214 protein-coding genes, 7 tRNA genes, 1 rRNA gene, 1 other RNA gene and 1 riboswitch (1 of these 224 cut by a window edge) are annotated in these 230686 nt (G+C 55.8%); of the genes, 44 read left to right on the top strand and 179 right to left on the bottom strand.

Annotated features, from left to right (window positions below):
• Together NQZ67_RS09605 and glpK are read right to left on the bottom strand one after the other, a co-directional pair.
• A protein-coding gene (locus NQZ67_RS09605; RefSeq protein ID WP_257444962.1) for a glycerol-3-phosphate dehydrogenase/oxidase crosses the window boundary here: on the bottom strand, positions 1–1611 show its 5' portion. Its footprint begins 78 nt before the window's first position; the window shows 1611 of its 1689 coding nt (coding positions 1–1611); it begins with the start codon at positions 1609–1611; its stop codon lies beyond the left edge, outside the window.
• A gap of 161 nt (positions 1612–1772) precedes the next feature.
• The gene (glpK, locus tag NQZ67_RS09600; RefSeq protein ID WP_257444961.1) at positions 1773–3269 is read right to left on the bottom strand and encodes a glycerol kinase GlpK; all 1497 of its coding nucleotides are present in this window, start codon (positions 3267–3269) and stop codon (positions 1773–1775) included.
• Positions 3270–3509: 240 nt separating this feature from the next.
• Here glpK and udk point away from each other — a divergent pair, with 240 nt between their 5' ends.
• Positions 3510–4148 carry a uridine kinase gene (gene udk / locus NQZ67_RS09595; protein ID WP_257444959.1) on the top strand — a complete coding sequence of 213 codons (639 nt, stop codon included), beginning with the start codon at positions 3510–3512 and terminating at the stop codon, positions 4146–4148.
• A gap of 77 nt (positions 4149–4225) precedes the next feature.
• On the opposite strand, the gene NQZ67_RS09590 is transcribed toward udk, so the two are convergent.
• The 3 genes from NQZ67_RS09590 to NQZ67_RS09580 are packed head-to-tail and all read right to left on the bottom strand — an operon-like array spanning position 4226 to position 7527.
• Positions 4226–4984 carry an AAC(3) family N-acetyltransferase gene (locus NQZ67_RS09590; RefSeq protein WP_257444957.1) on the bottom strand — a complete coding sequence of 253 codons (759 nt, stop codon included), beginning with the start codon at positions 4982–4984 and terminating at the stop codon, positions 4226–4228.
• Positions 4985–5017: 33 nt separating this feature from the next.
• Positions 5018–6802: a sensor histidine kinase gene (locus tag NQZ67_RS09585; protein ID WP_257444955.1), complete on the bottom strand. Its 1785-nt coding sequence runs from the start codon at positions 6800–6802 to the stop codon at positions 5018–5020.
• Positions 6799–7527 carry a response regulator transcription factor gene (locus NQZ67_RS09580; protein ID WP_257444954.1) on the bottom strand — a complete coding sequence of 243 codons (729 nt, stop codon included), beginning with the start codon at positions 7525–7527 and terminating at the stop codon, positions 6799–6801. Before NQZ67_RS09580 ends, NQZ67_RS09585 begins: the two co-directional genes overlap by 4 nt.
• 141 nt (positions 7528–7668) lie before the next feature.
• On the opposite strand from NQZ67_RS09580, the gene NQZ67_RS09575 reads away from it, so the two are divergent.
• On the top strand, positions 7669–8877 hold the full coding sequence (locus NQZ67_RS09575) for a DUF418 domain-containing protein (protein ID WP_257444953.1): 1209 nt from the start codon (positions 7669–7671) through the stop codon (positions 8875–8877).
• A 100-nt stretch (positions 8878–8977) separates the two neighbouring features.
• Here NQZ67_RS09575 and NQZ67_RS09570 read toward each other — a convergent pair whose 3' ends face one another.
• Positions 8978–9199 carry a cold-shock protein gene (locus tag NQZ67_RS09570; protein ID WP_257444952.1) on the bottom strand — a complete coding sequence of 74 codons (222 nt, stop codon included), beginning with the start codon at positions 9197–9199 and terminating at the stop codon, positions 8978–8980.
• A gap of 294 nt (positions 9200–9493) precedes the next feature.
• On the opposite strand from NQZ67_RS09570, the gene NQZ67_RS09565 reads away from it, so the two are divergent.
• The gene (locus NQZ67_RS09565) at positions 9494–10081 is read left to right on the top strand and encodes a response regulator transcription factor (protein ID WP_257444950.1); all 588 of its coding nucleotides are present in this window, start codon (positions 9494–9496) and stop codon (positions 10079–10081) included.
• Between the two features lie 36 nt (positions 10082–10117).
• Here NQZ67_RS09565 and NQZ67_RS30600 read toward each other — a convergent pair whose 3' ends face one another.
• The 8 genes from NQZ67_RS30600 to NQZ67_RS09525 form a co-directional block, all read right to left on the bottom strand.
• A complete protein-coding gene (locus NQZ67_RS30600) occupies positions 10118–11575 on the bottom strand; it encodes a sensor histidine kinase (RefSeq protein ID WP_257444948.1) in 1458 nt (485 codons plus the stop codon).
• 491 nt (positions 11576–12066) lie between these two features.
• Positions 12067–12558 carry a cysteine hydrolase family protein gene (locus NQZ67_RS09555; protein WP_257444947.1) on the bottom strand — a complete coding sequence of 164 codons (492 nt, stop codon included), beginning with the start codon at positions 12556–12558 and terminating at the stop codon, positions 12067–12069.
• Between the two features lie 23 nt (positions 12559–12581).
• The gene (locus NQZ67_RS09550; RefSeq protein WP_257444945.1) at positions 12582–14051 is read right to left on the bottom strand and encodes a hypothetical protein; all 1470 of its coding nucleotides are present in this window, start codon (positions 14049–14051) and stop codon (positions 12582–12584) included.
• 102 nt (positions 14052–14153) lie between these two features.
• The gene (locus NQZ67_RS09545; RefSeq protein ID WP_257444943.1) at positions 14154–15065 is read right to left on the bottom strand and encodes a dolichyl-diphosphooligosaccharide--protein glycosyltransferase subunit 2; all 912 of its coding nucleotides are present in this window, start codon (positions 15063–15065) and stop codon (positions 14154–14156) included.
• Positions 15066–15465: 400 nt separating this feature from the next.
• Positions 15466–16692, bottom strand: coding sequence for an RtcB family protein (locus NQZ67_RS09540; RefSeq protein ID WP_257444942.1), 1227 nt, complete (start codon positions 16690–16692; stop codon positions 15466–15468).
• A gap of 34 nt (positions 16693–16726) precedes the next feature.
• A complete protein-coding gene (locus tag NQZ67_RS09535; protein WP_257445086.1) occupies positions 16727–19315 on the bottom strand; it encodes a metallophosphoesterase in 2589 nt (862 codons plus the stop codon).
• Positions 19316–19321: 6 nt separating this feature from the next.
• Positions 19322–20602, bottom strand: a complete 1281-nt coding sequence (locus NQZ67_RS09530; protein ID WP_257444941.1) for a class I SAM-dependent methyltransferase — start codon at positions 20600–20602, stop codon at positions 19322–19324.
• A 45-nt stretch (positions 20603–20647) separates the two neighbouring features.
• Entirely contained in the window at positions 20648–21457 is an 810-nt protein-coding gene (locus tag NQZ67_RS09525) for a nucleotidyltransferase domain-containing protein (protein ID WP_257444940.1), read from the bottom strand.
• A 207-nt stretch (positions 21458–21664) separates the two neighbouring features.
• Between NQZ67_RS09525 and NQZ67_RS09520 the strand changes: the two genes are divergently transcribed.
• Positions 21665–22990, top strand: a complete 1326-nt coding sequence (locus NQZ67_RS09520; protein WP_257444939.1) for a helix-turn-helix transcriptional regulator — start codon at positions 21665–21667, stop codon at positions 22988–22990.
• Complete coding sequence (locus NQZ67_RS09515; RefSeq protein WP_257444938.1) at positions 22965–23873, top strand: WYL domain-containing protein; 909 nt, start codon at positions 22965–22967, stop codon at positions 23871–23873. The genes NQZ67_RS09520 and NQZ67_RS09515 overlap by 26 nt, the downstream gene beginning before the upstream one ends.
• Here NQZ67_RS09515 and NQZ67_RS09510 read toward each other — a convergent pair.
• Positions 23816–25273, bottom strand: a complete 1458-nt coding sequence (locus tag NQZ67_RS09510) for an FAD/NAD(P)-binding protein (protein WP_257444937.1) — start codon at positions 25271–25273, stop codon at positions 23816–23818. The genes NQZ67_RS09515 and NQZ67_RS09510 overlap by 58 nt on opposite strands.
• Positions 25274–25522: 249 nt before the next feature.
• The gene (locus tag NQZ67_RS09505; RefSeq protein WP_257444935.1) at positions 25523–25960 is read right to left on the bottom strand and encodes a hypothetical protein; all 438 of its coding nucleotides are present in this window, start codon (positions 25958–25960) and stop codon (positions 25523–25525) included.
• Between the two features lie 88 nt (positions 25961–26048).
• Between NQZ67_RS09505 and NQZ67_RS09500 the strand changes: the two genes are divergently transcribed.
• Both NQZ67_RS09500 and NQZ67_RS09495 read left to right on the top strand, forming a co-directional pair.
• Positions 26049–26381, top strand: a complete 333-nt coding sequence (locus tag NQZ67_RS09500; protein WP_257444934.1) for a PadR family transcriptional regulator — start codon at positions 26049–26051, stop codon at positions 26379–26381.
• Positions 26378–27733 (top strand): FtsW/RodA/SpoVE family cell cycle protein, encoded by a 1356-nt coding sequence (locus tag NQZ67_RS09495; protein ID WP_257444932.1) that lies wholly within the window; start codon positions 26378–26380, stop codon positions 27731–27733. The genes NQZ67_RS09500 and NQZ67_RS09495 overlap by 4 nt, the downstream gene beginning before the upstream one ends.
• A gap of 352 nt (positions 27734–28085) precedes the next feature.
• Here the strand turns inward: NQZ67_RS09495 and NQZ67_RS09490 are convergent, their stop codons facing one another.
• The 6 genes from NQZ67_RS09490 to NQZ67_RS09465 form a co-directional block, all read right to left on the bottom strand.
• A complete protein-coding gene (locus tag NQZ67_RS09490; RefSeq protein WP_257444931.1) occupies positions 28086–28832 on the bottom strand; it encodes an ABC transporter permease in 747 nt (248 codons plus the stop codon).
• 1 nt (position 28833) lies between these two features.
• Entirely contained in the window at positions 28834–29547 is a 714-nt protein-coding gene (locus NQZ67_RS09485; protein WP_306812786.1) for an ABC transporter permease, read from the bottom strand.
• On the bottom strand, positions 29544–30455 hold the full coding sequence (locus NQZ67_RS09480) for an ABC transporter ATP-binding protein (RefSeq protein WP_257444930.1): 912 nt from the start codon (positions 30453–30455) through the stop codon (positions 29544–29546). Before NQZ67_RS09480 ends, NQZ67_RS09485 begins: the two co-directional genes overlap by 4 nt.
• 128 nt (positions 30456–30583) lie before the next feature.
• Positions 30584–31465, bottom strand: a complete 882-nt coding sequence (locus NQZ67_RS09475; RefSeq protein WP_257444928.1) for a PhzF family phenazine biosynthesis protein — start codon at positions 31463–31465, stop codon at positions 30584–30586.
• Positions 31462–32901, bottom strand: coding sequence for a sensor histidine kinase (locus NQZ67_RS09470; RefSeq protein WP_257444927.1), 1440 nt, complete (start codon positions 32899–32901; stop codon positions 31462–31464). The genes NQZ67_RS09475 and NQZ67_RS09470 overlap by 4 nt, the downstream gene beginning before the upstream one ends.
• Positions 32898–33572: a response regulator transcription factor gene (locus tag NQZ67_RS09465; RefSeq protein ID WP_257444926.1), complete on the bottom strand. Its 675-nt coding sequence runs from the start codon at positions 33570–33572 to the stop codon at positions 32898–32900. Before NQZ67_RS09465 ends, NQZ67_RS09470 begins: the two co-directional genes overlap by 4 nt.
• Before the next feature lie 183 nt (positions 33573–33755).
• Between NQZ67_RS09465 and NQZ67_RS09460 the strand changes: the two genes are divergently transcribed.
• On the top strand, positions 33756–34862 hold the full coding sequence (locus NQZ67_RS09460) for a YggN family protein (RefSeq protein ID WP_257444925.1): 1107 nt from the start codon (positions 33756–33758) through the stop codon (positions 34860–34862).
• 69 nt (positions 34863–34931) lie between these two features.
• Here NQZ67_RS09460 and NQZ67_RS09455 read toward each other — a convergent pair whose 3' ends face one another.
• From NQZ67_RS09455 to NQZ67_RS09440, 4 genes are all read right to left on the bottom strand, one after another.
• A complete protein-coding gene (locus NQZ67_RS09455) occupies positions 34932–35078 on the bottom strand; it encodes a hypothetical protein (protein ID WP_257444923.1) in 147 nt (48 codons plus the stop codon).
• A gap of 105 nt (positions 35079–35183) precedes the next feature.
• Positions 35184–35639 carry a DinB family protein gene (locus NQZ67_RS09450; protein ID WP_257444921.1) on the bottom strand — a complete coding sequence of 152 codons (456 nt, stop codon included), beginning with the start codon at positions 35637–35639 and terminating at the stop codon, positions 35184–35186.
• 201 nt (positions 35640–35840) lie between these two features.
• Positions 35841–37184, bottom strand: coding sequence for an AAA family ATPase (locus NQZ67_RS09445; protein WP_257444918.1), 1344 nt, complete (start codon positions 37182–37184; stop codon positions 35841–35843).
• 5 nt (positions 37185–37189) lie between these two features.
• Positions 37190–38614: an RtcB family protein gene (locus NQZ67_RS09440; RefSeq protein WP_257444917.1), complete on the bottom strand. Its 1425-nt coding sequence runs from the start codon at positions 38612–38614 to the stop codon at positions 37190–37192.
• A gap of 477 nt (positions 38615–39091) precedes the next feature.
• Here NQZ67_RS09440 and NQZ67_RS09435 point away from each other — a divergent pair, with 477 nt between their 5' ends.
• Positions 39092–40012: an alpha/beta fold hydrolase gene (locus tag NQZ67_RS09435; RefSeq protein ID WP_257444915.1), complete on the top strand. Its 921-nt coding sequence runs from the start codon at positions 39092–39094 to the stop codon at positions 40010–40012.
• A 4-nt stretch (positions 40013–40016) separates the two neighbouring features.
• On the opposite strand, the gene NQZ67_RS09430 is transcribed toward NQZ67_RS09435, so the two are convergent.
• From NQZ67_RS09430 to NQZ67_RS09415, 4 genes are all read right to left on the bottom strand, one after another.
• On the bottom strand, positions 40017–40292 hold the full coding sequence (locus tag NQZ67_RS09430) for a hypothetical protein (RefSeq protein ID WP_257444913.1): 276 nt from the start codon (positions 40290–40292) through the stop codon (positions 40017–40019).
• A 116-nt stretch (positions 40293–40408) separates the two neighbouring features.
• A complete protein-coding gene (nasC, locus tag NQZ67_RS09425) occupies positions 40409–42547 on the bottom strand; it encodes an assimilatory nitrate reductase catalytic subunit NasC (protein WP_257444912.1) in 2139 nt (712 codons plus the stop codon).
• 20 nt (positions 42548–42567) lie between these two features.
• Positions 42568–44685 carry a nitrite reductase large subunit NirB gene (gene nirB / locus NQZ67_RS09420; RefSeq protein ID WP_257444910.1) on the bottom strand — a complete coding sequence of 706 codons (2118 nt, stop codon included), beginning with the start codon at positions 44683–44685 and terminating at the stop codon, positions 42568–42570.
• Between the two features lie 17 nt (positions 44686–44702).
• A complete protein-coding gene (locus NQZ67_RS09415) occupies positions 44703–45971 on the bottom strand; it encodes a molybdopterin molybdotransferase MoeA (RefSeq protein ID WP_257444909.1) in 1269 nt (422 codons plus the stop codon).
• 403 nt (positions 45972–46374) lie between these two features.
• Here NQZ67_RS09415 and NQZ67_RS09410 point away from each other — a divergent pair, with 403 nt between their 5' ends.
• Positions 46375–47610, top strand: a complete 1236-nt coding sequence (locus tag NQZ67_RS09410; RefSeq protein WP_257444908.1) for a nitrate/nitrite transporter — start codon at positions 46375–46377, stop codon at positions 47608–47610.
• Between the two features lie 99 nt (positions 47611–47709).
• Positions 47710–48312 (top strand): hypothetical protein, encoded by a 603-nt coding sequence (locus NQZ67_RS09405; RefSeq protein ID WP_257444906.1) that lies wholly within the window; start codon positions 47710–47712, stop codon positions 48310–48312.
• Positions 48313–48364: 52 nt separating this feature from the next.
• Here NQZ67_RS09405 and NQZ67_RS09400 read toward each other — a convergent pair whose 3' ends face one another.
• From NQZ67_RS09400 to NQZ67_RS09380, 5 genes are all read right to left on the bottom strand, one after another.
• Positions 48365–48700 carry a DUF2512 family protein gene (locus tag NQZ67_RS09400; RefSeq protein WP_257444904.1) on the bottom strand — a complete coding sequence of 112 codons (336 nt, stop codon included), beginning with the start codon at positions 48698–48700 and terminating at the stop codon, positions 48365–48367.
• Positions 48701–48827: 127 nt separating this feature from the next.
• The gene (locus NQZ67_RS09395) at positions 48828–49388 is read right to left on the bottom strand and encodes a hypothetical protein (RefSeq protein ID WP_257444903.1); all 561 of its coding nucleotides are present in this window, start codon (positions 49386–49388) and stop codon (positions 48828–48830) included.
• Positions 49385–49867: an RNA polymerase sigma factor gene (locus NQZ67_RS09390; protein ID WP_257444901.1), complete on the bottom strand. Its 483-nt coding sequence runs from the start codon at positions 49865–49867 to the stop codon at positions 49385–49387. The genes NQZ67_RS09395 and NQZ67_RS09390 overlap by 4 nt, the downstream gene beginning before the upstream one ends.
• Positions 49868–50007: 140 nt before the next feature.
• On the bottom strand, positions 50008–50676 hold the full coding sequence (gene msrA, locus NQZ67_RS09385; protein ID WP_257444900.1) for a peptide-methionine (S)-S-oxide reductase MsrA: 669 nt from the start codon (positions 50674–50676) through the stop codon (positions 50008–50010).
• Between the two features lie 129 nt (positions 50677–50805).
• Positions 50806–51933, bottom strand: a complete 1128-nt coding sequence (locus NQZ67_RS09380) for a slipin family protein (RefSeq protein ID WP_257444898.1) — start codon at positions 51931–51933, stop codon at positions 50806–50808.
• Between the two features lie 726 nt (positions 51934–52659).
• Between NQZ67_RS09380 and NQZ67_RS09375 the strand changes: the two genes are divergently transcribed.
• Together NQZ67_RS09375 and NQZ67_RS09370 are read left to right on the top strand one after the other, a co-directional pair.
• Positions 52660–52929, top strand: coding sequence for an autorepressor SdpR family transcription factor (locus NQZ67_RS09375; RefSeq protein ID WP_257444896.1), 270 nt, complete (start codon positions 52660–52662; stop codon positions 52927–52929).
• 8 nt (positions 52930–52937) lie between these two features.
• Complete coding sequence (locus NQZ67_RS09370; protein WP_257444895.1) at positions 52938–53549, top strand: DUF1648 domain-containing protein; 612 nt, start codon at positions 52938–52940, stop codon at positions 53547–53549.
• A gap of 49 nt (positions 53550–53598) precedes the next feature.
• Here the strand turns inward: NQZ67_RS09370 and NQZ67_RS09365 are convergent, their stop codons facing one another.
• The 3 genes from NQZ67_RS09365 to lacZ all read right to left on the bottom strand — a co-directional run bounded on the left by NQZ67_RS09365 (position 53599) and on the right by lacZ (position 59441).
• A complete protein-coding gene (locus tag NQZ67_RS09365) occupies positions 53599–54549 on the bottom strand; it encodes an ABC transporter permease subunit (protein ID WP_257444894.1) in 951 nt (316 codons plus the stop codon).
• A complete protein-coding gene (locus tag NQZ67_RS09360; RefSeq protein ID WP_257444892.1) occupies positions 54546–55439 on the bottom strand; it encodes an ABC transporter permease subunit in 894 nt (297 codons plus the stop codon). Before NQZ67_RS09360 ends, NQZ67_RS09365 begins: the two co-directional genes overlap by 4 nt.
• A 906-nt stretch (positions 55440–56345) precedes the next feature.
• The gene (gene lacZ / locus NQZ67_RS09355) at positions 56346–59441 is read right to left on the bottom strand and encodes a beta-galactosidase, LacZ type (protein WP_257444890.1); all 3096 of its coding nucleotides are present in this window, start codon (positions 59439–59441) and stop codon (positions 56346–56348) included.
• A 129-nt stretch (positions 59442–59570) separates the two neighbouring features.
• Here lacZ and NQZ67_RS09350 point away from each other — a divergent pair, with 129 nt between their 5' ends.
• From NQZ67_RS09350 to NQZ67_RS09330, 5 genes are all read left to right on the top strand, one after another.
• Positions 59571–60413, top strand: a complete 843-nt coding sequence (locus NQZ67_RS09350; RefSeq protein WP_257444887.1) for an AraC family transcriptional regulator — start codon at positions 59571–59573, stop codon at positions 60411–60413.
• Between the two features lie 291 nt (positions 60414–60704).
• A complete protein-coding gene (locus tag NQZ67_RS09345; protein ID WP_257444885.1) occupies positions 60705–62273 on the top strand; it encodes an ATP-binding protein in 1569 nt (522 codons plus the stop codon).
• Positions 62274–62371: 98 nt separating this feature from the next.
• A complete protein-coding gene (locus NQZ67_RS09340) occupies positions 62372–64060 on the top strand; it encodes a ribonuclease J (protein ID WP_257444883.1) in 1689 nt (562 codons plus the stop codon).
• A 115-nt stretch (positions 64061–64175) separates the two neighbouring features.
• Positions 64176–64829: a spore coat protein gene (locus NQZ67_RS09335; RefSeq protein ID WP_257444881.1), complete on the top strand. Its 654-nt coding sequence runs from the start codon at positions 64176–64178 to the stop codon at positions 64827–64829.
• Between the two features lie 27 nt (positions 64830–64856).
• On the top strand, positions 64857–65375 hold the full coding sequence (locus NQZ67_RS09330; protein ID WP_257444879.1) for a DUF3231 family protein: 519 nt from the start codon (positions 64857–64859) through the stop codon (positions 65373–65375).
• A 67-nt stretch (positions 65376–65442) separates the two neighbouring features.
• Here the strand turns inward: NQZ67_RS09330 and NQZ67_RS09325 are convergent, their stop codons facing one another.
• Positions 65443–66318, bottom strand: a complete 876-nt coding sequence (locus NQZ67_RS09325; RefSeq protein ID WP_257444877.1) for a patatin-like phospholipase family protein — start codon at positions 66316–66318, stop codon at positions 65443–65445.
• Positions 66319–66457: 139 nt separating this feature from the next.
• On the opposite strand from NQZ67_RS09325, the gene NQZ67_RS09320 reads away from it, so the two are divergent.
• The 3 genes from NQZ67_RS09320 to NQZ67_RS09310 are packed head-to-tail and all read left to right on the top strand — an operon-like array spanning position 66458 to position 67728.
• A complete protein-coding gene (locus NQZ67_RS09320) occupies positions 66458–66772 on the top strand; it encodes a PadR family transcriptional regulator (RefSeq protein WP_257444875.1) in 315 nt (104 codons plus the stop codon).
• Positions 66773–66785: 13 nt separating this feature from the next.
• Positions 66786–67400: a DUF2812 domain-containing protein gene (locus NQZ67_RS09315; protein ID WP_257444873.1), complete on the top strand. Its 615-nt coding sequence runs from the start codon at positions 66786–66788 to the stop codon at positions 67398–67400.
• 52 nt (positions 67401–67452) lie between these two features.
• The gene (locus tag NQZ67_RS09310; protein ID WP_257444871.1) at positions 67453–67728 is read left to right on the top strand and encodes an alpha/beta-type small acid-soluble spore protein; all 276 of its coding nucleotides are present in this window, start codon (positions 67453–67455) and stop codon (positions 67726–67728) included.
• 55 nt (positions 67729–67783) lie between these two features.
• On the opposite strand, the gene NQZ67_RS09305 is transcribed toward NQZ67_RS09310, so the two are convergent.
• From NQZ67_RS09305 to NQZ67_RS09290, 4 genes are all read right to left on the bottom strand, one after another.
• Positions 67784–68263 (bottom strand): hemerythrin domain-containing protein, encoded by a 480-nt coding sequence (locus tag NQZ67_RS09305; RefSeq protein WP_257444869.1) that lies wholly within the window; start codon positions 68261–68263, stop codon positions 67784–67786.
• Between the two features lie 101 nt (positions 68264–68364).
• Positions 68365–69084 carry an iron-sulfur cluster repair di-iron protein gene (gene ric / locus NQZ67_RS09300; RefSeq protein ID WP_257444867.1) on the bottom strand — a complete coding sequence of 240 codons (720 nt, stop codon included), beginning with the start codon at positions 69082–69084 and terminating at the stop codon, positions 68365–68367.
• Positions 69081–69608, bottom strand: coding sequence for a hemerythrin domain-containing protein (locus NQZ67_RS09295; RefSeq protein ID WP_257444865.1), 528 nt, complete (start codon positions 69606–69608; stop codon positions 69081–69083). The genes ric and NQZ67_RS09295 overlap by 4 nt, the downstream gene beginning before the upstream one ends.
• Before the next feature lie 218 nt (positions 69609–69826).
• The gene (locus NQZ67_RS09290; RefSeq protein ID WP_257444863.1) at positions 69827–70369 is read right to left on the bottom strand and encodes a DoxX family membrane protein; all 543 of its coding nucleotides are present in this window, start codon (positions 70367–70369) and stop codon (positions 69827–69829) included.
• Positions 70370–70788: 419 nt separating this feature from the next.
• Here NQZ67_RS09290 and NQZ67_RS09285 point away from each other — a divergent pair, with 419 nt between their 5' ends.
• Complete coding sequence (locus NQZ67_RS09285; protein ID WP_257444861.1) at positions 70789–71262, top strand: cytochrome c oxidase subunit II; 474 nt, start codon at positions 70789–70791, stop codon at positions 71260–71262.
• A gap of 37 nt (positions 71263–71299) precedes the next feature.
• Positions 71300–72973: a b(o/a)3-type cytochrome-c oxidase subunit 1 gene (locus NQZ67_RS09280; protein WP_257444859.1), complete on the top strand. Its 1674-nt coding sequence runs from the start codon at positions 71300–71302 to the stop codon at positions 72971–72973.
• Between the two features lie 87 nt (positions 72974–73060).
• Here NQZ67_RS09280 and NQZ67_RS09275 read toward each other — a convergent pair whose 3' ends face one another.
• From NQZ67_RS09275 to NQZ67_RS09130, 30 genes are all read right to left on the bottom strand, one after another.
• Positions 73061–74326: a class II aldolase/adducin family protein gene (locus tag NQZ67_RS09275; protein WP_257444857.1), complete on the bottom strand. Its 1266-nt coding sequence runs from the start codon at positions 74324–74326 to the stop codon at positions 73061–73063.
• A gap of 63 nt (positions 74327–74389) precedes the next feature.
• Complete coding sequence (locus tag NQZ67_RS09270; protein WP_257444856.1) at positions 74390–75316, bottom strand: L-lactate dehydrogenase; 927 nt, start codon at positions 75314–75316, stop codon at positions 74390–74392.
• The gene (locus tag NQZ67_RS09265) at positions 75303–76130 is read right to left on the bottom strand and encodes a formate/nitrite transporter family protein (protein ID WP_257444854.1); all 828 of its coding nucleotides are present in this window, start codon (positions 76128–76130) and stop codon (positions 75303–75305) included. Before NQZ67_RS09265 ends, NQZ67_RS09270 begins: the two co-directional genes overlap by 14 nt.
• Before the next feature lie 223 nt (positions 76131–76353).
• Complete coding sequence (locus tag NQZ67_RS09260; RefSeq protein WP_257444853.1) at positions 76354–76554, bottom strand: hypothetical protein; 201 nt, start codon at positions 76552–76554, stop codon at positions 76354–76356.
• 23 nt (positions 76555–76577) lie between these two features.
• Positions 76578–76979, bottom strand: coding sequence for a nucleoside-diphosphate kinase (gene ndk / locus NQZ67_RS09255; protein WP_257444851.1), 402 nt, complete (start codon positions 76977–76979; stop codon positions 76578–76580).
• Positions 76980–77110: 131 nt separating this feature from the next.
• Complete coding sequence (adhE, locus tag NQZ67_RS09250; RefSeq protein ID WP_257444849.1) at positions 77111–79717, bottom strand: bifunctional acetaldehyde-CoA/alcohol dehydrogenase; 2607 nt, start codon at positions 79715–79717, stop codon at positions 77111–77113.
• A 131-nt stretch (positions 79718–79848) separates the two neighbouring features.
• Positions 79849–80427 (bottom strand): hemerythrin domain-containing protein, encoded by a 579-nt coding sequence (locus tag NQZ67_RS09245; protein ID WP_257444847.1) that lies wholly within the window; start codon positions 80425–80427, stop codon positions 79849–79851.
• On the bottom strand, positions 80424–81368 hold the full coding sequence (locus tag NQZ67_RS09240; protein ID WP_257444845.1) for a sensor domain-containing diguanylate cyclase: 945 nt from the start codon (positions 81366–81368) through the stop codon (positions 80424–80426). The genes NQZ67_RS09245 and NQZ67_RS09240 overlap by 4 nt, the downstream gene beginning before the upstream one ends.
• A gap of 111 nt (positions 81369–81479) precedes the next feature.
• Positions 81480–82022, bottom strand: coding sequence for a TQO small subunit DoxD (locus NQZ67_RS09235; protein ID WP_257444843.1), 543 nt, complete (start codon positions 82020–82022; stop codon positions 81480–81482).
• 160 nt (positions 82023–82182) lie between these two features.
• Positions 82183–83298, bottom strand: a complete 1116-nt coding sequence (locus NQZ67_RS09230) for a sensor histidine kinase (RefSeq protein WP_306812784.1) — start codon at positions 83296–83298, stop codon at positions 82183–82185.
• Positions 83291–83944 (bottom strand): response regulator, encoded by a 654-nt coding sequence (locus NQZ67_RS09225; RefSeq protein ID WP_306812783.1) that lies wholly within the window; start codon positions 83942–83944, stop codon positions 83291–83293. Before NQZ67_RS09225 ends, NQZ67_RS09230 begins: the two co-directional genes overlap by 8 nt.
• A gap of 20 nt (positions 83945–83964) precedes the next feature.
• Positions 83965–84432 (bottom strand): hypothetical protein, encoded by a 468-nt coding sequence (locus NQZ67_RS09220; protein WP_257444842.1) that lies wholly within the window; start codon positions 84430–84432, stop codon positions 83965–83967.
• A gap of 131 nt (positions 84433–84563) precedes the next feature.
• Entirely contained in the window at positions 84564–85274 is a 711-nt protein-coding gene (locus tag NQZ67_RS09215; RefSeq protein ID WP_257444840.1) for a Crp/Fnr family transcriptional regulator, read from the bottom strand.
• A gap of 152 nt (positions 85275–85426) precedes the next feature.
• Positions 85427–85969 (bottom strand): hemerythrin domain-containing protein, encoded by a 543-nt coding sequence (locus NQZ67_RS09210; RefSeq protein ID WP_257444838.1) that lies wholly within the window; start codon positions 85967–85969, stop codon positions 85427–85429.
• A gap of 133 nt (positions 85970–86102) precedes the next feature.
• A complete protein-coding gene (locus NQZ67_RS09205) occupies positions 86103–86483 on the bottom strand; it encodes a DUF3147 family protein (protein ID WP_257444836.1) in 381 nt (126 codons plus the stop codon).
• A gap of 18 nt (positions 86484–86501) precedes the next feature.
• Positions 86502–86864, bottom strand: coding sequence for a DUF3147 family protein (locus NQZ67_RS09200; RefSeq protein ID WP_257444834.1), 363 nt, complete (start codon positions 86862–86864; stop codon positions 86502–86504).
• 181 nt (positions 86865–87045) lie between these two features.
• Positions 87046–87864 carry a pyruvate formate-lyase-activating protein gene (gene pflA, locus NQZ67_RS09195; protein ID WP_257444832.1) on the bottom strand — a complete coding sequence of 273 codons (819 nt, stop codon included), beginning with the start codon at positions 87862–87864 and terminating at the stop codon, positions 87046–87048.
• 41 nt (positions 87865–87905) lie between these two features.
• On the bottom strand, positions 87906–90176 hold the full coding sequence (pflB, locus tag NQZ67_RS09190) for a formate C-acetyltransferase (protein WP_257444831.1): 2271 nt from the start codon (positions 90174–90176) through the stop codon (positions 87906–87908).
• A gap of 83 nt (positions 90177–90259) precedes the next feature.
• Entirely contained in the window at positions 90260–90874 is a 615-nt protein-coding gene (gene mobA, locus NQZ67_RS09185) for a molybdenum cofactor guanylyltransferase (protein ID WP_257444829.1), read from the bottom strand.
• A 13-nt stretch (positions 90875–90887) separates the two neighbouring features.
• Positions 90888–91235 carry a nitrite reductase (NAD(P)H) small subunit gene (locus NQZ67_RS09180; RefSeq protein ID WP_257444827.1) on the bottom strand — a complete coding sequence of 116 codons (348 nt, stop codon included), beginning with the start codon at positions 91233–91235 and terminating at the stop codon, positions 90888–90890.
• Between the two features lie 24 nt (positions 91236–91259).
• Positions 91260–93719: a nitrite reductase large subunit NirB gene (nirB, locus tag NQZ67_RS09175; protein ID WP_306812782.1), complete on the bottom strand. Its 2460-nt coding sequence runs from the start codon at positions 93717–93719 to the stop codon at positions 91260–91262.
• Positions 93720–93751: 32 nt separating this feature from the next.
• A complete protein-coding gene (locus NQZ67_RS09170) occupies positions 93752–94375 on the bottom strand; it encodes a hypothetical protein (protein ID WP_257444825.1) in 624 nt (207 codons plus the stop codon).
• A gap of 160 nt (positions 94376–94535) precedes the next feature.
• Positions 94536–94754: a hypothetical protein gene (locus NQZ67_RS09165; protein WP_257444823.1), complete on the bottom strand. Its 219-nt coding sequence runs from the start codon at positions 94752–94754 to the stop codon at positions 94536–94538.
• 45 nt (positions 94755–94799) lie between these two features.
• The gene (locus NQZ67_RS09160; protein WP_257444821.1) at positions 94800–95102 is read right to left on the bottom strand and encodes a hypothetical protein; all 303 of its coding nucleotides are present in this window, start codon (positions 95100–95102) and stop codon (positions 94800–94802) included.
• Entirely contained in the window at positions 95099–95428 is a 330-nt protein-coding gene (locus NQZ67_RS09155) for a hypothetical protein (protein WP_257444819.1), read from the bottom strand. The genes NQZ67_RS09160 and NQZ67_RS09155 overlap by 4 nt, the downstream gene beginning before the upstream one ends.
• 18 nt (positions 95429–95446) lie before the next feature.
• Positions 95447–95635: a hypothetical protein gene (locus NQZ67_RS09150; RefSeq protein WP_257444817.1), complete on the bottom strand. Its 189-nt coding sequence runs from the start codon at positions 95633–95635 to the stop codon at positions 95447–95449.
• On the bottom strand, positions 95619–96161 hold the full coding sequence (locus NQZ67_RS09145; protein ID WP_257445080.1) for a Rieske (2Fe-2S) protein: 543 nt from the start codon (positions 96159–96161) through the stop codon (positions 95619–95621). The genes NQZ67_RS09150 and NQZ67_RS09145 overlap by 17 nt, the downstream gene beginning before the upstream one ends.
• 23 nt (positions 96162–96184) lie before the next feature.
• The gene (locus NQZ67_RS09140) at positions 96185–96748 is read right to left on the bottom strand and encodes a 4Fe-4S dicluster domain-containing protein (RefSeq protein ID WP_257444816.1); all 564 of its coding nucleotides are present in this window, start codon (positions 96746–96748) and stop codon (positions 96185–96187) included.
• Complete coding sequence (locus tag NQZ67_RS09135; protein WP_257444815.1) at positions 96745–98943, bottom strand: molybdopterin oxidoreductase family protein; 2199 nt, start codon at positions 98941–98943, stop codon at positions 96745–96747. The genes NQZ67_RS09140 and NQZ67_RS09135 overlap by 4 nt, the downstream gene beginning before the upstream one ends.
• A complete protein-coding gene (locus tag NQZ67_RS09130) occupies positions 98930–99970 on the bottom strand; it encodes a hypothetical protein (RefSeq protein ID WP_257444813.1) in 1041 nt (346 codons plus the stop codon). Before NQZ67_RS09130 ends, NQZ67_RS09135 begins: the two co-directional genes overlap by 14 nt.
• Before the next feature lie 347 nt (positions 99971–100317).
• On the opposite strand from NQZ67_RS09130, the gene NQZ67_RS09125 reads away from it, so the two are divergent.
• Positions 100318–101655 (top strand): NarK family nitrate/nitrite MFS transporter, encoded by a 1338-nt coding sequence (locus NQZ67_RS09125; RefSeq protein WP_257444811.1) that lies wholly within the window; start codon positions 100318–100320, stop codon positions 101653–101655.
• 212 nt (positions 101656–101867) lie between these two features.
• Here the strand turns inward: NQZ67_RS09125 and NQZ67_RS09120 are convergent, their stop codons facing one another.
• From NQZ67_RS09120 to NQZ67_RS09095, 6 genes are all read right to left on the bottom strand, one after another.
• A complete protein-coding gene (locus NQZ67_RS09120) occupies positions 101868–103178 on the bottom strand; it encodes a GHKL domain-containing protein (protein ID WP_257444809.1) in 1311 nt (436 codons plus the stop codon).
• Between the two features lie 109 nt (positions 103179–103287).
• Positions 103288–103407, bottom strand: coding sequence for a hypothetical protein (locus NQZ67_RS09115; RefSeq protein WP_257445078.1), 120 nt, complete (start codon positions 103405–103407; stop codon positions 103288–103290).
• A complete protein-coding gene (locus NQZ67_RS09110; RefSeq protein WP_257444808.1) occupies positions 103394–103729 on the bottom strand; it encodes a DUF3995 domain-containing protein in 336 nt (111 codons plus the stop codon). Before NQZ67_RS09110 ends, NQZ67_RS09115 begins: the two co-directional genes overlap by 14 nt.
• A gap of 13 nt (positions 103730–103742) precedes the next feature.
• On the bottom strand, positions 103743–104297 hold the full coding sequence (locus tag NQZ67_RS09105; RefSeq protein ID WP_257444807.1) for a TetR/AcrR family transcriptional regulator: 555 nt from the start codon (positions 104295–104297) through the stop codon (positions 103743–103745).
• A gap of 164 nt (positions 104298–104461) precedes the next feature.
• The gene (locus NQZ67_RS09100) at positions 104462–105361 is read right to left on the bottom strand and encodes a DUF6999 family protein (RefSeq protein ID WP_257444805.1); all 900 of its coding nucleotides are present in this window, start codon (positions 105359–105361) and stop codon (positions 104462–104464) included.
• Positions 105358–107232, bottom strand: a complete 1875-nt coding sequence (locus NQZ67_RS09095) for a 3-oxoacyl-[acyl-carrier-protein] synthase III C-terminal domain-containing protein (RefSeq protein WP_257444803.1) — start codon at positions 107230–107232, stop codon at positions 105358–105360. Before NQZ67_RS09095 ends, NQZ67_RS09100 begins: the two co-directional genes overlap by 4 nt.
• A gap of 184 nt (positions 107233–107416) precedes the next feature.
• Here NQZ67_RS09095 and spoVB point away from each other — a divergent pair, with 184 nt between their 5' ends.
• The gene (gene spoVB, locus NQZ67_RS09090) at positions 107417–108967 is read left to right on the top strand and encodes a stage V sporulation protein B (RefSeq protein WP_257444801.1); all 1551 of its coding nucleotides are present in this window, start codon (positions 107417–107419) and stop codon (positions 108965–108967) included.
• A gap of 358 nt (positions 108968–109325) precedes the next feature.
• On the opposite strand, the gene NQZ67_RS09085 is transcribed toward spoVB, so the two are convergent.
• Both NQZ67_RS09085 and NQZ67_RS09080 read right to left on the bottom strand, forming a co-directional pair.
• Positions 109326–110561, bottom strand: a complete 1236-nt coding sequence (locus NQZ67_RS09085; RefSeq protein ID WP_257444800.1) for a glycosyltransferase family 2 protein — start codon at positions 110559–110561, stop codon at positions 109326–109328.
• Positions 110562–110579: 18 nt separating this feature from the next.
• Complete coding sequence (locus NQZ67_RS09080; protein ID WP_257444799.1) at positions 110580–112514, bottom strand: DUF2334 domain-containing protein; 1935 nt, start codon at positions 112512–112514, stop codon at positions 110580–110582.
• 270 nt (positions 112515–112784) lie between these two features.
• Here NQZ67_RS09080 and NQZ67_RS09075 point away from each other — a divergent pair, with 270 nt between their 5' ends.
• From NQZ67_RS09075 to NQZ67_RS09065, 3 genes are read left to right on the top strand one after another with little or no spacing between them, the layout of a single operon-like run.
• Complete coding sequence (locus tag NQZ67_RS09075; RefSeq protein ID WP_257444798.1) at positions 112785–114419, top strand: spore germination protein; 1635 nt, start codon at positions 112785–112787, stop codon at positions 114417–114419.
• Between the two features lie 22 nt (positions 114420–114441).
• Positions 114442–115545, top strand: a complete 1104-nt coding sequence (locus NQZ67_RS09070; protein ID WP_257444797.1) for a GerAB/ArcD/ProY family transporter — start codon at positions 114442–114444, stop codon at positions 115543–115545.
• On the top strand, positions 115538–116737 hold the full coding sequence (locus NQZ67_RS09065; protein ID WP_257444796.1) for a Ger(x)C family spore germination protein: 1200 nt from the start codon (positions 115538–115540) through the stop codon (positions 116735–116737). Before NQZ67_RS09070 ends, NQZ67_RS09065 begins: the two co-directional genes overlap by 8 nt.
• A gap of 106 nt (positions 116738–116843) precedes the next feature.
• Here the strand turns inward: NQZ67_RS09065 and NQZ67_RS09060 are convergent, their stop codons facing one another.
• The gene (locus tag NQZ67_RS09060; protein WP_257444795.1) at positions 116844–117431 is read right to left on the bottom strand and encodes a hypothetical protein; all 588 of its coding nucleotides are present in this window, start codon (positions 117429–117431) and stop codon (positions 116844–116846) included.
• 427 nt (positions 117432–117858) lie between these two features.
• Here NQZ67_RS09060 and NQZ67_RS09055 point away from each other — a divergent pair, with 427 nt between their 5' ends.
• The 3 genes from NQZ67_RS09055 to NQZ67_RS09045 all read left to right on the top strand — a co-directional run bounded on the left by NQZ67_RS09055 (position 117859) and on the right by NQZ67_RS09045 (position 120936).
• Positions 117859–118230: a TfoX/Sxy family protein gene (locus NQZ67_RS09055; protein WP_257444794.1), complete on the top strand. Its 372-nt coding sequence runs from the start codon at positions 117859–117861 to the stop codon at positions 118228–118230.
• A gap of 22 nt (positions 118231–118252) precedes the next feature.
• On the top strand, positions 118253–118660 hold the full coding sequence (locus NQZ67_RS09050; RefSeq protein WP_257444793.1) for a DUF6855 family protein: 408 nt from the start codon (positions 118253–118255) through the stop codon (positions 118658–118660).
• Between the two features lie 167 nt (positions 118661–118827).
• Positions 118828–120936 carry a methyl-accepting chemotaxis protein gene (locus tag NQZ67_RS09045; RefSeq protein WP_257444791.1) on the top strand — a complete coding sequence of 703 codons (2109 nt, stop codon included), beginning with the start codon at positions 118828–118830 and terminating at the stop codon, positions 120934–120936.
• 70 nt (positions 120937–121006) lie between these two features.
• On the opposite strand, the gene NQZ67_RS09040 is transcribed toward NQZ67_RS09045, so the two are convergent.
• The 8 genes from NQZ67_RS09040 to NQZ67_RS09005 all read right to left on the bottom strand — a co-directional run bounded on the left by NQZ67_RS09040 (position 121007) and on the right by NQZ67_RS09005 (position 130663).
• Positions 121007–122059 (bottom strand): glycoside hydrolase family 76 protein, encoded by a 1053-nt coding sequence (locus NQZ67_RS09040; protein ID WP_257444789.1) that lies wholly within the window; start codon positions 122057–122059, stop codon positions 121007–121009.
• 122 nt (positions 122060–122181) lie between these two features.
• Complete coding sequence (locus NQZ67_RS09035) at positions 122182–123351, bottom strand: glycoside hydrolase family 76 protein (protein ID WP_257444787.1); 1170 nt, start codon at positions 123349–123351, stop codon at positions 122182–122184.
• A gap of 8 nt (positions 123352–123359) precedes the next feature.
• Positions 123360–124253: a carbohydrate ABC transporter permease gene (locus NQZ67_RS09030; RefSeq protein ID WP_257445077.1), complete on the bottom strand. Its 894-nt coding sequence runs from the start codon at positions 124251–124253 to the stop codon at positions 123360–123362.
• Between the two features lie 47 nt (positions 124254–124300).
• Positions 124301–125149, bottom strand: coding sequence for a carbohydrate ABC transporter permease (locus tag NQZ67_RS09025; protein WP_257445076.1), 849 nt, complete (start codon positions 125147–125149; stop codon positions 124301–124303).
• 136 nt (positions 125150–125285) lie between these two features.
• Positions 125286–126602, bottom strand: a complete 1317-nt coding sequence (locus NQZ67_RS09020) for an ABC transporter substrate-binding protein (protein ID WP_257444785.1) — start codon at positions 126600–126602, stop codon at positions 125286–125288.
• Between the two features lie 78 nt (positions 126603–126680).
• Positions 126681–127979: a glycoside hydrolase family 125 protein gene (locus NQZ67_RS09015; protein WP_371825281.1), complete on the bottom strand. Its 1299-nt coding sequence runs from the start codon at positions 127977–127979 to the stop codon at positions 126681–126683.
• A gap of 563 nt (positions 127980–128542) precedes the next feature.
• Positions 128543–129712 carry a GntR family transcriptional regulator gene (locus tag NQZ67_RS09010; RefSeq protein WP_257444783.1) on the bottom strand — a complete coding sequence of 390 codons (1170 nt, stop codon included), beginning with the start codon at positions 129710–129712 and terminating at the stop codon, positions 128543–128545.
• Positions 129713–129796: 84 nt separating this feature from the next.
• A complete protein-coding gene (locus NQZ67_RS09005; RefSeq protein WP_257444781.1) occupies positions 129797–130663 on the bottom strand; it encodes a LysR family transcriptional regulator in 867 nt (288 codons plus the stop codon).
• A 168-nt stretch (positions 130664–130831) separates the two neighbouring features.
• On the opposite strand from NQZ67_RS09005, the gene NQZ67_RS09000 reads away from it, so the two are divergent.
• Positions 130832–131923 (top strand): oxidoreductase, encoded by a 1092-nt coding sequence (locus NQZ67_RS09000; protein WP_257444779.1) that lies wholly within the window; start codon positions 130832–130834, stop codon positions 131921–131923.
• Positions 131924–131980: 57 nt separating this feature from the next.
• On the opposite strand, the gene NQZ67_RS08995 is transcribed toward NQZ67_RS09000, so the two are convergent.
• The 3 genes from NQZ67_RS08995 to NQZ67_RS08985 form a co-directional block, all read right to left on the bottom strand.
• A complete protein-coding gene (locus NQZ67_RS08995; RefSeq protein ID WP_257444777.1) occupies positions 131981–133279 on the bottom strand; it encodes an NCS2 family permease in 1299 nt (432 codons plus the stop codon).
• A gap of 70 nt (positions 133280–133349) precedes the next feature.
• Positions 133350–133449, bottom strand: a riboswitch (purine riboswitch).
• Between the two features lie 161 nt (positions 133450–133610).
• Entirely contained in the window at positions 133611–134900 is a 1290-nt protein-coding gene (gene ligD, locus NQZ67_RS08990) for a non-homologous end-joining DNA ligase (RefSeq protein WP_257444776.1), read from the bottom strand.
• Positions 134901–135040: 140 nt separating this feature from the next.
• A complete protein-coding gene (locus NQZ67_RS08985) occupies positions 135041–135433 on the bottom strand; it encodes a (deoxy)nucleoside triphosphate pyrophosphohydrolase (RefSeq protein ID WP_257444774.1) in 393 nt (130 codons plus the stop codon).
• Between the two features lie 182 nt (positions 135434–135615).
• Between NQZ67_RS08985 and NQZ67_RS08980 the strand changes: the two genes are divergently transcribed.
• On the top strand, positions 135616–136569 hold the full coding sequence (locus NQZ67_RS08980) for a helix-turn-helix transcriptional regulator (RefSeq protein WP_257444772.1): 954 nt from the start codon (positions 135616–135618) through the stop codon (positions 136567–136569).
• A 64-nt stretch (positions 136570–136633) separates the two neighbouring features.
• The gene (locus NQZ67_RS08975) at positions 136634–137155 is read left to right on the top strand and encodes a GyrI-like domain-containing protein (protein WP_257444770.1); all 522 of its coding nucleotides are present in this window, start codon (positions 136634–136636) and stop codon (positions 137153–137155) included.
• 95 nt (positions 137156–137250) lie between these two features.
• On the opposite strand, the gene NQZ67_RS08970 is transcribed toward NQZ67_RS08975, so the two are convergent.
• From NQZ67_RS08970 to NQZ67_RS08865, 22 genes are all read right to left on the bottom strand, one after another.
• Positions 137251–139599, bottom strand: coding sequence for an ABC transporter permease (locus tag NQZ67_RS08970; protein WP_257444768.1), 2349 nt, complete (start codon positions 139597–139599; stop codon positions 137251–137253).
• 2 nt (positions 139600–139601) lie between these two features.
• Entirely contained in the window at positions 139602–140366 is a 765-nt protein-coding gene (locus NQZ67_RS08965) for an ABC transporter ATP-binding protein (RefSeq protein WP_257444766.1), read from the bottom strand.
• 135 nt (positions 140367–140501) lie between these two features.
• Complete coding sequence (locus NQZ67_RS08960) at positions 140502–141767, bottom strand: HAMP domain-containing sensor histidine kinase (protein ID WP_257444764.1); 1266 nt, start codon at positions 141765–141767, stop codon at positions 140502–140504.
• Complete coding sequence (locus tag NQZ67_RS08955) at positions 141764–142462, bottom strand: response regulator transcription factor (protein ID WP_257444763.1); 699 nt, start codon at positions 142460–142462, stop codon at positions 141764–141766. The genes NQZ67_RS08960 and NQZ67_RS08955 overlap by 4 nt, the downstream gene beginning before the upstream one ends.
• A gap of 263 nt (positions 142463–142725) precedes the next feature.
• A complete protein-coding gene (locus NQZ67_RS08950) occupies positions 142726–143316 on the bottom strand; it encodes a hypothetical protein (RefSeq protein ID WP_257444761.1) in 591 nt (196 codons plus the stop codon).
• A 37-nt stretch (positions 143317–143353) separates the two neighbouring features.
• On the bottom strand, positions 143354–143626 hold the full coding sequence (locus NQZ67_RS08945; protein WP_257444759.1) for a phage antirepressor KilAC domain-containing protein: 273 nt from the start codon (positions 143624–143626) through the stop codon (positions 143354–143356).
• Between the two features lie 137 nt (positions 143627–143763).
• Positions 143764–146175 carry a restriction endonuclease-like protein gene (locus NQZ67_RS08940; RefSeq protein WP_257444757.1) on the bottom strand — a complete coding sequence of 804 codons (2412 nt, stop codon included), beginning with the start codon at positions 146173–146175 and terminating at the stop codon, positions 143764–143766.
• A complete protein-coding gene (locus tag NQZ67_RS08935; RefSeq protein WP_257444755.1) occupies positions 146147–148339 on the bottom strand; it encodes an MrcB family domain-containing protein in 2193 nt (730 codons plus the stop codon). Before NQZ67_RS08935 ends, NQZ67_RS08940 begins: the two co-directional genes overlap by 29 nt.
• Before the next feature lie 77 nt (positions 148340–148416).
• Positions 148417–148743: a nucleoside triphosphate pyrophosphohydrolase gene (locus NQZ67_RS08930; RefSeq protein WP_257444752.1), complete on the bottom strand. Its 327-nt coding sequence runs from the start codon at positions 148741–148743 to the stop codon at positions 148417–148419.
• Positions 148744–148795: 52 nt separating this feature from the next.
• Complete coding sequence (locus NQZ67_RS08925; protein ID WP_257444750.1) at positions 148796–149107, bottom strand: hypothetical protein; 312 nt, start codon at positions 149105–149107, stop codon at positions 148796–148798.
• A 93-nt stretch (positions 149108–149200) separates the two neighbouring features.
• Complete coding sequence (locus tag NQZ67_RS08920; protein ID WP_257444748.1) at positions 149201–149554, bottom strand: HIRAN domain-containing protein; 354 nt, start codon at positions 149552–149554, stop codon at positions 149201–149203.
• Positions 149555–149792: 238 nt separating this feature from the next.
• On the bottom strand, positions 149793–150560 hold the full coding sequence (locus tag NQZ67_RS08915; RefSeq protein ID WP_257444746.1) for a DUF4230 domain-containing protein: 768 nt from the start codon (positions 150558–150560) through the stop codon (positions 149793–149795).
• A 161-nt stretch (positions 150561–150721) separates the two neighbouring features.
• Positions 150722–151075: an HIRAN domain-containing protein gene (locus tag NQZ67_RS08910; protein WP_257444744.1), complete on the bottom strand. Its 354-nt coding sequence runs from the start codon at positions 151073–151075 to the stop codon at positions 150722–150724.
• Between the two features lie 163 nt (positions 151076–151238).
• Positions 151239–151541, bottom strand: a complete 303-nt coding sequence (locus NQZ67_RS08905; protein ID WP_257444742.1) for a hypothetical protein — start codon at positions 151539–151541, stop codon at positions 151239–151241.
• 53 nt (positions 151542–151594) lie between these two features.
• Positions 151595–152404: a protein phosphatase 2C domain-containing protein gene (locus NQZ67_RS08900; RefSeq protein ID WP_257444740.1), complete on the bottom strand. Its 810-nt coding sequence runs from the start codon at positions 152402–152404 to the stop codon at positions 151595–151597.
• Positions 152405–152598: 194 nt separating this feature from the next.
• On the bottom strand, positions 152599–152667 hold the full coding sequence (locus tag NQZ67_RS08895; protein WP_340870811.1) for a putative holin-like toxin: 69 nt from the start codon (positions 152665–152667) through the stop codon (positions 152599–152601).
• A 132-nt stretch (positions 152668–152799) separates the two neighbouring features.
• Complete coding sequence (locus NQZ67_RS08890; protein WP_257444738.1) at positions 152800–155163, bottom strand: TOTE conflict system archaeo-eukaryotic primase domain-containing protein; 2364 nt, start codon at positions 155161–155163, stop codon at positions 152800–152802.
• Between the two features lie 213 nt (positions 155164–155376).
• A complete protein-coding gene (locus NQZ67_RS08885; RefSeq protein WP_257444737.1) occupies positions 155377–155472 on the bottom strand; it encodes a putative holin-like toxin in 96 nt (31 codons plus the stop codon).
• A gap of 137 nt (positions 155473–155609) precedes the next feature.
• Positions 155610–156170 (bottom strand): TetR/AcrR family transcriptional regulator, encoded by a 561-nt coding sequence (locus NQZ67_RS08880; protein WP_257444736.1) that lies wholly within the window; start codon positions 156168–156170, stop codon positions 155610–155612.
• Positions 156167–156586, bottom strand: coding sequence for a DUF5360 family protein (locus NQZ67_RS08875; protein ID WP_257444735.1), 420 nt, complete (start codon positions 156584–156586; stop codon positions 156167–156169). The genes NQZ67_RS08880 and NQZ67_RS08875 overlap by 4 nt, the downstream gene beginning before the upstream one ends.
• A 178-nt stretch (positions 156587–156764) precedes the next feature.
• Positions 156765–157124 (bottom strand): DUF6516 family protein, encoded by a 360-nt coding sequence (locus tag NQZ67_RS08870; protein ID WP_257444734.1) that lies wholly within the window; start codon positions 157122–157124, stop codon positions 156765–156767.
• A 120-nt stretch (positions 157125–157244) separates the two neighbouring features.
• Positions 157245–157907: a MerR family transcriptional regulator gene (locus tag NQZ67_RS08865; protein WP_257444733.1), complete on the bottom strand. Its 663-nt coding sequence runs from the start codon at positions 157905–157907 to the stop codon at positions 157245–157247.
• A gap of 217 nt (positions 157908–158124) precedes the next feature.
• Between NQZ67_RS08865 and NQZ67_RS08860 the strand changes: the two genes are divergently transcribed.
• The 3 genes from NQZ67_RS08860 to NQZ67_RS08850 all read left to right on the top strand — a co-directional run bounded on the left by NQZ67_RS08860 (position 158125) and on the right by NQZ67_RS08850 (position 161624).
• Complete coding sequence (locus NQZ67_RS08860; RefSeq protein WP_257444732.1) at positions 158125–159789, top strand: PucR family transcriptional regulator; 1665 nt, start codon at positions 158125–158127, stop codon at positions 159787–159789.
• A 113-nt stretch (positions 159790–159902) separates the two neighbouring features.
• On the top strand, positions 159903–161045 hold the full coding sequence (gene ald / locus NQZ67_RS08855; protein ID WP_257444731.1) for an alanine dehydrogenase: 1143 nt from the start codon (positions 159903–159905) through the stop codon (positions 161043–161045).
• 45 nt (positions 161046–161090) lie between these two features.
• Positions 161091–161624: an NUDIX domain-containing protein gene (locus NQZ67_RS08850; protein ID WP_257444730.1), complete on the top strand. Its 534-nt coding sequence runs from the start codon at positions 161091–161093 to the stop codon at positions 161622–161624.
• Positions 161625–161815: 191 nt separating this feature from the next.
• Here NQZ67_RS08850 and NQZ67_RS30595 read toward each other — a convergent pair whose 3' ends face one another.
• The 6 genes from NQZ67_RS30595 to NQZ67_RS08825 all read right to left on the bottom strand — a co-directional run bounded on the left by NQZ67_RS30595 (position 161816) and on the right by NQZ67_RS08825 (position 170859).
• Positions 161816–161905: a putative holin-like toxin gene (locus NQZ67_RS30595; protein WP_222850467.1), complete on the bottom strand. Its 90-nt coding sequence runs from the start codon at positions 161903–161905 to the stop codon at positions 161816–161818.
• A 317-nt stretch (positions 161906–162222) separates the two neighbouring features.
• Positions 162223–162870, bottom strand: coding sequence for a glycosyltransferase (locus NQZ67_RS08845; RefSeq protein ID WP_257444728.1), 648 nt, complete (start codon positions 162868–162870; stop codon positions 162223–162225).
• A gap of 84 nt (positions 162871–162954) precedes the next feature.
• Positions 162955–163467 carry a hypothetical protein gene (locus tag NQZ67_RS08840; protein WP_257444726.1) on the bottom strand — a complete coding sequence of 171 codons (513 nt, stop codon included), beginning with the start codon at positions 163465–163467 and terminating at the stop codon, positions 162955–162957.
• Positions 163464–163934: a hypothetical protein gene (locus NQZ67_RS08835; RefSeq protein WP_257444724.1), complete on the bottom strand. Its 471-nt coding sequence runs from the start codon at positions 163932–163934 to the stop codon at positions 163464–163466. The genes NQZ67_RS08840 and NQZ67_RS08835 overlap by 4 nt, the downstream gene beginning before the upstream one ends.
• A 107-nt stretch (positions 163935–164041) precedes the next feature.
• Positions 164042–170011, bottom strand: a complete 5970-nt coding sequence (gene proA, locus NQZ67_RS08830) for an anti-phage protein ProA (RefSeq protein ID WP_257444722.1) — start codon at positions 170009–170011, stop codon at positions 164042–164044.
• A gap of 212 nt (positions 170012–170223) precedes the next feature.
• Entirely contained in the window at positions 170224–170859 is a 636-nt protein-coding gene (locus NQZ67_RS08825) for a TVP38/TMEM64 family protein (RefSeq protein WP_257444720.1), read from the bottom strand.
• Between the two features lie 189 nt (positions 170860–171048).
• Between NQZ67_RS08825 and NQZ67_RS08820 the strand changes: the two genes are divergently transcribed.
• Complete coding sequence (locus NQZ67_RS08820) at positions 171049–171285, top strand: hypothetical protein (protein WP_257444718.1); 237 nt, start codon at positions 171049–171051, stop codon at positions 171283–171285.
• Positions 171286–171443: 158 nt separating this feature from the next.
• Complete coding sequence (locus NQZ67_RS08815) at positions 171444–172565, top strand: DUF4261 domain-containing protein (RefSeq protein ID WP_257444717.1); 1122 nt, start codon at positions 171444–171446, stop codon at positions 172563–172565.
• A 53-nt stretch (positions 172566–172618) separates the two neighbouring features.
• Here the strand turns inward: NQZ67_RS08815 and NQZ67_RS08810 are convergent, their stop codons facing one another.
• The 22 genes from NQZ67_RS08810 to NQZ67_RS08705 all read right to left on the bottom strand — a co-directional run bounded on the left by NQZ67_RS08810 (position 172619) and on the right by NQZ67_RS08705 (position 195951).
• Positions 172619–173320: an S-layer homology domain-containing protein gene (locus tag NQZ67_RS08810; protein WP_257444714.1), complete on the bottom strand. Its 702-nt coding sequence runs from the start codon at positions 173318–173320 to the stop codon at positions 172619–172621.
• Positions 173321–173422: 102 nt separating this feature from the next.
• Positions 173423–174004 (bottom strand): phosphatase PAP2 family protein, encoded by a 582-nt coding sequence (locus tag NQZ67_RS08805; RefSeq protein ID WP_257444712.1) that lies wholly within the window; start codon positions 174002–174004, stop codon positions 173423–173425.
• Positions 174005–174122: 118 nt separating this feature from the next.
• The gene (locus NQZ67_RS08800) at positions 174123–176255 is read right to left on the bottom strand and encodes a pectate lyase family protein (RefSeq protein WP_257444710.1); all 2133 of its coding nucleotides are present in this window, start codon (positions 176253–176255) and stop codon (positions 174123–174125) included.
• Positions 176256–176592: 337 nt separating this feature from the next.
• The gene (locus tag NQZ67_RS08795; RefSeq protein WP_257444708.1) at positions 176593–177000 is read right to left on the bottom strand and encodes a type II toxin-antitoxin system death-on-curing family toxin; all 408 of its coding nucleotides are present in this window, start codon (positions 176998–177000) and stop codon (positions 176593–176595) included.
• Position 177001: 1 nt separating this feature from the next.
• The gene (locus NQZ67_RS08790) at positions 177002–177295 is read right to left on the bottom strand and encodes an AbrB/MazE/SpoVT family DNA-binding domain-containing protein (RefSeq protein ID WP_257444706.1); all 294 of its coding nucleotides are present in this window, start codon (positions 177293–177295) and stop codon (positions 177002–177004) included.
• A 215-nt stretch (positions 177296–177510) separates the two neighbouring features.
• Positions 177511–178287, bottom strand: coding sequence for an IucA/IucC family C-terminal-domain containing protein (locus NQZ67_RS08785; protein WP_257444704.1), 777 nt, complete (start codon positions 178285–178287; stop codon positions 177511–177513).
• Positions 178288–178308: 21 nt separating this feature from the next.
• Positions 178309–179358: a FecCD family ABC transporter permease gene (locus NQZ67_RS08780; protein ID WP_257444702.1), complete on the bottom strand. Its 1050-nt coding sequence runs from the start codon at positions 179356–179358 to the stop codon at positions 178309–178311.
• Positions 179355–180368 carry a FecCD family ABC transporter permease gene (locus tag NQZ67_RS08775; RefSeq protein ID WP_257444700.1) on the bottom strand — a complete coding sequence of 338 codons (1014 nt, stop codon included), beginning with the start codon at positions 180366–180368 and terminating at the stop codon, positions 179355–179357. Before NQZ67_RS08775 ends, NQZ67_RS08780 begins: the two co-directional genes overlap by 4 nt.
• A 2-nt stretch (positions 180369–180370) precedes the next feature.
• Positions 180371–181417 carry an ABC transporter substrate-binding protein gene (locus NQZ67_RS08770; protein WP_257444698.1) on the bottom strand — a complete coding sequence of 349 codons (1047 nt, stop codon included), beginning with the start codon at positions 181415–181417 and terminating at the stop codon, positions 180371–180373.
• A gap of 138 nt (positions 181418–181555) precedes the next feature.
• Positions 181556–182443, bottom strand: a complete 888-nt coding sequence (locus NQZ67_RS08765; protein ID WP_257444696.1) for a carbohydrate ABC transporter permease — start codon at positions 182441–182443, stop codon at positions 181556–181558.
• A gap of 14 nt (positions 182444–182457) precedes the next feature.
• Positions 182458–183348, bottom strand: coding sequence for an ABC transporter permease (locus NQZ67_RS08760; RefSeq protein WP_257444693.1), 891 nt, complete (start codon positions 183346–183348; stop codon positions 182458–182460).
• A gap of 108 nt (positions 183349–183456) precedes the next feature.
• Positions 183457–185172, bottom strand: a complete 1716-nt coding sequence (locus NQZ67_RS08755) for an extracellular solute-binding protein (RefSeq protein ID WP_257444691.1) — start codon at positions 185170–185172, stop codon at positions 183457–183459.
• Between the two features lie 168 nt (positions 185173–185340).
• Complete coding sequence (locus NQZ67_RS08750; RefSeq protein WP_257444689.1) at positions 185341–186426, bottom strand: response regulator transcription factor; 1086 nt, start codon at positions 186424–186426, stop codon at positions 185341–185343.
• The gene (locus NQZ67_RS30590) at positions 186423–188195 is read right to left on the bottom strand and encodes a sensor histidine kinase (RefSeq protein WP_257444687.1); all 1773 of its coding nucleotides are present in this window, start codon (positions 188193–188195) and stop codon (positions 186423–186425) included. Before NQZ67_RS30590 ends, NQZ67_RS08750 begins: the two co-directional genes overlap by 4 nt.
• 170 nt (positions 188196–188365) lie before the next feature.
• Positions 188366–188578, bottom strand: coding sequence for a DUF378 domain-containing protein (locus tag NQZ67_RS08740; RefSeq protein ID WP_257444685.1), 213 nt, complete (start codon positions 188576–188578; stop codon positions 188366–188368).
• Between the two features lie 145 nt (positions 188579–188723).
• Positions 188724–189089, bottom strand: a transfer-messenger RNA (tmRNA) gene (gene ssrA, locus NQZ67_RS08735).
• A 240-nt stretch (positions 189090–189329) separates the two neighbouring features.
• Complete coding sequence (gene smpB, locus NQZ67_RS08730; protein ID WP_257444683.1) at positions 189330–189812, bottom strand: SsrA-binding protein SmpB; 483 nt, start codon at positions 189810–189812, stop codon at positions 189330–189332.
• Between the two features lie 206 nt (positions 189813–190018).
• Positions 190019–190219, bottom strand: a complete 201-nt coding sequence (locus NQZ67_RS08725) for a cold-shock protein (protein WP_012772186.1) — start codon at positions 190217–190219, stop codon at positions 190019–190021.
• Positions 190220–190497: 278 nt separating this feature from the next.
• Complete coding sequence (gene rnr / locus NQZ67_RS08720; protein ID WP_257444678.1) at positions 190498–193389, bottom strand: ribonuclease R; 2892 nt, start codon at positions 193387–193389, stop codon at positions 190498–190500.
• A gap of 164 nt (positions 193390–193553) precedes the next feature.
• Positions 193554–193790 carry a preprotein translocase subunit SecG gene (secG, locus tag NQZ67_RS08715; protein ID WP_257444676.1) on the bottom strand — a complete coding sequence of 79 codons (237 nt, stop codon included), beginning with the start codon at positions 193788–193790 and terminating at the stop codon, positions 193554–193556.
• 156 nt (positions 193791–193946) lie between these two features.
• On the bottom strand, positions 193947–194645 hold the full coding sequence (locus tag NQZ67_RS08710) for a copper homeostasis protein CutC (RefSeq protein ID WP_257444674.1): 699 nt from the start codon (positions 194643–194645) through the stop codon (positions 193947–193949).
• 103 nt (positions 194646–194748) lie between these two features.
• Positions 194749–195951, bottom strand: coding sequence for a YhgE/Pip domain-containing protein (locus NQZ67_RS08705; protein ID WP_257444672.1), 1203 nt, complete (start codon positions 195949–195951; stop codon positions 194749–194751).
• 166 nt (positions 195952–196117) lie between these two features.
• On the opposite strand from NQZ67_RS08705, the gene NQZ67_RS08700 reads away from it, so the two are divergent.
• Positions 196118–196780 (top strand): TetR/AcrR family transcriptional regulator, encoded by a 663-nt coding sequence (locus NQZ67_RS08700; RefSeq protein ID WP_257444670.1) that lies wholly within the window; start codon positions 196118–196120, stop codon positions 196778–196780.
• Positions 196781–196868: 88 nt separating this feature from the next.
• Here the strand turns inward: NQZ67_RS08700 and eno are convergent, their stop codons facing one another.
• The 6 genes from eno to NQZ67_RS08670 all read right to left on the bottom strand — a co-directional run bounded on the left by eno (position 196869) and on the right by NQZ67_RS08670 (position 204041).
• On the bottom strand, positions 196869–198161 hold the full coding sequence (eno, locus tag NQZ67_RS08695; RefSeq protein ID WP_257444668.1) for a phosphopyruvate hydratase: 1293 nt from the start codon (positions 198159–198161) through the stop codon (positions 196869–196871).
• 55 nt (positions 198162–198216) lie between these two features.
• Entirely contained in the window at positions 198217–199755 is a 1539-nt protein-coding gene (gpmI, locus tag NQZ67_RS08690; protein ID WP_257444666.1) for a 2,3-bisphosphoglycerate-independent phosphoglycerate mutase, read from the bottom strand.
• A 1-nt stretch (position 199756) separates the two neighbouring features.
• Positions 199757–200512, bottom strand: a complete 756-nt coding sequence (gene tpiA, locus NQZ67_RS08685) for a triose-phosphate isomerase (protein ID WP_257444664.1) — start codon at positions 200510–200512, stop codon at positions 199757–199759.
• Positions 200513–200535: 23 nt separating this feature from the next.
• Positions 200536–201720: a phosphoglycerate kinase gene (locus NQZ67_RS08680; RefSeq protein WP_257444662.1), complete on the bottom strand. Its 1185-nt coding sequence runs from the start codon at positions 201718–201720 to the stop codon at positions 200536–200538.
• A gap of 188 nt (positions 201721–201908) precedes the next feature.
• Positions 201909–202913 carry a type I glyceraldehyde-3-phosphate dehydrogenase gene (gap, locus tag NQZ67_RS08675; protein WP_257444660.1) on the bottom strand — a complete coding sequence of 335 codons (1005 nt, stop codon included), beginning with the start codon at positions 202911–202913 and terminating at the stop codon, positions 201909–201911.
• Between the two features lie 96 nt (positions 202914–203009).
• Complete coding sequence (locus NQZ67_RS08670) at positions 203010–204041, bottom strand: sugar-binding transcriptional regulator (protein WP_257444658.1); 1032 nt, start codon at positions 204039–204041, stop codon at positions 203010–203012.
• A gap of 217 nt (positions 204042–204258) precedes the next feature.
• Between NQZ67_RS08670 and NQZ67_RS08665 the strand changes: the two genes are divergently transcribed.
• The 3 genes from NQZ67_RS08665 to NQZ67_RS08655 all read left to right on the top strand — a co-directional run bounded on the left by NQZ67_RS08665 (position 204259) and on the right by NQZ67_RS08655 (position 206159).
• A tRNA-Arg gene (locus NQZ67_RS08665) sits at positions 204259–204333 on the top strand.
• A gap of 462 nt (positions 204334–204795) precedes the next feature.
• Positions 204796–205377 (top strand): ATP-dependent Clp endopeptidase proteolytic subunit ClpP, encoded by a 582-nt coding sequence (gene clpP / locus NQZ67_RS08660; protein WP_257444656.1) that lies wholly within the window; start codon positions 204796–204798, stop codon positions 205375–205377.
• A 230-nt stretch (positions 205378–205607) separates the two neighbouring features.
• Positions 205608–206159, top strand: a complete 552-nt coding sequence (locus tag NQZ67_RS08655; protein WP_257444654.1) for a GNAT family N-acetyltransferase — start codon at positions 205608–205610, stop codon at positions 206157–206159.
• A gap of 121 nt (positions 206160–206280) precedes the next feature.
• On the opposite strand, the gene NQZ67_RS08650 is transcribed toward NQZ67_RS08655, so the two are convergent.
• From NQZ67_RS08650 to NQZ67_RS08540, 23 genes are all read right to left on the bottom strand, one after another.
• Positions 206281–206550, bottom strand: coding sequence for an HPr family phosphocarrier protein (locus NQZ67_RS08650; protein WP_119603221.1), 270 nt, complete (start codon positions 206548–206550; stop codon positions 206281–206283).
• A gap of 91 nt (positions 206551–206641) precedes the next feature.
• Positions 206642–207583, bottom strand: coding sequence for a DNA-binding protein WhiA (gene whiA, locus NQZ67_RS08645; protein WP_257444651.1), 942 nt, complete (start codon positions 207581–207583; stop codon positions 206642–206644).
• 7 nt (positions 207584–207590) lie between these two features.
• On the bottom strand, positions 207591–208577 hold the full coding sequence (mgfK, locus tag NQZ67_RS08640) for a gluconeogenesis morphogenetic factor MgfK (protein ID WP_257444649.1): 987 nt from the start codon (positions 208575–208577) through the stop codon (positions 207591–207593).
• Positions 208578–208591: 14 nt separating this feature from the next.
• On the bottom strand, positions 208592–209479 hold the full coding sequence (gene rapZ, locus NQZ67_RS08635; RefSeq protein WP_257444647.1) for an RNase adapter RapZ: 888 nt from the start codon (positions 209477–209479) through the stop codon (positions 208592–208594).
• A gap of 13 nt (positions 209480–209492) precedes the next feature.
• Complete coding sequence (locus NQZ67_RS08630) at positions 209493–210443, bottom strand: ROK family glucokinase (protein ID WP_257444644.1); 951 nt, start codon at positions 210441–210443, stop codon at positions 209493–209495.
• A 186-nt stretch (positions 210444–210629) separates the two neighbouring features.
• Positions 210630–211586 (bottom strand): thioredoxin-disulfide reductase, encoded by a 957-nt coding sequence (trxB, locus tag NQZ67_RS08625; protein WP_257444642.1) that lies wholly within the window; start codon positions 211584–211586, stop codon positions 210630–210632.
• 21 nt (positions 211587–211607) lie between these two features.
• Positions 211608–213359, bottom strand: a complete 1752-nt coding sequence (locus NQZ67_RS08620; protein WP_257444640.1) for a tetratricopeptide repeat protein — start codon at positions 213357–213359, stop codon at positions 211608–211610.
• 251 nt (positions 213360–213610) lie between these two features.
• Positions 213611–214561: a ribose-phosphate diphosphokinase gene (locus tag NQZ67_RS08615; RefSeq protein WP_257444637.1), complete on the bottom strand. Its 951-nt coding sequence runs from the start codon at positions 214559–214561 to the stop codon at positions 213611–213613.
• 134 nt (positions 214562–214695) lie between these two features.
• The gene (hisIE, locus tag NQZ67_RS08610; RefSeq protein ID WP_257444635.1) at positions 214696–215367 is read right to left on the bottom strand and encodes a bifunctional phosphoribosyl-AMP cyclohydrolase/phosphoribosyl-ATP diphosphatase HisIE; all 672 of its coding nucleotides are present in this window, start codon (positions 215365–215367) and stop codon (positions 214696–214698) included.
• Positions 215367–216125: an imidazole glycerol phosphate synthase subunit HisF gene (hisF, locus tag NQZ67_RS08605; protein ID WP_257444634.1), complete on the bottom strand. Its 759-nt coding sequence runs from the start codon at positions 216123–216125 to the stop codon at positions 215367–215369. Before hisF ends, hisIE begins: the two co-directional genes overlap by 1 nt.
• Positions 216126–216147: 22 nt before the next feature.
• Positions 216148–216783 carry an imidazole glycerol phosphate synthase subunit HisH gene (gene hisH / locus NQZ67_RS08600; RefSeq protein ID WP_257444632.1) on the bottom strand — a complete coding sequence of 212 codons (636 nt, stop codon included), beginning with the start codon at positions 216781–216783 and terminating at the stop codon, positions 216148–216150.
• Between the two features lies 1 nt (position 216784).
• Positions 216785–217384, bottom strand: coding sequence for an imidazoleglycerol-phosphate dehydratase HisB (gene hisB, locus NQZ67_RS08595; RefSeq protein ID WP_257444630.1), 600 nt, complete (start codon positions 217382–217384; stop codon positions 216785–216787).
• A 172-nt stretch (positions 217385–217556) separates the two neighbouring features.
• The gene (gene hisD, locus NQZ67_RS08590; protein ID WP_257445074.1) at positions 217557–218843 is read right to left on the bottom strand and encodes a histidinol dehydrogenase; all 1287 of its coding nucleotides are present in this window, start codon (positions 218841–218843) and stop codon (positions 217557–217559) included.
• A 107-nt stretch (positions 218844–218950) separates the two neighbouring features.
• Positions 218951–219595 (bottom strand): ATP phosphoribosyltransferase, encoded by a 645-nt coding sequence (gene hisG / locus NQZ67_RS08585; protein ID WP_257444620.1) that lies wholly within the window; start codon positions 219593–219595, stop codon positions 218951–218953.
• Complete coding sequence (locus tag NQZ67_RS08580) at positions 219592–220824, bottom strand: ATP phosphoribosyltransferase regulatory subunit (RefSeq protein WP_257444618.1); 1233 nt, start codon at positions 220822–220824, stop codon at positions 219592–219594. The genes hisG and NQZ67_RS08580 overlap by 4 nt, the downstream gene beginning before the upstream one ends.
• Positions 220825–221050: 226 nt before the next feature.
• Complete coding sequence (locus NQZ67_RS08575) at positions 221051–221542, bottom strand: acyltransferase (RefSeq protein ID WP_257444616.1); 492 nt, start codon at positions 221540–221542, stop codon at positions 221051–221053.
• Positions 221539–222198 (bottom strand): pyrophosphatase PpaX, encoded by a 660-nt coding sequence (ppaX, locus tag NQZ67_RS08570; protein ID WP_257444614.1) that lies wholly within the window; start codon positions 222196–222198, stop codon positions 221539–221541. The genes NQZ67_RS08575 and ppaX overlap by 4 nt, the downstream gene beginning before the upstream one ends.
• A gap of 43 nt (positions 222199–222241) precedes the next feature.
• Complete coding sequence (gene lgt, locus NQZ67_RS08565) at positions 222242–223255, bottom strand: prolipoprotein diacylglyceryl transferase (protein WP_257444612.1); 1014 nt, start codon at positions 223253–223255, stop codon at positions 222242–222244.
• A gap of 66 nt (positions 223256–223321) precedes the next feature.
• Entirely contained in the window at positions 223322–224260 is a 939-nt protein-coding gene (gene hprK / locus NQZ67_RS08560) for an HPr(Ser) kinase/phosphatase (RefSeq protein WP_257444610.1), read from the bottom strand.
• A 132-nt stretch (positions 224261–224392) separates the two neighbouring features.
• Positions 224393–225847 carry a DUF4179 domain-containing protein gene (locus NQZ67_RS08555; RefSeq protein ID WP_257444608.1) on the bottom strand — a complete coding sequence of 485 codons (1455 nt, stop codon included), beginning with the start codon at positions 225845–225847 and terminating at the stop codon, positions 224393–224395.
• Positions 225804–226376, bottom strand: a complete 573-nt coding sequence (locus NQZ67_RS08550; RefSeq protein ID WP_257444606.1) for a sigma-70 family RNA polymerase sigma factor — start codon at positions 226374–226376, stop codon at positions 225804–225806. Before NQZ67_RS08550 ends, NQZ67_RS08555 begins: the two co-directional genes overlap by 44 nt.
• 143 nt (positions 226377–226519) lie before the next feature.
• Positions 226520–227641 carry an ABC transporter ATP-binding protein gene (locus tag NQZ67_RS08545; protein WP_257444604.1) on the bottom strand — a complete coding sequence of 374 codons (1122 nt, stop codon included), beginning with the start codon at positions 227639–227641 and terminating at the stop codon, positions 226520–226522.
• Positions 227642–227732: 91 nt separating this feature from the next.
• Entirely contained in the window at positions 227733–228887 is a 1155-nt protein-coding gene (locus NQZ67_RS08540) for a PucR family transcriptional regulator (protein WP_257444602.1), read from the bottom strand.
• Positions 228888–229067: 180 nt separating this feature from the next.
• Here NQZ67_RS08540 and ssuE point away from each other — a divergent pair, with 180 nt between their 5' ends.
• Positions 229068–229628 (top strand): NADPH-dependent FMN reductase, encoded by a 561-nt coding sequence (gene ssuE, locus NQZ67_RS08535; protein ID WP_257444600.1) that lies wholly within the window; start codon positions 229068–229070, stop codon positions 229626–229628.
• A 107-nt stretch (positions 229629–229735) separates the two neighbouring features.
• Here the strand turns inward: ssuE and NQZ67_RS08530 are convergent.
• The 7 genes from NQZ67_RS08530 to NQZ67_RS08500 form a co-directional block, all read right to left on the bottom strand.
• Positions 229736–229811: transfer RNA gene (locus NQZ67_RS08530), tRNA-Lys, on the bottom strand.
• 8 nt (positions 229812–229819) lie between these two features.
• Positions 229820–229903 (bottom strand) — tRNA-Tyr (locus NQZ67_RS08525).
• A 32-nt stretch (positions 229904–229935) separates the two neighbouring features.
• Positions 229936–230011 (bottom strand) — tRNA-Phe (locus NQZ67_RS08520).
• Positions 230012–230026: 15 nt separating this feature from the next.
• A tRNA-Asp gene (locus NQZ67_RS08515) sits at positions 230027–230103 on the bottom strand.
• 10 nt (positions 230104–230113) lie between these two features.
• A tRNA-Val gene (locus NQZ67_RS08510) sits at positions 230114–230189 on the bottom strand.
• A 3-nt stretch (positions 230190–230192) separates the two neighbouring features.
• A tRNA-Met gene (locus tag NQZ67_RS08505) sits at positions 230193–230269 on the bottom strand.
• 173 nt (positions 230270–230442) lie between these two features.
• A 23S ribosomal RNA gene (locus NQZ67_RS08500) occupies positions 230443–230686 on the bottom strand; the annotation flags it as partial.

The raw sequence follows: 230686 nt of genomic DNA, 5'->3' as shown, positions 1-230686 counted from the left end.
ACCCAGCTCCTTGGCCATGGCGGATATAACCGGTCTCTTCCATCGCCGCACGTCTGCAATGCGGAAATAGATATCCCCCGTGCGCCGCACGAAGAAATCGGAAGGCCTGACGGCCATCTCCTCCCGGATCGCGTAGATTAACTCCATCGCAATCTCCGTCGGCATGCCGTACCGCTGCCCCCATCTCTCCGCCTCTTTACGGAAAGTGTACAAGGCGTCGATATTCGAGCCGTACCGTCTCGCGAGCCGGGTCGCCGCTTCCTCGCTTAAGCCGAGAGCCATTCCTTCGGCCGCCTTCGTCGCGGCGTAAGCCTCGAAGCGTTCCGATCCGCCCGTATCGCCGCCGGAAATCGGGAGCCTCTTCGTGCCGCACGGTCCGAAAGAGCGCGTATCGCCATCCTCCTGCATCAACTCGAGCGTCCGGTTCACGACGGCCTCCGCCATTTTGCGGTAGCCTGTCAGCTTGCCTCCCGCAATGGAAATGAGCCCTGACGGCGATACGAATATCTCGTCGCGGCGGGATATTTCCGAAGGGGATTTCCCTTCTTGATGGATGAGGGGACGCACCCCCGCCCAGCTGGACTCTACATCCGCAGCCTCGAGGGACAAGCCGGGGAACATGAAGTTCGCCGCCTTCAGCAAATACGCCCGGTCCGCCTCCGTCATGACGGGATTCGCCGGATCCTCCGTATAGTTCGTGTCAGTCGTGCCGAAATACGTCTTGCCTTCCCGCGGAATCGCGAACACCATTCGTCCGTCCGGCGTATCGAAATAGCAGGCCTGCCGAAGCGGGAAGCGCCCGCCGTCGAACACGAGATGTACGCCTTTCGTCAACCGAAGCGTCTTGCCCCTCCTGGAGCCGTCCTGCTCCCGCAGCTCGTCGACCCACGGGCCGGCCGCGTTGATGACTCTCGAAGCTTCGATCCGGTAGGCGCGGTCCGTCAGCAAATCCCGGACCAGCGCGCCGGTCACCCGCCCCCGGTCGTCCTTCAGCAGCTCCTCCGCTTTGGCATAATTGACGGGGCTGCCTCCATGCTCAGCCGCCTTCTTCATCACTTCGACCGTAAGACGGGCATCGTCTGTCCGATATTCGACGTAGTAGCCCCCGCCCTTCAAGCCTTCGCGCTTTAGCAGCGGCTCCTTCTCGAGCGTCGACGCCGCGCTCAGCATCGTTCTTCGTTCGGTCTTCTTCACGCCGGCCAGCCAATCGTACAAGCGCAGTCCGACGGAGGTCGACATTTTGCCGAAGGTCCCTCCCTGATACAGCGGAAGCAGCATCCACTCCGGCGTCGTCACATGCGGCCCGTTCTCGTAAACGATGGCGCGTTCCTTCCCAACTTCGGCGACAACGCCGAATTCCAGCTGCTTTAAATACCGAAGCCCGCCATGCACCAGCTTGGTGGAGCGGCTCGAGGTGCCCGCAGCGAAATCCTGCATCTCCACCAGCCCCGCCCGGAGGCCGCGCACCGCCGCATCCAGCAAGATGCCCGCGCCGGTAATGCCTCCTCCAATAATAAGCACATCCAGCTTGCCTTCCGACATGCCGAGAAGCGTACTTTCCCGAGAATGCGCGCTGAATGGGGTTCTCTCGCTCTCACCCGTCTGTTCCATGCTCCAAGCTCCTCCCCAAAATCTCTATAATAGCTTATGGTTATCCTTACGCTTTGTCTCGACGAACGAACCTGAATGTGCAAAAAACCACGAAGGCCCCGTTCATCCGGCAGAGCGGACAAGCAGGGGGATTTCGTGGTTTTGTGTTAGGATTGACTATATCACGACTCCGGGCTGAAAGCCATAGCGGCCTTCACCGCGCGCTTCCAGCCGCCGTACAGCTCGTTCCTGCGCGTCTCCGCCATGTCCGGCTGGAACTGCCTGTCCGTCCTCCGGAGCGAAGCGATCTCGTTCTTATCCTTCCAGAACCCGACCGCAAGACCCGCAAGGAACGCCGCGCCCAGCGCCGTCGATTCCAACACGGCGGGACGCTCGACCGGCACGTTCAACAGATCGCTCTGGAATTGCATCAGCAGATCGTTCGCGGCGGCGCCGCCGTCCACCGCCAAGGAAATCAGCTTGAGCCCTGACTCTTCCTCCATGACCGCCAGCACGTCTTGGGTCTGGTATGCTAACGATTCGAGCACCGCCCTGACGAAATGCGCTTTCGACGTGCCGCGCGTCAGCCCGAACACGGAGCCTCTCACGTCGCTGTTCCAATAAGGCGTGCCGAGTCCGACGAAAGCCGGAACGACGTAGACGCCGTCCGTCGATTCCACTTGCGACGCCAGATCCTGCGACTCCGAGGCGTTGCCGATCAGCTCCAGCCCGTCTCGAAGCCATTGAATGGCCGCCCCTGCAACAAACACGCTGCCTTCGAGCGCGTATTCGAGCTTCCCGTCTACCTCCCAAGCGATCGTCGTCAGAAGCCCTTTGCTCGACATGATTGCTTTCTCTCCGGTATTCATCAGCATGAAGCAGCCGGTGCCGTACGTGTTTTTGGTCGCGCCTTCCCGGAAGGCGTTCTGACCGAACAAGGCTGCTTGCTGGTCGCCGGCCGCCCCCGCGATCGGAACTTCCCTGCCGAGCAGCGACGAATCCAGCATTCCGTATATCTCGGACGACGATCGAACCTCCGGCAGCATCGACGCGGGCACGCCCAGCATGCGGAGCAGCTCCTCATCCCACCTGCGCTCGTGGATATTGAACATCAGCGTGCGGGAAGCGTTCGTCACGTCCGTAACATGAACCCTGCCGCCCGTCATGTTCCAAATCAGCCACGTCTCGATCGTCCCGAACAGAAGCTCGCCCCGCTCCGCCTTCTCCCTTGCTCCCTCCGCGTTCTCCAGCAGCCAGGTCACCTTCGTCCCCGAAAAATAAGGGTCGATCAATAAACCCGTGCGCTCGTGTATCAGCTCCTCGCGCCCTTCGGCTCTCAGTCTGTCGCAGATCCCGGAGCTTTGACGCGACTGCCACACGATAGCCGGGTGAATCGGCTTGCCGGTCGCCTTCTCCCAGACGACCGTCGTCTCCCGCTGATTCGTCATGCCGATCGCGGCTATCGCGTCCGCTCCGACCCCGGCCTTCTGCAGCGCGTCTTGGATGACCCGCTTCGCCGATTCCCATATAAATATCGCATCCGCCTCCACCGCGCCCGGCGTCGGATACGCAAGCGGCAGCTCCTCCTGGGCGATCGCTGCAATCCGGCCGTCCCGCCCGACCAGCAGCGCGCGCGTGCTCGTCGTGCCTTGATCGATTGCCAGCATATAAGTGCTCAATCTCGATCCCTCCCATCTATATAAAACCCAATTAATAGAGCGCTTTCAAACCGAGAAATAATGACTCCTTCATTCTACAAAAAAACGTCAAGCATTTCACCTTGCAGCGACAGATCACCATCCCTCCGCGCATCAATAACTGAGAAATTATGCCGTGGTGAAAAAAAGCTCCCGCTATGCTACAATACGAAAGTTACATAAGCAACGAACGCATACACGCTAGGAGGCATATTTTCGCGCATGCTTATTATAGGAATCGCCGGCGGGACCGGCTCAGGCAAAACGACGGTGGCCCGCTCCGTCATCGACAGGCTCGGCTCGGACAAGGTTACGTTCATCTCCCAGGACAACTACTACAAGGAGCATTCCCAGCTCAGCATGAGCGAACGAGAGATCGTCAATTACGACCATCCGCTCGCCTTCGACAACGAGCTGCTGATCGAGGATCTGCTCCGACTTAAGCAAGGGCAGACGGCGTACGCGCCCGTCTACGATTTTACCGTCCACACCCGTTACTCCGACAAGAAAGTCGAGCTGAAGCCGAACCGCATCGTCATTCTGGAAGGGCTGCACGTGCTGTCGGACGAGCGTCTCCGCGAGCTGCTCGATATTAAAGTATTCGTCGACACCGATCCCGATGTCCGAATTCTCCGGCGGGTGCTGCGCGACATCGAAGAACGCGGACGGACGATTCAATCCATCCACGACCAATATATGAAGACGGTCAAGCCGATGCACGAAGCGTTCATCGAGCCGTCCAAAAAGTACGCCGACCTGATCATTCCCGAAGGCGGGCATAACCAAGTCGGCATCCAGCTGCTGTCCGTGCTGACGGAGAAATATTTGAGCGGCGACCGCGAATGGGGCGCCGGCCTGTAAATCAGCGCGCCCATCCATAAGCGAGTTCTCAATAATAGCGGTGCCAAGGAGGTTATCCTTGCACCGCTATTTGCGTTTTAAGAAAGCGGGTTATTATCCGAGAACAGCTCCGGATTTTCCTTGAGCATATCCGTAATGACTTCCGCCACCGCAGCAGCATCGCACACCCTGACGACGGCGTCGCCAAACGTCCCTCGATACATGGCACCCTTCTGCTCAAGCACTTCATCTACCTTCCAAAAGTGCTGCGACCACGATAACCCGCAATGCCTGCGGGAAGGAACAGCGAGTTCGGTGCCGTCAGCCAAAACCGTGAAAAGTTCCTCGTGGCCATCCGTTAGTCTTCCTTGTATATCCACCCATTCTTCGACGCCATGAATGAAGGTGTTGCGCCTCAAATCCACTCCGACCAGCATAATCGTCGCTCGCCGGTCCAGCAACTTCCCCCAGCTGGAGCCTCTGGCGCATGGCGTATCGAAGAGATGGTCGCTGCTCGTAAATACTGCCGCATCCTTCCCCAGCGCCGCCACGGAATGAGTGGGATGCCAGGAACGCACCACGCCAGGCCTTCTCCGAAAGAGTTCGGGGAGAATGCCGACGCACACCGGTGACTCCTCTACATAGAACCTCGGGTTCTCCGCGTTGATATACGACCACGTATGGGTGGGCAGCACCAACAATCCGTCTTGCATATGCGAAGACAATGCGTCCAAGACGGTGTCCGCGCCTCCGTCGACCTGCCCCATACTTTTCATCGAGGAATGAACCAATAGCGTTCCGTCTCCATTAATGCCTAACTGCTCTAGCTGCCTCAACAGGCTCTCTTTCGTGTGCAAAGCTGTTCCCCTCCGTATTCAACTGTAAGGATCCTATGCCGGCGTCCTCTCCTCCGCCGCCCGCACGATCGGAAACCTAAGCGTAATGGTCGTGCCGCATCCAACTCGAGACTCGGCTTGAATCGAGCCTCCGTGCGCTTCCGCGATGGACTTGGCGATGCTCATGCCAAGCCCCGCGCCGTCGGTGCCTTCGTCCGTGCTGGTGCCCCGGTAATACCGTTCGAACAAATTGCGGAGCGTCTCTTCGTCCATGCCCGCCCCGTCGTCCCGCACCGCGATAACCGCTTCTCCGCCGGCTTGGCTTACCCGTACCGATACGGTCGTGCTTACCGGATTATGCTTAACGGCATTAACGAGAAGATTATCCAGCAGGCGCGCGAACCACTTGTCGTTCGCGAGCACATAGATCGGCTCCTCTTCCTCCCCGTCCGCGTCCTCGTATCGGAACGAGGCATGCTCCATCGTCCGATCGTTCACGTAGAGCAGCATTCTTCGCCTCGCGAACTCCTGCAGCCGGATCGGCTTCCGCTCGAAAGGCATGGCCCGGTTCTTCAATTGGAACGCAAGCGAGAAGTCCTGGATTAAGTCGATCATAAAGTCGCTTTTCTCCCGAATAACGCCTCCCATCTCCCGCAGCTCCTCCTCCGTCCAGCGGTACTGGCCGCTCTCGAGCAGATGCCCGTAGCCCTGAATCGAGCTGAGCGGCGTCCGCAGATCATGCGAGATGCCCGTCATCCATTCCTCCCGCGTTTGCTCCAGGCGGGCGCGATCCCGTTCGGCCGCGTGCAGCTTCTCCGTCATGTCGCGGAAGCCGTCAATAACCTCCTGGTACAGCTTGAACCGGCGCTTCAGCTTGCCGTTCCGGCGGTACAGGCGTTTCTTCTCCTTGTCCGTCAGCAGCTCCTCATATGGTCCCCTCCCCAAGCGGCCGAACCAATCGATGAACAGCAGCAGCGGCCTTCCGTACCGGTAGCCGTGGTAGATCGAGAACGCTAGCGTCGCCGCGAGAATGGTCGCGCCAATGATGCAAGCCGCGATGATGACTTCCTTCATGATCGGCTGCTTTACGAAGCTCCCGCGCTTGGCTTCGTGCAGCACCCACACTGTGCCTGATTCCGAATCCTGATAGAAGGATACGTTGGTCGGATAGGTTCCGGCCAGCTTCTCCATGAGCAGCAAATCAAGCGGACGGTAGCGGTCTCTCTCAAGCGGCGCGCCGGCCCTCTGCAGAACGCTGCCTTCCTCGTCAACGATATGCAGCGTCCTCTCCGTTGACCGCAGCTCCTCGTCCAAGCTTGCGAATGCTTGCTCCGCGGGCTCCAACCGTCCGTTCACGGCATAGGTTTCATATAGGCTCCGTACGGCGGCATATCGCTCGTCGCGATAGCCGAGGACGAACAACGCGCCATCGGCCACCGTTTCGTCGATATCCATCATAAGCTCATAAGAGCCGAAGCGTCCCGTCTGCTCCATTCTCAGGAGCTCCGCTAGGTTATAATCCTCCGGAATATCCTCCGGCTTATTGGCGGAGTAGATGACTTTTCCGTTCCCTAACACAACCTGAAGCCAGTAGCCCTCTTCGAAGAGCTGCTTCTCCCATCTCTCCGGAACATCGGCCCCTTTGCCGTCGACGAACGTCTCCATCACGATCGCGTCCAGCGCCCCGACGGGATAGCTCCGTTTCATGCCGTCGTTCAAGACAAGCTGGATGACCGTCAGGATCAGAATGGCGATAAAGATGGTGACGAACACGAAAAGCATAAGCATCTGATATGTAAAATGAAGCGTCAGCCGCCTTCTGACATTGCGCCTCTTCATAAGCGCGGCTCCTTCACCAGCTTATAGCCCAGCCCTCTCACGGTGAGCAAGTGCGCCGGCTCGCTTGGATTGCTTTCGATTCTTTCGCGAATTTTGCGGATATGGACCATCACCGTGTTATCGTCCGCGTCGCCCTCGAGCCCCCATACGGCCTCGTACAGCTGGGCCTTGGAGAAGACGATGCCGGGATTTTTGCACAGGAAGTGGAGCAGCTGATACACCATCGCGGGACAAGCGACCGGCTCTCCCTCCACCAGCAGCTCGCCCGCCGCGTCGTCAAGCGTGAACCGCCCATAGTCGTACCGCTGCCGCTTCTCCTCCCTCGAAGCCGGCGATTGCGCCGACTGCGCGTTCCCGCGCCGAAGCCGCGCTTTGATTCTAGCCGCGATCTCGAGCGGATTGAACGGCTTCGTGACGTAATCGTCGCCTCCCGTCGCGAAGCCCGTCAGCACGTCGAGATCCGATGTTCTCGCGGTTAGGAACAAGATATAGGCATCGGTAAGCGCCCTTATCCTAGGGCAAAGCTCGAAGCCGGACTGATCCGGCAGCATCACGTCCAGAAGGATGATATCGGCGCCGTGCCTCTCGATCAGGCGCAGCGAATCCGCCGCGTTGTGCGCCGTGTACAGCTGGCGGAAGCCTTCCTTGCGCAGCGTCATCTCGACCATTTTCGTAATGGCCCGTTCATCGTCTATAATCAAAATCTTTGCGTTCGAATAATCCAACCTGAATCCCCTCCGCTTCCATCATACTACAGATTCCTTAATTTCCGTTTAACGGAAACTCATCGCTTAAGAAAATGATAAGGGTAGCATAATCAACTGGTAAATATGGGAAGTTACAATGAGGAACGAGGTGAGATTCCAATGATGGATAGGAGAAAAGAAAGACAAACGATCGTGGACGAAATTCGCGGGGCGAGCTTGTTCGGCATATTGATGGCCAATATGCTGATCTTCCAGTTCGGCATGTGGGGCAAGGACGAGCTGGAGCTCTTCGGGCTGTCCGATACGGAAGCCTGGGCCCATACGATGGTCAAGATCGTCATCGAAGGAAGCTTTATGCCCATATTCGCTTTCCTGTTCGGGTACGGCATGTATAAACTCATGGAAGGGCAGCTGGCCAGAAACGGGACGTACAAATGGGTGCTGATACGGCGCTTCGCCATGCTCATAGGCCTGGGCACCCTGCATTCCTTGTTTATTTGGGAAGGCGATATTCTGATGGTTTACGGCCTGATGGGCCTCCTTCTCATCGTGTTCCTGAAGCGCAAAGCCAAAACCGTTCTTGTCTGGGGAGTCGTCCTCCTCTCTCTATTCGGCCTAACGGGCCTTGGAGTAAGCGGCATGAACCTCGAGCAGGAGGTTATGGACAAGGAGCGTACCCGGGAGTACGTGCTGGAATCGACCGAAATCTATCAAACGGGTTCTTATCCGGACATTTTTCAATTCCGCCTCGAGGATGCCGGACCGATCGATGAAGCCCCGATCGTAATGATTGCGGCTATCGTTCTTGCTCCAATCTTGATTGCCCCGATGTTTCTCTTCGGGATCTATGCCGCCAAGAAGGAATGGTTCCACCGTCCGGAGCAGAAGCGTTCGTTCTACCGGAAGTGGGCCCTCCTGCTGGCTAGCGCCGGGCTCCTTCTCAAGACGCTGCCTTACGTTGCGCCGGACTTTATTCTGAGCGGAATCGGCGAAACCGCAGCCGCCCCCTTATTGGCCATCGGCTACATCATGGGCTTCGCTTGGCTGTTCTCGCTGGGGAGCGCAGGCGTCCTGCGGCAGGGCTTCGAAGCGGTAGGCCGCTTGTCGCTGACGAACTACCTGCTGCAATCGATCGTCTGCACGACGCTCTTCTACGGCTACGGCTTCGGCTGGTACGGAAAGCTCGGCGTTCTGGCCGGAATCGTCATCGCCTTGACTCTTTACGCGCTGCAGCTGCTCGGCAGCTTCTGGTATGTCAAGCGGTTCCGCATCGGACCGGTGGAGCGGCTCCTTCGCGTCTGGACGTATTGGAGCTGGAGAGGCAGACCGAAAACCATCGTGAGAGAGCAGATCGACCTGAACGCGTAGCCGAAAATATAGCAAACAGCCCAGCGACAAGAGGCATCCTTGGCGCTGGGCTGTTTGGCTTTATCATCGATTTCCGCGTGCCGTCATGCTCGCGTTCCTGCTATTTCTTCGTTTCCGTCTTCAAGCCGAAGCCCGACCCCGTCAAGACCGGAATTTCTCTTGTCGTTCTAGCCATCGGAGATTGGCATTGAGAGCAAGTCGGCGTCTCCTGCAAGGTATAATTTTCTCTCATCCAGCCGTTGCAGCCTTCCTTCGTGCAAGCCCAGATCGGCGTCATTTCATGAACGGGCTCCGACATCGGCTTCTTCCGTGAATAGTACATGGGCATAGGCCTCCTTGGCGTTCTTATTTCGAACCGAAATCCTACGAGCCCGTTAACAAAAAAAGCCACATACCGGGAACGGCGGCAGCATCGCAACCCTTCCCCATATGTGACCTCGGTCTCATATACGATACGCTAACTATACCATAACAACGAGGACGCCACAATTTCCAATTTACGGCCAGGGGGATCCAACCTGCTCACCCGGGTGAAAAAAAATCACCCTACCTTGCGGCTGGGTGAATTTGATATACTATGGCTAACTTGCATACAGCCTTGAATGGAGGGATACGGATGAATCGCATACGCGTCATGCTAGTAGAGGATGATCCCTTCTGGCAGCAGAACCTAAGCTCCGATCTGGCCGATGAGCCGGATATGGAGGTCGTCGCCGTAGCCGGCACGAAGGAAGAAGCCGTCGAGGCGGCCATGAACCATTCGATCGACGTCATTCTGATGGACATTAACTTGACCGCCAACAACCTCGACGGGCTCGAAGCCTTGAAGGAAATCGTGCCCAAGCTGATGGAGGACGGCATCAAGGTCATTATGCTGACCTCGCTGACGGAACGCGAAATCATTATGAAGTCGTTCCAGCTCGGGGCGCTCAATTATATTACCAAACAAAGCTATAAGGATATCGTCAAGGCGATTCGCGAAGCTTACGAGGACCGTTCGACCATTCACGCGGACGCCGCCCGCATCATGCGCAGCGAAATCCAGCTCATGGAGCTGACTCCGATGGAGCGCGAGGTGTTCGAGCTGCGCAAGGAAGGACTAAGCAAGACGCAAATTTCCGAGAAGCTCCACAAATCGACCAACACGATCAAATCGCAGCTCAAAAGCATCAAAAGCAAGCTAACCTACTTCAAAGGGGATTAGCCGGCTCGGCCGGTCCGCACTTGTTCGTCCTTCGACCTATGCGTGAAGGACGGACGCGGCCGGCTGGCCCACGCCAGTCGCGGGCATTGCCGTATAGCGCTTAACGGGAAACATAAGCCAAATCGCGGTACCCTTCCCGGCCTCCGACTCCTCGATCCGAAGATCGCCCCCATGCTTCCTCATGACCGACACGCAATACGAGAGCCCCAGGCCGTGATTGGCCGTATTCTTCTTCGTCGTGTAGAACGGCTCGAATATTCTCGCCAAATGCTCCTTCGGGATGCCGCTCCCGTTGTCCTTCACTTCCAGCACGTAATGCTTCTTGAACTTGAACGACCGAATGCGCAGCAGGCCGCCGGTCTCCTCCATCGCGTCCACCGCGTTATGGACGAGATTCGACAACGTTTCCGCCATATGCATCGCGTCGCAGACAAGCTCCCCTCCATCCTCCTGCTTCAGCTCGACCTTAACGGCCCGGCTTTCCAGAATCGGCATCATGGACTTCAGCACGGCGGCAAGCAGCCCGTCGACGGACACGGCCTCTTCCTTAAGCACGATGTCATCCGCCTTATCCTTAATCCGTCCGACCATGCTGAGCAGATGCGCCGTGACGGCATGCACCTGCTCGATCGTCTGCTGCGACTTCTCGAGCTGTCCGGACTGGATATACCCCTGCGTTTTCTCCGTCAAATAGTTGATCTTCTGAATCTCGTTTTTGATGGAATGGTTCAGAATGGACACGCCCATCGTGAGCGCCCTCATGGAGGAATCGAGCCGCTCCTTCTCGAGCTTGACCTTGACGCCCAAGATGCCGTATTTCGCCGCGGAGTAGATGATGCCCGCCACCAGAGCGAGGATGACGATCGCGTTCAGCTGCCAGGTGCCGTTGCTCTCCAGCTCGAAGCTCCATTCGCCCATGACGAGCGTGCGGAAGCCGACAAAATCCGATACGAACGCCCACAACGTGCCGGTCGAGAACAGCGCGGCCACCCGGCGTTTGCCCCGCTTCAAATAGCTGTCGGGCTCGCGAATGAAGGCGATCGCGTACATTACTCCTCCGAACAGGAAGCAGAAGCCGCTCCACCACCGGAAATCGCCGACGGTAAAGCTGTTCCACGGATCCTGCTGCAGATGCGAGACGAACAGCCAGACGGACGGGGTCGCCATTACCGCGGTAATGAGCACCTTGACCGGGAGAGAGCGGACCGCTCCGAGCCAAAGCCCGCCCATGCCGGCGGCGAACGGAAACGCGTAGAAATAGACGCTCATCGCGACTACCGAGACCTGATAGATCAGCCCGCTCCAGAACGGAGTCAGCACGTCCAGGGGAAGAAGGAGCGGCATGAACGCCAGGTGAATCGAAAACGCGAAGCTGGCCGTGCCTCCCGTCAGAAGCGTCATCGCGATCCAGAAGTTTTTTTTGAAGCCGTAGATCAGGAAGACGACTCCCATCGTCCACATGGACGCGAACATGAGCACATATAAAGCTTCCACAAAGCTCCCCCTAAGGTTGGTTACATTAGCTTTATTTTATCAGAGATTAACAGGCTCCGATAATGACTGCAGTCATCATTTGCCACTCCGAATCTGACTCCAGTACTTTATTGGCGTCATCCCTGGAGCTTCGTGAACGTACGGATGAATGCGAAGCCCGTCTATATCTTGAACAGCTGGGGCAAAAAGTTGTCGTCCGGCCCCGCCCTCTCTGCGTTACGCAATAACGGCATTTCTACCGCTAATTTCACATGAAACCCGGCTTTTCCTCGAAATAGCGGCAGATATACCGTTAATGCTTCCCTCCATGAAGAAACCGCTCATTCCCTAAGAAATTAGTGCCGTTTATGCCGCTATTCGAACGATAACTTATCTTTTGCTTTGGAATAACTCCCTTTATTCCGCTATTTCATTTAGGGCTTCAGAAAAACAGCGGCAACCCCGACCTACGTCTTGGGTTACCGCTGCTTTTTTTGATTCCTATTGTCCCCTCATAGGAGTCCAGTCATATATTTGATGGCAGGATGAGAGATGATATTCCGGTCTCTGTACGTGGATACGACCGCTTCCGGATGCCGGCTTAAGATTCCGTTCTGCAGAATGACGGTATTAAATCCTCTTTCAAGCGCACCGTTATAGGTGAACAGGACGCAATGCTCGGCGGCATTGCCCGCTATGACGAGAAAATCAACGCCTTGATCGTTTAACAGCTGTTCAAGGTCCGTCTTCCAGAATGAATTGGAGCTCTCTTTCGTTAGGAATACATCCTTCTCATCGATTTGAATTTCCGGGAGGATGTTAAATTCATCTTTATTCGAATCCGTCATTCCCTCGATATCTTGAACATGCAGGACCACTTGGTCCTTGGACCGGAGCATATCCGCCACATAATTGATGTATTCGCAAGCTCTTTTTATGTTTTTCTTCTCGACATCCTGCAAGTGAACGCTTTGCATATCGATAATTAGAAATCCTATTTTCATAGTACTGTAAGTGCTCCTTTTTATTAAGTATCTCTTAACGATCCGCCCTCGATATCGAACAAGTAATGCGCGAAGTTCTCGCATCCTCTAGCGGGGTGCGTGGCTTCCGGGAGTCCGCATGCGGTCATCCAGATCCCCTGAACCGGAAGCTGCTCTTTCTTGATTTCGTAAGCCCCTTCCTCATCTACGCCAAAAGTATGCGCGTCTCGGATGGCGTAGCTCACCCATCCCCCGTACTGCTGCAGCTCCAGCTTCACTTGCTTATACTCGCCGCCGTAAGGCTTCAAGTTCGCTAACTGCAAACTTTGAACCTTATTGAAAAAGTAATCTGCAGGAATGGTTCCCGGGAATTGCTGCCACTCATCCGTGAAGTAATGCCCGGTCTTCACCGTATGCTCCGAACCATCGTAATTAGCTTCTATGTGAATGTAACGTCCTTGCGTGTCCCAATCCACAAGATGCAGATAGAAGCTCTGGGGCTGTCCGCCGCTTGAGACGACCGCCTCGTATCGATTGACTTTCGCCTGATCGCTTATTCTTAATTGGGCCGCAATCATTTTCCATATTCCGTCATGCCCCAGCTCCTCGATGGACACCCGATGGATGACCGCGCTCTTCCCATTCAAATCCAGGGCGCCTACTATTCCAGGCGTTACCCATTGCAGAAGAGCCAGCAGAAGGCCGAATACCGCCGCCTTCCTCTTGATGTCGCGGTTCGTATTGGACTTCCGGAAAAACAGCCAATAGACGGCGAATCCAAGCGGCAAACGGACGGCGTTGAACGCAAACGTAAACCCTCCAAGAAGATGATAACCGATCAGCTTCCAAGCGAGTCCCTTCTCTTGTTCCTCGCGCTGCCGGTACAGCATGACAAGTCCGGCAATGACGATCACGATATAAAAGATAGACAGCAGGGCAGACGCGTAATACGTGGGCAGCTGCCGATATCCGTACAAGTAGTAGCCGGAGAATCGAACTTGGGCTCCGTTTGCAAACTTATCGCGGAAAGTGTCATCGATAAAAATATTGGACAGGTTGCCCGGACCGCTGCCCGTGCCGAACTGACCCTTCAACATTTCTGTCCCTTTTGAGTTGGTCAGCTGCCAACTTTGGAAATTGCCTGTCGAGAATGTGCCGCCTTCGATGATAGAAGTCGATAAAAGCTGCCCCGCTTTTCGATTGGGATGCGGCACAAGGTTAAGCTGGATATAAAAATCCTTTTCCCGCTTTGCGACCATCTCCAAAACAATGTCCGTATCTCCTTGCTTGCTTATGACAAGGTCTAACCGATTCTCCTCGCCTTCGCGCTCGGGTATCCATTCCGGCTTCAGGAAAAACTCCGCCGAAATTCCTTCCCTCACCAGCGACAGCTCGTACCCGTCCTCCTGAATGATTCGATTGTAGACCGCTTCGCTTCGATGATGATACAACCAGAATACCGTCAGTAGGATGATTGCCAGCAGGACTCCTATCACGAGCTTCCATTTCGCCACTTCACGCTCTCCCTCCCGCTTCCCATCCGCACCTCCATTACTTCTAATGATATGACGCTTCCTAGACTTGGGCGGTTGCATGCAAAATACGATCCCGTCCTCTTATTGACTAATAAACCACATCCAGAATACCCATGCCGCGAACGAGGGATAGATGAATAACGCCATCAGCCACTTCAACACGGCGAATAACCGCAGCTTCACGATGCCCCAGCAGAGAAAATAAATCAGCAGCCCTGCCAGCGCACCCCCGACGAAGGCGATAGACGGTCCGGAAAAGTAGGAGAACAAAAAAATGTAAAACAGCAAAAATACCGCTAAGATAACGACGGCCGTCCATCTCCAGCCTTTGCGTCCGGTCTCGCGAGTCTCTTCGCTCTCTTGAACGGCAGCAGGAGCGGCATGCAGCCAGTCCATGCTTAGCAGCAGGACCAGAAACCCGATCGTGGTCCCCGCGGGTTGTTCGCCAACTGGCAAGAAGGCCATCCATACGAACAGCAGCGCGGCGGTGCCGCGGCCAATCAGTCCCGTTCCCCTCTTCGCCAGCAGCTTAAATGCCGCAAGCGGTACCTCAAGCAGCTTGCGCTCGGCCTCCGCATTCTCCGCCCCCTTCGCGAGCCCGGCCAGCATAAGAAGAGCTCCGCTTAGCGTTACCGCGAGCCAGATGGCGAACAGTGTAAACAAAACGATGAAAGTATACGTCCAAGCGCTGGGCACTCCGCCAGCAACATCGTTAAATATTCGGTACGTTAAATGAACGAGCCCGAACTGGGCAATCGCAAATACGACCGTCCACAGCACCGTCCCCGCTAACGGCTTCCCCGGAAAATTCGCCTCTTGGGCATGTCCGCTTCTTCGCGACAGGAATGTATACCGAATCCCACAACCCGCCAAGTAGACGCCAATCGCGAGCAGAAGCGCCGTGTCGAACGACCATTGTCCTTTGTTGTAAATGAGCCAAATAAAACTGCCCAGCCATATCGAGCTTAGCGCCCTCTGCAGATGCGTACCCACAACCCTTCTCCTCCTTGGAACGTTCTTGATAACGTAATCGTATCAGAGTTGCATGGAAAGTAAAGGAAAAAGTTAAGCAATGGCTTCCGAAGTCACACTGCGTTTAAGGAGGTTGATGATGGGGCGTCATATTCTCCAAATTTTGTTGAGTATCCTGTTAATCCTCGTTCCAACGATATTCGTCGCCCATGGGTATTGGCAGAACAGCCGGCCGAAAATCGGCGTGGACAGACCGGAATTCGAGCTTTCTCCCTTTCAATGGGTCATACTCGTACTATACGTCATTGCAGGGATTCTTTTTCTCATTGCAGGCATCGCAAGATATAGAGCTCATAACAAGGACCAACAGTAAATCAAAAACGCCAAGACCGACGAATTTCATCGGCTTGGCGTTTCTTCTCTAATCCTTATACGGATCGAACTCGTCCGCGCCCGCCATGCAGACGCCGATCGGCTTCAGCACATGCAGCACGTCGATCGTCTCGGCATGCGCGTCCAGCACCTCGCGCAGCTTGCGGTAGACGAACGGGCTTTCGTCCGTGCCCGCCCCGCGCAGCTCGACGCCGAAGTCGTGTACCGCTTCGCGCATCTGCTCCTCGGAGATCGCGCCGCCGGAGCGGGTGCGCGTCTTCCAGTTCATTTTGCCGGCGGCCTGCGTCCGGCTCATAATGCGGCCCGCGCCGTGCACGGTGCTGTAGAACGACTCCCGGTTCTCCTCCGTGTCCTTGCCTCGCACGATGACGGAGATGTCGCCCATGCTCCCGCCGATAAAACCAAGCTGCCCCGGCGCGGACGGCGTCGCGCCCTTCCGCACGACCACCGTCTCGCGGCCGTCATGCACTTCCCGCCACGCGAAGTTGTGATGGTTGTGCACCTCGAAATCCGCTTCGGCCCCCAGAAGCCCTAGCACCTGGCGGATGACATAGTCCCTTCCGGCGTAAGCGTAGCGTCCCGCCAGCTTCATCGCGCGTTCGTACATATCGCCGACCTCGCTCGCGAGGTCCAGCAGCACCGGAGGCTGATCCATCGATTCGCCCGGCGCTTTGCCGAGAAATTCGCGTCCCGCGGCCAAGTTCAGGAAGCCGCTGGCCGTTTTATGCCCGAAGCCTCTGCTCCCGAAGTGGTTGCCGACCCATAGTCTCCCCGTATCCGTATCCTCGAACAGATCGACGTAGTGGTTGCCGCTGCCAACCGTGCCGAGCTGGTCGCGCGCCAGCGCCTTCAGCTTGTCGTGCTCCTGACGGCCAATCGCGGCGTACACGCTCCAGTCCGGATCGTCGAACAGCTCGTGGTCGACCCTCTCGCTGTTCGCCCGGCCGATGCCGAACGAAACCTTGCGCGCAAGCTCGTTCATGACCGCGCCGAGCCGCGGCTTGATGTCCCCCGCCATCAGATTCGTGCGGACCGCCTTGTTACCGCAGCCGATGTCGTAGCCGACGCCCGACGGCGAAATTTGCCCCTCGTAAGCAATGACGCCGCCGATCGGCTGGCTGTAGCCTTTGTGATGGTCCGCCATGAGCAGCGCCTGGACGACGTTGCCGTGCTCGGCGCAGGTCTGCGCTTGCGACAGCGCGCCTTCGTCGGGAGTCCCCCAGACGCGCACGCCGCCGATTGTTTGGTAAGCCATGTTCGTTCACTCCTTCTATCCTTGCGCAAATCCCTTACAATCTTGGATCAATATCCTTCTCCTTCGCGACCTCGAACAACAGACTGGCCGCAATTTCCTTGTACCGTTCATTCTCCGGCGAGATGTCGTCCAGCTTGATCGCCAGCAGCTGCTGCCCTAGCCGATGCTCGCTCAAGGACGTGCGGAGCTTCGGGGTTATATTTTTCTGCTTCAATAGCTTATCGTATTTGTGCGGGAACTTGTAGTCATAGCCATAAATGATGGACAGATAGCCGGGGTTGCGAACCTTCAAATACGGTACGGCACCCTGCGCCTCCCGCTCCGGCTTGATGACGACGCCCTCCATGCCCTGCTCTACCGTCAGCGTCCGGAAGAATTGCTCTGCCGCATTATAGGAGGAAGCCTCGTTCAAATCAAGCACCAAACATCGGTCGTCGTTCAGCAGCCGGTACATCTCGGAAGTGTCCGCGTCAGGCAAGCGCTCCTCCCCGTTCGCCAGCATCTCCTTCAGAATGGCAAATGGCTTGTAAGACAGCTCCGCATCCGCCGCGTACAGCTCCAGCTGCTGATCGTACGTGCGGTAAGCTTCCTCGTGCATCTCCAGCGGAACGAACGAATCGCGAACCTCGCGCACATATTTATAGGTCTGGTACACATGCGCGCCGTATTTGTCCGACAGCGCCGCCTTGGAGGCGGTGTGCTGCTCCTTCTCGAAGCCGCTCGCCGCGTATTGAGTGATTAATCCGGACAACGCCTCCTCGAAGCCATGCGCCTTAAGGAAAGCTAGCTCCGACTCGAGCGCCTTGCCGATCGGCTTGAATTGACGCTCGATCAGCCCTTCGCCCAGCGCCTTCCATGGCAGAAGCTCGCCGTCCAGCAGCAGGCCGTCCAGCGCATTGGCGTCCATATATCCGCCCAGTCTCTCGAGCAGCGAATGATAGACCGGCGCCATGTCGACCGCCTTAATCTTATAGCCGTTGCGGCTGATCGCGTAGCAGCGCTCCGGCTCCCGGAACAGGTACACGTTGCATCGGGAGCCCATATATTTGGGCTGCAGGACCACCTTGCCGGCGCCTCTCTCGCGGAAATAGTCCAATCCGCGCGCCAGCGACTCCAGCTCGCCGGCCGCCATATCCTTGTCGGCCGGCGACATCGTGCCGGAGATGAAGTTGACCCGGTTCCGGGAGCTGTAACGCAGCCGGCGAACCGATGCTTCGTCCAGTTCTTTCACGTCGACCTTCTTCTCTGCCTGAAACAATATCGGCAGCTGCTCTTGCAACGCCGCGTTGCCGGAACGGAAGCTTTTGAAAAACGGCTTGAACGTGACCGTCACCGTCGTCAACGCGTTGCCGTGCGCACAGCCGGAGTCGAGGTGGATCTTGTTGCGGATGCGGAACGCTTGCTTGGCCGCGATATGCCCGAACAGATGGTAAGGATGGCTGCCGGCCGCCTCCTCTTGGAGGAATGACAGCTGCGCTTCGGTATCCGTCTCCCGATCCAGCCGGAAGTTGCGCTGATGGCGGGCCGAATTCGCGTCCAGCTTGCCGATATATTTGTTCCGGCACGGCGCGTGCGTCACGTAATAAGATGGGCCCTGCGTGCCCACGTGCCTGTAGAACGGCTGGGCGCTTTCGACGAGGGCGTAGAACTTCTCCCGAAGCGCCGCATCCTGCGCCAGCACCGGCACGGAATCGAAGTATGTCTCGAGCAGCCCGGGATCCGCCCCGTCGATGTCGCCCTTCAAATATTTGTACACGAAGTTTTCGTGGTTGCCGAGCACGAATAGGAAGAACTCCCGATTCGTATACAGAAACTCGACGACGCCGCGCGTTTGCTTGCCTTTGTCGATCCAGTCCCCGGCGAGAATGACGCGGGTATCCCGCACGCGGTCCGTCGCCTCTAGCCGCCCGTCATCCCCGACATGGAAGCCGTGGCTCCGAAGCAGCCCTTGCAGCTCGGCCACGCATTCATGCACGTCGCCGACGACGATGTACTTCTGATCCTGCGGAAGATGCGCCGCCATGTAGGCGTTCCAGTCCGCGATGTCTACGGTGTACGCCGGATTGCCTGCTCCCGTCGCCGGGTCGTAGAAGTCCTTGGCGCGCACCTTGTGAACGGCCGCGTAACCTTCGCGCGACAGCACCGGCAGCACTTCCCTCCGGAGACGGTTCAAGTGGCCGCTGATGAGCTTCTTCGACCGTTCCGAATTATAGTAATCTTCGCGCTTCCGGTAGTCGAATAGGACAACCTCCACGTTGTAGTTGTTTTCCGCCGCGATCTCGCGCACCTGAGACCGGAAATCCTCGGCGAGGCCAAGCGTATCGACGATCACGAATTCCGCGTTAACCGGGAACGACGTCGCCACCTTCAGCTTCTCGAACAATAAGCGGAACGCGTGCGAGCTCGCCTCATGCATGACCTGCTCGTATTTGTCGTACCCGTAGCCGAGAAGCTCCTGCCGGATCGCGTCGGAGGACAAATATTGCACGTTCGCCCTCGCGTTCACGGCCGGCTCGAAGCGCTGCAGTTGCGGGATCAGCACCTCCTTCGAGAAGGTGGATTTACCGCATTCGGTCGTCCCGACCAGCAGAAAAATCGTATGCACTTTGGTCTTGATGTTCATCATGGTCTAAGCTCCCCTCCCGTATACGACAATGCCTTGCGTCGTGTGAATGCCGTCCACGCTGTCGCCGATGGCGACAACTTCATAGCGGAACGGCTCGCCGTCACCGCAGGCCGCCTCCAACGTTCGTCCGAACCATTCCTCGAACGCCGCGCGCCCCATCTCCCATTTGTGATCGTCATGCCGGAAGCTCTCCAGCTCGTAGTAACCGTTGAAGTCGGCGTTCGGCGTCGTAATGACGAACCTCTCGAACTGAATCGCGGTCATGATCTGACGGATGAAAGCCGCCGCGTCCTCCTCCGGCATATGCTCGATCACCTCGGTCAAAATGACGTCGACGGGCTCCCCGTTGTATGCCTCCAGGAAGTGGTCGAGCGACGCGAACAGCGCGATGTTGTCGATGTCTTTGGCCGCGGCTTTGCGCTGCACGATGGGATGCAGCTCCTCGTTAATATCGATGGCGTAATAGGTGTCCTCGATCTTCTGGGCGAACGGAATCGCGTAGAAGCCTTCGCCGCAGCCGACGTCCACGATCGGCCGTTCGAACTTCAGGCGGCTCCCGATAAAACTTCTCCGCTGCTGCGCCGTTCCTCCGTATTCCAATCGGATGGCGTAACGCCCGGTCCGCTCGATTTCCGCCTGGTACGCTTTGAACCGCTCGCGGGTCGTCAGGAAGCTTCTGGCGAACAGGCTGCGAATATAGAACGGCGCGTCGATGACGTTCAAGCTGCGAATGTATTTGTCCAGGACGGCGTCCGAAATGTCGATATATTCGTCCCCGAACACGGAGAGAAACAGACACAGCACGCTTACGACATGCAGCAGATGGTGAAGGCTTCTGCTCGTGGAGATCGTCAGGGCGTAGCTTTTGTGCGAGCGGTGCTCCAAGTCGAACTGGAAGCCGGGCAGATGCTTGCGGAAAAAATCGATGTAATGCCCCCGGTCCACGTGGATCATGTTGATGTAGAACGCGTTGTCGAACCCATCGGCATCCCGGTCGTCCAAGGATTTGAACGGCGAGGCGAGAAATTCATTAATGGCGTTAAGCGGGAACAGCGGCGTGTTGTACCGCGACACGTTCAAGTATTCGAAGCTCTCGCCCGCGTCCTGTTTATACGAGATGCCGTTATCGGCGTCTTTGAAGTAGACGTTGTACGTCTCGGCGTCCGAATACCAGCCGTAGGCCATGCCTTGCCGCACGGAGCGGAGCTGCATGCCGGTACCGGGATTTTTGCGGATCAAATAAGTAAACGACGGATTCGTCGATTTCAGTTGTACGATAGCCATAGGTTGTTTTCCCCTCTCCCTTGGTAAAAAAAGCGCGCCTGCGGGTTACTCCCACGCTTCCCGCAGCGCAGCGCGGAACAAATTGTCCAGCAAGCCGTCGACATCGGACTTGGCGGCCTGCATCTTGAATGCCTCTTGCTCCAGATGGACGAGCTGGCGCTCAATATAATCATTAAGGACATGAAGCTTCGGCTCGTAATCGAGCTCCTCGCCCGCTTTCTTGCGCGCCAGCAGCTCTTCGATTAGAAGACGGAGCTCGCCGCCTGCCGGCACGAGGTCGCAGACGAGCTTGTCGAACGTCATCGGCGGCATTTCGCCGTACTTGCGGATCCATTCGCAGGCGAGGATCGGACGCAGCACGTAAAAATATTTTTTGATCCGCACGCTGTCGCCTTGCAGATACGTTCTGTAGTTGCCGCGCGCCATGTGCAGATAATGATAGATGCTCGCCTTGGGCGAAAAAGCCTGCCCGCTGAGCTCGCGAAGCCGATCCGCCGTGCCGTGCGCTTCGGAGTAAACGATCGGCGAACCGAGCCACTCCATGAGCGGGGGATTCGACTTGCGGAACAGGTTCAGCGTCTTGCGCAGATCCCAGCCGCTAATATCCAGCATGTCGCTAATCGGGCGCTCGATGACGTCGCGCTTATCGAAGATCGACAAGTACCAGTCGACCGGACGAATATAGATAAACCGGACGTCGTAATCACTGTCCCGCGACGGGAAGCCCCATGCCCGGCTGCCGGACTCGCAGGCGTATAAAATTTTGATGCTCTCCTCGGCTTCGAGCCGCTGCAGCTCGCTGCGAATCTCGGCTGCTATCGTCGCCGATAGGTTGTCGGTCGCGTCATGACTCATGCTGATTGCTCCTCTCTATCATTGCCGTGCGCGCCTGACTGGTCGTTTCGGCGCTTCGTTATTAGCTGCCCCCATTGTCTCCCAATCGCGCGCGCGCGAACAGGGCGAAAGTATGGCGACGCCCCATTTTTCCCATTTTCCCCTTTTTCCCGGAATGTATCGTGTTAAAATGGATGTACTTACTTCGGAGAGAGGGGGCATCGGGCCATGGCAAGGGAAAGCTTCGACAAAGAGATTCAGTTTCTTCGGCTGCTCGCGCTGACGGGCGGCGCTTATAGCAGGCAGCAATTCGCGGCCCGGCTCGGCATTTCCGTGCACACGTACGATAAGACGCTTCGTTACCTAAAGGAAATGATGAACGCCGGGCAGCACGGCCTTACGAAGGAGCAAGGCGCGGAGCTGGCGGAGGGTTTGCGCTATAACCACTACGAGTCCGCCGATCCGCTCCTCTTATTCCTCTATCGTGCGAAGTCGCTGAAGGAAACGGAGAGCATCCGGCTGGCGCTCATTATGTCCGCGCTGCGCGAGCGCGAGCTTGCGGCCAAGGAGCTCATGGACTTCCTCTGCGACGAGCTGCCTGCCGACTTGCCCGCCCCCGACGAGAAGACGATCCGCGGCGATCTGAAATATCTCGAAGAGGTCGGCGTCATAAGGCGGGCGGATGACAAACGTCCTTTCCGCTACCGCGCGCGAACCGAGCTCGTTGACCGTCTCACGGACGACGAACTTATCGATCTGTACGATTTCGTGGACGTTCTGGCCAATACGCAGGTGCCCTCCGTCCAAGGTTATTTGCTGCGGGACACGCTGAAGAAGGCGCTCAAGGCGCGCGGTCTTCATTCCGAAGTTACCGAGACGCACGTGTACAAATACCATTTTCACTCTCGCATCTTGGACGAAGCCCATCTATTCACGATCTACAAGGCGATCGAGAGCCGGCGGAGGCTGAAATTTCTGTACCTCTCCCCCAAGAAGGGAACGCGCTATAACTCCAAAAACACGAACCCGCTGTTCGAACGCCAAACGGAAGGCCTGTACGAAATTATCCTGCCGCTGAAGGTCATTTATGACCACCAATACGGCAGATGGTATCTCGTCGGGCATAACGCCCGCCAAGGGCTGATGAAATTCCGAATGGAGGGATTGACAGAGCTCGAGGCGACCGAGGAAGTGAGCCAAGAGGAATTCGCGATGAGGCTGGACAGCGCGGAGGAGAAGCTGAAGATCAGCTGGGTAATCGATACGTCGAGGCCGTTCAAGGTCGTCGTCCGTTTCTTCAATCCCGAGGGCACCCGCAACAATTTCGTGAAGGACCGCGTGCTCTCGCAAGGGCAATGGGGCACCGTCACCGACGAGACCGACGAGACGTTCCTCTACGAAATCACGGTGAACGGCCTGACGGAGATAAAGCCTTGGCTGCGGAGCTTCGGTTCCAGCTGCGAGGTGCTCGAGCCGGCATGGCTCCGCAAGGAATTTATTCAGGAGTGGAAGGAGCTCTACGCGTATTATGAACCCGTTCGAGAAGATCTTTAATTACCAAATCATCTCGCGGCTCGAGGAGACGGGCTCCTACGCGCTCACTTCGCAGGAGCGCTCGTGGCTGAAGGCGATGCTGGAGCGCGAGGCGGCAGAACCGGCGTTCGAGAAGAGCACGCGTGAGAAGCTCCGGGAGATGCTGCATGAGGAAGAAGATTACCGTCTGCAAGAGATTATAATCGAGCGCGGACGAAGCGAGGTTCGCCAAATCTACCACCCGCTCCTGCGGCAGCTTCGCCGCTCGATAGCGGACGGCAAAGGCATCCGGATGAGTATCGCCCTCAAGCACGGCGGCGTCCGGTCCCGTCAGTCCGGCATTCCCTTCAAGCTGGAGTATTCGATGGTGAAGCGGGAATGGTACTTGCTCTGGTACGAGACGCGCCGCCGCGCCCTGATGTCGACCCGGCTGCGGAACATCATCTCGCTGGAGGAATGGGAGCCATCCCGTCAGCGGACGGCCGAGGCCAAAGCATGGCTGGCCCGGGCGCTTGCCCAGCGCGTCCGCTCCGCGGAGGTGGAGGTCGTGAAGGGCTACAACGCGGAGCTGTCCCGCATTCTATCCGCGTTCTCCTGCTTCGATAAGAGCGTTTCCTTCGACGAGGACAGCGGCATTTACCGCATTCGTATCCAATATCTCGGGGACGAAAGCGAATTTCTGCTGTCGAGAATCCGCTTCCTCGGCCTGCGCGTCCGCATCGTCGAAGGCGAATATATGAAGCGCCGCATGCTGGAGTCGGCCACCAAGACGCTGCGAAGGTACGGCGAGCTGGAGGAGTCCGCACCCGTTGCCAGCGCCGATGAAGCAGACAAGCGGCTATCCGCTCAGGAAGCGGAGGGCTCGACATCCTCTTCGCCGGCCGACGGCGGCGGCGTCCACTGACCGGTGAATTCCGCATCGCCATAGGCATAGAAGTTGCGAAGGATCGTCTCCCTGTCATCCATGAACAGCTGATCCGCGATGGAGGACACGAGCTTCGGAATGGCGAATCTCATGCCGGATATCGCGGATGCGGACAATCCGCAGCTAACCATTACCGAATAATTGAAAGCGAATAAGCCGTGAAGCCTGCGTGCTCCCTCCTCCGTGCGGCCCGTAAATCCGAAGCCCGGCATCAAATACGGATGGGCGTCCAGCATCGGGCTCGCGACCTCGGCCGGGGCGGCGTAGCGGTCCGCCCAGCGCGCGATATCGCCTTCGACGAGACGCAGCTCCGGACGCAGCGCCGGATCCGATACGAGACCGGTGCTGATCATGAGGAAGTCGTACCGGAACCTTCCCTGCGGCGTGGTCACGACGACTCCTTCATCCGCGGGAGCCGCATCCAGCCAAGGAGAGCCGAGATGCAGACGGAAGCCCGGGTAAGCCGCCGCTCTCGCGAACGTGTCGTTGGTCGGCGGCTGGTTATGCTTATAGAAATGCGCGATGACCGCATATTTGTCCGCGTCGGAAAGCGCCTGGAATCGCTCGATCATGCCCGAGCCCTCCATTTGGCGGATCGGGTTGACGCGCGGCAGCTCCTTGCGCCGCACGAACACATGCGCCTCGGCCGCGCCTTCGGACAGCGCGTACTGCGCATTGTCGAAGGCGGAAGCGCCTCCGCCCAGCACGGCTATCTTTTTCCCCCGCAGCCTGCGGAAGTCGATGGCCTCGGACGTGTGGGCGTAGAGATGGCGCGGCACTTTATGTTTGATCAGCTCCGGCACATGCCATTCGCCTCCTCCCTGGATGCCCGTCGCCAGGACGACCTTGCGGGCGAATAATTGCTGCTTGGCCAGGCTCCCCGGGCTTTCCAGATGCAGGCGATGCAACCCTTGGCTAATCGGCTCGATGAGCGTCAGCTTCGTTTCGTTGACGACGGGAAGCTTCAGGACGCTCCGGTACCAGCGCAGGTAATTCATCCAGTCGCCTCGCGGTATTTTATCGACTTCTGCCCAAGCCTCCGCTCCCTTCTGCGCCTCCCACCATGATCGGAAGGTCAGGGATGGGATGCCTAGATCGATGGAGGTCAGGTGCTTCGGCGTTCGAAGCGTCACCATCCGGGCGTACGTGTCCCAAGGACCTTCGAGCCCCTCCGGATTGTCGTCGATGACGAGAATGTTCGGGATCCGCTCTCGAAGCAAGCCGAATGCGAGCCCAAGCCCGCTCTGCCCTCCGCCCACGATGACGACGTCGTACACGTGATCCTCATCATGCTTCATCTCCCGCACCCAGTTCGCCCCTCCATAGGCCAAATAGGATAAATCGGTTGCCACTCGTTCATTCAGCGCCTCTATGCTCATGCGGATCAGCCCTCCACGTAGAAGTTTTCCATCACCATACCCTATGCTACGAACAGCTTATGTCATGTAATCTGACATTGTTTTTTTCATATCTTATCGCGTTTTCCGCCGCTTTTAAAGCCTTCCGCAACTTTATGGTGATTCCGACCAAACGCTTCAAATTGCAATGTGCACAATGACCAATAGATTGTGCTTCTTGGGCCGGGGCTGGGGCTGGGGCTGGAGCACGATTAGACGTTTGTGACACCTCTATTTGCTCCAGACCGCCTCTTCAGCACGTTTAGGCGTTTGTGGCACCTCTATTTGCTCCCAACCTGCCTCTTCAGCACATTTAGACGTTTGTGGCACCTCTATTTGCTCCAGACCCGCCTCTTCCGCACATTTAGAGGTTTGTGGCACCTCTATTTGCTCCGGACCAGCCACTTCCGCACATTTAGGCGTTTGTGGCACCTCTATTTGCTCCGGACCTGCCTCTTCAGTACATTTTGACGTTTGTGGCACCTCTATTTGCTCTGGACCTGCCTCTTCAGCACATTTAGAGGTTTGTGGCACCTCTATTTGCTCCGGACCTGCCTCTCCAGCACATTTAGGCGTTTGTGGCACCTCTATTTTCCCCAGACCCGCCTCTTCCGCACATTTAGACGTTTGTGGCATCTCTATTTGCTCGACAGCTTCATCATTATCCATTTACTTGCCAACTGCGGAGCTAGACGCTATACTTATACCTAGATTTACGATGCATAGATTACATAGGGTTTGGAGGGCATGCCGCCGCATGAAAATTAACAAGGAGCTCATGAAGGGGAGCACAGTCATGATGATTCTGTCGCTTCTCGCGCGCAAGGACATGTACGGTTACGAGATGACCAAAGAAATCGAACGAACTTCCGCGAGCGTGTTCACGTTGAAGGAGGGCACGTTGTACCCCATCCTCCATACACTGGAATCGGATAAGCTTGTCGAGGCGTACTGGCAAGAGGAAGGCGGGCGCAAACGCAAATATTACCGAATCACCGAAAATGGGCGACGGCAGCTGGAGGAGAAGCAGCAGGAATGGTCACTCTTCCGCACGACGGTTGACCGCGTCATTGGGGAGGGATCGGTATGAGCGAACGCGACTGGATTTCTCAGCATCCTGCCGTGCGAAGCTATATCTCGGAAATTTGCGGACAAGTGAAAGCGAAGGATGTCCATGGGGACATCGAACAAGAAATGGTATGCCATATCGAAGAGCTGGCCGAAGAGAAGCTGGAGTCCGGGATGTCGAGGGATGAGGCGATTGCCGAAGCGCTGAAGCATATGGGCGGAGCTGTGGAGGTAGGCAGAGGCTTCCATGCCGTCCATCGTCCGAAGCCGGAATGGAGCGTAATCGCTCTAATAGCAGGCATGATTGTGATTGCGGTGCTGGCGTTGTTTGCCATGCCATCCAATCAAGACGGAAACCAGGCTGCTAACTTCGTAAAATGGATTTGCGGCGGGACTGGAATCGCGTTAATGATTGCATGTTATTTTGTGGATTACCGGAGGCTGTTGAAGTGGTCGTGGCTGCTTTACGGAGCGACGATTGGGCTGATGATGTATGCATGGCTATTCGGACCGGTTATAAACGGCGCTCGGAAAATACTGAAATTCGGACCTTTTAGCCTGGATGTATTCACAGTGTCGTCCTATCTCCTGTTAATCGCGATTGCAGGACTATTGGTCCAAGAGAAGCAGGGTAATTCCATTCATCAGTACTCGAAATGGATTATTGCAGCGAGGGGAATAAGGAACCTTCTGGTATATGCATGGATACCCTCCTTCCTCTATCTGACGTCCCCCTCCATTGCATCGTTCATTCCGTACTTTGCGGCAATGGTCGTTCTTCTACTCTGGTCCGGAAGACTCCAACTGCTGATCGTGTCCGGAATATCCGTCTTGCTGGGAACTATTCTAATCCTCACCGATATATCCCGGCGAATGATGATGGAAGGAAGGCTAGAGCGGCTCCTCAACTGGGATAACAACTACCAGACGAAATTCACCCTGAATACGATCAAGTCCGGCGGCATGTGGGGTCAAGGATTTGCGTTCGGCCATACAAACAAGGAGCATGCGCCTATCGAGAGTTACAGCGAAATGTTGTTCCCCAACCTCGTCTACAGCTTAGGGTGGGTATTCGGAGCTTTCGTCATCATTGTCGTGCTTGGTTTTGTTCTCCGCACATTCCGGGTGGGCATGCGGCTGCATGATGATTACGGCAAATCCATTGTTTTCTCAGTAGGTACCCTATTCGCCGTCCGATTAATCTGGAATCTTCTGATGAGTGTCGGACTTGTTCCGGTAATCGGCTTCGACCTGCCGATTCTGAACTGGAGCTCCGTCACCATATTCGAATTTGCCGCGGCTGGCCTCATGCTGGGGATCTACAGACGCAGGGATATGATCGGTCGTCTCCAATCGAGTCATCCGGTTACTTAGCTTAGCTTGGCAGCGCGCCACCGGAATTAAGAAATGCTGCGAAACTACATCATTTCAACGCCACAATACGATGGATAAGAAAAATCCTGCACCGCGTGCAGGATTTTTCGCTGTTATGAGCGGATTGGCGGCCAATCGGGCGAAAATCCTGCAGTTTCGCAGCAATTTCCTGGATTTTACGAGTTGGCGAGCTAAATTGATGTATAATCGCATCATTTTCCGAATTTGTTGGTCCAGTCCGGCCCCTCAGCTCAACCCGCAATAGTCACTCCATACCCCGCTCCGCCTCCGAGCTCGATCTAGCCCATCATGCCCCTCCGCTCCCCAACTCCCTCACCAACAAATGCACCCGCTAAATCTCCTTCCGCCTCATATGCATCAGACCGCCGAACAAGAACACAAGGAAGCTTCCCGCGATCGTGAGCAGCACCGTCTCGAGCGGAATCGCGAAGCCCCCGAAGTCCATCGTGCCCGACGACAGCATGGCGAGAGACGGCTGCGCCCACGGGTAGAAGGGGCTGAATGTCTCGGAGTTCACGATCAGCATGTTCGGCAGCGTGAACGCTACGTTAATGGCAAGCGGCGCGGCGAAGCTGCTCCAGCCGATGGACGCCCACAGCTGCAGTGCCGCCAGCGGCAGGCAAGCCGCCCACCCGCTCGCAACCGCCGGAATGGCCAAGCCCCAGTCTATGCCGCCATCCAGACCATGATACTCCACCGCAACGACCAACGCGGCCAACATAAGCAGCTGCACAGCCGCTAGCAGCACGGCAACCGTAATAAACTTCGCCGCATACAACCCCGTCCTCGATACCGGCAGGGACAGCAGGCTTTTCCAGCCTCCGCCGCTATGCTCGAACCGGCAGACGAATGAAGAGAGGATCCCCGTCAACAGCGGCAGCAGCAGCAGCGCATGCAGGGTGAAAACGCCGGCCTGCAGAATCATGTAACGCTCCCCCGGCGCGACATCCGCGAGATTCGAGAAAATCCCGATCAGCATCGCCAGGACCGGACTGACGGGAACGAGCAGCCAAATCGGCGACTTCGCCAGCTTGAGCCGTTCAGAGGCCAGCAGCCCCATAAAGCTTCTTATGCCCATCTTAAGCCACATCCTTTCGGCTGAAGTGAACCATCCCAACAAGCAGAATGACCGCTCCGGCCAACAATCCCGCTCCAACAAACACCTCTTGCCCCGGCCCGGTGTAAGCCAGCATCGGCCAGCTGACCGGAAGCCATTCCGACACTCCGAACAGGGTGAACACGGCCAATACGATACCGATCGTGAGCGGAACCGCCTGGTTGCGGAATGTCATGCAAAGCCACAGAAACAACGCCAGAAACGGCCACGCGGCGAAATACGGGAGAAAGCTTAAAGCGAAAATATCCGCGACCGGCATATCGGCAGCGCGAAAACCAAGCGCCAAGCCAAGAACAACCGTCCCGACAACCAGCAAGGCGCAGGATACGCCCAGCATAACCGCCGCGACCGCGAACTTCGCCCCGAATACCGCCGTCCGCGGAATCGGCAGCGCGAGCAGCTGCTTCCACGAGCTGGTATAATGCTCGATATTCGCAAGCAGCGAGCTGAGAATGGTCATGCCCATCACCAGAGCGATCGGCACGAACATGAGCAGGCTGTCGAGCAGGCCGCCCCACAGATCTTCGGCGTAAAGCTTCATCAAATAATCGTAGCGAAGGCCGAAGTTCAGCACCTGCAAAGCGATCAATCCGACCGGGGCGAGACAGACGAGAAGCCACAATCCCTTTCCCTTGATCTTCAGGAGATCGGAGCGAAAAGCTTTAGCCAGCATCATCCCTGTCCCTCCCCTACGATGCGAAGGAACAGCTCCTCCAGCGACTTGCGCCGCTCCTCCGCCCGATATACGGAGTGACCGGCCATTACCAGCTCCTGGACCGCTCTGGATACGATGGCGTCATCCGTGCCGTCCAAATTCAAATGCTCTCCCGCCAGCGAGGAATCGATGCCGCAGCCGTCCAGCAGCACCATCGCCCGCTCAGCATCCGATACGCGAAGCGAAACGCAGCCTCTAGCTTGCTGCTGCAAGCTTTCCAGCGTATCCTGGAAGACCAGCTCGCCTTGGCGGATGATGCCGACCTTGTGCGCCATCTGTTCTACCTCGCTAAGCAAATGGCTGGAGATTAACACCGTTATCCCGTACTCCCTTGGCATCGACTTAATCAGCTCGCGGATTTCCAGAATGCCCGCAGGATCCAGCCCATTCGTCGGTTCGTCCAGGATCAGCAGCTCGGGACTGCCGAGCAGAGCGCCGGCAATGCCTAGGCGCTGCTTCATCCCAAGCGAAAAACCTTTAACCGGGCGCTTCGCTTCCTTGGATAACCCGACGATGCCGAGCACCTCGCCGATCCGCTCCTTTGGCGCGTCAATGATTCGCCGGATCGCCTCCAGATTGTCCGTAGCGCTGAGATGCCCGTAATAAGACGGGTACTCCACAAGCGATCCGATCCTCCGCAGGATGGACATTTTGTTCTTATGAAGAGGCTGTCCGAACATCCGGATCGCCCCGCTCGACGGCTGGATGAGTCCAAGCAGCATGCGGATCGTCGTTGTTTTGCCCGCGCCGTTCGGTCCCAGGAAGCCGTAAATTTCCCCTTTTCCAATTTTCAAGTTCAGATTCGATACCGCGTAGCGCCCTTTATATCTCTTGCCGAGCGCGCTCGTCTCGATTACCCATTCCTTCATTTCCCTCACCTCGGTTATCAGCTTACAAGGCCAAGGTTAAGGTAACGAACGGCGAAGTTTAAATTCTGTTTAAAAAACAAAAAAAGCCGCCCAATAAGGCGGCCCTGTAATCCTACCGAGGAGGCAGACTAAATCGAAATCTCGAATTCATTCACGAAAACGGCATTGCCCGTCACTTCGATAACATCGCCGTTCGTTACACGGACCCGGACTCTGCCGTCTCTCCCCAGCTCCTGCCCCTGCTCGATCAGAAGGTCAAAGGATGAATCCGAGCCCTTGCTCAAATATTTGGCGTAGTAAGCCCCCATCACACCCGAGGCGGTACCCGTAACGGGATCCTCGATCGTGCCCGAATACGGCGATGAGAAATGCCGGGCATGCATATGCGCCGAAGGATCATGGGTCTCCAAGCAAAAAGGATGGATAGACGCTCTTGGCATCTCTTTCAAAATAGACGGAAAAAGCGCGTTATCAGGCCTCATTCGGCTGAAAGCCTCCAAGGTTCTGATCGGGATCAACAAGGTCCATGTGCCCGTGCTGCCGTAGACGATCGGCATTTCCTTCTCGATATCGCTCTCTTCTATTCCCATAGAATGTGCCAGAGCATGCAGAGAGCCTGCGAACTCACGAAATTCCGGAGCCGCCTGCCTCATGGTGATCCATAGCCCGTTGTCGGCAGCCAGTCTGATCGGCAGCACACCGGCTTTTGTTTCGATGGTCAACTCGGCCAAATCGCTTAGCAGACCTCTCGTCTTCAGGGCATAGATCGTAGCCATCGTGGCATGGCCGCATAGATTGATTTCATGACCGGGAGTAAAAAAACGAATCCTAACATCCGCCTTGTCCGATTTCATCGGAAAAGCCGTCTCGTTGAAGCCTACCGCTTCCGCCGCTTGCCGCATTTGTTCCTCGGTAAGGTCATCCCCATCCAACAACACGACCCCGGCCGGATTTCCCATATGGGGAATCGAACTGAACGCGTCATAATGATACACCTTCACTCGTTTCATCTGCTATCCCCCCAAGTCTCACTGCTGCCAGACTGGTATATCAAAATACGCGTCCCTATCTCCGAGCTTTCCCGCTCCCAAGCGAGCCCCATCTCGCGGAGCAGATACTCCACGATCGCCAGCCCGATCCCGGCGCCCTTGCCTTCCGAGCTTCCGCTCAGACCCGGCCCCCGGTCCTCGATGACCAGCATGAGGCGGCCGTCTCTCCGCTCGGCGTACAAGCCCGCGTACCTGCCGCCGGCGGCATGCCGGACGATATTTTGAAACAGGTTGTCCAGAATGCGACGGAACGCCAGCTTATCGACCTTCCACACAAGCGGGTCCGCAGGCAGTCGAATATCGGCTTCGATGCCTGCCTTCTCCCATACCGGATACCAAGCCGCAGCGCTCTCCCGGGCCAACCTCCACACATCCGCCGGCTCAGGCTCCAGCCGATACCGGCCGCTTGTCATCAGCGTGTAGGCCAGCAAATTGTCGATCAGCTCGCCTAGTCCGTCTGCCTTACGCTCCAGGGTGGCCAACGACTCCTTGCCCGCGCCGCTCAGCGGCTCCTTGCCTAGCGTATACAAGTGACCCCGCATCACGGTAAGCGGCGTCCTCAGATCATGCGACAGATTGGAAATGAGCTTCTTGCGCAGCTCTTCCTCTTCCTGCTGGCGCTCCCGTCCGGCCTTCAATTGCTCGACCATGCCGTTAAAGGCCCCTTCCAGTCCGCCGATTTCATCCGCCCTCTTCACCTCGACGGGAGCGGGAAGCCCATGCTCTCCCCGCTTCGACATAGCCGCCTGCAGGAGCAGGAGCCGCTTGCGAATACGCAGGAAAAACAACAGCGACAACGCCGTAAACAAGACGAAGCTCACGCAAACAAACGCGACAAAAAACGTCGTGCCGCTGCCGCTCGAAGGCCCCGCTTCCACGAGCTTGCGCGGCAGCTGCAGCGCCATGAACGCCGCTTCCCCGTTGTTCTCTCCGAGAAACGCCACCACCGTAAACGGATCGCCACCGACGCTCGTCTTCATAAACCGGACTGCATCGTCCGCCGACCAATGGTCCGGCACGCCGCCCTCGCCTTCCGCGTCCTCCGGCAACCGAAGCCGAGTTTGCCCTTCCGCATCGACCCAGAACAAGGAGGCCTCGGGATACTCGTCCGCCAGCGCGCGAAGCCGGGCATTCACCTCATCCGGCCGTCCGCCTCGAAGAGACCTTGCCTCGGCATGCCAATCCATCTCCACCTCGCCCGCGTTGCCATATTTCATCGTGAAGCGCACGTCGTCGCCTCCGCCAATTGCGCTCGTCGTCATATAGACCAAGCTCGCCAGCGGAATAATAATCGGGATAAACAGGAAGCCGCTCACCACGATCAATATATACCGCGTCAGGAGCGATTGACGGGCGAAAAAGCCTTGTTTTCTTCTTCCGTCCCGCCTCGCGCTCATGCCCGCACCCGATAGCCGATGCCGCGCACCGTCTCGATGATGGCCGGCGCCGCGGGATCCTTCTCGATCTTCTCGCGGAGATAGCGGATATGGACCATCAGCGTCTTATCCCCTTCGAGATAGGGCTCGCCCCACACCGACTCGTAGATTTGTTCTTTGGTCATGATCTGGCCCAGATGACGGAGCAAATAGTTAAAGATGTGAAATTGTTTGCCGCTTAAAAGGATTTCCTCCCCCGTCTCGCCGTTCACGATCCGGTTCTCGCGTTCGTGCACGAGCAGATGCTTCACCTGCAAGGCTTCCGGAGCATGATTGCCGGAGCGCCGCAGCAGCACCTCGATTCTTGCCGTTAATTCATCCGGATGGAACGGCTTGGTGACGTAATCGTCCGCGAACTGCAGCCCCTGCAGCTTATCGTCGATTGCCGTGCGGGCCGACAGCATGAGAATCGGCAGCCCGGGCATCGCTTTTTTCAGCCTCTGTCCGACGGTAAACCCGTCAAGCCCCGGCAGCATGACGTCCAGAATGACCAGCTTGCAGCCTTCCGCCTGCTCCACCGCCTGCTCCCCGCTTCTCAGCCATTTCACTTCGTAGCCGCTGGAACGCAGATGCTGGACCACGAATGTCCCGATCTCCCGATCGTCTTCAATATATAACAGCTCGGTATTCATTTCCCCATGATCCTCCCGTCGCTTCTTGAACAAATTATAAGCCTATTGGAAAGCTTAGGGAAAGCCGGGAGCGCCGGCACGAGCCGCCGCAGCGGAATTCGACATTTTTTTCTTCGAATCATGTATGAAGCTCCGGTTTCTTGCAAAGCTAAAAAAAGGAAGAAAGGAGTTGGGTTACCCGTTATGAAAGCTTTTCGATTTCGAAATTTCGCGGCAGCTCTGCTGCTTCTCTTCGGACTGATCCCCTCCCCATTCGTAAGCGCCAAGTCCGAAGGCTCGGCCGGCGAGGCGGAGCTGTCCGTCAAAGCATCGCCGAATGCGGCTTATGCAACCAAACAAAGCATGCCTATCGCGGCGTTATTCAAAGGAGCCGTCACCGTGGACGACGCGTCCCTGCCATCGACGGACACCTACTTGACGGTGACCGGCAAGTCGGGCGGCGCGACGGTGTACCGCGTGGATCCCGACGGCAATCTGCACCTGGAAGACGGCAAGGAGCTAATCTTGAAGCCGGCGGCCAGACAGAAGCTGCTTGCGGCCTCGCAAGAGCTTCGCGCCCGGCATTACGGCGAGCTGCTGCCCTGGGAGGAAGCGAGAACCGTCATTCCGAGGAAGGCCAAGCTCAAGGTCATCGACCTGGAGAGCGGACTATCCTTCAACGCCCAGCGAAGAGCGGGAAGCAGCCACGCCGACGTGCAGCCTCTGACGAAGGGCGATACCGATATCATGAAGCAAATCTACAACGGCAAGTGGAGCTGGCATCGCCGGGCAATTCTCGTCGAAGCGAATGGCCGGACGCTGGCCGCCTCCATGCACGGCATGCCTCATGGCGGCGACGGCATTCCGAACAACGGCTTCAGCGGACATTTCTGCATTCATTTTCTCGGAAGCGCCACCCACGGCAAAGGCAATATCGATCTAGGGCATCAATTCATGGTCGCCAAGGCCGCCGGCGCGCTTGACGCGTTCAAGCGGAAGCTGGATCCGTACGATATGATCAACGCCTTCTTCCTCGCGAACGAATACGGGGACAGCCAGCTGATGGAGGAGCTGTTCTCGAACGCCGGGCACGAGCAGGCCCACATGCGCCACTTCGGAGCGGAGCGAGGAACGGTCCGCCATCGCTTCATGGAGGAGAACGCCGCCTTCGAAACGATGGTAGCCGTCGATATTCCGGTCGAAACCTGCCTCATCCGAGGCGGAGCGTGCCGAGATCAAGCGCGCAGCGTGTTTCGGATGCGCCGCATGTCTCCCGCCGAGCAGTGGCGGATTGACGGGATCGAACAATAAGGTCTTAACACGCCAAAAAAAGCTGGATTCCAAGACGCCTTCGCCTCTTGAACATCCAGCTTTTTTTATTCAATCCGGGTCGCGTTCGCCCTCCGCTTCGTCCATGCACGAGAAGCAGATGAGCGTTCCGTCTTCCTGAACAACGCCCTGCAGAAAGCCTCCTCTGCAATATACGTCTCCGCCGCATTCCGCGCAGTTGCCGACCTTTTCTTGCATCTGCTTGCCGCCCTCCTCACAAGCTCGCTCCTACATGCCGCGATTATTTCGCCACCTTAATCGTTAACACCTTATCCGCGTCTATCCCGAATAATTGTACCCCCTCTAATCCCGCGCGAACAAAATAAAGTCCAGCCCGACCGGCTCAAGCGACTCCGCTCGCAAAATGCGGTTGATCTGCCCCCGGTGGTATTGCCCATGCAGCGCCACATGCGTCACGATGTCGCGGATGGACGTGCGGAAGGGCGCTCCGCTTTGATTTCGGTAATCGACGATATCGTCCAGCCGTTCCTCGCTTAATCCTTCCATGTAGGAGCGGTAGCCCCGCTCGTTCCGTCCCAGCATCCCGATTAACTCGTCAAGCGTCTCCGAGGTATTCCATATGGCGAGATGCGAGCTATCGTTGCCCTGCAGCCGGGTCAGCCACACCCGCTCCGCCATCACCACATGACGCAGCAGACGAAGCGCTTCCGGATGATCCGCCCCCTGCTCCTTCATCGCCGCAGCCAGCCTTCCATTCGCCCAATAGAGATGCTCCATCATTCTGGTTAAAGTTTTCATCGTCGACCTCACTCCGTTTCCATAGGCTTTGACACTAGCATACATGGTTTGCGAGCGGAGTTCATCCTTTTCCTGTCAATTTGACTCCCGTTCTTAGAGCGTTCCAAGCAAAGCAATTAGTGGACTCTGAGCACTCTAATCTTCTCAGGCATCCATGCAAAAAAAGGCCCGCACCGCAGGCCTCTTTCACGCACGCCGTCCTTACACAAACCCCATCGACTTCGGCTTTCCTTCGCTCATCCAGTCGCCGGTGCGGCTCTTGCCGAAGTCCGATTTCATCTCTTCCGCGATGCGGGCGGGGTCGGCCTGGCCCTCGTAATGCAGCTGCAGCGCCGCCGACACGTACAGCTCGCCGAGCTGCGCGAACGTGAACCCGTCCGTCCGCCGCGCCAACGCTTCCACCTCGCCGCGGTCAACGACTCGTTCCATGCCCTTCCGCAGCAGGTACGCATAACGCAGCCGTTCATCCGGCAGCTTCACCTCGTACGAGCGGTCGAACCGCCCGGCGCGGTTCATGAGGGCGGGGTCGATCCGCTCCGGATAGTTGGTCGTGCCGATGAGGAACACGCCCTCCTTGGAGGCGACGCCGTCCAGAATGTTCAGGAAGAACGAACGGCACGATTCCGGCATGGAGTCGATATCCTCGATGACCAGCACCATGGGAGCCATGCGAACGGCGGCCGAGAATACCTCGGAGATGGACTCGCTGTTCGTAAACTCCGTGATTTGCCAGTAAGCCACGGGCGCGCCGATCGTCGAGGCGATCGACTTCACCAGCGTCGTCTTACCGTTGCCAGGCTTCCCATACAGCAGGATGCCTCTCTTGTACGGAATGTTATAGGTCTTGAAGAAGGAAGCCTCCTCCGAGAAGAACTCATCCACCGAACGATAAATATGCGTCTTCAGCGTTTCGTCCATGAACACGTCTTCGCGGGTGACCGGAGCGGCGGAGAGGCTCTCCCGCTCCAGCCCCTCTCGCGTGTCGCTGTATACGATGATTTTGCGGTCCGCAAGCTGCCTCTCCCGCATGTCCGTCAGAAACTCCCGGAGCGATTCGTCGTCCGAGGCGAAGATCAGGTCCTCATAGCCGAGACCGTGCATCGTTTCCCGCGGGATCCTTGCGAACGCGACGCGGAACAGCGGGTACAGGAACAGATTGTTCCGGACGGACGGCCTCACCTCGTAACCGCCGCTTTGAAGCCCGGCTCCGAACGGGTCGGCTTCATAACGGAAGGTGTCCGTCTCCACCAGATCGTATAAGCTGGCCGTATGCTCCACGCCGGGATGCTCTCTGCGAAGATCCTCCTCCAGCAGATCCCACATGTCGTTGCTGTCATCCTGATAATAGAGGCGGAAGCCGCAGCCGAACCTCTGCTCCAAGAAGGACATGATGCGGCGGACCGTCTCCGTGTAGTCGAAATACCGCTTTTCGCCTCTCGCGACCGGCTGCAGCTTGCCTTCCGCCGGCGCGATAAACGGCTTTTGCTTGGCGGCAGTCGCAGCTATGAAAGGAGCGGCGTTTACGCTTTTCTTAGCTATCTTCATTTGTCTTATACCCCCTTGACCGTCGCCAGCGGACTGCATTTCGCCACGACCGTCGCCAGTCCCGCGCCCACGACGCTTTCGATAATGTGATCGACGTTTTTGTAAGCCTGCGGCGACTCGTCAATAATCGCCTCCAGGGCGCGATGGTTGACGACGATCTCGTCGTCCCGCCCCACGCGCATCGACGAAGCGAATTCGTCGACGGTCACCAGCTGCTTGGTCGCGTTCCGCGAGCGGATCCGCCCCGCTCCGTGGCAGATGGAATAATAGTTGGCGGCGCCTCCGGGGGAGCCGACCATAAGGTACGAAGACGTCCCCATGGAGCCGGGTATGAGCGCGGGATGACCGGTTTCCCGGTACGGCTCCGGATTGCCGGGATGACCGGCAGGGAGCGCCCGCGTCGCGCCTTTGCGATGGATGAAGAAACGATCTTCGCCTTCCTGCTCCTCGCATGCGTAATTGTGCATCAGATCGTACAGCGTCCGCATTTCGACCGCTTTGCCGAGCGTATCGCGGAACGCCTCGCGGACCGCGTACGCCAGCAGATGCCGGTTCACGATTGCATAGTTTAGCGCGGAGTACATCAGGTTGACGTACGCGTCTCCAGCGGCGCTTTCTAGCGGCGCGTACTTGAGCTTCGGATCGGCCGTGCCGAGTCCGAGCCTGCTCATCGTTTTGGCCACTTCCGAGACGCAGTACTGGTTCACGGCGCCGCCACAAGCGCGGGAGCCGCTGTGGATCATGACGATAACCTGACCGTCCTCGAGCCCCCACTTCTCCGCCGTGGAGCGTCCGCCTTCATCTATCTGAACCGTCTGAATTTCCACAAAATGATTCCCGCCCCCCAGCGTGCCAAGCTGCCGGTGCGAGCGGTGCCAGAGCGGCTCGGGCAGCCGGTCCAGCGCGCTTTCGTCGAAACGGAAGCCGCTGCTCTCGACATGCGTCAGCGAAGTCGCTTTTCTCGGCGTGTACGAGTCCGGCACGTATTTGCCCGGCAGGCCGTGCAGGCCTTTGCGGAGCACATGCTCAAGCCGAATGTCGGAGAAGTGGCCTCTCGCGTGGTTTTCAACCGGAATCAGCTTCTCGATCGCCTTCACCAGCTTGCGGCGAAGCTTCACGTCCTTCAGCTCTTCCGCCTTCAGGTTCGTCACATGGACGCGCATGCCGCAGCCGATATCGCTGCCCACGATGGACGGCGAGACGTATCCGCCCTCCATATCCCACACGGCCGTCGTGCCGATGCAGGTGCCTACCCCGACATGCGCGTCCGGCGTATAGCTCATGTAGCGGATGTTCGGGATTTGCAAATTGTTGTTCGCCATCTCCAGCACCTTGTGCCCCATGTCGCGGAACAGCGGATCGCTGGCGTAGACGTGCAGATCGCCCGCCGGGAGATCGATCCGCCTGTAATAGTTTGGTTCTGTATTCATATAGGTTTGATTTCCTCTCTTTTTATCGAAACTTTAAGTCGCTCTCATCGGCTTATTCGTCGCTCCGACCCAGTCGGCTATAGAAAAAAAAGACGACCGCGAGCCCAATCGCTCACGGTCGTCCAGCATGCGGAAACAAAAACGTTAGTCTGCGACTGCTGCGCCGCCGCCGATGCCGGCGGGCGCGCGCAATCGCGATTCACGTCTTCTCTCTCCTTGCAAAGGCCCGCAGGGGCCGACAGACAATGAACGTTGGTGTCTTGTGGCTTAAGTGAAGTCGAGTCTTGTTTGCGACGTACATGGCCATCGGCCTCCCTTCTTAAGTGTTAGGGCTATCATAATTCATGCGGCGAAGCTCTTCAATGGAAAGAATGGTTATAAATGTTCGCTCTTTTTTTTGCGTAGAAAATGGGAATAGTCACCTGTCATCTGAGGCAAATTGAAAGGGATACTTGGAAATGGGAGGAAGCCCCCAACATGCCTTATGCTTCTGTGAATGGAACCAAGCTTTACTATCGGGTAAGAGGTCAAGGCATACCCATCGTATGCATCCATCCTCCCCTCTTGACCAGCGCCAACTTTCATTATCAAGCCGAGCAGCTGTCCGATGAGTACAGGGTGATCACCTTCGACATTCGCGGACATGGTTCAAGCGAGGAATCGGCCACGTCCATTACCTACCCTCTAATCGCCGAGGATATCCGCCAGCTGCTCGACTATCTGGGCATCGACAAAGCGATTCTCTGCGGCTACTCTACCGGAGGAACCGTAGCTCTGGAAGCCATGCTTGCCTACCCGGACCGGTTTCATGGCGGCATTCTGCTGAGCGCTATGTCGGAGGCAAGCGATTTCGTTCTGCGCAACCGCATCCGCATCGCCATTGGGTTGTCCGCATGGAAATCGGCGATCCGCCTGCTTATGCTGGCCATTACGTGGGGCAATTCCGACAGCTCGCGGACGTACCGTAGAATGATCAAGAGAACGAGGCTGGGGAGCCCGCGCAACATTCATCAATTTTACCGCTGCTCCTTGGCCTACAATTGCACGGAACGCTTGTCTCGAATCGCGGCCCCCATGCTGCTTATATACGGAGAGAAGGACTGGGGCTTCAAGCGCTACCGCCGCAAGCTAATGGAGGGGCTCCGTTACGCTTCCTTGGTCATCCTGGACAAGAAGAAGCATCAGCTGCCGACCAAAGCGGCCTCCGAGATCCATGCGGCGATCCGGGATTGGGTCAGCTTGCGGACTTCGGGAAGACCGACATCGACCGCGGCCAGCCCGAGTCTCTTCAGCCGTTCGATCCGCCGCCTGCGGAAGTGGAACCGGAAGCGACTGAGCTCCATTAAACAGCAAAAAACCAGCCCGATCGGGGGCTGGTTTCTTGTTTTATGGCAATGAGAGTTTAAACGAACAGCATGAAGGACAGAAACCCTAAAATCCATAGCGAAGGGACCAAATTCAAGATGATTGCCGTCCGCTTCTTGCGTTTATGAATGAGCCAGGCGACGATCGAGCACGCGATAACCGCGACCGGATATAAGGTGATCGTCCCCACGAAAGTGATATTGGCCCAGCTGAAGCCCATGTCGAAGCTCATGAAGGAGAGTCCCCAGAACACGAACCATGGAATGAGGCACAACACGTATATCGCTTGTAAAATAATTAAATATGCTTTCATATCGATCCCCCGCGAGCCCGATCGGACAGGCGCCCCGAATGTTGTCGGATGTCACATCCGCTAACAAATTATAGCATCCCGCCCTCCAGCCCGCTAGAGTCCATTGCCTCCGCCATTTACAGCATCGAAGCCTTCAAAGGCCGGATCGAAGCGGCCGCGGTCTTGAAGCCCGGCATCTTGCAGTTCGGATCCAGCTCGGGAGTCGTCGCTTTATTAACGTTCTGCGCGCCTCCCCAGTGCATCGGCACGAACAAGGTATTCTCCCGTATGCCCGCGCTCACCTTGCAGCGGACGCTGAACGCGCCGTGGCGGGAACGGATCTCGACCATGTCGCCGTCTTCGATCCGGTGCGCTTTGGCGGTCTTCGGATGGATTTCCACGAAGTTGTCGACGCTGCGAGCGGCCAGCGTGGCGCTTCTCCGCGTCTGCACGCCGGTCAAATAATGCGACAGCACCCGTCCGTTCGTGAGCGTCAGCGGGAACTCCTCGTCCGGAACCTCCTGCGGCTGCCGGCTCGGCACCGGGAAGAAGATCGCTTTGCCGTCCGGATGCGCAAACCGCTTCTCGAACAGGATGCCGGAGCCCGGCGATTCGTCTACGGAAGGACATGGCCAGTAGACGCCGCCCTCTCGTCTCAGCCGGTCATACGTAATGCCGTAATAGTCGGCGACTCCGCCTTTGCTTGCCACGCGCAGCTCTTCGAATATTTGCTCCGCCGACTCGAAATCGAAATAGGCGGATTTCCCCAGCCGCGAGGCCAGCTCGCATAGAATCGCCCAATCGTGCCGTGCCTCGCCCGGCGCCTCGATCTTCGATTCCCGCAGCAGCACCCGGCCCTCCAGGTTGGTCAGCGTGCCGTCGTTCTCCAGATAAGCGGTAACCGGGAGCACGACATCCGCCATCCGCGCGGTCTCGGACAAGAACATGTCGGCCACGGCCAGAAACTCGACGTTCTCGAGCGCCTCCTCCACAAGGTCGGCATTCGGATTCGACATGACGGGGTTCGACCCCATGACGAACAACGATCGAATCGTCCCTTGATGAACCAGCTCCATCATTTCGTAGGCGGATACGCCTTTGCGCGGAATGCTGTCAGGCTCGACGCCCCATACGCCCGCCATATACCGGCGGTCTTCCTCGTTCTCGATAAGGCGGTAGCCTGGCAGCTGATCCGCCTTCTGCCCGTGCTCGCGGCCGCCTTGACCGTTGCCTTGGCCCGTTACCGCGCCGTAGCCGCAGCCCGGCTTGCCGATCTTGCCCGTCGCCAGCACAAGGTTCAGGAAGTTCCGCACGGCGACGTGGCCGTCCGTCTGCTGCTCCACCCCGCGCGCGGTGAAAATAATGCCCGTCTCCGCACGTCCGTACTGCTCGGCCGCCTTCTCGATCAGCGCTTGATCCAGTCCGGTCAGCTCCGCGATCTCGGGCAGCGACACGGATTCCAGATGCTTCTCGAGCTCGGCGAAGCCGTTCGTGCGCTCCTTGATGAACGCTTCATCCATCCAGCCTCCGAGCTGCACGGCTTTCAGCAGGCCGTTCGCCAGAGCGGCGTCCGTGCCGGGCCGAAGCTGCAGGTGGATGTCCGCAAGCTCCGCCGTTCCCGTCACGCGCGGATCGATCACTATAATGAACGTCCCGTTTTCCTTGGCCCGGGTCAAATAAGGCATTAACGTCGGCTGGCACTCCGCGATGTTCGTTCCCGCCAGGATGAGGCATTTCGCCTTCGGAATATCCTCGAGCCGGCAGGTCAAGCCGCGGTCGATGCCGAACGTCTTGACGCCCGCCGATGCGGCGGCCGACATGCAGAAGCGGCCGTTATAATCGATGTAGCGCGTGCCGAGCCCGATGCGCGCGAATTTGCCGAGAAGGTAGGCCGTTTCGTTCGTCAGCGAGCCTCCCCCGTACAGACCGATCGCGTCCGCTCCGTGCCGCTCCGTGACGGAGACGAAGTTGTCGACGATGCGCGTCAGCGCCTCTTCCCAGGTAGACGGCGTCAGCTTGCCGTTTATTTTCACCAGCGGCTGAAGGATGCGCTCTCCGCTCATGACATGCTGATGCGCGTTCATTCCTTTGACGCATACGCGCCCTTCCGACGCCTTGTTCGGAATGCCTTCCACGGTATAAGACGGACGCCTCTCTCCCGGAACCGGCTCGTTCCGCGTCAGACGGATTTTGCACTGTACGCTGCAGAAGGGACACTGCGTGTCGACCTGCGTCCCTGGCTTCAGCGAAGGCTTGCGGTTAAGCAGCTGCTGCATGGTTTCTCCCCCTCCCTATCTCACGCCAATGCTTCTTGCTCCCAGCCCCGGAACGAAGCATGTAGCGCCAATCGGTAATCCGTATCAAACAACGTTTCCCGAAGCTCCACCAATCCTTCTCTCTCTACCCATTTCCACAGCGGCTCCATGAACTCCGCTTTCTCTCTATATAGCTGCAGACAAGCGGCGCTTAGCTCCAGCGCTTCGCCATACGACTCCGCAATGCCGAGCAGCTGTCCTTGCCTGACCGGGTTCTCCGCGTGGCCCGCCACGTAAATTTGCCAGCCCGCCGGCGAATCCGTAATGCCGATATCGTGGACGAGCACGCCTGCCGCCTGGTGCAGACCGGAAGCGACTACCGCTTTGAGCCGCGTCGGGAAAGCGAGCTTCCGTCCCAGCCTCCCCAGCTCGTCGCCAAGCGAACGGGCATCGTAGTTCGGCAGCGAAGAAGGATCCGATTCGTCCGCAACGGTTACGGCCATGCCCACGTAAGCTTTGCCGATCGGCTCCCCTTCCTGGGCCTTGCTCGCGTCGCCCGTCCGGAGCGCAAAGTAATAACGGAGGGCGGGCACGCACACGTCGCAGCCGGATTTCCGTTTCCAGCCGAGCGCCGAGACGACCTGTTCGACGCTGCCGTAAGCTCCATGCATAATCGCCTGCTTCGCCTGCTCATGCGAGCAGTCCGTGCAGGCGCAGATCGGCGCCGCCGCGGCGGAATCCAAGCTGCCTTTGCGCTTCGCGTAGCTAACGATCGCCTCTACCATCGACTTGCAGCCGCCGCAGGAGCCGGACGCCTTCGTCTTCTCCTTCACCTGCTGCGCCGTCTCTAGACCGTCTTCGACGACGCAGCGCATGATCGTCCCTTTGGATACCGCGTTGCAGGCGCACACCGTTTCCTTATCCGGCATGGCCGCGATCTGCTCGTCTTGATTGCCCGCCCCCTGCTGGGCGGAGGAAGAAGCGAGAGCCGACACGGGCGCGTTCTGCTTCACCAGCTGCAGCAAGGCGTTCGCCTCGGAGGTGTCGCCGTATAGAATAGCTCCGCATATTTTGCCATCCGCCATCGTTACTTTCTTGTAGGCGCCCTTGATGCCGTCATACATTTGAAGCGCCGTTCCGGCCGCCTGCTCCTGTATCTCGCCGACCGAGAACATCTCCACGCCGGACACCTTCAGCTGCGCGGAAGGCACGGAGCCGACATACGGCGGGCATTCCTCGTTCGGACGGCACAGCAGCTGCGCGAGCACCTTGCCCTGCTCGTAGAGCGGCGCGACCAGCCCGTACGCGATCCCGCGATGCTCCGCGCATTCCCCGACGGCGTAAATATCCGCGACGCTGGTCCGCATGTAATCGTCCACGACGATCGCCCGGTTCGTGCGAATGCCGCTGCTCTTCGCCAGCTCCACGTTCGGGATGATGCCGACCGCGACGATCACGAGATCCGCTTCGATCGAAACGCCGGTCGCGAACCGGATGCCCTTGGCCCGGCTTCTGCCCGTAATGCTCTCGGTATTGGCGTTCAGCCAGAAGCGCATCCCTTGAGCTTCCAGCTCCTTGCGCAGCAGCTCCGCGGACATGTAATCCAGCTGCCGGTTCATCAGGTATGGCGCGTTATGAATCACGTCGGTCTCCATGCCGAGGTTGAGCAGACCCCTGGCGGCCTCCAGCCCCAGCAAGCCGCCGCCAATGACGGCCGCCTTGCGGTATTTCTCCGCGTGCTCCATCATGATGCGGCAATCGTCCATATTGCGGAAAGCGATGACGCCCGGCTTCCTCACCCCGTCGATCGGAGGAATGAACGGAGACGATCCCGTCGCCAGAATGAGCATGTCGTATTCGGCCTTAATGCCGGATTTGGTCTCCACTATTTTTTTGCCGGAATCGATCTTGACGACCGTCTCCCCCGTATACAGACGAATGCGGTTCTCATCGTACCAGGACCAGTCGTTGATGATGATCTCGTCCATGGCGGAGTTGCCCTGCAGCACCTTGGACAATAAAATCCGATTATAATTAGGTCTTGGCTCGCTGCCGAATATCGTAATTTGGAACCGTTCCGGATCCAGCTTCAGAATTTCTTCGACGCACCGGACGCCGGCCATCCCGTTACCTACCACAACCAGTTTAAGCTTGTTCATTATGCTCACATCCACTCTTACGATTTGCCTATCGTGAGGAAGCGTACCTCCTGCCCCGGCGCGGCGCCTCCGCCTCCCGCAGGGATACAGACTAGCGCGTTGGCTCTCGCGAACGCGGCTACGTTGCCCGACTTATCGTGATGGAGCGGCTCGATCAGCCACTCCTTGTTCTCGCGGTACGCGAAGGCCCGTGCAAACCGGGGATAAGGACATGGCTTCTTAATCGCGTCAACTAACCTGCCATCTAACCATTCCGTTCCGTATTCCGTTCTTCCGGCGGCTTTCAGAACGGCTTGCCTGACCAGCAGCTCAAGACCGGCGAAGCAGGCGGACGGGTTGCCGGACAAACACATCATCACTTTGCCTTCCGCCGTATAAGCCGACGTCGGCGTCCCCGGTCTCATCAGCACCTTCGTGAACAGCGGCCTGCCTTCCATTGCATCCACCGCCCTTCTTACATAATCGTAATCCCCGACGGATACGCCGCCGATCGTGATGACGGCATCCGCCTCCGCCAGGGCTCTTCTCATCTCCCCTTGGATTGCAAGCAATCCGTCCGGCACCGGAGCCCATTGCAGCGGCTCCGCTCCCAGCTCTCGCAGCCTGGCGCTTACCATATAGCCGTTGGCGTCATAGATTTTCCCCGGACTTAGCGAACCGCCCGGATGCTCCAGCTCGTCGCCGATCGGAATGACCGCGATAACCGGCTTGCGGTATACCGGGACGCTCCGTATGCCGAGCGAGGCCAATATCGCGACCTCCTTGGCCCGGATCGCCGTTCCCCGGTACAGCACGGAGAGACCTTCGGGAATGTCCTCCCCGCGCTCGGCGATATGCTGGCCCTTTGCAGCCGCACGGTCGACTCGGATGCAAGGCTTGCCGCCCGCGCTCTTGGTCAAGGAGACCATCTCCTGCATGATGACCGCGTCGTATCCTTCGGGAACTGGCGCTCCGGTGAAGATTCGGATGGCGACGCCTGCCGCATTCAAGTACGGGGCGTGATCCGTTCCATCGCCCGAGCGGATTTCGCCCGCGATCTCGAGTCGCACCGGCCGTTCCGGCGATGCCCCCGCGACCGAGGCGTGGCGGACGGCGTAGCCGTCCATGGCCGCCCTGCGGAACGGCGGAAGCGCGATCGGACTTCCAAGATCCGCCCCAAGCACCCTGCCGGCCGCTTCCTCCAGCGGCACCTCCTCGGATGCCGGCTCTCTCATTTCTTTGACCAGCAAGGAAACGGCCTTGGCGACAGACGCATGTAACGAATCAACAGCAAGAACAGCCGTCATATTGCCCCCTCCTTATTCCGATCCTCTATTCTCAATACTAAAAATAAGCATAAAAAGCCCTTCCTCGTCATTCGCGAGAAAAGGCATCGTCGCCATTCGAGCCCGCACCCCATTGTGCCGCTCCTGTATAAGGTTAGAGTAGTGCATGCGAGAGATCATGTCAATATATATAACATAAAAAGAGAGTGGAAATTTTTATGTCTTACCGCGTTAGATATATTGACATGACGATTACACCGCTCTATAATTCGTGTTGGGAACACAAAATCGTGCCCCCCCCAAACAAAGGCGCACAATGCTGTGCTGCCGACGGCAACGAGGCCGCATCTTCTCCCATCTTCCGGGCGAGGTGCGGCTTTTATGTTTTGAACTACAGATACAAAAAGAAAAGGGAGAGATGGAGATGGAGAAAAAAAGTTTTTGGCAAAGCGGTCACCGCCCCACCTTGTTCAGCGCGTTCTTGTACTTTGATGTTAGCTTTATGATCTGGGTGCTTATCGGGCCTCTTGCGGTCATTATCGCGCAGGATTACCCGATGACCCCCGTCGAGAAAGCCAACCTCGTAGCGCTGCCGATTCTAGGCGGGTCCATCCTGCGTCTCGTGCTTGGTTATCTAACCGATTATATCGGGCCCAAAAGAACGGCGCAGATCGGCATGATCGTAACCATCATACCGCTCGTTATGGGTTGGCAGTTCGTTCAGTCGCTCGATCAGCTCTATGTCGTCGCGCTGCTGCTCGGCGTAGCCGGCGCCTCGTTCGCGGCCGCCCTGCCTCTCGCCAGCCAGTGGTATTCCAAGGAGCATCAAGGCCTCGCGATGGGCATCGCCGGCGCCGGCAACAGCGGCACCGTCATCACGACGCTGTTCGCCAACCGGATTGCGCAGCATTTCGGTAGCTGGGAGGTCGTATTCGGCCTCGCGCTTATTCCGATCGTGCTCGTGTTTATCATCTTCACCATCTTCGCCAAGAACAGCCCGAATCGTCCGGCGCCCAGAACGCTCGCCCAATACGGCAATGCCTTCAAGCAGCGCGACACTTGGATCTTCTGCGCGTTCTATTGCGTCACCTTCGGCTTCTTCGTCGGCCTGTCGAACTACTTGACGATCTTCTTCAACACGCAATACGGACTCGATCCGGTTCGCGCGGCCGACTTCACGACGACCGCCGTTATCGCGGGCAGCTTCTTCCGGCCGGTCGGCGGTTATCTATCGGATAAATTCGGCGGAACCCGCATGCTGATCGCGCTGTATGGCGGCGCAGGCATCATGCTGGCATCCGTGGCGTCCATTCCCGCTCTGCCTGTCGTCATTACGCTCCTGTTCGTCGCCATGATGTGCCTCGGGATGGGCAACGGCGCGGTGTTCCAGCTCGTGCCGCAGCGCTTCGGCAGCGAGATCGGCCTCTTGACCGGCATCGTCGGCGCGGCTGGCGGCATCGGCGGATACGCTCTGCCGCTCGTGCTTGGCCGTCTGTATCAATCCTCCGGCTCTTACACGCCGGGCTTCCTCGTGCTAAGCGCGGTCGCGCTTGCCGCGCTGGTGCTTCTGGCGGTCGTGCAGGTCAACTGGCGGAACAAATGGCTGGGCAAAGGCGGCAAAGCGCGTCTCGAGCCAGCCGATGCAGGCGTCCAAATCTAATATAACCAACCCTATCCGACCTCTTAATTAGGCGACCTCCCCCTCGATCCCGGTGTATGATACACTGAGGCTATTAGAACGGGGGAGGTCGTTTTACGTATGAAGCATGCTCTAGATGCTATATTGGAAAGGCTTGACGGCCGGGAGACGTTGTCTCCGCTGATGCCGAAGAAGGCTTGGGACGGCGAGCTCGAAGCGCGGATCGAGTCTCTCGCGCAGGGGATTTCCTTATCCGAGACAGCTCTTATCGCTTTAATGGCCGGCCTGCATTTAAGGAACGACAGCCTGGACGCGTCCCACTCCTACGCGCAGGAGATCGAGCATGACGCGACAGGCGCGTATTGGCACGGCCTGATGCACCGGATGGAAGGCGACTTCTACAACTCGAAATATTGGTTCCGCCAGGCCGGACGCCACCCTGCCATGGACCTGACACGAAAGCGGGTAGCGGAGCAGCTCGGCGGTGCTGCGGAGACCGAGAAGATAGCCTCGATTAAGGACTCGTACGCGAGCGGGGTATTGTCGTCGTTCCGGTCGGAAGCCGGGTGGGACTCGGCAAGATTCGTCGACCTTGCGGTCTGGCAGGAGAAGCTGGCCGCGAATGACGAAGCAAGAGCTTTGCTGGAGAGGATTCAACGGATCGAGATGGAAGCTTTGTTCGAGTACACATTGGAGGCCGCGAGGCCTTATCTGCCGGAATAAGAAACGGCGTCCGTTGCCGCCAACAGGCAGCATGGACGCCGTTTTCTCGTTTTTATACCTGCAATTCTTCCCGAAAGACATGCCTGTGCAGGAACCATTCCGCCACGCCGATCAGGGCGGCGATGAAGAGTGTCTCGCCGAGCGACAATTCCCAGTCGTAGAAGTACGACAATATTCCAAGGTAGCCCGCCGCTAAGCCGATATCGCACGCCGTCGCAAACCAATTGTTCGTGGCTCGCAGTATGATCTGATCGCCGATCAGGTAGGCGAGCACGGTCAAGCCCGTTGCCGTCAGCACCGCGCTCCAGAACGAAATTTCGGTATAGTAAAGCAAGAGCACGGCCACGATCGCACCGTTCACGATATATTTCAGCAGAAACTTAAGCATGGTTCGTTCATCCCTTCTTCTACATTTGACAGTAAGATCTCCCTCCGCCCACGTTTTTATTCCAATAACAAACACCCTCCCGTCGATTCGACAGAAGGGTGCACACTTCAAACTAACAGCTTGCTCCTTAAAAGTTGTTATAGATCTTGTCGGCCGTCACTTTGCCGCTCGACACATCCTGCGACGTGAAGCCCGATACGGTGTTGCCCACCTTGAACTCCTTGCTCACCAGCTGCTCGGACGGATCCGGAGCCGTGGGACCGCTGATGCCGTACACGGTCTCATCGGTGACAGTCACCCACAGCGTGCCGATGCGGAAGCTCTTGCCGTCCGCGCTTACTTCCTCGATGACGCCGTCGATATTCACCTGCTGCTTGGCGGAAGTAGCCGGAGCTTTGCCGGGAGGGACGTTTCCGGCAGGATCGCCGCTCGCGATAGGCAAGACTTCGATGCCTGGCGCGCCGCCGCTCGGGAATGCGGCGTAGATGCCGAATGCCAGAACGGCGCATGCCGCGAGGCCTACGGTCCATGCCGTCGTTTTTTTGGTTACGCTCGATTTTGGTTGGTTGGTCATGGGAATCTCTCCTTTAATCGATTGATGCTGCTGGAGTCGTTCTATCGTTTTATCCTGAAAGTTTTCGCTTGTCTTGATTCGCGACATGGCCGACTTGTAGCTAGGCTTCTTCATGTCCACAGCCCTCCTAACGCTTCTTTGAGATGCTTCCGGCCGCGCGCCAGCCAGGTGCCGACCGTAGCCGGCTTCGTCTGCAGGATGCCTGCAATCTCCTCCAGGGAATAGCCCTCGTAGTAATGCAAGTGAATAGGAAGCCTGTACTTTTTGTCCAGGGCAAGCACGGCATGAATGATGTCCTGCTCCTCCTCCGGCATGTACGATAGATCTTCGGGAATCGGGTTTCGGCTTCTGAACCAGCCCGATTTGACCGCGTTTTTGCTCTTATTAATGGCTGTCCGGATCAGCCAGGCTTTCTCGTGTTCGGGACTAGCGAAAGCAGGGGCTTTCTGCAGGTAGGCGAGGAATACCTCCTGCGCCACCTCCTCCGCGTCGGCCATGTTTTTGACGTAAGTAAATGCGATTCGAATCAAACTGTCCGAATATCGGATGACCGCTTGCTGGACAGATTCACCGAGCTCAGATGAATCCTTCACGTGAAGTCCCCCTTTCACTAGTAATACAATTCAGACGGCGGATATTTTTCACGGGCTCCAAATAAAAATAACAAAAATACCGTCCTCGGCGTAATCGGTACGCCAAGTCCGGTATTTGCTGCATTCCTAATGACGATGCTCTACCACCTTATGGAAGAGATTTCATCCAGGATATATGCCCGCTCCTTCTCCCCCATGTTCCAAGTTCCGATTTCCGCCTTGATCCGCTCCAGGCTGGTATAGCCCTTGGCCAGTCCGTTCAGTCTCGCCGCAAGCGTAGAGTCGTTGAACGCATCATGCTCCCCGAAGATCGACATGACCGTCTCGAACGCATGGGGGAATCGCTTGAGATAATATTTCTGATGCCGCTCCTCTGCCGGGTAGAAGGTCGAGAAGGTCCTGATTTCCGTGTCCGGCCGCTCCAGCCCTTTCTTCCGGCGCTCCTCTAGCACGGTTTCGATGTCCGCTCGCTGCGTCTCGTCCTCATAGAGCAAGAGAGACTGATACTGCCTGCCTTTGTAATCGTTAATATTATACGGATTATGGCGATCCCAGAAGACGTTCACGATTTGTCGGAATGGTAGAAGAGCCGGCGCGAACTCCACGAGCACCGTCTCCGTATGGTCGCCCATGTCGCGGTAGGTCGGATTCGGCGTATGACCGCCCGAGTAACCGACGCGCGTACGGACGACGCCCGGCATATGGCCGAACAGCGCCTCCGGACTCCAGAAGCAGCCCATGCCGAAGATGATTCTCTGCGTAGGGCCGAAATCAGGCTGGAGCTTCGTTTGGTCTTGTGTCTCATCCACTGGCGGCTTCCTCCTTCTTATGTGGGCATCGTTGGTTTGGAGCCAGTGTATCATAACGGCGGATGAGAATGAAAATGCGCGTCGCGTCATGCGCACAAAAAAGAGAAGCGAGCTTCAAAAGCCGCTTCTCTACGATTTCCCTTCTCCCGGACGCGCTCCTAGGAATGAATTGAGCTGCTCCAGCAGATTGCCGCCGCCGGTCAAGGAAATGCTGCCGATCCGATCGCTGATCTTCTCCAGAAACTCCAGCTCCTTGAGCCGGTAGAGCGTGCCGTTCTCCTCCATGAGCTTCGCCGTGTTCAGCAGACTGCGGGTCGAGGCGGTCTCCTCGCGGCGCGTGATGAGGTTGGCCTGCGCCTTCTTCTCCGCCAGCAGCACCGTGTTCAGAATGTCCCGCACCTCGCCCGGCAGGATGATGTCCTTAACGCCCGCTGACAGAAACTCCACGCCGAAAGCTTCGTTCTTCTCGCTCAGCCGGCTCATCACGTACGCTCCGACCTCCTGCTTCACGCGAAGCAGATCGTCGAGCTTCATTGTGCCCACGTATTCGCGCAGGATGAGCTGCAGCATGATATATACCTGTTCGTCAAAGCCCCGAATTTCCAGCGCCTTGAGGGGATCCGTTATGCGATACTGGCAGACGAAGTTCAGCCGCAGCGATACTTTATCCTCCGTCATTATCTCCTGCCCTGTCATATCGAGCTGCTGCCGACGCAGGTCAACCGTCTTCACCTGTACGCTGACCGGACCCTTCCAGAAATAATATTTGCCCGGCGCGAGCTCTCTTTGGAACACGTTATTGAAGAACAACAAGCCCCGCTCGAAGCTCGAAATTTCCGTCATGGCGCAGTAGCCGGCAAGCTTTGGAGGAATGGCGACACCCAGCTCCTTCGGCAGCTCCGGCTGGCGAATATCCACCCTCATGAAGCTATGCTTTTTGAGCACGTTCCAGAAGGCGTAGGCCCCCGGCGTCAGGAGCGCAGCGAAACGGCCCTCCTCGTAATGCAGCACGCACTCGTTATCCTGTACGTCCACGACTTCTAGCTCATTCAGCAGCTCGACATCGTGGCGAAATACGTTCAAATCCTTGCCCTTTACCGCAAACGGTTTAGCTGTATCCAGTATGACAGCGTCCTGCCCCGACCAAGCGGCGAAACGGTACGTGCCCGGCCGCAAATGCTTGACGTAGCTTCCTTTATGAAACAACAGGCCGCGCTCATCGGATTTGACAATAACGGTCTTAAAAAGCTTTTTCATGTTTTGCACCTCTTTGTTCGTTTAGTTGATCCCGCTTGGGAACGACCCTCCCGGCACAGGCGGAACGGGTCGATAAGAGCGTTCGTCAGGCCGATGGGGCCTTCCTCGAACAAGGCTAGCTCAAGCTTCCTTGCAGCTGAGCTTCATCCTGTTCCACCGGCTCCTTTAGGGTCCCGAACGTTCAGCTCATAGAGCGACTAATTACAAAGCCCAGCCCGGAGTGGCGTTAGTGCCTCCCTTGGTTCCGAATGAAGCCCGAACATGCCGAAACCTGCGCATGCTCTCGCGGCACCGAAAGCCAAGAGCGGCATCTTCGCCCGGCCGTTCCCGCGAAGATCATTTTTGGAGTTGTTCCTCGATCCCATATCGAGTGCTTAACCATAAGCGATCGCTTGGAAGGCGATGAGGGAATCGAACCCTCAATAACAAGCTTGTCGGACTAATGCCCTGCAGCATGCTCAGCATACCGAAGCACACGTGCCCGGCACTGCGGAACCCTCTCGAGGTTCTCGCCCGGGAGCTGCTCAGCCAGCGATTAACCTCCTTCATCATGCCAGATCCTGCTAACCTGGAACATGGCGAAAGTATTACGATGACATTTTTTTCTGAATCTCGGATCTATAGCCGTTGACAATGCATCGCACACAGGTTAGAATTTTAGTTAATTAGAAAAACTTCTAAATGTCTAACAATCCGCAGCACTTCGAAAGGAGCACAACACTCGCCATGTCCGTCAACGAAGCGTTCAAAGCTCTGGCCGATCCGACCCGCCGCAAAATACTCGATCTGCTCAAGCAGTCCGATCTGACCGCCGGCGAAATCGCCGACCATTTCGAGATGACGAAGCCGAGCATCTCCAATCATCTTAATATTTTGAAGCAGGCCGAGCTCGTATGGGTGCAGCGCCAAGGCCAGAACATGCTGTATTCCCTGAACACGACCATCTTCCAGGACGTTATGAAATGGATTATGGATCTTGGGCAACCGAAAGGATGACAACAATCATGAACAAATGGATCGTTCCCCTATTCGCCGTATTGGCCGCCCTGCTCGCGGGTATTTTCACGTACGACAGCCTCCCCGCGGAAATGGCCGTTCACTTCAACGCCGCCGATGAACCGGATAATTACATCAGCAAGCCAATTGCCTTATTGGTGAATCCGGTTATTATTCTCTTCGTTACTTGGTCGACGTTCTTCACGCTGCGCTTCGAGAAAGACGAGAACAAACGCGCGAAGGGAGAAGCGACGCTACCTTCCGTAGCCGGAGTCGTATCGCTGCTGCTTCTCGCTGTCCAAGGCGCGATCATCGCCTATAATCTGGGCTACGATATCAGCGCGTCCGCCTTCGCCGCGTTCATCGTCGGCAGCGTGTTCTTACTGATCGGCAACCTGCTTCCGCGCATGCCGCAAGGCACGGCGTCGTGGCCGAAGCTCTCCGAGACCGCTCATCGCGAGCTGGCGCGCTTCCAAGGCAGGATCATGGTCATCGCAGGCTTCTTGCTCATCGCCGCGTCGTTCCTGCCGAAGGCTTATATCTCGCCGATCCTGTTCACTTTGCTCGCCTGCTTTATAATCGCGACGGCAGGAAAGCTGATCGGCATCGTCCGCAAATAAAAAAACCGCTCCGGCAGCTTCATGCTTGCCGGGGCGGTTTTTTCTTTATTTAGAAATGCGAGAACTTCGAAAACATCTTGTTATATCGCTGCTCCAGTCCTTTGGACACGAGAGCGAATCCGATGATAAGCAACGCATAGGCAGCGAGCGGCACATAGAAAATCCACTCGTTCGCGTAGAAGCTCATCCGGTTATGGCCGATAAGTCCCGCCCATTCGCTCGTCCGGCTATGGTATTCGGGAGGGTCGAAATACATCGTCGTACCGCCCACGAATACATTGAACAGAGCGAGCTGGCCGAACAACGTCAGGACGAGGATGATCTCCTGCACAATCAGAATAAGAAAGCTTTCCTTCAGATGCGGGATCAGGTGGGAGCCGATGATTCTCCAGCCTCCCGCGCCCAGCGACCGGGATGCCGTCACGAACTGCCGCTCGCGTATGATCAGCGTCTTCTCCTTCACCGTCGACGCGACGGACGGCACGCCTACGACTAGCAGCACGACCGCCAGGATCATGGACATCGCAAACGGCGATGCCGCGGGATTAATCGTAATGCCGATCATCATCAGCCAGACGATGAGGAAGATCGGGATGCCGTTCAGCACGGACCAGAAGGACGCCTTGCCCGTCCCTTCCTTCCCTTCTCGCTGCGGCTTCACGTAGAAGCCTAACAGAAGCCCAATGAGCCCGCCTACGGCGACTCTCGCAACCGCTATGCCGATTGAGAGGAAGATAGTATACTTGGCGCCATGCAGCAGCTTCGTCAGCAGGTCGTATCCGTTCTTATCCGTGCCGAGCGGATACTCCTTCGAGCCCGGCGCGACCGGAGGGGCAACGACGTATCCGTCCCCATCCTGGCCCACTACATATTCGATTTTGACCTGATGATTCAGCTCATGCGGCGCAATGAACGGCCCGATTAAGGCGATCAGGACCATAAAAGCAGCCAGTATCAAGCCGGCGATCAACGTTTTGTTCATCTTCACCTTCATCTTCATCGCAGGAACACTCTCCCCAGCAGGAATAGGAACGCCCGGATCACGGCATAACCGGCCAAGTAGAGCGCAAGGAACGACAACAGCCCGTTCACGACGATATTATACTGGTAGATGCCGCTTTGCTCGACGAAAGCGTTCGTGAAGATGAGCATGGACACGCCGTTGTTGTTGAACAAATATTCGACGATAAACAGATTCCCCATAATGATTCCCATCAGCTTATGCAAGTCGCCTTTGACAAAGGGCAGCACATTCGGAAGCGCGTGGTAAAAAACAATATACAGCTTCCCAAGTCCGCGCGCCTTGGCGTTGCCGATGTAATCTTCCTTCAGCGTCAGCCTCATCTGCATCGCGACTCCCCGGATCATATAATTAGCGGGGATAATAATCATTGCGATTAAAGGCAGCGCGATTGCCGGCTCTTCGCTATTCAGCGTCGCCACCTCGAACAGGACGACATCGAATTCCCTGGCGACGAGAACGACCGCGAATTGCATGATCAGGACAATAACGAAATCCGGAAGCGAACCGACGAAGTCAACGATGCTTCTCGTGATACGGGCTTCCGACAGGGAGAAATAGATGCCGACGAATAATCCGATCGCCGTGCCCGCTACTCCGGCGGCCGCAACATAATAGAACGACGTGACAAAATAGGAGCCGATCCACTCCCAGAAGGAGCGTTCGTTCTTGCCCGAGTAGAACTGGAACGAGTCTCCGTTCCCAAGTCCCGCGAAGTAATCTTTGAGGCTTTGGAACCCTTGCTCCCACGATAGTTGAAGCGTGCCGTCGATGGGACTGGCTTGCAGCAGGACGGGCATCATCGCGAAAAGGAAGACGAAGAACAGGATACCCGGAATCATAATGGACCAACCAGCGACCTTCAGCATAACGAACTTCCTTCCTACGATTCTATGAAATGATGCATCTATTATAGCTTCATCCCAGCATTTAATATAAGTCCAAAAACTGGTAGAATCTGCCCCGGCATTTATGAGCTGGCTGGCTATACCTTTTGCCCAGTTGGGTTGGCTGTCCCTTTGACTCAGTTAGGCTGGGTATACCTTTTGCCTCAGTTGGGTTGGCTATCCCTTTGACTCAGCTGGGCTCGCTATACCCTCTGCTCAGATGAGCTCGTTATCCCTTTTGCCCAGCTGGGCTGGGCTATCCCCTTGACTCAGCTAGGTCGGCTATCCCCTTTGCTCAGTCGGGGTGGCTATTCCAATGACTCAGCTGGGCTGGCTATACCTTTTACTTAGTTAGGCTGGGTATACCTTTTGCTCAGTTGGGTTGGCTACCCTTCTGAACTGAGGGGAGAGTAAATCAAGGAACCTTAAACTATCTTCCGATGTTAACCCCCTGAGCTGAGGGGAGAGCTAGTCAAAGAACCTCAAACTATCTCCGAATCCCGTAATCCCCTGAGCCGAGGGGAGAGCTAGTAAAAGAACCTTAAACTATCTTCCGATGTTAACCCCCTGAGCTGAGGGGAGAGCTAGTCAAAGAACCTCAAACTATCTCCGATCCCGTTAACGCTGAGCCGAGGGGATAGCCAACTAAAGCTGCTTGAACATACATAACACTTAGTCACTGAGCCTTGAGCATGTGGGCAGCTATGCTGTTGAGGCAAAGGGATAGCTACCCAAAAGATAGCTTCCACCATTAATAGATTAGCCCGGCCTCATCCATTACCAGCACAAAAAAACTGCCCCAGCTTTCGCTAAGGCAGTTTCATTCACACTATCACTTTTTTCACTTTCGTTTTTCAATCCTATATATACGGCTTCGCCGCTCTCTCCTTACAGCCCCAGCCCTCGCAGGCGGAATGCGAACGAGTACGCGCGATTGGCATACAGCGTGTATTCCTTGTGGGCGCGGGCGCCCCAGCTGTCGTCGCCACCGACGCCCATCTGCTTGTAGTTGATGCGGAGGACAGTCTTGTCGGACGGAGGAAGCTTGTAGGCGTGGTCGCTCGCTTCCAGCTCGAACGGCGTATACGGGAGCGCGTTCACGTCGAATGACGCGGCGGCGGCGGAGATCCGCAAGCCTTCGCCTTGCGCGTTCGCCAGCTCCGCCCAGCGTACTTCCGTCTTGTTGCCGCACTCCTGCGGACGGAGATATGGAACGAATTGCTCCGCCACCTTGCCGGCATGCACGCCCAGCTTCGCGCCCTCCTGACGGTCCCAATACGATTCGTGAGGGCCTTTGCCGTACCATGTCAGGCTGTCGAACGAAGCGTCCAGCTGCAGCATGACGCCGATCTCCGGAATTTCCGGCAGACCCGGGGATGGCGCCAGCTCCTGCCTCACTTCCATTTCGCCGTCTGCGAAGACGGTATAGGTAAGCGTACATGCGGACGATCCGGCGTCTGGCAGCGTATAGGCGGCGCGCACGACGACATGGTCCGCCAGAGCCTGCCACTCGATGCCGGTCAGCTTGCGGCCAGCTCCCGCCTCGCGCCATGGCGCGCAGCGCTCGGGATGCTTGTTGCCGCGGTCATTGTCCGTAACGGCGCGCCAGAAGTTCGGCGCGAGCGCCTGCTTCAGCAGCTCAGCTCCGCGGACGGCGTAAGAGACGAGATCGCCGGTATCCAGAGCGAACGCAGCCGAGAACGAGGAGCCTCTTACCACGAGGCGACCTTCTTCAGAAGCCGCAGACAGCTCGCCTGCCGCCCGCGATGGAAGCCCGGCGCCGACGAACGGCGTCCGCACGAATTGCTGGAACGCGATCTCGTGTCCCGCCGCGGCCCATGCGGTGTCCCGTGCAAGGACAAACGACAGCGTCAGCACATATTCATCCTGTGTTCCTTGTCCTTCCGTCTCCACCGCTTCCTTCGGCAGCCGAAGGTCGGTCGCTTCGCCAGGGGCAAGCGCCACCTCGAGCGCACCGTTCTTAATCGGCAATCCGTTCTTCAGCAGCTCCCATTCCAGACGGAATTGTTCCAGGTTCGTGAAGTCGAAACGATTCTCGATTCGCACGCTACCCGTCGCCCAGTCCAGGCCCTCCATGAACACGTTCTGGTATACCTTCTTCGTCTCGAGCAGCTTCGGAGTCACCGTTCTGTCCCCGAAGAGCAGGCCGTTGCCCGAGAACGTGCCGTCATGCGGGGATTCGCCGAAATCGCCGCCGTATGCCAAATATTCGACGCCCTCTTCCGTCTTCGTCAGGATGGCCTGGTCGACCCAGTCCCATATGAACCCGCCCTGCAGCACAGGATACCGGTAGAAGAGCTCCCAGTATTTGTGCAGCCCGCCGCAGGAATTGCCCATCGCATGGCTGTATTCGCAGATGATAAAAGGCTTCTTCGGGTCGTTCTTGGCATATTTCTCGATCGTCTCGACCGTCGAGTACATATGACTCTCGATATCCGTAGCCGCCTCGGACGGCCGGTAATGGAACGTGCCTTCATAATGGACCGGCCGCGTGCCGTCCAGCCGGTGCATCAGCTCATGCATTTTCAGGAAATTGTCGCCGCCGAAGGATTCGTTGCCGAGCGACCAGATGACGACGGACGGATGGTTCTTGTCGCGCTGAAGCATCGAGTTGCAGCGATCCAGCACGTTGTCCGTCCATTCCGGGCGACTGCCAGGGATCGCCCCGCCCAGCTCGGTCGAACCGTAGCTCCATGTCCCGTGCGTCTCCAGGTTCGTTTCGTCGATCACGTACAAACCATATTCGTCGCACAGCTGATACCATGTAGTCTGGTTCGGATAATGCGAGGTCCGGACTGCGTTCACGTTGTGGCGCTTCATGAGCAGGATATCCTTCAGCATATCCTCCCGCCCGAGCGCCCGGCCTTGGCGGCTGGAGAACTCGTGACGGTTAACGCCCTTAAATTTTACGGCTTGCCCGTTCACGTACAGAAGATTGCCTCTGATCTCCACCTTACGGAAACCAACCTTGGAGCGAAGCGAATCGGCCTGCTTGCCGTCAGCGTCGATTACGGTCAGCTCCAGCGTATAGAGATTAGGCTGTTCCGCGCTCCACTTCAGCGGATTCGCCACCTTGACCGCCGTGCTTACCGTAACGCGTTCCGAATCGCTCAGCTCCGCCTCCAGAGCAAACGGCCCCGCGAGCGCCGGATTACCGTCCGCGTCGTACAGCATCCCTTCCACCCTGCAGACGCCGCGGCTATCACCCGCATAGTTCAGCAGCGTCGTATCCAGCCGAAGCACGGCGTCCCGCAGCTCCTCGTCCAGCTCGGTACGGACGAAATAATCATACAGGTGCACCGCGGGCACCGAATACAAGTAGACGTCGCGGAAGATACCGCTGAGCCTCCAGAAATCCTGGTCCTCGAGCCAGCTTGCGTCGCACCAGCGGTACACCTCGACGGCCAGCTTGTTCACGCCCTGCACGAGATAAGGCGTAATATCGAACTCAGCCGGAGTGAACGTGTCTTCGCTGTAGCCGACGAGATCGCCGTTCACCCAGACGTAGAAGGCGGACTCCACGCCTTGGAAGCTAATGAACACCGGCTGCCCGTTCCAGGACTCCGGCACCGCAAACTCCCTGACGTAAGAGCCTACAGGATTGTAGTTGGTCGGCGCGAACGGCGCCTCAATCGCATCATGTTCGATCCACGGATATCGGACATTCACATATTGCGGATAATCGTAGCCCTGCAGCTGCCAGTGACCGGGAACCTCGATCTCTTCCCATGCCGAGGTGTCATAGTCGGTTCGATAGAAGGTTTCGATTCTCTTGGCAGGCGTTTCAGAGAAAGCGAACTTCCAACGGCCGTTCAAGGACAGCGTGCGATCCGGACCGTAAGTACGGGATGCATGCGCTTCCAATCGACCCAGTTCAAAAATATCGGGATTGTTATTCCATTCCGGATACCCGTTAGCAGGCGGCGTATAGACAAGCTTCGGCTTTGCCTTCAGTGTTTTCAAATGCGTGTTCCTCCCCTAACCTATAAGTTTACTTCTATTGTATCGATAGGCTCGGAGGCTTAAAATATAATCATATTGAAGTTCGAATATAAGAATATTGCAAAGTTTTAGATAAGGGGGAATACCTTCGTGAACACGCCGAACATGTTGACGGCAAGACGAAGATTCGTGCTGACGCCCGCCGATGACAATAAGCTGCCGCTCTATATCGAAAGCATCGGCGATAATAGCCATGAAGCGCTGGTCGACCGTCGGGACGGCTATCCGTTCTTCCATTGGATTCAGACGGTATCAGGCGAAGGCATCATCTGGTTCGAGGGGAATGAGACGCGGCTGCCGAAGAGACACGGCGTCTTCTTGCACCCCGACATGCCGCACCGTTACGAGGCGCTGACCGAACGCTGGGAGACGCTCTACATCACGTTCGGAGGGACGGCCGCCCAAGCGATCGTAGCCTCGCTCGGTTTAAGCTCCGGCATCTATCATTGGGAAGAGGAATCACCGCTTGCCGAGCTCCCCTCCGATATGCTCCGCCGGGCCGAAAGCGATTCCGATCTGTTCGGCCTTAGCGGCTCTGCCGACGTATACCGATTCCTGATCCATCTGCAGAAGTACGGCCACACCGCCTCCCCCGCTTCGGTCGCCGGCAACGTCAGGAAGCTCCGGCCGCTCATCAGCTGGCTGGAGGAGCGATATGCCGACGCCTCCATCGGCATCGAGCACATGGCCGATCGGCTCGGAATTTCGATCCGCACGCTGAATACGTTATTCCGCGATACATTCGGCCTCACGCCGTACGCCTATTTGCTGCACATTCGAATCCGGCACGCCAAGGCCATGCTGCTGAACGAGCGGGACGCCACCGTCAAGTCGGTGTCCGCCGCCGCGGGCTTTCGGGACGTCAGCCACTTCACCGCGACGTTCCGCCGGACGGTCGGAATGCCGCCGGACCGGTTTCGGAGGCTGCACTGATTCGCGCAGGCCCGTGCAGCCCGAGCAGCTCCGCCAGGCTTCTACAGCCGGTGCGCGAACTCATTTAGCTTCTCGAACATTCCGTGGATCTCCTCGATAAGGGGCCAGAAGCTCCTCCTGGTCGTACACCTCGATGGAGAAAATGACCGAATTGCCCAACCTGAATCTACTCATAAAGCCCTAACAAGCAGCGCTCCAAAAAATGGTTAGACCATTGTCTACCAAGCTTGCTATACTCTTGGAGGAAGCAGATGGCAAAATCTATCATAATGAAGAATGGAGGGTACCCGATTGGAGAGAGAAGAAGCGTTATCGATGGTCAGGAACGACGATGCTCACTTAAGCCAGCTGGCTTCGGTTGGGCAAATTGCCGCCGGAATCGCGCACGAGATCAAAAATCCGTTGACGGCGGTCAAAGGTTTCCTGCAGCTTCTAAAGGAAAAGAACGAGCAGCGTTATATCGACATCGCGGAAACCGAGCTTAACAACGCGCTCGACGTTCTGCAAAATTTGCTCCAAGTGTCGCGGCCTGACCTTGACGAACCGTTCGAGCGAGTCGACTTGACCGTCGAGCTGGAAGCGATCATTCAGCTGTTCCAGGATCAGCAATACCGGGTTTCGGTAACGACGAACTTCGAAAGTCCGGGCACCTACATATATGGCAAAAAAAATCAATTAAAGCGGGCCTTCTTCAATTTGCTCAAGAACGCCTTCGAATCAATCCCCGGGGAAGGAACGATCGTGGTAAGCCAGCATGTGATCGGCGACTCCGTCGTCGTCAAGCTGGAGGACAGCGGCACCGGCATCTCCCGCGACAAGCTCCAGCTGCTCGGCACCCCCTTCTTCTCGACCAAAGAGAACGGGACCGGCATGGGGCTTGCCTTCGTCTACTCGGTCGTCTATCAGAACAACGGCACGATAGAAGTCGAGAGCGAAGAACAGGTTGGAACCACCTTCACCCTCACGTTTACAAGAGATCGCAGAAAAAATAGACGGGAGACGGTACATTTGCAGAAGCTCGAACTGCAGGAAACGGACGAGCTCCGGGACTTCTTCATCAAAAACCGGGATAAATTCGAGGAGCAGCTGCTGCTCGAATCCGTGAACGTCCGGGATAAAATCGACAAGATTCTCGGCATCGGCAATATTAACCTGCTTGAGAACGCGCACAAGCTCGTGCTGTTCATCGTGGATGGCCGAGAGCATGAAGTCATCCATTTCGCCAAGCAGGAAGGCGTTGTTTGGGCGAAGCACTCCTTAACGCTTGCCTTCAAGCTCGAATGGATTCAATCGGTGCGGCGCGTGCTGTGGAGCTTTCTCTTCAACTTCAACAGCGACAACAACGATTTCTATTCCAAGGAGCAATTCTTCAGCCTGGAGAAACGAATTAACGAGCTGATGGACCAGTTCCTCAATCACCTGTTCATTAGCTATTCGCAGTACAAAGACGATCTAATCCGCGCGCATCGCATGATGGTGGATGATCTGTCCGTGCCGATCATCCCTCTCACGAAAACCATATCCATTCTGCCTCTCATCGGCCAGATCGACAAGCAGCGCTCCTCCACGATCGAAGACAAAGTCATAACCCAGATCGGGACGAACGGCATCTCCAAGCTAATTATCGATCTGTCCGGCGTGGTCGCCATGGACCACGATGCGATCTGCCGTCTTATCTCCCTGATCGACGGAGTGAAGATGATGGGCTGCGAGGTCGTCTTGACCGGGATTCGTCCCGAGATTGTGAAGCTCATCCTCCGGGCGGGCGTCACGTTCGAGAATAAGGCCGTTACCAAGGGCACCCTGCAGCAAGCGCTTGAGGATCATCTCACCCAAAGCACATCCTTGTCGCACGCATAAAGCGCAAGCATTCGCACAAGCTAACTCCATCTAAATTCAGATACGAAACCTGCCTAATACGCAGGTTTTTGTCTATTCAAAGTACGGAGGAAGCTTCCATGAACCAGGCCCATTCATCTCAAGCCAAGCCCATGCTGTCCGTCTTCGCTCTTGGCGGCGTATACGAAATCGGCAAAAACATGTACGTCGCGCAGTACGGCGACGACATCATCGTCATTGACTGCGGCTCCAAATTCCCGGACGAAAGCTTGCTCGGCATTGATCTGATCATCCCCGACGTGAGTTATTTGAAGGAACGTTCGGAGCAGATTCGCGCGCTCATCATTACGCATGGACACGAGGACCATATCGGCGCGATCCCTTATATTCTTAGGCAGCTGGACATTCCCGTCTATGGCACGCCTCTTACGCTTGGCCTAATTCGCGGCAAGCTGAAGGAGCATGGCATTAGCGACAAAAATTTGCACACGATACAGCCCGACTCCGAAATTACGCTGGGCAAACTGCCTGTCGCTTTCTTCCGCACCAATCACAGCATTCCCGATTGCGTCGGAATCTCGATCCGCACCCCTGAAGGAACCGTCGTCCATACCGGAGATTTCAAATTCGATCTGTCTCCCGCGAACGGCCAATTCCCCGATCTTCACAAGATGGCGCGCATCGGCGAACAGGGCGTCCTTCTCCTGCTCTCGGAAAGCACGAACGCGGAGCGTCCGGGCTTCACTCCCTCCGAACGGATGGTCGGCGAGCGAATCGAAGAAGCGTTCCAGAGGGCGAGGAACGCAATATTCTTGACAACCTTCGCTTCGAACGTCAACCGCGTGCAGCAAGTCGTGGATGCCGCCATGCTAACCAACCGCAGGCTTCTGCTTCTCGGCCGAAGCATGGTGAACGTCGTGAAGGTTGCCTCCGACCTCGGCTATCTGAACATCCCGGAGGGGATGATCGTGGAGCCGAAGGAAGCAGCCAACCTGCCAAGGGAACGTCTCGCCGTCTTATGCACCGGCAGCCAGGGGGAGCCGCTCGCCGCCTTATCCCGGCTCGCGACGTCTACCCATCCGCTTATCTCCATCGAGCCTGGCGACACGGTCATTTTCGCTTCTTCTCCTATTCCGGGTAACGAGAAGAACGTCTCCGCCACTCTCGACCACCTGTATTTGCTCGGAGCAAACGTCATTCATGGCGGAGGCTCGGCAACGGGCATGCACGTCTCGGGCCACGGCAGTCAGGAAGAGCTCAAGCTGATGCTCGCCTTAATGAAGCCGAGATTTTTTGTCCCGATTCACGGAGAGTACCGCATGCTTCATCATCACCGTCAGCTGGCAGAGTCCGTCGGCGTCGATCGCGAGAACATCTTCATCATGAAGAACGGCGAAATTCTCGACATTCAAGATCAGCAGGCCGTTCGAACCCGCCAGGTCCCCGCCGGTAACATGCTGGTCGACGGCTTCGGCATCGGGGACGTCGGCAATATCGTGCTGCGGGACCGGAGGCATCTATCGGAGGACGGCATCCTCATCGTCGTCATTACGCTCAGCAGCCAGGACAGCGAGCTATTGTCCGATCCCGACGTCATTACGCGCGGCTTCGTCTACGTGAGGGAATCGGAAGGGCTGCTGAACGAAGTAAGCCGGCTCGTCATCTTCGCGGTGGAAGAGCTGCAGCGGTCCGACCAGGACTGGAACTGGTCGATGCTGAAAACGAAGGTGAAGGACTCCATCGGCGGCTTCTTGTATGCCAAAACGAAGAGAAGACCGATGATTCTGCCGATCATTATCGAGGTGTAGCGCCCGGCTTGCCATTTACGAAAGATTCATGCGGGTTTCGTATATTTCACTCCCGACTTTGGCATTTTAAATTCGTTGCACGACAACATTTTGAATATCCGAAGGAGGAACTAAATTGGCAGCACACTTAGGCGCTCACGAAACAATGGAAATTAGCGAGGTATTATCGGCGGCGATTACGGGGATTAACACGATGCAGCTATATCGTCCATACGCGAAGGATCCTCGTCTAGCGCAAATTATGGATAAACAAATGCAATTCGCGATCAACGGCTACAATCAGCTGGTACAGACCGTTCAACACTTGAGCGGACAGCCGATACAGCAGCAAGGCACGCCTTATAGCGCACCGAGAAACTTCGCTCCTGTATACGGTCTGGATAACCCGGCAATGGCGAGCCCGAATATGACCGCCCGCCAAATCGACGACAGCGACGTGGCATGCGCGCTGCTCGGCATGCATAAGGCGTCGGCTTCGATGAAGATCGTGGCGGCTCTCGAATGCGCCAATCCGCAGCTTCGCTCGTTGATGCAGCAAAGCGCCGTGAACTGTTCCGAGCAGGCGTACGAAATTTGGCAGTACATGAACCAAGCCGGCTACTACCAAGTACCGACCATGAAGGAAATGACGACGAACACGGTGCTCGGTCATTACCAAACGGCGAATATGCCGAATATGGGCAGCATGAACATGAACGCGCAAGCCCAACAAAGCCTGTACCAACCGCAGGCTCATATGGCGAACTCCGGTTCCAATCTGACGCAATAACATAATAAAATCGAGGAGCGTTGAACCATGGGCATTTTATCGGGCAATCCGAAGGATAATCCGCTGCACTACGGCGAAATCTACGATATTTGGCAATTCTCGATGACGGCTAAGGGCTGCATCTCCGCTTATAGCGCGCTCAAATACCACGCTGGAGACAAGGAGCTGAAGAAGCTCATCGAGCAAGGCATCGAGCAGGCTCAGCTTGAAGTCGCGGAATGCGACGAGCTGCTGACGAACAACGGCATCGCCCCTGCTCCGACACTTCCGGCCCGACCTGAAGCTAAGCTTGAAGACATCCCGGTAGGCGCGCGGTTCACGGATATCGAGATCGCTCCGATGCTTTCCGCCGACTGCGCGGCCGGACTCGCGGCTTGCAGCATGATCATGGGCAAGTCAATCCGGGAAGACGTCGGGGCTTTGTTCGCGAAGTATCATGCGACCAAAGCGGCGCTCGGTCTGAAAATATTGCGCGTTAGCAAGGAGAAGGGCTGGCTGGTGCCGCCTCCTCTCCAAATGAAAAGGCCGGAGCTCGTGAACGTTTAATCCCGTTCAACAGCCTGGCGCGAAGCAGCCCTTAAGCGCATATCGCCTAAGGGCTGCTTTTCTATTATTAACGTTCCAGCCATTCGCTTAAGGACGGCAGCAGCTCCTTGGCATCCTCATAGCCCTGGATATACAAAGCCTCCAGCTTTTTCGGATCCCGCTCCATCCGGCCGACCTCGAGCGTCAGCCGGGGGCGGATGACGAAGGCGTTCCCCGCTCGTTCCTGTTCCTCGATGTACGACAACGTCTCATTGTATACCTCATGTCTGTTCAGCATCGTCTCCACCAGCTTCGGATAACGCCCGTAGGCGCGCCGCGCCAGCCACGGCACGCTGTTCGGCTTCTTGCGGTAATCCTCGTTCCTCGTCAGGATCAGCACGTTCCGCCCATTACCGTCGCGCTCCGACTTGCGCAGCGGTATCGGATCGGATAATCCGCCGTCCAGCAGCTTCCTGCCGCCGAATTCGACGATCGGCGCGATGAACGGCAGCGAGCTCGAAGCCCGCAATATCCGAAGGAGGTCGTAGTCTCCGCCATGATCCTTGCCGTAATAAACGGTCTCCCCGCTCTCGCAATCCGTTGTGCCGATCACGAACTGCTCTTGCGCGGCGAAGAAAGCGTCATAGTCAAAAGGAACGTGCACGTTCGGAATTTCATCGAAGATGAAGTCCATGCCGAACAGCTGCCGCTTCTTCAGCAGGTTGCCCCATGAAATATAGCGCGGATCGGTCACGTAATCGACATTGACCTTCCGGTTGCGTCCCCGCTGGCGGGACAAGTAGCTGGCCCCCATGCAGGCTCCCGCCGATACTCCGATCGTGTAGGGAAAATATATATTTTGCTCCGTAAAGTACTCCAAGACGCCTGCGGTATAAATGCCTCGCATACCGCCGCCTTCCAGAATCAAACCAACCGCTTCCACTAGAAATTTCCCCTTCCTCATTCCTCTTCCTCAAGCCTAGCACTTGAAAAGCAAAAAATCCATAAGGCAGCCCATTGCATTATTCAGTCTGACTGTATATAATTCAACTATACATTCCAACTGTATAAAGTCAGACTTACTAAATAGGAGGCGATGGTTCATGTCACGCTCCAAACATTTGCCGCTTACCGAAACCGTCTATTACGTGCTGCTCGCCCTGACCGAGCCGGCTCACGGCTATCTCATCTTGCAGAAGATCGAGGAGCTCAGCCGCGGCGGCGTCCGTATGGCTGCGGGGACGCTCTATGGCGCCATCGATAACCTGCTGAAGCTGGGATGGATAGGGCCCGTCAGCAGCGACGACAGCCGGCGCAAGGTCTATGTGATAACCGACAAAGGCATGGCAATGCTGCGCCTGGATTTCGAACGGATGACGCACATGATCGATACGACCAAGCAAAGACTTGATCTTTAGGAGGCGGATCCTTATGAGGAAATACAAATTTTTTGTGGATTTGGAGAAGGAAGAACGCTGGCTGAACGAGATGGCGCGGAATGGTTACGTATTGGAGCGGAAATCCGGCATGGGCTATCGATTCGAGAACAGCCCGGCGGAACGCGCCGTCATTCGGATCGACTACCGAATGTTCAGAAACGGCGCCGACTTCGAGGACTACCGCGCTTTGTTCGAAGACAGCGGCTGGACGCACATTGCCGGCACGAGACGGTCCGGCGCGCAATATTTCAAGAAAAGTCAGGCGCAGGAGGACGAAGATATCTTCTCGGACGTGGATTCCAAAGCGGCCCGTTACAAACGGCTGTCCGAGATGTGGGGCTCGCTCGCGGCATCCTTCATCCCGCTGTGCGCGGTGTTGATCATGCTCGGCAATATCGATCCCCTGGCCCTGCTTACCCCGGCCGACCTCTATTATACGCCGGAACTGTGGGAGAAATCGGGGGCCGCTTTCTGGCGCGCGTTCCTGTTCGAAACGCCGTTCGCTTTGTTCAGAGGCGCCGTGTTCCTTGCGCTTCCCCTCATGGTCATCTTGTCCGCCTTCTTCTCCGCCAGAGCGAAACGCCAGTACCGGAACCTGCGCGTATAAGAACCGCAGGAAGGGCATCCTAAAGGAAAACATCCGGAAGGGAGCAACGAAAATGGCCCGAAGAAGAAGGAATTATGCAGTCCCCGGAGCCGAGCGAGGCATGCAGGCGTTCAAAGCGGAAGTGATGAAGCGCGAAGGTTACGCCGTCGATCCGAATCGGCCCGACGATGTGAAATACGAGGTGGCCAAGGAGCTTGGCGTGCCGCTGAAGCCAGGCTTTAATGGTGACCTGACTACGGAAGAAGCCGGACATATCGGCGGCAAGATCGGCGGCTCCATGGTACGCGAGATGATCCGGCTTGCGCAGGATCGGCTCTCGAAGGAATAGTTCTCAGAGCATGAACCCCTCACGCTATACGGCAGCGTAAGGGGTTCGTCTTTCGTTAGTGAATATGGGGCAGCAGCAGTTCTTCTTCCAGTTCCAGCTGCTCCTTGACCAGGCGGCAGCCATTAAGCAAGTACTTAAGGCCTTTGTAGAAGGAATCCGGCTGAAGCTTCTCCAGATAGGTGCTGACCTGACCCCAGTACAATCGGAAATATTGATCGCCAGGATTCCCTTTCTCCAGCATCCACAGCGAGGTATGCATATAAGGGTCGCCTGCGCGGGAGATGGCTTCTTTCATAAGCGGGAACAGCACCTTCGCCTCCCATCTCTCATGGGTTTCGAAGGATTGGCTTAACGCGTCCGTCAAACACTTCAGCTTTATAATCTGATCGATATCCGGTGGATTCGATCCCTTCTGCAATTCCGCGGCGAATCGTTCAACCTTCATCACGTTCGATTTAATCTTCTCGTTCTCGTCCAGCAATCTCTCAAGCGCTTGGGAAAGTTCAGAAGGCAGCACCTCTTGATAGACGTACATATTGCAACTCAACTCCTCATTCCTTGATGATGCTATCATACCTCTTTTAGGTTGAATGGTCTGTGATTTTTTTCACTTACTCTTGCAAAAAATATCGCTGGTTACACCGCTTCCGCCTTCATCTCGACAAGCGCCGGGAACAGCAGGTTATTCTCCAAATGCACATGAGTGAACATATCGTTCTCGAGCTCTTCCAGCTTGCGAAACGTGACCGAATAGGTCATGCAGGCTCCATCCGGAAGCGCGTATCCTCCTGTCGCATCCCGCATTCGGCTTAGCAAATCTCCCGCTTCGTCATGCTCGGCCTCAAGCGTTCCTAACAGACGAAGCGCGTCCTGAAGGGCCTCTTCGGAGCCTTCGGCCTCGGCCCTGAGGATCGCCGGGAACAGCAGCTCCTCTTCTTTGGCCAGATGCGCCAGAAGCTCCTCGCTCAATCGATGGTAGAAGCCTTGAAGCAGAACGAGCTCCGGATGCTCTCCTCCATGCACTCTCGCCACTTTATTGACGAAGTCCCGGAGTACGGGCAGCTCTCCGCGAAGGAAGTTATGGTGCTGAAGCGTAATATGCTCGGTTAATTTCGTCAGCTTCCTTCCGTCCTGCTTCCAATCCAGAGGCCATGCCGGCCGTGCCTCCGTACAGACTTTATTCAGTCTCGACAACACTTCTCCTTCGTCCAGCTTCCGCTTCTGCACCGCCTCGGCAAGAGTGCGCCCTCCCCCGCAGCAGAAGTCGATGCCCAGCTCCTTGAAGATGTTGCTTGCTTGGGAATAGACGGCGACGATATCGCCAACGCGCTGGTCTCTCTGAATAACGGTCGTCATATCCGATCCCCTCCTTGATCTTGACCCGTGGTAAATGCTTGCTCCAGCTGCTCGAGCTCCTGCTCCGATAGAAGGTTATTAGCCATCGGGAATAAAGCATGCTCTTCCTTGCAGAAATGTTCCATCAGGATCGTCACGGCTTCCTCCGCGTAACCAGCGATCTGGCCAATCCCGATCCCATCTTTACGTAATCCATGCATCGAGTAAGCTTCATGGAATAATTCAATGTTGCGCTTGGCCTGATCGTGCTCATACTCCATGACGGCAATCGGACCTGTCTCTCTGCCCAAATAACGGGCCATCATCGGAAAAAGCAAATTCTCCTCCCTATCCGAGTGCTGTTCAAGCTTCCACGCGAAATCCGTCATCTGCCGGACAAGCAGCCTTAGCTGCGTATCTCCGCCCCCTATTCCCGCTTCTTTCAAGCCGCAAGCCAAATCGAAAATCCGTTCCATCTGCGCTCGCAGCGGAATATGCTCGTCGAACAGCTGTTGGAGCGGAGGCTTTAACGCCAGCGAATCCATCGGCATCACCTTCCCTGATTGAGAGTCACTCTCATTATAATCCCGGCGGTTCCAGAAGGAAGTGAGCCTAATCACATGGGATACGGCGAAACGATGAACGGCAGGTTCGTATCCCGATTATTTTCACCCGGTTCACCGGCTTGGCGTCCCAAAAAACCAGCCGCCGGCAAATGGCCGGCGGCTGGTTGAGCTCCTTATGACGAGAATTATTAGCCTGGTTAATGAGCTGCTCGATGACGCGGTTTAGGAAGCGTTGGCGTTTGCGGCTTCTCTTGATCGTTGCGGCGCATCAGCTTGCGAAGCAGAGGAAGCAAATAGTAGTCGAGTCCGAATCGTCCGGCGTTCGTACCCGCCGCAATCACGACAAGTCCTAACAAGATGAGCCAAGGATTCGTGCTTACCGTGCCGGCGAAGAGGAACATGAAGTTCATCATAAGCCCGAAGAATGCGGCCGCCGCGGTCAAGCCGCCGACGATAAGCCCGATTCCGACCAGCGTCTCCCCTACGGGGATAAGGAAGTTAATGATCTTCACGTTCGGCAGCGCTACTTGCTCCAGGAACCCCGTAAAGGTAGGGTATACCAGTTCCTGCGTTCCTTTGTCCAACACCGGATTCGCGATCGCGTTCTTCAGGAAGCCCGTTGCGTCAAACCCGCCCGTCAGCTTGTGGAAGCCGGCATTAAGCCATTCCCAGCCGACATAGATCCTTAAGAGGAACAACAACCCGGCCGCATACACGTTCTCTCGCAAAAACTTCATCATGACATCCACTCTCCTATTGTGAATCTATTCACAAATTATGTTCGAGGAAAGCGCCGTTTCGGATGATGTATCGTTTTTGCGCTTCTCTCTATGTCTATACTATAGCTCTTCTAAGGCGTACTCGCTGTGATCTTCGTCACAAATCATCGTTTGCATGATATTTCGAATTCCTGTACGCACTTCGCATGATGGTGTATCTTTCCATACAACTTGGAAAATACTAACGTCAATCGCACCTGTTGGGGGGTTCAAGCTCATGGCAGACCGCACTCGGGAAGCCGCGCGGAAGGATGTCGGGGAGAATGAAAAGCTTAAAGGAACGTTTGTCTCCGTCCTTCTCATCGGAGGCTTCATACTGCTGACATGGCTCGCTGTTTTGCTTTTGTATCTAGCTAGACAATGAAGGAGGTAACGGATTTATGATTGATCATTTGCCCCGCTATGAACGAATTTGGCTGCTGCTTGGCATCGGTTCAATCATTGTGTTTCTCGTCGTTCTGGGTACGCTGGGCATCTTCGTCGGCCTCAACCCTCCCGGTCACATGCGCACGATCGCGCCAGAGGAAGTAGCTGCCACGGCGCCCTTCGACGAGCCGGGAGTGACGCAGCTTGGGCCGAATGAATTCCGGGTTACGATGGTGGCAAGACTGTTCGCCTTCGACCCGGGCGAAATCACGATCCCAAGAGGATCGACCGTTCATTTCGAAGTTACCAGCCCCGACGTCGTTCATGGGTTGTTCATTCCGAACACGAACGTAAACATCATGGTCGTGCCCGGACATATTTCCGAGTATACGTATACGTTCGAAGACGAAGGCAACTATGCCATGCTCTGCCACGAGTATTGCGGGGTCGGCCATCACGTGATGATGGGCAAGCTGGTCGTGCAATAACGCGACGAGAAACCAGACAGAGAGGATTCGACGATGCATGCAGAAAGAAACGAAGCGGGATAAAGCGAAATTTTTGTTTGATCCGGGAGATCGGAAGCTGATCCTAGCGCATATCGGCTTCTCTTTCTTCGCCATCTTCGCCGGCGCTATCGCCGGTCTGCTGCAGGGGTTGCAGCGGACCGGATTTATCGAGCTGCCCGCGTCCATTGGCTATTATCAGCTGCTAACGGTGCACGGAGTGATGATGGCTCTTATTTTCACGACGTTCTTTATTATCGGCTACCTCTATTCCGGCGTGGCCAGAACGCTCGGAGGAAGCTTGCCTAGTGGGGCGCGGACGACGGCCTGGACCGGCTATTACTTGATGGTGGCCGGAACGGTTCTCGCGACGATCGAAATACTGACGAACGACGCATCCGTTCTGTATACGTTCTACGCGCCGCTCCAGGCCGATCCTTTGTTTTACATCGGGATGGCGCTTGTCGTCGTCGGCAGCTGGTTGAGCGGCTTTGCGATATTCGCGGCTTACGCCAAGTGGCGCCGTGCAAACAAAGGGCAGCCCTCCCCGCTATTTGCTTACATGGCGGTTGCCACGATGGTGCTGTGGCAAATTTGCACGATTGGCGTCGCTATCGAAGTGGTGTTCCAGCTCATCCCGTGGTCGCTGGGTTGGATCGATAAAATCAATGTCGAGCTTAGCCGGACGTTGTTCTGGTATTTCGGCCACCCGCTGGTTTATTTCTGGCTGCTGCCCGCTTATATCTTCTGGTATGTGAACGTGCCGAAAATCGTCGGAGGCAAAATATTCAGCGACTCGCTGCCAAGGCTGACATTCGTGCTGTTTATTCTGTACTCCATTCCGGTCGGCTTCCACCATCAACTGATGGAGCCCGGAATTTCTTCTTTCTGGAAGTTTCTGCAGGTGGTGCTGACGATGATCGTCGTCATTCCTTCCTTAATGACGGCCTTCTCTATGATGGCAACGTTCGAGCTGGCCGGCAGGGAGAAAGGAGCGACCGGGCTGTTCGGATTTTTCCGCAAGCTTCCCTTTAGAGACGCGCGGTTTTTCGCGGCATTCGCGGGCATGGTTATCTTCATCCCTGCGGGAGCGGGCGGCGTCATCAATGCCAGTTACCAGCTGGACCAGGTCGTCCATAACACGCTGTGGATTACCGGGCACTTTCACTTGACCGTGGCCTCGACGGTGGCGCTCACCTTCTTCGCCATTACCTATTCGCTATTCCCGGCATTGACGGGTCGCCGCATAACGCCTTTCATCAATAAGCTTGGGATTTGGCATACGATTATATGGGTGCTCGGGATGGCATTCATGTCGATTCCGATGCATATTGTCGGGCTATTCGGCGAGCCGCGCCGGACGGCTTACACGACCTATATGGACCACCCCGTCGTTCAGACGTGGGAGCCGTACCGCAAGCTGATCGGCATTGGCAGCGGACTCTTATTTATCGGGGTTCTGCTGTTCCTGTTTATAGCGCTCTACATGTGGTTCGCGGCGCCGCGGACGGAACAGTTGGATGAGTTTCCGATCGGCGAGGTGCACGACACCGGTCATCGTCCTCCTCCGATATTGGAGAGATGGGGAGTATGGATCGCATTGACTCTCATTCTTACGCTGATCGCGTACACAGTCCCGGTGATGCACATCATCAATCATGCGCCGGAATCGGCCGGCGTCCGAAGCTGGTAGGAACTCAAAAGACGCTCAGGGGCTGTCCTGGATATCATCATGGATGATATCCGGGACAGCCCCTTTGGCGTTTCATGGCGGTACTCTTCAATCCTCCAGCCGAAAGGCGGCCTTCAGCTCCTCGATCTCGTTGTCTTCGATAAAGCGGATCTCACCAAGCGAACGGGCGTTCAGGATGGATTTGGCGCTGTACTCGGCGACCTCGAGCCGGTCGAACGTGTTCAGCAGCCCTTGACCGGTAACGACGAGGCAATTATTGTTCACGATCGCAAGCGGAGTGTTCGGCGCAAAGGTCTTGGCGGTCTTCTCGGGTTCGGTATAGATGCCGGCGAACGGGAGCTTAGGCATGCCCCGCAGCAATATATAGCTTTCCGGTATCGTCCTCGAATCAAATGGCGCTTCGGTCACGGCGAAAGCCATAATGTACGGCGGATGGGCGAGAATGACCGAATCGATATGGTTGTGCTGACGGTATAACGCTTCGTGGAATCGTACCGATTGACTTGGTCTCCTCCCCTCCTCATGCCTGCCGTCCCTGACTTTGACCAGATCAGCCGGTTTCAGATAAGTACGATCCATGCCGTACGGCGTAATCAAAAATTCTTGGTCGTTCAGCCGTTTCGAGAAGGTTCCCTGCGTGCTGGTGAACAATCCTTGCGCATAAGCGCGACGGATGAGCCGGCACATATCCTCGCGCAACTCGAGCTCCGTATGCTCCATGGGTTCGGCCGCATAGGTCTCCATTCGAATCCCGGCTTGGCTTCGGACAAGTGCGTAATCCTCATCGGTAAGCAAGATGGGCTTGCCGATTCGGCTTGCTTCAATTTCCAGACGCGCGCAGAAGTCGAGCGTTTCAAATATGCGGAATGCCTCATCCAATGTCCGGCCGCCGACGACCACCCCGTGATTCTCGAGCATGACGCTATCCTTTCCTTCGGCGAACACGCGGGCAATATTCTCTCCAAGCCGCCTGCTTCCCGGAAGCGCATAAGCGGCAATGCCGATCTCGCCGCATATCTGGCGTTCGTTCGGAAGCAGCCGCAAGTCTGGAATACGGCGGACGATGCTGAACGATACCAAGGCTGGCGGATGGGCATGGACAATGGCACTAATATCCGGCCTTGCCTCATAGATCAGCCGATGGAACGGCAACTCACTCGAAGGCGCATGCTTCCCGGATACGGTCCCGTCCGGCTTCACATAAACCATGTCGTCACGGTTCAACGAACCTTTATCAATACCCGACGGCGTAATCCATATCCCGCCATCCGCATCCTTGATCGACAAATTGCCTCCCGATGTCGTCGTCATGCCGTAGCGGTAGATACGCTCCATAAACTCAAGCAATTTCACTGCAGGAAGAAAGTCCCCCTCATTCATCGTCAACCACCCTTTCCGACCAGCCCTAGCTCAAAGTTAATTTTTGAGGTCGATCGTTTCAATAAGCCCCTTCAGCTTCTCGGCCGAGCGATGAAGCAGCGCTTTCTCCTCCTCGTTGATCTCCAGCTCCAACACCTCGCGAACCCCGTTGCGGTCGACGATACAAGGTACGCCAAGATACACATCCGAAACGCCGTGGTAATCCTTGAGCAGCGTCGACACGTTCAGCACGGCGCCTTCATCCCGGAGGATCGCGGTGCAGATGCGGTCGAGCGCCAGCGCAATCGCATAATAAGTCGCGCCTTTCGCCTGGATGATCTCATAAGCCGCATCCCTCGTATTCTCGAATATTTTTTCTTTCTGATCCCCGGTCAGCTTCAGCTTCGTGCCCGCGATATTGGCCAGACTCCATAGCGGAAGCTCGGAATCCCCATGCTCTCCGATAATATGGGCGTGCACGCTGCGCGGATCGACGTTCAGCTCCTCGCCGATCAAATAACGGAATCGGGCGCTGTCCAGCAGCGTACCGGAGCCGATGATGCGCTCAACCGGCCATTGCGATTTTTTCCAAGAGAAATAGCTCATGATGTCGACCGGATTGGAAGCGATCAGAATAATGCCGTCCTGGTTATACTTCAGCACCTCGGTCATAATGCTCTCGAAGATACCAACATTCCGCTTAAGCAGATCGATCCGGGTTTCGCCTTGCTTCTGCGCGGCCCCTGCCGTAATGATAATGATATCGGCATCCTTGCAGTCCTTGTATTCTCCTGCCCACACCTTCGTTTTCCCTAGAAACGGCAGGCCGTGATTCATATCGATGGCATCGCCGACGGCTTTTTTCTGGTTCGCGTCGATCAGTACCAGCTCATCCGCTCTTTCGCGGAGCAGCAGCGTGTAGGCGGTTGTCGCGCCGACAGCACCGACCCCGATCACAACGATTTTCGTTTTATTCTTCTCCATTACTTTCACTCTCCTCAATGTTTGATTGCTGATCCATCTCGTCCAAGTACGGTTTATTGACGTAATAGTACATGAAAGCCATTAGAAACGACCCGCCGATCAGGTTGCCCAGCGTTACCGGAATCAGGTTGTGCAGCACGCCGCCTAACGATATCGTCCCTGGATGGTTCAGGACGAGCGCAATGGCGAACGTGCACATATTCGCGATGCTGTGTTCATATCCCGAGATGAAGAAGCAGAAGACGAACAGCATCATCGCGAACATCTTCGGCCCGTCGCCCTTGAGCGCCATTGGAACAAAGAATGCCAGGCATACTAACCAGTTACACAGAATCGCCCGGAAAAACAGCTCCGTCATAGGCAGTTGCATTTTCTTCTCGACGACGCCAAGCAGGAAAGCGTTCACCGATTCGTCCGCAAACAGCCCTGTCGTGTAAATCATAAAAGCGAAGAAAGCAGCTCCGATCATATTGCCGACGTAACTGAATCCCCAAAGCTGAAAGACATAAGGCCACTTGAGCTTGCGGCGGAAAGCCGTGTATGTATAGTAAAACGTATTGCCCGTGAACAGGTCCCCTCCCCCGTAAGCGATCAGAATAATCGCCGCGCCGAAGGTCAGGGCGGCCATCGGATAGGTGAAGGGCGAATGCTCGTTATAGAAGAAGCTGCCGGTCTTGAAGGCGACGATGACGCCAAACCCGATGAACATGCTGGCCAGCGCGGATCTTGCAAGATAACGGAGTCGGCTTTGCTTAAAAACCTTGAACTTCTTAAGTGCCAGCTGCTCGACCGCGCGCAGCGCTTCGACCTCCATGGGGTTCCCTCCTTTCTTCATTTTGCGGATGTCGCATTTTGATGTGAGCGGGACCTATTTTATCCTAGAATTCCATTTGCCATTCATAGTAATAACTCCCATATGAAAAAGTTACCATAAACCATATGAATACGATGTGATGAAGATCACTGTCCTTCACCTGATTTTTGAAATGTACTTTATCAATAAAAAAAGCCGCGGGTTACGCGGCATTTCACCATTTTTAGAGGGCATACAGGACCAGAAGCTCCTCCGTCGTCAGCTCCCTGCCCTCCTTATCCTCTTCCTGATGGTTCAACAATCCGTTAGCTTCCCAGCAAGCGATGCATTTCTTCTCCGTATCGCAGGTGTGAGCTTCCGCGCAAGTGTAGCAGAATTGCAGCAAATTTTTAGTAGTCTTTTGATTAACGGTCTCGGTTGTCATAATCGTTCACCCCTTGTTTTTGTTCACTTAAAAAATAACTGGATCTCCTTCGCCGCGTTATCTGCCGAATCGGAACCGTGAATGACGTTCTCGGACACATCCAGTCCATAATCGCCACGTATCGTTCCAGGCGGCGCATCCTGCGGATTCGTTGGTCCGATTAACGAACGGGAGTTCGCGACCGCCTCGCATCCCTCCACAATCATGGCGAATACGGGACCGGACGTGATATATTCAACCAACTCGTCGAAGAACGGCTTGGCACTCAGGTGCCCATAATGGATTTGCGCGGTCTCTCTTGAAACTTGCATAAGCTCGGCTCGGATCACCCGAAGACCTTTGCACTCGAAACGTCTAACAATCTCACCAATTAATCCGCGTCTCACGCCGTCAGGCTTAATCATGACGAATGCTCTTTGCTCCATCGTATTCATCTCCTCTTGATGTCTATTCTACAGGCTGCGCGTTGCCGGGGCAGTGAGCGATATCACACCTCGCACGCAAAAAGAAAGCCGCCGATCCGGCGGATCGGCAGCCAAGAGCACGATATCTAGAGCTAGAATTTTCCGTAGAACGCATTGCGGTATACGTTCGCCAGCTCCGTCACAAGCGGCATCCGCGGATTCGCGGTTGTGCATTGGTCTTCGAAAGCCCGGTCGGCGAGGTACTCAACGCGCGCTTCGAAATCGGCCGGATCGAAGCCTAGATCTTTGAATTTCTCCGGAATGCCAAGCGACTGGTTCAGCTTGCGCACCGCCTCGATCAGGCTGTTCACGCCCTCTTCCGTCGTCTTCGCCGGAAGCCCCAGCATGCGGGCAATCTCCGCATAGCGTTCATCCGCGACGAAGTGATCGTATTTCGGGAACGAAGCGAACTTGGTCGGCTTCTGCGCATTATAGCGGATGACGTGCGGCATCAGAATCGCGTTCGTCCGTCCATGCGCCGTATGGTATTGGCCGCCCCACTTATGCGCCAAGCTGTGGTTGATGCCGAGGAATGCATTCGCAAAAGCCATCCCGGCGATCGTGGAAGCATTATGCATTTTCTCGCGAGCGACCGGATCGGCCGCATGATATGATTTCTCTAAATTCTGGAATACTAAGCGAATAGCATGAAGCGCCAGGCCATCCGTGTAGTCGCTCGCCATAACCGAGACATAGGCCTCGATGGCGTGCGTGAGTACGTCCATCCCGGTATCCGCTACCGCCGTCTTCGGCAAGCTGTAGACGAACTCCGGATCGATAATCGCTACGTCCGGCGTCAGCTCGTAGTCCGCCAGCGGATATTTGGTATGCCCTTCGTTCTTGTCGGTAATGACCGCGAACGACGTCACTTCCGAGCCTGTACCCGACGTGGTCGGAATGGCTACGAATCTTGCCTTGTCCCCCAGCCGCGGATACTTGTAGACACGCTTGCGGATATCCAGAAACTTCTGCTTGAGCGAATGGAAGCTCGTATCGGGATATTCGTAGAAGAGCCACATCGCCTTCGCCGCATCCATAGGAGAGCCGCCTCCAAGCGCTATGATGCAGTCCGGCTGAAAGCTTTCCATCAGCTTCGTGCCGCGCTCGACCGTCTCGACGGAAGGATCCGGCTCGACATCGGCGAACACCTCGATCGCAACCGGGTTTACCCGTTTGCGCAAATAATACTCCACCTTCTCCACATAGCCCAGCTTCACCATCATGGCATCAGTCACGACGAGAATACGGGAAATACCCGGCATTTTCTCGAGATATTGCGTCGACCCTTTCTCGAAATAGATTTTCGGCGGAATTTTGAACCACTGCATATTGACCGTCCTGTAGGCTACCCGCTTAACATTGATCAGGTTCACCGCCGTAACGTTCGAGGTCGTCGAGTTATGCCCATACGAACCGCAACCGAGCGTCAGCGAAGGCAGATTCGTATTATACAGATCGCCGATCGCGCCGTGGGTCGAAGGCGAGTTCACGATGATGCGGCCGGTTTTGAGCCTGCTCGCAAAAGCCTGGATAACGGCATCGTTATTCGAATGAATGACGGACGAATGTCCCAGCCCGCCGAATTCGACGATTTCCGCCGCGCGCTCAATGCCCAGCTGGGCGTTTTTCACTTTATAACAAGCAAGAACGGGACTTAGCTTCTCCGCGGAAAGCGGAAACTTGACACCCACGCCTTGAAGCTCGGCAACGAGGATTTTCGTTCCCTGTGGAACTTGGATGCCGGCCATCTCCGCGATCTTCTCGGCAGACTGACCGACGATCATGGCATTCACCGCACATTTGTCGCTATGGATCACCAGGTTCGATACCGCTTCGGTCTCCGCTTTGTTCAAGAAGTAGCAGCCGCTCTCCTTCATCAGCTTGCGCACCTGTTCGTAGACAGGCTCCTCAATGATGACAGCTTGCTCGGATGCGCAGATCATGCCGTTATCGAAGGTCTTGGATAGAATGAGATCGGTCACCGCCTGCCTGAGGTTCGCCGACTGCTCGATCAAACACGGGACATTGCCGGGGCCGACCCCGAGTGCCGGTTTGCCGGTGCTGTAGGCAGCCTTCACCATCGCGGATCCGCCCGTGGCGAGCACAAGCGCCACGTCCGGATGGTTCATGAGCAGCTGCGTCGCTTCAAGAGACGGCGTCTCTACCCACTGCACGCAATGCTCGGGAGCTCCGTTTGTGACGGCGGCTTCAAGCAGCGTGCGGGCCGCTTCCGCGCTGCACTGCTGCGCGGAAGGATGGAAGGCGAATATAATGGGATTGCGCGTCTTCGCCGCGATCAACGTCTTAAACATCGTCGTGGACGTCGGATTCGTGACCGGCGTCACCCCAGCAATGATGCCGACGGGCTCTGCCACCTTCTTGAAATTCTCGAACGCGTTCTCCTCGATGACCCCCACTGTTTTGTCATGTTTGATGCTGTGGTAGATATACTCCGTCGCGAAGATGTTTTTCGTGATTTTGTCCTCATACACGCCGCGGCCCGTTTCCTCCACGGCCATCTTGGCCAGCTTCATGTGCCGGTCCAGACCCGCGAGCGCCATGGCCTGCACGATGGCGTCGATTTGCTCCTGATCCATCTGCAGATAAGCTTCCTGAGCGAGAACCGCGCGCGCCACCAGCCGGTTCACTTCTTCCTGAGCGGAGTGACGGGTTTCGAGTTTCTTTTCATTCACAGCCATGATTTCATCCTCCTTGGAGACCTTTTGTTTGGGGCAACTCATCTCCTTGATGAATCCATCATAGCCGAAGCAAAAGTGGAAATCTGTTACATTTATCACATGGCTGAAAAATAAATACGGCCGGGCGGAGCTTAAAAAGCACTCCCCATCCACCCATCCATTCGTTCAAACTCATCTTGCAGCCATTCCATCTCTGCTTGTGTAAATAGAGAATTTGCAATCGGGAATAGCACTTGTTCTTCTTTGCGAAAGTGATCCATCAATATGACAACGGCCTCCGTTACGTAACCTACAATTTCATTAATGGCTGATGTATTTATAGGCGTAGAAAGACCGTTTATTATTTCGTAGTAACGCCGGATGTTTTGCTTCGCGTGATCGTGTTCGTATTCCAATACGGCGATTGGACTATTTTCCCTGCTCATATAGCGTACCAATAAAGGAAACAGAAGCTCTTCTTCCTTGCTCAGATGACATAGCGATTTTGCTTCGAATTCCACCATTAACCTCGTAAGCTTATCCAGCCATTCTTTCCTTCTATCCAATGGAGCCCGCTCGATTCTATTGGCCAGTTCATAAATCGAATCCAATTGAAGACGAAGCGTAATATGTTCGTCATGCAGCAACATAAGAGGCACCTTAAGACCAACCTGTCCCTCTCTAGTACTTCTGAATAAATAAATGTTATGGGGGGTCGTTTCGAAGTTCATGCATTGTCCTCCTGACCAGTTGCTTCATCGTTGTTCTCCCATGACGCAGCTTGATTTCTACCGCTCTGCTTTGCGCGATATAACGCCGTATCGGCACGGTTTAGTAATTCAATGCTCGTCATTTTTTGTTCCGGTTTCAAACATGCCGCACCAATGCTAATGGTAACGAAATCGTGTATGGGGGAGAAAGCATGCGGGATCTCCAAGTGACGTATGGCATTTAAGAAACGATCGGCAGCCGCAGCGTAATTCTTTTCTTCCAATTCGGGGATTGTAATAACAAATTCTTCGCCGCCGAACCGTGAAAGTCTCTCCCCTTTCTGCAGGCTCTCTGAGAGGGCCGACGCAACCTTTATGAGGCAGTGATCCCCCTGAATATGGCCGTAATGGTCATTGTAGAATTTGAAATAATCGATATCGATTATAAAAAGATAAAAGTTGTGGTGCTTCTTCTTTGACAACTTTATTTGTCCATCTATTCGTTCATTAAAGTATCTTCGATTATATACACAAGTGAGTTCATCTATATAAACACGTTGCTTTAATTTTGTTTCATTCCTTTTATTTTCGGAAATATCCGAGAAGACTGCAGCATAATATTGTACCTCTCCATCGCTGCCTTTCAGAGAGTAAATATTCTGGTACTCCGCAAAGATCTCCCCGTCCTTCTTCCTGTTCCAAACCTCGCCAACCCAATACCCGATCGTATCTACCTGATGCCATAAATCTCGAAAAAAGGCTTGATCGTGTCTTCCCGATTTCAGCAAATTAGGATTTTTACCCAATACTTCATCAAGCGTATACCCCGTTAATTGGGTAAATGCGGGGTTTACATAAATAATCCTTTTCGATTTATCCGTCAAAATAGCGCCGTTAAGCATGTGGTCAATCATTTGCCTAAATACATGCGAATGATTTGTATGCTCTATGTCTTTATACATACCGTGTCCCCCCTGGAATTCGCAAATTAGGCTGGTTCCTGCTTCAAAAACCAGCCGCCGGCATATAGCCGTCGGCTGGTTGCGGTCCTTACATCAATATCATTAGCCTGGTTAATGAGCGGCCCGATGACGCGGTTTAGGAAGCGTTGGCGTTTGCGGCTTCTCTTGATCGTTGCGGCGCATCAGCTTGCGAAGCAGAGGAAGCAGATAGTAGTCGATTCCGAATCGTCCGGCGTTTGTACCGGCCGCTATGACCACAAGACCTAACAAGATGAGCCAAGGATTCGTGCTTACCGTGCCGGCGAAGAGGAACATGAAGTTCATCATCAATCCGAAGAATGCGGCCGCCGCGGTCAAGCCGCCGACGATAAGCCCGATTCCGACCAGCGTCTCCCCTACGGGGATAAGGAAGTTAATGATCTTCACGTTCGGCAGCGCTACTTGCTCCAGGAACCTCGTAAAGGTAGGGTACACCAGCTCCTGCGTTCCTTTGTCCGACACCGGATTCGCGATCGCGTTCTTCAGGAAGCCCGTCGCGTCAAATCCGCCCGTCAGCTTGTGGAAGCCGGCATTAAGCCATTCCCAGCCGACATAGATCCTTAAGAGGAACAACAACCCGGCCGCATACACGTTCTCTCGCAAAAACTTCATCATGACATCCACTCTCCTATTGTGAATCTATTCACAAAGTATGTTAGAGGAAAGCGCCGTTTCGGATGTTGTATCGTTTCTGCGCTTCTCTCTATGTCTATACTATAGCTCTTCTAAGGCGTACTCGCTGTGATCTTCGTCACACGAACGATAAATGGACGGCTTAATGCTTGGGAAGGATAAGCGTTATGCACGTGCCCTGGCCCGGCGCGGAATCTACCTGCAGGCTGCCTCCGGCAATTCTCGCCCTCTCGTTCATGCTGAATCGGCCGACGCCCTTCGTCCTTGCGCTTGGATCGAACCCTGCCCCGCGATCGACGACACGCGTGACGATATCGTCTTCGCCCTCGTGGATGGACACCTCCGCTTCCGAGACATCGGCGTATTTGGCCGTGTTCGTCAGCGCTTCCTGGATTACGCGATAGATGACCGTTTCGGTCTGTATCCCGTATCTCCCGCGCAAATTGCAGGTAAAACTAACCTGGATTCCATAATGCGAAGAATAGTTATCGATATAGGACCGGATTGCGGGAACAATGCCCAGATCGTCCAGCACCGACGGACGCAGCTCCCAGGCCATTCCTCTCACTTCCTCGATAATGTTTGCAACATAATTGCGGATCAGGCCAAGCTCTTCTTCACGCCCCGCGTCCTTGGAAGAGATGACCCGGTCGAGCTGAATTAACAGGGAGAAGAGACTTTGCCCGATACCGTCGTGAAGCTCGCGGGAGAACTTGCGCCGTTCATCCTCCTGGATCGTCATCACTTTAGCCAGCGTCTCCTGAAGCTCCTCCTCTACCCGCTTGAGTCTCGTCACCTCGTTGCGGATCGCAAGATACTGATACGGCTTCCCGTCCTCGCCCACGAAGGGCACGATAGTCGTATTTACCCAATAATATGTACCGTCCTTAGCGCGATTCTTAATATCCCCTTCCCATACGTTGCCGGAAGCGATGGTACTCCATAAGTTTTTCATAAACGATTTATCATGATAGCCGGAGTTAATGATGCGATGGTCGTTACCAAGAAGCTCATCCCGAGCGTACTTGGATATTTCGCAGAACTTATCGTTAACATACTGAATCCTGCCCTTGCTGTCGGTTACGGCGACGATCGACGATTCATCCAGAGCATACTTCACATCCGCCAATTGCTTGAGGGACTGGCGAAGATCGCTGCGAAGCTGTTCATCCCCGATACGGGTATCTAATTGCGCCACAAGTGCATCTAATTGGCCGCCTATGACATCCGTTCCGTACGGAAGCCGTTTCTCATTCAAAATGCAACAACCCTTTCTTCATCGCATACTTAATGAGCTCGGGCCTCGACTTCAGTCCCAGCTTCTCCATCACGTTGCTTTTGTGAGTCTCTACCGTCTTCACGCTGATGATCAGCTGCTCCGCGATTTCCTTGTTGCCATACCCTTTGGCCGTCAGCTCCAGCACTTCCTTCTCCCGCTCCGAGAGGGTATCGAATACGTCCTTGCTTTCTCCCCTCGTCATCCGGCCTATGAATTCATTCATCAGCCGCTTCGTCGCGGTCGGATACAGATAGGCGTCTCCTCGCGCTACAGTGCGGATAGCGGCGAGCAGCTCCTCGTGCGGCGCGCTCTTGAGCACATAGCCGCCGGCTCCCGCGTTAATCGCCCGGAACAAATATTCGTCGTCGTCATGCATCGTCAGAATGAGAACGGCCGTATCCGGCAGCTTCTCCTTCAGCTCGGACGCTGCGGTAAGACCGTCCTTCCCGTGCGGCATGCTCAAATCCATAAGCACGACATCCGGCCGGAGCTCCAGCGCCGCGCGAATGCCTTCGTCGCCTTCTGAAGCTTCCGCCACAACCTCGATATCTTCTTTGCTGCTGAGCAGCATGCGCAGTCCCGCGCGGATCATCGAATGATCGTCCACGATCATGATTCGGATCATCAGCCTTATCCTCCCCAAGGTTATTGGATTGTAGTCCCATCATAACGTCCGAAGCATCGGCTTTTCAACAACTTCTCCGCAAGCAAAAGCTGAACGCCGGCTATATCCTCTTCCATGTACATGTCCGTTCTTCTCCCAAGAAGCAATACCCCGCAGGAACTCTCGGCCGACAAGAGAGGCAGAGGGAACGCCATGCCCGACTCCAGCTTCTCCGCAAGCATGACCGGACATTCCTTGCGCATCGACGGATGTTGATTATGATTCACCATATAAATCATTCCATGCCTCAATACCATTCCGCCGAGACCGATTCCCGGCTTGATCTTCATCCGTTCGAGTCTGTCGCTCCGGCTGCCGATCACGATATCCCACTTCATCTTCCCGAACGATCCGGACGGCAGCGCGATCGCGGCAAAGTCGCTATGCGTTCTCGACACGAGGCACTCCGCCTCGAGCCTGATCTCGGGATACTCATTCTTCAGAATCATCGTCTCTTTTCACTCCTTCCGCCCAGCCGGTCTAATCAGGGAAATCCCTGACCGCCCGCTAGGGGCAGCCACGAATAATCTCATGAAACCCCGACTGCCGGCAGTCGGGGTTGCAAATCGCTTATTCGTTCCTACATGCGGCATATTTCCTTCGGGCAATTCTCGCAGTGGCACACGTCCCGAAGATAAGCGAGATCGTGGATCACGAATTGGCCATTCACGTTGTCAATGACGCCTTCCTTCTTCAGGTCGCTCAGCATGCGATTCACGCTCTCGCGCGTCGCGCCGATCATATCCGCCATCTCCGTATTGTTCATCTTGAGATCGATATAAACTTTCCCGTTCTTCTCCTGACCGTAGGAATTCCCGAGTCGAATGAGCAGGGAACAGAGAGCGCCGGTCTTCCCGAACATCATGAGGTCCCGGAACTTCGTCTGCGTCAGACGATGCATAAGCCCCATCCATTTCATGAACTCGACCGCGAGGTCGCCATGCTGCCAGAGCAGGACCTCCAGGTCCTTGCATTGGATAACGCCGACCTTCGCATCCTCGGTCACTTCCGCGCTGAAGCTATGAATGGATTCTTTGAAAGGGTCCATCTGTCCGAGCAGATCGCCTTTCTGGTGCAAATATAATGTAAGCGCGCGGCCGCTGTCGGAGGTCTTCGTCGTCCTTACTCGTCCGTGCATGACGAAATACAATTTATCCGCAGGGTCGCCTTCCCAGAACAAACAGGTGCCCTTCTCCACGTTGCGCACATACATGATGCCCTCCAGCTTCTCGAAGCTCTCCTTCGATAAGACCGGCTCCAGTCCTTCCACCCGTTCAACTCCAGCGCCCATGCTCATTCCCCTCTCGGTTTCGTTCTCTGCATCTATCATATCGCGAACGGAAGCGCGGCAACATCGGGAGCCACCCTGATTTTTAGACAAGGGAAATCCCCCCTTGATCTTATCGACAGGGGGGGGCCTCACGGATGGTTATACGCCCTCGCTTAGGTAGCGAATAGCAGATCCATATCCGTCAGCACGGAATCCGCTAGAGGGAATACCCAGCGCTCTTCATCCTCAAGATGCTTGCTTAGAATATAACAAGCTTGAATTAGATCGTCCACGGCTCCCCTAGTTCGTTTTCGGTCGAAATTCGTCCCCGCATCATGCACGGACCGTAAGAAGGATTGCAGGTAGCTGTCACCCAGCTCATGATCTTTCTCCAACGTCCACAAGGAAGGGAGAAGGCTTGGTTTCAAGGATTTGTCGAAATAGGTGCTCAGGAATGGAAACAAGATGTTCTCCTCCCATGCAGCATGGCGTTCCAGCTCATTTCGGAAGGATATCGTGAGCAGCTCCAACCGTAAAAGTTCTTGCGCAGCGAGGCCTGACTCTTGCTCCGACATAACGCAATAAGCTCTGACCGCCATCTCGGACAGACATTCGTTTAGCTCAAGATGTTCGTCCTGTAGTTGCTCGATCAAGCGGGATAGCTCCGTCGGAACCGCCGATCCTATCGCAGCATGAAACGTCCTGCTCTGTCCCATAATGTTCCTCCCATTTTGCGTTTTTACAAAGCATACAGGAATAATAGGTTGATGCTGTTTGTTATCCTTCCTGCAGATAGGTGGTGCATGCCTTAAGTATATTGCCTCCCGTCTTATGACGCGGTGAAATATATCACATGCGCTTAGCTCGCTTGCCGAATAAATGTTGCAACCGGTTGCGCAGCTCAAAAATCGTCAGGGCGCCCACAAACCAGCTAAGGAGCCCAAGCAGCATGCTTAACCACCAGACGCCTGTAAGCTGCAAGGCTAAGAGTACGGTTACGACGCAAATAGCGCAGCCTGTCATGCCGAATACGGAGCCTTTGGCAATCTCGGACGCCTTCCCGGAGCCCTGGTTGATTCCTACCAAAAGCACGGCGACGACCATAACGGCAGGGAACGCGGCGAATAGTCCGCCCAGCGTTTTCCATGGAATCAAGACGGAAGCTGTATAGCTCAGCGCTACGGCAAGCCCGCCGATAATAAATCGTAATAAAAACTCCTTTAAACTCATCTCATATCCGCTCCTTCTCTATAGGCTGAACATGATATAGGAAATCGAGAACGAAACAATCAACCAGCCGCTAACAGACAAGGTCAATCCCTTCTTCCAACCTTTCCTGGCGCTTAAATAACCGACCGCAAGGGCGCAGACGATATTGATGGCCATACCTATCAGCGCTCCTTGAGACAAAACAATCGAGTTCCGGATCAGCTCATAGCCGGAATAGTCCCATCGAATCGTCAGCAGCGCCGCCAGGAAAACGGCCGGGAATGCCGCGAAAATTCCGCCAAATACACCTCCGACCCGCTTGGCGATCAGTGATGCAACCGCAACGGCGATGCCTCCAAGAATAAACCTCAGCAAAATACCGATAATAGAAACGGAAAGCATGGTCTCATTCTCCTCGCTACCCTCGTGACTTTTTTCACATGAACATCTATTAAGATAGTTCCATTATATTTTTTTTTGCATTCAACAACTGTTATTTTGATCACAGGCTTCAGCAGCAAAAGCGCCGCTATCCCAAAGGATAGGCAGCGCTTAACATACCGCTCTACAGGCTCAAAAAACGTTACGCAGTGGCATGATCGGAGGAGTCGGAGCCGTGAATGCGATCATCCTCCCTTGTGAGCCTGGGGCTCCTCACGGATGATCGTAAGGGTTCCCCCGGATGCTGTCTTGCCGCTTCGATCCATTGCTTCGCACGCTCGACTTCGCGGTCCGTAGGCGTAGGCACGCCTTCAAGCGGATACTCTCTGCCGAGCTGCTGCCATTTGTATACGCCCATCCGGTGGTACGGCAGCAGCTCGAACTTCTCGATGTTCGTCAGGGTTCCCATGAACCCGCCCAGCGCCTGCAGATCCGCCTGGCCGTCCGTCACTCCCGGGATCAGCACATGCCGGATCCAGACCGGCTTCCGATGCTCGGACAACCACTTGGCGAACGCTACGATCCGGTCATTCGGCTGTGAAGTCAAGGCGACGTGCTTCTCTCTATTCATCTGCTTCAAGTCCAGCAGCACGAGATCGGTATAGGCCATAAGCTCGTGCATATGGGAGGACTCGCAGAAGCCGGAGCTGTCAAGCGTCGTATGCAGGCCGAACCGCTCCTTGCAAGCCTTGAACAATTCGGCGACGAACGGAGCTTGCAGCGTCGGCTCGCCGCCCGTTACCGTAATGCCGCCTCCAGAACCCTTGTAGTATGGCAAATACGGTTCGATCTCCCGCAAGATGTCCTCGACGGTCACTTGGCGTCCTCCCGACGTATCCCACGTATCGGGGTTATGGCAGAATTGGCATTGCAGCGCGCAGCCCTGCATGAACAGCACAAAGCGTATGCCTGGTCCGTCCACGGTACCGAAGGTGTCCATTGAGTGAATTCGGCCTTTCATGAGGGCCACGCTCCTTTTCGTAATTCCATTCAAGCCGGAGGTTAGAATTCTCCGTGGAAGGTTCGATTAATGACGTCCAGCTGCTGTTCTCTGGTCAACTTGATGAAGTTAACGGCGTAGCCCGATACCCGGATGGTAAGCTGAGGGTATTCCTCCGGATGCTCCATGGCGTCCATCAGCTGTTCGCGGTTAAATACGTTCACGTTCAGATGGTGACCGCCGCTTGCCGCATACCCGTCCAGCAACGAGGCCAGATTGCCGAAGCGAACCGTCTCTTCCTTGCCAAGCGCCTTCGGAATGATCGAGAACGTGTTGGAGATGCCGTCCAAGCTGTGGGCGTACGGAATTTTGGCTACCGAAGCCAGCGACGCTAGAGCGCCTTTGCGGTCGCGGCCATGCATCGGGTTGGCGCCCGGCGCGAACGGCTCGCCCGCTCTGCGTCCGTCCGGCGTGCTCCCCGTCTTCTTCCCGTATACGACGTTCGACGTGATCGTCAGCACCGACAGCGTCGGAATCGCTCCGCGATACGGCTTATGCTTCCGCAGCTTGTTCATGAAGCCTTCGACCAGCTGAACGGCTAATTGATCGACGCTGTCGTCGTTGTTGCCATACTGCGGGTAATCGCCTTCGATCTCGAAGTCGACCGCGATTCCTTGCTCATTGCGGATCGGACGAACCTTCGCGTAACGGATCGCGCTCAAGCTGTCCGCGACTACCGACAAGCCGGCGATGCCGCAAGCCATCGTTCTTACAATATCCCGGTCGTGCAGCGCCATCTCGATTCGCTCGTAGCTGTATTTGTCATGCATGTAATGAATGACGTTCAGCGTATTCATATACAGCCTCGCCAGCCAATCCTGAACGATCTCGAACTTGGCCGCGACTTCTTCGTAATCCAGCACCTCCGACGTGATCGGAGCGATGGCGGGGCCAACCTGAATGCCCAGCTTCTCGTCCATGCCGCCGTTAATGGCGTAGAGCAGCGCTTTGGCCAGGTTGGCGCGAGCGCCGAAGAATTGCATCTGCTTGCCGATCCGCATCGCGGATACGCAGCAAGCAATGCCGTAATCGTCGCCGAAGTGCGGCCGCATGAGATCATCGTTCTCGTATTGAATCGAGCTGGTCTCGGCCGAGACGCGGGCGCAATACTGCTTGAACTTCTCCGGCAGCCGCGTCGACCATAGAATCGTGAGGTTCGGCTCCGGGGCCGGCCCCAGGTTATAGAGCGTATGAAGGAAGCGGAACGAATTGCGCGTGACGCGCGTCTTGCCGTTCAGGCCCATGCCGCCTACCGATTCCGTCACCCAAGTCGGATCGCCGCTGAACAGCTCGTTGTAATCCGGCGTGCGCAGGAACTTCACGATGCGCAGCTTCATGACGAAGTGGTCGACCAACTCTTGGGCTTCTTGCTCGGTCAGCGTTCCTTCCTGGATATCCCGTTCCATATAAATATCCAGGAAGCTCGATACGCGTCCAAGACTCATGGCCGCGCCGTTCTGTTCCTTGATCGCCGCGAGATAGGCGAAGTACAGCCACTGCACGGCCTCCTTCGCGTTCGCGGCCGGAGCGGATATATCGTAGCCGTACGATGCGGCCATCCGCTTCAGTTCGCCCAAGCTGCGGATCTGCTCCGACAGCTCCTCGCGCAGACGAATGACATCCTCGCTCATCGCGTCGACCTCGAGCTGAAGCAGCTCTTCTTTCTTGTTCGCGATCAGTTTATCAACCCCATACAGGGCCGCTCTGCGATAGTCGCCAATGATGCGTCCGCGACCGTACGCGTCGGGCAGTCCCGTCACGATGCCGGCCCTGCGGGCCGCGCGCATCTCCGTCGTATAAGCGTCGAATACGCCTTGATTATGCGTTTTGCGAATATCGGTGAACAACGCCTCCATCTCGGCGGGAAGCTTGTAGCCGTAGGCTTCGCAAGCGTCCGCCGCCATCCGTATTCCGCCGAACGGCTGAATCGAGCGCTTCAGGGGAGCATCCGTCTGCACGCCGACGATCTTCTCGCGCGCCTGGTCGATGTAGCCAGGGTTATGAGACGTAATCGTAGATATGGTATTGACGTCGACATCATGCACGCCTCCGCGGTCCCGTTCCTCCTTCAGGAGCTGGCTGACTCTCTTCCACAACGCTGTCGTATCGTCCGTCGGCCCCGTCAGGAACGCTTCGTCTCCTTCGTAAGGGGTTATATTCCGTTCGATGAACGCGTTCACGTCGATCCCCTTCTGCCAGCTGCCGCCCGCGAATCCGCGCCACGGTTCAAGCGCCACTTTGCGCTCCGTAAGATCCTTTTCCTTCATCGCCATCATGAACACCTCCGCTTTGATAACTCTATGTTACAAGTTTCACATGCCTCGCTCTATGACATTTCTCACAGTTCGAATTTCGATTAAACAGGCCGCCTCTGCAGCTCCGCCCGCTCATCGAAAGGCAAGGTTCCGGCCCGAAGCTTCCGGATGAACCGGGTGTCGATGCCTTGCCCGGCGAATTCCCCCTCCGCGACCTCCCGCCAATTCAGCTTGCGAAGCAGCTCCCCGACATCGCTTCCTCCGACGCAGAGCATCTTCTCGATCCATTCCGCGCTGGAGCGGTCATAAATGCCGTGGAGGGGCTGAGCCCTATGATCCAGCCATGGAATGACCGCATGCATCCCTTCCTGCTTGCAGGATTCCAGAAACCTGGCCGCGTCGGCCGACGCGTACGGCATATGGCAGCCGAGCACCCACACATCCTGGCGCTTCGCAAGGGACAGTCCGGCATGCATGCCGCTCAAATAACCTCTGCCCGAATAATAATCCGTAATAATTCGGATATCGCGGTCGACTGCGCGCAGGAACAGCTCCGGATGATTCGTCACGACCGTTATGTCCGAGCAGCAGGACTTCATCTCGCGTATTTGCCGCTCCAGGATCGTCTCGCCGTCGATCGTCACGAACGACGGATGCCGCTCCTGCAGGTCCCGATGATTTCCTCCCGCCAGAATGACGCCGGATAACATGCTCATCACACCTTCCCGATTAGTCCTCGTCTGTTAAGCGAATCACATCGATCTCTACGATTCCTTCCGTTATTCTGACGGGATATGCCTGGGCGAAGCCCGTATCCGGAGCTTGCACCCGTCCGTCCTCCAGATTGATCTTCAGGTCCCTCAATGGACAATAAATAAAATGCCCGCTCACGATAGCTTCCGACAACGTTCCTCCCTTGGGGTGCGGGGTGCGATTCTCGAGCGCGAACAGCTCTCCGTCCGTCGTATGGAAAACCGCAAGCTCCAGATTCCCAAGCCGTACCGTCCTGCCGAGCCCCGCAGGGAAGTCGGACCTCCGTCCGACCGCCCTATAGCCCAAATGCTCTTGCGTAATCATGGCCTCTCCTCCTCATCCTTTGCATTACTCCGCCGTTACTTCTATCGCCTGGTAGAGCTGCCGCTGCAGCTTCTCGTTCTCCGTCACTTCCCGCCAAGGGTCGCGTAGTCCGGCAAGAGCCAGCTCCACGCGTTCGATCAGCTGCTTTCTCAGCTCGAGGTCATCGACGACGGCTTTCTTCACTTGCTCCAGTCCCAGGCGCTCGAGCCAATCCGACGTGCGTTCGGCGTAATTCCCGGTCTCGCGGTAATATTGGATGAACGCTCCGCATAGCTCGATCAGCTCCTCGTCGGTCTTCACCTTGCAGAGCAGCTCCGCCTCCTTCATCCGGATGCCGCCGTTCCCGCCGACATATACCTCCCAGCCCCCGTCGTTGCCGACGATGCCCAGATCCTTGGTGCCCGATTCCGCGCAGTTGCGAGGGCAGCCGTTGACCGCCATCTTGAACTTCGCAGGCATCCACAGCCGCTCGAACTTCTTCTCGAGCAGGATGCCCATGCCGACCGAGTCCTGCGTGCCGAAGCGGCAGAATCTCGAGCCTACGCACGTCTTGACCGTCCGCAGCGCCTTGGCGTAGCCATAGCCGGATGGCATGCCGAGCTCCTCCCAGATGGCCGGCAGATCCTTCTTCTCGATACCGAGCAGGTCGATTCGCTGACCACCCGTCACCTTCACCATCTTCGCGTTGTATTTGTCCGCGGCGTCGGCGATTTGCCTGAGCTGCTCCGGTGTCGTGACGCCACCGTACATTCTCGGGATGACGCTGTACGTCCCGTCCTTCTGAATGTTGGCGTGCAGCCTCTCGTTAACGAACCGCGACTCGCGTTCATCCTCGCGCTCCGCCGGCCAGATCATGCCCAGATAATAATTCAACGCGGGACGGCACTTGGAGCATCCTTCGGCCTGCTCCCATTCCATGACCATCATTACTTCGCGGACGCTGGTAAGCCTCTTCTCCCGAATGGCCACGACGATCTCGTCGCGCGTATGCGTCGTACAGCCGCAGATCCCCTGCTTCTTCCCGCCGCCCTTATCTTGATAGCCGTCGCCCAGCACGTATTGCAGCAATTGCTCCACGAGCGGCTTGCAGCCGCCGCACGACCTCGTCGCACCGGTCTTCGCTTTGATTTCGTCGACGGTCGTGAAACCATCCTCTTGGATGACTCTCACAATATCTCCTTTCGTCACGCCGTTGCAGCCGCACACGATTTCGTCATCCGGCATTCCCTGGACGATGGAGGTCTTGCCTCCGCCGCAGCAGCCTTGAGCCGAAGATTGCCCTCCGCCGAACAGCTCCTGGTAGAGCTCCTCCGTCATGTCAGCCCCTTCCCGGATCAGCCGGGCGAGCAGTGGCGCATCCGTCACGTCCCCGTACAGAACGGCTCCGACGAAGCGTTTGTCCCGCAGCAGAACTTTCTTGTACAGGCCGCGCCACCCGTCGTGAACGCGCAGCACCCGGTGCTCGGGACGATCGGTATATTCGCCCGCCGAGAAGACGTCTACTCCCGAAATTTTCAGCTTGGTCGAGACCGAAGAGCCTTCGTAAGGCGCAGTCTGCGCGCCGCACAGCACCTTGGCCAGCACCGCCCCTTGCTCGAACAACGGAGCGACCAGACCGTAGCATACGTTCCGATGCTCGCAGCATTCGCCGACGGCGTAGACGTCAGGCGCGCTGGTCTCCATATAATCGTTCACCTTGATGCCGCGTCCCGTCTCGATGCCGCTTGATTGGGCCAGCTCGATATTCGGTACGATGCCGGCCGACATGACGAGCAGCTGAGCATCCAGCTCCGTCCCGTCCTCGAACCGGATGCCGGCGACTTCCTCGCCGCCGAGCACCTCCGTCGTTCTCTTCCCCATCAGGAACCGGATCCCCTGGCGCTCCAGCTCCGCCTTCAGCATCCCGCCGGCCGTCTCGTCGAGCTGGCGTTCCATCAGCGTATCCATCAAGTGGACGACGGTCGTCTCCATTCCGAGCTGAGTCAAGCCTTTGGCCGCTTCCAAGCCGAGCAATCCGCCGCCGATGACGGCCGCTTGCTTCACTCGCCGGGAAGCCTCGATCATCGTCTGGCAATCCGCGATGTCCCGGAAGCCGATGACGCCCTTCTTGCCGGCGCCCGGGATCGGGAGAATGAACGGCTTCGACCCGGTCGCGATAATAAGCGCGTCATACTCCGCCGCGTCGCCCGCGCTCGTATAGACAAGCTTCTTATCCGTATCGATGCGTACGATTCTGCTCCCAACGTGAAGCTCGATGCCGTTCTCTTCGTACCATTCGCGGCTGTTCAATATTATGTCGTCGAGCGTCTTGCTGCCCTCCAGCACATAGGAGAGCTGGATGCGGTTATAGTTCGGATAAGGCTCATCGCCATAGACGCTAATATCGAACGCGTTCGAAATTTTCAGTAATTGCTCCAGGACATTCACGCCCGCCATGCCATTACCGATCAAGATCAGCTTGCGCTTCTTCGCCATGTCATTCATTCTGGCCACTTCCCTTACAAGAGGTTATGAACTCAGTATAGAACGGCGGCGGCCTCTTGACTGTGAGCTATATCACTCTGGCTGGCCCGCCCGGAAATCCGCAAGGCAACCATGATTTCGTCCAGCAAGGGGATGATGCGCTGGCGCTCCACGTCCAGATGACACTTCACGATCAGACAAGCCTGAATCAGAAGCTGCGAAGCCTGCTTCCATCTTTCATGCAGCGCATAAGCAAGAGGCTCGCCTCCTCTTCGCAGCCTATATAGAATCGCGTCGGCCTGCTTCAGGAAGAGGCCGAGATAGTCCAGCGCGATCGCGAGATCGTGCTCGAGCAGCATGAAGCAATGAAGCAGCTCGGGATCCTTCCGGGGGCGCAGCAGCCCGCGCAGCGCGGCAAATAATTGCTCCGTCTCCCATTCGGCGTGACAGGTCAAGGCTTGCTGCAGCGAGGACGCCTTCGCCTTCACCTCCGTCAAGAAACCGAGCATGTGATGAGAACCGGAGGCGGGGGGTACGCTCAAGCTTAGCTCATGCAGGGCGTCCGCTCTTCGGTTCAGGTAAGCCTGTTTATTTTCTAACCGTTTGACGTGCTGCAGGAATTGGGATTTACATGACAACTTCAACGCGTTACGATCGACAAGATGATAGTATTGCATCGTCAGCCTCCTCCGGCATTTCGTTTCCGTTTCAGTATAGCTCCCGCTTGCGCGGACCCGCCGTGAAACAGATCACAACGCAAAAAAAAGCCGGGAGAAACGCCCCCGAAGAGGCCGTTTACACCCGGCTTTACTATGTCTTCTATGTCTTCTATTTCTTCTATTGCTTCAGTTGTTCGATCTCGTCGATCAGCTGCTTCGTCCGCTTGGCGTTGCCTTCCGCGAAATTGACGAGCCTTTCCTTCAAGTTGTCATTATGATGCACTCTCTCCGAAGTAATGACATAAGTGCGGAGCAAATCGTTTTCCTTCTCTAGGCTCTGTTCCAAGGTCGCGATCAATTCATCCCGGTCGAACTCGTCGTCCGTATGCGATTTCATGTCCGTCACCTCCCCATTAGACAGCTTTGCCAATGGGAGGACGACCTATACCAGCCCGGATACCGTATAACGAAGCTGCGTCCCGCGATCCTCCGAGACCAGACGAACCATCCCCGGACTCTCCTCCAGGTATGTGCCGGCGTCTTCGAACACGGGGATGGACACGTGCTGCGTCAGGCTAAGATAACACTTCAGATAAGTTCCGCCGCCGGACGTCTCCAAGTGCACCCGCACCAGCTCGAAGCCGCGCGGAGGGGCGACGGGGTCTTGGCCGGCCAGATCCTCGATGCTCACCTCGATCCTCTTGCCGCACAGCGGCTCCAGCAGCGCCTTATAATCCTTCTTCATGCCATTCTCCTCTTCTTAATCCGGCATGGGCCCGCATCTTCCTTCGGAATAACCTCCGCCTTGCAGCCGGCGATCCAAATCCACCAGTCCTCGGGCATTCTCTCATCCATCCAATCCAGCAGCTGCAGCTCCGTGCTCCACGTCGCCAGCCCGTTCAACCTTGCTACCACGATGTCCAGCCCTTCCTCCGGCTCCATGCGCTCCACATCGAGGGTAGCGCCGGCGAACAGCCAGCGCAGCAGCGCCTCGGCTTCCTCCGCCAGCTCTCCCCCTCCCCAGCCCATGGGGCGGGCAAAACAGAGCTGCACATTATATTCGCAAGTCATCTCGCATCCCACTCCCGTTTATTCGACGTTCCGTTCCCTCCGGTAGATCCAGACGGCAATCGGGAACAGCACCAGGTTCAATCCGGCAAAAACAATCACCTTCGCATACTGCTCGTAGAAAAAAGCGTTCACGACCTGCTGCGTGCAAACGATATTCAGCAGCAAGACAAGACTCATATAGATAACGCCTCTATAGCTGCGCTTCATACTTCTTCACCCCGGTCGCGTAGACCGAACCTTTCTCCACGGACAGCTCGATCTCCGGAAGGGGCCGCTTCGGCGGGCCGGCGGTCGGCTTGCCCGTTCGCACGTCGAACAGGCCGTGATGGCATGGGCAGACCAGCTCCTCCTTCTCTTTGCTCCAGAACACCGGGCATTTCAGATGGGTGCAGGCGTTGTGATAGGCCTTGAACTCGTTATCCGACAGGCACACCAGCAGCGCGGAATCATGCTCGCCCGGATAAGCGAACTCGACGGCGTCGCCGACCTTCATCAGGTCCAGGTCGGCGATCTTGCTGACAGGATAGGTGCGCTTGCTCGGGTTGATCAGATGCTTGGCGGCAATGGTCCCCCATGGAAGCGTCGATACGGCGAACACCCCCGCCGCGCCGACCATCGTCTTCAGGAAGCTCCGGCGGTCCAGCTTCCGCTCGTTGTCCTTGCGTATATTATGCGTATAGTTATCTTCGTCGTAAGGAACGGTCGACTTTGTTTTCTTCTCTTCCTCATGCATGCTCATGCTTCCAACCTCCATGCTCAGAATAGCTTTTGTTTCCCTTGCAGGATGCCCGGTAGGCTGATCTTCACGTTCGTCTCCCCTTCGAGAGGATCCATCGGCATCCGGCTGGCCGTCCACTTGCCGAGCTTATGCTGCTCCTGCTTCTCCCTAAGCTCATCCTCCGTCAGCCACTGCAGTGTGTTGGTCGGGCAGACGGACGCGCACATCGGAGGAATGCCGTCCTTGGTGCGGTCATAGCACAGATCGCATTTGTACATTAGATTTTGCTCTTCATCAAACTTCGGTATTCCGTAAGGACAAGCAATGGTGCAGTTCTGGCAGCCGATGCACTTCTCGACCAGAGCCGACAGCACGGCTCCTTCCGGGGTCACCTGGATCGCTTGCGCGGGACAGCTGCGCGCGCATGCCGGGTTGACGCAGTGCAGGCACATGAGCGGAATCGTCTGGCGGTCGACCAACGGATTGACGTCATATACATAGTTGCGGTTGCGCTCGTCATGCCCGCCGCATTGGGTGCAGGCCGCCAGGCAGCTTCGGCAGCCGATGCAGTTGTCCATCTCGATATACAAATGCTGCTTCATCGCAGGATCGCCTCGCTTGTTGTCGCTTGCCCCGCCGCAGGGGATGGCCGTTTCGCGATCTGCGCGGCGCAAGCTTTGAATTCGGGCATTCTCGACATCGGGTCGAGCGCCGCTATCGTTAACAGATTGACCGACTCGTCATGGCCGAAGTGGTACGGCACGAACACCGTATCCGGACGGATCGCCTCCGTCATCTTGACCTTGAAGATCGCGCGTCCGCGCCTCGTGCGAAGCTCGACGCGCTCCTCGTGCTCGATCCCGTACCGCGCGGCCGTCTCCGGATGCACCTCGACGAACGGCTCCGGACACATCGCGTGAAGGAACGGAATTCGCCTCGTCTGGTTGCCGGACAAGTAGTGGTATACGACCCGGCCCGTCGTGAGGCGCAGCGGATACTCGCCGCAAGGCTCCTCCGCCGGCGGCCGATAAGCCAGCGCGCACAGCTTCGCTTTGCCGTCCGGATGGTAGAACCTCTTGTCCAGGAACATATGCGGCGTGCCGGGATCTTCTTCGCTCTTGCATGGCCAGAACACGCCTTGCTGGCGCTCGATCTTCTCCCAGGTCACGCCGTAATAATCTGCGTAGCCGCCTTTGGAAGCCAAGCGGAATTCATCGTTGATCGCTCTCGCCGAGGCGAGATGACGGAAGTAGTCGCCTCTTCCGAGCCGCTCCGCCAGCTCCACCTGCATGAGCCAATCCGGCTTGGATTCGCCGATCGGCTCCTGCGCCTTGTTGATCTTAATGCAGCGGCCCTCCAGGTTCGTGACCGTTCCTTCGTCTTCGCTCCAGGTCGTGGACGGCAGGACGACGTCGGCGTATTCCGCCGATTCGGACAAGAAGATGTCCGAGCACACCATGAAGTCCAGGCTCATGAGCGCCGCGCGCACCTCGTTCAGATTCGGCGCGGATACCGCCGGATTCGAGCAGAGGAGATAGAGGCCGCGAATCGTCTTGTCCGCCATCAAGCCGAACATTTCATACGCCGATACTCCCGGCTGCGGCATCTCCTCGGGGCGAATGCCCCATATCTTCGATACTTCCTCGACATGCTTCGGATTCGTGATTTTGCGGTAGCCCGGAAGAGCATCCGCCTTCTGTCCGTGCTCCCTCCCGCCTTGGCCGTTGCCTTGGCCCGTGAAGGTCGCGACGCCGGACTTCGGACGGCCGATCTTGCCCGTCACCAGGCACATATTCGTGTACGCCGACACATTGTCGGAACCCTTGTGCTGCTGCTCGATGCCGCGGGCGAACATGACGACGGCATTAGGCGCCTTGCCGTAAATCTCGGCGGCGCGAATCAGCTTCTCCGGCGCCACTCCCGTAATCTCGCTCGTATATTCCGGAGTGAATTCCTTCACCAGTTCCGTCAGCTCTTCGATCCCGTTCGTATGCGCCGCGACGAACGCCTCGTCCGCGTAACCGCCTTGGATCAACATATTGACCATGCAGTTCGCAAGGGCGAGGTCCGTTCCCGGACGCAAGTCCAGATGCAGGTCCGCCCGTCTCGCGATCGGGGTCTCCCGCGGATCCACGACGATTAGATAGCCGCCGCGGCTCTGCACCTCCCAGATGCGGAACATCGAGGTCGGGTGGCATTCCGCCGTATTGCTTCCGGCGATGAACAAGCAGTCCGTCTCGTGCAGATCCGTCCAAGGCAGCGTCGAGCCTCTATCGATGCCGAACGTTCTCATGAACCCGGCGGCCGCGCTGGACATGCAGAACCGTCCGTTATAATCGATGTACCGAGTTTTCAATCCGACGCGGGCGAACTTGCCGGTCAGATAACATTTTTCGTTCGTCATGGACACGCCGCTGAACACGGAGAGGGTATCCGGGCCGTATTCGCCTTGCAGCTCTTGGAATCGGCGGACGATCAGGTCGTACGCCTCCTCCCACGACGCCTCGCGGAAGCCTTCCTTCGTTCCGCGCAGCGAGCGGTCGTCGCGAATGAGCGGCCTTAGGAGACGGTCGTCATGATTCGTCTGCTGGTAAGCCGTCACGCCCTTGGGGCACATCTTGCCCAGCGTCACCGGCCAGTCGTAGCGGGGCTCCACGCCGATGATTTTATTCGTGGACGTGTCGACCCGCAGGTTCATGCCGCATTGCATGCCGCAGTAAGAGCAGTGCGTCGGCACGAGCTTCTCGCCTGGATGCCGCTTATTCTCGATGACTTTAAAAAACTTATCCTCTGGCATTCTGATTGCTCTCCTTTACGCGAATGTGATGGGTCGGCACGCCGGTGAACCGGGACATGCGGTATTTCCTGCGGCAAGGCAAGCACAGCTCCGCGAGGTGATGGCCTTCTTCCGTCACGAACTCCAGGTTGCTCTGCTTGAGCACGTCGACGACGTCTTGGGACTGCTCCGCTGATACGAAATGCGCGCCGCAAACCTTGCAGGCCTTCGGAGCCGTCTCTCCGTAATGCTCGCGGTAGTTCCGGGCGAGAACGCTCATCGGGCGGAACGGAATATGCGCAAGCTTGCCGAACGGCAGGTAGATCAGCGTCAGGATGACCGACCATTGATGGATCATCGACATGATCGGATGCGCGAAGCCATGCAGAAAGATATTATTGAAAGTCAGTATTAATCCGGTAATCGAGATGAACAATAACAAGTAAAGCGGCAGGAAGTCGTACGCGAAGCTCTGCTCCGCCCTCGCCTGCATATTGCGCAGCCTGCGGTGAAGCGCCATGCATACGCCGGCAATGACCATGAACGCCGTAATATTCAGCGCGTTGTAGAAGAGGAACGCGATCACGCCGTCCGCCTTCACCCGCATCAGGTCGAGCCCGAAGCCAACCACGGTGTAATAGCCGTTGTCGTCCATCGTGAAGTACATCCAGCCGAAGACGAGCGGGAACGTCACGAAGCAGGACAACAGGCAGCCCCAGCCGAGCAGAATATGCTGCAGCCAGCGGTACCAGCCGCGGTTCCAGATGAAATTGTAGACGACCAGCTGATCCGTCGCCGTGCGAGGCGTCGACTTCCGGAACAGAAGCTTGATCCCTTTCTTCAGAATCAGCTTGGTAGGCGGCCGTTCTCCCCACGCCATGAAGCGGTAGAAGAAGCCCCCGATGAACACGACCGTGCCCACCATATAACCGTAAAGCGCCAAGTCGATATGGGTGAAAAACCGCGACCCTACATAGATCGTGGCCAGCAGCCCGCATACGGTAAGGAAGACGTTGCGCGCCCACTTTGAAGCAAATGCTCGATTCATATTAAATAGCCTCCCGCTCGTTAGAATGACTGTACCTAGTAGACCATGAACGGGGCACTCCCCGCTGTGACTTTTGTCACGGCGAAATTCCGGAGAGGATGAAGGAGCCGCCGCCTCAGGAATGGCTTCATTAATAGGTGGAGGCCGGCGGGAAAATTTCTATCGGCAGAAGTGGGGCGGCGGGCGGTTAAGCAAACCGGATGTTTGTTACAGGATAGAAAAGTTTGGGTTCGCGCGTGTGATTTATGTTACAGTGTGATCCCTGCGCCTTCTGCTACACTGAGTCCATCAAATCGAGCAAGAGCAGCCGAACGGGCGGCTCGACCGCTCGCTAGGAGGCACTCATAATGGCAAGAATCAAACAATGGGATCCCGAAAATCCCGAGTTTTGGAGCAAAGAAGGCAAACGTCACGCGACGCGGAACCTATGGATATCGGTACCTTCCCTAATGCTCGCGTTCATCGTCTGGCAAATCTGGTCCGTCGTCGCCGTACGGCTCAATGACGTCGGCTTCCAGTTCACGCCGGACCAGCTCTTCACGCTGGCCGCCATCCCGGGACTCGTCGGAGCGACGCTCCGGTTCGTCTATACGTTCGCCGTCGGCATCGTCGGGGGCCGCAACTGGACCGTCATCTCGACGGCGCTTCTGCTGATCCCGTCCGTTGGCATCGGCATCGCCGTTCAGAATCCGGACACTTCATACTCAGTCATGCTGCTGCTTGCGGCGCTGTGCGGTCTCGGCGGCGGCAACTTCTCCTCGTCGCTGTCCAACATCTCGCTCTTCTATCCGAAGAAAGAGAAAGGAACGGCGCTCGGCATTAACGGCGGTCTCGGCAACATGGGCGTATCCGTCGTGCAGTTCGTTACGCCGCTCATTATCTCGGCCGGCACGTTCGCGGCGCTGTCCGGGGACAGCCAGCTGCTGAAGAACGGCCAAGAGGTGTGGCTGCAGAACGCCGCCTTCATCTGGGTCATTCCGATCGCCCTTATGACCGTGATCGCCTGGTTCGGCATGGACAATCTGCCGGGAGCCAAGCAATCGTTCGCCAGCCAATTCTCCGTGGTTAAGCGTAAGCACACCTGGATCATGACGTACTTATACGTCGCGACGTTCGGTTCGTTCATCGGCTTCTCCGCGGCCTTCCCGCTGCTGCTCAAATCCCAGTTCCCCGAGCATGTATCGCTCGCGTTCCTGGGTGCCTTGCTGGCTGCGTCAGCGCGTCCCGTAGGCGGCTTCCTATCCGACAAATTCGGCGGAGCCAAGGTCACGTCCATCGTCCTCTTCATGATGGGGATCGGCTCGCTCGGGGTCATTTATTTCATCCAGCAAGGCCATTTCGCCGGATTTCTAATCTCGTTCCTGATCCTCTTCCTGGCGGCAGGCACGGGCTCCGGCTCGACGTTCCAGATGATCCCTTATATCTTCCCGGTGAAGGAAGCGGCTCCGGTGCTCGGCTTTACGGCGGCGTTCGCGGCTTACGGCTCCTTCTTCATTCCGAAGCTGTTCGGCTGGTCCGTGCAGACGACCGGTTCTTACGTCACGGCATTCTATATCTTCATCGCCTTCTACGTTGTCGCCATCCTTCTCAATTGGCTGTTCTACCAGAGCAAGCGGGCCGAGATCACGTCGTTCGTAGCCGCCAAGCCTGCCGGCGAGCAACCTGCGATCGCGACGCACAAATGAGAAAACCTCTATCGAGGCCATTCGATGATGAACGACCTAAAAGTTTGCGGAGCAAACTCGCTTCGTAAGAATTGGGTTGGTTTTATCGCCAATAAGAATTTGTTCTTCCGCAATGCGCGGAAACTTATAAATCCTTATGTGGTAACGCAAAAAAGAGAGGCGTATCCGCCATAATTGGCGGATACGCCTCTCTTCTGCATGTTATGTTTGAATCAAATCGTAACCTGAATAAATACCTTGCCATCCTCGCAATGCACATGGACGCTTCCGTTATACTTCTCCACGGTTCGCTTAATGATGGTCAGCCCGTTTCCTCTCAGCTTGTCAGGCGAGAATTTCGTCGTATAGCCCTGCTCGAACAGGCTCTTCTGTTCCTTTGGGGACAGCTCCGCCGGATTCTCCACGGCGAAGATATATCGGTCTCTCTTCGCTTTGCAGATGACGCGGATCGCCCGCGGATGTTCGCCCGCGTAGACGTCCGTCGCCTCGATAGCGTTATCCAGCAGGTTGGAGCAGATCTTCACCAGATCCATGGCGTCCACTCGGTTGTATTCGTTCTGATCCGTGTCGAAATCGATCGCGATGTTCTTGGAATGGGCTAGCTCCCATTTGCTTTGGAACAGCACCAGCAGCACCGGATTTTTGATGCGCATGGACAGATCCAGCGACTTGGAGTCGACCGACATCCGTTTCAAATAGTCGATGGCCCGGTCGTAATATTTCATCTCAAGCAATCCTCGCAGCACTTGCAGATGGTTCATCATGTCGTGCCTGCTGAGCTTAATGCCCTCGATCACTTTCCCAAGCTCCGTAATATATACGCTTTCGCTTTCCTTGAGATCACTTCTTAACCGGCGTTTATACCACTTATTCAAGAAGAAGACCGAGCCGAGCAGGAAGACGGCGAACAAGATGTCGATACTGAAGACGAGACCATTGCTCTTCACGACCTGCGCGCCCAGCTTGTCCAGATTTTCCGCCGATACATCGATGCCGACGACGCCCATGATCTCGCCGTTCTCGTCGTAGAAGGGCACCCCCACCGACAAATAATTGCCGTAGTGAGCTTCATCCTGAATGATGCCGGTATAGTAGCTCTTGCCTTGTTTGGCTTCGTTCACTTGCTCCGCCGGCACGGTGCACGCCCCGCCGATCGGCAGGTCCGGCACGCCATCGGGAATGGATGACACCATCGCCTTGGCCACGTTCGTCTCGTCGAGCATCAGAATATAGACGAACAGCGCGCCCGTAGGCTCCCGGAACTGCTTCAGATACAAGCTGATCCGGTCCCTGTCCTCTCCATACTGCTTGGTCTGCAGGAATTGCCCGTATAGCTCTTTGTCGAGTCCGTCGGCAATCCGCTGCGCGATCCCTATGTATTGCTTCGCCACCGCGATTTCAGCAGACTGATTAACCATATGATAGGAGAAATACAACTTAGAGCAAGTAAGCGCCGCTAAGATCAGAATGGCAACGACGAAAAAAACGATTCTATTCTTAAGGTGAAGGGGGTTATGCCTCATTTTTCCGTTCTCTCTCCATTTGTACCTTGGACGGGTTCTATCGAAGTGATATGCTCACAACGATCCTATCATTATACCTCAAAACCTACGACTACGAACCTACATTTATCTAGGGGGCGGCTGCGGTAATTACTGCCAGGAACGCTCCCAGAAGCAGGCATAACGGAGAATATAGAAGGCTGTCCATTCTCGCGAAAGGCGTGCCTCCGTTCCTCTTAAAAAAGCCCAGCCACCGGAAAATCCCCGACTGCCCGCAGCGCGAATACCGCCGCCAGCAGCCAGCCTCCGATCGGATAAAACCATCTGGGAAGCCATGGCTCCGCGATGCCTCCCAGCTGAAGCACGAATATTCCCATCGCGGCGAGCAGCAGCGCAACGACGGCAGTAGCGGTTCTGGTCGGCCGGAACAACGGCTCTTCTCCAGCCCCTGCCGCAGCCTTCGCCGGTACCGCGATCATCAATCCCCTTCTGCCTCCGAGCACCCAATACGCGTGCACGCCGCCGAGCACGAACGCGACGCACGCCGTCAGTGAGGCCAAACCTTCGATCATAATAGCCGCCTCCCTAGGATAGGTTCAACCGCTTGCGAATCGACTCCATATGATGCTGCACATCCTCGTCGGTCACAAGCAGGAGCTTATGTCTCTCGTACCATCCCAAGTAATAGTGATAGAGCAGCCAGGCCTTGCCCCCGGCCTCCTCGTTGTCCATCCCCAGCTGCATGAAGAGGGATCGGGCGTAGTCCATGCGGGCCTGCTCGACCTCGTCGAGCTTCTCCCGATAGGCAGGGTCCACCCCCGCCAGCTTGCGGAGATAGAAGAGGAAGTCCCCCTTGCGGGTGACCGAGAACATCTGCATGAGCAGCGCCGCCACCTTCTCCTCCGCGCGAATCGGCTGCTCGCTGGCCGCGATCACTTGATGCGTCGTCCTCTCCCTCCACCGTTCGACGATGCGCCGAATAAACGCCTGCCGGTTGCTGAAATACCAGTAAAAGCTGCTCTTGCTGCAGGCCAGCTTCTGCGCCATGCTCTCGATCACGAGCGCCTCCGCCCCTCCGGCCGCGAACAGCTCCATCCCGAGCTCGATCCACTGCTCCTCCGTGACGATTATTTTCGGCATGTCGATTCCTTCCCTCCGTTTCTGTACGGTATCGTCTAGATGTTATTTCCAGTATAGGGAAAAGGGCTCGCCCGCACAATATCTGTACGGTACCGTTCACAAAGCTGTTAAAAGAAGCGGCTTAATCTAGCCGCTTCCAAAGGCGCATGAAATACAGCTCATCATCATCCCCTATTCCAACTAAGATCCGCATGCTCCTGCTTATGCTTCAGCTCGATGAGCAGCGCATGCAGCTGCTCGGTCGCGAGGCCGTGCAGCACGAGACGGAAGCCGGCGCGCAGCGTCGTGAGCGGCACCATCGGGTGCTTGTTGTTGATGAGAGCAAGCCGGTCGTTGCTGCCGATAATCTTGGAGGCGAGGAGGCCGACCGTCTCGTCGAGCTGCAGCGAGTTGGTCGCCCGCCAGAAATCGTTGTCGGTCAGGAACATTTGGTAAACCGGGGTGAAAATTTCGATCGCCGACGTTAAGTCGAGGAAGTTCGTCCAGCGGTCCGGCATTGGCTCGATCGGGATGCGGGTCGACGTAATGGCGCCAAAGTTCAGCCGGTCCCGCTTCTTCACCTCCAGCCCCTTATCCCGCAGCTCGCGGTTCAAGTTAATGATGAAGTTGTAGAGATTCAGGTCGTGGATAAGGAACAAGTCGTCCTTCACCGGCTCCAGGTTGGTCGGCTTCAGCGGATTCATCGTCACGTCCACGCCCGGCACGTTGTCCCGGATAAACTGCAGCACCTCCGAGCCGAGGTAGAAGTGGCGCAAAATCATATGGTTGGCGCTCGGGCTGACGAAGGTTTTCATCCCCCAGTACAGGACGCGGTGCAGCGCCTTCGAAGACGTCAGCGCGTTCGGCACGACGCTCTTGTAAATCTGCAGCAGGATGATCGCGAGTCTCGCGAGCGGCCGGAGCAGCGGCAGCAGAAACTGGCGCGTCTTGCTGGAGCAGTCCCGGAGGTAGATCGCCTTCGCCTCTTCGTCGAACGGGATGCTGGTGTCCATGAAGATGGCGAGGAACGGGTTCGGGTCGTTCCGATCATGCTTCATGTTTTTGAAATAATCCGCTTCGCTCATACGTTATCCAACTCCTCCAGCTGCAGCAGGTAGAGCCGCGCCGTCGTCTTGGCCGTCTTCACGATCCGCGCCGCGATCTCCTCGGTCAGCATCGGATGCTGCACGGCAGCCTCCAGCCGCTCGAAATGATTCTCGTCCGACTCGCTGTGGTACAGAAGGAAGTTCACCTGCTCGTCGGACAGGGACAGCTGATCCCGGATCATCTCGCCCCAATAGCGGGCCATCCGGCACCCCAGTCCCTCGATGATCCACATCGCGCCGAGCAGGTCGTACGGCGCCTCGCGGCTCGCGCGCTGGAACAGGTAGGCGGACAACGCCTCGCTGCCGATATTTTTCTCCCCGGATTGGATCTCCTCCAAACTCCCTCCGACGGCGACGTAGTTACGCTCGAGAATTTGGAAGTCGCGATGCTCGTCGCGGGCATGCGCGATGAACGCCGACCGCAGATCGATATGCTCGATCGGAATATAGGACGCGGCGCGGGCGATCCACTGCGAGCCGTCGATGACCTGCTGACGGATGTTCACCATCAGCTTCTTGTAATCGTCCATCGTAAACTTGCCTTCGTACAGCTTGTGGATGACAGGTACGTCCGCTAGCTTCTGCTCGAAATCAATCCATACCTGCACGAGCCGGCGGACCAGCTGCTCCTGCAGCAGATTGCCCGCGTCGTATTCGAGATGCGGCGCTTCGGGCTCGCGCTCCTCGAAGGGCTCGGCGCTGCCCCCTGCGGCCCCTTCTTCGCTGCCGACCACCGTCAGCATCATATAGGAGGTCTGGAACCGCCCGCTCTCCGGCACCATGCACAGCACCTGCTCGCCGGGCTTCAGGCGTCCCGAATACAGCAGCTCCTCCAGCATGATGTAGATCGAGGCCGCTCCCGTGTTGCCTTTCTCGTAGAGGTTCGTGAACCATTTCTCCTCCGGAATGGTCAGCCCTCCGAGCCGCAGCAGCCGGAAGATTTCCTCGCGGAAGAAATGCGACGAATAGTGGCATACCATCCAATCGATCGCGTGCGGATCGATCCGCTCCGCCTCCACCAGCTCGAAAAACCGCATCACGCCAACCTTCGGCATCTCGTTCACGAGCCGGATATCCTGCTTCAGGTTCATTGCGCCGTCGTCCGCCGCATCATGAACGGAAGCGTAGTCCAGCCACGAGGACGCGCCGCTTGCGCTTCCTTTCGTCAGCCCCGCGTACATGCAGACGTCGTAACGGTCCGCGTAGGACTGGTTGTCGATCCACTCGATCCGGAGGGACAGCCCCTTGGCCGCCGGCGAAGACTGCAGCACCGCCGCGCCCGCGCCGTCCGACAGCATGAAGCGGAGAAAATCGGTATCGAACGGCACCGGGCCGTCCGCGTAAGCGGCCTGCGCCTCGAACCGGGAATGCTTGAACGCCCGGCTCGGGAATTCGCTTGCGCACGCAATGGCCCTTCCATGCTCGCCGGATTTCACCTGCAGATAGGCATTCTTCATCGCGTGCATCCCGCTGGCGCATACGCCGTGATGGGTCGAGATTTCCATGACGGGCAGCTTCGTCTCCGCGTGCACCATGCTCGAGAAGCCGGGCACAAGCAGATCGCCTTGCGTCGTGGCCGCAGCCAGGAAGCCGACTTGTTCGCCTCCGTCCGCTTCTTGCCGGTCAAGCGCGTCCTGAATGGCCAGCGCCGCCATCTCCGCGTTCGAATACAGGCTTTTTTGTTTTTTATCGATGGCGTAATGCCGGAATCGAATTTGATTTTGCTCCAATATGCGTCTTCTGGATTTCGAGCCTTTGCCGCCGATCCTCCCGAGGTAATCCTCCATCTCCTCGTTGCCGACCGGCTCTCCCGGCAGAAACTTCCCCATGCTCGTTATATATACCGCCATGACAGCGCACCTCGCCTTCCATTTGTTGCCTTTATTATGTATGACGGGGTATGGCGCGCATAGTACCAACATGGCATGGTACCTCGGGGCATCTTCAAGAATGGAAGCAGCTGGTCGGCTTGTTCGCATGCTTTTCCCGTTTCTGAATACATTTAAGTATTCAATAACAGGAGGAACACGAATCATGTCTCAACACGGTCAAACGTTCATGAGGGGTACGCTGGTGTTGTCGGTCGCCGCGTTCATCAACCGGATTCTCGGCTTCGTCAGCGGCATGTACATCGCGCGCGTACTGGGCGCGGAAGGAATCGGCATCTTGATGATGGCGCATCCGCTCGTGCCGCTCGTCATTACGATTACGGAGCTTGGATTGCCGGTCGCCATCTCGAAACTCGTCGCGGAAGCCCATGCCCGGGGCGAACGGGAGAAGGTGAGGAAAATTCTACATGTCTCACTTGCGGTTACGGGCTTCTTGAGCGTTGCGCTCACGACCCTGTCGCTGCTAGGCTCGGAGTGGATCGCATCCATTCTGCTTAGTGACCAACGCGCCTATTACGCGATGCTGGCGATTACGCCAATCGCGCCGATCATCGCCGTCTCCGCCGTACTGAAGGGTTACTTCCGCGGCATGCAGCAGATGAAAACCATCGCCGCGTCCGACGTGCTGGAGCATACGGTCCAAATCGCGTGCGTGCTTGCGCTGGTTCACCTATTGATGCCCTTTGGCGTCGCTTATGCGGCTGCCGGAGCCATGGCCGCCTCCGTCGTAAGCGAAGCGATCAGCCTCCTCTTCTTGGCGGCAAGCTACAAGCTGTACGGCGAATCGAAACGGCCGGGCGAAACTTGGGCAAGCCACTTGAAGCAAGGAAGAAGCACGCTCGGCGAGCTGCTGAAGATCGGACTGCCGACGACCGGGCACGGCGTCGTGCATTCCTTGTACAGCACGTTCCAGCCGCTTCTTATTACAACCAGCCTGGCGCTGGCCGGCATCGGCACGGCGGCGGCCACGAAGCAGTTCGGCCTGCTTGCCGGCTTTGCTTTTCCTCTGCTGTTCATGCCAAGCTTCATCACGCAGTCCCTGTCCACCGCCCTCATCCCCGCGATCGGCGAAGCGGCGGCGAACCGGAACAGCCTGCTCATCCATGAGCGGATGAATCAGGCGATGAGCCTGGGACTGTTGATCGGCGCGCCGGCGACTATTATTTTGTACGAGTGGGCGACTCCGCTGACGACGCTCGTCTACAACGCGCCGGAGGCAGGGATGCTGCTGAAAATATTGGCGCCGATGTTTTTCCTGCATTATTTCGACGCTCCGCTGCATGCCATTATGCTCGGTCTCGGCCGCGCGAACGCCATGCTGTGGAATTACGTCATCGCCACCGCTTTCAAGGGGGTCTCGATCTTCGTGCTGGGCAGCCAATTCGGCATTAATGGCGTCGCGTACGGCATCGGGATCGGCATTGTGATGCAGACGCTGCTCAACTTCTTATCCATCTCCAGCTCGATCGGATCGTATTGGAGCATTCGTCCTTATATCAAGGTCGGGATCTGCACGATGCTGATGGCGATAGGCGGGCATTGGATCTACAACTACGCGCTCAGCCAAGACATGCCGCAGCTCTGGTGCGTCATCGCCTCGATCGCCTGCTCCCTGTCCATCTATATCATCGCGCTCGTCTTGACGGGCATGCTGAGCTGGAAAGGTGCGCGCCACCGCTTTTCGATACCTTGGTAGGCGGGAGACGAGCTTCTCTGCCCGTCTGCAGCGTCAATAACGATGCAAAGCATCGTTACTGATGGCTGAGAGGGGGCAGCAGGCGCAATAGCGACATAGAGCATCGTTACTGCCCGATTCAGTCCGTCTGCAGCGTCGATAACGATGCAAAGCATCGTTACTGAGTGCAGAGAGGCGGCAGCAGGCGCAATAGCGACATCAAACATCGTTACTGTTCGGCTCAGCCCGACTTCAGCGTCAATAACGATGCATATCATCGTTATCGACGGGTACGAGGTGGTGGCAGGCGCAAACAAGAAAAAAGCAGCCGATCGGCTGCTTTTTCCGCTGTAATATTATATGAACAGGAAGACCCCGCCTACCCGGCGACATCCTCGATACGGATGGAACGCGTATGAACCGTATGGTTCCACGTCTTGTTTTTGCTGGTGACGAGACCCACGAGCGTGATCGGGAACCAGGTGAACTGGAATACCGGGAACAGGATCAGGCCCAGGTACGAACGCCACGGCCTGCGCTCCAGCAGCATGACGAGCGGGAATTGCAGGAACAAAGCGGCGTTCAGCGCGATCCATGCCCAGTCCGGCAAGGTGCGCAGCCATGTGAACTGCTCGTGCAGCGGAGTCGCGAGCTGCAGGTACGACATGACCCACACCGCCGCGACGAACATGAACCGGATCGGCTGGAACAAATACATCGCGGCATCGAACTGCGCGAAGCTTCGCGTCCGGATCGCCTGAAGCATCAGCGGCCACATGTACCGTCTCGCGCAGTCGGTATGTCCCCTCATCCAGCGTACCCGCTGCCGCATCGAGCTGACCAGAGTAATCGGTTTCTCGTCGTAAATAATCGCTTGATTCGCCCAAGTCGGGTAGATGCCAAGCCCGATGCACCGCGCGGTGAACTCGACATCCTCAGTCAGGGAAGTGGCGTTCCAGCCGATCTCTTTGAGCAGGCCGGATTCGAAGCACATGCCGGTGCCGGCAAGCGTAGTCGCCATGCCCCAGTTATGCCGCGCCTGCTGCCACATCCGGTTAATGAACCAGTACGTAATGGCGTAAGAGAGGGAGACCCAGGAATCGAAAGGATTTTTGGTCTCGACATAGCCTTGCACGACGCGATGACCGTCCATGAGCTTGTTGTTCATTTCGCGAAGGAAATTCCGGCTGACCAGATTGTCCGCGTCGAACACGACGACGGCGTCGTACTGGCGCTCCCGCTCCCACAGCTTCCCCAGCATCCATTCCATGGCGAAGCCTTTGCCCTTGCGGCTGTCGTCGGTCCTCTCCATCGCGTATACGCCATGAGCGGCCGCGATCTCCGCCGTGCGGTCGGTGCAGTTGTCGCAAATGACGAATACGTCGTATAGCTCGTCAGAGTAATCCAGGGTGTTCAGGTTGTCGAGGAGCGGCGCGATGACCTTCTCTTCGTTATGCGCGGCGACCAGGATGGCGAAGGACTTCTCCGGCGCATGCTGCCGTCCGGCCCTCTTCTCCCGCCTGAAGCCGGCCAGACTAATCAAGATTTGATACAGCGTCACGGCGAAAATAATGAACTGAAATACGTTAGCGAGAACGATAAAAAATGGCTGCATGATGCCTTCCTTTCGATGTTAGCGGGCGCCGCCCCGGAACGATAGCGCGAGGTCCAGCACATTCCCTGTCTGATCATAAGATAAAATATCGGTTTTGCCGTTGCCGTCCATGTCCGCAACGAATCCGAGCCTTCCCCGGGACCCGGCCCATGGTCCGAAGTCGTTGCCCAGCGGCGCGAACCGGCCGCCTCCGTCATTCTCCCATACTCGCCACAAGCCATCAGGCGAGGTGTAAGCGATGATGTCGTCCAGCCCGTCTCCGTTCGGGTCGCCGACCAGCAGTTGTCCGAGCTTCCCTGAAGCTTCTACCGGCACGGGATCCGAAAGCTTGCCGCCGCCTTCCCGATAGAGGATGGCGACCGCCCCTTCTTCCGCCGACCGGAACAAAATATCGTCTACCGCCGCCACCCGGAATCGGCCGGCGTACAGCACCGCGTCCTCCGGCACGACCGGCTCCTCCTCCGTGATTGCCCATCCGTCTCCGCTATGGGCTTGGATGGATAGGACCCGCTCCCCCCGCTTCGCGATGAAGCCCGGGCCCTGCACGAACCGGTAGGGCTGCAATTGCTCCAGTCCCGGCGGGAGCGCCCCCGCCAGCTCCATCGCCAGAAAACGCAGCTCATCCGCCAAGCCTGCGCGAAGCGCGCCCGACTCCGCATTGTACGCGACCAGATCCTCCCTGCCGTCCCCGTTCATGTCCGCCAGCAGAAGCTCCTCCTCCGGCGCGAACGACTCAAGCAGCCAAACCTCCGATGCTTCCTGCACGCGGTTGCGGGGCCACTCGTAGCTGCCCGGTATGACCCGGATCCGATGTTCTTCGCGCAAGACGATGTCGTCGCTGCCGTCCCCCGTTATGCTGCCAAGAAGTATATCATCGGCGGCTGCCGACGGAGGCAGCGTTACCCGATGGGCGGGCGAGAAAGGCACGATGTCGTGGAGCGACTGCCATTCGTACCCTCTCTCCTTCATGCCGCCGATCAGCCGGTGCAGATGGGAGGGCTCGCCGCCTTCCCGATAGCGGTACACCGGCAGTCCGTCCTTCATCTCCGACTCCCCGTCCGGACCGACAACGGGCTCGAGATAGTCGAACTCCTTGAACGGATGCAGGTACATCGCCGCCAAGCCGTCATCGCTCTCCGCCTTCTCCAGGATGCCGTCGACGGAGGAGGCGTCGCTGACGTAACGGAACGGGGCCGGTACGTAGACCGAGCCGAGACTGTCCTGCCCGTACGTATTCACGCTGTCGTACATGTTCAAATCCTTGAGCGACCGGAGGGAGAGGAAATCCGGCTGGTACAGGATGCCCATATACGAGCGGAACACCTTCTCCTGCTCCCGCGTGTCGTGATAGTGGGGCGACTCCCAGAAAGCGGGACGCAGTCCCGCCGCCTCGAACGCCTTCAGGCTGCTCATGATGCGCGCCGCCGCGTAAGAGGGCTCGTTCGTCTCCGGCGCATCCTTCACCTTGAATTCGTTGCCGGTGCCCGAGTTCTGTCCGCCATCCTCTCTCGCGGTCTCTCCGTATTGGTGCGTGTAGCCGTGCATCCCGAGCACGCCGCCGCTCTCCTGCGCGTCCCGCAGCAGCCGCGCGAACTGGGCCGTGACCTCGTCCGGATCCGGATCGTCGATGCCCATCTCCGTCCAAGCGCCGTCCTCCCCCAGCATGAATCTCCTCGGAATAACCGCGACGTGGAACGGAATCCGCTCCGACGCGATATAGTCGAATACGGCCCTCAGCTTGCCGAGGCCTTCGAGACTGCCGTAATCCCCTCCCGGCCCGACGTCCTCGAGACGAAGCATCGCGTGCTTCTTGTCCTTATTCGGATAGATGTTCGTGCCCGTGTACGTATGGATGAGCACGAACGCAGCCAGCGCGGCAAGCGCCACCGCTATGCAAGCAATGGTTATGCGCGCTTTTGCGACTCTTTTATTACTCGATAGATTGCTCTTCAAATGCTGTAAGCCCCCGCCGTTCCGTCATTATCGGATTTTGTCGAAAAAAATCTGCAAAGCGATTATAGCATTAACATCTTCTGCTTACTATAGAAAAAATTAAGCTTCAGGCCGGCAAACGGCAAAATTTCCGACTGCAGATGCCGAGCCTTGCAATAGAGATAAAAAGTCCATTTGGCCCACAAATTGCCTCAGCATGAATAATAATAGGTGGAAATTGGAAAAATTCAATTACCACTAGCTTGAAATGACCGCGCGGGGAGGACTGTCATGCTTTCATCGGTCATTGATTACATCCCGGGCTGGAACGTGTGGACGCAGGCAATCCTAGCATTCTTAATCCCGATTCTAGCCAGCAAAATCTACAAAAAGATGTACGCCATCACCGGCAAAGGAAAAAAACCCGACACCGCCGATAGCAAAAAAGCCGAGACCCTTCTCGAACCCTCCGGCGCGCCCTTCAGCGGCGATTACGAGGCCGATATCCAGGTCATCCGCGACCGCATCGGCGGCAACAGCGATCTGATCTTCCGTGAAATCCGGATGGAGAAAACGAATGTGCGCGCGGCGCTGTTCTATGTGGCCGGCATGCACAACGACCGGGTGCTGGATCTCCACCTGATGGAATTCCTAATGTTCGAAGCCGGCTCGGATACGATCAACGAACCGGGCCGGATCCGGGACCGGCTTCCCTTCAGCTGCCTCCTCGAAGCTTCGGATCTGAACAGCTTTAATCGTTCCGTGATGTTCGGACATATCGGACTGATGATCGAGGGCGAGCTTGGCGGACTGCTGATAGAATACCCCAACGGAGCCAACCGAAGCGTTCAGGAGCCCCTGTCCGAAGCGCTTCTTCGCGGCCCTCGGCTGGGCTTCACCGAGGTGCTTAGCGAGAATACGTCGATGCTTCGCCGGCAAGGCTTCAGCGACCAGCTGGAGATCAAGACCCAAAAGGTCGGCACGCGGCTGCGAAAGGATCTGGCGCTGGCGTACATTAAGGATATCGTCAATCCGGATTTGCTGGAGGAGGTTTCGGCCCGCATCGGCAAAATGGATTTTGATTTCATCGCCGAGTCCGGCTATGTGGAGCAATTAATCGAAGACAACTACTTGAGCCCGTTTCAGCAGGTTCAGAACACGGAGCGGCCCGATCGGGCGATCGCCGCGCTGCTGGAAGGGAGAATCGCGATCCTGCTGGACGGAACGCCGTTTGTCTTAATCGTTCCCTCCACCTTCAGCATGCTGCTGCAATCGCCGGAAGACTACTACGAACGCTGGCTCCCTGGCTCGCTCCTTCGGATGCTGCGTTTTCTAGCCGCGTTCTTGGCGCTTATGGCACCGGCGCTATATATTTCGTTCATCTCGTTCCATCCGGGTCTCATCCCGACCGAACTCGCGATGTCCATCATAGAGACTCGCCAAGGCGTTCCCTTCCCGTCGCTGATCGAGGTGCTTATTCTCGAGGTTTCGATCGAAATCCTACGGGAGGCCGGCATCCGGCTGCCCAAGCCCGTCGGCCCCGCGATGGGCATCGTCGGCGGTCTCATAATCGGAGACGCGGCCGTGCAGGCCGGGATCGTCAGTCCCTTCCTGGTCATTGTCGTGGCCGTCACGGCGATCTCCTCGTTCTCCATCCCGATCTATAGCGCCGGTCTATCGCTCCGGCTGCTGCGATTCGTCGGCATGTTGTTCGCCGCGTTCCTCGGCATGTACGGAACGATCCTGTTCTTCCTGCTGCTCTGCAGCCATCTTACCAAGTTGAAGAGCTTCGGCGTTCCTTACCTGACTCCGGTATCGCCGTTCAGGCTGCGGGACTGGAAGGATCTGTTCTTCCGGGCGCCGTTAGCCCTCATGAAGAGAAGACCCGCAATGACGAAGACGCAAGACGACAAACGGAAATCGTAATCTCAAGTCTGGAGGGCTCCAATTGTTCACGCGTACCGACGATCGAATCACGACCTCGCAAGCCGTCGTCTTCCTGACGAACACCGTGCTGGGCGCGGGGATCCTGACCATGCCGCGAAGCGTCACCCAAACCACCGAGACGCCCGACTCTTGGCTTACCATATTTATTGGCGGCGCCGTGATCCTTCCCGTCATTCTGCTCCTGGTCAAGCTGTCCCAGCAATTTCCCGGACAAACCGTGTTCCAATACGCCGGCAGGATCGCCGGCAAGCTGCCGGGCAAGGCGATATGCATGCTGCTCGTCGTTTATTTCCTCGTCATCGCGGGCTTCGAGATCCGTACGCTGGCCGAAGTAACTCTCTTCTTCTTGCTTGAAGGAACGCCTATGTGGGCCATTGTGCTGCCGTTCATCTGGTTAGGCGCCTATCTGGTGGGCGGCGGGATCAACTCCATTGCCAGGGTCAATCAGATCGTATTCCCGATCTCCATGCTCGTGCTTTTCGTCTCCTTCGGGGTAAGCTTGCGCCTGTTCGACATCAACAATCTGCGACCCGTTCTCGGAGAAGGCCTCCTTCCCGTCTTTGCCGGGCTGAAGTCGTCTATCCTGGTCTATACCGGCTGCGAAGTGATCCTGACGCTGGTCGCTTATATGGAGCATCCGCGCCAGGCCGTGAAGGCCATGATTGGAGGAATAACCATCATGCTGGCGGTCTATCTCGTCACCATTATCGTCGTCGTGGGCGGCATGTCCGTCGATTCCGTGATTACCAGCACATGGCCGACGATCGACCTCATCCGAAGCTTCGAGGTTACCGGATTTTTCGTGGAGCGGCTGGAATTTCCCTTGATGGTGATTTGGCTCATGCAGATGTTCTGCAACTTCTGCAGCTTCTTCTTCCAATCGTCCTTGGGTGTATCCCAAATTTTCAACGTTTCCTATCAGCCGGTCATCTACGGATTGCTCCCGGTTCTCTTCCTGTCCACCATGGCTCCCAAGAGCCTCAATGATCTGTTCCACCTCGGAGACGCGATCGGGATGATGGGGATCGGCTTGTTCCTGCTGGTGCCGGTACTGCTGTCTCTTATCTGGCTGGTGCGCGTGAAAGGACTGAAGCAGCATGTATAGACGATGCGGCCGCTCCCTTCTCGTTCTGGCCATCTCCATCCTGCTCGTTCCGCTGGCTGGCTGCTGGAGCAGCAACGAGATCGAGGACTTGGCCCTGTCTACCGGGCTGGCCATGGACAAAGGCCAACCCGCCCCTGTCGAGAAGGAGCTCGAAGGCAAGGGCTCAACCTATGCGAAACGGAATCGCGTCATGGTCACGATTCAAGTCGCGCCTATCAAATCCAAAGGAAACCAGGGCAAAGATCAGAGCGGCAAGCAATCCGCCTATATGAACGTTTCGGGTAGCGGAGACTCCATATTCGAGATTTTTCGGCAATTCTCGATTCGCCTGGACAGGCCCGTTATCGGACATCATCTGAAAGTCGTCGTCATCTCCGTCGATCTGCTGCGCAAACAATCGATCGAGCAAATTACGGACTTCCTGCTCCGGGATAACAATATCCGCCCCAGCACCTTGGTCTATCTAAGCGATGGACCAGCAAGAGAAACGTTAATCAGCAAGATGCCGGGCGAAGTTCCTTCGTTTCATATCGCGGGCATGCACCGCAACCAATCCCGGACCAGCAAGGTGCTCGATCCCGTTACCTTGACCAAGCTGGATTCGCTGACCCACTCGAGAAAGAGCTTCGTCTTACAGACACTGGTAACCGGAGGCGGCGAGATCCAGCTGTCCGGCGCAGGAATCATCAACGGTTCTACCGGCCGTTTTATCGGGTCCTTAAACCAGGAGGATACGGAAAGTCTGAACTGGCTGATTGGCGGAGGCGATGCCGGACCGATCAAAGCCTACGACAGGAACGGCCAGCCGATTACCTACGAACTCCTGTCTATGAAAAGCAAGATCACTCCCCGAACGGAAGGGGAACAAATCTCGTTCAAGGTCGGCATCGAAACCGAAGGCCGACTCATCGAAACCTGGGACGAGCAAGCCCACCCCACCACGAACGAGTACGCCGAGGAGCTCGAGGAGCAGTTCGAAGAGAAACTCCAGGAGAAGATGCAGAACCTGCTGCGCAAGCTGCAGACCAAATACAAGACCGACGTCGCAGGCTTCGGGCAAAGACTGGCTATCGAGAAGCCGGCCGTCTGGAGGAAGGTCAAGGATGATTGGGATCGGACGTTCAGCCGTTCGCAGGTCACGATAACCTGCAAGGTGAAAATTACCGACTTCGGTTCCTTTACGGAGAAGTGAGGGCGGCTTATCCATCATGAAACCTGCAAAAAAACCTTCGCGTTTGCGTGACGCACGCAAACGCGAAGGTTCCAAATTCATATCTGGCGTATTGCACGGCGTTGTCTCATCTCGCCCTCACGCGCCGCTCCATCTGCTCGACCGTTAAGCCGCCCAGCTGGGGAAACCCCTCGTCTTCGAGCGCGATCGTCTTGCCGCCGTGGACCGGATACACGCCCTGCCAGCCGGCGGCAAGCCGATATAGCCCCGAGCCGCCGATCTGCGTCAGGAAGCAGATGTACTCCCCTTCTATTAACGGTCCCGTATACGCGTGATTCAGCGGGTCCCCGCCGTCCGCCATCGGTTCGACGCCCGTCGAGAGAACGCGCAGCAGCTGCTTGGGCTCGCCCTTCAGCCGCTTCTCGACATGGAAGGTTTGCTGGAAATTGACGAACATCCGTCCCTGCGCCCCCGGCACCGCCCGCCCCGTCGGCGTCTCCTGATCGGCGCTGTCGAACCAGCCATACACGATGACATCAGCCTCCTCGATCAAAGCCTTTTCGCTGGCTGCGGTTTCGCTTTTAATAATGATCGTGGACAAATCAACATCCAGCGTCGCCGCAGCGGCCACGATCGAAGGAGCGTTCGGCACCATTGGGGCCCAAGCTCCGATCGAACCCATCGCAATGAGCAGCGCTATCGCTTTCTTCTTCATATCCGCACACCCGTTTCCGTTAAATTGGCCGCTTCCCTATCGCATCACAAAATTAATGTAACCTTGTCATCCCCTGGAATATGCATCCCGCGCTCCGATCGCCGCTGTAACACGATTTTCTCGGCTTATTGCCCACCAAGGCGCTCGGATTGCCACTGTAACACGACTTTTTCGGCCTATTGCCTACCCAGACACTCCGATCGCCGCTGTAACACGATTTTCTCGGTCTATTGCCTGACCAGACGCTTCGGTCGCCGCTGTAACACGATTTTCTCGGTCTATTGCCTGACCAGACGCTTCGGTCGCCACTGTAACACGATTTTCTCGGCTTATTGCCTACCCAGACGCTCCATGGTTTTGCAATGCGCCTTGATTTGCATTATTCTGGCCTAGGGCCCAAAAAACCACCCGAACAGGAGAACATAAGATGTCCTTTCCGAAACCGCCGCAAGACGCCAAAGAGCTGTTATCGCGGGCGATGCCAAGCCATCCTCATATACTGATCAAACCGATGTTCGGCAATCTTGGAGCCTTCATCAACGGCAACATGTTCGCCGGATTATTCGGCGAGCAGATCTTCGTCCGGCTGCCGGAGGACCTGAGGGCCGAGCTGCTCGCGATCGACGGCGCGTCCGAGTTCAGCCCGATGCCGGGCCGGGCCATGAAGGAATACGTCGCCCTCCCCGTCGGCTGGAAGCAGGAGCCGGAGAGGATCACGGCTTGGCTGGAGCGTTCATTCGCATGGGCGGAGACGCTGCCGGAGAAGCTACCCGCGAAGAAGAAAGCCAAAAAATCCTAAACCTCCAAAGGAGCTGCAAGCGATGTCCACCGAGCTCGGAACCAAAGATAATCCGTGGAAGCTGAAGACGCCTCCGCAAACGTCCGAATATGAAATGTACAAAGACGAAAAGGACGGCAAAGCCATCCTCGTCTGCACGGTCGGCAAAACCGTGCTGCATTACGATTACCGTTGCATCGAAGACCTTCATGCCATGCTGAAGCAGCACGGCGACTGGATGGAGCTCGGCAGCGCCGACGAGCAGAAGCCGCCAAAGGATGGCACGGTCGAGGCTTGGGGCCGTTCGCCCGAGAATCCGGTCGGCGGCTGGTACGGCCTGAAGAAAGGCTTCCGCGGACGCTTCGGCATGTACGTGCCGCCGCTGCTGGAAGCGCTTGGTCTCGCAGAGGTCGAGCATAACCCGCGGAACAACCGGATGCGAGCGCTATAAACGACGAATAAAGGCCGTGCCACAACCTCCTGCGAAGGATAGTGGCGCGGTCTTTTTTTTTGCAAAGAGATACTTTTGTTAAGGGAATGTAAATTTTTCGTCACGCTATTCAAAAATTGTCGAAAAATGACGAAACATATTCTAATCTACGAACTGGGGTGAGACCAATGACATTTTTCAAGAAATTTTCCCTCTCCATGAAGGTTACCCTGGTGCTGGCGCTATCGGTTCTGCTCGTGCTAGGTTCGATCCTCATGATGAATATGAGCCAGCTGCAAACCTTGAGCATGGCCAAGGGCGAGCTGGAAGGACGAAACGCCGGCGTGCAATACGCCACGGATCTGCAGATCCGGCTGTCGTCCATGCAGGCTACTCTGAAGTCGCTGGCCGAGCAGATGGCCGCTACCCGCATGGATCAATCCCTTTCCAGGGAACAAGTCATTGGCATTATGCAGCATACGCTCAGCCAGCGCTCCGATCTCTTCGCGATGTATACGCTATGGGAACCGAACGCATTCGACGGCAATGACGAGGCGAACCGGAATAAATCGCTTTACGACGATGCATCGGGACGGTTCATCCCTTATCTGATTAAAGTCGACGGCCGCATTCAGATGGAGCCGCTAGTCGATTACGAGAAGCCGGGAGCCGGGGATTACTATTTGCTGCCGAAAGCAAGCAAGCAGCTAACGTACATTGAACCATATGAATACGAAGCCGGCGGCGTGAAGACGAATTTGATGCCCATCGTTCAGCCTATCCTAAGCCTGGAAGGCGAGTTTCTCGGCATCGTCGGCCTCGATCTGACGGTGGAGCAGCTGCAAGAGGACGCCGGCAAGTACGAGCCATTGGGCGGTTACGTGTCGTTAATTACGGGAAGCGGCATGTACGTAGCCAACCCGAACGATCCGGATTCGATTTTGCAGCATTTTGGCGATAACCCGGAGAAAGCGGAGCTGTGGAAGAAGGTCGAAGCAGGCTCCAGTACGGAAGGCTATACGGTGAATTCCAAAGGAGACCGGGTGCTGCGCGTGTTCGAGCCGATCCCTATGCCCGGCAGCGAGCAGACCTGGTACACGCAGGCTTCGATATCCGAAGACGTCATTCTGGCGGATTACCATCAAACAAGGCTGACGGCGCTTCTCGAATCGGCCGCGGGCATCGTAGTCCTGATCGCCATCCTGACGCTCATGATCCGAATAATGGTTACGAAGCCGCTGCGCGCCTTGTCCGGCAAGCTGCAGCTGATGGCGCAGGGAGATCTTACGCAGGAGATGACCGTACGCTCCGGCGACGAGATCGGCATCATGAGCGGCTACTTCAACGAGATGACCCGGAAGCTGCGCGAGATGTTCAGGCTGGTCTCCGACTTGTCCATGACGGTCGGCGCCACCTCGGAGCAATTGAGCGCAAGCGCCGAACAGAACAGCGGCGCGGCTCATACCGTCGCCGCCGCGGTCGGAAGCATCGCGGAAGGCGCGATGGCGCAGAACGACCAAGCGTCGGATTCGTCCCGTTCCATGAGCGAGATCAAGGTTGGCGCGGAGCGTATCGCGGAATTTTCATCCTCCGTGTCCGCGACAGCCGATGGCGTGACGAACCAAACGAAACAAGGCAGCGACGAGCTTCAGACCGTTGTGACGGAGATGGGAGAGGTCATGCGCTCCGTGGAGGAGACGGCTGCCTCCATTAAGCGTCTGGAGGAGCGGTCCGAGCAGATCGGCGGGATGATCGACATCATCGCGAATATTAGCAAGCAGACCAACCTCCTTGCCTTGAACGCCGCCATCGAGGCTTCGCGGGCAGGCGAGCATGGACGGGGCTTCGCCGTCGTTGCCGACGAGATTCGCAAGCTCGCGGACCAGACCAAACAAGCCGCCGAAGAAGTGACCGGCCTCGTCGAGGCGGTTCGCAAGGATACCGGCAAAGCTGCAGCAACGATGGCTGCGGGGAACGCGAAGGTCCGGAGCGGCGTGCAGAGCATTGGGGGCAGCCAGGAGCGCTTCCAGAGCATCCTGTCAGAGATGACTGCGGTCAATATGCAGATCCAGGAAGTGTCCTCGTCCGCGCAGCAAATGTCCGCAAGCACGGATCTCGTGTCGGACAACGTGTCGCAGCTAGCCGAACTGGCCTCCAAGGCCGCAGCCGATTCGCAGAGCGTAGCTGCCGCCTCCGAAGAGCAGCTTGCGTCCATGGAAGAGATCGCTTCTTCCTCCGCGGCTCTCAGCAGGATGGTGGAGGAGCTTCTGGAGAAGCTGGCGCAATTCAAAATCTAACGCATGCCGCAAGAAGGGGCTGCTCCAAGGTTCGTTACTCCTTGGGCAGCCCCTCTTTCATTCCTAGCGGTTAAGCCGAAGCTTCCTCCAGCCCGCTCTTCTCCAGCTCCGCCGCCCGCTCGAGCAGCATGACCGCGCTGAGCTGGGTGCTGAGCGTGACGCGCTCGGCCGGCGGCGACGACCAGTCGGTATGGAACAGCTGGCGCTTCGCGTCGCGCCCCCTGCTCCACAGCGCGCTCGCGTTGCCCAGCAGCAGTCCTTCGGCCGCCGATCGCGCCGGCGCCTCCTTGGCGAGCTCGGCCAAATAACGGACAAGGATGCCTTTGAACAGTCCGCCGTCGCCGTCCCCTTCGTCCGGGAACAGCCCCGTCGCGTTATCCGCAAGCTCGCTGCGCGTCGCCTCGGCCGTCCGGATTGCGTCTTGCAAGTAGGCTTCGTCCCCAGTAATCCGGTACAGCTCCACACCAGCTCCGATATAGACGCCCTGGCAATACGTGAACTTCCAGTCCTTGTCGATCGCGCCGTCGCCGGTCCGGTTCATCCCGTCCCAGACGAAGCCGCTGTCCGGATCGACGAGATGGCTCTTCTGCCACTCGTAGATGCGCAGCGCCCAGTCGAGATACTCCTCTCCGCCGAGCTCCCGGTGCAGCCTTGCGGCCAGGATGACCGCCGGCGCGTTGGCCGGGGTGTTCTTGTAATCCAGCTGCGACTTCTGCCAGGCGATGCCCCCGCCCATATGATCGTTCCAGCCGGTTTTAATATCCTCCCACAGGATGAGCGCCGCTTCCTTGAACCGCTCGATGCCGGTTGCTCCGTAAGCCCGCAGCCATGCGATGGCCATCCATTCCATGTCGTCGTACAGCTCGTTCGGGAACGCGCCTCCGTTCCTGCGCAGCAACCCGTCATACAGCCGCTCGAGCCGAACGACATAGCCCATCTCGCCCGTTCTCAGGTAGCCGTCCGTCAGCGCGTCGACCGCATGCGCCATCCACCAATAATGGAAGATCGTATTGCACGCCCCGTCGGGACAAGGCGTCTCGATATTGAACATGTCGATTGCGTCATTCCAAAAGAAACGGCCGAGAGCCGCCTGGGCTTCGTCCGCCCGTCTGTTCCATTCCATGCTTCCCACTCCCTGCTTCGCCTCTGTCTTCGTATTCTGATCGCTCCGTCTCTATGCCTGCCCTCAGTTCGGACCACGCTGCTGCTGGTTGCCGCGAGGCCGCAAAGCCGCGAACCGCGCGCCTACTTCCCGCCTTGCGCCTCCAACCGCGCAAGCTGCTCCAGCAGCATCATGCCGCTCAGCTGCGTGCTAAGCTGGACGACCTCGTCCGGCGTCTGCGCCCAAGAGTTGCTGAACAGCGCCGAATCGGCGCCGCGCCCGTATTCCCACAAGCTGTCTCCGTTTGTCTCGAGCAGCTCCGCAAGCTTCCGAGCCGACTCATGCTCCGGGTCCAGCACTATAAGCTCGCCCACGTACCGAACGAGCACGCCTTTGAACAAGGCGCCGTCTCCCTCCCCCTCGGAAGGAAGCATGCCGGTCGCCGGGCTCGTGAACGCTTCATGCAAATTCGCGGCCGTCTTGCGGGCATTCTCCAAATACGAGGCATCGTCCGTCGCCCTGAACAGCTCGACTCCCGCTCCGATATAAACGCCCTGGCCGTACGTGAACTTCCAGTCCTTGTCGATGGAGCCGTCTCCCATGCGGTTCATGCCGTCCCATACGAGACCGGTATCCGGATCGACCAAGTTCGTTTTCTGCCAGTCGTAAATTCGCCGCGCCCAGGCGAGATCATCCTCGCTGCCGAACCGCTGGTACAGCCGAGCCGCGAGAATGACGGCTGGCGCATTGGCCGGGGTATTCTTGTAGTCCAGCTGCGTCTTGCGCCAAGCAATCCCGCCGCCCATCTCGTCGTTCCAGCCCGTCTGAATATCCTCCCACAAGACAAGCGCCGCTTCCTTGTAGCGTTCCTCGCCCGTCGCGTCGTAAGCGCGCAGCCAAGCAAGCGCCATCCATTCCATATCGTCGTAGTACTCGTTCGGGAAGACGCCGGCGTTGCGGTCCAAAATGCCTTGGTACAGCTTCGCCAGCTGCTCCGCATATCGCTCATCTCCCGACCGCTCGTAGCCGTCGACAAGGACATCGACCGCGTGCGCGAGCCACCAATAGTTGAACGGGTCGGTGCACAGCTGCAGCATGCAAGGAGCGGCGTTATTGTAGAGCCCGCGCCCCTCGTCCCAGAACGACGTCTGGAATTGCTGCTGCGCTTCCTCGGCCCGTTCCGCCCATACGCCGACCGCCTCCCCGCCGAACACCTGCCGCAGCAGGCCGCTCTGCCAGGCCGCGGCAATCGCGGTGATCGCAACGACGGCGACGACCGCAGCTGCCAGCCATTTGTTTCGTTGTCGCTTCATGCTGCCTCCTATCCTTTCACGCCGGTGAAGGCGATGCCCTGGACAAAATATTTCTGCAACAGCAAGAACAGCACCAGAATCGGCAGGATCGCGATCAGCGCGCCGGCCATCATCGGGCCGTAATCCGTCTGGTAATTGTACGAGAATGCTTGTAACCCCATCTGGATCGTCGCCTTCTCGGGATCGTTCAGGATGATCATCGGCCACAGGAAGCTGTTCCACCCGGCCTGGAACGTGAAGATGCCAAGCGTCGCGAGCGCGGGTTTCGTCAGCGGTAAATAAATGTTCCAGAAGATGCGGAATTCCTTGCAGCCCTCGATCCGCGCCATCTCCATCATGTCCGACGGCAGTGTCAGGAAGAACTGCCGCATGAAGAAGACCGCGAACGAGCCCGACGCGCCCGGCAGGATTATGCCCCAGAACGAGTTCAAGAAGCCGTTGCCCCCGCCGCCGAACAGATCATTCCCCCCGATCAGCGGGAAGTGCTTCAGCACGTAGAAGCTCGGGATCATCGTGACGATGCCCGGAATCATCATCGCGGCGAGCAGAACGCGGAACATCGCCTTGTTGCCGCGGAAATGCAGCTTCGCGAACGCGTACCCGCTGAGCGAGCCGAAGAACAGGTTCGCGAGCACGCCGGCTACCGCCAGGACAAGCGAATTCCAGAAATACAGCCCGAACGGCACGGTCGTGAACGCCTGCCGGTAATGCTCGAGCGTCACCTCCGTCGGCAGCCAGCGGATCGGAATCGAGAAGATGTCCTCGCTCGGCTTCAGCGACGTCATGATGCTCCAGAAGAACGGCAGGAACATGAAGACGGCGATCGCGATGCTGACCGCATAGAACGCTGCTTGGCCGATAGCGTTCCGCGCCGGATAGGAGATGAGCGGGGCTGCAGGCATGGCGGCGGCGCCGCGGTTTGATGGTTGTGTTTTCATACCGTCCCCTCCTATACGATCGGCTCTTCCGATTTGTTAATGCGCATGTTGATGAACGAGAAGATGAGAATGGCGATGGCCAGGATGAACGCCTGCGCGGACGCGTAGCCCATCTGCAGCTGGTTGAAGCCCTGCTGGTAGATCAGGTAGACCGGCGTCTTGGTGACGTTGCCCGGTCCGCCCTGCGTCAGGACGAACGCCTGGTCGAACAGCTGCAGCGCCCCGATGATCGACATCGTGCTCACGAGGAACGTCGTCGGGCGAAGCTGCGGCCATGTAATGTAGCGGAACCGGTCGAAGGCGGTCGCCCCGTCCAGCTTCGCCGATTCGTACAGATATTCCGGGATGCCCTGGAGGCCGGCGATGTAGATGATCATGTTGGAGCCGACCGATTGCCACAGCGTCACGAGAATGATGGACAGCATCGCCGTCTCCGTCTGCGCGAGCCAAGCCGGGCCTACGACGCCGAAGTAGCTCAGGATGCCGTTCACGAGGCCGAACTCGGGATGCAGCAGCCAGATCCACACGGTAGCTGCGGCAACGGCGGACGTTAACGTCGGCAAATAATTCATCGTGCGGAACACGCGGACGCCGGGAAGCTTGAAATTCATGAGCATGCCGAGCAGCAGCGATATTAGGATGTTGAGCGGCACGAAAATAACGGCGTAGTAGAACACGTTTTTAAACGTCTGCCAGAACAAGCTGTCGTCTGTCAGCCGCTTGTAGTTATCGATGCCGACAAAGTCCATCCGGCTGACGACGTCGTAATTGGTGAAGCTGAGGAACAGCGCCATCACCACCGGAATGATCGTAAACGCGAGGAAGAGCAGCATCGTCGGGGTGATGAACAGATAAGCCATCTTCGCCTGATGGCGGTTTAGCTTGCCGATGGAAGCCACACGGGATCCCTCCTTGAGGCTTAATGAGAAGGCAGCGAGGGAGGTGATCCCCCCTCGCCGCTTTCGGTTTATTTTTGGCCGTATGCCGTTGGGCTCGTTACTTCACCTCGGCGTTATCCGCCAGCAGCTTGTCGCCTTGCGACTGCGCCTTGGCAAGCGTATCCTCGAGGCTCTGCTCCCCTTGTTGGTACAGCTGCAGGTTCGGAATGAGGCCGTCGTTCTCCATGACGGAGTAGCCCGGATGCGCCGGACGGATCTTCGCGAACTCCAGCGTCTCCATGAACGGCTGCCAGAACGGATCGTCTTTGAAGAACGGGTCCTCGAGCGCTTCTTTGAGACCCGGCATGTTGAGACTTGTTTTGGCCCAGAGCAGCGCGTTGTCCTTGTTCGCCGTCCACCACTTGATAAACTCCCACGCCTCTTCCTTATGCTTGGCGCCTTCCGGAATGACGAGGCCGAAGCCGCCCATGACGCTGCCTTTGTCCCCGTTCGGTCCGGCCGGAGGAGGCACGATGCCGAAGTCGAGGTCTTTGCCGTATTTCTTGTAGGTGCTCAGCATCCATGGTCCGGTATAATGCATCGCCAGCTTGCCGGTGACGAACGCGTCCGTCCCTTCGCCGAGACCTTGCTCGAAGCCGACTTTGTACACCTTGTCTTCGTTCAGCAGCTTGTTCCAGAAGCTTAAGACGGACTTGCCTTGCTCGGTGTTGAAGTTCGTCTTCTGGCCGTCCTCCGACAGCATCGATCCGCCCGCCTGCTGCAGATACATGTTGAACAGACCGTTGTCGCCGAGGGAGAAGCCCGCCACCTCCAGCTTGTCGCCGTTCCACTTGGTCGTCTTGACCGCAGCTTCCTCCAGCTCCGCCCATGTCGTCGGAGGCGTCACGCCGGCTTCGTCCAGCAGCTTCTTATTGTAGAAGAGGGCGCGCGCGTCGACCGTCAGCGGCAGACCGTACAGCTTATCCTTGTAGGAGAGCTCCTTGATCGATTCCTCGTAAAAAGCGCTCTTGTCGAGGCCGTCCTTGGCCATGTATTCATCCAGCGGATGCAGCACGTTCTTCGGCGCGTACAGCGACGTTCTCCATCTGTCCCAGAACAGGATGTCCGGAGCGCCTCCGGAGGTGGCCGCCGTCAGGAACTTCGTAATCATGTCCTGCTGCAGCACGTATTTGACTCGGATGCGGTCCTGCGATTTGTTGAAAGCGTCCACCATCGTCTCGAACTGCTTCTGCCCTTCGCCGCCCCAGTCGCCCCAGAACGTCAGCTCGACGGGCTTGCCGCCGCCGTCTCCCGAGCCGCCGCTGCCGCCATTTCCGCCGTTCCCGCCGTTCGAGCCGCCGTTGCCGTTGCTGCACCCGAAAGCTGCCGTAACCAACATGGCCGTTAACGTGACAAGCGATAACCATCTCTTCATACCGATTGCCTCCCTTTTCATCTCATCGAATGAAAACGCTTTATATTCGCCGGTTGGCGATGGCCTTTCCCCGGCTTGTTACTGTTTCTTGACGCGCAGGCCGGCATGATCCATCGCCAGCTCGCTGAACATCATGTTGGCCCAGGAGAACCACGGCCTTGTGTACTCGGCGGGATCATCCACATGGAAGCCTTCGTGCATGAAGCCGGTCCCGGCGTCCGTGCGGGCAAGCAGCTCCAGCAGCCGCGCCTTCTCCTCCTGGTCGTTCACCGTTAGTCCTTGTATGGCCAGCGCGATCGGCCAAATGTATCGCTCCGGCGTATGGGGACTGCCGATTCCTTCCGCGGCCTCTCCCCGGTAGAAGTACGGGTTGTCTTCGCTCAACACGAAGCGTCTCGTATTGAGGTACACCGGGTCGTCCGCGTTTTTGTAGCCCAGATAAGGGGCCGCGAGCAAGCTCGGCACATTCGCGTCGTCCATCAGGTTGTGGTTGCGGAGGCCGTCGGTCTCGTACGCGTACATCCGGCCGTACTTCGGATGGTCGACGATGCCGTGTTGCTCGATGCCCTGTTCGATCTCGTCGCGAAGCTTGATCGCTTCTTGTTGGAGCTCGTCGTCGAGGAGCACCTCTTCCGCGATTTGCGCGAGGTAGCCGAGCACGACGACGGCGAACATATTCGCCGGTATTAAGTAGCCGTACGTGCAGGCATCGTCGCTCGGCCGGAAGCCGGACCAAGTCATGCCCGTGTAGCCGGTTAGGCTGCCTTTCCCCTCCCGGGTCAGCGTATCCGTCGGCGGGCAGTTCCGTCGCTCGAATGTGTAAGGCGACTTCGTCTCGTGATGCTGCTCGGTGCGCCACAGCTTCAGAATCGCTTGGACGGCCTCCCGGAACGTCTCGTTGAACTGCTGCGTCCTCCCCGTATTCCGCCACAGCAGATAGCTGAGCTGAATCGGATAGCAGAGCGAGTCGATCTCGTATTTCCGCTCCCACAGCCACGGACTCATCTCGGTCAAATCTTCGTGATGGCCCTTACCGCTCGGCGTCTCGTTGAACGCGTTCGCGTACGGATCGATCAAGATGCATTCCAGCTGCCGCTGCACGACTCCGGCGATCATGTCGGCCAGGTCGTTGTCCGTCGCGGCCGGCACCAGATACGGTCTCACCTGCGCCGCGGAATCCCGGAGCCACATCGCGGGAATGTCGCCCGTGATGACGAAGGTCGTGCCGTCCTCCTTCCTCCGGATCGTCGTCTGTAACGTATTGATATAACATTTTTCGAACATGCCCCCGATTTTGCTGCCGTGGCCCCATTTCTCGGTAATCTGCTCAATTATGGACTGGATCGAAAATGGCGTTTGCGGAGACGTTTGCTTCAAGCCGCTACCTCCCTCTCGTAAACCGTGTTTGCGATCGATCGTATTCTTGCGGTTAACCGCTTACATTTTTGATTATATTGGCATCTATTTAGTATGTCAATATAAATATTTGAGTCATACGTATACCAATATGTCCTTTGTTTTAATTGGTATACTATTATGCGACATATTTCGCGTGAGGTGGATCGTTAGCGTACGTACCCGCGGCCTCCGCCGATGCGTGCGTTAACGATCCGTCGTGTGGTTGTGGCTCCTCGCATTGTGTTTCTCGCACCCGTAACGACATTACTGATCGCTGCAGCACATTCCACTGCCTCTGCTGCTGCATTAACGATCAGGCGTGTCGTTATGATCGCTCACACCCCGCTTCTCCTATCAGTAGCGACATATTGGATCGTTATCGCTCCTCCAACCGCCTCCGCTGATGCGTTAACGATTAATCGTGTCGTTAGAGCTCCCCCGCACCCGCACCGCGCCGCTGGCCCCAACTAAAAAAAGAAACGATGGCCTAATCGCCATCGTTCCTCCTATGCTCATCATGCGCATATGCCCGCCTGCCACGCTTAAGTCGTGCGAGCCTTCGCCGCTCCCGTCGAGCTGCCGATGATCAGCTCCGCGTCCAGCAGGACGCGGTTTGGCAGCTGCTCTCCGTCGCGGAGCCTCAGCACGTGTTCGAAGGCGAGCCTTCCCATCTCCTCTTCATTTTGCCTCAGATGGGTATACGGCTGCACGCCGTTCCGATACGGGCTGTCGAAGCAGATGATCGATAGATCGTCCGGCACCGCAAGCCCCAGCTCCTTGGCCGCCTCCGACGCGAGCAGAGCAATATTGTATTCGGTCGCGAACAGCGCCGTAATATGCGGATATTTCTGCAGATGTGCCTTGATCTTCTCGATGTCCTTCCGCTTGTTCTCCTCGACGTACGCGGTAGGCAGCGTGGACGTAATGTCCGTGATCCAAATGTCGCGGTCCACGACGACGCCCCGCTCCGCATGCGCCTGGATGAACCCTTCGATCCGGTCCTCGATCGCGGTCGTATCCATCGGCGGCGGCGTCAGGAACGCGATATGCCGGTGGCCGAGCTCGAACAGATGGTTCGTCCCTTTGGCCGCGCCGGTCACATTGTCCGTGCTGATGGAGCCCGCGGACAAGCCCTTCAAATGCCGGTCGACGAGCACGAACGGGAACTGGCTGATGACCAGCTTCAGTATTTCCGCGTTGAAGTATTCCCCCTGCGCCGGCAAAATGATCAGTCCGTCCACGCCCAGCTCCAGCAAGCCTTTGATCGCTTCCTCTTCGTTCGCCGGAATGCCGAACGACCGGCGCAGGACGAGGTACGAGTCGTGGTCGCGGGACGCCTGCTCCATCCCGTAGACCAGCCCGTTGCCGTACGCGTCGCCGAAATCGGTCATGATGAGGCCGATGAGCCTCCTGCCCGCCGCGGCCGCTCTCCGCTGCTTCGGCTGGCTCGATGTTGAACCGCTTACCGATGAGCCCTGGCGTCCGGGCTCGGCGACAAACGATCCCCTGCCGGGCTGCCGAACGATATACCCGTCCATCGCCAGCAGCTCCAGCGCTTTCTTGCTCGTAATCCGGCTCACCTGAAACTCGTCTCCGAGCTCCTTCTCCGATGGGACGCGCTCCCCCACGGCGTATTTGCCTTCCCTGATCTGGTCGCGCAGCGCCTCGAATATTTGCTCGTACATCGGCTTCGACGTCGAATCGTTCGGCATCCGGTAATCCTCCTCATCCAATAGCCATATCTATTTGTATACTAATATATCATGATATATTTAGTTTGTGAATATGTCTGTCAGTTAGGATTCCAGTGCCGAAGCTTTTCCCGCTGACTCCACGCATTTCGCGAAGGCCGAGAACGCTTTGCTGCGGAATTGCTCCTTCCGGGAAATAAGACGCGTCGTCACGAAGCGATATGGCTGCGGTACCGAGTGGACACGAAGACGCCGATCGTCCGCGGTCACGACCGACTCGGTCAGAAGCGCGTAACCGATTCCGGAACGTACGCAATTCAGCATCGTATCCAGCGTACTCACCTCAATCATGTTCATGGAAGCCGCTCCCTTGGTTTGAACCCAGTTTTCAATGGAAGCGCGCAAAGGACACCCTTTGGGAAACACAATCCACGACGCCTTCGCTACATCGGGAGCGGAAGAACCCGGGTCTTGTCCGCCTTGAAACAGGAATACTTCTTCCTGGATCTCATAGGCGACTTGCACCTGAGACAGGTCGTATTCTCCTGTGCAGAAAGCGCCGTCCAACTCGCGGTTTTGTACCTTGGCGTAATTTTGCGGCGAAGTGCCGGTCACAAGCGATAATGAAACCTCCGGGTATTTGCTTTGAAAATCGCTTAGCGCTCTAATAAATGCCGCCGACGATGCGATGGTCTCCACAACGCCGATGGCAAGCGGCCCGCACGGTTGATCCGGCTCTTTGACAGCCAGGGCGGCATCCTCGACCATATGCAATATTTTGGAGGCGTACTGACTGAATAGAAGCCCTTTCTCCGTAGGAACGACTCCCTTCGTGTTCCTGTGGAAAAGCTGCACGCCGAGCTCCTGCTCCAGCTTGCGAACCCTCGTCGTGATATTCGATTGGACATAACCCAGCTTCTCCGCCGCCCGGGTAATGTTACCTTCCTTCATAATGGCCAACATCACTCTCAAATCGGTTAGTTCCACCCGAATTCCCTCGCCTTTGACATCAAAATTTTTGATGACATTATCTCTTTTGATCATTTTACTATATGTAATTACAGACTTACAATGCAATACAAGAACACAAAAAAAAATCGCAGGCAAGCCGCGATTCTAATTTAGAAGGAGGTTTTCTAGATGAAAAGCAGTCCCCATCTTTTCACAAAATTTCAATTAGGCTCATTAACCTTGCCGAACCGGGTGGTGCTGTCGCCGATGACTCGAACCAGCGCGGAACCGTCCGGCGAAGCGAACGACCGTATGGCCCGCTACTACTCCCGCTTTGCGAAGGGCGGTTTCGGCCTCATCATCACGGAAGGGATTTATCCGGATCTGGCGAACAGCCGGAGCTACGAGAATCAGCCCGGCATAGCCAACGATCGGCAGGCCGACTCATGGCGGCCAATCGTTCAAGCCGTTCAGCAAGGAGGGAGCAGGATTGTCGCGCAGTTGATGCATGCGGGAGCGCTCGTTCAGCACGACGGCTTCACGCCTATCGCTCCATCGGCGGTGAGACCGGTCGGAACGATGCTGGAAGACCACGGCGGGAGCGGAGAGTTCGCCATTCCGAGGGAAATGACTCGGGAGGACATCCGGGCGGTGGCGGAAAGCTTCGCGCAAGCCGCTATCCGCGCGAAACAGATCGGTTTTGACGGTGTGGAAGTTCATGCGGCAAACGGCTACCTTCTGGATCAATTCATCACGGACTATACGAACCGCAGAACGGATGAATACGGCGGTTCGACGGAGTCGCGAATCCGGTTCGTCGCGGAGGTGCTGGAAGCGATTCGCGCTGCCGTAGGCCCGGATTACTTGGTTGGCGTTCGCATCTCGCAAGGGAAGGTGAACGATTTCCATCACAAATGGGCTGACGGCGAAACCGATGCCAAGATCATTTTCGAACGGTTAAGAGCGGCGTCCCCCCACTATATCCATACCACCGAATATAAAGCCTTCGCTCCGGCATTCGGGGAAGGCGGCCCGACACTTGCCGAGCTGGCCAGACGTTACAGCGGGCTTCCCGTCATCGCCAACGGCAAGCTGGGCGAGCCGGAACAGGCGGCGGCCTTGCTCGCAAAAGGCGACGCCGATCTGGTTGCAATCGGGACCAGTGCCTTGGTTAATCCCGATTGGGTGAAAAAAGTGAAATCAGGCGAAGCGTTGAATGCCTTCGATCACCGTTTTTTGCATCCGATCGCGACGTTGAGAGAAGAAGAGACCGTCGAATGACGGTCTCCGACGAGAAAGGAAGCTGCATCACGCAGCTTCCTTTCTCGTAATCATTCATCAATGCCCGAAGAACGCAAGCTGGATGAAGAACAGCACCGCGAACAAATAGAAGATCGGATGAACGTCGCGCCACTTGCCGCGAACCGCTTTCAGGATCGGGTACGCGATGAAGCCAACGCCAATACCGGTCGCAATGCTATACGTCAGCGGCATCAAGACGATGATCAGGAACGCCGGGAACACGACGTCGAAGTCGCTCCAGTCGATCTTCGACACGACGCTGATCATCAGGAAGCCGACGATGATCAGCGACGGAGCCGTAATGGCCGGGATCGATGCGAGCACCGACACGACCGGCGAGAAAAAGAGCGTCAGGCCGAGCAGCGCGCTGACTGCCACCGCGGTGAGGCCCGTTCTGCCGCCGACCGCTACGCCCGCGCTGGACTCGATGTAAGCCGAAGTCGGGCTTGTCCCGAGCGCCGCGCCTGCCGTTGTGCCGATCGCGTCCGCCAGCAGCGCGCCGCGCGAACGAGGGAACTTGCCATCCTTCACGAGCCCCGCCTGCTCCGCCACGCCGAGCATCGTGCCCGTCGTATCGAACAGCGTGATGAGAAGGAATGTGAAGATCACCGCATACAGGCCGTGCGTGAACACGCCGCCGATATCCATCTGCATCGCCGTCGCGCCTAGTCCGCTAGGCAGCGCCACGATCTGCTCCGGCATTTCCATTAACCCCATAAAATAAGCGATAATCGCCGTAATGATCATCCCGATGAACAAGTACCCTTTGACCCGGTAGGACATCAGGATCAGCGTAATAACGAGACCGATAATCGTCAGCAGCGTCATAGGCGCCGATAGATCGCCGATCGTGAGCAGCGTCGACGGGGAAGCGACGATCATTTTCGAATTTTGCAAGCCGATGAACGTAATGAACAAGCCGATGCCGACCGTAATGGCGTGCTTCAGGCTGGAAGGAATCGCGTCGAGCAGCATGTAGCGGAACGACGTCAGCGACAGCAGAATGAAGAGGACGCCCGCCACGAACACCGCGCCGAGCGCGGTCTGCCAGGAGAGTCCCTCGCCTGCGACGACGCTGAATGCGAAATACGCGTTCAACCCCATGCCGGGCGCAATCGCGATCGGGTAATTCGAAGCCAGTCCCATAATAAGCGTGCCGATGATGCTCGCCAGCACCGTCGCCACGAACACGCCGTGGAAGTCCATGCCCGCTTGGCTGAGAATGCCGGGGTTAACGATGACGATATACACCATCGTGAAGAAGGTCGTGATGCCGGCCAGCAGCTCCGTGCCGACCGAGGTGTTCCGTTCTTTGAGCTTAAACAAGGTTTCCATACTCTCTCGATGCCTCCACCTTTTATGAAATACACAAAAAATCCCAACCACTGGTATAGGATACGCCGAAATACGGCTCGCCCATACTCGTAGTCAGGATTGTTCGGTTCCTAGTAGAGACCCCCACACCATATTAGTGAGGTTATACGAAATATTGTGCCTTGAGTAGAATACTCCGATCGAGGCGGAATGTCAACGGTTTCGCGTAAGTTTCTAAGCTAATTTCCGAACAATGACATTGAATATATTCCGAACATTCGCCAAAACACGAGTCGAAAGCTCTGCACGTACGAAACGCGCTCGCCATTGCGACGCGAAAGAAGCCCACCTCTCACCGCTTCCTCTTCGCCCCCGCCTTCTCCCGAAGCAGCGTAATGACGTTCGCGATCCGCTCGTTCCCGGTGTCGAAGTAGTCCGCCATCGCGCAGCCCTCCTCGGCCAGTCTCCTGAGCACGAACGGCATGCTGTACGTCTCCGGCGTCAGACTGCCGTTCACCTCCTCCCAGCGGAGCGGAGTCGCGATGCCCGCATGCTCGTTCCCTCTGGGGGAGTAAGGGCAGATGATCGTTTTGCCCGCTGCATGCTGGATGTAATCGACATACAACCGGTTGCCCCTGTTCTTCTTCAGCCTCTCCGTCGTGAAGCTGTCCGGGTACCGCTCGACCAAATATTGAGCCACGAACGCGGTGAACGCCCGAGCATCGTCGTAGGTGAGATTCAGGCCGGGATTCAGCGGAATGTGCACCTGGAGCCCTTTGTTGCCCGACACCTTCGGAAAGCCGATCACGCCGAACGAGTCGAGAATGCTTCGGATTTCGACCGCCGCTTTGATCGCCAGCGGAAAGTACGCCCTACCGGGAGGATCCAGATCGAGCACGATCTCGAGCGGCTTCTCTTCTCCGAACCGGTTGAACGGAAGATGGTATTCGATCGTATTCTGATTGCCCAGCCACATCAAGGTGATCAGGTCGTTGCAGATGATATAGTTGATCCCGTCCTGCAGGCCGGTTCGGATGAAGGGCGGCGCGTAGTCGGGGCAGTTTTTCTGATAAAAGGATTCGCCCGCCACCCCGTGAGGGTAACGGATCGTCGTCAGCAGCCGGTTCGCCAGGAACGGCAGCATCACCGGCGCGACCTGCGCCAAATACGCGAGATAGGCTTCCTTGTCGACGGGCGGCCGGGACGCCGGCCAGAGTGGCTTATCCTGGCTTGTGACGGACACCTCGGTGCCGGCGATTGCGTTGTCCGTTATCAGCCTGTTCCAGGTGCAGGTTTCCCACTTCACCTGTAGACGAAACGACCGGAACGCGGGGCTAGTGAGGAAGCCATTCTCGACTGAAGCGAACGCGAGCTCTACGCAAATGCCCGGCTTCACGCGCACCGTCCCGTCGCCATCATTCCCGCTCCGGTTCGCCATGATCGCCTGCACTAGCGTCTGCTTCTCCTCCGGCTTCATCCCCTGCGAGAACGTCCCCACGGGCACGATACCGCCGTCACGCCGGATGCCCGCCACGAAGCTGTCCTCGCTCGCCTTGTAGCCCAGCACGATAAAATCTCCCGCGTAAGGCGTCCTCCTCGCGGGGAAAGGCCGCACCTCCTGCATCCGCATCCGTGTTTTCATCGACCGCCCACCTCCCTGTTTTCGTCCGCATCATCCGTTTTGTTATGCATTGTGTCCATTCCGTTCGGCCTTCCATACGCGAGGGGGAAAAAGAAAACCGCAGCCTAGGTAGGCTGCGGCTAACTTTCGTAAAGAGGCGGCTATGAGAAATCGCCCATAATCTTATGAACCGCCGGCACATCCGCCGGCGCCCACTTCAGCGACAGCAGCTCCTCCGGCGGCAGCCAGCGGATCGCGGCATGCTCCGTCAGCAGCGGCGTGCCCGACAGGAGCTCGCAGTAGAAGGTCGTCAGATGCACGACGCCGAACTCGTAGGCGTGGGCGGTGTACTCCACCTGCTCGCCGACGAGGATCTCGCACCGCATCTCCTCCGCGATCTCGCGCTTCAGCGCGTCCTGCGGCGTCTCTCCCGGCTCGATCTTCCCGCCGGGAAATTCCCAGAGGGAGGCCATCGACTGGCCAGCGCCCCTCTGCGCGCAGAGAATGCTCCCTTCGCGGACGATGACGGCTCCGACGACGTGGATTTGTTTCATACAGGATCCCCACTCTCTGCTAGTCTATTATTCAGCTTGTCCATGATCCATCATCTTGATCTATTGATTCTGTCCAATCGGATGCGAATCCTGCCGTTCGGGCAATCGACAGACCTTCCTTCCAATGAGACAATACGGGAAAGAGATTTATTTTGCTTATCTTTCGGGACGGAGGGTCCGCTGTGAAACTGGAAAGACTCTTATCCATCATTATTCTGTTGCTGAACCGCCGCATGGTGCAGGCCAAAGAGCTCGCGGAGCGGTTCGAAGTGTCCGTACGGACGATTTACCGGGATGTCGAAGTCATCAATAGAGCTGGCATCCCCATCATCACCTATCAAGGGACGAACGGCGGGATCGGGCTGGCGGAGGGTTACCGCTTGGACCGCAACGTGCTGACCAACGACGAGCTTGCCGCCATCTTCACCGCCCTCCGCAGCATCTCCACCTCGTACGGCAACAAGCACCATCAGGGGCTCATGGACAAAATCAACAGCGTCGTTCCGCCCGCATACTCCGATGAATTCCAGCAGAAGACAAGCCGCGTGCTTATCGACTACTCGCCTTGGGACGGCAACGACACGCTGCGGCCGAAGCTGCAGCTGTTGAAGGAGGCGGCAGACGGCGGCCTCGTGACGGGATTCATCTATTCCGATGCCCACGGCGAAGTATCGCATCGGATGGTAGAGCCGCACCGGCTCATTTTGAAAGGAAAACAGTGGTACCTGCAAGCCTATTGCCTGGAGAAAGAGCAGTTCCGGCTGTTCAAGCTGAAGAGAATGAAGGAGCTGGAGATCGCTACCGGCCAAACATTCATTCACCGGGAGCTGCCGGCGCAAGCAAGTGCCTCAAGCCCCAGCCCGAGCGAACAGCTCCGGATGACGGAGTTCGTCTTGCGCTTCCGTGCCGGCGATCGTCATAGGGCGGAGGAGTGGTTCGGCATCGAGGAGCTCGTGCCGGCCGATGACGGCTGTTGGCTGGTAAGGAAGGCTTACCGGGAGGACGAATGGTTGTACAGCTTCCTTCTCGGCTTCGGCCACCATGCCGAAGTGCTGGAGCCTCCCCATCTGCGGGAGATCATCGCCAGCCGCGCAGAGCAAATTGCGAAAATATATCGAAGCCCCTCCTCAACCTGACAGATAGATGTCAAGTTACTTGTTTTACACTAGATCCATTCCACTACAAGGAGAATGATTAGCGATGAAACAAGACGAAACAACCCGTACGCCATTGGCTCCTGCCCGCATCGAAGAGCTTCCGTCCTTCACGGTAGCCGGCATGCGCGTAAGCACGAACAATGCCGACGAATTAAGCGGCGCAGGCAAGATCGGCCCGCTCTTCGAACAATTCTACTCCCGCCGTATCGGCGAACAACTGGCAGGCCGCCAGCAACAGCCTGGCCTGTATAGCTGCTACTTCAACTATGAGCGGGGCGATGCGGGACAGTACGAAGTGCTGGTCGGCGTACAGGTACGGGAGGAGGCGCAGGGAACATATCCCGAATCCGTCACGACCTTCACCGTTCCAGCCGCGACATACGCCGTATTCGTCACGGAGCGCGGACCGGTTATCGAGATGGTGCAGCGGGCTTGGGCCGATATTTGGCAATGGTCGCGGCAGACCGGCAATGACCGGGCGTTCACGGGCGATTTCGAATATTACGGCCCGAGCACCGATCCGAACGACGGACAAGCCGAAATCTACATTGCTTTACGGCAATAGCTCGAAGGCCATCCCTCCGCTTACTTAGTAACAAAACCTCCACATCGACGCGGGTCGATAGGGAGGTTTTGTTAAGTTATCAAGCACGATCGCGTCTACTCCGCGATCAACCCGTATGCCGTAATGCGCTTGATCCCCCGGGACACCAGCATCGAGATGCCGTAAGCGAACCCGATCAGTCCGGCGCACAGGGCTGCGATCAGCGGCACATGTACGATAAAATCAACCTTGTTAATGCCCGCTCCGGACAGCAGCAGCGTCAGCACCGTGTTCGTGTACAGGGTGCCCAGCACGCCGCCGATGAAGACGCCCGCGATGACGACCGGCACGAAGCTAAGCGCGATCTGCGTCATGAGCTGGAACGTCGTATACCCGGTTGCTTTTAGAATACCAAGCTCCTTCTTCCGTTTCAAAATCATCTTCTTGATCACCAGGTACAGAATCAAGGAGACGACCAGAATCGTGATGAGCAGCACGATGACCATAACAGCGAACACCGCGGATATATAAATGCTGGTCTGCCCGTCAATCATCTCGTTCATATCGACGATATCGCCGACCTCGCTCCCGTATTGGGCTTTAATCTGCTCCATGAAGCTGCCGTTGTCCACGCCGTCCAAATACACGTTGATGCTCGTGCCCGTATAGCCCGGCATCACCTGCTGCGCGCCCGGCACGGTAATATAAGCCGCCTGCCCCAAATTGCTAATGGACTGGCTCAGTCCGGTAATGAGGTACGTATACGAGGCTTCGCCCGCTTCCGCCACCACCGTATCCCCGACCTCCTTGCCCAGCAGCTTCGCCACGACCCAGGTAACCGCGATTTCGTTGTCGTATTTCGGGTAGCGCCCTTCGTAGACGCTCTGGTTCTCCAGCTTGGAGAAATCGTCCGAGATCGTCGTGAACACGCTCTGGCCGTCCAGCTTCATCGATGTCATATCAAGAAAGGCGGCCTTCCGCACACCGTCCATCCCCTCCATGTCCGCCAGCAGCTTCCCGCTATCCGTCTCGGGAGCCGCATTCACGATCACGTTCGACGTCTCCGCGCCGACGAGGTGGACGAACGCTGTTTTGTCGGAAGCCACGTTATAGTACAGCACCACGGAGAAAATAGAGGCGAACGTAATCGCCGCGATGACGCAAGCGACCATGATGTTCTGCTTCTTGTTCATGATCATCGCTTTGCAGGCGAGCAGCCAGTGCAGGCTGCCCGCAGCCCGGTCAAGCGGGAACCGGTTGCGCCGGAAGCTGTGCGTCCGGATACCGCCGCGCAGAGCGGTGACGGGCTGGAGAGAACGGATACGCACGGAGGCGAGTAGCGTCACGGCCAGCACCATCAGCGTAATGAGCAGCACGCTCACCCCGTTCACGCCGGCGTCGAACCCGGTCGTCCAGATCAGCCCCGACAAGGTCGTCACGATGCTGCCGAAGACGGGCAGAACCCCATAGGAGAGAGCAGCACCGACGATGCCCGCCGCCGCCGCGATCAACAGGAATTGCAGAATGGTGGCCACAATAATCTGCCTGCTGGTGTAGCCGAGAGCCTTCAACACGCCGATATTCACGATGCCGTCATCGATGCTGTTCGTCACGCGGAACTGGATGACCATTAGGGATACCAGCACGATGACGGCCGCGAACGCGACCAGAATCATGGCCACCACATTAATCGTAATGGAGCCCACGCTCTTAACGAGCTCAATGTCGCCCTCCCAGAACAGCGGATTGTTCACATCCATGTTTTTGTCCGGGAATTGCTTGCCGAAGTCTTGGCGAACCTCCGAGGATTGCTTCGAATCATGAAGACCGGCGGAGATCAGCGTTCCGGCTGCCGTGTCGCCAACCTTCTCGACTAGATGGCGATAGGACGCGTCCGGCAGAAAATATTTCATAATCCCCATATTCGGAGTCCCCATCATGGTGGTCTCGAAGAAGCCTTTGATCCGATAGCTGAACGTCTCGTTCTGATACGTCATGTCGAACGAATCGCCCAGCTTGTAGCCCGCGCTCGCTTGGAAGCTGAGCGGCACGTAGATGTCTCCGTCCTGAGCGGGACCCTCCAGCTCTTCAATCAGCCGTACCTGGCCAAAGGATCGGTCCGCATCCGCATTGAGGAAGGCGGCTGCCATGTTAATGTCGTTCTCTCCGTAAAGGAATTTCACGGCGTTCATCAGAATGATGGCCTCTTCTTCGGTCGCCGCCACCTCCGGACGGTTCGCGAAATACTCGCGGTAATCCGGCTTGTAGTTGGACTGCTTCGTCAGAACGACAATATGCGACTCGCTCAGCTGCTCCGACTTCTCGTCGAAGAAGCTTCCCATCTTCGTCATCACGGCTAACCCGAGATTCAGGAGCAAGCCGGCAATGACGATCAGGATAAACAGCGAAAAGGTGGCGCTTTTGCCGCTTCGAATATTGGCCGAGGTCAGATGCCAGATCTTCATCGTTACCACCCCATCTCGGCCAGGAAAGCCGTCAGCTTCTCATGCCGCGCATGCTGCTGCTCGGGCCGGTACGGCTCCAGCTTCAGATCGCCGCAGATGACGCCGTCGCGGAGGTAGAGGACGCGGTTGCCGCGCAGCGCTGTTTTCAGATCATGGGTCACCATCACGATGCTCTGCCCATTCCGGTTCACGTCGGTGAGCACGTTCAGCACGCTGTCGCTCGCCGCGGAGTTCAATGCCCCAGTCGGTTCGTCCGCAAAAATAAGATGAGGGTCGTTAATAAGCGCCCGCACGATCCCCGCTCTCTGCGCCTCTCCGCCGGATAGCTGGGAAGGGAACTTGCCCCATGCCGCTTCGTTCAGCCCCACTTGAGTGAACAGCTTCTTGGCCTTGGCCGCCAAGGCGCGGCGGTCTCTGCTCAAGAGCAGGCCGCTCGCCAGCACGTTGTCCAGAATGCTCATATGGTCGAGCAGATGGACCTGCTGGAAGACGAAGCCGCAGTTCCGGCGGCGGAACACGGCCAGCTGATCGTTGTTCAGCTTCGAAATCTTTTGCCCGCTGAAGTAGATCTCGCCAAGCGTCGGCTTATCCATGCCGCTGATCGCGTAGAGCAGCGTCGACTTGCCCGAGCCCGAGCTCCCCATAATGACCGTGAAGTCTCCCTGCACGAGGGTGATGTCCAAATTTTTGAGCACATGCTGCTGAACGCCGCCGCTGGAGAAGGTTTTGCATAATTTTTCGGTACGCAATAATTCGGTTGTCGTCATCGGTATATCCACCTTCCTGAACCTTCCGGTTCCATACGAATAAGACTGTAATGTTGATTACAGCCTCATCATACCGCGGCAATTCTTAGTTAATCTCTGCCTGTTTCTTAGCTAATTCTTAATTCTCTTCAAACGCTAAGCTAGCGGGATGGTGACCGTAACTGTGAAGCCGCCTTCACGGTTCCGGCAGGCGATGTCCCCCTGCATGCGCTGCATGAGATACTTCGAGATGTACAGGCCAAGCCCCGATCCGCTCCGTCCCTCCGCATTGCTCCCCCGGTAAAACTTATTGAACAACAGCGGCAGCTCGTCCTCGGGGATGCCTGGGCCGTTGTCTGCAATGTGGAGCTCGAGATGCTGGGCGGTAAGTCGAGAGGTGATGGTTATCGGCGTGTTCGCGTACTTGTAGGCGTTGCTCACGATATTGTCCAGTACCTGCTGGAGGCGGTGAACGTCCGTGACGATCATGCAGTCCGGAATCGGCTCGCAGTGGATCTGATCGTGAATGTTCACGCTGTTAATCATCCCGTAGAGGACGGAGCTGAGCTCCTCCGTCGTGGCGACTTTGAGCTCGTTCAGCTCTTCCAGCGTCGCATGAAACATGTCCGTCACGAGCAGGTTGATCTGCTCCGCCTTGGCGTAAATCGTATTCAGCTGCTTCTGCATTTTCTCGTCCGTTGCTTTGAGCAGCATGAGCTCGCTCACCGCTTTAATTGAAGCGACCGGCGTCTTAATATCATGGCTGAGGCTGGCCACCAGCTCCTTCTTGCTGCGGTTCGCCTCATATTCGCTCTGCCTCGCCGCCGCCAGCTCCTCGCGCATAATATCGAAGCTCTCTGTGAACGCCCCAAACGGATTGTCCTGACTCATCGTCAGCGGCACGTCCAGCTTCCCCCTCGCCACATTCGCCGCAAAAGCCTGCAGCTCGCGGAACGGACGGAAGATCGTGCGGTTGAGAAACGCCGCGTACAAGACGCATAGGATCGCAAGTAGCGTGAAGGCGATGAAGAGGATGATGGCGAGCCTGATCTTAATGGCTTTAAGCGTTTGCTGATCGTCGCAGGGGATAATCAGCTTGCCGACGATGGCGTTGTCGATCTGGATGTCGACGATCGTGTCGCGGTTTTTCAGCGCTTCGTTGATCGTCCTCGTTGCGTCGGGGCTACTATGGAAGATAGGCTGACCGTTGAGGTCGAGGACGGTGAAAGGTTGCTGGATGTGGTTTAAGTTTAAATCGCCTTCGTCCAGGCTCCCCCAGTGCTGCTCGACCGTCTTCATGATCTCGTTCACCGCTACAAGATCAACCTTGGTTTCCGTATCCGTGCGGAGCACGATAACAGATAAGAGTATACCGGCGAGGAAGATGACCGTCAGGGTTACGAAGATACCCATCGTCCTCATCGCGTCCCGTCCTCCAACACATACCCCGTCCCCCAGACGGTGCGGATATATTGCGGATCGTTCGGATCCGGCTCGATCTTCTCCCTCAAGTGGCGGATGTGCACGTTCAGCGTACCGTCGCTCGTGATTGAGTCCCCCCACACGTTGTAGAAAAGCTCTTCCTTGGTGACGATTTTGTTTTTGTGCTGGGCTAGGTAAACCAGCAGCTTGTACTCCAGCTTCTTGAGCTTCGTATCTACGCCGTTCACGCTGACTCGGTTCAGGGAGAGGTCGATCTTCACAGGGCCGAACTCGACGGTGTTGTCGGCGGCCTGGCTCGTGTTGCTTCCGCTCCCATACCGCTTCAGCACCGCCTTCACCTTAGCTAGCAGCACACTGAGCGTGTATGGCTTCTGGATGTAGTCGTCGCCGCCGATATTGAGGGCGATCAAGATGTCATCATCGCTGGACCGCGCGCTGATGAACAGGATCGGAATCTGCGTCCTCTGCCGCAACTTTTTGCACAATTCAAACCCCGACGCGTTGCCGAGGTTGATGTCTAGCAGGATGAGCGATGCGTCGTGCTCGTCGAAGAATCTCTCGCACTCCTCGGCGGTTGTTACGAAGGTGGTGTTCACTTCGAACATGTTAAAGTACTCGCTGGTGGTCTCCGCGAGTACCGTTTCGTCGTCTACGATTAGGCAGTCGTATTTCATGCGGGGTGGCTCCTACTGGAATCATATTGGGATATTTATACTACACACTTAAGATACCACTTCGGAGAAGACTGCGTAATATTTTATATATTAAAGAAAATCCGCGGCAAGCAATGGCCGTGGATTTTTAATAAATAAAGGGGATCATGATCAATTGTATTGTTATATTCTAGACAAGAAACTCTTGAATAGCCATCAGAGTTGGATTGGGCTTGTATTAGTCAGATAAATAAATTATAGTGCCTTTCACTAGCTCGCACTTATCAGTAAGCCTGTATACCAAATTTAAGTAGTTTTTTCGGTAAAATGTCATCCAGATTTTGAATATCCGCGTCATCTATTTCTATTAAGTTAAAACCATACTTTTTATAGATATCTAACTTTACTCTTTTACGCTCCAAGTATTTCTCATCGCTTTCTATACCCCAAAATTCGATATATACCTTACCTACTGGTAAGTAAAAGTCACAGTACACGTCTTCTTCAATGGGAAGCTTTCTCTCGTAAGCATGTACAATTTCGGACATGTATAACCAATTGTCTATAAGCATTTCTGCCCTAGAACGCACATAATGGCCGTCTGCTGCTCTGTGCTTTGCTTCAAACTTTTCCCGGAAACCTAAAGTCTCATTTTGCTTTGCCGAATTCGAGTCCCTCACACTTTCCTCTTCAACTTCGCCATTAAGAGCTTTAAATGTTTCTAGGATGGTTTTGTTTCTTAAAATCGACTCATTCCAAGACACGTATGGAACTCCAGTTTGCTCAAATTCAAATTGTCTTCCACCTAATGCCTCCCCAAGTTTCGTTACTTTCCAACCCTTCACGCTCTTTTCCACAAAGCCTAATTCAGACAAAATCGGATTTATTCGAAATTTTGATATATTAAAATGCTTACTTAACGAGGTAGCATTTATTAATTTTTCCCCCAGCTTCCTGAGTATCCTTTAGTAGATCCTTTATCGTTTCTTGCCATGCAATATATGTACCTAGTCGGGGGTGAGTCTTTAAAGTTCCGCCAACATCTAGTCCTTTTTTAGTCAGTTCCCACGAATCGTTTTGTCTAATAATGAAACCCAGGTCTTGCAGAGTCTCAAACAATATTTTCGTTGGGATATTCAGTTCTTTTGCTAGAGCTGTTGTTGAGAATACTTTAGAAGAATCCATATGTTCCTCCTGCGACGAATATTAATATAGTTACATACTACTCCAAAATAAGAGGGGTGTCTCTATAGATAAAAACATCCTCTTTTCATAATACGTATTCAATTAAGATCGACTTAGCTTCCGTGATGGTACATTTTTCAATCCATTAATTGTATCCCCTTAATAACTTTCGCCAAATCCACCTGATCATGATCAAGCTCCACCTTAACGGGTCCTTTCCGTCGCTGCTCACGCCACAAGACGAGCTCTTCCTCTGTATCTAGCTTAAGCTCGGCAATTTCAACCGCGCGGTCGAACATATACTTTGACGTGTACAAGAGAGAGTAGATCCCCCTGCCGCCAGGAACGATAGGCTTGTCCCGCTTCATCCATCTTTCAATGGTGAACTTCACATAGAGCTTCTCTTCTGTTCCTCGTCTCGCCGGTCGTTCCGTAATTTCTTTACGTCTCACCACACGCCAACTCGCCACTTTACCATACCAGCTTACGCCGACATCCCCACGCCCTGCAAACTGGCCCCGTGACTGATAGAGTGCAACATATTCGAGCTGCGTTAATATCGTATGATCTGTAATGTTTTCCAGAGGTACGTGGTAGTAGCTAAATTTCAGTGCATTCTCTAACTGCGTAACATCCCTCAGCGAACCAACCAACACATTTTTGCCGGACAGCTTATTCCGATAGTACTCCTTCGTCCCTCTTGGGCGTGTTGCGCGTTCATAGGCCTTCTCCGGACTATCCAAAATGATCTCATCCAAAAACTCTTCCATGAGCTTTGTCGAGTTAGGCAAGAACGGGAACGCACCTACATTAATACGTTTGATGCTTCTATAGAACTTATGATCCTTAAACTGCTCCTCGTTGTGATGTGGGAACAGGACATATGCGCCAAACATACTTCGCTCTAGCTCTCGGCTATCAACATCCGTATACACAATCGCATCCCGATAACGATGCATCGTGTTTATGTCGTCTTCTTCCGGTCCCGGAATTCCGTACTTATCGTAGTAATAGCTTCCCTCATAAGCAGGATTCAGACGATATTTCGCATCAAAAATATACTTATAATCCGCCGCTGAATCGTTTTTCTTGAGCGTCAAAACATTATCCGGTCTCTGTCCTAATGTTTCGCTATGATCGCCCTTAGGTAATGCATTGTAATAAAGAGTGAATATCTCGCCGTTCTTAGGATTTCGATATACCATCCTAGCTTGCTGCGACTTATCCAGCGTCACGAACACGCCAGTACGGTTCACCTTAATAATATCTTGCTTCAGTAGCTCGTACTTTCGGCCGAGAAGATCATGAATCTTTAGGAAGCACCAGTATTCATATAATTGGGCAAGATCCTTCATGGACAGTCGGAACAAGTCGCTTTGAATGGACAAGCCTTTCATTAGCATCAGGTAATTACGATAGACCTCTCGGTAGCCTGGCGCCATCTGCAACACGAGCGAAACGGAAAGCTGCCTCATCTCGCCAACGTTTAGGAAATCCAATCGTAACAATCGCTGTAGCTGTGTTTGCATATCCTGCAACCGTTTTGCCAGCAGAGGATCCTGCATGCGATTTTTTTCAACTAAGCGCGTTTTTAATTCCTTTAGCTTAACGGCAATGCGCACAAGAACCCATCGGACGAATCGATTCTCCAACGTATTGTAGTCCACATGCCGTTTTGTCTCTAGAACGCGACTTGGATAATAAGCCTCGCCATTAACAGGCACGAAACCTAACCTTGAATCAGGAATTAGGAGCTGTGGTCGCTTGGACAAAAAGGCTACATTGTCTCTCCCAGCTTTCTTAACTCTTGCTGCATCTAGCACTCTCTTCTCTTGCTTCAGCTTGGAATGAGGGGCCACCTCAATCCGTTCTACCGCCTGAACCAGCTGGCCGAACACATGCTGAAGAATGGTAAAAAACTCCGTTAGACTCTGACTGCGGGTATTTTTGAGCCCCGTCATGTTATAAGTCTTCCGCATAAAATCAAAAGATAGATTATAGATCTGTTGATTCACGTCGTGAAGAATCATTTGATAGTCCTGCTTATAGTCGATCTTCGATGGGAATATCTCGATTTGCATTCGGAATATCGGCGAACCATTCAGACGAAGCTCGAGCTCGGTCAGACCAACCTCATTCTGAAAGTTCAGAACGCCGGACACAATCATCTTACCTAGCGGCTTTACAGCCTGGCGAAGATGAATATTATCATGGTGAAAGGTTAATGCCATTTCCGCTTTCTTTTCGATCACGAGCTCATAGCTCTGCGTTTCAAAGAATATGGGGAAGCTTGGATCACCTGTCCCCCACAATTTCAGTTCTCTTGTCTCCGGATGGAACACAGAGATTTGCTCGATCTGTAGAGAGCTCTCTAGGGTCGAGACTTGTAAGCCTGCAGCTACCCACTTCTCATCATTCGTTCTGTGCAATTGCAGAGACTCTACGGTAGGATGGTAAGGCTTGCCCTGGATATATAGGTTAAAAAGATTCGTCTCAACACGAAGGAGCTCGACACTTTGATTAAGAGAGCCAGTATGAGGTGAAGCCATCTTCTTCTAACCTCCGCAGCATAAAAGCGATTTTCCTAGCTGTCTGTGGATGCTTCACCGTTTCAGTTGGTTCATTCGCGCTCCATGTCGTGTATAACTCAGAAGCATCCTCCATAAGCTCGTTTACTTTTAATGTCTTCCCCAATGCTCCTTGCATGAGCTGCAACAACACGCGTTTCACGGTTGCGCTACTGCCTTGGACACGAGGTAGAATCTTTTGAAGCAATTGGAGGTCGAACGCTGCATCTTCGCTCATCAATTGGAACCGTTCGTTATATATCATATAAAAACAGACGGCATCCCGAATCCTGAAGCCTACATGGGAATGTATTTCTTCTAATATGCCATTGATTTTCACCAGCTTCTCGGTCGTTCGATGAACGAGATCGCGATGCTCCGAGTAGGCATCGACAAGTTGCAGATAGTCGCTTCGCAAGAAGGAGTTATCGATATGCGAAATCTCTATAGCATTTCGGGGATTCATCATATCCGGGTACTGTCCGAGATGGATATAGTTAAATTCGATCGTGTTCGCGCGATCAAGAACCTTTTTACTGAATGGGTGGGTCGTCTCATCCATGTTCACTGTTCCGATGAGGTAGACATTATCCGGGAGAGATAGACCACCATAAATCGATTGGTCTTCAGGTCTCAGCGCTTCCTTCTGAATAAGCGGAGACGTCACAATGCGATCATCTTGCCACTCTTGCGTCTCAATAATGCTTAGCAGATCGCTGAAATAATGCTCCACTCTAGCCAGATTCATCTCGTCTAGACAAATAAAATAGGGCTTATGCTGATTCTCCGGCTTTGACGCCTCTACCAATACTTCCGCAAGTTGTCCTGGACGGTATGCACCAGACAGATCCTTATAGCCAAGAAGATCAGACGGGTCGCTCCAATCCGGTCTCACCGGAATAAGCGAAAACTGTTTATTTCCCGTGTTAGCACCAAGCGCCTCGGCAAATAACTTCACAAGCTTCGTTTTTCCCGTTCCCGATACGCCGGCCAATATGACAAAAGGCTTTGTCTTGAAGGACAAGTAGAGGTTTTCAATGAGGGAGCCTGGATAGTGGAAGCCTTTTTGTATGATGAAAGCTTTGATCTGCTCGATTTGTTTAGAAACTGATTCCGTGTTCACAGGCGTACTCACCCCATCCCTCTCATTAAATGCAGCACTATCTGCATATTGCTTGTAGTTTGCCATCATATTTTCTAAATCAGCTATAAGCTGCTCATCGTCCGGAATATGATTTCTGTCGTACCGAATATATGCTACTGTTGATACCTGATAGTCACGCCCCAGACCACTCGCCGTGAGATGGATATTCTCATCCTTCTGCATGTTCTCGAGTGGAAGTAGCTCGCGCATCTCGCGAACCTTTTGCTCGAGGTATTGGTAGCCTTCTCTTCTACCCTTATCCTTTAATGGGGCTGTCACCCCTTGAAGTAATGTCAAATAAACCGAGCTCATGTCCTCGGCAAACAAATAAACAACGTATTCTCCATGCTGCGTGGTATCCGTAATTCTCTTATCGAGAATAGCAAGCCAAGGAATATTCGCCCAGTTTCCCTGACCAATCGACCCTTGAACCTTGTAATTTTCGTCGATGAAGGATAGCTTCTTTAGATTATTGGGAAGCGTATGTCTGAGCAATTGGCCTAAAGGATGGTTTGAGAAGGGCTGTGATTTGGCTCCAATATAACTATTCATGATTTGGGCCAAAGAGCTTTTCAGCGAAATTGGCGAAGCTAAGTTGTTGTTGTAGTTATCCAACTCTGTCCGCGCATATTGTTCCAATTCATTGATAGTTGCTTCGTCAAGCTTATCCCAAACTGCAGGTTTGAAGGATATCGCCTGCCCTCCGTTGCTTTCCTCAAGAATGGAGGATAACGCTTTTATCGGAGTGTAGAGCAACGATTTCGTTTGACTAAGCGAAAATTCAGCCCAACTTGACGCTACACCACTGGGAGGCGAGTCAACCTTCTTTCCCTCCTCTAAACTGCTTTGGAAATAGGATAAAAAGCGAGCTGCAATGCTATCCAGTAAGAAGGTTTGAAGATGTGTGGTCTGATATTCTTCTAGTAAAGACAAGATCAGAACCATTTTATATGAACGTTGTTTAATTCTAAATATTGTTGAAAGCTCTTGAGGTAATGACATGATTGCGTCCTCCGGTAGTAAAATACAGAACTACTTTTATTATGCCACTTTGCCCATGCATCAGCTATGTGATCTATCTAATTGTCCTCGACATCAATCAAATACACCCGTTCCTGGAATCCGCCGCGTTTGTCTGCCTTTTTGGCCCGCAATGCTTCTAGCTCCGTTGTAGTAGAGCCGTTAATCTGAGTTAGCGCGTGGACGACCTCTAGTATATCGGCAAGCTCCTCCAGCGTCTCTTCCGAGCTAGTGGCGTTCAATAATTCATTCATTTCTTCTTTGAGCTTTGTTTGCAATTCCGCTCGATATTCCGTTTCATCCAGAATTCTTGTACGGAAAGCTAATCCTTTGGCTTCAAGGACTTGCGGGATTTTGTCGCGAACAAGCTTGTTATAAGTTGGCATGGTTTGTGCACCTCGCACATCGATTAATTGAGTTATTTGTCTAGTCGCTTCTCTAACCCTCATGTACATAGCTTAACGCATCTAATTTCGCTTTCGCCATACCAATCTCCTCATCCGTAAACAACTCATGAAACTCCTCATGGTAAGCGACCAGCACCTCCACGCTTAGATGCAGGCAGCCTCGCATGTACAGCTCCTTGAAGCCGGAGGCGGATTCGCTGGCGACCAGCTCCTTGGCGGCTTGGAGGCCGCCTTTCTCGACGACCATTCGTTTGAAGTAAGTGGCTTGGTAGCCGTGATCTTCTTTGGCCCGTTCGTAGGTGTTCAGCATTGCTCTATGAAATTTGAGTTCAATAGCCCTCATTAGAAATCACCTCAAATAGTTCTTTCTTACTATATTCGGCAGGACTTATCTCCTATCCTTCCACGATCAGGAAAATTTGTGAGCAATTCTTGTCTATCGATCCGTGAAGGTGATGGCTTCTGTCGAATGGAAAACAAAGATACTTTCATAATGAGGGACAATCTCGGCGATTGCCGTATCCTTCATGACGAAACGGACGACGCCGATCGCATGGTCATCGAACGTATCGTAGATTCGCCCCGCGCTTCGGCAGCCTTTGGGCACCGTGTTCGAGCTATTGGCTACGTAGCCGATCTTGCCGACGGGCGGCATGACGGCTTTGATCGCTTCCTGGTCATGGCGGTTGTCCGGGTCTTTAATCAGCTGCACGGGCTGTCCTGGCTTGAGGAAGCCCGTCCCGAAATAAAAAGACGTCCCGACAATAGCAACATATACTGGTTGTTCCATCGTATCCGCTCCTAATCGCGTGCGCTCGCGCACGATTTTAACCCTACTATACGCCATCAATTGGACAGCAGGGTGTCAGCGAATGTATGTTCTAGCTCTCTATAGAAAAGAACACCCTGCCTAAGCAAGGTGTCCGATTTGTTATTCATTAAGTTGCCTACAACTTTAAGTTCGAAGTAACCAATTAATAGTATAGCAGTACCTTTAAATAATCTTTGATGTCCTTCCAGCCGTCCCGTTACTTAAAAGTGACATTTACCGTGTAACCAAATTTCTTAAAGAATTCCTTTAGTACTTTATCTGCATTTTTCTCTGCTGTAACTAGTAAACCAACAGAGATAGCCTCTTGACGAAATTGTTCTTGTGCCTTTGCGGCTAGGTCAAAACCTTCTTCCCATTCAATATCACCGCGAAAAAGTCCGCCATTGACATAGGTTAGTATTTTATCCATTTGTACGGAAGGGTCCTGGATGAGCTTTGCATGAGGAACAATAATATTTATTTCTTTTGTTTCTTCATTAATATCCATGTTTTCAGCAGTAGTCCCTTTCAAATCAACACCAGCAATAACCGTCGCAGGTACAATTAATAGCAGTTCTCGCTTTGTTCCTGGCAGATTAATAGAGATGTCTTTCCCAAAAATCTTATTATCCTCTTCGTGTAGAATCACTTTCATATGAGCTTGAGCTGTTGCCAATGTGGCTAACTCTTGAACATGTTCAATAAACGTGATGGACTCTTTTTTGGAGATACTGCCCGCAAATAGCCAAACCCCTCCTATAGCGATGACAAAAATAATAAGGACAATTAAGATCATCTTAAACCTAGCAACTTTTAAGAGATGCTTTAAAAATCCTTTCGTTGGAAGAGATAACGATCTGGAGCTAGGATCTAGAGTGATCGAAGCAGCACTTTGCATGTGTGCTTCCTTGAATTCTATTAATTGTCTTTTGAGCTGGGCAATTTCTTCGTCTTTCTCATTCATAATTTCGCTATCCTCTTTCATTGATTGGTTTCCTCCAAAAATAAGTTTTTTCAAAATCCACGAGTACAAGTGAAGTAATTCGACATCAATTTACATTTTCCTCCATGTAGCTACTCTCCACTCTCCTCCTATTTTGTTCCATTTAAAATTAGTAGAGAATTTATTCATTTCGATTTCTTTGTCTATCGAACCGTTAAGGTGATGGCATCTGTCGAATGGAAGATAAAGATGCCTTCATAATGAGGTACAATCTCGACGATAGCCGAATCCTTCATGACGAAACGAATTACGCCGATCGCTTGGTCATCGAACGTATCGTAGATTCGTCCCGCGCTTCGGCAGCCTTTGGGCACCGTATTCGAGCTGTTGGCGACGTAGCCGATTTTGCCGACGGGCGGCATGACCGCCTTGATGGCCTCCTGGTCGTGGCGATTGTCCGGATCTTTGATCAGCTGCACGGGCTGCCCCGGCTTGAGGAACCCGGTCCCGAAATAAAAAGACGTCCCGACAATAGCAACATAAATTGGTTGTTCCATCGTATCCGCTCCTAACCGCGTGCGCTCGCGCACGATTTTATCCCTACTATACGCCTTCAATTGGACAGCAGAGTGTCAGCGAATGTACGTTCTAATCATCAATGTATTTTTTGCTTGCTAACCAAAGAAAACCCGACCATCCACGGTCGGGTTTTCCTCCAGTTTACAAGCTATTTTTCGTTTTCTCCCGCTGCTTCTCCAGCAGCCCCTTCTTCTCCGCCAATTGCTTGGAGGCCTGAACGAGCAATACGTTGATCTGCTCGAGTTCTTTTTTTAGCTTGTTTTCGCGCGTTATCTTGTTGCTGAGGTCGTTAGCCGACTGGCTTAATTTCTGGTCGCGCTTCAGCCCTTTGATCTTGGACTCGACCTTCTCGCGTTTCTTCTTCTGTTCGCGTACGAGCGCATGCAGCTCCGCGACTTCCTTCTCCAGCTGCGTAATGAGCGACCTTGTGAAGCTAATGGCCATGATGGCACCTCTTCGTTATGTAATCCTGCATGGATCTCATTGTACTACACTTCCTACAGCAGGATCCAAATTCCCGTCTTATCGTCGGACGCTGTTTGCCCCGCTCGCTCCGACTCCTCCAGCCGCTGCGCATACTCCGCCAACCCATGCTCGCTTACTTGCCTGAACGTCTCCTCCACCTCATGCCCCGGATAAAACAACCCGTCCGACACGAGCAATATCGATCTCGCATCCGCAAGGGAAACATGTCCTTCGTGGATGTAGGCCTCCGTGTCCGGCGTGCCGTTGGCGACCGTGTAGCCGTCCGGCGTGTTGGCCATGGTACGGTTGTAGAGGAGCTGCTTGGCAACTGGGGCAAAATAGCTCTCATCCGGCACCTCGATGCCGCTCGCCCGATCTCTGTCCCGCTTCTTTTTCGCCCGCTCGCTAATGCCTTCCACCGTATCCGTTGTCAGTACGTCGATCGTCCCATCCAATCGTTCGAGCATAATCATGCAATCGCCCAGATGAACAAAGCTCATCTCGCGCAGATTCGCCTCCAGCCGCACAACGGCCACGCATGTCGACCACAGCTGCGTCTTGTCTTCCATGTCGATGCCATGCGAGAGCACCAGCTCTTGCAGCTGCCGGTTGGCCTCGCAGACGGCATCCCGAAGCGGCATCTCAGCCGGCATCGTATCGAAGAATCTTTTGAACGTGCCCGACGCCAGCTGCGCCCCGTTCCTTCCATCCTGATCCTGGAACGGCACCAGCGGCGTCGCCCCGTCGAACACGCCGTACAGCCCCGCTTCCTCCCGCAGGGTGCAGGCATCCTCGGATGCTTGTTTTCTCAGCGAGGTGCGCGAGCAGGTGTATATTTGCATGGGAGCGGCCTCCTTCTTTTTTAGCTTGATATTGCAATTGTAAGTTCATTTCTATTTCCAAATATGTTATCATACCTATAAAAGAAGCCGAGTGCTGAGAACACTCGGCTGAACAATTGGCTTGGATGGGTTTATCCCCTCTATAGTCTAAAGGAAAAAGAACCCACCTGTGGCGCTAACCTTGGGGTGGGTTCTTACTTTTTCTTGTAGTTATTCGAGATGTATGTGAGTAGCGCAAGAATAAATGATCCGAATAATAACATGATCGTTATTGCCGCTTCTACTTTCATGGCATCGCCTCCTTTCAAAGAAGGGATACCATGCCCACCCAAGATTCAATTGTCTGTTGCTATTGTATCATCATCACCATACAAGATGAAGAACAAATGTTCGAATTAGATCTCCGCCCCGCGATACCCCATCTTCCTGTATCCCTTCACCCGCTTCTTGTACATGCTCATTAACATCGGCACCTGCAGATCGATGTAGTCGTAGATCTTCACTTCCCTCTTGTTCACATGGGAGCGGTGCAGCCGTCCGGCGTACTGCTGCAGCGTACCTGTCCAGGAAATGGGATGCACGAGGAATAGCGTGTCGAGCCGGGCATCGTCGAAGCCTTCGCCGATCAGCTTGCCCGTCGCGATGAATACCCGTTCCTCATCGTCCGGAATGCTGGCGATCTTCTCCCGGACAGCTTCGCGCTGCTTCTTGCCCATTCCTCCACGGAGGACAATCACATTTTTGGCGAAAGAACGAAGTCTCTCCTCGAAATAGTCCACATGCGATGTCCGCTCGACAAGCAGCAGAGGCGACCTTCCTTCATCTAGACAATGGAGCAAATCGTCGAAAATCATCGTGTTACGCGCCTCGTCCTCCACAAGATGCTGGTAAACCTCTTGAATGGTGGAACTCGACTTCTCCGGCGGCATTCGGAATGAGGTATAACGAGGCACCACCGTTAATGAAAAGCCGCGTGACCCGGTCAGCATTTTCGCATCGACCTTCATTCGAATTGGGCCAAGCTGCATCAACACGATCGCTTCCTGTCCATCCTGCCGCTTGGGGGTCGCTGTCAGACCGAACACGTACTTCGCCTTGGCTTTCATAAGCACTTGCTCGAAGCTGAATGCGGACAAATGATGACATTCATCTACGATGATTTGTCCGTATTCCTCGATGAACGGCTTCACTTCGCCTTTGTGGTTCAAGCTTTGAATAATCGCAATATCTACGATGCCGCCTCGCTTGTCTTTGCCGCCTCCGACCACTCCTATGCTGCTAGGGGGCAACTCCAGAAAGGCTTCAAGCCGTTCCTTCCATTGATCCATAAGCTCGCGCCGATGCACAATGATTAAGGTATTCACCTTGCGTCTTGCGATAATGCTGGCCGCTACCACGGTTTTCCCGAAGCCCGTCGCGGCAGACAAAATCCCGATATCATGAGCGACAATCGCCCGAGCCGCTGCATCCTGCAGTGTGGTTAGCTCCCCGGTGAACTCTGCCTCGATCGGTTGCCCATGCGTTCTTCTATCCTCTAATTGAACATGACTCCCATGCTCCTTGAAAAATCCCTCCACCGCGCTCAAGCACCCCCTAGGAAGTGCCATGTGCGAGGACAAATCCTCCGCGCAACAAATCACCCTGGGTTTCCCATACGTGGACAGCCTCATTGCTTGCGTTTTGAAGAAATCTGGATTCGAAAAGGATGCCAGTCGGATAAGACGATTCAGGGCGGCGGACGGCAAACCATTCTTGTCCACGTACACCCGATCAGCTAGCACTACTTCTATTTCCGAGGGCAAATGTTGCACGAGTGCAGGCTCCGGCGGTTTCGAGTCAACATCCCAAGGCTCAGTAACTTCGTCAGTCGCCTCTGTAAGAATGGAAACTGTCTGATCCTCCCTGGCATTCTGTTGGATGAATCGCACGACGTGATCCTCCGACAGCTTGCCTAGCCCGGACAGAAAGCTCCACTGATCCTCGTAAGGAGCGAGTTTCGCGTCGACGAATACGCTGTTTCCTTGCTTGCGCGGCCCTCCCTGCAACGGCAAAGCGATCAAATTGCCGAAGCCGCCCTTTGGCATCGTATCCTGATTCGGGAACAGCCTATCGTAAGAATCGAGTCCGAGCTGATATCTTTGTTTCATCGTCAAGGTTAAGATGATCGTGCCGAGACGGCGGGCTAATTGAGCAGAGATAGCCTCCTCGAAAAAAATCCAAATATGCCCGCCGTTCCCCGAACGTGATCGCTCCAAGGCCGCTGGAATTCCTTTTTCCCTGCATACGCCTATGACCGCGGCGGCATCCTCTTGCCAGTTCTTTTTATCGAAATCCATAGCTAGAAACCAGCATGTTTCATCATGTAGCATCGGATACACGCCTATGGTCCGGTCTTCGCGTGCATCTAGGTGCCTGGATAATACATCGTCGGTGACGGGAAGGTATTGTTGATGCATACAGACCGAGCACTTCACCTTCGGCTTCTGACACACCGCAGTCCATTCATTCCCGCAGGCTGGCGAATACCCCGACTTGCCTTGCTTGTTGTGCCACCTGACCGGATAAACGTCCTCTCTGCCACGGAAGAGACTTCGGTACAACGCCAGCTTCTCTTCCACGCTGGACAACTGATGCACGCCACTTGGCGACTCCCCCTTCGGCTCCTCATAGCCAAGCTGCTTCTTCAGCTTGCTGTTCTCTTCCTTCAACCGCTCGATTTCGCGAAGAGCCGCTTCGTATTTGATGTACAGATCCTCCATGCTGATCACAACCTTAGATAGAGATCATCGTTCTTGACGATAACTAGTTCCACGTTTATAGGTTCAATTCTTTCTCAAATTATGATATCATACCTATAAAAGAAGCCGAGTGCTGGAACACTCGGCTGAACAATTGGCTTGGATGGGCTTATCCCCTCTAGAGTCTAAAAGGGAAAAGAACCCACCTTTGGCGGTCAACCTTGGGGTGGGTTCTTACTTCTTCTTGTAGTTATTCGAGATGTATGTGAGTAGCGCAAGAATGAATGATCCGAATAATAGCATGATCGTTATTGCTGCTTCTACTTTCATGGTATCGCCTCCTTTCAAAGAAGGGATACCATGCCCACCCAAGATTCAATTGTCTGTTGCTATTGTACCATCATCCTCCAGTAAAATGAAGAACGAACGTTCGGATCCTCATATCCCGGCCCGCGATAACGCATCTTCTATTCCCTCCCCCAAACCCCCTCCAGCAACAAATCAACCATCCCCTCCAGCGCCTGCTCGAACGAATACCCTTTCCGCGATACGCTGCCGCTGTCCTCCATAATCCGGTAGAAAGCCCCGACATACACTTGAATGAAGAGCTCCACATCCACCTGGCGGATGACGCCATCGGTCGCTCCTTCTTCGAACAACAACCGAATCTGATCCCAGCTTTGATTGACGTATGCATCGACGGTCCTCCAATGCTCCGGATAGCGCTGCTTCAGCTCATGCAGAATGCGTATGTCGTGGAAGACAAAAGCATTGGGCAGCACCAGCAATGCCTGTCTCAGCTTATGCTGTACCGAGAGGGTGCCGTCGTTCATGATTTTCCGCTCCGACTCCCTCATCTCGTCCACGGCTCGCTCGAGGATGTAGCCGAGAATCTGCTCCTTGGATTCGAAATGCTGATAGATTGTCTTCGTGCTGGCCCCTAAGCTTGCCGCGATCTCTCGGATGGAAAACTTCAGCCCCCGCCTCGCCATCTCTTCCGCTGCCGCTTGGGCGATTCGCTCCTTCATGCCGCACCTCCGATCTTGGCCGCCGATTGCGTAAATCGGCACACGAGCCCCGGCAGGAAAAATAACGGATAAACCAAAAGCAGCAAATTCGGCGCCCACCACATCCAGTCGAAATCCATGCGGATGACCCAGAACGAGATCGCCTGAAGCCCCGAACAGAACGTCAACGTCAACGAAATGATGCTCAGCGGCAGCCATTGCGGGTTATCTCTCTTAAAATAGTAAATAGCCAGCAGTCCCGTCACGGATATAACGAGATCGAGCGGCACGAATGACCAATTCCATGCCATGGCGATGTCGTTATTATAGTCCTTGTAGAGAAGCTCCTTCGGCAGAACTTGAAGCGCGGTGATGATCCAATACACAAGAAATCCGATATCCGTCGCCAGCATGAATGCCCTTAATCGTCTGGACATGCTTCAACCCCCTCGTTTCACTTGTCGTCGGAAAACAAATAAAACAAAATGTTTTCCACGTTTTCACTATACAATAACGCCTCAAGCCCTTCAAGGGGGATTTTTCCATTACCGGAGATCAGTTTGATGGGACGGAAACAATAATAAAAACCCAACCAATGTTGGCCGGGTTTCAGCGTTAGTTCTTATGCTCATGAATAATCCTTAACCCCATGCGGATGGATTCGAGAACAGCAATCAAATCATGATGGCGGTAATTAGGGAGATACACTTTATAATGCAGTGACTCATCGTGCTGATGATGGGGTTTCGTATCTTCGATCTTCTCGATAATTCCTTTATTCTTCGTCTTCTCCTCGTTATGCCATTTCCACTGCTTATTGCGGGAGTACTGCCAATCGTAATTATAGCGCTTAACATGCTTAGGCCCATCCTCCCAGTGATAATGCTCTTCCACGGTTAACGTCGAATATCGGCCTTCGAACTCGTCTAGTACATCATCCCTCTCTTCCTGCGACAACCGTTTAAGTGATTGCAATTTCTTCAATTCATCTTCTGTACAACCCTCAATATGATGCATGAGATAGATCGTCTTATAGGTGGCGGATATTCGAATACAGTGGGCAAGAGGGGTTGTATTCTCCGGGCGGCATATACGCTATACTCGCTGCTCACTTCTCAACTCTTCCAATTCTTCATTCAGCGTTTGCCAAGCCTGTCTGATTCTCTCCATCTTCAGAGAAGTTGTTTCCTTGCCCTCGAACAACTCTTCGTAAGTACCCCCGTATCTATTGCGCATGCCCTCAATGGTCGTCTCGATCGCTTTTATTCTCTCTTCTATGCTTGGCTCCGAATGGTCGGTCTGCATGTTGACGGCATCGGCTACCTCTTTAATCGTTCTCCACTCGCCCGTGCTGGAGCGCCACCGGGTTGTTTCCGGAATTTGCGCATGCTCATTCTCATGCTTACGCTTGTAAGCTAGTCGCCCCGATTGAATCCAGTTGTTAATCGTCGTCTGAGAAACGCTAAACAACTCAGCTAGTTGGGAGGTCGAATAGTCTTTGCCCCGTTCCTCTAGCTGAATGAGAGCTTCTGCCATTCCTTCTACAGGTTGACTAGTTTGAAACGGGTAGATGTTAGCGGCCATATTCGTCGTGAATTCATGGGTAACTTGAAGCAAACGATACATGTCCTCAAAGCTCAATTGCTTCTTCATCTCTTCTACCGCCACAGCCGTATCCTGGATATTGATAATGGAGTCAAGCTTCGGCGCAACCGTTAACTTAAAAGCTAGTAATTCTTCTCTTGGCATTTTCACCACCTCTTTCCACCTCCATCGTAACAAACTGCAAGATAATCTACAACCTATTTGAAATACAATCTAAAACAAATTTAAAACCCATTTTACAATCAACCTATTCACACCATCCCCCAAAGATGCCGAACCTATACATCAATATCTGCTTTTCATGTTCTGACAATCCGTTAAAATAAAGGAGTACTGCCGAACACTTCCCAAAGAAAGCGAAGTGACCCCCATGAACCAAAATTACCAGCTCACCATAGAGCAAATCTTGCAGCGTCCCCAGTTCCGGCACGCTTACGTGGCGGCCGGGCGGCAAGGGCTGAACCGGCTCGTGCGCTGGGTCCATATCATAGAAGTGATCGAGTTCGAGGAGCTGCTGCAAGGCGGGGAAATGATCCTGACGACCGGCGCGGCGTTCGGCACCGATTCGAAGCTGTTCGGGAGGTACATGGAGCAGCTAATCAACCGCGACGTGTCCTGCCTGTGCATCGAGATCGGCCATTCGGTCAAGTCGGTGCCGGAGGAGTGGATCCGGCTGGCGGACTCGCATGGGCTGCCGCTTATCATTTTCCCGCAGGCGGTGCGGTTCATCGATATTACGCAGGATATCCATGCCCATATCATCAACCGCCATCATGATGCCCTGCAGGATCTCGAGCGGATCTCGCGCGAATTCCATCGCTTAACGCTCACCTCCCAGGGCGTGAACAACGTGCTGCAGCTGCTGCAGCGAAGCGTCAAGGCGCAGGTGCTCTATATGCCGGCGGACGGACAGCCGCGAATGATCCCGCACTCCCCTTCAGAGGAGCATATCCGCCATTGGGCGAACCAGCTCCAAGGACAGCTGCTGGAGAAGCCGCTGGACAAACAAGTCGCGGCCTCCTTGCCCTACCACATAAAATCAGGCAGCCATACGATGATCGCTCAGCCCATCGGCGCCATGGGCAAAACATGGGCGCATCTCGCGCTCATCCTGGACCGCAAGCCGCAGCAGTACGAGTATCTCATTCTCGACTCGGCCTCCTTGTCCATCGCGCAGGACCTGCTCCGCAGGCGGTACATGGAGGAACGCAAGCTGTATTCGCAGACGCTGTGGGTCGACGACCTGCTCCATCTGCGCATCCGCGACGAAGAGCAGATCAAAGCGCTGATCGGGCCCGATTTCAAACGGAACAACGAGCTTCCCTATTACGTGTGCCTGATCGAGATTGAACGCGAGGCGGAGGGCCTCCCTTCGGCGACGCCGGACTTTGGCGACGACGCGCTTGGCCTTCATTTGTCGCTGGCCGCCAGATCGATCTTTGAGCAGCAGGCCTTTCACCCCCTCATCACCCTGCAAAATAACCGCCTCGTCGTCATCGCCTTCGACCGCATGCCGACGAAGCCCGCGAAGGATAGGCTTCGCCATGCGTTCCGCTCCCTCGGCGGGATGAAGGACGAGGAGGACATCAAGCTCGTCGTCGGCGTCGGCCAAGCACAGCGCGGGTATATGAACGCCTACCTCAGCTACCAGGAGGCGATTCAGGCGATCTCCCTGTCGCGGACGATGCGGTCGGAGCTGTTATTTTTCGATGAGCTTGGCGTGTTCCAGCTCCTGTTCCGCATCGCCGACAAGCAGGCACTTCGGGCGTTCATGCAAGGAAGCTTAGGGCCGTTAATCGATCATGACGAGGCGCGGGGCAGCGAGCTGCTCCGGACCTTGAAGGTGTACCTCGACCACGACGGCTCCAAGCAGCTCGCGGCGCAGCGGCTGTTCATCGTGCGGCAATCGCTGTACTACCGGCTGGAGCAGATCGAGACTCTGCTTGGCAAAGACTTCATGGAGCCCGAGAAGCGGCTTGCGCTGCAGGTCGCCCTCAGGGTCTATCAGCTGCTGAACCCGGACGCCCATCTATGACGAAAGATCGGTTCGACTTCCTTACATTTTGTCTAATGGAACCCAAAGGGATTTTTTCTACACTGAAGACAAGCGAGAAAATCCTTTTTATGGGAATGTGAGGAGTGATCGAAATGAAGATCGGGGTTCCGAAGGAGATCAAAAATAACGAGTACCGCGTCGGCATGACGCCAGCATCCGTTCTGTCGTACGTGAAGGCGGGGCATGAGGTTTGGATCGAGGCTGGCGCGGGCGCCGGCATCGGATTTACGGACGAGGATTATGCCCTCTCGGGCGCGAGGATCGTAGAGACGGCGGCGGAAGCATGGTCGGCGGACTTGGTCGTGAAGGTGAAGGAACCTTTGCCGCAGGAATATGATTATTTTCGCGAGGGGCTCATCCTCTACACGTACCTACATCTGGCTCCTGAAGCCGCACTGACGAAAGCGCTGGTGGACAGCGGGGTGACGGCGATCGCTTACGAAACGATCCAGCTCGATAACGGAAGCCTGCCGCTGCTCACGCCGATGAGCGAGGTCGCGGGACGCATGGCGGTGCAGATCGGGGCGCATTTCCTCGAGAAGGCGCACGGAGGCAAAGGCATTCTGCTCAGCGGCGTGCCGGGCGTCGAGCCCGCCAAGGTCGCGATCATCGGCGGCGGCATCGTCGGAACGAACGCGGCGAAGATGGCGATCGGACTTGGTGCCGATGTCAGCATGGTCGACGTTAATCCAGACCGGCTCCGTCAGCTTGATGATCTGTTCCAAGGCCGGGTGAAAACGATCATGTCCAGCCCGTACAGCATCGCGGAGGTTGTTCGGCGTTCGGATCTCGTCGTGGGCGCCGTGCTCATCCCGGGCGCGCGTGCTCCCCGGCTCGTGACGGAGGAGATGGTGAAGGCGATGGCTCCCGGCTCGGTCATCGTCGACGTGGCCATCGACCAAGGCGGCTCGATCGAGACGATCGACCGGATCACGACGCACGACAACCCGACCTACGAGAAGCACGGCGTCATCCACTATGCGGTCGCCAACATGCCGGGCGCCGTGGCAAGAACGTCCACGCTGGCGCTGACGAACGTAACGACGCCGTACGGTCTGCTGATCGCCGGCAAAGGCTGGGCCGAGGCCGCGCTTGGCAACCGGGCAATCGCTCGCGGCATCAACGTCGCGGCGGGTCATGTGACGTATCAGGCCGTTGCCGAGGCGCATGGGTATGCATACACGGATATTCGCACGCTGCTTATGAATCGCCATCCCTCTCCCCTTTCGGTATAATGACAGCATGCGAGCTACAACGAAGAGGAGTGACCAAGCATACCGATGCGACTCATCCGGCAGCTGTTTCATAAGGACGTTAATGATTTACAAGGCAAAACCTTCGAGCAAAGATCCGCCCGCGGCATCATCCTGGACGGCTCAAAAATATTGCTCATCTACACGAAGCGGTACAACGACTATAGCTTCCCCGGGGGCGGCGTCGCAGAGGACGAAGATCTTTTTATCGGGCTGCACCGCGAATTGGCCGAGGAGACGGGCGCAAGCCGCACCAAGGTGCTGCAGGAGTTCGGGTATATCGACGAATACCGGCCTCATCACAAGCCCGAGTATGATTTGATCCATATGGAATCCTACTTCTACGTCTGCGAGATCGATCACGACTTCGCGAACGTCCGGCTGGAGGACTACGAGGTCGCGAACGGCTCCTATCCCGTATGGGTCGACATTCGCGAGGCGATTGAGCATAACCGGAAAGTCATGGCCAACCAAGAGCCCTCGATGGGCTTCTCGATCGAACGGGAGACGATTGTTCTGGAGCTGGTGGAGGCGGAGCTGATAGGGGCGGGCACTAAGTAGATGGATGAAACAGATAGAAGATCTGCATCAATAATTGCACGTCTAAATCCCCTGTGGTAAGCTTATAATAACTAAGGAGCCGTGCTACCAACACGACTCCCCGTGGTACGAAAGCCGCTTTTAAGGGCGGTTGGCTATTAGGTGAATAGGCTAGTCCACAGAAATAGACCGATTCCTTGTCACGGGGCGGTCTATTTCTTTTTGTGGAATGATAGGATTAACACAACCAGTGTCGCGAATGAGATCATTAGCGTCAACGCTTGGTATACCTCCACAGGCATCACCTCCCTTCCGGGAGATTAGCCGACCGCCCTTATAGCCATCTATGTACCTTTTTCAGTATATCATAACTGTCCGAACTGAGCTCCTAGGTTTCTTCTAAGTTACCACCTTTATTCCAAGGTCATCCCTCCTCCTGATTTCTGCTTCTTCAAGCCCTTCCTGATAATGTGGGTTACTAGAAATTATTCGGTATTCGGTCTAATTCAAGGTCTTTGAAATAACAGCATTTTTTCCTCTATTTCATCTAAGGGCGCAAGATTTCCTGAAAAACAAAAAAACCACAACCCTCTACGGTTGTGGTTAAAACGAACATTCTCTAAAACTTCTCCGGAAACTGCTTCACAATCCCCTGCGTCAGCACGTCCGCCAGCATGATCAGATGGTCCACGCCCTTGTCGTAAGCCTCGATCTCCTTCTTCCAATCCTTTGCGAGTCTGGCTTGCGTCTGCTCGGTGAGCAGCTGGAGATGAATGTACAGCATGTTCTGCAGATCCTTCATCGCCCAGTTCGGATTGGCACCGCTCAGGAATTTGGCGATATCGTCAGCGTTGCGGTGCCACTCTTTATTCGCCGCGTTGAACGCCGCCTGATTGCCGGCTTCCGCGGCCGCGACGACCTGGCCCGCGATGGCGATATGCTCCTTCAGCAGCTCGGCCAGCTTATTGCCCGCCGCATCGCCGTAGTACGGCTTGATCGCGTCGCCGATATCCTGCTGATTTTTGAGCAGCCGAGTCAAGACGTCCTGCTGATCCTGAAGATCGGCGAGCGCGCTCGTGATATACGTTTTCGTCCATACCGCATGATCCATCCACAGCTTCGTCAAAGCGGTCTGCAGCTTCACGATATTCGGCTTGATGCACTCGACCTGCGCGCTTTCGCTGGACGCCCCGTGCGCCATGGCCGGCGCCAGTCCGATGATGAGCGCCAGCGCGATCAGCAGCGGCGCATACATTTTTTTTGTCATTAGAAACGACTCCTCCGCAAACGTTTTTTGAACCGACAAACAGGATTATTTTGGACGAATCTTCCGATTCTATTCCCCTCGGCATCAGCCCATATGCGATCCTCGCTCGCCGCTCGCGCTTCGGGACTTGATATGGGCGTAGAACAACCCCGTGATCGTCTGAACGATCAAGAATACGACGATGTTGTACTCGAGCTTATATCCCCGCTGGTATTCGGTCAGTCTCATCCATTCGGACACCCACTGCATGACCGCGCCTACCGCCGTCCAACCCGCAATGTAGTACAACAGCGTCTTCTTCCCGATCTTCCATGCTTCATAGAAGTAAATAAAGAAGTAGCCGAAAGGCGCAAACAGAAAGTAGACGAGCAGGTCCGTCAGCTCGTACCTGTTGGAGTCGTTCACCATGTAGAAATCCAACAGTCCCCCGCCGATCGTGAAATCGAACAGCGTCGAGCTGGCGAAGCCCCATACCAGCCCGAGAATCATCAGCTTGGGCGAAACCCGCTTCGGCAGCAGGATGACGGCCCCGTACGAGATGACAAGCATCGTAAGAATGTACCACTCGTTTCGGTCGAATTGCTCCCATAAGATCATGCGGCCCACCTCTTGTCGGCAGCTTTCCGAAAGCCTCGCAGCAGCACGTAAACGATCAACAGCAGCAACGCGGTTACCAGCGTTTCATAGAACAGATTCCACTTCGTATAACGAATCATATCGTAGGCGACGAACGCCATGTTCAGCACCGCAAGGCTTGCCAAGGCCGTGACTCCGGACAGGAGCTGGCCGGCAATCCCGCGGAGCTTGTACACCGCGTTCATGACAAGGACGAACACCATCGGGAAGAGCACGATTCGATAGAGCAAAACTCCCGCATACGACAGCCCGTCCTTCGTCATCTCGATCCATTTGAACTCTTCGACAATGAACCAAGACAGATGAATCCCGAGCGCCATGGACGCGAGGAACACGAACGCGTTCTCCACGATCGACAGCCGTTTGTTCATGCCATAAAAAATAAACAACGCGAACCAAGCCGCGACGAATGCAACAACGAACCCCATTGACCACACTCCTAAGCTGTCCAGTACTACACCCAGTTTTCCCCAAGGGACGGTTTTTCCATTCAAAAACCCCGACCGTATTCGGTCGGGGTTGCTTTGCTGCTATTTTATTGCTGCGCCCGGTACGAAACCCGGCCATCCTCCTCGGAGGCCAGCCCGCGGCGGAGGGCTTCCTGAATGCCGCTTCGCAGCATTTTGTCGAGGGCCGCCCCCGTTCTCGAGTAGCCGAGCAGCTTCACCGTTTCTCTCACGAGATCCTCCGCGCTTAGGCTGCCCTGCACGAACAGCACGTCATGCACGGCGTTCGCGATCTCCTCCGGCGGAAGCTCCTCCGCGCTGCGGCGCTCGGACTCCTTCTCGCTTACCCGGTAGAAGGCGTATCCCTCCGGCTTCGCATCCTCCGGCCAATAAAATTCGATACCGTCCCACTCCGTTGACGTGATCTTCATCGATGCAAGAAGACTGCTTAGGTGACGCTCGATGCGCGCCCCGGACCTTGTCATTCCCCAGACTTGAATGACTCTCCGAGTTAGAAGCGGCCGGCTGATCGGACCCTCCTCGAGGATAACCCGGGCGATCTGCTCCTTCACAAGCGGCTCCCGGTTCACGCTGTAGAACTCTTCCGAAGCGAACGGGACGGCTTCAAGACTTGCCGTCCGATAAGGCTGGCGGCGGCGGTTGTTAGCCGTCATGGAGTCGGCTTGCTGCACGGCTGCCGTCTCAAGCGAAGCGGGTGGAGTGTTAGGCTCGCCATCCGGCGAACCGGCAGGGTTGAATCCGTTGTTTGCTCCCATGCTTGATTCTTGGACTGGCTCTTCGCTTGATCCTTCGCAGGTGCTCTCCCTCTCCCCCGCTCGTATGTCCTCCGCCTCGGCTTTCCGCTCCTTCGCCGACTTCACGGCCGCCATAATCCGCTGCAGCTCCTTCTCCGGATTGTCCAGCCAGTCCAGAGACCATACGCGATGAAGGGTCCAGCCCAGCTGGCGCAGCACCTGACCGCGCAGCACTTCCCGGTCGCGAGCCGTCTTGCCGGTCTTATATCCGCTTCCGTCGCATAACACCGCCAGCAAATACGTGTCCGGACGATCGGGATCAACGATTGCCAGGTCCATGCGGTAGCCGGAGGTGCCGACATGCAGATCGACCTTGTAGCCTTCCTTCTCGAGCGCCTCGGCGATCTGCGTCTCGATGCCCTCGCGCCGGACATCCGCTTCTCCCGTCCCTATGCCGAGCGCGGCCGTTCCCTTCTCGGCGTATTCCAGGAAGGAGCGGAGCGCGCCGACGCCCTCGGCACGCGTGCGGGACACGTCAAGCTGATCCGCGCGGAGCGTCGAGAAGACGTGCATCTCGTGACGCGCGCGGGAGACGGCGACGTTCAGCCTGCGCCAGCCGCCATCGCGGTTCAGAGGACCGAAGTTCAGGACGACCTTGCCGGAGGCGTCCGGTCCGTAGCCGATCGAGAACAGGATGACATCCCGCTCGTCGCCCTGCACGTTCTCCAGGTTTTTGACGAAAATCGGCTCATACAGCCGGGAGGCTGCCTGCTCGAGCTCGGGCTCCCGCCGGTACGCGTCGTCGAGGAGATCCTCGATCAGCGTCTGCTGGATCGAGTTGAACGTGACGACGCCCATGCTCCGCCTGCTCAGCTCCGGATCGCGCAAGCGGCGGGCGATCTCCTGCACGACCGCTTCCGCTTCGGCGCGGTTCTGCTTCGTCTTGCCCCGGTCGTAGTAGCCGCCGACCGGATGCCACTTCACGCTCGACTGCCTCTCGGACGGCGAGGGGAACGTGAGCAGTTTATTTTCATAGAAATGACGGTTGCTGAACGCGATCAGGCTCTCGTGCCGGCTGCGGTAATGCCACAGCAGATGCTCCTGCGGCATGCCGAGCGCGAGGCAGTCGTCGAGGATGCTCTCGAGATCCTCGGGCACGACCGCGTCATCCGATTCATCGCCTCCCGCGCTTGAGAAGAAGCTCGTCGGCGGCAGCTGCTTCGGATCGCCTACGACGATGACGTTCCTGCCCCGGGCCATCGCACCAACGGCTTCGCTCGTCGGCAGCTGCGACGCTTCGTCGAAGACGACGAGATCGAACGGCGCGTATTTCGGATCGAGATACTGCGCCACGGACATCGGGCTCATCAGCACGCACGGGCAGAGCCGGTTCAGCAGGTTCGGTATTTGCTCGAACAGCTTGCGGAGCGAGAGGCCCCGGCCGCCGCTGCGGATCGCTCTTAGCAGAATGCCCGCCTCCGAGCTGGACGCCGCTTGCGTGCCGATCGGCGGAATATTCGCGGCCAGCCGCGCCGCGATCTCCTCCCTCGTCAGCTGCTCGAACTTCTCCATCGTTTCCTGGAACGCTTTGATCTTCTCCTCGAATAACCGCCCCGAGAAGGACGCGAGCTGAGGATCCGTCTCCAGAATGAAGGTGATCGCGGCTTTCCACCACGCGCGCTCGAAGGACGGAAGCACTTCGTCATGCTTCAAGCTGCCGTTCTCGTATGCCGAGACGACCGGTGCCAGCCCTGCCGCAAGCGCACGCTCGCGCACCTGCCGCCAGCTGCACCATTCCCGCAGCGAGCCGATATGGTCCTGCCAGCCCTTCGCTTTGCGGGCGCGGTAGTCGAACCAAGGCTCCTCGCCTCGATTGCCATCCATCGCCTCTAGATTCAGCTTCAGCAGCTGGGACAGCTGCTCTTCTTCGCGGACGAATGCCTGGAAAGCCTTCGAGTACGCCGCCAGCGATGCCCCGTTGCTCTCGGAGAAAGCGCCGGCACCAGCGGCAGCGGATAAATCCGCCAACCGTTCTCTCGCCGTTCTTGCCGCCGGCAAATCCTTGTACAGCTGCAGCAGCTTGTCGTTCAGCGCTAAGGTCCAGCTATGGGCAGCTTCGACCGCCGCCCAATCCGCCTCGCCGTGGTTCCACATCGCGCCAAGCAGCGGCGCCGCCGATGCCTCCAGCTGCTTCAGGGCTCCCGCCTCCGTCTGATAACGGATGATCTGCTGCAGCAGCTGCTCCGTCTCGCCCTTCTGCAGCGCCGCGCCGGGAAGCGCCATGCTCCGCAGCGACTTATGGATGCGGTTCTGCTTCAGCAGCTTCGGCAGGAACCATTGCAGCTCCGCCTTCTTCCACTCCTGCAGGGCCAGCGCCGCATCGTAGGCGAGCGCGTCGCTCGCGAGGCGCTTCAAGAGCAGCGCCTTCGCCTCGTCTCTCGCGCGTCCATGCCGAATCGCGGCCGATACCTGGCTGCCGGCCGCGTCCAAATCGCCGGCGCGCAGCAGGCCCGGCGCGATGGCCGGAGGCGCCTCCAGCAGCTGGCGAACCGCGGCGTCGATCCGCTCCAGATCGGCGGATGCCGGCTGCTCGGCCGGATACGCCAAGAGAGCGTTCACCATGCGGTATGCTTCCTGCAGACCGGCAAGCGCCGACAGGTAAGTGGCTAACCGTTCCTCCACCTGCGTCCGCATGACCGGATTATAGACGGACGCCTCGGCATCCGACCAGGCGTTGCCGTGGGGATGGCCCGCCGCTTCGCCCGCAACGGCGAGATTGCGGACCAGATCCGTCCAAGCGATGTATGCGTCCTTGGTCATGCCTCCGACCGTCCCAGCGTCCAAAGCGATTGCCGCTGGCGCCTCCTTCACCTTGCCGTAACGGGTGATCGCCTCGTATAGCGAAGCGCCGAAGCCATACGGCTTGTGCAAAGAATCGACGTAGCCGTTCAGCTCCTGCCTCGACGCGGCGAGCCGGTCCGCCTGTCTCCTCCAATCCTCGGGAGAAGCGGTCCGCGCGGTCTCCAGCGTGCGGCGGAGCTGCTCCAGCACCGCTTTCTTCGTGCTTTTGTTCGAATGCAGCTCCAGGCAGAACGGACCGAGACCGATGCTCTCCAGCCGGCTCTGCACGACGCTGAGCGCCGCCATCTTCTCCGCCACGAACAGCACGGTCTTGCCGCTTGCCAGCGCCGAGGCGATCATGTTCGTGATCGTCTGCGACTTGCCCGTGCCCGGCGGTCCGTGGAGCACGAAGCTCTTGTCGCTGCCCGCGGCGCTTACCGCCGTAATCTGCGACGAGTCGGCGCTAATAGGCAGCAAGAGACGATCCGGCGCGAACAAGGCATCAAGCTGGCCCGCTTCGGGGAACGTATCCGGCTGCTCCCACTCCATGCGTCCCGCCATCAGGCTGGCGACGACCTTGTTCCTCGCGAGATCGTCCGACCGGCTGCGAATGTCGTTCCACATGACGAACCGGCTGAACGAGAACAGGCCGAGGATCGCCGTCTCCACGATATCCCACCGCGGCATGTTCATGATGACATGGCGGATCGTCGTGAATATGCCGCCTAGATCGATGCCCTTCTCGTCTCTCGGCAGAGGGTCCAGCCCTCCGATATGGCTGCCGAAATCCTGCCGCAGCATCTCCAGCAGCGTAATGTTGATCTGCGGCTCCTCGTCCCTGGCTCTCAGGATGAAGCCCGCTCTCGACGACTTGCGGACGAGCTCGACCGGCACGAGCACGATCGGCGCGTAACGCGGCAGCTCGCTGGCCGGGGACTCGTACCATTTCAGCAGGCCCAGCGCCAGGTACAGCGTATTCGCCCCGTTCTCCTCGAGCGAAAGCTTAGCCGAACGGTACAGATGGATCGCCTTGTCCGCCAGCTCCCTCTCGTTCGCTTCGGCGCGAAGCCTCCTGTGCCCGAACTCCTCGTTGATGAGCGCCGTGAGCGGATGGTCCTTGCTCATGCTGCGGAACAGCTCCGCGCTCCGGATCGATTGCTCCCAATCCGAAGGCTTCGGCAGCAGCTGGAACTCCTGGCCCTCCGCCAGCGCGTCCTCCAGCTCTCCCAGCCTCGTGCCGAGCAACGGCAGCGCAGACTTCGTGTAGCGGAAGCTAAGCAGCGTATTGCGCAGCGTCAGATCCAGCAGCTTGCGCTCCCATTGCTTCTGCTTCGTTACCGCGATGGCCGCCACCTCGGCCGGCCGCTCGTGAACGGTCAACTCGGCTGGCGCTTCGCCGGTTACGCGAGGCGCTTGGCTCTCCTCGACGATCTCGAAGCCGCCCGCCGTCTGAATCCGGATCGGCAGCGGACGGATCGCGCTGGCGCGTGCGCGCTTCACGTCGACGAAACCGAAAAATTGATCGGGGGCGGCCAGATGGGCGACTGCCTCCGCTTCCGCTTCTTGGTAAGACGACCGGCTTCCGGAGCACAGCATCGTCGCTTCCACCAGACTGATCTCATGCACACCGGACGCTAGACGCTTGGTCAGAAGCGAGCTGTCGTCCTGGACGCTTTCGGAGAACGTCTCCTGAATGAGCCATATCCCTGCGAACGCATGCCCTTCCGTGAAGACGACAAGCGGATGCAGCCCCACCGCTTCCAGGCAAGCCGCATACAGCAAGGTCAGGTCCAGGCAGTTGCCCATCCTGTGGCTTAGTATCGCGTCCGGCAGCCGGACCCGCTGTCCGAGCTCCTCGAAGCTCGCCGGCGCGACGCAGTACGTCGGCTGATGAGCCTGAATCGCCGCATAGATCGCCGCCGCTTGATGGCGGATGCGATTCGGGTTGCGGCTCTGGTACGCGTCGAACGACGGACTCCCCGTCCATTTCTCGAGATACGGCGCCGCTTCGCCGATCAGCTTGGCTACCGCGGGGTGGTTCGGCATAATGAAAGCGGCGGCCATCTCCGGCATGACGGCAAGACCCGCCCACTGGTCATAAGCCAACACCGTGAGCGGCGAGCTCTCGCGGAACAGCAGCTCCTCCCCTTGGGTCGCCTCCAGCGTAAGCGTGCCCGTCAGCCGCTCCGTCAAGCCCGCCAGGAAGGAGCCGGACAGCCCGATCGGCACCGCGCCGATCTCGACCGTCTGCCCCGCCGGTATAACGTCGACCGTCTTCGTCCATTCGGACGCGAATTCCGGCTCGCTTATGATTCGTACCGTTATCGACGTCAAGTCCGATTCCGTCTCATTGCGCAGCGCGAGCTTGTGCACGACCGGCACGAAGTTCTGCTGCATCGCATAGTTCACCGCGTCGAGCCGGAGCCACTCGCACGTCAGTTTCTTCTCGACAACGTTCTCCATCTTTGTTTCCCCTGCCTCTCCCTAAAAGCCCTGTTCCTGTCATTATAACGCAGGCGGGTACTCATTCCTACAAAATGTGACATGCCCGCAAGCCCTCCGAGAGCCAGTAAGCTCCATCCCAGCGACTCTTCCGGCATCCGGCCCAAAAAGAAACCCGCCCACGACATCCAGTCGTAAGCGGGAATTCCGCATGCTTATTCTGCTACTCCAGGTTATAAATCTCTTGAGCGTCCTTTAAAACATATATTCCACAGCCGATCAACGGCATAGACGACCGCGAGAAACATGCAATAAATAAAAAGCGTCCCTATCGCCTTCTTCCAGCTGGTGAAGATGTGGCTTCCGATGACCGAGAACGCGATCATCACCGGGATCTTGCCAAGCGCGGTGGCTGCGGCGAAGCTTAGAAACGACATTCGCATGATCGCAGCGATTATATTAACAGCCATAGCCGGCACAAAAGGGAGCACTCGCGCCCATATGATCGTCATAAAAGCATGACGCTCCATCCTAAGCGCCAGCCGATCGACCTTTGGATGCGAGGCGATAAAGCGCCGTCCCCGCTCCTGGAAGATCGTTCGGACCGCTAGAAACGTCAGTGCCGCGGCGGCGGTCGAGCTGCCGACGTTGATAACGCTGCCCCAGAAGGGGCCGTACTGGGCGCCGATCAATCCGGCGATAACGCCGAAGGGCACAACCGGGAACAGTCCTAGCAAGACCGCGCCTCCTATAACGAGAGGCACTCTCTCGATTCCCCCGCCGTCCAGCCAAGAAAGCAGGCGCTCATGGTTTAACAGGATGGCGGCCGACGCGGCCGCATAAGCCATCAACACGAATCTTTTTTTCAAGCGGCCCGCCCCCTCTCCCCATTCTTTCATTCATTATAGTCGGAAGCCTCGGAACAGGGCAAAAAGCGCGGCTCATGCGTCCCCATGCTCTATTAAAATCAGCTCTTTCCTCTCTTAATCTACCTATACGCTTCGGGAGCAACTGAATAAGATGAATTATTCCTCAGCAGAGAGAGGGGGGATACAAGAATGAGAAGCGAAGTGGAATTGAACAACTTCTTGGACGACGAAGACTTCGACTGGGAGAACGAATTTACCGGCGGCGAGAGACGCCGTCAAATTCGCAGACTCAGACGCTTGATCAGACGACTGATCAGACGTCTGCGCCGTTTGATCCGTAACGGCGGCAACCCAGGCCAAATCCGCAGACTGAGACGTCTGATCAGACGCCTCCTCCGTCTCCTCCGCAGACTGGAGAACGACTAATCCAGAGCATGATCCCTCTAGGCATCAAGCAAGGAACAACGAAAGAGCCGCTCCCCCGGAGCGGCTCTCTCGCATTCAACCATTATATTGGATTGAACCTCCTTTCAACAGTTGGTAGAATATACAAATATAGACTACCAACGAAAAGGAGTTGCCCTATGACAGCCCAGCAACAGGCGGCCACGAGATCGATGATCGACTGGCTCGCGCATGAGAACGAGCTCGGGAGCAAGCCGTACAAGATCGAGATCGCCGGACAATTCCAGCGGCACGGAATGCACTATTACATATTCCGGTACAAAAAATCGCTGCTAGGCAAATGGCTGCTAGGCGTCTGCGGAGGCTACGAGAGTCCGTCGGACACCGAGCATTGCGGGCACATCTTCAGCGAGATGACGCCATACGCCCCCGCTACCGCGGAGCAGGAAGCGATTCGCATGGTCGAGATGATCCGCGAATATTGGATGCAGCGGGCTGCCGAGCTGGAGACCGCCGCGCAGAAGCAAGAGGAAGCGCCTGCGGACTCGGCGCAGGATGGCTCACCCGGTATTTTTAACGGATTCGTTCTGCTCGATTCGCCGTCATGCGATCTTGGACAGATCAAAGCGAATCTTCTTCAGGATTGGAAGATCCGCGCGGAGGGCGGTCAAGAAGAAGAGAATAACGGCATCCTCGTATCGGAGGCGGACGGCTTCACCCTTGCGGTAAGCTTCGTGCCCGCGCCCGTTCCGGACGGCGAAGCCGAATATTACGCGCAAGGCAATTACTTGTGGCCTCAAGCGGCGGCAACGACCAAGACTCATGTTGCCCACCTCATCGTGGCCGTGATGCCGCGCTCCGGCTCTCCGCTGGACAGCGGCAAGCTGTACGCGAAGCTCGCGGCTAGCTGCCTCAAGCTTCCGAATGCGATCGGCCTGTATATGTCGGGGACGGTATTCCAGCCCGAGATTTACGTGGAGATGGCGGAGCTGCTCAAGGAATGCGACGACTTCCCGCTGCTCAATCTCGTTCACTTCGGGCTCGTAAGCACCGAAGACGGGCTAAGCGGTTATACATGCGGACTTGCGGCCTTCGGCAAGGACGAGCTCGAAGTGTTGAACAGCAAGGCGACTCCGAACGAGCTCCGCGACTTCTTGATTAATCTATCCGGCTACGTCATCGAACAAGACGTAACGCTAAGGCATGGGGAGACGATCGGCTTCTCCGCCGAACATAAGCTCCCGATCACCCGGTCCGAAGGCGTCTATGTAAGCGGCCATAGTCTCAAGATCGGCCTCTGATAATGAAAGCCCGACCGAAACGAAACTCGGTCGGGCCTTTTGTATAACTAAAATTATGGCGCAACCGTAGGTGTCGCCGCACCCTCCGTTGCTGCCGGAGTAGGCGAAGCCTCTGCAGTCGGGCTAGGCGAAGCCTCTGCGGTTGGTGTTGGGCTTGGCGAAGCGGCCGGCGATTCCGTCGGCTCAGGAGTCGTCGTCGGCGTATTGAAATAGCCGTTAGCCGCCATCGTGTTCAATATTTTGATCACTTCCGCGCGCGTCAGCGGTTTGTTCGGCTGGAAGCTGCCGTCCGGGAAGCCGTTTACCAATCCGGTATCGGCGCCCCACTCGATATAATTGGAGTACCATTGCCCCTCGGGAACGTCTTTGAATTTCTTTTTGCCGGCGGCATTGCCCGTATTGCCTGCATTACCGTTGCCATTGCCAACGCCATTGCCATTCCCGTTGCCGTTGTTGCCGTTCGTGCCGGCTTCCCCGCCCGTTGTACCTGTATTGCCGGCTGTACCGGCATTATCCGTCGTACCGGTAGTACCTGCGCCAGTGCCTGTGTCGGTGGTATCGAACTGCGTGTATCTTCTCGCGCCGTTATTCATGCCGCCGTCGAGAATCGTTCCGTTATTGTAGGAGCGCGCCGTTTGGTTACCATTCATGTTATTATTGCCATTATTGTTGCCGTTATTATCGTTGACGCCGCATCCTGTGAATAACGCCGCCGAAACCGCGACGATGGCCAAAGGTATTCCGATCTTCCTCAAAGCTCATCCCTCCTTATGTTTTACGAATTTAGAATTCGCCAAGGAGGGCTTTCGTACGCCTATCAGTTTTTACCGTTATCCGTTACTATATGTTCCGCAAAACTACATCTTCATATCCCCCGCATTATCCGATTTCACTCCGCGCTTCTTAGCGAGCTGGTTCAGCAGGCTCCCGCAGCGTTCATAGACAAGGAATTTCTCCAATAGTCGATAAAGAGCAATGGAAATCGCAAGCCCTAGCAAAGCGCCCGCGAGAACATCCGTTGGATAATGTTTGCCCACCCATATTCGCGAGTAGGCTACGACAGCCGCAAAGCCGATAAAAGGAATACCTATCCGTCTGGAGAGCAGATAGAACATGATGGCGATTGCGAAAGCCGCCGCGGCATGGTCGCTGGGGAAGGAATTGCTCTCGATATGAGGCAGCAGCATATTCACGTCATGAACGGCAAAAGGCCGGTCTCGGTAATAAAACACCGACATCCCCCTGCTAATCATGACCGTAACGCCGACGGCAATCATCCCGTAAATCGCCATCTTCCGGTTGACGAGGACCATGAGCAGCAAGCTGAAAAAGAAAAAATAATCGCCCCAGTCAGCCGCGTGAACCAATAGCTTGCCGAGGACGCTTTCATTATTGGCCGCATCATTAATCGCCTTAAATAACAGGTAATCCCATTCCAAATCTTTACCCCACTTTTTCTTACAATTTTAGCAGATACTTATTGCCGCTAATTATTATAGCATATTGCCGCCATAACGAAGAAAGACCACCTGCTTGAGGTGGTCTCCCGGAAACGGTTTAGTCGACTTGCATGTAATACAGATTCGTCACCTGGTCTTTGGTTATGGAATGCGCCCCCGGCGCAAGCGTTACGGTGATGATGCCATTCGTCATCGGATAGCTCGTTCCGTCTATCTTCACGGTTGTTCCGTCGGCCGTATTGAATACCAGTGTCAAAGTAGAGGCTTCGGTCGTGGTGAACGTGATGCTCGTCGAGCTCTCCATCTTCAAGCATTGCGTCAAGGTCAGACCGTTGTAGACGACGGTTCCCTTCGTGGCGGATAGATTCCCTTGAATGTTGAAGAAGCTGCTGGTCTTGCCGCTAGTCGTAAAGTTATGGACGTACCCTCCGGCCGGCGAAGTCGGTGTCGGAGTTGGCGTCGGAGTCGCTGTCGGCACCGGTGTTGCCGTTGGTGTCGGCGTGGGAGCTGCCGTCGGCGTTGCCGTCGGCGTTGCCGTCGGCGTTGCCGTTGGCGTCGGCGTCGGCTGCGTCCCGCTGGAATTGCCTCCAATAGATACAAGCTGCGAGGAATAGCCCGTTATGGCCGCCATCAGCGCCGAGTTCATCGCATACGACGGATCATCGACGGCATCGTTGAACGTCCACGCGAAGTCCCCGCTATTCAGGCGTCCGGCTTCGGCCGTCACGACTTGTTCGACGCTGCTTACGCTATCGATATCGGATAAGGCCGCTCCTGTATCAACGGTTGTATCGAAGTTGTTATAAGCGGTACCCCCAACCAGCGCCTTGTAGGAGCTTGGAACGGTTTCCGTTCTCGACGAAGCCAGATAGGCGTCGAACGAGGTGGCATGAGCCGAAGCGGTTCCGGCATTGGAGTTGGCGTAGATGACGCTGTCTGCATCAACAATGACATTGTTGTAGGCTTTGATCATGCCCCCGTCCTCGCCCGAAAACGTACCCTCTCCTAACGCATCCGTGCCTTGCAGAGAGCTCATCATCGGATATTTGGTATGGCGGAAATAGTTCGATTCGACGAATGCCGAGCCTCCGGAGGTAATGCCGACGCCGTATTTGGAGACGCCGTCAAAGAAGTTATTGTAAATATGCACGGATCCCGTTCTTATCCGCGGATGGCGCGAGTCCGAATGATCGAACCAGTTGTGGTGGAAGGAGACATAGAAATTAGCAGACTCGCTCAATCCGACCAGAGAGGCTTTCCCGGAATCCCAGTAGTGATTGTACGATATCGTAATGTAAGTCGAGCCTTTCTTCAGATCCGTGGAGCCGTCGCCCTTGGCCTGATCGGCATCTCCTCCAGCCGTTCCGTAGAAAATATCGTTGTTATGAATCCAGACGTTCGCATTGCCGGTATCCATCGAAATGCCGTCGTCAGGGAACAGCATCAATCCTAAATTTCTCACTTCCACATTGCCGACATAACGAAGCAAGAAGCCCCAGCCGTAGGCATAAGCATCTTCCCCGATCCCTTCGATCGTCATGTTCATTTCCGTATAGTTGCCATTGCCTTTGACTTGCAGATAGCCGCTGCCGTTCAACTGGCCGCTCATGTCGTCCTCCGTTACTTTCCCGATGATGCGGATGGCAAGCGGCGTCTTATCATAGCCCTTCTGTCTAAGCTCCAAAATCTCGCCAATCCCAACGCCTGTCGTTACGGCGCCCGAGCTGCTTGTCTTCACGCCGAGCGTAACCGTCTGGGCATTCTCCGGGGTAACATAAAGCACTTGCGCGCCATCCCTAAGCGTTCCGTTATCGTTGTAAGCCCCCGAGCCTGTGCCATATTGCGAAGCGGACGAAAACGCGAATCCCGATCGGTCATAGGCCGCTACGGATAACGTCCCTGTCACCGCGCTTACCCTTGAACCGCCGGACAGCAGCGCTTCGACCTTCATGATGTACTGGCCTGCCGCCAGCCCTACGGCATCCGCTCGCCAATGGGAGGGGTACTTCCGGATCAATGGGGTGTCAATCTGTTGATACTGGGCATCCGATGCCCCCGCCGCCTTCACATACACGTTGTATCCCTGCGCATTGCTCTCAGGCGACCATTCCACGTAGGCCGTTTCATTCCCGCCTCCGCTGCCGGTTATTGCCAGGCCGGCGGCATGCACGGCATTCCGGGGCACGCCGTTCGCGATGACCGCCAACACAAGGGCAAGCAATACAACCATACTCGTAACGTTTACAGCTCTTTTCTTCAGTTTAATCCCTCCCAAATAAAATGAGTTTTCAGCTGCTGCAATCTCTTTTTGAAACCGCTTGCACAAAGCCGCGAAGCTCCGCTATTCACCTCCTTGTACTCCAAGATCATGATGTTCCCAAGCGCGTGAGCACCATGAGCATATCAGCCATGAAAGCGGTTCCGAAACAATCATTTCCTTACCTGGCCGCCTCCGCGTTTCGTTCCTGAGCTAATGATTATAGGACAGGCGGGATGACACTGGACAATTGGTGTTCGGCGCAGCTTGTCCTCCAAACAAATGAAACCCGGCCTCATTCGGCCGGGTTTCATTTGTTTGATAATCGCCTATCTAAAGAATGTTCTTTTAGAAGGTGAGTAATGGCTTCTAATGTATGCAGTCCTTTAGCAATATCTACCATAAACTCTACTGCATAGGAACGTTCCATCCGAAGATGATAACCATTTACTAACAAAAAGGATTTGGTAACAAGATAGGCAGTCCTTTTATTGCCGTTGTGGAAGCAATGATTTTTCACCAGAGATTCCAGTAGAGCCGCGGCCTTGTCAAACAGATGGGGATACGCATCCTCGCCAAAAACACTTTGCTGCGGTCTATGTACCGCGGATTCCAGCAGTCCATGATCTTTTACTCCTGCCTGATCCGCGTCATTCATTCTTCGCATCATAAAATAATGGGCGGATACGACCTCTTCTTTCGTTAGGAAGGTTGTCATATCAACGCTCCCTTAAATCTTCAAGAATGCCCTCGTCCTCTTCGAACACATCAAAAAATGCCTCCAACACTTCCGGTCTGACCTTATCGGGAAGTTGTACTTGCCGGACCTTCTTCAATACGACTTCACCGCGATCGTTTTCAATGAACTCGATCTCATCGCCCTGTACGACATTCAACTTCTCTGCCAAGCTCTTAGGCAAGCTTACTCCTAAGCTATTACCCATACGCCCTATTTTACGAGAAAATCGCATTGCTTTCGGCTTATCGTTTGCCAATTTCACCACACCGTTCATAAAGAATCCCCTCTCTATAAGTATAATCCGCGGCAGATTTGTTATACCTTATTACGGTTATAACTTTTATACCGTATGTACATATTATCAAATGTCTGTCCCTAATGAAAGCTCTCGAACACAGTCGCGGACTTGTCCTGCAGCCGCTTCACGCTTTCTAAAGCTACGGCAACCTGTGCACACAAAAAACCCGGCCTCATTCGGCCGGGTTTCGGTCATTCTTTGTCCTTCGGGCAGATCGAACAATAAGAACGCTCGCCCTCTGTCTGGTAATAGAGACAACATGTTTTGCGGATCCGGATGGGCTGCTCATATTCGGGCAGCAGCACCTTGGGGGAATCGAACTTGCCCAGCGGGTTGGATTTTTCTCCGAACAATTCGCCCGGCGCGGAGAGCAGATAGTCATAGTCCTCCCGAATCCGCGATAGCTGAGCGGAATCCGCGGCTTCGCCGATTTTTTTCTCATACAGCCAGTAAATGTTGACCGCCGTATTCTCCCACAAAGTAGCGGCCGAGACGCGATTCGCCTTCGACAGCGCGCGCCATAGCTTACCGATGTTATCGGCGAATAGGCTCCGGAGAACGCGATCCCGCCACTCGCGGCGGTCATGGTCTCCCGCGATGCTCGTCTCCCAGTCGCCGAGGCGCAGCTTGGGAATCCAGACGCCATCCTCCCGCAGCATGGATTCCACATGGCAGTTGTCGATGGAAGCCTTCAATCCTTTATTATACATCGTCATGGCGTACAGCACCGGCACGGCGACCATATAGCTGTACCGTTTGGCAAACAGCGACGCTCCTACCGAATTGGCGGTGGCGCCGAACAGTCCGGATACCCGGCCGATGTAGCTTGCGCATTCCGCCGCATCCAGCAGCCGCGCGGACGACACGGAATGCGTCCGGTCCTCCGAAGTCTCCGAGGTTAATCGGAATTGCGCGGTCAACGGCTCCAGCTCTTGCGGCGAAAATGAGGCTTGCATGGCGATTGGCATCTCACAGGTCTCCCTTATCGCTTATTGATGACGATTACGGTAAAGCAAATAAATAAAAAACGGGGCGCCGATGCCCGACACAAGCACGCCGGCCGGAATATCCATAGGGAGAAAAGCGGTCCGCGCGACGACATCCGCCAAGGCTACGATTAGGCTTCCAAGCAATGCCGATACGGGAACCAGATAGGCGAACGAGCGCCCGACCAGCTTCCTCGCCATATGAGGCGCGATGAGTCCGACGAAGCCGATCCCTCCCGCGAAAGCGACGGCCGCACCGGCCAGGCTCACGCTGATCGCCAGCATGACAAGCCTATGCAGCTGCACTCTGACGCCCAGACCGGTAGCGGTCTCATCGCCCAGCTCCAGAATGCCCGACGCTCTGGAGAACAACACGGATAGCGGGATGAGCAGAGCAACCCATGGCAGCAGCGATAATACATCGGACTTTGTGGCGCCGTATACGCTTCCCGTCATCCATAGATAGGCGCTGCTTGTCGAGTAATTGTCCCCCATAACGATCATCATCGTCGTCAGCGCCCCCATGCAGGCGGCAATGCCGATACCGACCAGCACAAGCCGGACCGGCGTAACGCCTTTCTTCCAGGCCAAAGCATACACAAGGGCGGATGCAACCGCCGCGCCCGCGATCGCCGCCGCGGGAAGCCACCTCAAGCTTACGCTTCCCGCCAGGTATGTAATGAAGAACACGGCCGCCACGGAAGCCCCTCCCGTTACGCCGACCACATCGGGAGAGCCGAGCGGATTCCGCACCACGCCCTGCATAATCAAGCCTGCAGCGCCAAGCGCGGCTCCGGCCAGCATCGCTAGAAGCATGCGCGGCATCCGCAGCGTATCGATGACGAAGGCATGCTCGCCGCTTCCCGCTCCCGCCAGATGCCGCATCACTTCAAGCGGGTTCAGCCATGTGCTCCCGGCAGAAAGCCCCGTCAGGAATAGAATGGCGGTTAGCATAATAAGAGCGATAAGCACCTTAAGGAACCTTTTGCGCAATAAATCGGACGCCGTTGCCGGACGGCCGCCGTGCGCGTGCGGAAGGATGTCTGGCTTCATGTTCGACCGGCCCTCCTCCGCGCCAAGTAGATAAAGAACGGCGTTCCGATCAATGCCGTCATGACGCCGATCGGCATCTCTTGCGGCATAATGACGAACCTGGCGGCTATATCGGCCAGCAGCAGCAAGCTTGCTCCCAGAAGCGCGCAGTACGGGATGATCCACCGGTAGTCGATCCCTACCAATCCGCGCGCGATATGCGGAATAATGAGGCCGATAAACCCGATCGCGCCGCCTACGGATACGGAGCCGCCCGCCAGCAATACGATGATGGCGATCATTGCGCTTTTCACCCAAATCGTCCTCTGACCCAGTCCCTTGGCTACTTCCTCGCCCGAAGTCAGAATATTAACCGAATGGCTCATGAACAGAGCGGCGAGCCAGCCCCCGGCCATGAAGGGGAGAATCGGAAGCAGCATCTCGACCGACCTGCCCGCGACGGAGCCAGCGAGCCAGAACAACACGCTCTCCAGACTTTGCTCGTCAGTGACCAATACGCCCTGCGTCATGGCGACGAATAAAGCGGTTATCGCCGCTCCCGCGAGCACGAACTTCATGGGGGACATTCCCCCTCTGCCGGAGGAGCCCAGCACATACACCATGAGAGCGGCGACGGCCGCCCCTACAAACGCGATCCACATGTATTGAACCATAGAGCTTACCGAGAAAAAGGCTGCCCCCGCTACGATAAAAAATATGGCGCCCGAGTTAATTCCGAAGGTGCTTGGCGAGGCCAGCGCATTCTTCGTTAAAGCCTGAAGGAGCGATCCGGCAATTGCCAGACTCGCTCCAATGGCCGCTGCTATCGCCGAGCGGGAAAGACGCGATGTTGTAATGATAACGTGCTCCTGAACGGATTTATCATAATGGAACAAGGCGTCCCAGACCGACTCGAGCGCGATGGGCGTTTGACCGAAAGCCAGACTTGCCGCGAATGCGGCAAGGAAGAGGAGCATGGAGAGAACCAGCCCCATCCACTTGGCCCATACTCGGGAAAATAAATGCGTCATCTTTATTTCTCCAGTTCAAAATGCTCGTATAGCTGATCCAACAGAAGATTCGCGGATTTCATTCCTCCGCCCAAATTCCATACGACCTCGTCGATCTGATACACTTGGTTGGCTTTTACCGCCTTAAGGTTTTGCCAAAGCGGGTGATTCGTCCATTCGTCATACGTTTTCTTGACGGCATCTTCATTTCCCGGATCCGACAGGAAGACGAAGAAGACATCCGCATCCATACTTGGAATGCTCTCTTTGTCCGTAAGCTTCACGACAACCGTTCCTTTATCGGCTTCCTCCTGCTGGTAATCGGAACGGACAAAGCCCAGCTCATTCAGGATGTCGCCCGCATATCCCGTCACATAAATACGCGAGTGATCGGATCTGAAGTTTAACACCGACGTTTCAACGGGCCATTGATCGCCCAGCTTTGCCGCGATTTTCGTTTTGAAGTCGGCAACTCTTTCATCCCATGCGGCAAGCAGTCCCGCCGCCTCTTCTTGTTTGTTCAGCGCCTCGCCCATCAGTTGAATCGTGTCCTTGAACTTGAAGACCGTCTCGTGCGTAATCGTCGGAGCGATCTGCGACAGCTGCTCGTAAATTTCCTCGTGACGAAGCTTGGACGCGATGATCAAATCCGGCTTCAGCTTCGAAATTTCCTCCAAGTTCGGCTGCGTCTCCTCGCCGACTAGCGGAATGCCTTCGAGATCCGCTCTCAGATACTGATAGACCGGCTGCTCGGCCCAGGATTCCACAATCCCGACAGGCTTGACGCCCAAAGCGACCGCAATATCGTTTGCGCCTTGATACAGGGTAACCACTCTTTGCGGCGTGCCGGTCACCTTCGTCGTTCCCATCGCATGCTCAACCTCGCGTACGTCCTGGCTCTCCGCTTCATTCCCCGCGCTCCCCTGATTCCCGTTGCCGCCGTTTGCGCCTTCTTGCTGAACGTTCTGCGCTCCTTCGTTTTGCGCGTTATTCTGCCCGCAGCCCGCAAGGACGAGCATAACCGTCAGCATAAACGCCATAATGGTCATTACTTTCTTAGACTTGAACATGTAAGCCTCTCTCCTTCATCAATATGTATATGGATGATAATGATTATCATTCTTCCTTTGTTGATACTAATGGAAGAAATTTCGGTTGTCAAGAAAAAAAAACCGACCGGATTCGGTCGGCTTTCTCGCGTTTGACGGTTACTCCTTCACCGCGCCCAGCATAATGCCGGACACGAAGTACTTCTGCAGGAACGGATATACGATCAGCATCGGCACCATGGCGATAAACACCTTGGCCGAATTCAGCGTTCGGTTCGACAGCTCCGACAGCTTCTTATATTGCTCGGGGGTCAGATTAGTGCCGACCGGAATGTTGACGACCAGCTGCTGGATATAGGTTTGGAGCGGATAATTGGCGGACGTGTTCATCAGCACTAATCCGTTGAAGAACTCGTTCCAGTGATAGACGGCCAAGAACAACGCCACTGCGGCAAGTACGGGGATCGAGCATGGGATATATACCCGGAACAGGATCGACCAAGGCCCTGCCCCGTCGACAACGGCCGCCTCGTTCAGCTCCTTCGGCAAGTTGCGGAAGAAGTTCATGATTAGAATGACGTCGAATATCGGCACTCCCCCGCCGAGCACGAGCGCCCAGATCGTATCGATCAAATTATAGTTCTGGATGGTAAGATACCACGGGATCAATCCCCCGTTGAACAGCATGCAGAACACAAGGATCCACATGAACGTATTGCGCAGCTTGAAATCCCTCTTCGGCCTTGCCAGCGGGTAAGCCATTAGCACGATCAGCAGCAAGGATACCCCCGTACCGAGCACGGTGCGCTGAATGGAAATCCAAAAGGCGTTAAAAAACAGGCTGTCCCCAAGAATTTCCTTGTACGCCGCCAAGGAGAAGCCGATGGGATATAACGTAACCAAGCCCGCATTGGCGGCCGATTTCTCGGAGATCGATACGCAGAAGGTGTACCACAGCGGGTATAAGCAGCTAATCAGCAGAAGTCCAAGGATGACGTAATTGGCGATTTCGAACGTCCGCGAGCCGAGCGTAGTATTTCTGACCAAAGTGGCGCCCTCCCTCAGAATACCGTGTAATCGGCATAGCGATACGCCAGACGGTAAGATATATAAATCAGCACAAAGCTAACGACCGACTTGAACAAACCAGCCGCCGTCGCCAGCGAGTATTGAAGATTTTGCAAGCCCAGCCGGTACACCCAGGTATCCAAAATATCTCCGGTCGAATACACAAGCGGGTTGTACAGGTTATATACCTGCTCGAAGCCGGCGTTCAGCACGTTGCCTAGGCTTAAGACGCCCAGCAGAACAACCGTCGTCGACAATGCCGGCAGCGTGACGTGCCGGATCAGCTGCCAGCGATTGGCCCCGTCAATGGCGGCCGCCTCGTACAGATTGAGATTAATGCCGGTTAACGCCGCAAGATAAATAATCGCGCCAAAGCCAAACTCCTTCCACACATCCGTGCCGATAATCAGCTGCCGGAATATGCCCGCATCCGCCATAAATAATTGAGGATCGAAGCCGAACATGCCAATCACGGTATTAACAACGCCGTAATAGCCGAAGATGCCGATAACGATCGTGGACATAATGACCCACGACAGGAAGTGCGGAAGATAGACGACAGTCTGCACCAGCTTCTTGTAGCGCAGGCTGCGAAGCTCGTTGAGCAGAATGGCAAAGACGAGCGGAACAACCAAATTGAGCACGATTTTGCCGATTGCGATAATGAAGGTATTGACGATAACCGTCTTGCTGTCATTCAGCTGGAACATATACTTGAAGTTCTCGAGCCCCACCCACTCGGATTTGAACAGTCCCGCTCCCGGATTGAAATTTTGAAATGCCATCACAATGCCAACCATCGGCACGATACTGAACATCACAAGCCAGACCATACCCGGCAGCAGCATCAAATAGTAGTGCTTCTGATGGCCTAATTTTCTCATCACGGCTAACCTCCAATCTCTCCCGTTTAGGATGAAAGCTTGCAGAAGGTACTCCAAGAGGCTGGAACACATTCCATACCGCCGGTACCTTCCGCAAGCTTTGCGCGGTTACTTCTTCAAGAGCTCCGCGACTTCCGCCGTGATCTCGTCTCCGCCTTGAGCCTTCCAGTCCTTCACGAATTTGTCGAAGGAGTCGATGGACGCTTGGCCCAGGATGATCTTCATTACGGTCTCATCCTCCATCTTCTTCAGGTTGGCCCACTTCGTCTCCATCGTCGGGGTCTGGTTGTAGGTGACGCTGTAGACCTTCTTATCGATCGGAATCGTCGCGAACGGCCGGTCGCCGATCATAATGGAGTACAAGCGCTGGAAGTCGCCGAAGTTCGCCGTACTGAAGTTGCTGACGTTCAAATCGTCGTATGGAGGCTTAATGACGTCCTTCACTTTTTTCGCGTCCGCATACATCAGCTTGTATAAGCTGTTCGGCTTATTGTAATCCTCCGGATTAGTCTCGCCTTTCAGCACCTTCAGAAGCTCGGCGTACTCGTATTCCGTCTCGTTGGCCGCGGCCATTACGTTGCGGAGCGGATACCAGCCCACGGCAACCGACAGATCAAAGGTCGCTTCATCGCGCACTAGCGCGTTATTCATGATGATGATCGCTTTCACGACATCCGGCTTGGCGTTTTTGCTGATCAAGGTGTAGGTGCTGCCCGTCGTCTTCATATGCACGTTCCACTTGTTATCGTCGGAATAGACCGGATACGCCTGCCAGTTCGCGGTCGGATCGTTCTTGAAGGAGTCCCCGTTGCCGTAGCCGCCGTTCCACCAAGGACCGAAGAAGATGCCGGCCTGGTTCGCGTTGATCGGATCCCCCACATTGTCGCGGGTGCCCACCTCGGGATCGATAAGCCCTTTCTGGTACCAGTCGGCGAGCAAGGCCAAGGTCTTTTTCGTATTATCCGACGTCGTTCCGTACGATACCGTTCCGTCGCCATTGTCGAGCCAGTAGCCCGGATACGCGTCATTCGCGCCGAATATTGGGTCGAAGCCCCCCATGTTGTTGGAGGAGACGAGGAAGGTGGAGTACGGGAACGTGTTTTTGGAAGGACCTGCAATGCCGATCGTTTTGTCCCCGCCCATCTTGTTATCGATGAACGCTTTCGCCGTCTTCTCGATATCCGCCAGCGTCTTCGGCACCGGCAGGCTCAGCTTGTCGAGCCAATCCTTGCGGATCCACATGATGTGCACGCCGTCCGTATCCACCGTAATGTTCGGAAGCGACACCATCTTGCCGTCGTAGCTGGCGTTCTCCATGGCCCGGCCATCGGTGCTCGCCATAATGTCTCTGACCTGCGAGGACTGATACTGCTCGAACACATCGGTAATATCATAGAGCAGCCCCGAGCTGGCGGCTTTGGTCATGAAGGAGCGGTCATCGACGACCATGCCGTCCGGCAGCTTGCCGGATGCGATCGTCAGACTGACCTTCTGCTTGAAGTCGTTGCCGGTGGCCGCGGTCCAGTCCACGATGACGTTGATGTTGTATTTTTCCTTGAGGTAGCGCGTATACTGGTTGTTGCTCACGCTGTCGCCTTCCGGCAGCGTCTTGTCCGTCGGATCGACCACCATCCCGATGTGGACGTCAACAGGCTCCGGAAATTTGTAGAAAGCCAGATCGTCCCCCGAAAGCGTTGCTTCCGGTGAATTCGGGCCCGGCGTTGAAGACGCTTTCAAATCATTCGACGAATCATTGGACGTACATGCCGTCAAGCTTAGACCGAGCATTGCCACGGAAAGCAGCGTTGCCATTTTCCTTTTCATCAAATCCCTCCCCTTAGGAATTATGAGACCCTTCTTGCCTTGTAAGCGTCTGTATGATCTCCTGCCTTTTCATTGTACATGGGATGCGAAGAAAAAAAGTCAGACGGATGTGTCGCGTTTGAAAGCGGATACAAGATTGAGGTGGGATATTTGTTCAATCGATTGCGGTCATTCATCCCCCCGGTGGAATTGGGCCCGGAATTCGGAGGGCAGGAGACGGGTCTGCTCGTAGAAGAGCTGGGAGAAATACTTAGAGTCGTTGTAGCCTACGGCATGAGCCACCCACGCGATCGACTGGTTGGTCTCGCATAGCAGCCGCTCGGCGGCTCTTATCCGCTCTTGCCTCAAGTAATCGTTGAACGTCGAACCCGTAAGCTTCTTGAAGCATTGGCTGAAATAGCTTCGGCTCATATGCACATGCTCGGCGACGTCCTCGGCATGCAGCGTATTCGAGGCCTGTTCGCGAATGAACACCACCGCCTTCAGGATGCTGGCCGTCGTGCTGGTAAAATCGGAGGATGCCGCAACCTTCGCATAGACTTGTTTCCTGTAATCGCGCAGCCAATCCACCGCCGCCCGGACGTCGGGAGCATCCGAGCGGAGCTCGGCCGGAAGCAGAGTAAGGGACTCGACTTGCGACAGCACGCGCATGAACAGTCCTTCCACACGGCGGACGGAAGCCTTGGTTTCCACGGTCCTCTTGCATAAGCGCTGGAAGACCGATTCATTGTAGAGCCAGTAGAGCGCGCGCCATTCCTGCTCCAGTCCGCTCCAGTCTTCTTCCTCCTCGGAGCCGGTATGGGGCTCGGTGGCAGGGATAAGGGAAGGGCCAGGCGCGGATAACGCGGGAGCTCCAGCAGAATGCTGCGGCATTTCTCCCGTCATTTGCTGCTGGATCCGTTTCAATATTTGCTCGTCGTCCTCCGATTCCAGGCGGACCTTGGATATGTAATCGAGCACGCCCATTCGGTAAGCCGATTGCACGTTCTCGAACTCCTCGTGGAAGGATAATATAACGGAACGCAAGCTCGGAAATCTTTGGCGCGTGACTTGAAGCAGCTCCATTCCCGACATGACGGGCATCGAGAGATCGACGAACATCAGATCCACCTCATGCTGCTCCATAAACTCCAGCGCCTTCGCTCCGTTCGCCGCCTCTCCCACAACCGTCATATCGTGCTTGGACCAGGGCATAATCGAGATTAAGCCTTTGCGGGCGAGCTTATCATCGTCAACGATCAATACGCGAATCACATCGCTCTCTCCTTTCGTTGATGGAGAATAGGAAGGGTTAACGTCACGGTTGTGCCTTGATTCGGAGTGCTTTGTATACTCATACGGGCGTTATGGCCATAAAATGAATCCAGCATGGAGCGGACATAACGCAGTCCGATTCCCCAGCCCGTCTGCTGCTGACCCGGCGTATCGCGCTGCAGCAAGGCAAGCGTCTCCTGGCTTAGCCCTTTGCCGTCATCGCGGATGATGACGCGCACCGCTTGCGCCGCTTCATCCGGCGTTATGCGGATTTCCAGCATGCCGTTGTCGTCAAGGCCGTGGCAGACGGCATTTTCCACAATGGGCTGCAGGATGAATCTCGCGACAGGGCTGTCGAGATAGTCCCCTTCCGCAATATCCAGAGTGACCTCGAAATCATGACGCATTTGCTGGAGCTCCAGATAGGTTCGCATGACCTCGACCTCCGATCGGAAGGTAGCCTTGCCCTCGGATTTACCCAGGTTATAGCTCAGCAAATAGATCAACGACGAAACAAACTTCTCGATCTCCGCCTGCTTGTGCATGGCCGCCAGCCACCGTACCGAATTGAGCGTATTCATCAGAAAATGAGGGTTGATCTGGTAGGCAAGCTTCTCGATCTCCAGCTGATGACGGCGTTTTTCCTTCTGCTCCACGTCCAGGATCAGCTGTTGGATTTGCCGCTTCATAATATTGAACTGATCGAATATCCGGTCGAATTCATCAATCCCCGTATGGTATTGGCGCGTAGCCATGTATCCTTTGCCGAACGTCCTCATTTCCTTCTCGATCAATTGAAACGGCCTGTTAATGAGCCGCCGCAATAGTAGCGTGAACATAAACATCATCAGGAGGGCGACGGCGAGGATCCAGTACATATGATTTTTCCACGTATAGAGCTCGTGATTGTAGTAGGAGACGGGAAGAAGCAGTGTAATGCCATAGCCGTAATCGCCCGTCGTTCGGTTCCATACATAATCGTCCGTCATGCCTGATTCTCCGCTTAGCGGGAGACGTTCGCCGGCCGCCACGATCCCAGCCGAATTGCTGCTATAGGTTACCAAGCCCGCCGTATCGCTGAACACGAGCGTATACGGCATATTCAAGCTTTCTGTAAGCGAATTCATTTCTGAGGTGACGTCCGACTTGGCTTCCACGTACACCATCATCCGCGTTCCATCCGAGAAGGTCACCTCCCGCGTCACCGACACGACCAGATCATCGCTGAATCGGCATAACGATTGATGCGGGGACTGATATTTCAGCTCCCCGAGGCCGGAGACAGTCGGCAGGGCTTGCATCGTGAAGTCGCCGCGCAGCGGCAAATTCGAATAGGCGGCTTCCCCGCTTACGGGGTCGTAATACATGACCAGCTCCAGAGCCGGATTCGAAAATGTAATTAAGCCAATATTGTAGGAAATATCGAGCGAGAGAAGACGCTGTCCGTACGTGTCCTCGGTAGAGAGGTATGCCTCCATCAGGTTGCCAACCGTGCCTTCCGGCGTCATCTGCTGCGTAACCTGGAGGAGGTTATTGTACGTCTGATTCAGCTTGGACGTTTGCTGGTACAGATCGAAAGCCATAGAGGTCTGGATTTTATCCCGCTGCATCGTGTAGATCGCGTTGTAGGACACCGTCGCCATCAAGATGGCGCAGCCTACAAAACCAACGGTCAGGAACACCATAATTCGTTTGCGGAGAGAGGAGAAAACAAACCGGTTTCGCAGCATAGCCTTGAAGCTGATCTTTATCGAACGATTGACGCGCACCTCCATCACCTCACAACGGGTATGGAACAATAGTATTCGCTGTTCGGATGGCTTATCCTTCTGCTTCATGAACAAAGAGCAAGCGGTCCATTCGCCTAAGAACCAAACTGCAGAACAGCAAAAATCCACAACCTCGCGCGGTTGTGGATTGCATGTTGGAGAAATGCATGTTATCTGGCGCGATCTTCTTCACTTACTTTGCTGAAGAATCTGAAGGAGTAGATCGCACAAAGTCCGACAATGGTATAAATCGTCCGGGCTATTGGCCCATCCTGGCCGTCGAAAAGCGCCGCCACTAAATCAAATTGAAAGAGGCCTACTAACAACCAGTTAAGACCGCCCACAATCAATAAAGTTAAGGCCACAATATTTAACGTCTTCATTATCGCAACACACTCCTTAAAGTGATCTTATTCTAAATTTCCCATGATAAATAAAAAATATGCAGGAAGAAGGACATAGCGGGCTTCCAATCAGCCTCCTGAACAAAGCAAAAACCCGACCTAATCCGGTCGGGTTTCTCATGTTTGGTGGAGGCGAGGGGATTTGAACCCCTGTCCGAAGACCACGCCACACGGCTTTCTACGGGTGTAGCTGCAGTTTTGATGTCACCTGTGAAGACCCCCTGCAACACGGTTCCTCATAGGTCAGCCTGATTGTCTTCTTCAGCACACCCCAGGCGGAGATGTGACAGCGTATCCCACTAAAGTTGGGCCCTCATCCCGGTACATGGGCGATACAGAGCGAGAGCACGCGAGCAGGTTATTAAGCTGCTACAGCGTAAGTTGGTTGTTGTTTGCCATTTAATTGGCTTTAGCGTTGATGAAGCAGACGACTCCCTGCTACCCGCTGGCACGCGCTCGTCCAATCCCCGTCGAATCCATAAACGCCCCCTAGTCGGCATAAACGCAGCGTGCATCCGGTCAAACCGGACAACCTGACGTCTAGCGCATGAAGCAAGGGAACTCCAGGATTAACGATGTCATGACTAACTGCGAGTCAAGCATCTTGTCTTGCGTCTTGCGTGTTGTTGCTGTGCTTCCTTGGTACGAACCTAGTATAGCACGAATCCGCTCCGAAAATCACGGGAAGAATACTGGCAGCGTTGGCCCTGCCATCCATGGATGCCGAGGATTATCTCGCCACCTTCTGCTTCTCCCGAAGCGCGCGCTGAATGTCGCGCTGCGCGTCGCGTTTAGCGGACGTCTCGCGCTTGTCGTACTGCTTCTTGCCTTTGCCGAGTCCGATCAGCAGCTTGGCGTAGCCGTTGCGCACGTAGATCTTCAGCGGCACGATCGCATAGCCTTCCCGCTTCGATAAGCCCAGCAGCTTGTTGATTTGCTCCTTGTGCAGCAGCAGCTTCCTTGTCCGCGTGGGATCGCTCGGATTATGGATGTTGCCCTGCTCGAAGGGACTGATGTGCATGTTGTGGATGAAGATTTCGCCGTTACGGATCGTCGAGAAGGCGTCACCTATGTTCGCCCTGCCGTTCCTCAGCGACTTGATCTCCGTGCCCGTAAGCACCATGCCTGCCTCGAAGGTTTCCTCGATGAAGTAGTCATGGGAAGCCTTCTTGTTCTGAGCAAGCACTTTGTTGTCGTTCTTCTTGGCTGCCATGCTAGTTCACCTCTCTTGCCGGATTGTTCGAGAACATCGTCTCTGTTGGTTCATTGTAGCAACTTCCATTGGTAAAATCAACAACTCGGGGGCGTACACTTCATCTTAAACCATTCTCGCCTCGTATGAAGCCGAGGCTATACCACAGACAGCAAAAGACCGTCCCGGCGCGATGCCGGAACGGTCTCTTTCGTTAAATTAAGCTATTACAGCTTAACTACGTTTTCAGCTTGTGGTCCGCGGTTGCCTTGAACAACGTTGAACTCAACGCGTTGGCCTTCTTCAAGAGTCTTGAAGCCTTCGCCAACGATTGCGGAGAAGTGTACGAATACATCGTTGCCGCCTTCAACTTCGATGAAGCCGAAACCTTTCTCAGCGTTGAACCATTTAACTGTACCTTGTTGCATGTGGAATTACCTCCAAAAAAATTAAATTAATATGCGCCTCTTGTCTTTAAACAAAAAATTCACACATTGAGAAAGGTGTCATAATCCAATGATACCCTTTTCAAAATGTGAATGCAGGTACATCATATCCGATTAACTTCACTATACTATTCTGGCCGTCAAAAAGCAAGCGACAAGCCTAAATATATTTTCCCAGTATGTCCAGATGACGGTACTTCCATTCATTCTTGCTTGACGATGGGAAGTACCGCCTCTGATTTCCTATTGCGTACGGCCGCCTACTTCTTTTTTTTGCGGACAAAAGCAGCTGTCGCGTTGTTCAGATCGCCTTTTTTCTTGCGCTTCTTCTTTTTCTTGCCTTCGCCTTCCGAGCCGGTTACGGCAACGCCCGACGCGCCCGGATTAAATACGCCGCTCGTCGTCGCTTTCTTCCGGCGCCCGCCACCGCCGCCGCCCTTCTTGCCTCCACCAGGGCCATCGGAACGGCCTCCTTGACCTCTGCCGTCACCGCCGCGCTCTCTGGAGCCGCCTCTGCTTCCGCCGCGTCCTTCTCCACCTCCGCCATTGCTGCGGATCGGCAAGCCCCACATATCGATGCGCGGTTTGCCTTCCGCTTCTAGCTCGGCCGCTCGCTGATCGATCCAGCCGTCGTCTCCATGCGCGGCAGAGCTGTCGTCAAGCGGATCCACGCCTCGCTGCCACGGGTTCCCCGTGCCTCCGGCAGGCGGGCCCTCGGGACCTCCGCGTTTAAACTTCCCGCGTCGACCTCCGCCCGCGTTGCTACTCGCGTTGCCGCCGCCGCTTGCTCCGCCGGCTCCTGCGCGGCCGCCTGCGCCTCCTTGGCCGCCGCCTCTGCCGCCGCGCGCGCCGCTGTCACGATCTCCTCGGCCGCCGGAGCGTCCGCCGCCGCCTGCCGCGCCGCGATCGCCTCCGCGTTTGCCGTAGCCGCCTTTTTTGCGCGGTCCTCCCGCGCCGAAGCCTGAGTCGGCCACGCCTTTATAGCTGCCGCGCGGCTTCATGTCGACCATCTCGAAGTCGATATTGTATTCGTCCATGTCGACGCGGGAGACGCGAATTTTCACTTCGTCGCCGATGCGGTATACCTTCGACGTTCTCTCGCCGATCAGCACCATGTGAAGCTCGTGGAAGTGGTAATAATCGTCGTTCATGTCGCTGAGGCGAATAAGCCCTTCCACCGAGTTCTCCAGCTCGATGAACATGCCGAAGCTCGTGACGCTGCTGACGATGCCGTCGAATTCTTCGCCGACCTTATCCAGCATGTATTCGCATTTCTTCAGCTTATCCGTATCCCGCTCCGCGTCAACCGCCACGCGCTCCCGCTCCGACGAATGCTGCGCGATGTCCGGCATACGGGCCGTCAGCGCTTCATGCCGCGCTTCCGTCAATGTGCCGCCGCCCTCGAGCACCTCGCGAATGACGCGATGAATGACGAGATCGGGATATCGTCGGATCGGCGACGTGAAGTGCGAATAGAACTCCGCCGCCAAGCCGAAGTGGCCGAGGCTCTCGGCGTCGTATTTGGCCTGCTTCATCGAACGAAGCATCATCGTCGAGATGACCGTCGCTTCCTTCGTGCCCTGAATTTCCTCCAGCAGCGTCTGCAGCGCTCGCGGATGCACGGAGTTCCCTTTGCCGCCCTTCACGACGTAGCCGAAGTTCGCCGCGAACTGCATAAATGTCAACAGCTTATCTTGATCCGGATCCTCATGGATCCGGTACAGGAACGGCACGCGCAGCCAATGGAAGTGCTCCGCTACCGTCTCGTTGGCGACGAGCATGAACTCCTCGATGATCTGCTCCGCGACGGAACGCTCCCGCTTCACGATATCGACCGCCTTGCCGTTCTCGTCGACGATGATCTTCGACTCCTGGAAGTCGAAGTCGATCGCCCCGCGCTTCATCCTCTTCGCGCGCAGGCGCATCGCCAGCTTCTCCATCAGCTCGAACATCGGAATGAGCTCGGCGTAACGCTCCTTCAGCTCCGTCTCCGGCTCTTCTTCCGTAGCCGTCAGAATGCGGCGCACGTTCGTATACGTCATGCGTTCCTTCGTCCGGATGACGCTCGTGAAGATGTCGTGACGAACGCGCTTCAGCGTCTTCGCGTCGAACTCCATGTGGCAGGACAACGTCAGCCGGTCCACCTGCGGATTCAGCGAGCAGATCCCGTTCGACAGCCTATGCGGAAGCATCGGAATGACGCGGTCGGTCAGGTAGACGCTGCAGCCTCTGCGGAACGCCTCTTGATCCAGCGCGGATCTCTCCCGCACATAATACCCGACGTCCGCGATATGCACGCCAAGCAGGTAATTGCCGTTCTCCAGTATCTTCACATGGACGGCGTCGTCCAAATCCTTGGCGTCCTCGCCGTCGATTGTGACGATCACCTCTTCGCGCAGGTCGCGGCGTCCCTGTTCCACGATCTCTTCTTCCGTAATCGTATCGGGAGCCGCCTCCGCTTCCGCCATCACCTCATCCGGGAAGCCCTCCGGAAGCTGATGCTTGCGGATAATGGAGAGGATGTCGACGCCCGGGTCGTTTTTGTGGCCCAGAATTTCAAGAATTTCGCCCTCGGCCGCGCTGCGCCCTTCCGGATAGACGACGATCCGCGCCACGACTTTCTGGCCGGTCACCGCACCCTGGAACCCGCCCTTCGGAATAAAAATATCCCGGTTAATCCGCTTGTCGTCCGGAATGACGAAGCCGTACGCTTCGTGATTCTCGAATGTGCCCACGATTTGCGTGACGGCGCGTTGGACAATCCGGACGACCTCGCCTTCCATGCGGCCGCCGCCTTCGCTCTGCGACGTGATGCGCACGAGCACGATGTCTCCGTTCATCGCGCTCTTCAAGTCGTTGGCGTGAATATAGACGTCCGGATGATCCTTCTCGTCAGGCAGCAGGAAGGCGAAGCCTTTGGCATGGGCCTGCAGCTTGCCGCGCAGCAAATTCATCCGCTCCGGTACGCCGTAGCGTTCGTTGCGGGTGCGGATGATTTTGCCCTCTTCCTCCAGCTTGTTGAGCAGCTTCAAGAATTCCTTGAACTCCGCCGCGCCCTCGATGCCGAGGTTCGTCTCCAGCTCCTGGTATGTCATAGGCTTATACGCCGTTTCTCTCATGAAATCCAGCAATTCCTGCTCGCGATTCTCCATACTCTAATCTCCTCAAGAACCGCCCGTTGATGAACTCTCTCAGACGGTTGATAGATTGCCATATACCATGTAGTATACACGAATTGCCATCCCTCAATCCCAAAACTCCGAAAAAAACAAAAAAAGCGAGGGCACAAGGCCTCGCTCTTCATCGAAATACGTCATTAAGGTTGGACGAAATAGGATACCACCAGGGATAACACAAAGAATCCAACCGCGAAAGCTACCGTCAGACGCTGTAGGAACAGGTCCAGACCACGCGCTTTCTGCTTGCCGAACAAATGCTCCGCACCGCCCGTAATCGCACCGGACAATCCAGCGCTCTTGCCCTTCTGAAGCAATACGACCGCGATCAATCCGATCGAGAACAATACAAGCAGGATCTTCAATGTGACTTCCATTCAATCCACCTCCAGCGTAACCGCTCGTAAAAACACATAACCTGATAATAGCATACTAGCTTGTCATTTACAATAGGACAGGCGGTTTTCCCGGTCGGCGCCCACTCAGTCCACTCATTATGGGCCTTTACGAAAGGATGGATGCGCAAGTCCGCTTTACCGCGGTTCGGCCGTATCCAGGATCGTCCGGATCCGCTTCACTTCCTCTGCCAATAAAGGCTCTTGGAAGCTCCTTGCCCGTCTTGCGCCGGAGCCGACATGCACTTCCCTGATCCCTGTCTCCCTGACAAAAAGACCGATATTCCCCGCATGCAGTCCGTATCCGCCCATTATGATCATGCCCGCTTCCTCCGCCGTCTTCCGAAGCATGCCTAGCTTGGCTGCCGCTTGCGGCGCCGGCTCCAAGCCGCCAGCCGTCAATACCCGCCGAATCTGCGGATAACGCGCCAGCTCCCGCATAGCCGCATTCATGTCGGCCGTTTCATCGAAAGCGCGGTGAAACGTCACGTCAAGCCCTTCCGCCGCGTCCAGCAGCCTGCTCACCGCATCATGATCAATTCCGCCGCCATCATTCAATGCGCCCAAAACAATGCCCGCCGCTCCCGCTTCCCGAATCGCCTCAATATCCCGCAGCATGATGGCGATATCGGCCTTACTGTAGCAGAAGGATTGACTGTGCGGCCTCACCATGACGTTCACGGGCAGCGGCGAAGCCTTCACCGCCGCCTCCACGAGGCCGATGCTCGGCGTCAAGCCGCCCTCCGCGATCCCGCTGACCAGCTCGATGCGGTCCGCTCCGCCCTCATAAGCTATTTCTACATCCTCGCGGCGTATGGCGATTACTTCCAGAATCATCTGGCACACATCCTTTCAAGCCCTCTTTTAATCTATTAATCATTAATATAACAAAAAAGAAGGTTCGCGAACGCCAACCGCGCCCGCGAACCGTTAGACTTCATCAAGCAATACCTTTTGCTTGCGCCTTTGCCGGCGACGGCTTCATCACCGATAGCAGCAGCACGACCAAACTTACTCCCGCTATGCTTGCAAGCACGAGCGCCGGCCCGCTTAGGCTGAAGCTTTGGCCGAAGAAGAACAGCTCTCTCAAGCCTTCCACCATGAAGCGCATCGGAAGCCAAGAATGGATCCAATCGCGGTAGAAGCCGTTCATGAATTCCGGGGGCAGGGAAAGCAGAGGCGCTCCGAAAAACAGCAGCAGGACAAACAGCACGATGCCCCTTATTCCCGTCCAGCTCAGAACCGCGGCAATCATCAGGAAAAATGCAAGTACCGTTAAAGACAGGAACAGCCCCGTGTCCGCGATGCTCGGCACGTTCAAATCAAGCATGCCGTCCGCAATCCACGCCATGCAGAAGCCCGCCAGCAGGGCGATAACGACGCCGATGCCCAATTGAGCCAGCCTTGCTTTCAGCTTCTCGCCTCGGTTCGCTCCCGCGCTTAATACCGCTTTGCCAACGACCAGCGTTGTAATAGCCGCCCCCGCGATGCTCGCCATCCAGATCGGCTGGAACAGCGATACCGGTGCATTGCCTCTTGCCGCGTTAGCCCCAAATTCGTTAACATTCGTTACTTTGCTGGCAATCGGAGCCGCAAGCACCGCCGCTTGCTTCGGTGTCAGCATGGCGCCGGCGCCCTCCAGCTCGCCGATCAGCTGCGCGCTTATCATCTTGTTCATCGATCCGATCATGCCATTCGCCATTTGCGTCACGATGGAAGCCGCCGTCGCGTTCATCCCTTGATTCACGAGCACTTCCAATTCTGGCGATTGCGGCTCGGGCGTCCGAAGGGTTGCCTGCTTCTTACTGAAGTCGGCCGGTATGACTAGAGCCGCATAATACCGCTGCTCGTTCAAGCCTTCCCGCACTTCGTCGAGGCTGCCGGCTTCCACCCATTTGACCGGCGAAGCCGAGTCACTTCCTGAGCCAGCTGCTCCCTGCATCACCTGCTTCACGATAACATCGCCCATGGCAGCCTTCGAGCCGTCAGGCAGATCGGCCCCATCATCCTGGTTGACGATCGCGATCGGCAAATCGGCAGGCTTCATGGTTGCCGCAGGAAACAGCGTAAGCGAAAAAATAAAGACGACCAGCAGCGCGATGACCGGCGACGCCAATAGCAGCTTGTTTTTGAATAAGGACATAGTCAGACACTCTCCTCCTATTTAATGAACAAGGTGTTGATTAACGTTCACAATGTCCATTATAATCGGATATAAAGCAAACTCAATAATCAGTAATGGACGATATGCCGTTTACGCGACACACCTTCGATTTCTGTCTATTCGGATACGCAACGGGAGGCTGGACATGATGGATGAACAAGCGGTGGACCGCCGGGTCTCGCGGACGAAGAGAATGATTCGCGACGCTTTGACGGAGCTGATGGAAGAGAAAGGCTTCGATGGCATTACGGTCAAAGACTTGACTGCGCGCGCCGACATTAACCGGGGTACGTTCTATCTTCATTACAAGGATAAATACGATCTGCTGGAGCAGAGCGAAGCGGAGCTGATCGCCGAAATTTCGGCGCTCGCGGCCTCCAGCTTCCTCAGGGTCGCCACTAATTACAACAAGCAAGTGAGCGAATGGACGCTGCTGCCTTTCGTGGAGAAGCTGTTCGAGCTGCTGCAGGAAAATGCCGACTTTATGAGGGTTGTTCTCGGTCCAAAGGGTGACCCTTCCTTCCAGAAGAAGCTGAAGGAAGTCATACGGGAACGCTCGCTCCCCATTCTGAAGACGATCGGCGGAGAGCTGCTGGTGCCCGCCGAATATTTGACCGCTTACGTCAGCTCCGCGCATCTCGGCGTCATCCAGAACTGGCTGGAGAGCGGGATGAAGACGCCTCCGAAGGAGATGGCCCTCTTCCTGGCGCAGATGACGCTCCTCGGCCCCGGATACGTTGCAGGCGTTTCTAGAGAGAATATGACCGCGATGCGCCAGTATCTGGAGAGCGAAAGGCCGAAGCCTTAAGCGAAGCAAGCCATTCAAGCGCAAAAAAAGAGCATGCCCGCCAGACGGACATGCTCTTTCTTATGTTTTGCAGCCAAGCTGCCAGAGCTTATTTGAAGTTTTTCAGGTTGTAGAATGCCGCTTTGCCGCCGTATTGAGCCGTGGAGCCCAGTTGGTCCTCGATGCGAAGCAATTGGTTGTACTTCGCTACGCGGTCCGTACGGGAAGGCGCGCCTGTTTTGATCTGGCCTGCGTTTGTCGCAACCGCGATGTCCGCGATTGTGCTGTCTTCGCTTTCGCCGGAACGGTGGGAGATAACCGCTGTATAGCCAGCGCGCTTCGCCATTTCGATCGCGTCGAATGTTTCAGTCAAAGTACCGATTTGGTTAACTTTAACGAGGATGGAGTTACCAACGCCTTGCTCGATGCCGGAGGACAGACGCTCGGTGTTCGTAACGAACAGGTCGTCGCCTACGAGCTGAACTTTGTTGCCCAGCTTCTCGGTCAGAAGCTTCCAGCCATCCCAGTCGTCTTCGGAGCAGCCGTCTTCGATCGATACGATCGGGTACTTCTCTACCCACGAAGCAAGCAGGTCTACGAACTCAGCAGGCGTGAAGGACTTGCCTTCGCCAGCCAGCACGTATTTGCCATCCTTGAAGAATTCTGTGGAAGCAACGTCCATGCCCAGGAATACGTCCACGCCCGGCTTGTAGCCTGCGCGCTCGATTGCGGAGATGATCGTCGTGATTGCTTCTTCGTTGGAGCCCAGGTTCGGAGCGAAGCCGCCTTCGTCGCCTACAGCCGTGTTCAGGCCTTTGTCATGCAGAACGGCTTTCAGGTTGTGGAAGATCTCTGCGCCGATGCGGAGAGCTTCTTTGAAGTCGGAAGCGCCAACCGGCAGAACCATGAACTCTTGCACGTCGATGTTGTTGTCGGCATGCTCGCCGCCGTTGATGATGTTCATCATTGGCACTGGCAGAGTCTTAGCGTTGAAGCCGCCAAGGTAAGTATAGAGAGGCACGTCCAGAGCGTCAGCCGCAGCGCGGGCTACAGCCATGGATACGGCCAGGATCGCGTTCGCGCCCAGCTTCGCTTTGTTCGGCGTGCCGTCCAGAGCGATCATTTTGCGGTCGATCGCTACTTGGTCAAGAGCGTCCAGGCCGATGATTTCAGGAGCGATGATGGAGTTTACGTTATCAACGGCTTTCGTTACGCCCTTGCCGAGGTAACGGGATTTGTCGCCGTCGCGAAGCTCAACCGCTTCGTACGCGCCAGTGGACGCGCCGGATGGAACGATGGCGCGGCCTTTGCCGCCGGATTCAAGAGCTACTTCGACTTCAACTGTCGGATTCCCGCGGGAATCCAGCACTTCGCGTGCGTATACGTCAACGATAATGGACATGGTGAATTCTCTCCTTTATTTTCCTGATTTAAAAAATACCCTAATCCTTAGTCTACTATTTCTGACCAAGCAATGTCGAGCCTGTCATCTCTTCCGGCTTCGCCAGTCCGAGCAGGTCCAGCATCGTCGGCGCGATGTCCGCCAGAATGCCGCCTTCGCGGAGCGAAGCGCCTTCTCTCGTCACGATGAAAGGAACCGGGTTCGTCGTATGCGCGGTATGAGGACGGCCGTTCTCGTCGAACACCATGTCAGCATTGCCATGGTCCGCCGTGATGATGCAGACGCCGCCTTTGGCAAGTACTGCTTCCACCACTTGGCCGAGGCATTCGTCCGTCGCTTCGACCGCTTTGATCGTCGGCTCCAGCATGCCGGAGTGGCCGACCATGTCCGGGTTCGCGAAGTTCAGGATGATCGCGTCGTGCTTATCCGCCTCGATCTCCTTCACCGTGGATGCCGCAAGTTCGTAAGCGCTCATCTCCGGCTGCAGGTCGTAAGTCGCGACCTTCGGCGAATTGATCAGCACGCGAGTCTCGCCCGGCAGCTCCTTATCCCGCCCGCCGCTGAAGAAGAACGTCACGTGAGGATACTTCTCGGTCTCCGCCGTGCGAAGCTGCGTCTTGCCGTTCTGCGCGAGCACCTCGCCAAGCGTGTTGTCGAGATTTTTCGGCGAGTAGGCGACGTAACCGCCAACGGATTCGCTGAAGAGCGTCAGGCAGACGAAGTGCAAGCCTACCGGATGGTTCGCGCCGCGGTCGAAGCCGCGGAAATCCTCGTTCGTGAACACTTGGGACAGCTGAATCGCGCGGTCCGGGCGGAAGTTGAAGAACACGACCGCGTCCTCCGATTCCACGAGTCCTACCGGCTTGCCGTCGCCGCCTACGATGACCGTCGGCATAACGAATTCGTCATATACCGATTTCTCGTACGACTCCTCGACCGCCTTCACCGGATCCACGTACTGAGGTCCTTCTCCGTACACCATCGCGCGGTACGACTTCTCCGTGCGCTCCCAGCGCTTGTCGCGGTCCATCGCATAGTAGCGGCCTTGCACCGTCGCGATGCGGCCTACGCCCAGCTCCTCGATCTTCGCTTGAAGCTGCTCGACATAGCCCTTCGCGCTGTCAGGAGAAACGTCGCGTCCGTCGAGGAACGCATGAACGTAGACGTCCGTCAGCCCTTCCTTCTTCGCCAGCTCAAGCAAAGCGAACAAGTGTGCAATATGGCTGTGCACGCCGCCGTCGGACAGCAGTCCGTACAGGTGCAGCTTCTTGCCTCTCGACTTCACGTGGTTCACGGCCGCAAGCAGCGTCTCGTTCTCGAAGAACTCGCCTTCGCGAATCGATTTGCTGATGCGGGTCAGATCCTGATAGACGATGCGGCCCGCGCCGATGTTCAGATGGCCGACTTCGGAGTTGCCCATCTGCCCTTCAGGCAGACCGACCGCTTCGCCGGATGCCGTCAGCGTCGTATGCGGGTATTGCGCCCAGTAACGGTCGTAGTTCGGCTTGTTCGCTTGCGCGACAGCATTGCCCGTCACGTCGTTCCGAAGGCCGAAGCCGTCCAAAATAATAAGTGCTACCGGTTTGCGGGACATCTTACTTGGCCCCCTCGATCAGAGCGATGTAGGAAGCCGGCTCAAGGCTTGCTCCGCCTACCAGCGCGCCGTCGATATCCGCTTGGCCGAGGTATTCCGATACGTTGTTCGGCTTCACGCTGCCGCCGTATTGGATGCGGACCTTCGCCGCAACCGCTTCGTCGTACAGTCCCGCGATAACGCTGCGGATGTAGCCGATCACGTCTTGAGCGTCCTCGGAAGTGGACGATTTGCCCGTGCCGATCGCCCAGATTGGCTCGTAGGCAACAACGACTTCAGCCGCTTGCTCCGCCGACAGACCTTGGAACGCGCCTTCCGTCTGCACTTTGCAAACTTCCTTCGTCGCGCCGGACTCGCGCTCTTCCAGCTTCTCGCCTACGCAGACGATCGGAGTCAAGCCGTGCTTGAACGCCGCAACGGTTTTCTTGTTCACGATTTCGTCCGTTTCTCCGAAGTAAGCGCGGCGCTCGGAGTGGCCGATAATGACGTACTTCACGCCCAGCTCCTTCAGCATAAGACCGCTGATTTCGCCCGTGAACGCGCCGTTGTCTTCGAAGTGGACGTTCTGCGCGCCGATCGCGATCGTCGTGCCTTTCGCCGCTTCAACCAGCGCTGGAAGCGCGGTGAAAGGAGCACAGATGACGCTCTCCACGCCCGCGACTTCCGCTTTGCCTTTCACTTCCGCGAAGAAAGCCGTCGCCTCGGAGACCGTTTTGAACATTTTCCAGTTGCCTGCAATAATAGGTGTTCTGCTCATCAGAGAACCCTCCTTAAATACGCTTATTTATCGTTAAGAGCCACTACGCCTGGAAGCTGCTTGCCTTCCATGAACTCGAGGGAAGCGCCGCCGCCTGTGGAGATGAAGTCCATTCGATCCGCCAAGCCGAATTTTTCAGCCGCTGCAGCGGAGTCGCCGCCGCCGATTACCGTGTAAGCCGATGTTTCCGCCGTTGCTTGCGCTACCGCGCGCGTGCCGTGGGAGAATGGCTCGATCTCGAATACGCCCATCGGTCCGTTCCATACGACCAGCTTGGAGTTTTTGATAACGTCCGCGTACAGCTCGCGAGTTTTCGGTCCGATGTCGATGCCTTCCCAATCGGAAGGGATGCCGTCAACGCCGACGATTTGCGTATTTGCGTTCGCGCTGAAGTCGTCGGTTACGACAACGTCAACCGGAATGTAGAAGTTTTTGCCCAGCTTCTTCGCCTTCTCGATGAACTCGAGAGCCAGATCCAGCTTGCTGTTGTCCACGAGGGACTTGCCGATTTCATGGCCTTGCGCCTTGAAGAACGTATAGGAGAGGCCGCCGCCGATGATGATGTTGTCGGCGATTTCGAGCATCTTGTCGATGACCGCGATTTTATCTTTAACCTTGGAGCCGCCTACGATAGCCGTGAACGGACGCTCAGGGTTGTTCAGCGCTTTGCCCAGAACCTCGAGCTCTCTCTCCATCAGCAGACCGGATACGGCCGGAAGGATGTGAGCGATGCCTTCAGTCGAAGCATGAGCGCGGTGAGCGGCGCCGAACGCGTCGTTCACGAACAGGTCAGCCAGCTTCGCGAAAGCTTTCGCCAATTCCGGATCGTTTTTCTCTTCGCCCGGGTAGAAACGCACGTTTTCAAGCAGCAGCACGTCGCCATTGTTCATGGCTGCAACCTGTGCTTCAACCGCTTCGCCGATCGCTTCGTTCGCTTTGGCAACCGGTTTGCCGAGCAGCTCGGACAGACGAACCGCGGAAGCCGTGTGGCGAAGCTCTTCCACCACTTCTCCGTTCGGACGGCCCAGGTGGCTTGCGAGGATAACTTTCGCGCCTTTTTCGATCAGGTAGTTAATCGTCGGAAGCGTCTCGCGGATCCGCTTGTCGTCCGTAATTTTGCCGTCTTCGATCGGCACGTTGAAGTCCACGCGCACGAATACGCGCTTGCCAGCCAGTTCCGCTACGTCGCGTACACTCTTCTTGTTCATGTTAAATCCTCCCCGGGAATGTGATCTCACTGGTTTCTCTTTTCTATGTCTCTTGCCCTATCCACATACATATAAAGGCGCCCCTTCCCCGCTAGAAGGAAGGAACGCCCATAGGCCAGGCCCTGCGAGGGCGCAAACCAAGGGCCGAAGCTCGGTTTAAGGAGCCGCGGCCCATAGGCTTTCTTTCCTTACAGACCTTTGCTTGCGATATAAGCAGCAAGATCAACTACGCGGTTGGAATAGCCCCACTCGTTGTCGTACCAGGAAACGACTTTCACCATGTTGCCTTCTACTACCATAGTCGACAGAGCGTCGATCGTGGAGGAAGCTGGGTCGCCGTTGTAGTCGCTGGATACCAGCGGCAATTCGTTGTAGTTCAAGATGCCTTTGAGGGAAGTCTCGGAAGCTTCTTTGAAAGCAGCGTTAACTTCTTCAACCGTTACGTTAACTTTCAGCTCGGCAACCAGATCCGTTACGGATACGTTAGGCGTAGGAACGCGCATTGCCATACCGTTCAATTTGCCTTTCAGCTCAGGCAGTACCAGCGAAACAGCTTTCGCAGCGCCTGTGGAGGAAGGAATGATGTTCTCAGCTGCAGCGCGAGCGCGGCGCAGGTCTTTGTGAGGAACGTCAAGTACGGATTGATCGTTCGTGTACGAGTGAACCGTTGTCATCATGCCTTTAACAATGCCGAATTTATCGTTCAATACTTTTGCGAAAGGAGCAAGACAGTTGGTTGTGCAAGATGCGTTGGAGATGATTGTGTGAGCAGCCGGATCGTATTTGTCTTCGTTAACGCCGATAACGACTGTGATATCTTCGTTAGTAGCCGGAGCGGAGATGATAACTTTCTTAGCGCCGCCTTGCAGGTGAAGCTCGGCTTTCTCCTTAGCTGTGAAGATACCCGTCGATTCAACAACGATCTCGGCGCCTACGGAGCCCCAAGGCAGGTCGGCAGGGTTGCGCTCGGCGAATACTTTGATTTCTTTGCCGTTTACAACCAAAGCGCCTTCTTTTGCTTCTACAGTAGCGTCAAGAACGCCGTGAGTCGTGTCGTATTTCAGAAGGTGAGCCAGCGTGTTAACGTCCGTCAGGTCGTTTACCGCTACGATTTCCACTTCAGAATTGCTCAGCGCCGCGCGGAATACGTTACGGCCGATACGTCCAAAACCATTAATACCAACTTTAACCATTGTTAGTGCCTCCTAAGCGTTATTGTATTGCAAAATATATTTCAAGACGTTCCGCGGATCTTGCCGCTTCGCGTCATGATGCCTCACGTTAAGTACTTACGGCTGGTCCAGCAGGCTCACGATCTCCAGCGCAGCCGCTTCGTCCGTCACGAGCACGTCGTTATGGCCGAATCGCATGACCGCCGCTATCGCTTCTCCCTTGCCGGCGCCGCCTGCGACGCCAATAACACATTCAGTGTTCACAATATCTTCGAGACGTAATCCTACGGTCTGCATTTTGTGAACGACGGATCCGCTTCGGTCGAAATAAAAACCGAAAGCCTCCGCAAGCGCCCCGTCCGCCTTCATAGCCTCCACCACATCATGCTCGAGCTTCCTTCGCCTAGCCATGACCATCGCGTCGCCGATCCCGTGCACCACGATGCGCGCGCTCCGGATCACGCTAACAATTTCCTTGATGTTCGGCTCTTGCATGAGCGATGCGAATGCTTCCTCGCCCAGATGATCCGGTACATGGAGAAGCCGGTAATGTCCGCCTGTGCGCTTCGCCATCGTAGAAGCCAGCGTATTGGCTTGGTAGTCCAGGCTTTCGCCCAGTCCACCTCTAGCCGGCACGAACCAGATGTCCTTCATCGATGCCGTCGGCGCGAGCTGATTCGCTACATGCGACAGCGTCGTTCCGCCCGTTACGGCGACAACGTCGCTAGGACGTATCGTTGCCCTCAGTACCTGACAGGCTGCCCGTCCAAGCTCCCGCTTCGTCTGGACCGACGTCTCGGAGTCGCCCTGCACGATCAGGACTTGCTTCAGTCCGAATGCCGCGCGAAGCTTCTCTTCAAGCTCCGACAAACCGAACATCGATTTGTACAAGGGCTCGAGCTGCTCCAGCGTTGTTCGCCCGTGCTCGCTGATCCGCATGCCAGCGGAATGAATCTCCAGCAAGCCTTGTTCTTTCAGGAATTCGGTTTCCGCTCTCAGCACCCGTTCCGTCATCTCCAGCGCGTTCGCCAGAGTACGACGTCCGATCGTGTCCGAAAGCATCACCTGATGCAGGATCATGTACCGTTTCCTCATGACTTCCAGAAGATCCGGCACAAGCTGCTGCTGCAGTTCGATGAGCTGTCGCATCTTCCTTCACTCCATCAGTCTACTGGGACCGATTATGTCCCGCATGTTCTTTTTTAGTCCCACTCTTATTTTAACCAAAATTCGGTTGTCTCGCAAGTGTCCGAAACGGAATGAAAACGATTACTGTCACGATTTTCACAAAATTTATTTTGCCAATCCGCTTGCTTTACGTATCTGGATAGCATATAATCATTTTTGCTACTGTTTTTTCTGATACGCGCCCGTGGTCCAATGGATATGACGTAGGCCTCCGGAGCCTGAGATCTAGGTTCGATTCCTAGCGGGCGCGCCATACTTACTACATCTAAGCTGCTTTGCGATATTCGCGGAGCAGTTTTTTATTTCTATAGAAGAGACCGAATCGCCAGCTGCGCGAACGACTCCACCTTCACATCGGCATGCTGCAGCCGCGTTTCGCGGTTTCCCGCTGCCGCTTCGCCGATCCCAATGCCCGCCCCAATCACTCTTTGACTATCTTTGACTTTTGATTTTCAATCCGTTATGATGAGGTTAGCATTTCGAAAATCCAAACAGACCCAAGCCCTTGCTATAGATTTAGTAAGCCGAGCTTGTCCGCAAGGACTAAGCGCTCCCACCTCCCAACAGATGTTGAGCACTCTGTATCGCGCTACGTTCTTCCGGCGGGTGTCCAGAGGGGCGCAACCCCTCGGGGCCCTCCCTTGGAAGGGAGGGTTTGGGAGGGTTCGAAATCCTTTACAAGGGTTTGGGTTTATTAAGAGGAGGATGGATAGCAATGAATTTTGTGCCAATGGTTATTGAACAAAGCAACCGGGGGGAACGCTCCTACGACATTTACTCCCGTCTGCTGAAGGACCGCATCATTTTTCTGGGCTCGGGCGTGAATGACGTGGTGGCTAACTCCATCATCGCGCAAATGCTGTTCCTTGCGGCGGAAGATCCGGATAAAGACATCTCCCTATACATTAACAGCCCGGGCGGCTCGATCACGGCCGGCATGGCAATTTACGATACGATGCAATACATCAAACCGGACGTGTCCACGATCTGCGTAGGCATGGCCGCGTCGATGGGCGCTTTCCTGCTGACTGCAGGCGCGAAGGGCAAGCGTTACGCGCTGCCGAACAGCGAAGTGATGATTCACCAACCTCTCGGCGGGGCCGAAGGCCAAGCGAGCGACATCGAGATCCGCGCACGCCGCATCCTGAAGATGCGCGACAAGCTGAACCACATCCTGGCGGAACGCTCCGGCCAGCCGCTTAGCCGCATCGAGCAAGACACCGACCGCGACTACTTCATGAGCGCGGCCGAAGCCAAGGAATATGGCCTTGTCGATAAAGTTATCGAGCAAGTATAAGCCTGCTCTTCCCTGCACGAACCACGAAGCAGCCTCCCGGTCGGCCCCAAAAGCCCGATCGGGAGGCTGTTTTGCTTTCTGCCCTCTTATGAAGGGAAAGACATCCAGTTCCTGCTTATGTTAGGATAAGAGAACAAATCGGAAAGGACGTGAGGTATTGCGTACGGTGAATAAATTGATGTTGGCAGGCAGAGAGGTGTTCATTAACAACTAAAAGAAGGAGAATCGATATGAAAATGAATCACTCGCGATTATTTACAGGGGACCGGATCAAACTGACCGCCGTTCGGGAAGAGGATGCCGATATAATGGCGGAATGGGGAGACGATGCCGAATATTTGCGTAACGTAGACACGGATATCGCGCTTCCGAGAACAAGAGAGCAGATGGCGGCGGAAGGAAGCCCCGACAGCCGGCAAGCGTATTTCCGCCTTCGCAGGGCGGAGGACGACCGGCTGATCGGCTTCGTCGCCATTCACAGCATCGAATGGAATAACCGGGCCGGCCTGCTCGCCATCGGAATCGGCGACGCCGCCGACCGCGGCCAAGGCTACGGCACCGAAGCGCTGGGACTCATTCTGCGCTTCGCCTTCCACGAGCTGAACCTGGACCGCGTCGGTCTGGAGGTTATCGACTATAACCAAGCCGGGATACGGTCTTACGAGAAGGCGGGCTTCCGGCTCGAGGGACGCAAGAGAGCGGCCGTGTATCGAGACGGCAAGCGTCATGATCTCATCGTGATGGGCATTCTTAGAACGGAATGGGAAGCCGCTTTAACCTAGCTTGTACACAAAGAACGCGCCGCCTGGCATCCAGGCGGCGCGTTCGCGCTTGTTATCCCCACTAAAAAAGGAAGCCCGCAAGCGCCGTAAATCCGCGCCGCGCCTGAGCTTCCTTTGTTTGTTATTGGTTCTCCAGCTCTTCTTTGCTGACGAGAGCGACTAAAGCGTTTACAGCCTGCTCCGCGTCCGATCCATCCGCGCTGATGGAAATTTCTGTGCCTGAGCTAATCGCCAAGCTCATAATCCCCATGATGGATTTTGCGTTTACTTTCTTATCGTCCTTCTCTACAAATACCTCGGAGGAGAATTTGTTCGCTTCTTGAACGAATAGCGCTGCTGGTCTCGCATGAAGCCCCGTCTTCAAACGAACGACAACCGGAAGCCTTGTCATGGAAATCATACCCCCTATATTTTACTCAAGCATTAAATGCCGAAAAAATTAACCAATTACCACCTATTATATCATTATACATGCAGTTGCACTAGGCAAAAGTTGTCCCGCCCCGGATTTTTTCAGCCAGTTCGTCGATTTTGCGGAGCCGGTGGTTAACACCCGATTTACTTACTTTGCCCCGTAGCATCTCACCGACCTCGGTTAAGTTCAAATCTGGATGCTGCAGCCGGATTTCCGCCACTTCCCGAAGCTTCTCCGGCAGGCTCTCCAGCCCCACTTCCTTCTGGAGCAGCTTGATGTTATCGATTTGCCGAACGGCGGCGCCGATGGTTTTGTTCAAGTTGGCCGTCTCGCAATTGACGATCCGGTTGACGGAGTTGCGCATATCGCGCATGATCCTCACGTCCTCGAATTTGAACAGCGCCTGATGCGCGCCGATGATGCTCAGCAGCTCGATGATCTTCTCGCCTTCTTTGATATAGAAGATGAAGCCCTTCTTGCGCTCGATGCACCGGGCGTTCAAGTCGAATTTGTTCGCCAGCTCCACGAGCGATCCGCAATGCTCCTCGTACATCGAAGAAATCTCGAGATGATAGGACGAGCCCTCCGGATTGTTCACGGAACCCCCGGCCAGGAATGCGCCGCGCAGGTATGACCGTTTGCAGCAGGGCTTGCGAACGATGTCCTTGTCGATGCCGCTCTTGAACATGAAGCCCTCCGAGACGATGCGGAGGCTGCTGAGCACCTCCTGCACGCCGGCCGGCAACCGGACGATATACACGTTGTTTTTTTTCAGCCGCATCTTCTTCCGTACCAGAAGCTCGACATGAACCTCGAAGTGCTTCTTGATCAAGGAATAGATCCGTCTCGCGATCGCCGCGTTCTCCGTCGAGATGTCCAGAACGACCTTGCGGCTGGATAGGCTGACCGAACCGTTCATCCGTATAAGGGCCGACAGCTCGGCACGCTCACAGCAGCTATCCGCTTCGATTAACGTCAGCTCTTTCTTCGTCTGCGCCGCAAAAGACATTCTTCATTCACCTCTTTCTGAGCATCCAATTCTCCACTAGCTTATAAATATGATGGCTGAGCCGTTCCGCGTCATGCCTTAGAAATCTTTGGAATAATACGAGCCTGTCGGCGATAACCTTATAGCCTCTCCGCTCGACCTCGTCAATGTCCAGATGAACGGCCTTCGCCCCCATCTCGGCATATTGCGTCTCCACCTGCGGCGGTATTTCGCCGTCGTTCACGATGACATAATCGAATAAATGATGGCCAATGTGAGCGTGAACCGCGTCGAGATGATCGCTGACCGAATAATTGTCCGTCTCCCCGGGCTGCGTCATCACGTTGCACACAAACAATTTGACGGCTTCCGACTCCAGAATCGCGTTGGCCAGCTTCGGCACGATCAGATTCGGCATGATGCTGGTGTAGAGGCTGCCGGGCCCGATCAGAATCGCATCCGCCTTCTCGATGGCCTCCACCGCTTCCGGAAGCGGCTCGACGTCGGAAGGCTCCAGGAACACGCGTTTGATTTTTTGACCGGCCTTCGGAATCATCGATTCTCCCGTCACGATCGAGCCGTCGGCCATCTCCGCCTTCAGAACAATCGCGCGGTCGGATGCCGGAAGAACCCGCCCTCTTACCGCAAGAACTTGGCTGAGCCTGCGGATCCCCGTCACGAAGTCTCCCGAAATATCGGTCATCGCGGCCAGCATCAAATTGCCGAGACTATGGCCCGCAAGTCCGGTGCCGGTCGGGAAGCGGTACTTGAGCACCTCCGTCAGGAGAGGCTCCGCGTCCGCAAGCGCGGTCAGGACGTTCCGGATGTCGCCCGGAGGAGGAATCTGCAGCTCGCTCCGGAGAATGCCGGAGCTGCCGCCGTCATCCGCCACCGTGACGATGGCGGTTATGTCGAGCGGCTTCTCCTTCAATCCGCGAAGCATAACGGACAATCCCGTTCCTCCGCCGATGACGACGATCTTGGGACGCCTGGCTACTTTCTGTATGGTCTGCATGCTTTCACCCCGCGTCAGTGCTTATCGCGCTCGGAATCGCGGTGGCTGACGCGCACACGCTCCGTATCGCTGCTGCCGAGCATTCGGCCCAAATATTCCGCTATGGCGACGGAGCGGTGTTTCCCGCCCGTACAGCCGATTCCGATGACAACCTGGCTTTTCCCTTCCTTGCGGTACAGCGGAATAAGGAACTGCAGCATATCAAGGAGCTTAGTTAAGAAGGCTTGGGTCTCCGGCCACTTCATGACGTATTCGTACACATCGGGATTCTGTCCCGTATTCGGACGCAGATGCTCGACGTAATGCGGGTTCGGCAGGAACCGCACGTCGTAGATCAAGTCGGCGTCGATCGGGATGCCGTATTTGAAACCGAACGACGTCACGTTGACGGACATGCTGCTGTGCTCCAAATGCGTGAAATGCGATATAATCCGTTCTTTGAGCTGCAGCGGCTTCAGGTTGCTCGTGTCGATGACTTGGGAAGCCGATCCCTTTAAGTCCTCCAGCAGGCGGCGCTCGTTATGGATGCCCTCGAGAGGCAGTCCCTGAGGCGCCAGCGGATGACGGCGGCGGCTCTCCTTGTAACGCTGCACCAGCACCTCGTCGGTCGCGTCGAGGAATAAAATTTCGCAGCTAATGGTATGATGTTCTTTAATATATGCAAGAGATTCCGATAAGGCCGTAAAAAATTCGCGCCCGCGCAAATCGATGACGAGAGCGACCTTCCCGATTTTGCCGTTCGACTGCTCGATCAGCTCCGCGAACTTCGGAATAAGAACCGGAGGCAGATTATCGACGCAGAAGAACCCTAAGTCCTCAAGGCTTTGGACAGCAATTGTTTTGCCCGCGCCCGACATGCCGGTAATAATCACAAGCTTCGCCAATGTTGCTGTCGTCTCCATGAGTGTTCACCTGCTATCCTCTTAGAATAAGTCCTGCCGCTCCCACGACGCCTGCATTGTTGCCAAGCGTAGCCGGCACGATCTTCACGCCTTCCTTCGCCGGATCAAGCGTGTATTTCTCGAATACTTCGCGGATTTGGTCGAACAGGAAGTCTCCCGCTTTCGACACGCCTCCGCCGATAATAAAGTATTGCGGATTGAGCAAAATGGCTACCGTCGCCATCGAACGGCCCAGGTAATAAGCCGCGCGACTTACGATTCGGGCGGCCACTTCATCGCCTGCTTTCGCCGCGTCGACGACATCCTTCGCCATGATGTCCTCGACTTCCGACAGCGACGTGCGGTCGCCGCGGGCAACCGCGTCCTTCGCCATGCGAATGATACCCGTCGCGGACGATACCGTCTCGAGGCAGCCCATCTTGCCGCAGCCACATTGGATCGCTTCCAGGTCGGGCACGATATTGATATGTCCGAGCTCGCCCGCCATGCTGGCGAAGCCTTCGACGATCCGGCCGCCGATGATAATGCCGCCGCCAACGCCAGTGCCTAGCGTATAGCATACGCAATTATCGATGCCTTTGCCCGCTCCGGCCCATGCTTCGCCGAGGGCGGCCACGTTCGCGTCGTTGTTCACCTTCACCGTCTTCTGAAGCTCCTTCTCGAGGTAGCCTTTCAGATCCGTATTCTCTATATATAAATTAGCGGAAAATTTAATATATCCTTTTGGTATGTCCAGGAAGCCCGCGATGCCTACGCCAACGCCCTCGACCTGATCCCAAGCGTAAGGCGACTCTTCGACGATCCTCCGCGAATAATCCGCGATGTTCTTCAGGATGACATCCGTACCGAGCCCTACTCCCGTCGGTCCTTCATAAGTGTGCAGCAGCTGACCTTCCGGGTCGCAGAGGCCCACCTTGATCGTCGTTCCGCCTACATCGACTCCAATATAAATCTTCTCAGACATGACAAAGCCACCTCATCCACAAAGTTAGAGTTCCTGTACCCACTATAAGCGTTGATTGTTGTTCGGTCAAGCGCCGCCGAGTCGCTCTCGGCCCTTGCCGCTGCTGGAAATTCCGGCGCTCAGAATGGACAAAGGGGAGCAGCGAATCGCTGTCCCCGTAGCGTCTGTCTCTTCCGGCCGTTACGCTTACGCCTTGGACCCGGACTTACTCCAGTCGTGGGTGCTGCTGCCCTCCAGGAAACGCTCGCAATCGAGCGCGGCCATGCAGCCGCTGCCTGCCGCCGTAATCGCTTGGCGGTACTTGCTGTCCTGCACGTCGCCGCAGGCGAACACGCCTGGCACGTTCGTTTCGGTAGAGCCCGGCTTCACTTTTATGTAACCATGCTCATCCGTGTCGATCTGCCCGCCGAGGAACTTCGTGTTCGGCGTATGTCCGATCGCGATGAAGATGCCGTCCGTCTCGATCACTTCTTCTTCGCCCGAATCGTTGTCGCGCACCTTGAGGCCGGTGACGCCCATGCCGGTAGCCACGACTTCGACCGGCGTCCGGTTGAGCGACCAGCTGATCTTCTCGTTCTCTCTGGCCCGCTCCTGCATAATCTTCGACGCTCGCAACTCGTTGCGCCGATTGACCAGCTCCACGTTCGTCGCGAACCGGGTCAGGAAGTTTGCTTCCTCCATGGCGGAGTCGCCTCCCCCGACGACTACGATCTTCTTCCCGCGGAAGAAGAAGCCGTCGCAGGTCGCGCAAGTGCTGACGCCTTTGCCGACGTTGTCCTTCTCGCCGGGAATGCCGAGGTACTTAGCCGACGCGCCCGTCGAGATGATCAGGCTTTCGCCCACGATCTCTCCCTGGCCTTCGACTTGCAGCTTGAACGGACGCTGGGACAGATCAACGGAGTTCACCCAGCCCGTCAGAAACTTCGCGCCGAACCTCTCGGCCTGCTTGCGCATGTTATCCATAAGCTCGGGGCCCATAATACCGTCAGGGAAGCCCGGGAAATTCTCGACCTCCGTCGTCGTCGTCAACTGGCCGCCCGGCTCCGGTCCCTCGATGATTAGCGGATTCATGTTGGCGCGGGCCAGATAGATTGCGGCTGTCAGACCCGCGGGTCCCGTGCCGATAATGATCGATTTGTACATATGCTCACCTCATTAACCAAATTAATCGTTCTCTGATTGCTTCGAGAAAAAGACGGAGCTGATCGTTCTCATCTTCTCCTTGATTCCGCATACCTCGTCTATCAGCTTCACATGCTTGCTGACCGTAGCGATAGACGTTCCGTAACGCACGGCTACCTCATGGTACGATATCGCGCGGCGATGCATCTTGGCCGTCAAATATTCGAGAGCCGCTGCCCAGCCATCCGGCTTCGCCAGCTTCGGAACGCGGGGATACACCCGCGTGAGGAACTCTACCCATAGCGTCATCATATCATGCTGCTGCACGAGATCATAATGCTTGCTCATGCGGCTGATGGCGGCCTGCGCCACCGCTTCCCACTTGTCGTCCCATTCCGGCAGCCTGGACGGGACTCGATTCGGCTCGATGACCGTCGCTTTCCCCTCCAGGATGACCTGAAGCGGTTCCTGCACGCCGATCGTACGCAGAACGAATACCGCGATTTTTTTCAAATAGTCGTCTTCGTCCGGCTCCAGGAGGAACGCGCGCAGCACGTCCTTCACTTCATTGTCCGCGATCATGCCGAACGCCTGGATCACTTGAAGCTTCGTGTGCTGATCCCCGTGCCGCAGCGCCCAGAAGAACGACGAGCGAACGAGCGGATCCTTCTTCAGATGGTCCGGCATGCCGTCCTCGGACTTCTCCCAAAGCTTGAATTGCTCTTCGAACGGGAGATGATAATGATAACTGACCGGCGCCGCCGGTTCGCCTTCGCGGGTAAGCTCGAGCTGCTCCATATAATAACGCGGCACGCCCGATGCCGGATCCAGCTTCATGGCGCTCCTCCACAACCGCTCGGCTTCCTGCCACCTGCCCGTGTTGAAGGCGGCGACCGCCGCGTAATGGTGCAGGCAGGGATCCTGTTGCACATCGCCGTCTTTGATGAGCCGGATGAAGTGACGGTAAGCAACGCCATGTTCGCCTAGTATGCCCATTGTCGTCGCCAGCTTGAACACGTGCTCTTGATGGAACGGCACCGTCTTGGCAAGCAGCTTCACCAGTTCCGCCAGACTCTCTTGGTCGCCCTCGTGCTGGTAGAAGATCGCCAGGTTGCAGAGAGCATGCAGATTGCCCGGTTCCTCTTCGAGGACCCCCTGGATGCTGGCCATCGCCTTGTCGAAAAGACCCATGTAATAGTAAGCGAGAGCCAGATTATTGCGCGCGGCCAGGAAATCCGGCTGCTGCTCGGCGATTTCCTCCAGCATGCGCACGGCCTCCGTAAACTTCCCTTCCTCGAGCAAAGCCCGCGCCTGATCATGCTCCACCATGCCCTGGCGCGACTTAATATTTTTGAGCGGCATCGGACGTTCCAGCTCGTACCCGAGCAGCTCCATCATCTCTTCCGCTTCGTCCAGGTATTGTCCATCCGCGTCCTCCTGCAAATACTGGATAAGGGAACGCTCCGCCGCCTCGAACAGCTCCATGTTCGCGTAATTGTTGGCCATATAGAAATGGCATTCCGTCATCGTCGGATCGAGTTCGTCCAAGATCCACTGCAGAATCTCGTTGGAATCCCCGTAGTTGCCCATTTCGGACAGAATGCCCGCCATGTTGCAGTGGTTCACGGGGTTATCCGGTTCGTATTCGACGGCCCTCCGAAAATATTTCAGTGCCTTGTCATAATGGTACCGGTCCAAGGAGCGGACCGCGCGCTCGAAGAAAAACGTAGCGTCCCACTGAATCGGTATAATCTTGGTTCCTTCATTGACCGCCACACGTTTCTTCCCTTTCATTTGCAAGGCACCTCCTCAAAAGTTTCGCGGATGCGAAACTTACTTCGTAAGCATTAAACCAGCTACGGTTCGCACGTTTGTTTTTTCGATTATATCATAGCACCGACGGCGCCACACACTAAGAAAATGTGGCAAGTCAGTAAATATAGCGCGTTCAACCGCCGGCGAACGAGAAATCGCGGACAGCACAGGGCCGCCCGCGATTTCCTATCATGGTCTTCCGTATGGGCGGACAAGCGGACGGTGCCGCTTTATACGCCTTTGTTTTTGAACAGGGTACTGATGGAGCCGCCGTCCAGGATAATCCGGGTCGCTTCCGCGAGCAGCGGGGCGACGGACAGAATTTTGAACCGGTCCGGCGTGTTTTCAGGCAGCATAATGGAATCCGTAACGATGACTTCTTTTATATGCGTATGGTCTAGACGCTCGATTGCGTTGCCGGAGAATAACGGGTGCGTAGCGCAGACGTAGACGTCCTCCGCGCCTCTTTCTTTCAGGCTCTCCACTACGTTCACGATCGTGCCGCCGGTGTCGATCAGATCCTCGATGATGATCGGCGTCTGCCCTTCGACGTCCCCGATCACGTGGGTGATGGAGGATTCGTTATGCGCGGAGCGTTTCTTAATCATGATCGCAAACGACGTATCCAGGTAGTTGGCCAGCTTCTCCGCCGTGGAAGCGCGTCCCGCGTCAGGGGATACGACAACCGGGTTTTTAATATTTTTGGACTTGAGGTAGTCGCTGATCAGGTCCAGCGCCGTCATGTGGTCCACCGGAATATTGAAGAAGCCCTGAATCGCCGGAGCATGAAGATCAATCGTGATGACGCGGGTAGCCCCTACCGTAGTCAGCACATCCGCCAGCATTTTCGCCGAGATCGGTTCCCTTGGAGCCGCTTTGCGTTCCTGACGCGCGTAGCCGTAGTACGGCATGATGATGTTGACCGTTCTAGCGGAAGCGCGCTTCGCCGCGTCGATCATAACGAGCAATTCGACAAAATGCTCGTTAATCGGATGCGAGAACGACTGCACGAGAAAGACGTCGCAGTTGCGGATCGTTTCTTCGTAGTGGACATAAATTTCGCCGCTCTTGAAACGGGACAATTTGATCGATCCTAGGTTGAGTCCTAGCTCGTTGCTGATCTTCTGAGCCAACACGGGGTTGGACGAACCCGAAAAAATACGCACCTTGTCGCTTAACATGATACCCTCCTGAGCGTTTCAACCAAATAATTTATAGCATGAGAAAAGCCTTACCCGTCCTATTATACATGGATTTACCGATAATTCAAAAAGGTATTGGGGCTATTTTTCGACAAAGTCATGACTTCGACACATTATCTCATCTTGTTCGTCGTTGGTTTGCCGTGTCTGCTCTCAAGTTCTGCCATAATCTCGTCCAGCGGCAGGCCGCGCTCACGCAGAAGCACCATTAAGTGGAACAGCAAATCGGAAGCTTCGCTCCGCAGCTCGTCGTTATCCTGATTTTTGGCGGCGATGATCACTTCAGCGGATTCTTCTCCGACCTTCTTCAGAATTTTGTCGACGCCCTTCTCGAACAGATAGGTCGTATAAGCGCCGGATGGGCGCTCCGCATACCGTTCCGCGATGACGGACTCGAGTCGTCCCAGAATGCCGAAACGGTCGGCGCCGGCTTCCTTCGAACGGTCTTCGCCCTGCACCTCGATGCCGTTAAAGAAGCAGCTATAGCTGCCTGTGTGGCAAGCCGGACCTTGCTGTACCACGCGAACTAGCAGCGTGTCGCCGTCACAGTCATATGCCATCGATTCGATGCGCTGCGTATGCCCGCTCGTCGCTCCTTTGTTCCACAGCTCGCCTCTCGAGCGGCTCCAGAACCAGGTCGAACCCGACTCGATCGATTTCTGCAGCGATTCCGCGTTCATATACGCCAGCATGAGCACTTCTTTGCTTTGGGCGTCCTGCACGACGGCCGGCACGAGGCCGTTTGCGTCCCATTTAATTTGGCTTTGAATCTCCGTGCTATTCATTATCGGACTTCGACTCCCTTCCTGCGCAGATCGTCCTTCACTTCTTGAATCGTCATTTCTTTATAGTGGAATATAGTCGCCGCCAGCCCCGCATCCGCATTCGCCTGCTGGAACACCTCGTGGAAGTGCTCCACGCGTCCCGCTCCGCCCGATGCGATGACCGGAATGCCTACGCTGTTCGACACCGCGGCCGTCAGCTTAATATCGAAGCCGTCCTTCGTGCCGTCGGCGTCCATGCTCGTGAGCAGCAGCTCCCCCGCGCCGAGCTTCTCGGCTTCCTTCGCCCACTCCAGAGCGCGGATCCCCGTCGATTGGCGGCCGCCGTGAGTGTAGACCTCCCACTCGCCCCATTCGGGATTGAACTTGGCGTCGATGGCCACCACGATGCATTGCGATCCGAAACGGCGCGCGCCGTCGGATACAAGCGATTTATTCCGGATCGCGGCCGTGTTGATGCCAATCTTGTCGGCTCCCGCGCGAAGCAGACGCTTCATGTCGTCCACGTGGGAGATGCCGCCTCCTACCGTGAACGGAATCGTAATCTCTCCGGCGGTGCGCTTCACCACTTCGATCATGGTCGCGCGGCCTTCCACCGAAGCCGATATATCCAGAAATACCAGCTCGTCCGCGCCCTCGCGGTCGTACGTCGCCGCAAGCTCGACGGGATCGCCCGCATCCCGCAAATTCACGAAGTTAACGCCTTTGACGACGCGGCCGTCCTTCACGTCGAGGCATGGAATAATTCGTTTCGCCAGCATGTTGTTTTCTCCTCTCCTCGTCCTACGCGGTCGCGGCGCCTTGCGTCTTCTCGCTGCGCGTCAGTGCCAGGAAGTTGCCAAGCAGCGCCATTCCGAGCTCGCCGCTCTTCTCCGGGTGGAACTGCATGCCGAACACGTTCCCCCGGCCGACGATGGCGGTAACGGGACCATGGTAATCCGTAACGGCTAGCAGGTCCGACTCCAGCTCCACTTTCGCATGGAACGAATGGACGAAATAAACATGCCCTTCGTCGAGACCCGCGAACAGGGGAGAGTCCGCCTGCAGGAACGAAAGCTTGTTCCAGCCCATGTGCGGGATCTTGAAATCGCCGCTGAAGCGGATGACCTTGCCCGGAAGCAGGTTCAAGCCTTCATGCTGGCCATATTCCGTGCTTTCACTGAACAACAGCTGCATGCCTAGGCAGATGCCAAGAATCGGCTTGCCGGAGGCGGCGAAGAACTTCGCCACTTCGTCAAGGCCCGTATTGCTCAGGTTCTGCATCGCGTCGCCGAACGCCCCAACCCCCGGCAGGATAGCGCCGTCCGCCTCGAGAATCGTCTGCGGATCCGCCGTAACGACCGCCTCGTAGCCGAGACGCTCCACCGCTTTGCTTACGCTATGAAGATTCCCCATGCCATAGTCGATAATGGCGATCATGCTACAGCACTCCCTTCGTGGAAGGCACTCCTTGCACGCGCGGATCGATGGTCGTCGCTTCGTCCAAAGCGCGTCCCAGCGCCTTGAACACGGCTTCGATCATATGATGCGTATTTTGTCCGTAGTGAACGATAACGTGCAGCGTAATGCGGGCTTCGAGCGCAAGCTTCCACAGAAACTCGTGGACAAGCTCCGTCGTGAAGCTGCCTACTTGGGAGGACGGATATTGCGCCCGGTATTCGAAATGCGGACGGTTGCTTACGTCGACGATGACTTGAGCGAGTGCCTCGTCCATCGGGACGAACACGCTCGCATACCGCTTAATACCGCGTTTGTCGCCGAGCGCCTCGCGAAGCGTCTGCCCGAGGCAGATGCCGATATCCTCGACCGTGTGGTGATCGTCGATATCGATGTCGCCCTTCGCGTCTACGGTCAAATCGAATTGCCCATGCTTCGCGAACAGGTCGAGCATATGGTTCAGGAACGGCACGTCCGTCTCGAGCTTAACCTCGCCCGTTCCGTCTACCGCAAACTTCAAAGTAATATCCGTTTCGTTTGTTTTCCGCGTGACCGAAGCCTCGCGAACCGTTTGTTCTGCCATCGTGATCCCTGCTTTCTTCAGCTTATTTACTCATGCCCCGTCATTCGAGCTCTATTAAGCGCTTCTGAGGACCTTATTTACTCCAAATCCACCGACCGCGCTCATTTAAGCGCCTCTGAAATCCTTATCTTCCCCGCAAAACAAGCCCACGTCTATCGAGCTGCTTGCCGACCTACTCCCGCTCTTTCTCCAAACGGATCTGGATCGCGCGGGCGTGACCCTCAAGCCCTTCATGCCGCGCAAGCGTCATGATGCTCTCCCCATTCTTCATCAGCGCTTCCTTGCTGTAGTAGATCAAGCTCGACTTCTTCAAGAAATCGTCCACATTGACCGGCGACGAGAACCGAGCAGTTCCGTTCGTCGGAATGATGTGATTCGGTCCCGCAAAATAATCGCCCACCGGCTCCGAGCTATACGGCCCCAGGAAAATTGCGCCCGCGTTCTCGATAAAGCCGAGCAGCTTCATCGGATCCGCAGTCAAAATCTCAAGATGCTCCGGCGCGAGCTGGTTCACGACATCAATGCCGTCCGCAAGCGTATCGACCATCAGCACCGCGCCATAGTTGTCGATGGAGCTGCGCGCGATCTCTTGCCGCGGAAGCTCCGCCAGCTGACGCTTAACCTCGGCGGCTACCGCCTCCGCAAGCTCCGCGGACGGCGTCACGAGCACGGCCGACGCCATCTCGTCATGCTCCGCCTGCGACAGCAGATCGGCCGCGATATACGACGCGTCCGCCGTCTCGTCGGCGAGCACGACGATCTCGCTCGGTCCGGCGATGCTGTCGATATCGACGGCGCCGAACACGGCGCGCTTCGCCAGCGCCACATAAATATTGCCCGGTCCGCAAATCTTGTCGACCGGAGCAATCGTATCCGTGCCATACGCGAGCGCCGCGATGGCTTGAGCCCCGCCGACCCGGTACAGCTCCTTGACGCCCGCTTCCGCGGCGGCAACAAGAATGTACGGGTCGATGCCCTCTTTGCCGCCGGTCGCGGGCGGCGTCACCATGACAATCTCCGGCACGCCGGCCACCTGCGCCGGAATGACGTTCATCAGCACGGACGAAGGATACGCCGCTTTACCACCCGGCACATAGACGCCCACCCGCTTCAGCGGGCGCATGATTTGCCCCAGCATCGTCCCGTCCGGCTGCAGATCCATCCATGAGTTCCGCAATTGCTTCTCATGGAATTTCCTAATATTGACGGCCGCTTCGCGGATGGCCGTCAAGAACGCGGCGTCTACCTGATCGTACGCCGCTTCAATCTCCTCCCGCGTCACGCGAAGCTGCGACGCGTCCAGCTTCACCCGGTCCAGCTGCTCCGTATATCGCAGCAAGGCCGCATCGCCTTCGGCCTTCACGTCTCCGACGATCCGCATGGCCGCTTCATTCTGCTCCGGTGTTCCGTACTCCACCTCGCGCTTCAATCCAAACTGCTCCGCACGCATGATACGCATCATTCTGCGCCCCTTTCTATTGTCGCTCAGCCATTCGCCTTCCCGCAGCGCTCCAGTTGCAGGCTCATTCCCGCCGCATGAGCTAAGCCTCTTGCCTCGGTTATGCCTTACACCTTTGCCGCAATCGTCTCCTGCAGACGGTCGCATAAGCTTTGAATGCTTTCGTTCTTCATCCGGTAGCTGACGCGATTCGCGATCAGCCGGCTCGTAATGCCGAAGATGGACTCGAACTCCACCAGCCCGTTCTCCCTGAGCGTCTGCCCCGTTTCCACCATATCGACGATCCGGTCGGCAAGGCCGATAAGCGGCGCCAGCTCGATGGAGCCATTCAGCTTGATGACTTCGACCTGCTGCCCGCGCTCGCGGAAGTATGCGGAAGCCACGTTCGGATATTTGGTCGCGACTCGCGGATGAATCGTCGGCTTCCAGTCCGGCAGGCCGATCACCGACATTCTGCACTTGGCGATGCCTAGATCTAGAAGCTCGTAAACGTCCCGATCCTCTTCCATGAGCACGTCCTTGCCCACGATGCCGATATCCGCCACTCCATACTCCACGTAAGTCGGCACGTCCACCGGCTTCGCCATAATAAATTCCATGTTCGCATCCGGCTGCTCGATAATGAGCTTGCGCGTATCGTCGAAATCGCCCGGAATCGGAATGCCCGCCTCGCGGAACAGCTCCAGCGCTTTCTTGTAAATTCTGCCTTTCGGCATCGCTACCTTCAGTACTTCTTTTGCCGAGCCGCTCATCGCAAGCCGCCCCCTTTCCCCGATCCGTTCACGTAATGAAGCAACGACGTATAGCGAATGCCTTTATAAGTAAAAGCACCGCGAGCTCCCTCGCCGCCAGCCACCTTTGCCAATTCCCCGAGTTCGCTGACGCGCTCCGTCACAACCATGAGGCCCACGCTCCGCATCATGGATGCTTGGGACAACGCCTCATCGCGCCCCTCAGAGTCATATATAATGAGCGTCCGCTCCTCACGCTCTTCCGTTTCCGCGCCAAGAAGCTCGAGTATTCTCGTCGTTTTCAAAGCGAAGCCCGTAGCCGCCGCCGGACGGCCGAATTGTGCCAGCAGGTTGTCATAACGTCCGCCGCTCGCGACAGGGAAACCAAGGTCCGCCGCATACCCTTCGAACGTCATGCCTGTATAATAGGAGAAATCGCCGATCATCGTCAGGTCGATCAGCACATGCTCGCTGACTCCGTAAGCCTTCAGCGCGTCCCATATTTGACAGAGATGGCCGATCGATGCTCTAGCCGTTTCGTCGGAGCTCACCTGCAGCGCCTGATCGCAGATCTCGCCGCCACCGCGAAGCCGCAGAATGCCTTCCAGCTCGCGGCGAACCGGTTCTTCCAGCGACAGCTTGCGAAGCTCTTCCCTGTAGCCGACGTAATCCCGCCCGAGCAGGCATGTCTTCAGGAGCTCCTGCTCCTCCACGCGTCCGGGCAGCGCTTCACCGAGAAGCCCGTTCAGGAAGCCGACATGGCCGATCGCGATTTTGAACCGCTCTACGCCAGCCGCTTTCAGAGACGCGACCGCAAGCGCAACAACCTCGGCATCCGCCTCCGCCGACGAATCGCCGACAAGCTCCACGCCCGTCTGGAAAAACTCCGCGTCGCGTCCCGCTTCTTCCTCGATCGAACGGAAGATGTTGGAGTGATGGGACAATCTAAGAGGGAAATCCGATTCCTTCAGCAGCGAAGAAACGACTCGCGCGATCGGAGCCGTCATATCGGATCGCAGAACAAGCGTCGTCCCCCGGTTATTCAGCAATTTGTACAGCTTCTGATCGGAAGTGGAGCTGGCCATTCCCACCGTATCGTAGAACTCAAGCGTAGGCGTCATAATCTGCTCATAGCCCCATCTCCGCATGCAGGCGAGCACGTCCCGTTCGATCTGGCGCAGCTTGCGTACCGCATCCGGCAAATAATCTTTGACGCCGATCGGTTTCTCGAACATTTTTGGTTTAGACATAACCGTTCCCCTTTAAATACTTTAGTATATTAAAGTACTACCATGTTACCATACTACCAAAATAAAGATGTTAGTCGTTATCGTAGCATGAATTTCTCCCGCGCGTCAAGCCAATTGCACCCAATGCACGCTGGCAAAAAATGAGGATATCCTCCCCGGCTTCACGGTCGGCGCATCAGCGCCTGTCCCGTTCTCCGCCAGGAAAAATATCCTCTGCACCACAAGCTTATGACCCGCTCCGCCGTTCGATCGCTCTCATCGGATTGCCGCCTACAAAAGCGCCAGCCGGCACGTCCTTATGAACCAGCGTTCCTGCCGCAACAACGGCGCCGCTGCCGATCGTTACGCCCGGCAGAATCGTGCTGTTCGCTCCGACCATCACATTATCGCCGATCCGCACGTCGCCGAGCCGATACTCCTCGATCAAATATTCATGTGTCAATATCGTCGTATTGTAGCCGATAATGGAATTGCGGCCGACCGTAATCCGCTCCGGGAAAAACACATCTACCATCACCATCAACGCGAAGGCCGTCTGTTCTCCTACCTTCATGCCGAGGATGCGGCGGTAAATCCAGTTTTTCAGCGGTAAGCTCGGGGAGTATCTGGCTATCTGGATCGCAATAAAATTGCGGATGGCCTTTATCCGGCTAACCGTAGAGTACACCTGCCATAGGGCGTTCGGGCCCTCGACCCGATGCCGTTCTACGTTCCTCACACGGTCCCAGCTCCCGCCTCCGCGAACGCGTACAGCTCGCGCATATCGTCGATGACGTAATCCGCTCCCGCATCGCGAAGTACTTGCGCTCCCTTCAAAGACCATGCCACCCCAACGGCTGTTACGCCCGCAGCCACGGCCGACTGCATGTCGACGGTGCTGTCACCTACCATTATAGTAGACGCCGGATCGGCTCCGAGCAGAGCAAGCGCCTTCTGGACCGGCTCCGGATGCGGCTTCGCATGCACGACATCGTCGATCGTGACGATCGCGTCCACATAATCGAAGATGCCGACGAACTTCAGGCCTTTTTCGGTCGTCAGCCTCATCTTCGTCGTCACGACGCCGATTTGCACGCCTTGCGCATGCAGCTTCTCGAGCACTTCATTCACATAGGCGAATGCCGTCACCAGCTCATCGTGCAGGCGCAAATTCACTTCCCGATATGCCGCTACAAGATGGGTAACATCATCGAGCCCGGAGAAGAGTCTGAGCTGCTGCTCCAGCGGCTGTCCCATGCTCGGGATAATGTTGTCCCGGCAGAACCCCTCTGGCGCGCAATCCTTCAGCGCCTCCAGAAAGGAGCGGATGATCAATTCGTTCGTGTCCAGTATCGTGCCGTCCAGATCGAACAGCATCGTCCTTACTTGCTTCATATTGCATTTGCCTCCTCAAACTAGCTCCCCGTTCGAACTACTGCTAAGCTTTTGTCGCTTCCGATTCGGAGTCCGCTTCTTCCTTCTTCGCTTCAACAGACTCGTTGCCCATACCGTTGCGCTCCGGCTTCGTCGTATGGATTGGATCGGAATAATACACCTTCGCGCTTCCGTTCACTCTTCTTACTATAATAAACACGATCGCCGCCAAGATGAGCAGCAAGGCCAGCATCTGCGAAATCCGGATGTTGCCGTACGCCGGGTCCAAATACCCCGCATCGAACACGGTATCCATCGGCGACCACAGGCCGTTAATAAACGAGGCCAACCAGCTTGGTCCCATGAACGCCAGGCTGTCGATACGAAGCGCTTCGATAAAGAAACGTCCGATCGAATACCAGATGAAATAAGAGGCCATCAGCTCGCCCGCGCGAAGGAACTTCTGGCGGCGCAGAATGAACAGAATGCCCAGCCCCACCAGGCTCCACAGCGATTCATAGAGAAACGCGGGATGGCGGAAGGCGCCTTCCGGTACAGCCTGATCCATTATGAACATATGGTCCACGATAAACGAAGGGATGTGCAGCGTATTCCGCAGGAAGTCTTCGCTTACCGGAGCGCCGTAGGCTTCTTGGTTCATGAAGTTGCCCCAGCGGCCGATCATCTGCCCGATCAGAATCGAGGGCACGCATATATCGGCGATCCGGATGAAGTTGTAGCCCTTGTACCTCGCATAAATAATACCGCAGATGAAGGCGCCGATAATCGCGCCGTAGATGGCGATGCCGCCCTCCCAAATTTTGAATATATCCATCGGATTGTCTTTGTAATCTTCCCACATAAACGCAACATAATAGATGCGCGCGGCAATAATTGCCGATGGCGCTCCGAACAGGAGCAGGTCCATGAAGAAATCCGGCTTGATTCCGAATCTCTTGCCTTCCTGTACCGCTAGCAGCAAGCCTGCCAGCGCGGCCAAGCCAAGAATAATGCCGTACCATCGGATCGACAATCCGCCGATCTCGAATACGACTGGGTTAACGGCTAACGTAAGCATTCGTCAAAATCTACTCCTTCTCCATAGTTTCCGAAGCTCGTTCGTGAAAGTTGCTGAGGACCCCGATCAATCGTAATCGTCCATGTCGTCCGCGATCGTCTCCGTCAGCTTGTTCGTGAATTGCAGCGCCGCGTTATAGCCCATACGCTTCAACCGGAAATTCATCGCCGCAACCTCGATAATGACGGCCAAGTTCCGTCCGGGACGGACGGGGATAGTGACCAGCGGAATGTCGGTATCGATAATCCGCGTTGTCTCTTCATCAAGCCCTAGTCGGTCATATTGCTTGTCCTGCTGCCAGTTCTCCAGCTTAATGACCAGTCCGATCCGCTTCTGCGTCCGCACCGCTCCCGCGCCGAACAGCGTCATCACGTTAATGATGCCTAGTCCGCGAATTTCGAGCAAATGACGAATCAGCTCCGGAGCCGTTCCGTGAAGCTGTCCGTCGGAGGTTTGGCGAATTTCGACCGCGTCATCCGCGACAAGACGATGGCTGCGCTTGACGAGCTCCAATGCCGTCTCGCTTTTACCGATGCCGCTTCCTCCGGTGATCAGCATCCCTACGCCGTACACGTCGACGAGAACCCCGTGTATCGTGGCCGTCGGAGCCAGCTTATGCTCCAGGAAGTCCGTGATGCGGCTGGACAGAATCGTCGTCGCCACGTTGCTTCTCAGAACGGGAATATTCGTTGCTTTCGATTGCTCGATAAGCTCCTTAGGCGCTTCCAATCCCCTTGTCAAAATAATGCAAGGCGTCTCTTCGTTGCAGAGACGCACCATGCGGTCCTTCCTTTCCTCGCTGTCCAGCATATTGAGGAAGGAAATTTCGGTCCTGCCCAGCAGCTGCACCCGTTCTGCCGGATGGTAATGGAAATAACCGGCCATCTCAAGACCCGGCCGGTACAAATCGTCAACCGTGACGCTTCGCTTCAGTCCATCCTCGCCGGCTACGATCTCCAGTTGAAATTGTCTGACTAGCTCCGATACTTTCACTTTCTTCGGCAATGTATGGACCTCCTTCATAATGCGGCTTCCGCTCTATCTTCAAGCTTATGTAAGATCTGTTTTTTCCAATGTCTTCATCGTAAAGCAAAAAGGCGCCGAACGCAACGTTTCCCGCCGCGCGGCGCCTTTCGTTTATTTAATCTTAACGCTGATGTCTTGGAGCTCGTATCCTAAATACTGATCGATATCGATCGTGACCGGCTGCGCGTATTCGGCATTCGGAATGTGGTAATGATAGGTTCCTTGCTTCTCGTAGCCTCCATGGAACGAGCTAAAGTTCTTTCTTGCCGAATCCCCATACTCGATCGGATACTCTTTCCCTTTTGCGTCGCGTATGACTCCATCATAGTGGAACAACATAAGACCCCTCATGACGTCATCGGGATCATCGCTTTGGTCGAGTTCAAAAGCAAAGTCAATCGCATCTGTCCGTTTCGTCATGTCGATAAGCCGCAATCTATCGTCTGGACGCGAAATCAACGTTTCCTCCTCCGTATCGATGACGACGCTCATATCACGGTCGGACATCAGTATGCCTTCGGCTTTCAAAGTCAGTGTTTTCGGCTTCTGGAAGTACGAGCTGTGGAATCTCCTTGTAATACTATTATCTAAATCGCCAAAGCCTGTATCTGTCTTATAGCTTATGCCTCGATCATCCACTAGCTCCAGCTTAATAAAATCATTGAGCCGCTTCGTGTTTCCTTGATCACTTTCGAAATCAATTAGCACCTGGAGCGGCGTTATTACCGCTTTTTTTACTGTAACCTTCTGCCCAGCCACTTCAATCGTTTGATTCAGTTCGATTTCCTCACGTAATCCTTCAAACATTCGATGGTCAATTGGAACGATAACCTCCAGCCACTCACCTCCTGCTTGCAGTTTGAAATGAAGTTTTTGCGGAATCTGATCTTCAGAAGACATGAGGATGTCGAAATAATCCTGTACCATCCCTTCTGTCTCACCCTCCCCGGGAGCATAGAAGCTCATAATTCCCGCTTGAAGATCATTTCCATTCTCGTCCTTGAATTCATGCTTCATTGCACCGAGATCCTGCCGTCTAATACCTGGCCCTTCCACCGTATAGAGCAGCACGATCCGCTGGTGGTCCGCAATAACCCCATTCACCGTCAGCTTATATCCATTCCGTTCATCCGACTTGTTCACAATTTGCATATATTCGTTGTCGAGCGCGGACATAAGTGAACGATCGTAGGAGATCAGCTCGACAAATCCGCTGAATCCTGGAATTTCCTTCACGAAAGCGGCGAATGCGGGAGAGATCCGCACGAATGCCGTAAGCAACAGCAGCATGCAAACGGCCGCCGCTCCGAGTTGAAAGCTGACTCGGCTCCTGCGATAACGAATGCCGCGACGCCTTCCATCCTGCAGCCCTTTCATGATGTGATGCTCGAGTTTTTGTTCCAAATCCGGATTTAGCGGATCCGATCTTTCCCGCACCTTAACGCTATCCTCGCGAAGATCATTCACTACCTTACGAAGCTCCGAATCTTTAACTAACTCCATTTCCTCGTTATTTATTTTCTTATCCCCTGCTTCTGCCCCAGCCCTTTTTCGTGAATCGTCCATCCTTGATTTCCTCCTCTCCCTCATTCATCGCCATTCGCATCTCCTTTAACGCCTTATGAAGCCAAGTCCGGATCGTGCCGTCCGGCTTATCAAGCAGCTCCCCAATCTCGGTTATCGTTAAATCGCGATAATATTTCAGCACGATGATCATCCGGTACTTCGGTTTAAGCTTCGCTACTTGCTCCGCCATGCCGACCCGGTCACTCGGTTCTTGTTGAACCGCTGCGATTCCCGTGAGGATGTTTTCTGACGGCTGCTCTCTTTTTCGCTTTTTTCGTTCGTCCATGCACACGTTAATGAGGATCCGAATCATCCATGTAGCAAAATAACGCTCATCGCGCAGTCCCCGTCTCTTCATCCAGACGCGGCATACCGTTTCCTGTATAGCCTCCAGCGCATCCTGCTCATTGCGCAAATAGGCAAACGCAATGCCATACATCTTCTCTCTCTCTTGATGAATGCGGTTGATTAACGTTTCTTGGTCATCGAATATCGATTTCCTTGCCTGTTCTCCCTCTTCATGGCTCATGTCTTCCCTCCCTGCACTTGCGGCACTTCCTTACTATGGATTAGACTGCGCAACTGCTCAAACGGTTTTACTTTTCTTCGAAACAAATAAAAAAGAGCCTCCGGAATGAACCGAAGACTCCTTATTAATGAAGGGGGATATTATTAGTTCTCGAAAATGTTCAGCTCAGTCTCTTTGTCGAACAGGTGAGTCTTGTTCATGTCAAGAGCCAGCTTCACGCTTGCGCCGTCGCGTACGCCAGAACGGCCGTCAACGCGCGCGATTACAGTATCAGTGCCGATACCGTTCAGGTAGAGGTACATTTCGTGACCAAGGTTCTCCGCAACCTCTACGTTCGCGTTAACGATCGTACCAGGGGATGCTTCCAGGAATACCGGCTCTTCGTGGATGTCCTCAGGACGAATGCCCAAGATAACCTCTTTGCCGATGTAGCCTTTGGAACGAAGTGTAGCTGCTTTACCTTCCGGTACGGAAACGTCTACGCCTGGAGCTTTGAAGCGAACTGCGCCGCCTTGCTCTGTAAGCGTACCTGTTACAAAGTTCATGGAAGGAGCTCCGATGAAACCTGCAACGAAGATGTTAACCGGATGGTTGTAAAGCTCTTCAGGAGAAGCCGTTTGTTGAATGAAACCGTCCTTCATAACAACGATACGGTCGCCCATCGTCATGGCCTCGATTTGGTCATGCGTTACGTAGATCGTAGTTGTTTCGAGACGCTTAGTCAGCTTGGAGATCTCTGCGCGCATTTGACCGCGAAGTTTAGCGTCCAAGTTGGAGAGCGGTTCGTCCATCAAGAATACTTGCGGTTCGCGAACGATCGCGCGGCCCAAGGCAACGCGCTGACGTTGACCACCGGAAAGTGCTTTTGGTTTACGATCCAGCAAATGCTCGATATCAAGAATTTTAGCAGCTTCACGAACGCGTTTGTCGATGTCTGCTTTTTTGAATTTACGAAGTTTCAGACCGAACGCCATGTTCTGGTACACGTTCATGTGCGGGTACAGGGCGTAGGATTGGAATACCATCGCGATGTCGCGATCTTTAGGAGCAACGTCGTTCACAAGACGGTCGCCGATGAACAATTTACCTTCCGAGATTTCTTCAAGACCTGCGATCATACGAAGAGTCGTGGATTTACCGCAACCGGACGGTCCTACGAGAACGAGGAACTCTTTGTCCTTAATGTCGAGATTGACATCGGTTACAGAAGCTTTGTCGGAACCCGGATATCTTTTGTAAATGCCTTCTAAGCGTACGCCTGCCATGATTAGTTTCCCCCTAAAAAAAAGAATTTCGATATGCATTTATCTTATCTCACAGGACGCTTCATGACTATGCACATACTTTACAAAAAAACTAATTCCTTTTCGTAACTTTGTACAATAGTAATATAATCTTCACCAATACCGCGTCTCGAAATTGTCTGACGTCAAGACCAGTCTCCTGCTTCAGCTTATCCAACCGGTACAGCAGCGTGTTCCTATGTATATAGAGCTTCTTCGCCGTCTCGCTTACGTTGCAGTCCAAGGCAAAAAACGTCTCGAGCGTCGCCAGCATCTCCGACTCAACAAACAAATCGGCCCGTTTGAGCGAATGCTCCAAATATTTCGAGCGGTTCGATTCCGGGATCGCGTTGAGCAGCCTCTCCAGCTGGAGCATCCAGGGGAGATGAATGTTCGTCCCGACATGGAATTTCCTCCCCAGACTGATCGTCTCTCTCAATAGAATGGCAGCTTCCACCATTCCTTTGGCCGGCGATATCGGATGCGTAACAGCCAGATGGCACTCTCCAAGCCATTCGCTTGCCAGCATCTCGTGGAGGCCGAAAGCGATAGACGTTAAACTGTCCTCCATCGTCTCTTCTTCGTTCTGATCCCCAAGCAAATCCGCGTCCTCGTCCTTCAGGAGTGACAACGGTCCCCATATCAGCCATTCTTGACTCTTGAGCGGAATAAGCAAGATCTCGTCGGATAGGAAGGAACGCAGAAGCTTCTCCAGCTCCGGGTATACATCTTGTCTTGTGTTGGCGTGTTCGGTAATAAGCAGGAACGGAATCATTTCATGATAAAGGCGGCTCCCGACCGTCAGATGATCGGGCAGCGAGAAATTCGGCTCATCCGCTTCCAGCTGCTTCTGAAGCCATTCTCCGATCTTATGCGCATGTTTTTCGGACTCCGACAATTGGCTCTCCGGTGCGGGCAGCTTTCCTTTGCTGGCATTCGCAAGCTGCAGCGTCCAGCTGATCAGCTCCCTCTCCTTCTGCGACAATTGGCCGCCATCCAATTCGAGAATAGTCACCTTTTCGCTTCCATCATAGTCTGCAATCATCCATAGCTTGTCCTGATGAGAAGCCCATCCGCCGGCTTCAATTACAACATTGGCGGTATGACCCGGGGGTACGCTCTCGGCTACTCCAATCTTCGCTTTCCACTCCGACACATTTATGGTCAATAGCTGTATCGGGCTGTTCAAAATGTGCTGCAGCGGCCTTAACCATTCTAATGTGCTCATCCTACTCCACTCTCCATGAACTGAATAGTATTCGCTCTTTTCCGTCATTGTAACATAACATTGGAGACGAATTCAGCTTTCACGCTAACGTTTGACCCTGTGAGCTCTACATGATACGCTTGTCCTGTAAATTTTGCCCACAATCCGAACTAATGATATTCACCAAAGGAGCGAATAGCTATGACCAAGCCAATCGTTATCATATCGGGTAGTCCGAACGCTACGTCCAGACTGAATGGGATGATTGATTATGTTCGACACGAGCTTGAAAATCGCGGATACCCGACCAAGACCATTACGGTCGTTACACTACCGGCTGACGACCTAATTCAAGCGCGATTCGGCAGCCCGGCAATTGTGGATGCCAATCGTCTAGTAGATGAAGCATCTGCGGTCATCATAGCAAGCCCTGTATATAAAGCATCATTCACCGGCGTCCTCAAAACGTATTTGGACCTCCTCCCTCAGAAGGGGATGGAGAATAAGCTGGTGCTGCCTTTGTTCATCGGAGGAACGTTAGCTCATTTGCTGTCTATCGAATATGCATTGAAGCCCGTTCTCGCCTCAATGGGAGCTAGACATTTCATTAGGGGCGTCTATGCCACGGATAACCAAATCAATCGGATACAGGAGAGTTCGAACGAGACCAAATTCGAGTTAAACGATGAAGTGACCGAGCGTTTGCAGGCATCCGTTCAAGAGTTGATTGACGAACTTCAATTACGATCTGCTGCCCCGTAAAAATAGAAAAAGCTTCAAAGAAGTATCACACTTCTCTGAAGCTTTTTTTTTAAAAACAAAAAAAGAGGCGATTACGCCTCTCTTGCATTCACCGTAGTTATAAAAACTGGTGAGCCATGTAGGACTCGAACCTACGACACCCTGATTAAAAGTCAGGTGCTCTACCAACTGAGCTAATGGCTCAAAGGAAATGGTGGAGGATGATGGATTCGAACCACCGAACCCGAAGGAAGAGATTTACAGTCTCCCGCGTTTGGCCACTTCGCTAATCCTCCACATGCCTTCTCTGTCTAAGACAGAAAAAAAGTGGTGGCTCGGGACGGAATCGAACCGCCGACACGAGGATTTTCAGTCCTCTGCTCTACCAACTGAGCTACCGAGCCTTACCTTATAAAAAATGGCGGAGCTGACGGGATTCGAACCCGCGGTCTCCTGCGTGACAGGCAGGCATGTTAGGCCTCTACACCACAGCTCCAGGATATTGATGGTGGAGGATGACGGGATCGAACCGCCGACCCTCTGCTTGTAAGGCAGATGCTCTCCCAGCTGAGCTAATCCTCCATATGGTAGCGGCGAAGGGGATCGAACCCCCGACCTCACGGGTATGAACCGTACGCTCTAGCCAGCTGAGCTACACCGCCACATGTCCCCGAAATTGTCGCTTGCAGCGCTCGGGGTCGCTTGCAAGGTCAGGAAATGACATCGCCAAATGTCATGTGCAATTTCACCGTCTTCGTGGAGCTTGTCCACTCAGGCATCTTAATTGCGCCCTGAAAACTGGATACGAAAGTATTTAGCTGAATTCTTTAGCTTTTAGGATAAGCCCTCGACCGATTAGTATTCGTCAGCTCCACACGTTGCCGTGCTTCCACCCCGAACCTATCAACCTCGTCGTCTTCAAGGGGTCTTACTAATTGGGAAATCTCATCTTGAGGGGGGCTTCACGCTTAGATGCTTTCAGCGCTTATCCCGTCCGTACTTGGCTACCCAGCGGTGCTCCTGGCGGAACAACTGGTACACCAGCGGTACGTCCATCCCGGTCCTCTCGTACTAAGGAC

This window comes from Paenibacillus soyae (assembly GCF_024623455.1).
Taxonomy (GTDB): domain Bacteria; phylum Bacillota; class Bacilli; order Paenibacillales; family Paenibacillaceae; genus Pristimantibacillus; species Pristimantibacillus soyae.
This window is presented reverse-complemented; position numbering and strand designations above follow the sequence as displayed.

Excerpts from the sequence above, each read along its gene's own strand:
- secG (WP_257444676.1), bottom strand. The coding sequence starts at position 193,790 with ATGGAAGTCACATTGAAGATCCTGCTTGTATTGTTCTCGATCGGATTG.
- hisH (WP_257444632.1), bottom strand. The coding sequence starts at position 216,783 with ATGATCGCCATTATCGACTATGGCATGGGGAATCTTCATAGCGTAAGC.
- NQZ67_RS09280 (WP_257444859.1), top strand. The coding sequence starts at position 71,300 with ATGCAGAAAGAAACGAAGCGGGATAAAGCGAAATTTTTGTTTGATCCG.
- NQZ67_RS09330 (WP_257444879.1), top strand. The coding sequence starts at position 64,857 with ATGGGCATTTTATCGGGCAATCCGAAGGATAATCCGCTGCACTACGGC.
- NQZ67_RS09465 (WP_257444926.1), bottom strand. The coding sequence starts at position 33,572 with ATGAATACCGAGCTGTTATATATTGAAGACGATCGGGAGATCGGGACA.
- NQZ67_RS09415 (WP_257444909.1), bottom strand. The coding sequence starts at position 45,971 with ATGACGGCTGTTCTTGCTGTTGATTCGTTACATGCGTCTGTCGCCAAG.
- NQZ67_RS09485 (WP_306812786.1), bottom strand. The coding sequence starts at position 29,547 with ATGATGCTGGCTAAAGCTTTTCGCTCCGATCTCCTGAAGATCAAGGGA.
- NQZ67_RS09370 (WP_257444895.1), top strand. The coding sequence starts at position 52,938 with ATGAACAAATGGATCGTTCCCCTATTCGCCGTATTGGCCGCCCTGCTC.
- NQZ67_RS09295 (WP_257444865.1), bottom strand. The coding sequence starts at position 69,608 with ATGGATTCGCTGGCGTTAAAGCCTCCGCTCCAACAGCTGTTCGACGAG.
- NQZ67_RS08875 (WP_257444735.1), bottom strand. The coding sequence starts at position 156,586 with ATGTCCAGACGATTAAGGGCATTCATGCTGGCGACGGATATCGGATTT.
- NQZ67_RS08785 (WP_257444704.1), bottom strand. The coding sequence starts at position 178,287 with ATGCCAATCGCCATGCAAGCCTCATTTTCGCCGCAAGAGCTGGAGCCG.
- NQZ67_RS09215 (WP_257444840.1), bottom strand. The coding sequence starts at position 85,274 with ATGGGCGCTGGAGTTGAACGGGTGGAAGGACTGGAGCCGGTCTTATCG.
- NQZ67_RS09450 (WP_257444921.1), bottom strand. The coding sequence starts at position 35,639 with ATGAAAACTTTAACCAGAATGATGGAGCATCTCTATTGGGCGAATGGA.
- NQZ67_RS08850 (WP_257444730.1), top strand. The coding sequence starts at position 161,091 with ATGCGACTCATCCGGCAGCTGTTTCATAAGGACGTTAATGATTTACAA.
- NQZ67_RS09470 (WP_257444927.1), bottom strand. The coding sequence starts at position 32,901 with ATGAGCGCGAGGCGGGACGGAAGAAGAAAACAAGGCTTTTTCGCCCGT.
- NQZ67_RS09455 (WP_257444923.1), bottom strand. The coding sequence starts at position 35,078 with ATGCAAGAAAAGGTCGGCAACTGCGCGGAATGCGGCGGAGACGTATAT.
- NQZ67_RS09365 (WP_257444894.1), bottom strand. The coding sequence starts at position 54,549 with ATGAAGATGAAGGTGAAGATGAACAAAACGTTGATCGCCGGCTTGATA.
- NQZ67_RS09265 (WP_257444854.1), bottom strand. The coding sequence starts at position 76,130 with ATGGAGGTCGAAGCGCTGCGCGCGGTCGAGCAGCTGGCACTTAAGAAG.
- NQZ67_RS08935 (WP_257444755.1), bottom strand. The coding sequence starts at position 148,339 with ATGTCATTACCTCAAGAGCTTTCAACAATATTTAGAATTAAACAACGT.
- NQZ67_RS09475 (WP_257444928.1), bottom strand. The coding sequence starts at position 31,465 with ATGAAACGAGTGAAGGTGTATCATTATGACGCGTTCAGTTCGATTCCC.
- NQZ67_RS09100 (WP_257444805.1), bottom strand. The coding sequence starts at position 105,361 with ATGAGCGAAGCGGATTATTTCAAAAACATGAAGCATGATCGGAACGAC.
- NQZ67_RS09305 (WP_257444869.1), bottom strand. The coding sequence starts at position 68,263 with ATGTACGTCTATCAAGAGGTGCTGCCTTCTGAACTTTCCCAAGCGCTT.
- NQZ67_RS08995 (WP_257444777.1), bottom strand. The coding sequence starts at position 133,279 with ATGGAAACCTTGTTTAAGCTCAAAGAACGGAACACCTCGGTCGGCACG.
- NQZ67_RS09105 (WP_257444807.1), bottom strand. The coding sequence starts at position 104,297 with ATGCCGAAAATAATCGTCACGGAGGAGCAGTGGATCGAGCTCGGGATG.
- eno (WP_257444668.1), bottom strand. The coding sequence starts at position 198,161 with ATGTCCATTATCGTTGACGTATACGCACGCGAAGTGCTGGATTCCCGC.
- ric (WP_257444867.1), bottom strand. The coding sequence starts at position 69,084 with ATGACGACCGTTATTCAGAGAGACCAGCGCGTTGGCGATATCGTCGCC.
- NQZ67_RS30595 (WP_222850467.1), bottom strand. The coding sequence starts at position 161,905 with ATGCCTGTGGAGGTATACCAAGCGTTGACGCTAATGATCTCATTCGCG.
- NQZ67_RS09360 (WP_257444892.1), bottom strand. The coding sequence starts at position 55,439 with ATGCTGAAGGTCGCTGGTTGGTCCATTATGATTCCGGGTATCCTGTTC.
- NQZ67_RS08860 (WP_257444732.1), top strand. The coding sequence starts at position 158,125 with ATGAACCAAAATTACCAGCTCACCATAGAGCAAATCTTGCAGCGTCCC.
- NQZ67_RS08780 (WP_257444702.1), bottom strand. The coding sequence starts at position 179,358 with ATGAAGCCAGACATCCTTCCGCACGCGCACGGCGGCCGTCCGGCAACG.
- NQZ67_RS09575 (WP_257444953.1), top strand. The coding sequence starts at position 7,669 with ATGATGGATAGGAGAAAAGAAAGACAAACGATCGTGGACGAAATTCGC.
- NQZ67_RS08985 (WP_257444774.1), bottom strand. The coding sequence starts at position 135,433 with ATGAAACAAATCCACGTCGTCGGAGCCGTCATCGTCCGCGAAGGGAGC.
- NQZ67_RS09490 (WP_257444931.1), bottom strand. The coding sequence starts at position 28,832 with ATGGGCATAAGAAGCTTTATGGGGCTGCTGGCCTCTGAACGGCTCAAG.
- rapZ (WP_257444647.1), bottom strand. The coding sequence starts at position 209,479 with ATGGAGACGACAGCAACATTGGCGAAGCTTGTGATTATTACCGGCATG.
- NQZ67_RS08945 (WP_257444759.1), bottom strand. The coding sequence starts at position 143,626 with ATGGATTCTTCTAAAGTATTCTCAACAACAGCTCTAGCAAAAGAACTG.
- NQZ67_RS08975 (WP_257444770.1), top strand. The coding sequence starts at position 136,634 with ATGAAACAAGACGAAACAACCCGTACGCCATTGGCTCCTGCCCGCATC.
- clpP (WP_257444656.1), top strand. The coding sequence starts at position 204,796 with ATGAATTTTGTGCCAATGGTTATTGAACAAAGCAACCGGGGGGAACGC.
- udk (WP_257444959.1), top strand. The coding sequence starts at position 3,510 with ATGCTTATTATAGGAATCGCCGGCGGGACCGGCTCAGGCAAAACGACG.
- NQZ67_RS09440 (WP_257444917.1), bottom strand. The coding sequence starts at position 38,614 with ATGAATACAGAACCAAACTATTACAGGCGGATCGATCTCCCGGCGGGC.
- NQZ67_RS08770 (WP_257444698.1), bottom strand. The coding sequence starts at position 181,417 with ATGTTCAAGTCTAAGAAAGTAATGACCATTATGGCGTTTATGCTGACG.
- NQZ67_RS08885 (WP_257444737.1), bottom strand. The coding sequence starts at position 155,472 with ATGAAAGTAGAAGCAGCAATAACGATCATGCTATTATTCGGATCATTC.
- NQZ67_RS08960 (WP_257444764.1), bottom strand. The coding sequence starts at position 141,767 with ATGAGGACGATGGGTATCTTCGTAACCCTGACGGTCATCTTCCTCGCC.
- NQZ67_RS09395 (WP_257444903.1), bottom strand. The coding sequence starts at position 49,388 with ATGAAGAAGCCTAGCTACAAGTCGGCCATGTCGCGAATCAAGACAAGC.
- NQZ67_RS09510 (WP_257444937.1), bottom strand. The coding sequence starts at position 25,273 with ATGAGCATAGAGGCGCTGAATGAACGAGTGGCAACCGATTTATCCTAT.
- NQZ67_RS09410 (WP_257444908.1), top strand. The coding sequence starts at position 46,375 with ATGGAGAAAAAAAGTTTTTGGCAAAGCGGTCACCGCCCCACCTTGTTC.
- NQZ67_RS09025 (WP_257445076.1), bottom strand. The coding sequence starts at position 125,149 with ATGGCTTATCTGTTCATCACCCCGACGATGCTGCTCTTCCTCGCGTTT.
- NQZ67_RS08650 (WP_119603221.1), bottom strand. The coding sequence starts at position 206,550 with ATGACAAGGCTTCCGGTTGTCGTTCGTTTGAAGACGGGGCTTCATGCG.
- NQZ67_RS09130 (WP_257444813.1), bottom strand. The coding sequence starts at position 99,970 with ATGAATCGAGCATTTGCTTCAAAGTGGGCGCGCAACGTCTTCCTTACC.
- tpiA (WP_257444664.1), bottom strand. The coding sequence starts at position 200,512 with ATGAGCAGAACACCTATTATTGCAGGCAACTGGAAAATGTTCAAAACG.
- NQZ67_RS09505 (WP_257444935.1), bottom strand. The coding sequence starts at position 25,960 with ATGGATAATGATGAAGCTGTCGAGCAAATAGAGATGCCACAAACGTCT.
- adhE (WP_257444849.1), bottom strand. The coding sequence starts at position 79,717 with ATGGCTGTGAATGAAAAGAAACTCGAAACCCGTCACTCCGCTCAGGAA.
- hisB (WP_257444630.1), bottom strand. The coding sequence starts at position 217,384 with ATGGCAGAACAAACGGTTCGCGAGGCTTCGGTCACGCGGAAAACAAAC.
- NQZ67_RS08670 (WP_257444658.1), bottom strand. The coding sequence starts at position 204,041 with ATGCGACAGCTCATCGAACTGCAGCAGCAGCTTGTGCCGGATCTTCTG.
- NQZ67_RS09555 (WP_257444947.1), bottom strand. The coding sequence starts at position 12,558 with ATGAAAATAGGATTTCTAATTATCGATATGCAAAGCGTTCACTTGCAG.
- NQZ67_RS09045 (WP_257444791.1), top strand. The coding sequence starts at position 118,828 with ATGACATTTTTCAAGAAATTTTCCCTCTCCATGAAGGTTACCCTGGTG.
- NQZ67_RS08775 (WP_257444700.1), bottom strand. The coding sequence starts at position 180,368 with ATGACGCATTTATTTTCCCGAGTATGGGCCAAGTGGATGGGGCTGGTT.
- NQZ67_RS08880 (WP_257444736.1), bottom strand. The coding sequence starts at position 156,170 with ATGAAGGAGCGAATCGCCCAAGCGGCAGCGGAAGAGATGGCGAGGCGG.
- NQZ67_RS08740 (WP_257444685.1), bottom strand. The coding sequence starts at position 188,578 with ATGAAGACGTTAAATATTGTGGCCTTAACTTTATTGATTGTGGGCGGT.
- NQZ67_RS08545 (WP_257444604.1), bottom strand. The coding sequence starts at position 227,641 with ATGGCAGGCGTACGCTTAGAAGGCATTTACAAAAGATATCCGGGTTCC.
- NQZ67_RS08835 (WP_257444724.1), bottom strand. The coding sequence starts at position 163,934 with ATGGGGTTCGTTGTTGCATTCGTCGCGGCTTGGTTCGCGTTGTTTATT.
- NQZ67_RS09380 (WP_257444898.1), bottom strand. The coding sequence starts at position 51,933 with ATGAAAAAGCTTTTTAAGACCGTTATTGTCAAATCCGATGAGCGCGGC.
- smpB (WP_257444683.1), bottom strand. The coding sequence starts at position 189,812 with ATGGCAGCCAAGAAGAACGACAACAAAGTGCTTGCTCAGAACAAGAAG.
- NQZ67_RS09160 (WP_257444821.1), bottom strand. The coding sequence starts at position 95,102 with ATGAAGAAGGATTATAAGGCGCTGCTGGAGCCGCTGTGCGGCAAGAGG.
- NQZ67_RS09205 (WP_257444836.1), bottom strand. The coding sequence starts at position 86,483 with ATGAGTTTAAAGGAGTTTTTATTACGATTTATTATCGGCGGGCTTGCC.
- NQZ67_RS08630 (WP_257444644.1), bottom strand. The coding sequence starts at position 210,443 with ATGTCTGAGAAGATTTATATTGGAGTCGATGTAGGCGGAACGACGATC.
- NQZ67_RS09085 (WP_257444800.1), bottom strand. The coding sequence starts at position 110,561 with ATGCAGCCATTTTTTATCGTTCTCGCTAACGTATTTCAGTTCATTATT.
- NQZ67_RS08615 (WP_257444637.1), bottom strand. The coding sequence starts at position 214,561 with ATGTTAAGCGACAAGGTGCGTATTTTTTCGGGTTCGTCCAACCCCGTG.
- NQZ67_RS08620 (WP_257444640.1), bottom strand. The coding sequence starts at position 213,359 with ATGAAAGGGAAGAAACGTGTGGCGGTCAATGAAGGAACCAAGATTATA.
- NQZ67_RS09060 (WP_257444795.1), bottom strand. The coding sequence starts at position 117,431 with ATGAAGAAGAAAGCGATAGCGCTGCTCATTGCGATGGGTTCGATCGGA.
- NQZ67_RS09585 (WP_257444955.1), bottom strand. The coding sequence starts at position 6,802 with ATGAAGAGGCGCAATGTCAGAAGGCGGCTGACGCTTCATTTTACATAT.
- proA (WP_257444722.1), bottom strand. The coding sequence starts at position 170,011 with ATGGAGAACGTTGTCGAGAAGAAACTGACGTGCGAGTGGCTCCGGCTC.
- NQZ67_RS08910 (WP_257444744.1), bottom strand. The coding sequence starts at position 151,075 with ATGGAACAACCAATTTATGTTGCTATTGTCGGGACGTCTTTTTATTTC.
- NQZ67_RS09260 (WP_257444853.1), bottom strand. The coding sequence starts at position 76,554 with ATGACAACCGAGACCGTTAATCAAAAGACTACTAAAAATTTGCTGCAA.
- NQZ67_RS09445 (WP_257444918.1), bottom strand. The coding sequence starts at position 37,184 with ATGAAGATAGCTAAGAAAAGCGTAAACGCCGCTCCTTTCATAGCTGCG.
- NQZ67_RS08540 (WP_257444602.1), bottom strand. The coding sequence starts at position 228,887 with ATGAGCACATTAGAATGGTTAAGGCCGCTGCAGCACATTTTGAACAGC.
- pflB (WP_257444831.1), bottom strand. The coding sequence starts at position 90,176 with ATGGCGATGAAGGAAAAGGATCTTACGGAGCGCAAAGTGGCGCTTGAA.
- NQZ67_RS09000 (WP_257444779.1), top strand. The coding sequence starts at position 130,832 with ATGAAAAGCAGTCCCCATCTTTTCACAAAATTTCAATTAGGCTCATTA.
- NQZ67_RS09270 (WP_257444856.1), bottom strand. The coding sequence starts at position 75,316 with ATGGAGAAGAATAAAACGAAAATCGTTGTGATCGGGGTCGGTGCTGTC.
- NQZ67_RS08815 (WP_257444717.1), top strand. The coding sequence starts at position 171,444 with ATGACAGCCCAGCAACAGGCGGCCACGAGATCGATGATCGACTGGCTC.
- NQZ67_RS09285 (WP_257444861.1), top strand. The coding sequence starts at position 70,789 with ATGATTGATCATTTGCCCCGCTATGAACGAATTTGGCTGCTGCTTGGC.
- NQZ67_RS09315 (WP_257444873.1), top strand. The coding sequence starts at position 66,786 with ATGAGGAAATACAAATTTTTTGTGGATTTGGAGAAGGAAGAACGCTGG.
- NQZ67_RS09435 (WP_257444915.1), top strand. The coding sequence starts at position 39,092 with ATGCCTTATGCTTCTGTGAATGGAACCAAGCTTTACTATCGGGTAAGA.
- NQZ67_RS08760 (WP_257444693.1), bottom strand. The coding sequence starts at position 183,348 with ATGAGAAAATTAGGCCATCAGAAGCACTACTATTTGATGCTGCTGCCG.
- NQZ67_RS09150 (WP_257444817.1), bottom strand. The coding sequence starts at position 95,635 with ATGAAGCGCAGCTATAGAGGCGTTATCTATATGAGTCTTGTCTTGCTG.
- ppaX (WP_257444614.1), bottom strand. The coding sequence starts at position 222,198 with ATGAAGCAAGTAAGGACGATGCTGTTCGATCTGGACGGCACGATACTG.
- NQZ67_RS09055 (WP_257444794.1), top strand. The coding sequence starts at position 117,859 with ATGTCCTTTCCGAAACCGCCGCAAGACGCCAAAGAGCTGTTATCGCGG.
- NQZ67_RS09530 (WP_257444941.1), bottom strand. The coding sequence starts at position 20,602 with ATGGCTATCGTACAACTGAAATCGACGAATCCGTCGTTTACTTATTTG.
- rnr (WP_257444678.1), bottom strand. The coding sequence starts at position 193,389 with ATGGAGAATCGCGAGCAGGAATTGCTGGATTTCATGAGAGAAACGGCG.
- NQZ67_RS09145 (WP_257445080.1), bottom strand. The coding sequence starts at position 96,161 with ATGCATGAGGAAGAGAAGAAAACAAAGTCGACCGTTCCTTACGACGAA.
- NQZ67_RS09200 (WP_257444834.1), bottom strand. The coding sequence starts at position 86,864 with ATGCTTTCCGTTTCTATTATCGGTATTTTGCTGAGGTTTATTCTTGGA.
- whiA (WP_257444651.1), bottom strand. The coding sequence starts at position 207,583 with ATGTCTTTTGCGGCGCAGACGAAGAAAGAGCTGACGTTAATCGAAGCG.
- NQZ67_RS08580 (WP_257444618.1), bottom strand. The coding sequence starts at position 220,824 with ATGTCTAAACCAAAAATGTTCGAGAAACCGATCGGCGTCAAAGATTAT.
- pflA (WP_257444832.1), bottom strand. The coding sequence starts at position 87,864 with ATGAAAGGCCGAATTCACTCAATGGACACCTTCGGTACCGTGGACGGA.
- hisIE (WP_257444635.1), bottom strand. The coding sequence starts at position 215,367 with ATGAATAGCACGGAGATTCAAAGCCAAATTAAATGGGACGCAAACGGC.
- NQZ67_RS09245 (WP_257444847.1), bottom strand. The coding sequence starts at position 80,427 with ATGAACTTCGAAACGACCCCCCATAACATTTATTTATTCAGAAGTACT.
- NQZ67_RS08800 (WP_257444710.1), bottom strand. The coding sequence starts at position 176,255 with ATGGTTGTATTGCTTGCCCTTGTGTTGGCGGTCATCGCGAACGGCGTG.
- NQZ67_RS09495 (WP_257444932.1), top strand. The coding sequence starts at position 26,378 with ATGAGCGAACGCGACTGGATTTCTCAGCATCCTGCCGTGCGAAGCTAT.
- NQZ67_RS09310 (WP_257444871.1), top strand. The coding sequence starts at position 67,453 with ATGGCCCGAAGAAGAAGGAATTATGCAGTCCCCGGAGCCGAGCGAGGC.
- NQZ67_RS08795 (WP_257444708.1), bottom strand. The coding sequence starts at position 177,000 with ATGACAACCTTCCTAACGAAAGAAGAGGTCGTATCCGCCCATTATTTT.
- NQZ67_RS08725 (WP_012772186.1), bottom strand. The coding sequence starts at position 190,219 with ATGCAACAAGGTACAGTTAAATGGTTCAACGCTGAGAAAGGTTTCGGC.
- NQZ67_RS09165 (WP_257444823.1), bottom strand. The coding sequence starts at position 94,754 with ATGAAATCGCATACGGACGACGAGTTCGACCGGGATGAATTGATCGCG.
- NQZ67_RS08755 (WP_257444691.1), bottom strand. The coding sequence starts at position 185,172 with ATGAAAAGGAAAATGGCAACGCTGCTTTCCGTGGCAATGCTCGGTCTA.
- NQZ67_RS09040 (WP_257444789.1), bottom strand. The coding sequence starts at position 122,059 with ATGGAATGGAACAGACGGGCGGACGAAGCCCAGGCGGCTCTCGGCCGT.
- NQZ67_RS09155 (WP_257444819.1), bottom strand. The coding sequence starts at position 95,428 with ATGACTTGCGAATATAATGTGCAGCTCTGTTTTGCCCGCCCCATGGGC.
- hisG (WP_257444620.1), bottom strand. The coding sequence starts at position 219,595 with ATGAGCGGCTCGGCAAAAGAAGTACTGAAGGTAGCGATGCCGAAAGGC.
- ald (WP_257444731.1), top strand. The coding sequence starts at position 159,903 with ATGAAGATCGGGGTTCCGAAGGAGATCAAAAATAACGAGTACCGCGTC.
- NQZ67_RS08550 (WP_257444606.1), bottom strand. The coding sequence starts at position 226,376 with ATGAGCCATGAAGAGGGAGAACAGGCAAGGAAATCGATATTCGATGAC.
- NQZ67_RS09220 (WP_257444842.1), bottom strand. The coding sequence starts at position 84,432 with ATGATTCTGAAGAATGAGTATCCCGAGATCAGGCTCGAGGCGGAGTGC.
- NQZ67_RS09170 (WP_257444825.1), bottom strand. The coding sequence starts at position 94,375 with ATGCAATACTATCATCTTGTCGATCGTAACGCGTTGAAGTTGTCATGT.
- NQZ67_RS09400 (WP_257444904.1), bottom strand. The coding sequence starts at position 48,700 with ATGCTTAAGTTTCTGCTGAAATATATCGTGAACGGTGCGATCGTGGCC.
- NQZ67_RS09525 (WP_257444940.1), bottom strand. The coding sequence starts at position 21,457 with ATGAGTCATGACGCGACCGACAACCTATCGGCGACGATAGCAGCCGAG.
- NQZ67_RS09325 (WP_257444877.1), bottom strand. The coding sequence starts at position 66,318 with ATGAGGAAGGGGAAATTTCTAGTGGAAGCGGTTGGTTTGATTCTGGAA.
- NQZ67_RS08890 (WP_257444738.1), bottom strand. The coding sequence starts at position 155,163 with ATGGAGGATCTGTACATCAAATACGAAGCGGCTCTTCGCGAAATCGAG.
- mobA (WP_257444829.1), bottom strand. The coding sequence starts at position 90,874 with ATGAGCATGTTATCCGGCGTCATTCTGGCGGGAGGAAATCATCGGGAC.
- NQZ67_RS09460 (WP_257444925.1), top strand. The coding sequence starts at position 33,756 with ATGAAAGCTTTTCGATTTCGAAATTTCGCGGCAGCTCTGCTGCTTCTC.
- NQZ67_RS09210 (WP_257444838.1), bottom strand. The coding sequence starts at position 85,969 with ATGGGACAGAGCAGGACGTTTCATGCTGCGATAGGATCGGCGGTTCCG.
- NQZ67_RS08920 (WP_257444748.1), bottom strand. The coding sequence starts at position 149,554 with ATGGAACAACCAGTATATGTTGCTATTGTCGGGACGTCTTTTTATTTC.
- NQZ67_RS09340 (WP_257444883.1), top strand. The coding sequence starts at position 62,372 with ATGAACCAGGCCCATTCATCTCAAGCCAAGCCCATGCTGTCCGTCTTC.
- NQZ67_RS09480 (WP_257444930.1), bottom strand. The coding sequence starts at position 30,455 with ATGAAGGAATGGGTAATCGAGACGAGCGCGCTCGGCAAGAGATATAAA.
- NQZ67_RS08655 (WP_257444654.1), top strand. The coding sequence starts at position 205,608 with ATGAAAATGAATCACTCGCGATTATTTACAGGGGACCGGATCAAACTG.
- NQZ67_RS09405 (WP_257444906.1), top strand. The coding sequence starts at position 47,710 with ATGAAGCATGCTCTAGATGCTATATTGGAAAGGCTTGACGGCCGGGAG.
- NQZ67_RS09050 (WP_257444793.1), top strand. The coding sequence starts at position 118,253 with ATGTCCACCGAGCTCGGAACCAAAGATAATCCGTGGAAGCTGAAGACG.
- NQZ67_RS09140 (WP_257444816.1), bottom strand. The coding sequence starts at position 96,748 with ATGAAGCAGCATTTGTATATCGAGATGGACAACTGCATCGGCTGCCGA.
- trxB (WP_257444642.1), bottom strand. The coding sequence starts at position 211,586 with ATGTACAAATCGATCATTATCGGCACGGGACCCGCGGGTCTGACAGCC.
- hisD (WP_257445074.1), bottom strand. The coding sequence starts at position 218,843 with ATGCGTATCATGCGTGCGGAGCAGTTTGGATTGAAGCGCGAGGTGGAG.
- NQZ67_RS08700 (WP_257444670.1), top strand. The coding sequence starts at position 196,118 with ATGATGGATGAACAAGCGGTGGACCGCCGGGTCTCGCGGACGAAGAGA.
- hisF (WP_257444634.1), bottom strand. The coding sequence starts at position 216,125 with ATGCTGGCGAAACGAATTATTCCATGCCTCGACGTGAAGGACGGCCGC.
- NQZ67_RS09120 (WP_257444809.1), bottom strand. The coding sequence starts at position 103,178 with ATGAGGCATAACCCCCTTCACCTTAAGAATAGAATCGTTTTTTTCGTC.
- ssuE (WP_257444600.1), top strand. The coding sequence starts at position 229,068 with ATGACCAAGCCAATCGTTATCATATCGGGTAGTCCGAACGCTACGTCC.
- mgfK (WP_257444649.1), bottom strand. The coding sequence starts at position 208,577 with ATGCAGACCATACAGAAAGTAGCCAGGCGTCCCAAGATCGTCGTCATC.
- NQZ67_RS08930 (WP_257444752.1), bottom strand. The coding sequence starts at position 148,743 with ATGCCAACTTATAACAAGCTTGTTCGCGACAAAATCCCGCAAGTCCTT.
- nirB (WP_257444910.1), bottom strand. The coding sequence starts at position 44,685 with ATGAACAAGCTTAAACTGGTTGTGGTAGGTAACGGGATGGCCGGCGTC.
- NQZ67_RS09290 (WP_257444863.1), bottom strand. The coding sequence starts at position 70,369 with ATGATGAAGTTTTTGCGAGAGAACGTGTATGCGGCCGGGTTGTTGTTC.
- ndk (WP_257444851.1), bottom strand. The coding sequence starts at position 76,979 with ATGGAGCAAAGAGCATTCGTCATGATTAAGCCTGACGGCGTGAGACGC.
- NQZ67_RS08710 (WP_257444674.1), bottom strand. The coding sequence starts at position 194,645 with ATGATTCTGGAAGTAATCGCCATACGCCGCGAGGATGTAGAAATAGCT.
- NQZ67_RS09030 (WP_257445077.1), bottom strand. The coding sequence starts at position 124,253 with ATGCCTGCAGCCCCGCTCATCTCCTATCCGGCGCGGAACGCTATCGGC.
- NQZ67_RS09235 (WP_257444843.1), bottom strand. The coding sequence starts at position 82,022 with ATGATGAAGTTTTTGCGAGAGAACGTGTATGCGGCCGGGTTGTTGTTC.
- gap (WP_257444660.1), bottom strand. The coding sequence starts at position 202,913 with ATGGTTAAAGTTGGTATTAATGGTTTTGGACGTATCGGCCGTAACGTA.
- NQZ67_RS09570 (WP_257444952.1), bottom strand. The coding sequence starts at position 9,199 with ATGTACTATTCACGGAAGAAGCCGATGTCGGAGCCCGTTCATGAAATG.
- NQZ67_RS08845 (WP_257444728.1), bottom strand. The coding sequence starts at position 162,870 with ATGACAAAAAAAATGTATGCGCCGCTGCTGATCGCGCTGGCGCTCATC.
- NQZ67_RS08820 (WP_257444718.1), top strand. The coding sequence starts at position 171,049 with ATGAGAAGCGAAGTGGAATTGAACAACTTCTTGGACGACGAAGACTTC.
- NQZ67_RS08970 (WP_257444768.1), bottom strand. The coding sequence starts at position 139,599 with ATGAAGATCTGGCATCTGACCTCGGCCAATATTCGAAGCGGCAAAAGC.
- NQZ67_RS09375 (WP_257444896.1), top strand. The coding sequence starts at position 52,660 with ATGTCCGTCAACGAAGCGTTCAAAGCTCTGGCCGATCCGACCCGCCGC.
- NQZ67_RS09180 (WP_257444827.1), bottom strand. The coding sequence starts at position 91,235 with ATGATTACGCAAGAGCATTTGGGCTATAGGGCGGTCGGACGGAGGTCC.
- NQZ67_RS08955 (WP_257444763.1), bottom strand. The coding sequence starts at position 142,462 with ATGAAATACGACTGCCTAATCGTAGACGACGAAACGGTACTCGCGGAG.
- NQZ67_RS09535 (WP_257445086.1), bottom strand. The coding sequence starts at position 19,315 with ATGAACATCAAGACCAAAGTGCATACGATTTTTCTGCTGGTCGGGACG.
- NQZ67_RS09320 (WP_257444875.1), top strand. The coding sequence starts at position 66,458 with ATGTCACGCTCCAAACATTTGCCGCTTACCGAAACCGTCTATTACGTG.
- NQZ67_RS09520 (WP_257444939.1), top strand. The coding sequence starts at position 21,665 with ATGGCAAGGGAAAGCTTCGACAAAGAGATTCAGTTTCTTCGGCTGCTC.
- NQZ67_RS08940 (WP_257444757.1), bottom strand. The coding sequence starts at position 146,175 with ATGGCTTCACCTCATACTGGCTCTCTTAATCAAAGTGTCGAGCTCCTT.
- gpmI (WP_257444666.1), bottom strand. The coding sequence starts at position 199,755 with ATGTCCCGCAAACCGGTAGCACTTATTATTTTGGACGGCTTCGGCCTT.
- lgt (WP_257444612.1), bottom strand. The coding sequence starts at position 223,255 with ATGCTTACGTTAGCCGTTAACCCAGTCGTATTCGAGATCGGCGGATTG.
- NQZ67_RS09075 (WP_257444798.1), top strand. The coding sequence starts at position 112,785 with ATGCTTTCATCGGTCATTGATTACATCCCGGGCTGGAACGTGTGGACG.
- ligD (WP_257444776.1), bottom strand. The coding sequence starts at position 134,900 with ATGAAAACACGGATGCGGATGCAGGAGGTGCGGCCTTTCCCCGCGAGG.
- NQZ67_RS09565 (WP_257444950.1), top strand. The coding sequence starts at position 9,494 with ATGAATCGCATACGCGTCATGCTAGTAGAGGATGATCCCTTCTGGCAG.
- NQZ67_RS09540 (WP_257444942.1), bottom strand. The coding sequence starts at position 16,692 with ATGGCTTACCAAACAATCGGCGGCGTGCGCGTCTGGGGGACTCCCGAC.
- NQZ67_RS08905 (WP_257444742.1), bottom strand. The coding sequence starts at position 151,541 with ATGGCCATTAGCTTCACAAGGTCGCTCATTACGCAGCTGGAGAAGGAA.
- NQZ67_RS09135 (WP_257444815.1), bottom strand. The coding sequence starts at position 98,943 with ATGCCAGAGGATAAGTTTTTTAAAGTCATCGAGAATAAGCGGCATCCA.
- NQZ67_RS08555 (WP_257444608.1), bottom strand. The coding sequence starts at position 225,847 with ATGGACGATTCACGAAAAAGGGCTGGGGCAGAAGCAGGGGATAAGAAA.
- NQZ67_RS09225 (WP_306812783.1), bottom strand. The coding sequence starts at position 83,944 with ATGATCCGAATCATGATCGTGGACGATCATTCGATGATCCGCGCGGGA.
- NQZ67_RS09095 (WP_257444803.1), bottom strand. The coding sequence starts at position 107,232 with ATGGCGGTATATATAACGAGCATGGGGAAGTTTCTGCCGGGAGAGCCG.
- spoVB (WP_257444801.1), top strand. The coding sequence starts at position 107,417 with ATGTCTCAACACGGTCAAACGTTCATGAGGGGTACGCTGGTGTTGTCG.
- NQZ67_RS09020 (WP_257444785.1), bottom strand. The coding sequence starts at position 126,602 with ATGAAGAGATGGTTATCGCTTGTCACGTTAACGGCCATGTTGGTTACG.
- NQZ67_RS09110 (WP_257444808.1), bottom strand. The coding sequence starts at position 103,729 with ATGATCGAAGGTTTGGCCTCACTGACGGCGTGCGTCGCGTTCGTGCTC.
- NQZ67_RS09240 (WP_257444845.1), bottom strand. The coding sequence starts at position 81,368 with ATGTATAAAGACATAGAGCATACAAATCATTCGCATGTATTTAGGCAA.
- NQZ67_RS08705 (WP_257444672.1), bottom strand. The coding sequence starts at position 195,951 with ATGTCCTTATTCAAAAACAAGCTGCTATTGGCGTCGCCGGTCATCGCG.
- NQZ67_RS09515 (WP_257444938.1), top strand. The coding sequence starts at position 22,965 with ATGAACCCGTTCGAGAAGATCTTTAATTACCAAATCATCTCGCGGCTC.
- NQZ67_RS08965 (WP_257444766.1), bottom strand. The coding sequence starts at position 140,366 with ATGACGACAACCGAATTATTGCGTACCGAAAAATTATGCAAAACCTTC.
- NQZ67_RS09035 (WP_257444787.1), bottom strand. The coding sequence starts at position 123,351 with ATGAAGCGACAACGAAACAAATGGCTGGCAGCTGCGGTCGTCGCCGTC.
- nasC (WP_257444912.1), bottom strand. The coding sequence starts at position 42,547 with ATGCAGCAGCTGCTTAACCGCAAGCCTTCGCTGAAGCCAGGGACGCAG.
- NQZ67_RS08680 (WP_257444662.1), bottom strand. The coding sequence starts at position 201,720 with ATGAACAAGAAGAGTGTACGCGACGTAGCGGAACTGGCTGGCAAGCGC.
- NQZ67_RS09500 (WP_257444934.1), top strand. The coding sequence starts at position 26,049 with ATGAAAATTAACAAGGAGCTCATGAAGGGGAGCACAGTCATGATGATT.
- NQZ67_RS08915 (WP_257444746.1), bottom strand. The coding sequence starts at position 150,560 with ATGAAAGAGGATAGCGAAATTATGAATGAGAAAGACGAAGAAATTGCC.
- NQZ67_RS09430 (WP_257444913.1), bottom strand. The coding sequence starts at position 40,292 with ATGAAAGCATATTTAATTATTTTACAAGCGATATACGTGTTGTGCCTC.
- NQZ67_RS09010 (WP_257444783.1), bottom strand. The coding sequence starts at position 129,712 with ATGCCGAACGATTCGACGTCGAAGCCGATGTACGAGCAAATATTCGAG.
- NQZ67_RS09065 (WP_257444796.1), top strand. The coding sequence starts at position 115,538 with ATGTATAGACGATGCGGCCGCTCCCTTCTCGTTCTGGCCATCTCCATC.
- NQZ67_RS08840 (WP_257444726.1), bottom strand. The coding sequence starts at position 163,467 with ATGATCTTATGGGAGCAATTCGACCGAAACGAGTGGTACATTCTTACG.
- nirB (WP_306812782.1), bottom strand. The coding sequence starts at position 93,719 with ATGAATGACATGGCGAAGAAGCGCAAGCTGATCTTGATCGGTAATGGC.
- NQZ67_RS09125 (WP_257444811.1), top strand. The coding sequence starts at position 100,318 with ATGGCAAGAATCAAACAATGGGATCCCGAAAATCCCGAGTTTTGGAGC.
- NQZ67_RS08925 (WP_257444750.1), bottom strand. The coding sequence starts at position 149,107 with ATGAGGGCTATTGAACTCAAATTTCATAGAGCAATGCTGAACACCTAC.
- NQZ67_RS08790 (WP_257444706.1), bottom strand. The coding sequence starts at position 177,295 with ATGAACGGTGTGGTGAAATTGGCAAACGATAAGCCGAAAGCAATGCGA.
- NQZ67_RS08900 (WP_257444740.1), bottom strand. The coding sequence starts at position 152,404 with ATGCAAATATACACCTGCTCGCGCACCTCGCTGAGAAAACAAGCATCC.